This is a genomic window from Mycobacterium sp. P2_H7 (genome assembly GCF_056403275.1).
Window position 1 is genome coordinate 1 of sequence record NZ_JBFUFU010000009.1, and the last position, 230,686, is coordinate 230,686.

At 67.2% G+C, this 230,686-nt stretch carries 196 protein-coding genes, 1 tRNA gene and 6 pseudogenes; 122 read left to right on the forward strand and 81 right to left on the reverse strand.

The genetic code is table 11. From position 1 onward, the window contains the following. The 5 genes from AC1DY7_RS12290 to iolC form a co-directional block, all read right to left on the reverse strand. On the reverse strand, window positions 1-911 hold a 911-nt coding region (locus AC1DY7_RS12290), incomplete at its 3' end, for an aldehyde dehydrogenase family protein (RefSeq protein ID WP_477493972.1). Window positions 912-947: 36 nt separating this feature from the next. Then, window positions 948-2,897, reverse strand: a complete 1,950-nt coding sequence (gene iolD / locus AC1DY7_RS12295; protein WP_477493973.1) for a 3D-(3,5/4)-trihydroxycyclohexane-1,2-dione acylhydrolase (decyclizing) — start codon at window positions 2,895-2,897, stop codon at window positions 948-950. 3 nt (window positions 2,898-2,900) lie between these two features. After that, complete coding sequence (gene iolB / locus AC1DY7_RS12300) at window positions 2,901-3,773, reverse strand: 5-deoxy-glucuronate isomerase (protein ID WP_477493974.1); 873 nt, start codon at window positions 3,771-3,773, stop codon at window positions 2,901-2,903. Beyond that, the gene (locus AC1DY7_RS12305; protein ID WP_477493975.1) at window positions 3,773-4,651 is read right to left on the reverse strand and encodes a Cgl0159 family (beta/alpha)8-fold protein; all 879 of its coding nucleotides are present in this window, start codon (window positions 4,649-4,651) and stop codon (window positions 3,773-3,775) included. The genes iolB and AC1DY7_RS12305 overlap by 1 nt, the downstream gene beginning before the upstream one ends. Then, on the reverse strand, window positions 4,644-5,621 hold the full coding sequence (iolC, locus tag AC1DY7_RS12310; RefSeq protein WP_477493976.1) for a 5-dehydro-2-deoxygluconokinase: 978 nt from the start codon (window positions 5,619-5,621) through the stop codon (window positions 4,644-4,646). The genes AC1DY7_RS12305 and iolC overlap by 8 nt, the downstream gene beginning before the upstream one ends. A 195-nt stretch (window positions 5,622-5,816) precedes the next feature. Here iolC and AC1DY7_RS12315 point away from each other — a divergent pair, with 195 nt between their 5' ends. The 4 genes from AC1DY7_RS12315 (at window position 5,817) to AC1DY7_RS12330 (ending at window position 9,639) form a co-directional block, all read left to right on the forward strand. Then, on the forward strand, window positions 5,817-6,554 hold the full coding sequence (locus AC1DY7_RS12315) for a GntR family transcriptional regulator (RefSeq protein ID WP_477493977.1): 738 nt from the start codon (window positions 5,817-5,819) through the stop codon (window positions 6,552-6,554). A gap of 217 nt (window positions 6,555-6,771) precedes the next feature. Continuing rightward, window positions 6,772-7,758, forward strand: coding sequence for a sugar ABC transporter substrate-binding protein (locus AC1DY7_RS12320; protein ID WP_477493978.1), 987 nt, complete (start codon window positions 6,772-6,774; stop codon window positions 7,756-7,758). Further along, entirely contained in the window at window positions 7,758-8,816 is a 1,059-nt protein-coding gene (locus AC1DY7_RS12325; RefSeq protein ID WP_477493979.1) for an ABC transporter permease, read from the forward strand. The genes AC1DY7_RS12320 and AC1DY7_RS12325 overlap by 1 nt, the downstream gene beginning before the upstream one ends. A 4-nt stretch (window positions 8,817-8,820) precedes the next feature. Then, window positions 8,821-9,639: an ATP-binding cassette domain-containing protein gene (locus AC1DY7_RS12330; RefSeq protein ID WP_477493980.1), complete on the forward strand. Its 819-nt coding sequence runs from the start codon at window positions 8,821-8,823 to the stop codon at window positions 9,637-9,639. A gap of 70 nt (window positions 9,640-9,709) precedes the next feature. Here AC1DY7_RS12330 and AC1DY7_RS12335 read toward each other — a convergent pair whose 3' ends face one another. Next, a complete protein-coding gene (locus AC1DY7_RS12335; protein WP_477493981.1) occupies window positions 9,710-10,615 on the reverse strand; it encodes an AraC family transcriptional regulator in 906 nt (301 codons plus the stop codon). A gap of 141 nt (window positions 10,616-10,756) precedes the next feature. On the opposite strand from AC1DY7_RS12335, the gene AC1DY7_RS12340 reads away from it, so the two are divergent. Beyond that, window positions 10,757-11,839, forward strand: a complete 1,083-nt coding sequence (locus AC1DY7_RS12340) for an aldo/keto reductase (protein ID WP_477493982.1) — start codon at window positions 10,757-10,759, stop codon at window positions 11,837-11,839. On the opposite strand, the gene AC1DY7_RS12345 is transcribed toward AC1DY7_RS12340, so the two are convergent. From AC1DY7_RS12345 to AC1DY7_RS12360, 4 genes are read right to left on the reverse strand one after another with little or no spacing between them, the layout of a single operon-like run. After that, entirely contained in the window at window positions 11,836-12,825 is a 990-nt protein-coding gene (locus AC1DY7_RS12345) for a Gfo/Idh/MocA family protein (RefSeq protein ID WP_477493983.1), read from the reverse strand. The genes AC1DY7_RS12340 and AC1DY7_RS12345 overlap by 4 nt on opposite strands. Then, a complete protein-coding gene (locus tag AC1DY7_RS12350; protein WP_477493984.1) occupies window positions 12,822-13,682 on the reverse strand; it encodes a sugar phosphate isomerase/epimerase family protein in 861 nt (286 codons plus the stop codon). Before AC1DY7_RS12350 ends, AC1DY7_RS12345 begins: the two co-directional genes overlap by 4 nt. Continuing rightward, on the reverse strand, window positions 13,679-14,686 hold the full coding sequence (locus tag AC1DY7_RS12355) for a Gfo/Idh/MocA family protein (RefSeq protein ID WP_477493985.1): 1,008 nt from the start codon (window positions 14,684-14,686) through the stop codon (window positions 13,679-13,681). The genes AC1DY7_RS12350 and AC1DY7_RS12355 overlap by 4 nt, the downstream gene beginning before the upstream one ends. Then, on the reverse strand, window positions 14,683-15,846 hold the full coding sequence (locus tag AC1DY7_RS12360) for a phytanoyl-CoA dioxygenase family protein (protein WP_477493986.1): 1,164 nt from the start codon (window positions 15,844-15,846) through the stop codon (window positions 14,683-14,685). Before AC1DY7_RS12360 ends, AC1DY7_RS12355 begins: the two co-directional genes overlap by 4 nt. A gap of 74 nt (window positions 15,847-15,920) precedes the next feature. Between AC1DY7_RS12360 and AC1DY7_RS12365 the strand changes: the two genes are divergently transcribed. The 21 genes and pseudogenes from AC1DY7_RS12365 (at window position 15,921) to AC1DY7_RS12465 (ending at window position 41,748) form a co-directional block, all read left to right on the forward strand. Then, on the forward strand, window positions 15,921-16,925 hold the full coding sequence (locus AC1DY7_RS12365) for a LacI family DNA-binding transcriptional regulator (RefSeq protein WP_477494498.1): 1,005 nt from the start codon (window positions 15,921-15,923) through the stop codon (window positions 16,923-16,925). 106 nt (window positions 16,926-17,031) lie between these two features. Next, on the forward strand, window positions 17,032-17,880 hold the full coding sequence (locus AC1DY7_RS12370; protein WP_477493987.1) for a PfkB family carbohydrate kinase: 849 nt from the start codon (window positions 17,032-17,034) through the stop codon (window positions 17,878-17,880). A 295-nt stretch (window positions 17,881-18,175) separates the two neighbouring features. Next, on the forward strand, window positions 18,176-20,131 hold the full coding sequence (locus AC1DY7_RS12375; protein WP_477493988.1) for a 2-oxoacid:acceptor oxidoreductase subunit alpha: 1,956 nt from the start codon (window positions 18,176-18,178) through the stop codon (window positions 20,129-20,131). Beyond that, complete coding sequence (locus tag AC1DY7_RS12380) at window positions 20,128-21,207, forward strand: 2-oxoacid:ferredoxin oxidoreductase subunit beta (RefSeq protein ID WP_477493989.1); 1,080 nt, start codon at window positions 20,128-20,130, stop codon at window positions 21,205-21,207. Before AC1DY7_RS12375 ends, AC1DY7_RS12380 begins: the two co-directional genes overlap by 4 nt. A 19-nt stretch (window positions 21,208-21,226) precedes the next feature. Then, complete coding sequence (mobA, locus tag AC1DY7_RS12385; RefSeq protein WP_477493990.1) at window positions 21,227-21,796, forward strand: molybdenum cofactor guanylyltransferase; 570 nt, start codon at window positions 21,227-21,229, stop codon at window positions 21,794-21,796. Between the two features lie 1,139 nt (window positions 21,797-22,935). Further along, window positions 22,936-23,163: pseudogene (locus tag AC1DY7_RS12390) on the forward strand (transglycosylase family protein); the annotation flags it as partial. 241 nt (window positions 23,164-23,404) lie between these two features. Then, a complete protein-coding gene (locus tag AC1DY7_RS12395; protein ID WP_477493991.1) occupies window positions 23,405-23,899 on the forward strand; it encodes a transglycosylase family protein in 495 nt (164 codons plus the stop codon). Window positions 23,900-23,928: 29 nt separating this feature from the next. Beyond that, a complete protein-coding gene (locus tag AC1DY7_RS12400; protein ID WP_477493992.1) occupies window positions 23,929-25,905 on the forward strand; it encodes a S9 family peptidase in 1,977 nt (658 codons plus the stop codon). Between the two features lie 11 nt (window positions 25,906-25,916). Further along, window positions 25,917-27,170: a saccharopine dehydrogenase family protein gene (locus AC1DY7_RS12405; RefSeq protein ID WP_477493993.1), complete on the forward strand. Its 1,254-nt coding sequence runs from the start codon at window positions 25,917-25,919 to the stop codon at window positions 27,168-27,170. 94 nt (window positions 27,171-27,264) lie between these two features. After that, entirely contained in the window at window positions 27,265-27,879 is a 615-nt protein-coding gene (locus AC1DY7_RS12410; RefSeq protein ID WP_477493994.1) for a DUF937 domain-containing protein, read from the forward strand. Window positions 27,880-27,883: 4 nt separating this feature from the next. Then, window positions 27,884-30,556, forward strand: a complete 2,673-nt coding sequence (locus AC1DY7_RS12415; protein WP_477493995.1) for a valine--tRNA ligase — start codon at window positions 27,884-27,886, stop codon at window positions 30,554-30,556. Continuing rightward, the gene (gene folC / locus AC1DY7_RS12420) at window positions 30,553-31,971 is read left to right on the forward strand and encodes a bifunctional tetrahydrofolate synthase/dihydrofolate synthase (RefSeq protein ID WP_477493996.1); all 1,419 of its coding nucleotides are present in this window, start codon (window positions 30,553-30,555) and stop codon (window positions 31,969-31,971) included. Before AC1DY7_RS12415 ends, folC begins: the two co-directional genes overlap by 4 nt. A gap of 47 nt (window positions 31,972-32,018) precedes the next feature. Continuing rightward, window positions 32,019-32,369: a DUF4233 domain-containing protein gene (locus AC1DY7_RS12425; protein WP_477494499.1), complete on the forward strand. Its 351-nt coding sequence runs from the start codon at window positions 32,019-32,021 to the stop codon at window positions 32,367-32,369. A gap of 38 nt (window positions 32,370-32,407) precedes the next feature. Further along, window positions 32,408-32,827 carry a nucleoside-diphosphate kinase gene (gene ndk, locus AC1DY7_RS12430; protein WP_477493997.1) on the forward strand — a complete coding sequence of 140 codons (420 nt, stop codon included), beginning with the start codon at window positions 32,408-32,410 and terminating at the stop codon, window positions 32,825-32,827. 294 nt (window positions 32,828-33,121) lie between these two features. Then, window positions 33,122-36,259, forward strand: coding sequence for a ribonuclease E (rne, locus tag AC1DY7_RS12435; protein WP_477493998.1), 3,138 nt, complete (start codon window positions 33,122-33,124; stop codon window positions 36,257-36,259). A gap of 143 nt (window positions 36,260-36,402) precedes the next feature. Next, window positions 36,403-36,726 carry a 50S ribosomal protein L21 gene (gene rplU / locus AC1DY7_RS12440; protein ID WP_477493999.1) on the forward strand — a complete coding sequence of 108 codons (324 nt, stop codon included), beginning with the start codon at window positions 36,403-36,405 and terminating at the stop codon, window positions 36,724-36,726. Window positions 36,727-36,741: 15 nt separating this feature from the next. After that, window positions 36,742-37,008, forward strand: coding sequence for a 50S ribosomal protein L27 (rpmA, locus tag AC1DY7_RS12445; RefSeq protein ID WP_477494000.1), 267 nt, complete (start codon window positions 36,742-36,744; stop codon window positions 37,006-37,008). A 102-nt stretch (window positions 37,009-37,110) separates the two neighbouring features. After that, window positions 37,111-38,550: a GTPase ObgE gene (obgE, locus tag AC1DY7_RS12450; protein ID WP_477494001.1), complete on the forward strand. Its 1,440-nt coding sequence runs from the start codon at window positions 37,111-37,113 to the stop codon at window positions 38,548-38,550. Further along, window positions 38,547-39,647: a glutamate 5-kinase gene (gene proB, locus AC1DY7_RS12455; RefSeq protein ID WP_477494002.1), complete on the forward strand. Its 1,101-nt coding sequence runs from the start codon at window positions 38,547-38,549 to the stop codon at window positions 39,645-39,647. The genes obgE and proB overlap by 4 nt, the downstream gene beginning before the upstream one ends. A gap of 178 nt (window positions 39,648-39,825) precedes the next feature. After that, window positions 39,826-40,449, forward strand: coding sequence for a PIG-L deacetylase family protein (locus tag AC1DY7_RS12460; RefSeq protein ID WP_477494003.1), 624 nt, complete (start codon window positions 39,826-39,828; stop codon window positions 40,447-40,449). Between the two features lie 3 nt (window positions 40,450-40,452). Next, window positions 40,453-41,748: a protoporphyrinogen/coproporphyrinogen oxidase gene (locus AC1DY7_RS12465; protein WP_477494004.1), complete on the forward strand. Its 1,296-nt coding sequence runs from the start codon at window positions 40,453-40,455 to the stop codon at window positions 41,746-41,748. Here AC1DY7_RS12465 and AC1DY7_RS12470 read toward each other — a convergent pair. After that, window positions 41,745-42,377, reverse strand: a complete 633-nt coding sequence (locus AC1DY7_RS12470) for a TetR/AcrR family transcriptional regulator (RefSeq protein ID WP_477494005.1) — start codon at window positions 42,375-42,377, stop codon at window positions 41,745-41,747. The two genes, AC1DY7_RS12465 and AC1DY7_RS12470, sit on opposite strands and share 4 nt — an antisense overlap. A gap of 67 nt (window positions 42,378-42,444) precedes the next feature. On the opposite strand from AC1DY7_RS12470, the gene AC1DY7_RS12475 reads away from it, so the two are divergent. Continuing rightward, entirely contained in the window at window positions 42,445-43,728 is a 1,284-nt protein-coding gene (locus tag AC1DY7_RS12475) for a cytochrome P450 (RefSeq protein ID WP_477494006.1), read from the forward strand. Here AC1DY7_RS12475 and AC1DY7_RS12480 read toward each other — a convergent pair. Beyond that, window positions 43,725-44,555, reverse strand: coding sequence for an NAD-dependent protein deacetylase (locus AC1DY7_RS12480; RefSeq protein ID WP_477494007.1), 831 nt, complete (start codon window positions 44,553-44,555; stop codon window positions 43,725-43,727). The genes AC1DY7_RS12475 and AC1DY7_RS12480 overlap by 4 nt on opposite strands. 27 nt (window positions 44,556-44,582) lie before the next feature. On the opposite strand from AC1DY7_RS12480, the gene AC1DY7_RS12485 reads away from it, so the two are divergent. Then, on the forward strand, window positions 44,583-46,622 hold the full coding sequence (locus AC1DY7_RS12485) for an NAD(+) synthase (protein ID WP_477494008.1): 2,040 nt from the start codon (window positions 44,583-44,585) through the stop codon (window positions 46,620-46,622). Here the strand turns inward: AC1DY7_RS12485 and AC1DY7_RS12490 are convergent. The 3 genes from AC1DY7_RS12490 to AC1DY7_RS12500 are packed head-to-tail and all read right to left on the reverse strand — an operon-like array spanning window position 46,619 to window position 49,540. Then, window positions 46,619-47,785 carry a DUF2306 domain-containing protein gene (locus AC1DY7_RS12490; RefSeq protein WP_477494009.1) on the reverse strand — a complete coding sequence of 389 codons (1,167 nt, stop codon included), beginning with the start codon at window positions 47,783-47,785 and terminating at the stop codon, window positions 46,619-46,621. The two genes, AC1DY7_RS12485 and AC1DY7_RS12490, sit on opposite strands and share 4 nt — an antisense overlap. Before the next feature lie 58 nt (window positions 47,786-47,843). After that, window positions 47,844-48,656 carry an enoyl-CoA hydratase/isomerase family protein gene (locus tag AC1DY7_RS12495; protein ID WP_477494010.1) on the reverse strand — a complete coding sequence of 271 codons (813 nt, stop codon included), beginning with the start codon at window positions 48,654-48,656 and terminating at the stop codon, window positions 47,844-47,846. A gap of 32 nt (window positions 48,657-48,688) precedes the next feature. Further along, entirely contained in the window at window positions 48,689-49,540 is an 852-nt protein-coding gene (locus AC1DY7_RS12500) for a ribokinase (RefSeq protein WP_477494011.1), read from the reverse strand. Between the two features lie 161 nt (window positions 49,541-49,701). Here AC1DY7_RS12500 and AC1DY7_RS12505 point away from each other — a divergent pair, with 161 nt between their 5' ends. The 8 genes from AC1DY7_RS12505 (at window position 49,702) to AC1DY7_RS12540 (ending at window position 56,641) form a co-directional block, all read left to right on the forward strand. Beyond that, the gene (locus tag AC1DY7_RS12505; protein ID WP_477494012.1) at window positions 49,702-50,958 is read left to right on the forward strand and encodes a glutamate-5-semialdehyde dehydrogenase; all 1,257 of its coding nucleotides are present in this window, start codon (window positions 49,702-49,704) and stop codon (window positions 50,956-50,958) included. Between the two features lie 18 nt (window positions 50,959-50,976). Next, window positions 50,977-51,861 (forward strand): AAA family ATPase, encoded by an 885-nt coding sequence (locus AC1DY7_RS12510; protein WP_477494013.1) that lies wholly within the window; start codon window positions 50,977-50,979, stop codon window positions 51,859-51,861. A gap of 13 nt (window positions 51,862-51,874) precedes the next feature. Then, entirely contained in the window at window positions 51,875-53,323 is a 1,449-nt protein-coding gene (locus AC1DY7_RS12515; RefSeq protein ID WP_477494014.1) for a vWA domain-containing protein, read from the forward strand. A 68-nt stretch (window positions 53,324-53,391) separates the two neighbouring features. Then, window positions 53,392-54,033, forward strand: coding sequence for a nicotinate-nucleotide adenylyltransferase (gene nadD / locus AC1DY7_RS12520; protein ID WP_477494015.1), 642 nt, complete (start codon window positions 53,392-53,394; stop codon window positions 54,031-54,033). Further along, window positions 54,030-54,416: a ribosome silencing factor gene (rsfS, locus tag AC1DY7_RS12525; RefSeq protein ID WP_477494016.1), complete on the forward strand. Its 387-nt coding sequence runs from the start codon at window positions 54,030-54,032 to the stop codon at window positions 54,414-54,416. Before nadD ends, rsfS begins: the two co-directional genes overlap by 4 nt. Continuing rightward, a complete protein-coding gene (gene gpgP, locus AC1DY7_RS12530) occupies window positions 54,413-55,069 on the forward strand; it encodes a glucosyl-3-phosphoglycerate phosphatase (protein ID WP_477494017.1) in 657 nt (218 codons plus the stop codon). The genes rsfS and gpgP overlap by 4 nt, the downstream gene beginning before the upstream one ends. After that, entirely contained in the window at window positions 55,059-55,808 is a 750-nt protein-coding gene (gene octT / locus AC1DY7_RS12535) for a diglucosylglycerate octanoyltransferase (protein WP_477494018.1), read from the forward strand. The genes gpgP and octT overlap by 11 nt, the downstream gene beginning before the upstream one ends. Further along, window positions 55,805-56,641 (forward strand): DegV family protein, encoded by an 837-nt coding sequence (locus AC1DY7_RS12540; RefSeq protein ID WP_477494019.1) that lies wholly within the window; start codon window positions 55,805-55,807, stop codon window positions 56,639-56,641. Before octT ends, AC1DY7_RS12540 begins: the two co-directional genes overlap by 4 nt. Here the strand turns inward: AC1DY7_RS12540 and AC1DY7_RS12545 are convergent, their stop codons facing one another. The 4 genes from AC1DY7_RS12545 to AC1DY7_RS12560 all read right to left on the reverse strand — a co-directional run bounded on the left by AC1DY7_RS12545 (window position 56,642) and on the right by AC1DY7_RS12560 (window position 61,218). Further along, on the reverse strand, window positions 56,642-57,436 hold the full coding sequence (locus AC1DY7_RS12545) for an SDR family NAD(P)-dependent oxidoreductase (protein ID WP_477494020.1): 795 nt from the start codon (window positions 57,434-57,436) through the stop codon (window positions 56,642-56,644). Between the two features lie 8 nt (window positions 57,437-57,444). Beyond that, window positions 57,445-58,974 (reverse strand): FAD-binding protein, encoded by a 1,530-nt coding sequence (locus tag AC1DY7_RS12550; protein WP_477494021.1) that lies wholly within the window; start codon window positions 58,972-58,974, stop codon window positions 57,445-57,447. A gap of 9 nt (window positions 58,975-58,983) precedes the next feature. Beyond that, window positions 58,984-60,045 carry an NAD(P)H-dependent amine dehydrogenase family protein gene (locus AC1DY7_RS12555; RefSeq protein WP_477494022.1) on the reverse strand — a complete coding sequence of 354 codons (1,062 nt, stop codon included), beginning with the start codon at window positions 60,043-60,045 and terminating at the stop codon, window positions 58,984-58,986. Window positions 60,046-60,195: 150 nt separating this feature from the next. Further along, window positions 60,196-61,218 carry a hypothetical protein gene (locus tag AC1DY7_RS12560; RefSeq protein ID WP_477494023.1) on the reverse strand — a complete coding sequence of 341 codons (1,023 nt, stop codon included), beginning with the start codon at window positions 61,216-61,218 and terminating at the stop codon, window positions 60,196-60,198. Between the two features lie 325 nt (window positions 61,219-61,543). Here AC1DY7_RS12560 and AC1DY7_RS12565 point away from each other — a divergent pair, with 325 nt between their 5' ends. The 6 genes from AC1DY7_RS12565 to AC1DY7_RS12590 all read left to right on the forward strand — a co-directional run bounded on the left by AC1DY7_RS12565 (window position 61,544) and on the right by AC1DY7_RS12590 (window position 67,179). Further along, window positions 61,544-62,404, forward strand: a complete 861-nt coding sequence (locus AC1DY7_RS12565) for an MmyB family transcriptional regulator (protein WP_477494024.1) — start codon at window positions 61,544-61,546, stop codon at window positions 62,402-62,404. 53 nt (window positions 62,405-62,457) lie between these two features. After that, on the forward strand, window positions 62,458-63,648 hold the full coding sequence (locus tag AC1DY7_RS12570) for an MFS transporter (RefSeq protein ID WP_477494025.1): 1,191 nt from the start codon (window positions 62,458-62,460) through the stop codon (window positions 63,646-63,648). After that, complete coding sequence (locus AC1DY7_RS12575; protein WP_477494026.1) at window positions 63,645-64,580, forward strand: alpha/beta hydrolase; 936 nt, start codon at window positions 63,645-63,647, stop codon at window positions 64,578-64,580. Before AC1DY7_RS12570 ends, AC1DY7_RS12575 begins: the two co-directional genes overlap by 4 nt. Before the next feature lie 168 nt (window positions 64,581-64,748). After that, complete coding sequence (locus tag AC1DY7_RS12580; protein WP_477494027.1) at window positions 64,749-65,339, forward strand: TetR/AcrR family transcriptional regulator; 591 nt, start codon at window positions 64,749-64,751, stop codon at window positions 65,337-65,339. A 628-nt stretch (window positions 65,340-65,967) separates the two neighbouring features. Continuing rightward, entirely contained in the window at window positions 65,968-66,642 is a 675-nt protein-coding gene (locus AC1DY7_RS12585) for a Crp/Fnr family transcriptional regulator (protein ID WP_477494500.1), read from the forward strand. Window positions 66,643-66,717: 75 nt separating this feature from the next. Then, window positions 66,718-67,179, forward strand: coding sequence for a hypothetical protein (locus AC1DY7_RS12590; RefSeq protein WP_477494028.1), 462 nt, complete (start codon window positions 66,718-66,720; stop codon window positions 67,177-67,179). Between the two features lie 549 nt (window positions 67,180-67,728). Here AC1DY7_RS12590 and AC1DY7_RS12595 read toward each other — a convergent pair. From AC1DY7_RS12595 to AC1DY7_RS12610, 4 genes are all read right to left on the reverse strand, one after another. Beyond that, window positions 67,729-69,204, reverse strand: coding sequence for an amidase (locus AC1DY7_RS12595; protein WP_477494029.1), 1,476 nt, complete (start codon window positions 69,202-69,204; stop codon window positions 67,729-67,731). Between the two features lie 46 nt (window positions 69,205-69,250). Continuing rightward, window positions 69,251-70,393, reverse strand: a complete 1,143-nt coding sequence (locus tag AC1DY7_RS12600) for a PE-PPE domain-containing protein (protein ID WP_477494030.1) — start codon at window positions 70,391-70,393, stop codon at window positions 69,251-69,253. A gap of 154 nt (window positions 70,394-70,547) precedes the next feature. Next, complete coding sequence (locus tag AC1DY7_RS12605; protein ID WP_477494031.1) at window positions 70,548-70,811, reverse strand: helix-turn-helix transcriptional regulator; 264 nt, start codon at window positions 70,809-70,811, stop codon at window positions 70,548-70,550. A gap of 14 nt (window positions 70,812-70,825) precedes the next feature. Further along, window positions 70,826-71,053: a hypothetical protein gene (locus AC1DY7_RS12610; protein ID WP_477494032.1), complete on the reverse strand. Its 228-nt coding sequence runs from the start codon at window positions 71,051-71,053 to the stop codon at window positions 70,826-70,828. A 249-nt stretch (window positions 71,054-71,302) separates the two neighbouring features. On the opposite strand from AC1DY7_RS12610, the gene ripB reads away from it, so the two are divergent. Further along, complete coding sequence (ripB, locus tag AC1DY7_RS12615) at window positions 71,303-71,989, forward strand: NlpC/P60 family peptidoglycan endopeptidase RipB (protein WP_477494033.1); 687 nt, start codon at window positions 71,303-71,305, stop codon at window positions 71,987-71,989. Between the two features lie 47 nt (window positions 71,990-72,036). After that, window positions 72,037-72,957, forward strand: a complete 921-nt coding sequence (locus tag AC1DY7_RS12620; RefSeq protein ID WP_477494034.1) for an aldo/keto reductase — start codon at window positions 72,037-72,039, stop codon at window positions 72,955-72,957. Here AC1DY7_RS12620 and AC1DY7_RS12625 read toward each other — a convergent pair. From AC1DY7_RS12625 to AC1DY7_RS12650, 6 genes and pseudogenes are all read right to left on the reverse strand, one after another. Then, window positions 72,954-74,420, reverse strand: coding sequence for a serine hydrolase domain-containing protein (locus AC1DY7_RS12625; RefSeq protein WP_477494501.1), 1,467 nt, complete (start codon window positions 74,418-74,420; stop codon window positions 72,954-72,956). The genes AC1DY7_RS12620 and AC1DY7_RS12625 overlap by 4 nt on opposite strands. Before the next feature lie 32 nt (window positions 74,421-74,452). Next, entirely contained in the window at window positions 74,453-75,751 is a 1,299-nt protein-coding gene (locus AC1DY7_RS12630) for an NtaA/DmoA family FMN-dependent monooxygenase (protein ID WP_477494035.1), read from the reverse strand. 32 nt (window positions 75,752-75,783) lie between these two features. Beyond that, on the reverse strand, window positions 75,784-76,371 hold the full coding sequence (locus tag AC1DY7_RS12635) for a TetR/AcrR family transcriptional regulator (protein WP_477494036.1): 588 nt from the start codon (window positions 76,369-76,371) through the stop codon (window positions 75,784-75,786). Continuing rightward, window positions 76,368-78,191 (reverse strand): flavin-containing monooxygenase, encoded by a 1,824-nt coding sequence (locus AC1DY7_RS12640; protein WP_477494037.1) that lies wholly within the window; start codon window positions 78,189-78,191, stop codon window positions 76,368-76,370. The genes AC1DY7_RS12635 and AC1DY7_RS12640 overlap by 4 nt, the downstream gene beginning before the upstream one ends. Window positions 78,192-78,364: 173 nt before the next feature. Beyond that, window positions 78,365-79,173 (reverse strand): annotated as a pseudogene (locus tag AC1DY7_RS12645) (IS3 family transposase); the annotation flags it as partial. 318 nt (window positions 79,174-79,491) lie between these two features. Beyond that, window positions 79,492-80,865 carry an MFS transporter gene (locus AC1DY7_RS12650; RefSeq protein ID WP_477494038.1) on the reverse strand — a complete coding sequence of 458 codons (1,374 nt, stop codon included), beginning with the start codon at window positions 80,863-80,865 and terminating at the stop codon, window positions 79,492-79,494. Between the two features lie 336 nt (window positions 80,866-81,201). On the opposite strand from AC1DY7_RS12650, the gene hisD reads away from it, so the two are divergent. From hisD to AC1DY7_RS12665, 3 genes are all read left to right on the forward strand, one after another. Beyond that, window positions 81,202-82,548: a histidinol dehydrogenase gene (gene hisD, locus AC1DY7_RS12655; protein WP_477494039.1), complete on the forward strand. Its 1,347-nt coding sequence runs from the start codon at window positions 81,202-81,204 to the stop codon at window positions 82,546-82,548. 9 nt (window positions 82,549-82,557) lie between these two features. Continuing rightward, window positions 82,558-83,304 (forward strand): SDR family NAD(P)-dependent oxidoreductase, encoded by a 747-nt coding sequence (locus AC1DY7_RS12660; RefSeq protein ID WP_477494040.1) that lies wholly within the window; start codon window positions 82,558-82,560, stop codon window positions 83,302-83,304. An 86-nt stretch (window positions 83,305-83,390) separates the two neighbouring features. Then, window positions 83,391-84,356, forward strand: coding sequence for a 3-hydroxyacyl-CoA dehydrogenase family protein (locus AC1DY7_RS12665; RefSeq protein ID WP_477494041.1), 966 nt, complete (start codon window positions 83,391-83,393; stop codon window positions 84,354-84,356). A 603-nt stretch (window positions 84,357-84,959) separates the two neighbouring features. Here the strand turns inward: AC1DY7_RS12665 and AC1DY7_RS12670 are convergent. The 7 genes from AC1DY7_RS12670 to AC1DY7_RS12700 form a co-directional block, all read right to left on the reverse strand. After that, entirely contained in the window at window positions 84,960-86,204 is a 1,245-nt protein-coding gene (locus AC1DY7_RS12670; protein ID WP_477494042.1) for a sugar ABC transporter substrate-binding protein, read from the reverse strand. 42 nt (window positions 86,205-86,246) lie between these two features. Continuing rightward, entirely contained in the window at window positions 86,247-87,266 is a 1,020-nt protein-coding gene (locus AC1DY7_RS12675) for an ABC transporter permease (RefSeq protein ID WP_477494043.1), read from the reverse strand. Beyond that, window positions 87,263-88,333 (reverse strand): ABC transporter permease, encoded by a 1,071-nt coding sequence (locus AC1DY7_RS12680; protein ID WP_477494044.1) that lies wholly within the window; start codon window positions 88,331-88,333, stop codon window positions 87,263-87,265. Before AC1DY7_RS12680 ends, AC1DY7_RS12675 begins: the two co-directional genes overlap by 4 nt. Continuing rightward, window positions 88,330-89,826 carry a sugar ABC transporter ATP-binding protein gene (locus AC1DY7_RS12685; protein ID WP_477494045.1) on the reverse strand — a complete coding sequence of 499 codons (1,497 nt, stop codon included), beginning with the start codon at window positions 89,824-89,826 and terminating at the stop codon, window positions 88,330-88,332. Before AC1DY7_RS12685 ends, AC1DY7_RS12680 begins: the two co-directional genes overlap by 4 nt. Further along, window positions 89,816-90,688, reverse strand: a complete 873-nt coding sequence (locus AC1DY7_RS12690; RefSeq protein WP_477494046.1) for an N-acyl homoserine lactonase family protein — start codon at window positions 90,686-90,688, stop codon at window positions 89,816-89,818. Before AC1DY7_RS12690 ends, AC1DY7_RS12685 begins: the two co-directional genes overlap by 11 nt. After that, window positions 90,685-91,173 (reverse strand): hypothetical protein, encoded by a 489-nt coding sequence (locus tag AC1DY7_RS12695; RefSeq protein WP_477494047.1) that lies wholly within the window; start codon window positions 91,171-91,173, stop codon window positions 90,685-90,687. Before AC1DY7_RS12695 ends, AC1DY7_RS12690 begins: the two co-directional genes overlap by 4 nt. A gap of 517 nt (window positions 91,174-91,690) precedes the next feature. After that, a complete protein-coding gene (locus tag AC1DY7_RS12700) occupies window positions 91,691-92,710 on the reverse strand; it encodes a LacI family DNA-binding transcriptional regulator (RefSeq protein ID WP_477494048.1) in 1,020 nt (339 codons plus the stop codon). Window positions 92,711-92,996: 286 nt separating this feature from the next. Between AC1DY7_RS12700 and AC1DY7_RS12705 the strand changes: the two are divergent. Next, a pseudogene (locus AC1DY7_RS12705) lies at window positions 92,997-93,164 on the forward strand (DUF5718 family protein); the annotation flags it as partial. A 286-nt stretch (window positions 93,165-93,450) separates the two neighbouring features. On the opposite strand, the gene AC1DY7_RS12710 reads toward AC1DY7_RS12705, so the two are convergent. Next, window positions 93,451-94,452 (reverse strand): LysR family transcriptional regulator, encoded by a 1,002-nt coding sequence (locus AC1DY7_RS12710; protein ID WP_477494049.1) that lies wholly within the window; start codon window positions 94,450-94,452, stop codon window positions 93,451-93,453. A 208-nt stretch (window positions 94,453-94,660) separates the two neighbouring features. Here AC1DY7_RS12710 and AC1DY7_RS12715 point away from each other — a divergent pair, with 208 nt between their 5' ends. The 6 genes and pseudogenes from AC1DY7_RS12715 to AC1DY7_RS12740 all read left to right on the forward strand — a co-directional run bounded on the left by AC1DY7_RS12715 (window position 94,661) and on the right by AC1DY7_RS12740 (window position 100,930). Continuing rightward, window positions 94,661-95,068 (forward strand): hypothetical protein, encoded by a 408-nt coding sequence (locus AC1DY7_RS12715; protein ID WP_477494050.1) that lies wholly within the window; start codon window positions 94,661-94,663, stop codon window positions 95,066-95,068. A gap of 55 nt (window positions 95,069-95,123) precedes the next feature. Further along, window positions 95,124-95,990, forward strand: coding sequence for an alpha/beta fold hydrolase (locus AC1DY7_RS12720; RefSeq protein ID WP_477494051.1), 867 nt, complete (start codon window positions 95,124-95,126; stop codon window positions 95,988-95,990). 159 nt (window positions 95,991-96,149) lie between these two features. Further along, entirely contained in the window at window positions 96,150-97,571 is a 1,422-nt protein-coding gene (locus tag AC1DY7_RS12725; protein WP_477494502.1) for an NAD-dependent succinate-semialdehyde dehydrogenase, read from the forward strand. Between the two features lie 304 nt (window positions 97,572-97,875). Next, window positions 97,876-98,336 (forward strand): annotated as a pseudogene (locus tag AC1DY7_RS12730) (DDE-type integrase/transposase/recombinase); the annotation flags it as partial. Between the two features lie 193 nt (window positions 98,337-98,529). Next, on the forward strand, window positions 98,530-99,801 hold the full coding sequence (locus AC1DY7_RS12735; RefSeq protein WP_477494052.1) for a saccharopine dehydrogenase family protein: 1,272 nt from the start codon (window positions 98,530-98,532) through the stop codon (window positions 99,799-99,801). A gap of 10 nt (window positions 99,802-99,811) precedes the next feature. Further along, the gene (locus tag AC1DY7_RS12740) at window positions 99,812-100,930 is read left to right on the forward strand and encodes a glycoside hydrolase family 3 protein (protein ID WP_477494503.1); all 1,119 of its coding nucleotides are present in this window, start codon (window positions 99,812-99,814) and stop codon (window positions 100,928-100,930) included. 243 nt (window positions 100,931-101,173) lie between these two features. Here the strand turns inward: AC1DY7_RS12740 and AC1DY7_RS12745 are convergent, their stop codons facing one another. The 3 genes from AC1DY7_RS12745 to AC1DY7_RS12755 all read right to left on the reverse strand — a co-directional run bounded on the left by AC1DY7_RS12745 (window position 101,174) and on the right by AC1DY7_RS12755 (window position 103,996). Continuing rightward, a complete protein-coding gene (locus AC1DY7_RS12745) occupies window positions 101,174-102,067 on the reverse strand; it encodes an LLM class F420-dependent oxidoreductase (protein WP_477494504.1) in 894 nt (297 codons plus the stop codon). Window positions 102,068-102,244: 177 nt separating this feature from the next. Next, on the reverse strand, window positions 102,245-102,409 hold the full coding sequence (locus tag AC1DY7_RS12750; RefSeq protein ID WP_477494053.1) for an SDR family NAD(P)-dependent oxidoreductase: 165 nt from the start codon (window positions 102,407-102,409) through the stop codon (window positions 102,245-102,247). A 111-nt stretch (window positions 102,410-102,520) separates the two neighbouring features. Then, window positions 102,521-103,996 (reverse strand): amidase, encoded by a 1,476-nt coding sequence (locus AC1DY7_RS12755; protein WP_477494054.1) that lies wholly within the window; start codon window positions 103,994-103,996, stop codon window positions 102,521-102,523. A 140-nt stretch (window positions 103,997-104,136) separates the two neighbouring features. On the opposite strand from AC1DY7_RS12755, the gene AC1DY7_RS12760 reads away from it, so the two are divergent. Continuing rightward, the gene (locus AC1DY7_RS12760) at window positions 104,137-104,706 is read left to right on the forward strand and encodes a TetR/AcrR family transcriptional regulator (protein ID WP_477494055.1); all 570 of its coding nucleotides are present in this window, start codon (window positions 104,137-104,139) and stop codon (window positions 104,704-104,706) included. Window positions 104,707-105,490: 784 nt separating this feature from the next. Here the strand turns inward: AC1DY7_RS12760 and AC1DY7_RS12765 are convergent. Next, window positions 105,491-108,322: an FAD-binding and (Fe-S)-binding domain-containing protein gene (locus AC1DY7_RS12765; protein WP_477494056.1), complete on the reverse strand. Its 2,832-nt coding sequence runs from the start codon at window positions 108,320-108,322 to the stop codon at window positions 105,491-105,493. 51 nt (window positions 108,323-108,373) lie between these two features. Between AC1DY7_RS12765 and AC1DY7_RS12770 the strand changes: the two genes are divergently transcribed. Further along, the gene (locus AC1DY7_RS12770; protein WP_477494057.1) at window positions 108,374-109,129 is read left to right on the forward strand and encodes a GntR family transcriptional regulator; all 756 of its coding nucleotides are present in this window, start codon (window positions 108,374-108,376) and stop codon (window positions 109,127-109,129) included. A gap of 5 nt (window positions 109,130-109,134) precedes the next feature. Here the strand turns inward: AC1DY7_RS12770 and AC1DY7_RS12775 are convergent, their stop codons facing one another. Further along, a complete protein-coding gene (locus AC1DY7_RS12775) occupies window positions 109,135-109,701 on the reverse strand; it encodes a dihydrofolate reductase family protein (RefSeq protein WP_477494058.1) in 567 nt (188 codons plus the stop codon). A gap of 62 nt (window positions 109,702-109,763) precedes the next feature. Between AC1DY7_RS12775 and AC1DY7_RS12780 the strand changes: the two genes are divergently transcribed. Beyond that, window positions 109,764-110,984, forward strand: a complete 1,221-nt coding sequence (locus AC1DY7_RS12780; protein ID WP_477494540.1) for a hypothetical protein — start codon at window positions 109,764-109,766, stop codon at window positions 110,982-110,984. Between the two features lie 25 nt (window positions 110,985-111,009). On the opposite strand, the gene hydA is transcribed toward AC1DY7_RS12780, so the two are convergent. The 5 genes from hydA to AC1DY7_RS12805 form a co-directional block, all read right to left on the reverse strand. Then, window positions 111,010-112,398, reverse strand: coding sequence for a dihydropyrimidinase (gene hydA, locus AC1DY7_RS12785; RefSeq protein ID WP_477494059.1), 1,389 nt, complete (start codon window positions 112,396-112,398; stop codon window positions 111,010-111,012). Beyond that, a complete protein-coding gene (locus AC1DY7_RS12790; protein WP_477494060.1) occupies window positions 112,395-113,855 on the reverse strand; it encodes an amidase in 1,461 nt (486 codons plus the stop codon). The genes hydA and AC1DY7_RS12790 overlap by 4 nt, the downstream gene beginning before the upstream one ends. After that, complete coding sequence (locus AC1DY7_RS12795; RefSeq protein WP_477494061.1) at window positions 113,855-115,183, reverse strand: purine-cytosine permease family protein; 1,329 nt, start codon at window positions 115,181-115,183, stop codon at window positions 113,855-113,857. Before AC1DY7_RS12795 ends, AC1DY7_RS12790 begins: the two co-directional genes overlap by 1 nt. Before the next feature lie 93 nt (window positions 115,184-115,276). After that, window positions 115,277-115,966, reverse strand: a complete 690-nt coding sequence (locus AC1DY7_RS12800) for a GntR family transcriptional regulator (protein ID WP_477494062.1) — start codon at window positions 115,964-115,966, stop codon at window positions 115,277-115,279. A 25-nt stretch (window positions 115,967-115,991) separates the two neighbouring features. After that, window positions 115,992-117,152 (reverse strand): maleate cis-trans isomerase family protein, encoded by a 1,161-nt coding sequence (locus tag AC1DY7_RS12805; protein WP_477494063.1) that lies wholly within the window; start codon window positions 117,150-117,152, stop codon window positions 115,992-115,994. A 208-nt stretch (window positions 117,153-117,360) separates the two neighbouring features. On the opposite strand from AC1DY7_RS12805, the gene AC1DY7_RS12810 reads away from it, so the two are divergent. The 6 genes from AC1DY7_RS12810 (at window position 117,361) to holA (ending at window position 122,675) form a co-directional block, all read left to right on the forward strand. Next, the gene (locus AC1DY7_RS12810) at window positions 117,361-118,479 is read left to right on the forward strand and encodes an acetamidase/formamidase family protein (protein WP_477494064.1); all 1,119 of its coding nucleotides are present in this window, start codon (window positions 117,361-117,363) and stop codon (window positions 118,477-118,479) included. Continuing rightward, a complete protein-coding gene (locus AC1DY7_RS12815) occupies window positions 118,476-118,880 on the forward strand; it encodes a RidA family protein (protein ID WP_477494065.1) in 405 nt (134 codons plus the stop codon). The genes AC1DY7_RS12810 and AC1DY7_RS12815 overlap by 4 nt, the downstream gene beginning before the upstream one ends. Window positions 118,881-118,889: 9 nt before the next feature. Beyond that, a complete protein-coding gene (locus AC1DY7_RS12820; protein WP_477494066.1) occupies window positions 118,890-119,291 on the forward strand; it encodes a DUF6841 family protein in 402 nt (133 codons plus the stop codon). Between the two features lie 94 nt (window positions 119,292-119,385). After that, window positions 119,386-120,171, forward strand: coding sequence for a ComEA family DNA-binding protein (locus tag AC1DY7_RS12825; RefSeq protein ID WP_477494067.1), 786 nt, complete (start codon window positions 119,386-119,388; stop codon window positions 120,169-120,171). Continuing rightward, window positions 120,168-121,697 carry a ComEC/Rec2 family competence protein gene (locus AC1DY7_RS12830; RefSeq protein ID WP_477494068.1) on the forward strand — a complete coding sequence of 510 codons (1,530 nt, stop codon included), beginning with the start codon at window positions 120,168-120,170 and terminating at the stop codon, window positions 121,695-121,697. Before AC1DY7_RS12825 ends, AC1DY7_RS12830 begins: the two co-directional genes overlap by 4 nt. Window positions 121,698-121,709: 12 nt before the next feature. After that, window positions 121,710-122,675 carry a DNA polymerase III subunit delta gene (gene holA, locus AC1DY7_RS12835; RefSeq protein WP_477494069.1) on the forward strand — a complete coding sequence of 322 codons (966 nt, stop codon included), beginning with the start codon at window positions 121,710-121,712 and terminating at the stop codon, window positions 122,673-122,675. 71 nt (window positions 122,676-122,746) lie between these two features. On the opposite strand, the gene rpsT is transcribed toward holA, so the two are convergent. After that, a complete protein-coding gene (gene rpsT, locus AC1DY7_RS12840) occupies window positions 122,747-123,007 on the reverse strand; it encodes a 30S ribosomal protein S20 (protein WP_477494070.1) in 261 nt (86 codons plus the stop codon). A gap of 225 nt (window positions 123,008-123,232) precedes the next feature. On the opposite strand from rpsT, the gene AC1DY7_RS12845 reads away from it, so the two are divergent. The 3 genes from AC1DY7_RS12845 to AC1DY7_RS12855 are packed head-to-tail and all read left to right on the forward strand — an operon-like array spanning window position 123,233 to window position 126,725. Then, complete coding sequence (locus AC1DY7_RS12845) at window positions 123,233-124,909, forward strand: circularly permuted type 2 ATP-grasp protein (protein ID WP_477494505.1); 1,677 nt, start codon at window positions 123,233-123,235, stop codon at window positions 124,907-124,909. Then, the gene (locus AC1DY7_RS12850) at window positions 124,909-125,886 is read left to right on the forward strand and encodes an alpha-E domain-containing protein (RefSeq protein WP_477494071.1); all 978 of its coding nucleotides are present in this window, start codon (window positions 124,909-124,911) and stop codon (window positions 125,884-125,886) included. The genes AC1DY7_RS12845 and AC1DY7_RS12850 overlap by 1 nt, the downstream gene beginning before the upstream one ends. Beyond that, window positions 125,886-126,725 carry a transglutaminase family protein gene (locus tag AC1DY7_RS12855; protein ID WP_477494072.1) on the forward strand — a complete coding sequence of 280 codons (840 nt, stop codon included), beginning with the start codon at window positions 125,886-125,888 and terminating at the stop codon, window positions 126,723-126,725. The genes AC1DY7_RS12850 and AC1DY7_RS12855 overlap by 1 nt, the downstream gene beginning before the upstream one ends. On the opposite strand, the gene AC1DY7_RS12860 is transcribed toward AC1DY7_RS12855, so the two are convergent. After that, window positions 126,722-127,576, reverse strand: coding sequence for a ribonuclease Z (locus AC1DY7_RS12860; protein ID WP_477494073.1), 855 nt, complete (start codon window positions 127,574-127,576; stop codon window positions 126,722-126,724). The genes AC1DY7_RS12855 and AC1DY7_RS12860 overlap by 4 nt on opposite strands. A gap of 255 nt (window positions 127,577-127,831) precedes the next feature. Between AC1DY7_RS12860 and AC1DY7_RS12865 the strand changes: the two genes are divergently transcribed. The 7 genes from AC1DY7_RS12865 to AC1DY7_RS12895 all read left to right on the forward strand — a co-directional run bounded on the left by AC1DY7_RS12865 (window position 127,832) and on the right by AC1DY7_RS12895 (window position 134,445). Then, on the forward strand, window positions 127,832-129,232 hold the full coding sequence (locus tag AC1DY7_RS12865; protein ID WP_477494074.1) for a purine-cytosine permease family protein: 1,401 nt from the start codon (window positions 127,832-127,834) through the stop codon (window positions 129,230-129,232). Window positions 129,233-129,249: 17 nt separating this feature from the next. After that, on the forward strand, window positions 129,250-130,413 hold the full coding sequence (locus tag AC1DY7_RS12870) for an aromatic ring-hydroxylating oxygenase subunit alpha (RefSeq protein ID WP_477494075.1): 1,164 nt from the start codon (window positions 129,250-129,252) through the stop codon (window positions 130,411-130,413). Window positions 130,414-130,424: 11 nt separating this feature from the next. Next, window positions 130,425-131,798, forward strand: a complete 1,374-nt coding sequence (glnT, locus tag AC1DY7_RS12875; protein ID WP_477494076.1) for a type III glutamate--ammonia ligase — start codon at window positions 130,425-130,427, stop codon at window positions 131,796-131,798. Beyond that, a complete protein-coding gene (locus AC1DY7_RS12880; protein ID WP_477494077.1) occupies window positions 131,798-132,544 on the forward strand; it encodes a creatininase family protein in 747 nt (248 codons plus the stop codon). The genes glnT and AC1DY7_RS12880 overlap by 1 nt, the downstream gene beginning before the upstream one ends. A gap of 14 nt (window positions 132,545-132,558) precedes the next feature. Next, window positions 132,559-133,317 (forward strand): TetR/AcrR family transcriptional regulator, encoded by a 759-nt coding sequence (locus AC1DY7_RS12885; RefSeq protein ID WP_477494078.1) that lies wholly within the window; start codon window positions 132,559-132,561, stop codon window positions 133,315-133,317. Window positions 133,318-133,390: 73 nt separating this feature from the next. Then, the gene (locus tag AC1DY7_RS12890; protein WP_477494079.1) at window positions 133,391-133,819 is read left to right on the forward strand and encodes a CBS domain-containing protein; all 429 of its coding nucleotides are present in this window, start codon (window positions 133,391-133,393) and stop codon (window positions 133,817-133,819) included. A 14-nt stretch (window positions 133,820-133,833) separates the two neighbouring features. After that, window positions 133,834-134,445: a GNAT family N-acetyltransferase gene (locus tag AC1DY7_RS12895; RefSeq protein WP_477494080.1), complete on the forward strand. Its 612-nt coding sequence runs from the start codon at window positions 133,834-133,836 to the stop codon at window positions 134,443-134,445. Window positions 134,446-134,604: 159 nt separating this feature from the next. Here the strand turns inward: AC1DY7_RS12895 and AC1DY7_RS12900 are convergent, their stop codons facing one another. Both AC1DY7_RS12900 and AC1DY7_RS12905 read right to left on the reverse strand, forming a co-directional pair. Then, window positions 134,605-136,008: an NtaA/DmoA family FMN-dependent monooxygenase gene (locus AC1DY7_RS12900; protein WP_477494081.1), complete on the reverse strand. Its 1,404-nt coding sequence runs from the start codon at window positions 136,006-136,008 to the stop codon at window positions 134,605-134,607. A gap of 170 nt (window positions 136,009-136,178) precedes the next feature. Then, entirely contained in the window at window positions 136,179-136,772 is a 594-nt protein-coding gene (locus tag AC1DY7_RS12905; protein WP_477494082.1) for a type II toxin-antitoxin system PemK/MazF family toxin, read from the reverse strand. Between AC1DY7_RS12905 and lepA the strand changes: the two are divergent. After that, window positions 136,771-138,716: pseudogene (gene lepA, locus AC1DY7_RS12910) on the forward strand (translation elongation factor 4). The gene AC1DY7_RS12905 and the pseudogene lepA sit on opposite strands and share 2 nt — an antisense overlap. 121 nt (window positions 138,717-138,837) lie before the next feature. Then, the gene (locus AC1DY7_RS12915; protein ID WP_477494083.1) at window positions 138,838-139,455 is read left to right on the forward strand and encodes a sensor domain-containing protein; all 618 of its coding nucleotides are present in this window, start codon (window positions 138,838-138,840) and stop codon (window positions 139,453-139,455) included. Between the two features lies 1 nt (window position 139,456). Here the strand turns inward: AC1DY7_RS12915 and AC1DY7_RS12920 are convergent, their stop codons facing one another. Continuing rightward, window positions 139,457-139,954, reverse strand: coding sequence for a GAF domain-containing protein (locus AC1DY7_RS12920; RefSeq protein ID WP_477494084.1), 498 nt, complete (start codon window positions 139,952-139,954; stop codon window positions 139,457-139,459). 122 nt (window positions 139,955-140,076) lie between these two features. Between AC1DY7_RS12920 and AC1DY7_RS12925 the strand changes: the two genes are divergently transcribed. From AC1DY7_RS12925 to AC1DY7_RS12945, 5 genes are all read left to right on the forward strand, one after another. Continuing rightward, window positions 140,077-141,369, forward strand: a complete 1,293-nt coding sequence (locus AC1DY7_RS12925) for an NtaA/DmoA family FMN-dependent monooxygenase (RefSeq protein WP_477494085.1) — start codon at window positions 140,077-140,079, stop codon at window positions 141,367-141,369. Further along, window positions 141,369-142,766: an LLM class flavin-dependent oxidoreductase gene (locus AC1DY7_RS12930; RefSeq protein WP_477494506.1), complete on the forward strand. Its 1,398-nt coding sequence runs from the start codon at window positions 141,369-141,371 to the stop codon at window positions 142,764-142,766. The genes AC1DY7_RS12925 and AC1DY7_RS12930 overlap by 1 nt, the downstream gene beginning before the upstream one ends. Before the next feature lie 110 nt (window positions 142,767-142,876). Next, window positions 142,877-144,424: an APC family permease gene (locus AC1DY7_RS12935; RefSeq protein WP_477494086.1), complete on the forward strand. Its 1,548-nt coding sequence runs from the start codon at window positions 142,877-142,879 to the stop codon at window positions 144,422-144,424. Continuing rightward, entirely contained in the window at window positions 144,421-145,419 is a 999-nt protein-coding gene (locus tag AC1DY7_RS12940; RefSeq protein ID WP_477494087.1) for a GNAT family N-acetyltransferase, read from the forward strand. The genes AC1DY7_RS12935 and AC1DY7_RS12940 overlap by 4 nt, the downstream gene beginning before the upstream one ends. Next, on the forward strand, window positions 145,416-146,636 hold the full coding sequence (locus tag AC1DY7_RS12945; RefSeq protein WP_477494088.1) for an acyl-CoA dehydrogenase family protein: 1,221 nt from the start codon (window positions 145,416-145,418) through the stop codon (window positions 146,634-146,636). The genes AC1DY7_RS12940 and AC1DY7_RS12945 overlap by 4 nt, the downstream gene beginning before the upstream one ends. An 80-nt stretch (window positions 146,637-146,716) precedes the next feature. Here the strand turns inward: AC1DY7_RS12945 and AC1DY7_RS12950 are convergent, their stop codons facing one another. Continuing rightward, the gene (locus tag AC1DY7_RS12950) at window positions 146,717-147,631 is read right to left on the reverse strand and encodes a zinc-binding dehydrogenase (protein WP_477494507.1); all 915 of its coding nucleotides are present in this window, start codon (window positions 147,629-147,631) and stop codon (window positions 146,717-146,719) included. Window positions 147,632-147,691: 60 nt separating this feature from the next. Here AC1DY7_RS12950 and AC1DY7_RS12955 point away from each other — a divergent pair, with 60 nt between their 5' ends. Further along, window positions 147,692-148,228: a class I SAM-dependent methyltransferase gene (locus AC1DY7_RS12955; RefSeq protein WP_477494089.1), complete on the forward strand. Its 537-nt coding sequence runs from the start codon at window positions 147,692-147,694 to the stop codon at window positions 148,226-148,228. A gap of 5 nt (window positions 148,229-148,233) precedes the next feature. Here the strand turns inward: AC1DY7_RS12955 and AC1DY7_RS12960 are convergent, their stop codons facing one another. The 8 genes from AC1DY7_RS12960 to AC1DY7_RS12995 all read right to left on the reverse strand — a co-directional run bounded on the left by AC1DY7_RS12960 (window position 148,234) and on the right by AC1DY7_RS12995 (window position 158,103). Then, window positions 148,234-150,000, reverse strand: a complete 1,767-nt coding sequence (locus AC1DY7_RS12960; protein ID WP_477494090.1) for an ABC transporter substrate-binding protein — start codon at window positions 149,998-150,000, stop codon at window positions 148,234-148,236. A gap of 14 nt (window positions 150,001-150,014) precedes the next feature. Beyond that, window positions 150,015-150,998 (reverse strand): ABC transporter permease, encoded by a 984-nt coding sequence (locus tag AC1DY7_RS12965; protein ID WP_477494091.1) that lies wholly within the window; start codon window positions 150,996-150,998, stop codon window positions 150,015-150,017. A 3-nt stretch (window positions 150,999-151,001) separates the two neighbouring features. Beyond that, window positions 151,002-151,940, reverse strand: coding sequence for an ABC transporter permease (locus AC1DY7_RS12970; RefSeq protein WP_477494092.1), 939 nt, complete (start codon window positions 151,938-151,940; stop codon window positions 151,002-151,004). Then, window positions 151,937-153,562 carry an ATP-binding cassette domain-containing protein gene (locus AC1DY7_RS12975; RefSeq protein WP_477494093.1) on the reverse strand — a complete coding sequence of 542 codons (1,626 nt, stop codon included), beginning with the start codon at window positions 153,560-153,562 and terminating at the stop codon, window positions 151,937-151,939. Before AC1DY7_RS12975 ends, AC1DY7_RS12970 begins: the two co-directional genes overlap by 4 nt. An 85-nt stretch (window positions 153,563-153,647) precedes the next feature. After that, the gene (locus AC1DY7_RS12980; protein ID WP_477494094.1) at window positions 153,648-154,865 is read right to left on the reverse strand and encodes a GNAT family N-acetyltransferase; all 1,218 of its coding nucleotides are present in this window, start codon (window positions 154,863-154,865) and stop codon (window positions 153,648-153,650) included. A gap of 133 nt (window positions 154,866-154,998) precedes the next feature. Next, window positions 154,999-155,274, reverse strand: a complete 276-nt coding sequence (locus AC1DY7_RS12985; RefSeq protein WP_477494095.1) for an ANTAR domain-containing protein — start codon at window positions 155,272-155,274, stop codon at window positions 154,999-155,001. 107 nt (window positions 155,275-155,381) lie between these two features. Beyond that, a complete protein-coding gene (locus AC1DY7_RS12990) occupies window positions 155,382-157,193 on the reverse strand; it encodes a family 2A encapsulin nanocompartment cargo protein cysteine desulfurase (RefSeq protein ID WP_477494096.1) in 1,812 nt (603 codons plus the stop codon). Further along, window positions 157,180-158,103, reverse strand: a complete 924-nt coding sequence (locus AC1DY7_RS12995; protein WP_477494097.1) for a family 2A encapsulin nanocompartment shell protein — start codon at window positions 158,101-158,103, stop codon at window positions 157,180-157,182. Before AC1DY7_RS12995 ends, AC1DY7_RS12990 begins: the two co-directional genes overlap by 14 nt. 306 nt (window positions 158,104-158,409) lie before the next feature. On the opposite strand from AC1DY7_RS12995, the gene AC1DY7_RS13000 reads away from it, so the two are divergent. Next, window positions 158,410-159,660, forward strand: a complete 1,251-nt coding sequence (locus tag AC1DY7_RS13000; protein ID WP_477494098.1) for a thioester domain-containing protein — start codon at window positions 158,410-158,412, stop codon at window positions 159,658-159,660. 7 nt (window positions 159,661-159,667) lie between these two features. On the opposite strand, the gene AC1DY7_RS13005 is transcribed toward AC1DY7_RS13000, so the two are convergent. Together AC1DY7_RS13005 and AC1DY7_RS13010 are read right to left on the reverse strand one after the other, a co-directional pair. Further along, entirely contained in the window at window positions 159,668-161,662 is a 1,995-nt protein-coding gene (locus AC1DY7_RS13005; RefSeq protein WP_477494099.1) for a glycoside hydrolase family 15 protein, read from the reverse strand. Between the two features lie 43 nt (window positions 161,663-161,705). Beyond that, on the reverse strand, window positions 161,706-162,926 hold the full coding sequence (locus AC1DY7_RS13010; RefSeq protein WP_477494100.1) for an FAD-dependent oxidoreductase: 1,221 nt from the start codon (window positions 162,924-162,926) through the stop codon (window positions 161,706-161,708). A 29-nt stretch (window positions 162,927-162,955) separates the two neighbouring features. Between AC1DY7_RS13010 and AC1DY7_RS13015 the strand changes: the two genes are divergently transcribed. From AC1DY7_RS13015 to AC1DY7_RS13035, 5 genes and pseudogenes are all read left to right on the forward strand, one after another. Beyond that, window positions 162,956-163,150 carry a hypothetical protein gene (locus AC1DY7_RS13015; RefSeq protein WP_477494101.1) on the forward strand — a complete coding sequence of 65 codons (195 nt, stop codon included), beginning with the start codon at window positions 162,956-162,958 and terminating at the stop codon, window positions 163,148-163,150. Window positions 163,151-163,508: 358 nt separating this feature from the next. Further along, window positions 163,509-164,543, forward strand: a complete 1,035-nt coding sequence (locus AC1DY7_RS13020) for a sulfate ABC transporter substrate-binding protein (protein ID WP_477494102.1) — start codon at window positions 163,509-163,511, stop codon at window positions 164,541-164,543. A 50-nt stretch (window positions 164,544-164,593) separates the two neighbouring features. Continuing rightward, window positions 164,594-165,256 (forward strand): annotated as a pseudogene (locus AC1DY7_RS13025) (ABC transporter permease); the annotation flags it as partial. Further along, window positions 165,253-166,065, forward strand: coding sequence for a sulfate ABC transporter permease subunit CysW (gene cysW, locus AC1DY7_RS13030; protein ID WP_477494103.1), 813 nt, complete (start codon window positions 165,253-165,255; stop codon window positions 166,063-166,065). The pseudogene AC1DY7_RS13025 and the gene cysW, both read left to right, overlap by 4 nt. Window positions 166,066-166,082: 17 nt before the next feature. Continuing rightward, the gene (locus tag AC1DY7_RS13035; protein ID WP_477494104.1) at window positions 166,083-167,132 is read left to right on the forward strand and encodes a sulfate/molybdate ABC transporter ATP-binding protein; all 1,050 of its coding nucleotides are present in this window, start codon (window positions 166,083-166,085) and stop codon (window positions 167,130-167,132) included. Here the strand turns inward: AC1DY7_RS13035 and AC1DY7_RS13040 are convergent, their stop codons facing one another. From AC1DY7_RS13040 to AC1DY7_RS13055, 4 genes are all read right to left on the reverse strand, one after another. Then, entirely contained in the window at window positions 167,133-167,834 is a 702-nt protein-coding gene (locus AC1DY7_RS13040) for a sirohydrochlorin chelatase (protein WP_477494105.1), read from the reverse strand. Then, on the reverse strand, window positions 167,831-168,541 hold the full coding sequence (locus tag AC1DY7_RS13045; RefSeq protein ID WP_477494106.1) for a phosphoadenylyl-sulfate reductase: 711 nt from the start codon (window positions 168,539-168,541) through the stop codon (window positions 167,831-167,833). Before AC1DY7_RS13045 ends, AC1DY7_RS13040 begins: the two co-directional genes overlap by 4 nt. Before the next feature lie 2 nt (window positions 168,542-168,543). Beyond that, window positions 168,544-170,211 carry a nitrite/sulfite reductase gene (locus AC1DY7_RS13050; protein WP_477494107.1) on the reverse strand — a complete coding sequence of 556 codons (1,668 nt, stop codon included), beginning with the start codon at window positions 170,209-170,211 and terminating at the stop codon, window positions 168,544-168,546. 115 nt (window positions 170,212-170,326) lie between these two features. Further along, a complete protein-coding gene (locus AC1DY7_RS13055) occupies window positions 170,327-170,536 on the reverse strand; it encodes an Ms4527A family Cys-rich leader peptide (RefSeq protein ID WP_477494108.1) in 210 nt (69 codons plus the stop codon). Between AC1DY7_RS13055 and hemW the strand changes: the two genes are divergently transcribed. The 4 genes from hemW to AC1DY7_RS13075 all read left to right on the forward strand — a co-directional run bounded on the left by hemW (window position 170,515) and on the right by AC1DY7_RS13075 (window position 176,718). Then, on the forward strand, window positions 170,515-171,648 hold the full coding sequence (gene hemW / locus AC1DY7_RS13060; RefSeq protein ID WP_477494109.1) for a radical SAM family heme chaperone HemW: 1,134 nt from the start codon (window positions 170,515-170,517) through the stop codon (window positions 171,646-171,648). The genes AC1DY7_RS13055 and hemW overlap by 22 nt on opposite strands. A gap of 96 nt (window positions 171,649-171,744) precedes the next feature. Continuing rightward, a complete protein-coding gene (locus AC1DY7_RS13065) occupies window positions 171,745-173,556 on the forward strand; it encodes an ABC transporter ATP-binding protein (protein ID WP_477494110.1) in 1,812 nt (603 codons plus the stop codon). Continuing rightward, a complete protein-coding gene (locus AC1DY7_RS13070; protein ID WP_477494111.1) occupies window positions 173,553-175,292 on the forward strand; it encodes an ABC transporter ATP-binding protein in 1,740 nt (579 codons plus the stop codon). Before AC1DY7_RS13065 ends, AC1DY7_RS13070 begins: the two co-directional genes overlap by 4 nt. Before the next feature lie 91 nt (window positions 175,293-175,383). Continuing rightward, window positions 175,384-176,718 (forward strand): salicylate synthase, encoded by a 1,335-nt coding sequence (locus tag AC1DY7_RS13075; RefSeq protein WP_477494508.1) that lies wholly within the window; start codon window positions 175,384-175,386, stop codon window positions 176,716-176,718. On the opposite strand, the gene AC1DY7_RS13080 is transcribed toward AC1DY7_RS13075, so the two are convergent. After that, on the reverse strand, window positions 176,715-178,361 hold the full coding sequence (locus AC1DY7_RS13080) for a (2,3-dihydroxybenzoyl)adenylate synthase (RefSeq protein ID WP_477494112.1): 1,647 nt from the start codon (window positions 178,359-178,361) through the stop codon (window positions 176,715-176,717). The genes AC1DY7_RS13075 and AC1DY7_RS13080 overlap by 4 nt on opposite strands. Before the next feature lie 117 nt (window positions 178,362-178,478). On the opposite strand from AC1DY7_RS13080, the gene AC1DY7_RS13085 reads away from it, so the two are divergent. Genes AC1DY7_RS13085 through AC1DY7_RS13120 form a run of 8 tightly spaced genes read left to right on the forward strand, consistent with a single transcriptional unit; the run spans window position 178,479 to window position 198,089 of the window. Next, window positions 178,479-181,955, forward strand: a complete 3,477-nt coding sequence (locus AC1DY7_RS13085; RefSeq protein WP_477494509.1) for a non-ribosomal peptide synthetase — start codon at window positions 178,479-178,481, stop codon at window positions 181,953-181,955. Beyond that, window positions 181,952-182,722 (forward strand): thioesterase II family protein, encoded by a 771-nt coding sequence (locus AC1DY7_RS13090; RefSeq protein WP_477494113.1) that lies wholly within the window; start codon window positions 181,952-181,954, stop codon window positions 182,720-182,722. The genes AC1DY7_RS13085 and AC1DY7_RS13090 overlap by 4 nt, the downstream gene beginning before the upstream one ends. Further along, on the forward strand, window positions 182,712-184,019 hold the full coding sequence (locus AC1DY7_RS13095; protein WP_477494114.1) for a beta-ketoacyl [acyl carrier protein] synthase domain-containing protein: 1,308 nt from the start codon (window positions 182,712-182,714) through the stop codon (window positions 184,017-184,019). The genes AC1DY7_RS13090 and AC1DY7_RS13095 overlap by 11 nt, the downstream gene beginning before the upstream one ends. Continuing rightward, a complete protein-coding gene (gene mbtD / locus AC1DY7_RS13100) occupies window positions 184,016-186,922 on the forward strand; it encodes a mycobactin polyketide synthase MbtD (RefSeq protein ID WP_477494115.1) in 2,907 nt (968 codons plus the stop codon). Before AC1DY7_RS13095 ends, mbtD begins: the two co-directional genes overlap by 4 nt. Further along, on the forward strand, window positions 186,919-192,282 hold the full coding sequence (locus AC1DY7_RS13105; protein WP_477494116.1) for an amino acid adenylation domain-containing protein: 5,364 nt from the start codon (window positions 186,919-186,921) through the stop codon (window positions 192,280-192,282). The genes mbtD and AC1DY7_RS13105 overlap by 4 nt, the downstream gene beginning before the upstream one ends. Next, window positions 192,279-196,610 (forward strand): amino acid adenylation domain-containing protein, encoded by a 4,332-nt coding sequence (locus AC1DY7_RS13110; RefSeq protein WP_477494117.1) that lies wholly within the window; start codon window positions 192,279-192,281, stop codon window positions 196,608-196,610. The genes AC1DY7_RS13105 and AC1DY7_RS13110 overlap by 4 nt, the downstream gene beginning before the upstream one ends. Further along, on the forward strand, window positions 196,607-197,902 hold the full coding sequence (gene mbtG / locus AC1DY7_RS13115; RefSeq protein WP_477494118.1) for an NADPH-dependent L-lysine N(6)-monooxygenase MbtG: 1,296 nt from the start codon (window positions 196,607-196,609) through the stop codon (window positions 197,900-197,902). The genes AC1DY7_RS13110 and mbtG overlap by 4 nt, the downstream gene beginning before the upstream one ends. After that, window positions 197,880-198,089, forward strand: a complete 210-nt coding sequence (locus AC1DY7_RS13120; protein WP_477494119.1) for an MbtH family protein — start codon at window positions 197,880-197,882, stop codon at window positions 198,087-198,089. Before mbtG ends, AC1DY7_RS13120 begins: the two co-directional genes overlap by 23 nt. 189 nt (window positions 198,090-198,278) lie before the next feature. On the opposite strand, the gene AC1DY7_RS13125 is transcribed toward AC1DY7_RS13120, so the two are convergent. After that, window positions 198,279-198,584: a type II toxin-antitoxin system VapB family antitoxin gene (locus tag AC1DY7_RS13125; RefSeq protein WP_477494510.1), complete on the reverse strand. Its 306-nt coding sequence runs from the start codon at window positions 198,582-198,584 to the stop codon at window positions 198,279-198,281. Window positions 198,585-198,702: 118 nt separating this feature from the next. Between AC1DY7_RS13125 and hrcA the strand changes: the two genes are divergently transcribed. The 10 genes from hrcA (at window position 198,703) to era (ending at window position 207,689) form a co-directional block, all read left to right on the forward strand. Then, window positions 198,703-199,734 carry a heat-inducible transcriptional repressor HrcA gene (hrcA, locus tag AC1DY7_RS13130; protein WP_477494120.1) on the forward strand — a complete coding sequence of 344 codons (1,032 nt, stop codon included), beginning with the start codon at window positions 198,703-198,705 and terminating at the stop codon, window positions 199,732-199,734. Window positions 199,735-199,771: 37 nt separating this feature from the next. Beyond that, a complete protein-coding gene (gene dnaJ, locus AC1DY7_RS13135) occupies window positions 199,772-200,923 on the forward strand; it encodes a molecular chaperone DnaJ (RefSeq protein WP_477494121.1) in 1,152 nt (383 codons plus the stop codon). Further along, entirely contained in the window at window positions 200,923-201,657 is a 735-nt protein-coding gene (locus AC1DY7_RS13140) for a 16S rRNA (uracil(1498)-N(3))-methyltransferase (RefSeq protein ID WP_477494122.1), read from the forward strand. The genes dnaJ and AC1DY7_RS13140 overlap by 1 nt, the downstream gene beginning before the upstream one ends. A 65-nt stretch (window positions 201,658-201,722) precedes the next feature. After that, on the forward strand, window positions 201,723-203,105 hold the full coding sequence (gene dctA / locus AC1DY7_RS13145; protein WP_477494123.1) for a C4-dicarboxylate transporter DctA: 1,383 nt from the start codon (window positions 201,723-201,725) through the stop codon (window positions 203,103-203,105). Between the two features lie 144 nt (window positions 203,106-203,249). Further along, window positions 203,250-203,417, forward strand: coding sequence for a hypothetical protein (locus AC1DY7_RS13150; protein WP_477494124.1), 168 nt, complete (start codon window positions 203,250-203,252; stop codon window positions 203,415-203,417). A 128-nt stretch (window positions 203,418-203,545) separates the two neighbouring features. After that, window positions 203,546-204,583 (forward strand): PhoH family protein, encoded by a 1,038-nt coding sequence (locus AC1DY7_RS13155; RefSeq protein WP_477494125.1) that lies wholly within the window; start codon window positions 203,546-203,548, stop codon window positions 204,581-204,583. Continuing rightward, entirely contained in the window at window positions 204,580-205,116 is a 537-nt protein-coding gene (ybeY, locus tag AC1DY7_RS13160; protein WP_477494126.1) for an rRNA maturation RNase YbeY, read from the forward strand. Before AC1DY7_RS13155 ends, ybeY begins: the two co-directional genes overlap by 4 nt. A 64-nt stretch (window positions 205,117-205,180) precedes the next feature. Then, window positions 205,181-206,470 (forward strand): hemolysin family protein, encoded by a 1,290-nt coding sequence (locus tag AC1DY7_RS13165; protein ID WP_477494127.1) that lies wholly within the window; start codon window positions 205,181-205,183, stop codon window positions 206,468-206,470. After that, on the forward strand, window positions 206,467-206,781 hold the full coding sequence (locus AC1DY7_RS13170) for a cytidine deaminase (RefSeq protein ID WP_477494128.1): 315 nt from the start codon (window positions 206,467-206,469) through the stop codon (window positions 206,779-206,781). The genes AC1DY7_RS13165 and AC1DY7_RS13170 overlap by 4 nt, the downstream gene beginning before the upstream one ends. A 5-nt stretch (window positions 206,782-206,786) precedes the next feature. Next, the gene (gene era / locus AC1DY7_RS13175) at window positions 206,787-207,689 is read left to right on the forward strand and encodes a GTPase Era (protein WP_477494129.1); all 903 of its coding nucleotides are present in this window, start codon (window positions 206,787-206,789) and stop codon (window positions 207,687-207,689) included. Between the two features lie 3 nt (window positions 207,690-207,692). Here the strand turns inward: era and AC1DY7_RS13180 are convergent, their stop codons facing one another. Together AC1DY7_RS13180 and AC1DY7_RS13185 are read right to left on the reverse strand one after the other, a co-directional pair. Further along, entirely contained in the window at window positions 207,693-208,175 is a 483-nt protein-coding gene (locus AC1DY7_RS13180; protein ID WP_477494130.1) for a CAP domain-containing protein, read from the reverse strand. Window positions 208,176-208,186: 11 nt separating this feature from the next. Continuing rightward, window positions 208,187-209,614, reverse strand: a complete 1,428-nt coding sequence (locus tag AC1DY7_RS13185) for an amidase (RefSeq protein WP_477494131.1) — start codon at window positions 209,612-209,614, stop codon at window positions 208,187-208,189. 66 nt (window positions 209,615-209,680) lie between these two features. Between AC1DY7_RS13185 and recO the strand changes: the two genes are divergently transcribed. Genes recO through AC1DY7_RS13205 form a run of 4 tightly spaced genes read left to right on the forward strand, consistent with a single transcriptional unit; the run spans window position 209,681 to window position 212,148 of the window. Beyond that, complete coding sequence (gene recO / locus AC1DY7_RS13190) at window positions 209,681-210,523, forward strand: DNA repair protein RecO (protein WP_477494132.1); 843 nt, start codon at window positions 209,681-209,683, stop codon at window positions 210,521-210,523. Further along, on the forward strand, window positions 210,471-211,352 hold the full coding sequence (locus AC1DY7_RS13195) for a decaprenyl diphosphate synthase (protein ID WP_477494133.1): 882 nt from the start codon (window positions 210,471-210,473) through the stop codon (window positions 211,350-211,352). The genes recO and AC1DY7_RS13195 overlap by 53 nt, the downstream gene beginning before the upstream one ends. Continuing rightward, window positions 211,352-211,753 carry a hypothetical protein gene (locus AC1DY7_RS13200; RefSeq protein WP_477494134.1) on the forward strand — a complete coding sequence of 134 codons (402 nt, stop codon included), beginning with the start codon at window positions 211,352-211,354 and terminating at the stop codon, window positions 211,751-211,753. Before AC1DY7_RS13195 ends, AC1DY7_RS13200 begins: the two co-directional genes overlap by 1 nt. Beyond that, window positions 211,750-212,148, forward strand: coding sequence for an NUDIX hydrolase (locus AC1DY7_RS13205; RefSeq protein ID WP_477494135.1), 399 nt, complete (start codon window positions 211,750-211,752; stop codon window positions 212,146-212,148). The genes AC1DY7_RS13200 and AC1DY7_RS13205 overlap by 4 nt, the downstream gene beginning before the upstream one ends. Here AC1DY7_RS13205 and AC1DY7_RS13210 read toward each other — a convergent pair. Both AC1DY7_RS13210 and AC1DY7_RS13215 read right to left on the reverse strand, forming a co-directional pair. After that, window positions 212,141-212,533 carry a Fur family transcriptional regulator gene (locus tag AC1DY7_RS13210; RefSeq protein WP_477494136.1) on the reverse strand — a complete coding sequence of 131 codons (393 nt, stop codon included), beginning with the start codon at window positions 212,531-212,533 and terminating at the stop codon, window positions 212,141-212,143. The genes AC1DY7_RS13205 and AC1DY7_RS13210 overlap by 8 nt on opposite strands. After that, complete coding sequence (locus AC1DY7_RS13215; RefSeq protein WP_477494137.1) at window positions 212,530-212,883, reverse strand: ArsR/SmtB family transcription factor; 354 nt, start codon at window positions 212,881-212,883, stop codon at window positions 212,530-212,532. Before AC1DY7_RS13215 ends, AC1DY7_RS13210 begins: the two co-directional genes overlap by 4 nt. A 96-nt stretch (window positions 212,884-212,979) precedes the next feature. Between AC1DY7_RS13215 and AC1DY7_RS13220 the strand changes: the two genes are divergently transcribed. Then, entirely contained in the window at window positions 212,980-214,362 is a 1,383-nt protein-coding gene (locus AC1DY7_RS13220; RefSeq protein ID WP_477494138.1) for a glycine--tRNA ligase, read from the forward strand. A gap of 75 nt (window positions 214,363-214,437) precedes the next feature. Beyond that, window positions 214,438-214,935 (forward strand): EspA/EspE family type VII secretion system effector, encoded by a 498-nt coding sequence (locus AC1DY7_RS13225; protein WP_477494139.1) that lies wholly within the window; start codon window positions 214,438-214,440, stop codon window positions 214,933-214,935. Here AC1DY7_RS13225 and AC1DY7_RS13230 read toward each other — a convergent pair whose 3' ends face one another. From AC1DY7_RS13230 to AC1DY7_RS13240, 3 genes are read right to left on the reverse strand one after another with little or no spacing between them, the layout of a single operon-like run. Then, window positions 214,936-215,433 (reverse strand): DUF302 domain-containing protein, encoded by a 498-nt coding sequence (locus AC1DY7_RS13230; RefSeq protein ID WP_477494140.1) that lies wholly within the window; start codon window positions 215,431-215,433, stop codon window positions 214,936-214,938. Beyond that, window positions 215,430-216,455 carry an alcohol dehydrogenase catalytic domain-containing protein gene (locus AC1DY7_RS13235; protein WP_477494141.1) on the reverse strand — a complete coding sequence of 342 codons (1,026 nt, stop codon included), beginning with the start codon at window positions 216,453-216,455 and terminating at the stop codon, window positions 215,430-215,432. The genes AC1DY7_RS13230 and AC1DY7_RS13235 overlap by 4 nt, the downstream gene beginning before the upstream one ends. Window positions 216,456-216,467: 12 nt before the next feature. After that, window positions 216,468-217,145, reverse strand: a complete 678-nt coding sequence (locus tag AC1DY7_RS13240; protein WP_477494142.1) for an SDR family oxidoreductase — start codon at window positions 217,143-217,145, stop codon at window positions 216,468-216,470. 87 nt (window positions 217,146-217,232) lie between these two features. On the opposite strand from AC1DY7_RS13240, the gene AC1DY7_RS13245 reads away from it, so the two are divergent. After that, on the forward strand, window positions 217,233-217,682 hold the full coding sequence (locus AC1DY7_RS13245; RefSeq protein WP_477494143.1) for a winged helix-turn-helix transcriptional regulator: 450 nt from the start codon (window positions 217,233-217,235) through the stop codon (window positions 217,680-217,682). On the opposite strand, the gene AC1DY7_RS13250 is transcribed toward AC1DY7_RS13245, so the two are convergent. After that, window positions 217,679-219,688, reverse strand: a complete 2,010-nt coding sequence (locus AC1DY7_RS13250; protein ID WP_477494144.1) for a TPM domain-containing protein — start codon at window positions 219,686-219,688, stop codon at window positions 217,679-217,681. The two genes, AC1DY7_RS13245 and AC1DY7_RS13250, sit on opposite strands and share 4 nt — an antisense overlap. Window positions 219,689-219,720: 32 nt before the next feature. Here AC1DY7_RS13250 and AC1DY7_RS13255 point away from each other — a divergent pair, with 32 nt between their 5' ends. The 3 genes from AC1DY7_RS13255 to AC1DY7_RS13265 are packed head-to-tail and all read left to right on the forward strand — an operon-like array spanning window position 219,721 to window position 223,222. Next, the gene (locus AC1DY7_RS13255; protein ID WP_477494145.1) at window positions 219,721-220,992 is read left to right on the forward strand and encodes a deoxyguanosinetriphosphate triphosphohydrolase; all 1,272 of its coding nucleotides are present in this window, start codon (window positions 219,721-219,723) and stop codon (window positions 220,990-220,992) included. A gap of 4 nt (window positions 220,993-220,996) precedes the next feature. Then, window positions 220,997-222,919, forward strand: a complete 1,923-nt coding sequence (gene dnaG, locus AC1DY7_RS13260; RefSeq protein ID WP_477494146.1) for a DNA primase — start codon at window positions 220,997-220,999, stop codon at window positions 222,917-222,919. Between the two features lie 27 nt (window positions 222,920-222,946). Beyond that, a complete protein-coding gene (locus tag AC1DY7_RS13265; RefSeq protein WP_477494147.1) occupies window positions 222,947-223,222 on the forward strand; it encodes a DUF7155 family protein in 276 nt (91 codons plus the stop codon). Here AC1DY7_RS13265 and AC1DY7_RS13270 read toward each other — a convergent pair. Next, window positions 223,219-223,473: a hypothetical protein gene (locus AC1DY7_RS13270; RefSeq protein ID WP_477494148.1), complete on the reverse strand. Its 255-nt coding sequence runs from the start codon at window positions 223,471-223,473 to the stop codon at window positions 223,219-223,221. The genes AC1DY7_RS13265 and AC1DY7_RS13270 overlap by 4 nt on opposite strands. Window positions 223,474-223,617: 144 nt before the next feature. Here AC1DY7_RS13270 and AC1DY7_RS13275 point away from each other — a divergent pair. Further along, window positions 223,618-223,690 (forward strand) — tRNA-Asn (locus tag AC1DY7_RS13275). A 48-nt stretch (window positions 223,691-223,738) separates the two neighbouring features. On the opposite strand, the gene AC1DY7_RS13280 is transcribed toward AC1DY7_RS13275, so the two are convergent. Next, window positions 223,739-224,404 (reverse strand): cutinase family protein, encoded by a 666-nt coding sequence (locus AC1DY7_RS13280; protein WP_477494149.1) that lies wholly within the window; start codon window positions 224,402-224,404, stop codon window positions 223,739-223,741. Window positions 224,405-224,458: 54 nt separating this feature from the next. Here AC1DY7_RS13280 and AC1DY7_RS13285 point away from each other — a divergent pair, with 54 nt between their 5' ends. Continuing rightward, window positions 224,459-224,944: an LppP/LprE family lipoprotein gene (locus AC1DY7_RS13285; protein WP_477494150.1), complete on the forward strand. Its 486-nt coding sequence runs from the start codon at window positions 224,459-224,461 to the stop codon at window positions 224,942-224,944. Here AC1DY7_RS13285 and AC1DY7_RS13290 read toward each other — a convergent pair. Further along, complete coding sequence (locus AC1DY7_RS13290) at window positions 224,907-225,509, reverse strand: TetR/AcrR family transcriptional regulator (RefSeq protein WP_477494151.1); 603 nt, start codon at window positions 225,507-225,509, stop codon at window positions 224,907-224,909. The two genes, AC1DY7_RS13285 and AC1DY7_RS13290, sit on opposite strands and share 38 nt — an antisense overlap. Window positions 225,510-225,616: 107 nt before the next feature. Here AC1DY7_RS13290 and AC1DY7_RS13295 point away from each other — a divergent pair, with 107 nt between their 5' ends. After that, a complete protein-coding gene (locus tag AC1DY7_RS13295) occupies window positions 225,617-228,667 on the forward strand; it encodes an MMPL family transporter (protein WP_477494152.1) in 3,051 nt (1,016 codons plus the stop codon). Window position 228,668: 1 nt separating this feature from the next. Here the strand turns inward: AC1DY7_RS13295 and AC1DY7_RS13300 are convergent, their stop codons facing one another. Then, entirely contained in the window at window positions 228,669-230,639 is a 1,971-nt protein-coding gene (locus AC1DY7_RS13300) for an acyl-CoA dehydrogenase family protein (protein WP_477494153.1), read from the reverse strand. Between the last annotated feature and the right edge of the window lie 47 nt (window positions 230,640-230,686).

A 230,686-nucleotide genomic window follows, 5' to 3' on the forward strand; every position in this document is an offset into this window, starting at 1 on the left:
GCGACGAGGTCGTCGGCGAGGTCGTCGGCGATGGGGCCGACGGCGACGGCGGCGGAGATGGCCATGCAGCGTTCGCCTGCGGAGCCGAATCCGGCGTTGACCATGGCGTCGGCGGCGAGGTCGAGGTCGGCGTCGGGGAGGATGACGGCGTGGTTTTTGGCTCCGCCGAGGGCCTGGACGCGCTTACCGGAGGCGGTACCGGTCGAATACACGTACTGCGCAATGGGTGTCGATCCGACAAACGAGATCGCCTTGATGGCCGGGCTGGTCAGCAACGCATCCACGGCGGTCTTGTCGCCCTGCAACACGTTGAAGACACCGTCGGGCAGACCCGCTTCCTTCCAGAGGGCAGCCAGCCACAGCGACGCGGTCGGGTCTTTCTCCGACGGCTTGAGCACCACGGTGTTGCCGGCGGCGATCGCCACGGGGAAGAACCACATCGGCACCATGGCCGGGAAGTTGAACGGCGAGATGATGCCCACCGGGCCGATGGGCTGCAGCATGGAATGCACATCCACCTTGGTGGAGGCGTTCTCGGTGAAACCACCCTTGAGCAGGTGCGGGATGCCACAGGCGAATTCGACGACCTCCTGGCCGCGGCTGACCTCACCGAGGGCATCGGAGACGACTTTGCCGTGCTCGCTGGTGATGATCTCGGCCAGCTCACCCTTGCGGGCGTTCAAGAGTTCGCGGAAGTTGAACAGCACCTGCGTGCGCTTGGCCAGCGAGGTGTCCCGCCACGCCGGGAACGCGGCCGCGGCGGCGTCGATGACGGCCTGCGCATCGGCCACCGACGCCAGCGCCACCTGACCGGTGACGGCACCGGTGGCGGGGTTGGTCACCGGTGCGGTCTTGTCGCTGCTGCCGGTGAAGATCTCGTTGTTGACCCAGTGGGAAATGGTGTTGGACATGGTGATTCTCACTTCTGACTCGGAATGTACAAAGCTTCAGTTGTCGAACGGCTTGATCAGCGGGCGCTGGACGCGCTTCCACTCGGCGTACCGCTGGTAGGCCTCTTGGGTGGACTCCAACGTCGACTCCTGGCTCACAGGGACGTCCCACCACGAGAAGCTGTCCGGGGCGTAGATCCTCGGATCGGTCTCGACGTAGATGACGGTGGTGCGGTCGGCGGCCTTGGCCACCTTGACCGCGTCGGCGAACTCAGCCGGGGTGCCGACCTTGATGACATCGGCGCCCAGGCTGGCGGCGTTGGCGGCCAGGTCCACCGGCAGGATGGCGCCGTCGAGACGTCCGCCCGCACCGCGGTAGCGGTAGTCGGTGCCGAAACGCTGTGACCCGACAGATTCGGAAAGCCCACCGATGGAAGCGAATCCGTGGTTCTGCACCAGGACCGGGATGACCTTCACGCCTTCCTGCACGGCGGTGACGATCTCCGTCGCCATCATCAGGTAGGACCCGTCGCCGACCATGATGAACACATCGCGATCGGCGTCGGCCATCCGCACACCGATGCCGCCGGCGATCTCGTAACCCATGCACGAGAAACCGTATTCGACGTGGTAGCCCTTGCGGTCCCGCATCCGCCACAGCTTGTGCAGGTCACCGGGCATCGAGCCGGCGGCGCACACCACCACGTCCTGGGGATCCGACAGGGTGTTCACCAGCCCGATCACCTGGTTCTGGTTCAGCGCCACATCGTCCTCGGTGGCGTACACCGCGGAGACGGTCTCATTCCACTCGGCGGCCAGTTCGGCGGTGCGCGCCCGGTATTCGTCGCTGACCGAGTGATCCTTCAGCGCATGGGCCAACCCCTCGATGGCCTCACGCGCGTCGGACACCACGCTCAGTGCGCCCTGCTTCACCGAATCCAGTGATGCCACATTGATGTTGACGAACCGGACGTCCGGGTTGTTGAACGCGGTGCGCGACGCCGAGGTGAAATCGCTGTAGCGCGTGCCGATACCGATCACCACGTCGGCCTCGGCGGCCAGCGCGTTGGCGGCGGTGGTGCCGGTCGAACCGATGGCGCCCACCGACTGCGGATGGTCGTGCAGCAGTGAGCCCTTACCCGCCTGGCTTTCACCGACAGGAATACCGGTCGCGGCGGCCAGCACGGCCAAGGCCTCTTCGGCGCCGGAGTAGTGCACGCCGCCGCCGGCGACGATCAGCGGCTTGGTGGCCGAACGGATGATCTCCGCGGCGCGGGCCAGCACCGAGCGCTCCGGCAGGGGACGGGCCACATGCCAGGTCCGTTCGGCGAACAGCGATTCCGGGAAGTCGTGGGCCTCGGCCTGGACGTCCTGCGGGATCGCCACCGTCGCCGCGCCGGTCTCGACGGGATCGGTCAGTACCCGCATGGCGCCGAGCAGTGCCGACGGCAGCTGCTCGGGACGCCAGACCCGGTCGAAGAAGCGAGACAACGGTTTGAAGGCGTCGTTGACGGTGACATCACCGGAGCCGGGCAGTTCCAGTTCCTGCAGCACTGGGGAGCTGACCCGGGTGGCGAAGGTGTCCGCGGGCAGCAGCAGCACGGGGAGCCGGTTGATGGTGGCCAGCGCGGCGCCGGTGAGCATGTTGGTCGCACCGGGTCCGACGCTGGCGGTCACCGCCCATGCCTGCAGGCGGTCCTTCTGTCGTGCGTACGCCACGGCGGTGTGCACCATGGCCTGCTCGTTGCGGCCCAGCACATACTTCAGACCGGGCTCGCGGCCCGCGTCCAGGGATTCGATCTCGTCCTGCAGCAGCGCCTGGCCCAGGCCCGCGACGTTGCCGTGGCCGAAGATGCCGAAGCAGCCGGCGAAGAACTTGGTGCGTTCCCCGTCGCGTTCGACGTACTGGTTGGCCAGGAACCGAACGGTGGCCTGGGCCACCGTGAGTCGCACGGTGCCTTCGTTGTCGACGAACTTGGCGGTCGCCTTGGGGGCGGTGGAAACCATGGGTCAGGCTCCTCGGTGAGCGGTGGTGAACGGCAGGCGGGGATCGATCGGCTCGTTGTCCCAGGTGCCGCGCAACCAGGTGTGGTTGGGGTCATCGCAGATGAGCCAGGCGCGGTCGGGACCGGAGCCTGCCATCACGTTCAGGTAGTACATGTGGTGGCCGGGGGCGGCGATCGACGGTCCGTGGTAGCCGTGCGGGACGAGCACCACGTCGCCGGTGCGTACCTCTTCGAGCACCTCGATGGGGCGCTCAGGGGTGCCGTACACCCGGTGATAGCCGAATCCCGGTGTGCCGGCTGGGCTGTCGTCGATCTCGAAGTAGTAGACCTCCTCCAGCTGGGTTTCCAGCTCGGAGTTCTCGTCGTGTTTGTGCGCTGGGTAGCTGGACCAGTTGCCCCCGGGCGTGATCACCTCGCACGCGATCAGCGAGTCGGCCTCGAAGGTGGTGGCGGTGCCGAAGTTGTGCACCTGCCTGCTGCAGTTTCCTGCGCCACGCAGCTCGACCGAGACGTCGGCGGCGGCGACGCGGCGGTTCGGGAACGACCGGGCGGCACGTGCGCCGCAGATCGCGATGCGGCCGGTGCCGGTGATGGTGTAGCCCTGGTCGATACCGAGGTAGACCATGTCGGCCGGCCCGTCGAACACCGAACCGCGCGGCGACAATTCGAACGTCTCGCCGCTGGCGTCGACGGACCCGCCACCGGACAGCGGCAGGATCATCACCTCGGTGTCGCCGGTGTTCAGCGACACCGTCCCACCGTCACCCAGATCGACAACGTGTAGCGAGGACTCGGCCCAGCCGGCGTCCTCGGGCGTGATCGCGACGGTGAACGGCGCGGCGGCACTGTTGGCCGGGATGTACAACTTCGAATTCATCAGCGCACCAGCTTCACTGCCGTCGCGACCGCCGAGGCGACATCGTCGTCGCCGGGGTAGAGCAGGGTGCGCCCGACGATCAGGCCGCGCACCGCGGGCAGCGCCAGTGCCTTCTCCCACGACGCGAAAGCCTCGTCGGGATCGGTCGGGTCACCACCGAGCAGCAAGGTCGGCATCGTCGTGGACTCCATCACCCGGTCCATCTCCTCGACGACGGGCAGCTTCATCCAGGTGTAGGCCGAAGTGGATCCCAATCCCGAGCTGATGGCGACCGATTTGATGACGGCGTCGGGGGAGAGGTCGTTGCGGACCTTCCCGTCGACGCGCGAGGACATGAACGGTTCGAGCATGGCGATCAAGCCGTTGGCTGCCAGTTCGTCGACGGCCTGCGCGCAGGAGGCCAGCGTGGCGACGGTGCCCGCGTCGTCGAGGTCGATGCGGCACAACATCTTTCCGCCGTTCATGTTCGCGGCCGCGGTGGAGGCGGCGGTGGCACCGGTCATCCGGTCGTCGAGCTCGAACGAGGCACCGGCCAGGCCGCCGCGGTTGAAGGACGAGAACACCACCTTGTCCTCCAGCGCCCCGAGCAGCAGCAGGTCGTCGAGAATGTCGGAGGTGGCGAGAACGCCGTCCACGCCCGGATCGGCCAGCGCGGTGCGCAGCCGGTCGAGCAGGTCGATGCGGTTGTTCATCGCGGTTGGACGGGTGCCGACGGACAGGGCCCCGCGCGCCGGGTGGTCGGCGGCGACGATCATCAGCCGGCCGTCGCCACGGACGGTCGGACGGGTGGTCCGCGCCTGCCAGGCCTTGGCGACAGCGGCCGGGTCGCCGGCGCGCAGGTCGGTGACGGCGGCGTAATCACGGCACAAACTAGACATTGACGGCCTCCACGGCGGTCTTCTCGGCGAGGTCGGACACCTCGGTGGCGGTGGGCATCGCGGTCGAGCACTCCAGCCGCGAGGCGACGATGGCGCCGGCGGCATTGGCGTAACGCAGGGTCTTCTCCAGCTGCCAGCCGCGCAGCAGACCGTGGATCAGGCTGCCGCCGAAGGCATCTCCGGCACCGAGGCCGTTGACGACGTCAACCTCGTTGGGCGGGACGGTGACCGAGCTGTGCTTGGTCTTGCCGAGCACGCCGCGCGGTCCCTGCTTGACGATGGCCAGTTCCACGCCGAGGTCCAGCAGGGCGTCGGCGGCCTTGTGCGGATTGGTTTCGCCGACGGCGATCTCGCACTCTTCGCGGTTGCCGACGGCGACGGTGACGTGTGCCAGTGCCCGCTGCACCTGCTCGCTGGCCGCGGCCGGGGTGGCCCAGAACATCGGCCGGTAGTCCAGGTCCAGCACCGTCAGCGGCGCTCGCGAGCGAGCCTCCCAGGCCGCGAAATGCGCGCTGCGGCTGGGCTCTTCGGACAGCCCGGTGACGGTCGACCAGTACAGCTTGGCGTTGCGGATGGCGTCCAGGTCGAGCTCGGCGGATTCGATCTGCAGGTCCGGCGCCGAGGGCTTGCGGTAGAAGTACAGCGGGAAGTCGTCGGGCGGGAAGATCTCGCAGAACGTCACCGGGGTGGGGTATTCGCCGTGTGTGGTGACGAAGCGATTGTCGACGCCGAGCCGGTCGAGTTCGTTGCGGACGTAGCGGCCGAACGGATCATTGCCCACGCCCGAGATCAGCGCGGTCCGGTTGCCTAGCCGTGCCGCGGCGACAGCGACATTCGCGGCGCTGCCGCCGAGGAACTTGCCGAACGAGGTGACGTCCTCGAGGCCGAGTCCGACCTGGAGTGGGTACACGTCGACGCCACTGCGCCCGATGGCGATGGCGTCGAATGTCTGGTTGACGGTAGCGGTCACAGCTGACTCCCGAATGCGATGTGCGTACTGACCCCCGGTGGCGCGAGTGCGCCCGGTGTTGACATCGACTGTGCGCTCTGGCGCCACGTCATGTCAAGACTTTGTCCGGACATTCTTACTTGCGGTCATTTGCGGGTAGTCTTGGCAATCACTTCCGGCCGCACCGGCGCGGAACCCAGGTGGATCGGAGTGAGGGTGACCCCGACATTGGTTGTCGAACTCGACAGATCGAGTCCGATACCGCTGTATTTCCAGGTTGCGCAGGTCTTCGAGAAGGCCATCATGACCGGCGAGCTCAAGCCGGGTGACCGCTTCGAGAACGAGCTGGCGCTGGCCAGCCGGCTCAGTCTGTCTCGTCCGACGACACGGCGCGCCATCCAGGAACTCGTGGACAAGGGCCTGCTGGTGCGCAAGCGCGGCGTCGGCACCCAGGTGGTCCAGACGCCGGTGCACCGGCCCGTGGAACTGACCAGCCTGTTCGACGACCTCGCCCGGGCCGGCCMGGAGCCGGCCACCAAGGTGCTCGACTACGTCACGGGTCCGGCGTCCTCGGAGATCGCCGGCCACCTCAATCTCGATCCGGGCTCCGAGGTGGTGATGATGCGCCGGCTGCGCACGTCGGGCGGCCAGCCGCTGGCGTTGATGACCAACCATCTGCCCTCGCCGATCGCGCCGGACCGCGACGAGTTGGAGCGCGTCGGGCTGTATCAGGCCCTACGTGCGCGCGGTGTGCACATCCGGCTGGCCCGCCAGCGGATCGGCGCCAAAGCGGCCGATCGGGATGAGGCCCGGCTGCTCGACGAGAAGATCAAGGCACCGCTGCTGGTGATGGAGCGGACCGCCTTCGATGATTCGGGTCGCATTGTCGAGTACGGCAGCCATTCCTACCGGGCGTCGCGGTACTACTTCGACACCACCCTGGTTGATCGGTAATCGCTTCTGCTCCAACATGTTCCACGAACCCGCGAGATGGCTTGCCTGTCTCGCGGGTTTGCTGTCGTGTGGCAGGCATTTGATATGCAGTCCTAATGTCAGAACAAAGTCTTGACTTTCAGATGTGAGCGGTATTACATCGATACCGAGGCCGTGTCGCTTGCCACTGGAATCCAGTGCGGACGAGCGCCCGGTGAGATCGAGACAAGGAGAAACAATGAGGTTCAGTCGGCTGATGGCGGTGGCCGGGGCGGGCGTGCTCGTTCTGGGTGCGAGCGCATGTTCCAGCACCGGTGGAAAACCCGACAGCAGCGGCGGCGGCATGGGCGCGGGCACGGCCGACACGCCGCGCGCGACCATCGCGATGATCACGCACGAAGTTCCCGGTGACTCCTTCTGGGACCTGGTGCGAAAGGGCGCGGAGACGGCTGCCAAGAAGGACAACATCGAGCTCCGGTACTCCAACGACCCCGAAGCGCCCAACCAGGCGAACCTGGTGCAGACCGCCGTCGACAGCGGCGTGAAGGGCATCGCGGTCACGCTGGCCAAGCCGGACGCCATGAAGGGCGCCATCGAGGCCGCGACCGCCAAGGGCATCCCGGTGGTGGCCTTCAACGCCGGCGCCGACGCCTGGGCGCCGATGGGCGTCAAGGAATTCTTCGGCCAGGACGAGTACATCGCCGGCCAGGGTGCGGGCAAGCGCCTCGCCGCCGAAGGCTCCAAGAAAGCCATCTGCGTCATCCAGGAGCAGGGCCACGTCGGCCTCGAATCCCGTTGCGCGGGCGTGAAGAACGCGTTCCCCGGTACCGAGGTGCTCAACGTCAACGGCAAGGACATGCCGTCGGTGGAGGCCACCATCACCGCGAAACTGCAGCAGGACCCGTCCATCGACTACGTGCTCACCCTCGGTGCACCGTTCGCGATGACGGCGGTCCAGTCGGTGAAGAACGCCGCCAGCAAGGCCAAGGTCACCACGTTCGACACCAACGCCGCCCTGGTGGACGCCATCAAGACCGGCGACGTGCAGTGGGCCGTCGACCAGCAGCCCTTCCTGCAGGGGTACCTTGCCGTCGACTCGCTGTGGCTCTACATCAACAACGGCAACGTGCTCGGCGGCGGTCAGCCGACGCTGACGGGCCCGTCGTTCATCGACAAGTCGAACATCGACGCTGTCGCCGAGTATGCGAAGGCGGGGACCCGCTAGTGAGTACCCAGGCAGACCTCAATCTCGAAACCCACACCGTCGTCCGCGACGAACGGGTCAAAGAGCAGAACCGGTTGCAGCGCTTGCTGATCCGCCCCGAGGTGGGTGCGTTCGTCGGCGCCGTCGGTATCTTCATCCTGTTCTTCGTGGTGGCACCGCCGTTCCGCACCCCGGAAGCCATGGCCACCATCCTGTACGCCAGCTCGACCATCGGCATCATGGCCGTCGGTGTCGGCGTGCTCATGATCGGCGGCGAATTCGACCTGTCCTCGGGCGTCGCCGTCACCACCTCGTCCCTGGCCGCGTCGATGCTGTCATACAACCTGCACCTCAATCTCTGGGTGGGAGCGGCACTGTCCCTGGTGATCGCGCTGGCGGTCGGCTTCTTCAACGGCTACATGGTGATGAAGACCAAGATCCCGTCCTTCCTCATCACGCTCAGCTCGTTCTTCATGCTCACCGGTATCAACCTCGCCGTCACCAAGCTGCTCTCCGGTCAGGTGGCGACCCCCAGCGTGTCCGACATGGAGGGCTTCGACTCCGGCAAGGCCGTCTTCGCGTCGTCGTTCAACATCTTGGGGGTCTCGGTGCGCGTCACCGTGCTGTGGTGGGTGCTGTTCGCGGCCATCGCCACCTACGTACTGTTCCGCACCCGGGTCGGCAACTGGATCTTCGCCGTGGGCGGTAACCAGGACAGCGCCCGCGCGGTCGGCGTGCCTGTCACCAAGGTCAAGATCGGCCTGTTCATGGTCGTCAGCTTCTGTGCCTGGTTCGTCGGCATGCACCTGCTGTTCGCGTTCAACACCGTGCAGTCCGGGCAGGGCATCGGTAACGAGTTCTTCTACATCATCGCCGCGGTGGTCGGCGGCTGCCTGCTCACCGGTGGCTACGGCACCGCGATCGGCACCCTGATCGGTGCGTTCATCTTCGGCATGACTAACCAGGGCATCGTCTACGCGGGCTGGAATCCCGACTGGTTCAAGTTCTTCCTGGGCGCCATGCTGCTGTTCGCGGTGATCGCCAACAACGTCGTCCGCAACTACGCAGCGAAGAGGTAGACACATGACCACTGCAGCGCAAACCCCGATCGCCGAGACCCCCGCGGGTGGTGAGGCGCCCTTGGTGGAGCTCCGCAACGTCGGCAAGAGTTACGGAAACATCATCGCGCTCAAGGACATCAACCTTCGGGTGGGTGCCGGCGAGGTGACCGGTGTGCTCGGCGACAACGGCGCGGGCAAGTCCACGCTCATCAAGATCATCGCCGGCCTGCACAAGCCCACCGAGGGCGAACTGCTCATCGACGGTGAGGCGACGACGTTCGACTCCCCGAAGGATTCGCTCAACGCGGGTATCGCCACGGTGTACCAGGACCTGGCCGTCGTCAGCCTGATGCCGGTGTGGCGCAACTTCTTCCTCGGCAACGAGCTGCGAAAGAAGGGCATCCTCAAGTCGCTGGACATCCCGGCGATGCGGGCGACGACCATCTCCGAACTGCACAAGATGGGCATCGACCTGCCCGACGTGGACGCGCCGATCGGCTCGCTCTCGGGTGGTCAGCGTCAGTGCGTGGCCATCGCGCGCGCCATCTTCTTCGGCGCCCGGGTGCTGATCCTCGACGAGCCCACCGCCGCACTGGGTGTCAAGCAGTCCGGCATGGTGCTGCGCTACATCACCGCGGCCAAGGAGCAGGGTTTCGGGGTCATCTTCATCACCCACAACCCGCACCACGCGCACATGGTGGGCGACCACTTCGTGCTGCTCAACCGCGGCAGGCAGAAGCTGGACTGCACCTATGACGAGATCACGCTGGAGCACCTCACCCAGGAGATGGCCGGCGGCAACGAACTCGAGGCCCTGACCCACGAACTGGGCCGCCGCTAAGACGGCCGCCGAGACTGCGCCTTCTGACGAAATCGCCGAGTTACCCGTCAGAAGGTGCAGTTTCGGCGTCTCAGGGGAAGCTCTGCTCACCCATCTCGCGTAGCCGTAACGCATCCTGACCGGGCGGCGCCCCGAACAGCCGGCGGTACTCGCGGTTGAACTGCGAGGGGCTGTCATAGCCCACCCGGTGTCCCACGCCCGCGATGTCACCGGGCCGTGCGACGAGCAGGGATCTGGCCTCCTGCAGACGGATCCGCTTCTGGAACTGCAACGGGCTCATCGCCGTGACGGCGCGGAACTGCCGATGGAACGCCGAGGTGCTCATTCCTGACATCCGCGCCAGATCCTCCATCCGGACCGGGGCGGCGTAGTTGTCCCGCATCCAGCTGATCGCGCGGTTGACATGGGCCAGCGCGCTGTCGGCGAGACCGATCTGGCGGACGATATCGCCCTGCGGACCCGTGAGCAGCCGCCATAAGATCTCCTGCTCGAGCAGGGGAGCCAGCACGGCGGCGTCGGTGGGACTGTCCAGCAGGCGAAGGAATCGGGCGACCGCGTCCAACACGTCGGGGGTTGCATCGCCGGTGGCGATGGCGGCCCCGGCCGAGGCGCGCGCCCGGGGCCGGACCGGTGTGCGTAACAGCAATGCCGACAGCGCATCCGGGCGCAAAACCAGCCCCATGGCCAGCGATGGTCGTTCGGGAGTGGTGTCGAGGTAGTGCCCGGTCACCGGCAGGCTGGCTGCGACGACCAGACACTGTCCGGCGCGGTATTCGAACGCCTCGTCACCCAGCAGCAGCCGCTTGCCGCCCTGGGCCATCACGACCAGCAGGGGATCGGTCAGCGAGTAGTCCGGACTGCCGCCACCGGCCATCTTGGACAACAACAGGCCCTCGATGGATGTGCGCAGATCGGCGCGGGCATGCGCATCGATCAGGCGTCGTATCTCGGCCAGGGAGTCGGACACGGTGTGCATCTCTGCAGATAATCACGCCGGGCATCCGATCCAGGCAAATTAAGCAGGATCGTGCAAGAACGTGCCTGCATCGGTCTACCCGCGTGGCCCCTCCCCGGTTGGAATGGAGAAGTCCAATTCCCTTTCTTGAGGAGCAATTCCATGGCACTCGACAGCTACGTCACACTCGGCCGGTCTGGCCTGCGGGTCAGCCCTTTCGCCCTCGGTGCAATGACATTCGGAGAGGATCCCGGTGCCGCGGGAGCCGGCGTCGAGGAATCGGAACGCATCCTGGCCGCCTACCTGGACCGGGGTGGCAACTTCGTCGACACCGCGAACTTCTACACCAACGGGCACTCCGAAAAGATCCTCGGTGACTTCTTCGCCCGCAACTCCGGCCGCCGACAGCGTGTGGTGCTGGCCTCGAAGTTCTTCGCCAACCTGTATCCGGGTGACCCCAACGGTGGCGGTGCGGGCCGCACGGCGATCCTCGCCCAGGTGCAGGAGACGTTGCGCCGCATGCAGACCGACTACCTCGACGTGTACTGGCTGCACAACTGGGACCGGCACACGCCGATCGAGGAGACCATGCGTACCCTCGACGACCTGGTGCGTGCCGGCACCGTTCGCTATATCGGATTCTCGAACACGCCGGCCTGGGTCACCGCGCAGGCGCAGACCATGGCGCTGCTGCGTGGCTGGACTCCGCTGATCGCCCTGCAGGTCGAGTATTCACTGCTGGCTCGTACGGTCGAGGGGGAGTTGGCTCCACTGGCGGCAGACCAGGGCATGGCGCTGGTGCCGTGGAGCCCCCTCAAGAACGGCTTCCTGTCCGGCAAGTACCGCCGCGGCAGCGCCGTCGCGGACTCGGCGCGCACCGCCTACGTCGGCGGGCCCGGTGAGGCCGAGTTCACGGTGATCGAGGCGGTCGACGCCATCGCCGATGACCTTGAAACCAGTTCGGCGGCGGTGGCATTGGCCTGGTTACGGGCCCGCGCCGGGACTGTCGTACCGATCATCGGGGCGCGGCGGCTGGCGCACCTGGAATCCAACGTCGCCGGGTTGGACGTCGCGCTGACATCCGATCAGCTCCATCGACTGGACCAGGTGTCGGCTCCCGCGTTGAACTATCCGGCGGAGCTCAACGGGCAGATGCGGGCCACTCTGCAGTTCGCCGGTAGCACCGTGGACGGGCAGCTATCGGGGGTCTATCCGCCCCTTCTGTCCAGCGCCGTCCGGTACTAGCGGGTGGGCAGTCCCGCGGCCCGGTACGCCGAATCGACGAGTGCCATATTGGCCACCGCATCGTCGGTGCCCAGCGCCAGCGGTGCACCGTGCTGGACGTGGGCGGCGAACGCTTCCAGCTGATAGGTGTAGCTGGCCCGGGTGCCAAGATGCTCGACGGTGGTGCCGGCCGCGGTGGTCAGTGTCAACCGGTCGTCGTGGCTGGGCCGGATGAAATCGTGTACCAGTGCCTCGCCGTCGGTGCCGGCGATCCGCAGGGTGAACGAATAGTCTTCGGCCACCATCGAATTGGCCGATACGCCGCGAGCGCCACCCGGAAATGCAACGTCGACATCGCACCAGGCGTCCACGCCCGGCGCGCGCTCCTCGGCGTGCGCCCGTACCACCGACGGCCGTCCTTGCAGCCCGGCCGTGGCCAGACCGCCCAGGGAACGCATGATGTGCAGGCCGTAACAGCCCAGGTCCATCAGGGCGCCGCCGGCCAGTTCCAGCGACCACCGCGGATCGTCTGCGGCAGGTTCCGGCATCGCCATCCGTGCCTCGATCTCGACGATTTCCCCGAGGGTGCCGTCCGCGGCCAGTCCGAATGCGCACTGCGTCACCGGGTGGAAGTAGTAGTGGAACCCCTCCAACACGGTCACACCCGCCGCCTGTGCGGCGTCGGCGACCCGTTGCGCCTCGGCATGGTCACGGGCGAACGGCTTTTCGCTGAGTACCGGCTTTCCCGCGGCGATCGACGCCAGATTCCAAGGGGCATGCAGGGAGTTGGCCAGCGGGTTGTAGATCACATCGACCTCGGGGTCGTCGATGACGTCCTGATAGGACTCCACCACGCGTTCCACCTCGTACTTGTCGGCGAAGGCCTCGGCGCGGCTGCGGTCCCGGGCCGCCACGGCCACCAGGCGGTGACCGAGTTCGGCCGCGGGCCCGACGATCGCGGACTCCGCGATGCGCGATGCGCCGAGCACCCCGATCCGCAGACTCACGCGGGGACGCCCTGGAGGAACGACACACTTGCGCGGACGTCGGCCAGCGGCCCTTCCCCTTCGGGTTCGCCGGCCAGGATGTTGTCCTGCTCCATCACATACCAGCCGTCATAACCGTTGTCCTCCAACGCCTTGACGATTCCGGCGATGTCCACATCACCCGCGCCCAGCGGCACGTACATGCCCGCGGCAACCGCCTGGGTGTAGGACAGTTCGCCCGACTGCACCTTCGCGGCAAGTGCGGCATCCACATCTTTGAGGTGTGCGTGCTCGATGCGCCCGGGCTCCCGGCGGGCCAGCGCCAGTGGATCGGTGCCACCGATCAGCAGGTGGCCGGTGTCCAGGCACAGCGGGATGCTCGACCCGGCCAGCACCCGGTCCACCTCGGCGCTGTTCTCGACGATGGTCCCGACATGCGGGTGCAGCACCGCTTTGAGTCCACGCGCCGCCACGATGGCGGCAAGCCGGTCCAGGTTGGAAAGCAAGGTGGACCAACCGGTCTCGTCGAGTTCGGGACGCTCGTCATACCCGTCCGAGCCGGTCGCCGCGGCCAGCACCACCACGCCGGCGCCGGCAGCCACCAGCGACTCCAGCGGGCCGGCCAGATCCTCGGCCGGGTCGTGTTCGGGCTGGTGTAGCACCACCGGAACGAAACCGCCGACACAGGCCAGTCCGTACGAATCCAGCAGGGCCGTCAACGCATCGGCGTCGGCAGGCAGGAACCCGTCCGGACCGAGTTCGGTGGCGGTCAGCCCGGCCGAACGCATCTCGTCGAGAACCCGTTGCGGCGCAAGCTGGTAGCCCCAGCCGGGAACTTCACAGACACCCCAGGAAATGGGCGCTCCGGCGATCTTCATGAGTTGCGGACCTCCGCGATCGTGACCGGGGTACCCCGGCGCAGGGACTCCGTGGCGGCCTCGGCCAGCCACGCCACCTCGACGGCGTCGGCCACGGTCGCGCCGGCGACCGGCGCGCCCTTGACCACCTCGAGGAAGCCCGCCAGTTCGGTGCGGAACGCCTCGGTGAACCGGTCCATGAAGAAGTTGTGGCTGGGGCCGGTGGGGAAGGTGTTGGCCGGATCGACATTTCGCAGCGGCGCGCCCTGATCCCAGCCGGCGGCCACGCTGTCGTCGAAGCCGTGTACCTCGAGGCGGCAATCGTATCCGCGGGCGTTGTAGCGGGCGTTCGAGATGACGCCGAGCGCGCCGCCGTCGAACCGGACCACCACGGCGGCGGTGTCCACATCGCCGTACTCGGTGAACAACGGGTCGCCCTGAACCGACCCGGTGGCGTACACGTCGACCGCGTTCTGGCCGGTGATCCATCGGATGATGTCGAAATCGTGGACGGCGCAGTCCCGGAAGATGCCGCCGGAGCCCTTGATGTAGTCCAGCGGCGGGGGTGCGGGATCCATCGTGGTGCTGCGCACGGTGTGCAGCAGCCCCAGCGATCCGTCGTCGACCGCGCGCTTGGCAGCCGCGAACGCGGCGTCGAACCGGCGCTGATAGCCCACCTGAACCGGCACTCCGGAGCGGGCGATGATGTCGGCGACCCGCGCGCTCTCCGCCGCGGTGGAGGCGATCGGCTTCTCGCAGAAAGTCGGGATACCCCGCTCGACGGCGGCCAGGGTCAGCTCGGCATGCGCCGGGGTGGCTGCAGCGACGACGACACCGTCCACTCCCGAGGACAGCAGTTCTTCCACGGTGTCGACGGCCTTGGCGCCGTGTTTGGCGGCCACAGCGGCGGCCACGTCGGTGCGCTCGTCGGTGATCACCAGCCCATCCAAACCTGCTAGGGAGGAGAGGGTTTCGGTGTGGAACGCACCGATGCGGCCCAGTCCGATAACGCCGAGGGTGGTCATGGAATTCTCCGTTCTTGCTGCTGATCGAGGATGGTGTCGAGGTTTTCGGGGCTCAGATCGTCGGCCAGTGCGGCCAGTACTGTGTCGACCTGGCTGGGTGGGGCGAGGCTGCCGATCGGCTGGTCGCTGTCGAGATTGGTGGGAAAGGCGTAGGCCTCGGCGGTGGCGTTGACGGCATTGGCCAATTCCCGGTCGGTCCGGCCGGCTTGTTTCATCGCCAGCAGTGCCGGATAGATCGCCTTCACCATCGCGGTTCGGTCCAGTGATTCCATCGCCCGCCCGAACGGTGACGAGATCTGCAGCAGATTGGCCATCCGGCTGATATCGGTCGAGGTGTTGGCGCCCGCCCCGTGATAGAGCGCTGGGTTGAAGAACACCGCGTCACCCTTTTGCAGCGGCAGTTGCACCTGGTGGGCGGCGAAGAAGTCGATGAACTCGGGCCGGTAGAAGGCGATGTAGCCGGCCTCGAACCGCTGCGAGTAGGGCAGCAGCATGGTCGGCCCGCTGCGCAGCGGCATATCGCAGTGCGCGACGGCGCCCTGCAGGGTGAGTGCCGGTGACAGTCGGTGCAGGTGCGCCGGGTAGTCGGCCAGCTGGTCGGTGTCGACGAAACCGAGGTGGTAGTCGCGATGCGGAACCTGGGGCGCCCCACCGGGATTGACGACATTGACCTGGGAGGTGACCTGGTAGCGCGGTCCCAGCCAGGCCTGCGAGACGAGGGCCAGGGTGTCGGCGGTGTAGTACTGCGCGAAGACGTCGGGGGCATGCAGGGCCAGCTTCTGCGCGGCGTTCCAGATGCGGTCGTTGACGCCCGCTTTGCCGAAGTGGTCGCCGGCCGCGGCACCCGCCGCGCGCTGCGCGGCGATGATGTCGGCGAAGGCGGCGCTGGCCCGGTCCAGCACGTCATGGTCGAAGGCGCCCTCGAACACCACAACGCCGGGGCCGTCGGCGAAGGCGGTGATCAACTCGGCCTGCAGCGCCCGCCGGTCGGCTCCGGCGATGGACTCCGCGGAGTAGACGAGCACATTGCTGCGGACGTCGACGGCGTGCGGGTAGTCGGCGAGGGTGGTGTCGCGCAGTACCTGGGCCCGGAAATCCTCCAGCGAGCAATCGGGTTCGGTGATCCACGCGGCGTCGGATCGGGTGAGCGGTGCAGCCATGACCGATAGTCTTGCTGTGTTCTGTGCCATAATCAACGGCAAAAAGCCATCAAAAAAACCTCAGTGCGGAGTGGCTGATGCATCGCTACAAGGTTCGGGAGATCGCCCAGCAGTGCGGTCTCAGCGAGGCCACGGTTGATCGCGTGCTCAACGACCGGCCCGGGGTGCGCGAGAACACCCGCGCCGAGGTCATGCAGGCCATCGCCGACCTGGACAAGCAGCGGGCCCAGCTGCGGCTCAACGGTCGCCGCTACCTGATCGACGTGGTGATGCAGACGCCCCAGCGGTTCTCCGACGCGTTTCGCGCCGCCATCGAGGCCGAGTTGCCGGTCTTCGCGCCGGCGATGGTGCGGGCCCGCTTTCACCTCTGGGAATCGGGTTCGACGGCTCAGATGGCCGACGTGCTCGGCCGGATCAAGGGCAGTCACGGGGTGGTGCTCAAGGCGCAGGACGAACCCGAGGTGGCCGAGGCCATCGACCATCTGGTCACCGCCGGTGTTCCGGTGGTGACCTACACGACCGATGTGCCCAACAGCGCGCGGTGCGCCTATGTCGGGATCGACAATCACGGCGCGGGTGTGACCGCCGCCTATCTGATGGATCAGTGGCTCGGCGGGGCATCGTCGGGCGTGCTGATCACCTTGAGCCGCACGGTTTTTCGTGGCGAGGGCGAGCGCGAGGTGGGCTTCCGGTCCGGGTTACGCGGCTCGGGCCGCGAGATCGTCGAGGTCAGTGACAGCGACGGTATCGACGCCACCAACGAGCACTTGGTGCTCGACGCCCTGGAGCGTCATCCGGAGGTGGCGGCGGTGTACTCACCCGGTGGTGGCAACACCGCGACGGTGGCTGCCTTCGACAAACTTGGCCGGGGGTGCAATGTCTTCATCGCCCACGATCTCGATGCCGACAACCGGCGGCTGCTGCGCGACGGCCGCATCTCGGTGGTGTTGCACAACGATCTGCGGGCCGACGCGCGGCTGGCTCTGCGGGTGATTTTGCAGCAGCACGGCGCGCTGCCTGCCGAACCCGTGCGGCCGACGGCGATCCAGGTCGTCACGCCGTACAACCTCCCTTGCTGAGCGACGTTTGCGGAGCGAAACGGCCAGCACAGCGCGCAAGAATCTGTTTCCGCAGGAAACCCGACTACGATTCCGCGGGAAAGTAAAGACATAAGGAGACCGTTCGATGACGCCAAAGCTGGTCCCGGGCGTGACCGTGCTGGGCAACCTGGCGATCGACATCATCGACGGGGCCCCGCCGAGCCCCGGGGGATGCGCCTCGTTCGCGGGCGTGGCCCTGGAGGATGTCAGTGTCCTCGCACACATCGTGGCGATGGGTGCTCCCGAGGACCATGAGCTGTTCGACGCGGTGCTCGACCGCTTCGGCTCCATCGTCCGGTTCCTGCCGTCGGATCGCACCAGCGGCTTCCGTCTCGATTACGACGACACCGACCATCGCCGGATGTCGGTCGACGCCATCGGTCCGATCTGGACCCCCGCGGACGTCGACACCGACGATCCCCGCACCACCTGGATCCACCTCGCACCGCTGCTGCGGACCGACTTCCCGGCGAGCACGCTGGCGCACCTGGTCGCGCGCGGGCACCGCATCGCCTACGACGGGCAGGGCCTGGTGCGCGCCGACCGCCTGGGGCCGCTGACGCTGGACCGCAACTTCTCGCCCGATCTGCTGCGGCACCTCGACGTGCTCAAGCTCGCCGAGGATGAGGCGGTCATCGTCGCCGACGGGGATTTCGACGCGTCGACCGCAGAGCGGCTCGGTGTTCCGGAGATCGTGGTGACCTACGGGTCGGAGGGCTGCGACATTTACAAGGACGGCACCGTGATCCGGGTGCCTGCGGCATGGCGCGTGCTCGGCGTGCAGACCACCGGCGCCGGCGACATGTTCACCTCCTGCTACGTGGCCAACCGGGCCGACGGTGCCGATCCGCGCCGCGCCGCGGAGGTGGCCAGCGAGTTGGTGGCCCGCGAGTTGCAGAAGCGCGTCGAGGTCGGTTCGCCGGACCGGGTGTGACCCGGCGGCGCGCCTGCTAAAGTTGACGGGTGTCAAGTTCTTTGAGAACGGCGTTATCGGTCATCTACCGGTGAGTAGCCCTTCCTTAGAGAATGTCATTCTCCAAAACGTGATGAACACCACAAATGCGCTGTTTGGCGCTCCTGGTTACGTCGCTGAACAGCAAGTTTTTTCACAGGTAACCCGCGTGTCGCCGGTTTGTGTGGCAAAAGCCACCCTAAGAGAAGTGCAATAATGGTTACCGGTAGTGACACCAAAATTCTTCGATGTAACGCCTCTCCTCGAACAGCCAGAGTTGAGGGGGCGTGAAAGGCAGGGAGTCGTGGGCCAGAACGGCAATGGAGCCGCCCCGCGGCAGAAGCTGGAAAAAGTCGTCATCCGCTTTGCGGGCGACTCCGGCGACGGCATGCAGCTCACCGGTGACCGTTTCACGACGGAGGCGGCGCTGTTCGGCAATGACCTTGCCACCCAGCCGAACTACCCCGCCGAGATCCGCGCACCACAGGGCACCCTGCCCGGTGTGTCGTCGTTTCAGATCCAGATCGCCGATTACGACATCCTGACCGCCGGCGACCGTCCGGACGTACTGGTCGCGATGAATCCCGCGGCGCTGAAGGCCAACGTCTCCGACCTGCCGCGCGGTGGCCTGATCATCGCCAACGCCGACGAATTCACCAAGCGCAACCTGGCCAAGGTCGGGTACGACAGCAATCCGCTGGAATCCGACGAGCTGTCCGACTATGTGGTGCAATCCGTCGCCATGACCACCCTCACGCTGGGCGCGGTCGAGGCGATCGGCGCCACCAAGAAGGACGGCCAGCGCGCCAAGAACATGTTCGCCCTGGGGCTGCTGTCCTGGATGTACGGGCGTGAGCTCGAGGCCAGTGAGGCCTTCATCCGGGAGAAGTTCGCCCGCAAGCCCGAGATCGCCGAGGCCAACGTGCTGGCGCTGAAGGCGGGCTGGAACTACGGCGAGACCACCGAGGCCTTCGCCGTCACCTACGAGGTGGCCCCGGCGAAGCTCAAGTCGGGTGAATACCGGCAGATCTCCGGCAACACCGCGCTCGCCTACGGCGTCGTGGCGGCCGGTCAGCTGGGCGACATCCAGGTGGTGCTGGGTACCTACCCGATCACCCCGGCCAGCGACATCCTGCATGAGCTGTCCAAGTACAAGCACTTCAACGTGCTCACCTTCCAGGCCGAGGACGAGATCGCCGGCATCGGTGCGGCCATCGGTGCCTCGTACGGCGGCGCCCTCGGCGTCACCAGCACGTCGGGCCCCGGTGTCTCGCTCAAGTCGGAGGCCATCGGCCTGGCCGTGATGACCGAGCTCCCGCTGCTGGTCATCGATGTGCAGCGCGGTGGCCCGTCCACCGGCCTGCCGACCAAGACCGAGCAGGCCGACCTGCTGCAGGCGCTGTACGGCCGCAACGGCGAATCGCCCGTCGCGGTGCTGGCGCCGTGCTCGCCGTCGGACTGCTTCGACGTCGCGGTCGAGGCCGTCCGCATCGCCATCGGCTACCACACGCCGGTGATCATCCTGTCCGACGGTGCGATCGCCAACGGGTCGGAGCCGTGGCGGATCCCCGACATCAGCACCTACCCGTCGATCGAGCACACCTTCGCCGAAGAGGGCAAGCCGTTCCAGCCGTACGCCCGCGATCCCGAGACGCTGGCCCGCCAGTTCGCGATCCCCGGCACGCCTGGCCTGGAACACCGGATCGGCGGCCTCGAAGCGGCCAACGGCTCCGGCAACATCTCCTACGAGCCGAAGAACCACGACCTCATGGTCCGGTTGCGGCAGGCCAAGATCGACGGCATCACGGTGCCCGACCTCGAGGTCGACGATCCGACCGGTGACGCCGAGCTGCTTCTGCTCGGCTGGGGCAGCAGTTACGGCCCCATCGGCGAGGCCTGCCGGCGCGCCCGGCGCAACGGCATCAAGGTGGCGCACGCTCAGCTGCGGTACCTGAACCCGTTCCCGGCCAACCTCGAAGAGGTGCTGAAGCGCTACCCGAACGTGGTGGTGCCGGAGATGAACCTCGGCCAGCTCGCTCTGCTGCTGCGCGGTAAGTATCTGGTCGACATCCAGTCCGTGACCAAGGTCGAGGGCATGGCCTTCCTGGCCGACGAGGTCGAGGGCATCATCGGCGCGGCGCTGGACGGAACGTTGCGCGAGAAGGAAACTGACAAGGCGAAGTTTGCCCGGCTGGCAGCGGCCACCGTGGAATCCGTGGGAGCAGGAGCATGACCGACCTGATTGGCTCAGATCTGGGCCTCACCGAAGCCCTCAGCAAGACGGCGCTGGTGCCGAAGACGGACCAGCCGCAGAAGGGCAAGGACTTCACCAGTGACCAAGAGGTCCGCTGGTGCCCCGGCTGCGGTGACTACGTCATCCTCAACACCATCCGCAACTTCCTGCCCGAACTGGGACTGCGCCGCGAGAACATCGCCTTCATCAGCGGTATCGGCTGCTCCAGCAGGTTCCCGTACTACCTGGAGACCTACGGTTTCCACTCCATCCACGGCCGTGCCCCGACCATCGCGACCGGCCTGGCGCTGGCGCGCCCGGACCTCTCGGTGTGGGTGGTGACCGGTGACGGTGACTCGCTGTCCATCGGTGGCAACCACCTGATCCACGCGCTGCGCCGCAACATCAACATCACGATCCTGCTGTTCAACAACCGGATCTACGGACTGACCAAGGGCCAGTACTCGCCGACCTCCGAGGTCGGCAAGGTCACCAAGTCGACCCCGATGGGTTCGGTGGACTACCCGTTCAACCCGGTGTCGCTGGCGCTCGGTGCCGAGGCCACCTTCGTCGGCCGGGCGCTGGACTCCGACCGCGCCGGCCTGACCGAGGTGCTTCGCGCCGCGGCCAGCCATCGTGGTGCCGCGCTCGTCGAGATCATGCAGGACTGCCCGATCTTCAACGACGGTTCGTTCGACGCGCTGCGCAAGGAAGGCGCCGAGGACCGGCTGATCAACCTCAGCCACGGTGAGCCGATCACCTTCGGCACCGACGCGCAGTACTGCGTGGTCAAGTCGGGCTTCGGCCTCGAGGTCGCCAAGACCGCCGATGTCGCAGCCGATCAGATCGTCGTGCACAACGCCACGATCGACGACCCGGCCTACGCCTTCGCGCTGTCGCGGCTGTCCGAGCAGAACCTCGAGCACATGGTGACGGGCATCTTCCGCCAGGTCAGCAAGCCGACCTACGACGACGCGGCCCGCCAGCAGATCACCGACGCGCGTGCGGCCAAGCCGGGCGACACCGCCGCGCTGCAGGCGCTGCTTCGCGGCAAAGACACCTGGTCCGTCGACTAGCTCGACTAACGTCGCCGGTGTGACGTCATCGGGACCCCTGGCAGCGGTTGTGTTGGCCGGCGGGGCGTCCCGCCGCATGGGACGCGACAAGGCGACCCTGGAATTCGACGGGCAGACGCTCGTCGAACGCGTGGTGGCCACGGTATCGCAGCGCTGCCGGCCCGTCTTCGTCGTCGCAGCGCCGGGTCAGGCGCTGCCGGCGTTGCCCGCCGAGATCCTGCGTGACGATGTCCGTGGGCTGGGTCCACTGCTGGCGACCGCACGCGGGTTGCGCGCGGCTGCAGAGGCGGGCGCGCAACGCGCGTTCGTCTGCGCCGTGGACATGCCCTACCTGTCGGCCGAGCTGATCGACACCCTGATCGGGGAGTCGTCGGACGCCGACGTGGTGCTGCCGTGGGATGGCCGTGACCACTACCTGGCCGGTCTCTACCGCACCTCGTTGGCCGAGACCGCGTCACAGTTGGTGGCGGCGGGGGAGCGCAGCATGCGAGCCCTGGTGGACGGTACCCCCGGCGTCGACACCCACCGCGTCGTGCTGGACGAGCAACGCGCGCTGACCAACGTCAACACCTCTGCCGACCTCGCCTGACCGGCGGTATTCGCGCCCCTGCGGGTAGCAAATTACGAATTCAAGCGCCTCCGGCGGTGAATTTATCCGTACGTGACGTTATTGGTCTTTATCTCCGCTGAATAACAGTCGGCTAAATGTTGTGCTTCGACGGCACTAGTCGTCGCCGGTATTCGAAACGACTCGCTGTGCCTGCGAGACTAGCTGTGTGGCAACCATTTTGGGAGCATCCGTTCGGCCTGTGGCAGGAGTGACGTGGCGAAACATGCTGCGGCACAGAGATATAAGCTGCACTAATTAGTGGCCTCCGTGAGGTGGTGAACGCGCGACGCACGTCAACAGGGGTGGCGAGGGGCATCCCGGCTCGCGCGAGAACGGGGAGATCTCGTAAGGGGTTGTCCAACAAGATATTAGAAGGGCACCGCGGTTCGCGCTCAGATGCTCTGTCGGCGCTGACGTCCCGTGTCATTCATCCAAATATGCTGTGCTGCAGCTGCTTTGGCTGGCACCGACGCCCTCTTCGGAGGAAGTTGCAGCCAGCGAACTCGGGCCGCGATAAAACCGCAGGTCATGGCCTTTCGTGTGGAAAAGTGGTGAACTTGGCGCGAACGACCTGCGTAGCCCCTTCCGCCCCGTGGTCCAGCTCACAAAATCCCCGTGATTTGAGTCACCAAATGATTCACGACCTGCATTTTGGGCAACTGCGCAAAATGTTGGGTTGACCTGCACAGTTCATACATAGGATGCGTCGTGATCAAGTCGTGATCTTCTCGCGACATGATCTAAATCCGATGTGACTTCACGCCGGAGGTTTTGTACGTTTTTCTCAACCCCGCAAGGGAGCAAATAATTTCACATTCAAAACCTGCGTGTGTGCGGGGCTTCTGCGAGAACATCTGTGGAGGCGGCCGGGGCTGATTTCCCGGCAAGGCAATCTCGTGCCTCCCGCTGCGGTGCCCGACAGAGAAGGCACGGTCCAAATTTCACGCCTGGTCCTCCAGGCATTTCACGCCCGCGTGCGCGCGGGTGTCTTTGGCGCGCGCTTGGCGAAGGGATCGAAGTTGAAGAACATCCGCACCACGTTCGGTATGACCGTCATCGCCGGGGCGCTCGCAGTGGCCCCCGTCGCCCTGGGGGCGGGTACCGCCAATGCGGACAACGGTGTGAACTGGGACGCCGTCGCTGCCTGCGAGTCGGGCGGCAACTGGGCCATCAACACCGGGAACGGCTACTACGGTGGCCTGCAGTTCAACATGGGCACCTGGCGCGCCAACGGTGGCAGCGGTTCGCCGCACAACGCCAGCCGCGAGGAGCAGATCCGGGTCGCCAATCGCGTCCTGAGCTCGCAGGGCATCGGCGCGTGGCCGGTGTGTGGCCGTCGCGGCTGACACGCTGCTCATACGTGCCGCCTATATCAGAGGTGTGACAATGGCGCCGGGCTTCGAGCCCGGCGCCATTGTTTTCTCACAAATCCCGCGAATAGCCATTTGTCGCATAAGAAAGCCCTAAAACTTGTGCCTCCTGCGTAACAGATGATTTCCCCCACCCGAAACACGGGTAACTGCAGTGCAAGAACGCACCATCCATTGCATGCGGAACTCGTGTCACCGGTCGGGGAAGGACCGCAAGATGAAGAGCTTCAGCGCCGCCATCAAGAAGACATTCACCCGGATGCTGTGGGTCGCCGCCGCGACCGGTGCCATGGCCGCCGCACCGCTGGCCATGTCGGCCACCGCCGCCGCGGACAGCGGGGTGAACTGGGACGCGCTCGCCCAGTGTGAATCCGGCGGCAACTGGGCGATCAACACCGGAAACGGCGCCTCCGGGGGGCTTCAGTTCAAGCAGGCCACCTGGACCGCCAACGGCGGTGTCGGTGCACCGCACCAGGCCAGCCGGGCCGAGCAGATCCGGGTCGCCGAGAACGTGATGCGCACCCAGGGCCTGGGCGCCTGGCCCACCTGCGGCGCCCAGGCTGCCAGCCCCGCCGTCTGGAACAAGCCGGCCCCCGCCGCGACGAACCCGGCCGCCGGCGGTTGCAAGGCCATCCGCCCCGGCGCCATTCTCGGCATCTTCGACATCCGCAAGATGTGCACCACGCTGGTGTCGTTCGGCCAGCCGCGCTGACCCTGCCCGACCCGGCTAGCGTGGCAGACATGACGTCTCGCCACGCATTCGGTGACCTGGACCGCTACCTCGAACTACCCAGGATCGCCGGGCTGGCGGTCTCGCCGGACGGTTCCCGGCTGGTCACCACCATCAGCGAGATCAATGAAGACCGCACCGAATTCATCACGGCGATATGGGAATTGGACCCGCACGGGCAGCGGCCGGCACAGCGGCTGACCCGCGGGGTCAAAGGCGAATCCGCACCGGCGTTCACCGCGGGCGGTGACCTGCTGTTCATCGCGGTGCGCCCCACCCCCGCTGACGACAAACCACCCGCCGCGCTGTGGCGCCTGCCCGCCGCCGGCGGCGAGGCCGCCGAAATGCTGACCCTGCCGGGTGGGGTCGCCGCCGTACACACCGCGACCGCGGCCGATCGCGTCGTCGTCACCGCGCCGCTGCTGCCGTCGGCGGCGACGGTCGAGGACGACACCCGCCTGCGGGCGCTGCGCAAGGACGGCAAGGTCTCGGCGGTCCTGCACACCGGGTATCCGGTGCGGTACTGGGACCATGACCTCGGACCCGATCATCCCCACCTACTCGACGCGGCCGACTCCCGTGACCTCACGCCGGCACCGGGCGCCGCCCTGCGCGAAGCCGGTGTCGCCGTCAGCGCCGACGGGTCATTCGTGGTCACGTCGTGGCAGGCTCCCGGGCCCGGCGCCTCGATCCGCGTCGCCCTGGTGCGCGTCGACACCGCGACCGGTGAACGGCAGGTGATCGTCGAAGACGCCGAGGCCGACCTCGGCCATCCCGCCATCTCACCCGACGGCACCCGGTTGGCCTTCCTGCGCGAGACGGTCTCCACACCGCAAGCCGCCCCGCGGATCACGTTGTGTGTCATGGCTTTCGGTGAGCCATGGGTGGAGGTCACGCAGGAATGGGACCGCTGGCCGTCGTCGGTCAGCTGGACCACCGACGGGACGGCCCTGGTGATCACCGCCGATGACGCCGGCCGGTGCCCGGTCTTCTCGGTGCTCCCGGAAACCGGTGCGGTGACCCGGTTGACCGACGACGACCACAGCTACACCGACGTGCGTACCGCGCCCGGCGGCGTCCTCTACGCCCTGCGTCATTCCTATGCTGCACCACCGCATCCGGTCCGGATCGACCCCGACGGGCAGGTCGCCACGCTGCCGTGTGTCGAATTGCCGGAATTGCCCGGCGAATTGGAAGAGCTGACGACGGCGGCACCGGACGGGGTGCCGGTGCGGTCCTGGCTGGTCCTCCCGGCGGGCAGCGCGCAGGCGCCGCTGGTGCTGTGGGTACACGGCGGCCCGCTCGGCAGTTGGAACGCCTGGCACTGGCGGTGGAATCCGTGGCTGCTGGCTGCCGCGGGCTACGCCGTATTGATGCCGGACCCGGCGCTGTCCACAGGCTATGGGCAGCGGTTCATCCAGCGCGGCTGGGGCGCCTGGGGTGCGGCGCCCTACACCGATCTGATGGCGGCCACCGATGCCGCGTGTGCCCACCCACGGGTCGACGCCGGCCGGACCGCCGTCATGGGCGGATCGTTCGGCGGCTACATGGCCAACTGGATCGCCGGGCATACCGATCGTTTCGACGCCGTCGTCACGCACGCCAGCCTGTGGGCGCTCGACCAGTTCGGGCACACCACCGACGGCGCCTACTGGTGGGCGCGTGAGATGACCGAGCAGATGACGCAGCACAATTCACCGCACCGCAGCGTGCAGCGGATCAACACCCCGATGCTGGTGATCCACGGGGACAAGGACTACCGCGTCCCCATCGGCGAAGGTCTGCGGCTCTGGTACGAACTGCTCACCGAATCGGCACTGCCCGCCGACGCGGCCGGGGACAGCCCACACCAGTTCCTGTACTTCCCGTCCGAGGGGCACTGGATCGCTGCGCCGCAACACACCAAGATCTGGTACCAGGTGATCATCGCGTTCCTCGGCCGCCACGTTCTGGGTGAGGGCACAAGCCTGCCCGAGACGCTCGGGTAGCTTCGGACACCATGACCTCGCAGCGGGAATTCGACCTCGTCCTCTACGGCGCCACCGGGTTCGCCGGCAAACTCACGGCCGAGTACCTGGCCAGGGCGGGCGGCGCGGCCCGCATCGCGCTGGCCGGCAGGTCCGTCGACAAGGTCCGTGCGGTGCGCGACACCCTGGGGGAGTCCGCCGCCGGGTGGGCGATCATCGAGGCCGACGCCGGGTCCCCGGCAACGCTGGCGGCGATGGCCGCCCGCACCCAGGTCGTCGTCACCACCGTCGGTCCCTATACCCGCTACGGACTGCCTCTGGTGGCCGCATGTGTCGAGGCCGGCACCGATTACGCGGACCTCACCGGCGAGACACCGTTCATCCGTGACAGCGCCGACCAGTTCCACAAGCAGGCCGTCGACAACGGCGCGCGCATCGTGCACTCCTGCGGATTCGATTCGGTGCCTTCGGATCTCACCGTCTACGCCCTCTACGACCGGGCACGGACGGACGGCACGGGTGACCTCACCGATACCAACCTGGTGCTGCGCACCTTCGCCGGCGGGGTCTCCGGTGGCACGGTCGCCTCGATGATGGAGTTCTTCCGCACGGCGGCCGGCGATCCCGACATCCGGCGCGAGATGCTCGATCCCTACACGCTGAGCACCGACCGCGGTGCCGAACCGGACCTCGGGCACCAGTCCGATACCCCGTGGCGGCGCGGTGTCCAGATCGCGCCAGAGCTGGACGGCGTCTGGACCGGCGCGTTCGCGATGGCCGCGCCGAATTCGCGAATCGTGCGGCGCAGCAACGCCCTGCTCGACTGGGCGTACGGCCGCACCTTCCGCTACGCGGAGCACATGAGCACCGGTTCCTCGGTGCTGGCCCCGGTGGCCGCCGCGGTGGACACCGCCGTCAACGCGGCGGCCTTCGGACTCGGCATGAAGTACCTCAACAAGGTGCCCTCGGCTCTGCTGGACCGGATCACCCCCAAACCCGGAACCGGACCGAGCGAAAAGACCCGGGAGAACGGGCACTACCGCATCGAGACCTACACCACGACCAGCACCGGAGCGCGCTACCGGACGGTCATCGCTCAGCAGGGGGACCCCGGCTACAAGGCGACCGCGGTGCTGCTCGGCGAGAGCGGGCTGGCGCTGGCGCTGGACCGGGACCGGCTCTCGGATCTGCGCGGCGTGCTCACCCCGGCCGCGGCCATGGGCGACGCATTGCTGACCCGGTTGCCGGGTGCCGGAGTGACGCTGGAGACCACCCGGCTCGATTGAAACCGGGCAGCGCCGAAGGCCTGTGGGCGAGGCCCGAATACGGCTAGGGTCGATCGCGGATAGGACTTGCATCAGCGATGAAGGTGGGGACGATATGGCCGGTCTGGATGATCTCTTCGCGCAGATTCCCGTACAGGACATTGCGACGAAACTGGGCGCCGACGAAGGCGAGGTGAACAACGCCATCCGGACCCTGGTCCCGGCACTGGTGGGTGGACTGCAGCACAACGTGCAGTCCGGTGACATCGACTCGAGCAAGCTGGAGTCGGCGGTGACGGCCCAAGGTGCCAGCGGCCTGCTCGACGGCGGCGTCAGCGTCGACCAGGTCGATCAGGCCGAGGGCGACAACATCGTCGCCCACATCTTCGGCGGCAACGACAGCAATCAGGTCGCCTCGGCGCTCGCGGGTAGCGGTGCCGGTGGCAGCGGCCTGATCAAGCAGCTGCTGCCGATCCTGGCGCCCATCGTGCTCGCCTACATCGGCAAGCAGTTCGCACAGAACAACTCCGCGCCCGCGCAGCCGCAGGCCTCCGCCGGAGGCGGCGGCCTCGGCGACATCCTGGGCAGCATCCTGGGTGGCGCCGGCGGCGGTGGCGGGGCCGGGAACAACCCCCTGGGCAGCATCCTGGGCAGCGTGCTGGGTGGCGGCGGCGGCCAGGGCAATGCCATCGGCGAGATCCTCGGCGGGCTCCTCGGCGGCAAGAAGTAGTGATTTGTGGAGCCGTACCCGTAATGAGTACGGGTACGGCACTGCCAGCCCCTCCTCGCGCGCCGATGCCCTTCCCAAGTCCTGGGAGCCGGGTGCGGTAGAGAGCGAGCTGTATCAGGGCTGGGTCGACGCCGGCTACTTCACGGCCGATCCGTCGAGCGCCAAGCCGCCGTACTCGATCGTGCTGCCCCCGCCGAACGTGACGGGCAGCCTGCACATGGGCCACGCCCTGGACCACACCCTGATGGACGCCCTGACCCGGCGTAAGCGCATGCAGGGGTTCGAGGTGCTGTGGCTGCCCGGTATGGACCACGCCGGCATCGCCACCCAGTCGGTGGTGGAGAAGCAGCTCGCGGCAGGCGGCAAGACCAAAGAGGACTTCGGCCGCGAGCTCTTCATCGACAAGGTGTGGGACTGGAAGCGCGAGTCCGGCGGCACCATCGGCGGGCAGATGCGCAGGCTCGGCGACGGCGTGGACTGGAGCCGCGATCGGTTCACCATGGACGAGGGCCTTTCCCGGGCGGTGCGCACCATCTTCAAGCGGCTCTATGACGCCGGCCTGATCTATCAGGCCGAGCGGCTGGTGAACTGGTCGCCGGTGCTGCAGACCGCCATCAGTGACCTCGAGGTGAAGTACGAGGACGTCGAGGGCGAGTTGGTGTCCTTCCGGTACGGGTCGATGGACGACGCCGAGCCGCACATTGTTGTGGCCACCACCCGGTTGGAGACCATGCTGGGCGACACCGCCATCGCGGTGCATCCCGACGACGACCGCTACCGCGCGCTGGTGGGCACGACGCTGCCGCACCCGTTCCTGGACGGCCACCAGATCATCATCGTCGCGGATGCGCACGTGGACCCCGAATTCGGTACCGGCGCAGTCAAAGTCACGCCGGCACACGACCCCAACGACTTCGAGATCGGCGTCCGGCACAACCTGGCGATGCCCTCGATCCTCGACAAGGCCGGCGCGATCACCGGCACCGGAACACAATTCGACGGACTGGACCGCTTCGAGGCCCGGGTGGCGGTGCGTGAAGCGCTCGCCGCCCAAGGCCGCATCGTCGCCGAGAAGCGTCCGTACCTGCACAGTGTCGGGCACTCCGAGCGCAGTGGCGAGCCCATCGAGCCGCGGCTGAGCCTGCAGTGGTGGGTCAAGGTCGAGTCGCTGGCCAAGGCTGCCGGCGACGCGGTGCGCAACGGCGACACCGTGATTCACCCCGCCAGCCTGGAACCGCGCTGGTTCGCCTGGGTCGACAACATGCACGACTGGTGCATCTCGCGCCAGCTGTGGTGGGGCCACCGCATCCCGATCTGGCACGGACCCGACGGCCAGCAGGTCTGCCTGGGGCCCGACGAGACCGCGCCCGAGGGCTGGGTGCAGGACCCGGATGTGCTCGACACCTGGTTCTCCTCGGCGCTGTGGCCGTTCTCGACGATGGGCTGGCCCGACAAGACCCCCGAGTTGGAGAAGTTCTATCCGACCAGCGTGCTCGTCACCGGCTACGACATCCTGTTCTTCTGGGTGGCCCGGATGATGATGTTCGGCACCTTCGTCGCCGGTGACGACGTGGTGGACGCCGGCACCGTGCCGTTCCAGAATGTGTTCCTGCACGGCCTGATCCGCGACGAGTTCGGCCGCAAGATGAGCAAGTCCAAAGGCAACGGTATCGACCCGCTGGACTGGGTCGAGAAGTTCGGCGCCGACGCGTTGCGGTTCACCCTGGCCCGCGGCGCCAGCCCCGGCGGCGACCTGTCCCTGGGCGAGGACCACGCCCGCGCGTCGCGCAACTTCGCCACCAAATTGTTCAACGCCACCAAGTTCGCCCTCATGAACGGTGCCGCCCCGGCGCCGCTGCCCGCGGCCGGTGAGCTGACCGACGCCGACCGGTGGATCCTCGGCCGGCTCGACGAGGTGCGCGCCGAATCCGACGCCGCGCTGGAGGCATACGAGTTCAGCCGGGCATGCGAGGCGCTCTACCACTTCGCCTGGGACGAGTTCTGTGACTGGTATGTCGAGCTGGCGAAAGTGCAGCTCTCGCAAGGGCTCTCGCACACCACCGCGGTGCTCGCCGCAGTACTCGACACCCTGCTCAAGCTGCTGCACCCGGTGATGCCGTTCGTCACCGAGACGCTGTGGAAGACGCTGACCGACAACGAGTCGATCGTCATCGCCGAGTGGCCCGAGGCCTCGGGATTCGCGCCGGACGCCGTTGCCACCCGGCGCATCACGGACATGCAGAAGCTGGTGACCGAGGTGCGCCGCTTCCGCAGCGATCAGGGCCTCGCCGACCGGCAGCGGGTCCCGGCCCGGCTGAGCGGTCTGGACGCCGCCGATGTCGAATCCCAGCTGCCCGCCACCACCGCCCTGGCCTGGCTCACCGAACCGGGCGACGGCTTCACCGCCTCCGCTTCGGTCGAGGTGCGGCTGAGCGTGGGCACCGTCGTGGTCGAGGTGGACACCTCCGGCACCGTCGACGTGGCCGCCGAACGGCGCCGCCTGGAGAAGGATCTGGCGGCCGCGCAGAAGGAATTGGCCCAGACCGCAGGCAAACTCGGCAACGCCGAGTTCCTGTCCAAGGCGCCCGAAGCCGTCGTCGACAAGATCAAGGGCCGCCAGCAGATCGCGCAGGAAGAAGTCGAGCGGATCACGGCTAGGCTCGCCGGCTTCAAATGAGTAGCCCAGACCCCACTCCCGACGAGATCGCGGCGCTGCTGCAGGTCGAGCATCTGCTCGATCAGCGGTGGCCGGAGACCAAGATCGAACCCAGCACCGCCCGCGTCGACGCGCTGCTGGAACTGCTGGGCTCGCCGCAGCGCGGCTATCCGTCCATCCACATCGCCGGGACCAACGGCAAGACCTCGGTGGCGCGCATCATCGATGCCCTGTTGATCGCGCTGCACCGGCGCACCGGCCGGACCACCAGCCCGCATCTGCAGTCGGCCGTCGAACGCATCTCGATCGACGGAAAGCCCATCACCCCAGCGCAATACGTCGATATTTACCGTGAGATCGAACCGTTCGTCGAACTCGTCGACGCGCAGTCCGAGGCTGGACTTCTCGGGGGCGGGTCCGTACGTATGAGCAAGTTCGAGGTGCTCACCGTGATGGCGTTCGCGGCTTTCGCCGACGCCCCCGTCGACATCGCCGTGGTGGAGACGGGCCTCGGCGGCCGCTGGGACGCGACCAACGTGGTCAACGCCCCGGTCGCCGTGATCACCCCGATCGGGTTGGACCACACCGACTATCTGGGTGACACGATCGCCGAGATCGCGGGGGAGAAGGCCGGGATCATCACCAAGCAGGCAGATGATTTGGTGCCCACCGACACGGTCGCGGTGATCGCCAGGCAGTCCCCGGAGGCCATGGAGGTGCTGCTGACACAGGCCGTGACCGCCGATGCCGCTGTGGCACGCGAGGATTCGGAGTTCACCGTGCTGGGCCGCCAGGTCGCCATCGGCGGTCAGGTGCTGTCACTGCAGGGGCTCAGCGGCGTGTACGACGACATCTTCCTGCCACTGCACGGTGCCCATCAAGCCCACAACGCCGTGCTCGCGCTGGCTGCCGTCGAGGCGTTCTTCGGCGCCGGCGCCGACCGCCAACTGGACATCGACGCGGTGCGGACGGGATTCGCCGCCGTCGCCAGCCCCGGCCGGCTGGAGCGGGTGCGCAGCGCGCCGACGGTGTTCGTCGATGCCGCGCACAACCCGGCCGGTGCGGCCGCGTTGGCCGAGGCGCTGGCCGAGGAGTTCGACTTCCGCTTCCTGGTGGGGGTGGTATCGGTGATGGCGGATAAGGATGCCGACGGCATCCTGGCGGCCCTGGAGCCCGCCTTCGACCAGCTCGTGGTGACGCACAACGGCTCACCGCGCGCCATGGCCGTAGAAGACTTGGCGACACTCGCGATCGAGCGGTTCGGTGCGGACCGCGTGCTCACCGCCGCGACGCTGCCCGACGCGATCGAGACCGCCATCGCGCAGGTCGAGGAGTCCGCGGGCGGCGAGGGACTTTCCGGCAGCGGCATCGTCATCACCGGTTCTGTCGTCACCGCGGGCGCGGCGCGGACCCTGTTCGGACGGGACCCAGCGTGACGACACCGACCACCCCGCCCGATCCCTGGAAGAGCTTTCGCGGGGTGATGGCCGGAACCCTGATCCTGGAGGCCATCGTCGTGCTGCTGGCGCTGCCGGTGGTGTCCGTCGGGTCCGGGGGATTGACCTGGGTGTCGGGCGGCTTCCTGATCGGGATGGCCGTGCTGCTGGTGCTGCTGTCCGGTATCCAGGGCCGCCCCGGCGCGATCTGGATCAACGTCGGTATGCAGTTGGTACTCGTCGCCGGCGCGTTCATCCATTGGGGAATCGGCTTCATCGGGGTGGTCTTCGCGTTGGTGTGGGCCCTGTTGGTCTTTCTCCGGGGCGAGGTCAAACGCCGCCAGGAGCACGGGCTTCTGCCCGGTCAGCAGACGCGCGACGCCGATATCGAGGAGTAGTTTTTCCGGATCGGTTACCGACCGGTACGCTGTGCGCCGTGACTGAGCGCACCCTTGTTTTGATCAAGCCCGACGGCGTCCAGCGACACCTGATCGGCGAGATTGTCAGCCGAATCGAGCGCAAGGGCCTGACGTTCGCGGCGCTGGAGCTCAAGGCCGTCAGCGACGACCTCGCCCGCCAGCATTACGCCGAGCACGACGGCAAGCCCTTCTTCGGATCGTTGCTGGAGTTCATCACCTCCGGGCCCGTAGTGGCCGCCGTGGTCGAAGGGCCGCGCGCGATCGCCGCGTTCCGCCAGATCGCGGGCGGCACCGATCCGGTGGAGAAGGCCACCCCGGGCACCATCCGTGGCGACCTGGCCCTGGTCACTCAGGACAACCTGGTGCACGGCTCCGATTCGCCCGAGTCGGCGGCCCGGGAAATCGCGCTCTGGTTCCCCGGCCTGACGGGCGCTTAGCTCGCGGTTGCCCCGCTTCGTCAGATTCTGGCGCGCGGTATGGGATACTGGCCGTGGGAGACCGGCGCCACAACGGGGCCAGACTCCCGGATGAAGACTTAGACGAGCGCGACCATCGCGATCCTGCGATGAGGCGCCGACCGTCCAGCCATCATTCAGCCAGGCACCGAGTGGGTTCATCCGAACTGCTCGGGGCGAGACCATAACAAGTCCGGGGGAAGTGTCCCGGACCCATAGCGGAAGCCCTCGCGTGGCCGCGTCGATCTGACGCGCCCGGGGGCTTGAGGAGAATACGTGGCCGAAGATGCCCATACCCAAGATCTTTCCCAAGCAGCGCAGATCGAGGAACTGCCAGCCAAGCTGAGAGTTCATTCACTGGCGCGTGTGCTGGGAACCACCAGTAAGCGCATCGTCGATGTGCTCGCCGAGCTCGACGGCAGGGCCCGCAGTCCGCACTCCACGGTCGACAAAGCCGAGGCGGAGCGGGTCCGTGAGCTGCTCAACGCGCAAGCCGAACCCGCCCCACCCACCGGTTCGGTGGAGCCGGGTGAGGTGGGTGAGGCTGTCGCCGCGGTGAACGAGACGGCATCACCGGCCGACGAGTCCGAGCCCGCCGAGCCGGCGCCCCCCACGGGTTCCGTCGAGCCGGGTGAGGTGGCCGAAGCCATCGAGGCCGTGAACGCCGAGCCCGAGTCGCGGCTGCTGCTGGAAACCCCACACGCCTTCGAGCTGGAGGTGGCGAGCGAACTCAGCCCGCGCACCGAGGTCGATCCCGCCCCTTATCTTCCGCTGTTCGTCGCACCGCAGCCCGTCGCGTTCACGCCGCGGGTCGCAGCTGCCCCCGAGCAGGCCGAGCCCGTCGCGGCCGACGACGCCGACACCGCCGATGATGCGGGTGACGACGTCGATGCCGACGGCGAGGACGATTCGTCGGATCGCCCCGCCGCGCGCCGTCGTCGCCGTGGCCGCCGTGGCCGTGGCCGGGGCCGCGGTGAGCAGAGCGCGGACGGCGAAGAGGGCGACGACGACACCGCCGAGGGCGAACAGCCCGAAGGTGACGACGCCGAGGACGGCGACGACTCCGATGAGGACACCGGTGACGAAGCCGGCAGCGCCGACGGCGGCAGTCGCCGGCGGCGCCGTCGCCGTCGCCGCAAGTCCGGTGGTGGCGACTCCGAGGACGGTTCGCCGGATGACCCGCCGAACACCGTCGTGCATGAGCGGGCGCCGCGGGAACGTTCCGCCAAATCCGGCAAAGAATCCGATGAGATCCAGGGCATCAGCGGATCGACCCGGTTGGAGGCCAAGCGTCAGCGCCGCCGGGACGGCCGTGACGCCGGCCGCCGCCGGCCGCCCATTCTGAGCGAGGCCGAGTTCCTGGCCCGCCGCGAGGCCGTCGAACGCACGATGATCGTGCGGGACAAGATCCGGACCGAACCGCCGCACCAGGGCGCCCGCTACACGCAGATCGCGGTGCTCGAAGACGGTGTCGTGGTCGAGCACTTCGTGACCTCTGCGGCGTCGGCGAGCCTGGTCGGCAACATCTACCTGGGCATCGTGCAGAACGTGCTGCCCTCGATGGAAGCCGCCTTCGTCGACATCGGTCGCGGCCGCAACGGTGTGCTCTACGCCGGCGAGGTCAACTGGGAGGCCGCCGGCCTCGGCGGTAACAACCGCAAGATCGAACAGGCCCTGCGCCCGGGTGATTACGTCGTCGTGCAGGTCAGCAAGGATCCCGTCGGACACAAGGGTGCCCGGCTGACCACGCAGATCTCGCTGGCCGGACGCTATCTCGTGTACGTGCCCGGTGCCTCCTCGACCGGGATCAGCCGCAAGCTGCCCGACACCGAGCGCCAACGGCTCAAGGAGATCCTCAAAGAGGTGGTGCCCGCCGGTGCCGGTGTGATCATTCGCACCGCATCCGAGGGCGTCAAAGAAGAGGACATCCGCACCGACGTCAACCGGTTGCAGGAACGCTGGGGTCAGATCGAGACGATCGCCGCCGAGACCAAGGGCAAGAAGGCGGGCGCCGCGGTCGCGCTGTACGAAGAGCCCGATGTGCTGGTCAAGGTCATCCGCGATCTGTTCAACGAGGACTTCTCCGGGCTGATCGTCTCCGGTGACGAAGCCTGGAAGACCATCAACGACTACGTGAATTCGGTTGCGCCCGAACTGGTCCCGCGGATGACCAAGTACGAGCCGGCAGCCTCGGACGGTCCCGACGTGTTCGCGGTGCACCGCATCGACGAGCAGCTCGCCAAGGCCTTGGACCGCAAGGTGTGGCTGCCCTCGGGCGGCACCCTGGTCATCGACCGCACCGAGGCGATGACGGTGATCGACGTCAACACCGGCAAGTTCACCGGTTCCGGCGGCAACCTCGAGCAGACCGTGACCCGCAACAACCTGGAAGCCGCCGAAGAGACGGTCAGGCAGCTGCGGTTGCGCGATATCGGCGGCATGGTGGTGATCGACTTCATCGACATGGTGCTGGAGTCCAACCGCGATCTGGTGCTGCGGCGGCTCACCGAGGCGCTGGCCCGTGACCGCACCCGGCACCAGGTGTCGGAGGTGACCTCGCTCGGGTTGGTGCAGCTGACCCGCAAGCGCCTGGGCACCGGGCTGGTCGAGGCCTTCTCCACCACCTGCTCGCACTGCGCCGGCCGGGGCATCGTCCTGCACGGAGATCCCGTCGACACCGCGCAGGCTGTCGCACGCAAGGCCGAACCCTCCGGTGGCGGCAACGCCGGCGGAGGCGGCACCGGCGGCAACGGCGGCGGTGGCGGCGGACGCCGGGGCAAGCGCGGCAAGAAGGGTGGCAAGCCCGAGCCCGAAGAAGAAGAGGTGCAGGTCGCGAAGGTGCCCGCACACGCGGTGGGCGAGCACCCGATGTTCAAGGCGATGGCCGCGGCCAACGGCAAGCACGAGGACGACGAACACGGCGAGCCCGCGGACGACGCCGAGGCGCTCACCGACGGCGACGACGAGCTGACTGCTGCCGGCGACCTCGACGACGAGACCACCGGAGACGGTAACGCCGTCGATGTCGACGAGATCGAGGACGTCGACGCCGATGTCATCGATGACGACGACGATGACGATGACGACGACGATGATGACGACGAGGACGAGTTCGACGACGATTCCGACGAGGATGACTCGGACGACGAGGACTCCGATGACGAGTTCGACGATGACGATTCGGACGACGACTCGGATGACGAGGACGACTCCGACGATGACGACGACGAATTCGACGATGACGACGACTCGGATGATGATGACTCGGACGACGATGACGAGGACGACGAAACCGTCGCTGACCAGGTCATCGTGACGTCCGAACCAGTCGCCGAGGCGGCGTCGACGGGTGGGCGACGTCCGCGGCGCCGTGCCGCGGCGCGGCCGGCCGGTCCTCCGGCGGACGCGGTTTGACCCTGTCCACGCTGCTCACGTACCCTTAACCAGTTGTCGCGGGGCTTGCAGCCGCAACTGCTGGCTCGGCCCGCACCCAAGACCCGCACGTGCATGTCCAAATTTGCGCGCGCCCAGATGAACGAAGCAGAGGTAGATCCACGATGGCAGCCGATAACGCCACGTACGCAGTCGTCAAGACTGGCGGCAAGCAGTACAAGGTCGCCGTCGGGGACATTGTCAAGGTTGAGAAGATCGAGTCCGAGCCCGGCTCGTCGGTCTCTCTGCCGGTCGCACTCGTCGTCAACGGTGCCACGGTGACCACCTCGGCTGATGACCTGGCCAAGGTCGCCGTCACCGGCGAGATCTTGGAGCACACCAAGGGCCCGAAGATCCGCATCCACAAGTTCAAGAACAAGACCGGCTATCACAAGCGCCAGGGTCACCGTCAGCAGCTGACGGTGCTCAAGGTCACCGGCATCAAGTAAAGGGCGGTAGGAGACATGGCACATAAAAAGGGCGCATCCAGCTCGCGCAACGGTCGCGACTCCAATGCTCAGCGACTCGGCGTCAAGCGTTTCGGCGGGCAGCTCGTGAAGGCCGGCGAAATCCTCGTCCGCCAGCGCGGCACCCACTTCCACCCCGGCATCAACGTCGGCCGCGGTGGCGACGACACGCTGTTCGCGACCGCTCCGGGCTTTGTCGAGTTCGGCGCCAAGCGTGGCCGCCGGACCGTCAACATCGTGCGGCCGTCGGTCCAGGAGGCCTAGTTTTTCGAGGACTTTCCGCGAATGTGAAGCTGCTGCGAGTTCTCCAGATAGAACTCTCGGCAGCTTCACCTTTTTGGGAACAATCCCGCGGAAGGACCTGATATGCCCCGGTTCGTGGACCGCGTGGTCATTCACGCGCAGGCCGGTAACGGCGGGCACGGTTGCGCCTCGGTGCACCGGGAGAAGTTCGTACCCCTGGGCGGCCCCGACGGCGGCAACGGCGGACGGGGCGGCAGTATCATCCTGGTCGTCGATCCTCAGGTACACACTCTGCTGGACTTCCATTTCCATCCGCACGTGAGCGCGCCCGCGGGTAAGCAGGGGGCAGGCGGCAACCGCGGCGGCGCGGCCGGTGCTGATCTCGAGGTTCGGGTGCCCGACGGCACCGTCATCCTCGATGAGAATGGGACGCTGCTCGCCGATCTGGTCGGTGCGGGCACGCGTTTCGAAGCGGCCGCCGGAGGCCGGGGTGGACTCGGCAATGCGGCACTGGCATCGCGTGCGCGCAGGGCCCCAGGCTTTGCACTGTTGGGGGAGAAGGGTCAGGTCCGTGACCTGACGCTGGAACTCAAGTCGGTGGCCGACGTCGGTCTCGTCGGGTTCCCGTCAGCCGGCAAATCCTCACTGGTGTCGACGATCTCGGCGGCCAAACCCAAGATCGCCGACTATCCGTTCACCACGCTGGTGCCGAATCTGGGTGTGGTGTCGGCGGGCGACAACACCTTCACGGTCGCCGACGTGCCAGGTTTGATTCCCGGTGCTTCGGAAGGCCGTGGCCTCGGGCTGGACTTCCTGCGCCACATCGAGCGATGTGCGGTACTGGTGCACGTCGTGGACTGCGCAACTCTCGAGCCGGGCCGCGATCCCATCTCCGACATCGACGCTCTCGAAGCCGAACTGGCCGCGTATCAGCCGACCTTGCAAGGGGATACGACGCTCGGCGATCTCGCCGATCGCCCCCGTGCCGTGGTGCTCAACAAGATCGACGTTCCCGAGGCCAGGGAACTGGCCGACTTCGTGCGCGACGAGGTCGCCGAGAAGTACGGCTGGCCGGTCTATGAGATTTCGACCGTCAGCCGGGATGGGCTGCGGCCGTTGATCTTTGCGTTGTGGGAGCTGGTATCGGCGTATCGGGCCGCACAGCCCGAGGTGGCGCCACGCCGCGCCGTCATCCGCCCGATTGCAGTCGATGAGACCGGATTCACGGTGTCGCCGGACGGCCAGGGTGGTTTCATCGTGCGCGGCACCCGGCCGGAACGCTGGATTGCGCAGACCAATTTCGAGAACGACGAGGCCGTCGGCTATCTCGGCGACCGGCTGGCCCGCCTCGGCGTCGAGGACGAGCTGGTCAAGCAGGGCGCGACGCCGGGCTGCGCGGTGACGATCGGGGATGTCACGTTCGACTGGGAGCCGCTGACCCCGGCCGGTGTCGACACCCATCTGTCCGGCCGCGGCACCGACATCCGGCTCGAGCAGTCCGAGCGAATAGGCGCGGACGAGCGTAAAGCGGCGCGGAAGGCTCGCCGGGAGAACGAGGAGTGAGTCTGCATCGCGATCGCGTCCGCGCGGCGCGCAGCGTCGTCGTGAAGATCGGCACCACCGCGCTCACCACTCCTGCCGGTGTCTTCGACGCAGGCAGGCTGGCCACCCTTGCCGACGCCATTCAGGCCCGGATGACGGCCGGCTCCGATGTGGTGATCGTGTCCTCCGGTGCGATTGCCGCCGGCATCGAACCGCTCGGTCTGACGAAACGCCCGAAAGACCTGGCCACCAAGCAAGCCGCGGCCAGCGTCGGTCAGGTCGCCCTGGTCAACGCGTGGAGTTCGGCGTTCGGCCGCTATCAGCGCACCGTCGGCCAGATTCTCCTGACCGCGCATGACATCTCGATGCGCGTCCAGCACACCAACGCCCAGCGGACGCTGGACCGGTTGCGCGCGCTGCACGCGGTGGCCATCGTCAACGAGAACGACACCGTGGCCACCAACGAGATCCGGTTCGGCGACAACGACAGGCTCTCGGCGCTGGTGGCACATCTGGTCGGCGCGGACGCGTTGATCCTGCTGTCCGATATCGACGGGCTCTATGACTCCGATCCCCGCAAGGGGGACGCCCGTTTCATCCCCGAGGTGGCCGCCGAAGGCGACCTCGACGGAGTGGTGGCGGGTGGCGGCAGCCACCTGGGTACCGGCGGGATGGCCTCGAAACTCTCCTCGGCGCTGTTGGCCGCCGACGCCGGTGTGCCGGTCCTGTTGGCGGCCGCCTCCGACGCGGCGGCCGCGCTCGGCGATGCCTCGGTGGGCACCGTGTTCGCGCCGCGCCCCGAGCGGATGTCGGCGCGCAGGTTCTGGGTGCGCTATGCCGCGGAGTCGGCGGGTGCCCTGACCCTCGACGAGGGTGCCGTCCGGGCGGTGGTCTCTCAGCGTCGCTCCTTGCTGTCCGCCGGAATCACCGCGGTGACCGGCAAATTCCACGGCGGCGACGTCGTCGACCTGCAAGGCCCCGACGGGCAACCGGTCGCGCGCGGTGTGGTGGCCTATGACGCAGGCGAATTGGCCACGATCATCGGTCGATCGACTCCTGACCTGCCCGCTGACCTGCGCAGGCCCGCTGTACACGCCGACGACCTGGTCGCCACCTGACGGTCCCGCCGGTGCGGTTTTCGCAAACATTTCGTCTCGTTTTCGCACGTCCGCGCCCCTCCCGCGCACCCGCGGGGACCGTCCTCGCTGAGAACGTCGCGAGCTAATGCCCCCGTGCCGCAGAAAATAGGGTTATGCTGCTCAAAATTAGGGGTCAGCAAAGTGAAGGCCAGGGGGCATGACGGGTCGATCGGTACTTGCGGTGGGGGCTCACCCCGATGACATCGAGTTGGGTTGCGGCGGCGCGCTGGCAAAGCATGTGGCAGCCGGTGACAAGGTCGCCATGCTGGTGGTCACCCGGGGTGAGGTCGGCCCCGGCGACACGGCCCAGCGGGTCGACGAACAGCATCGAGCCGTCGAAGTCCTGGGTGTCGACAATCTGTTGTGGGGCGAAGGATTCGCCGACTGTAGGGTGTCCCTGCAGGAGTTCGAACTCGTGCACCTGATCGAGGACGCCATCGAAAAGGTCGGTGCGACAGTCATTTACACGCACGCCTCCAATGACAGCCATCAGGATCACCGCGTCGTGTCGCGGTGCACCATGGGCGCGGCGCGCTGGGTGTCGACCATCATGGCCTACGGCGGGCCGTCGGCGGTGGGGTTCAATCCCACGGTGTTCATCGACATCTCCGATTCGCTGGACAAGAAGGTCCAGGCGCTGATGTGCCATGTCTCGCAAGCCGAGGCCAGCGAGAAGGTGAGCGCGTCCTGGGTGCGCAGCACCGCCGAACACTACGGATTCCTGTGCCGCCGGCCGTTCGCGGAGGGTTTCGAGCCGGTCCGCCAGGTCCTCGACTTCTGAGGAGTGCCGACCTTTCTGGTGGTGGGTGCCGGCACGACCGGCATCGGCGCGGCCACCCGGCTCACTGAACTCGGTATCGATCACCTGGTGGTCGACGCGGCCGACCAGATCGGCGGGATGTCCGCCTCGGTCACCGATGCGCAGGGATTCACCTGGGATCTCGGCGGACACGTGCTGCACAGCCATTTCCCCGAGTTCGACGCGGCGGTCGCGGCCAGCGGCGTCGGAATCCGTCAGGTCACCCGCAACGGCTGGGTCTGGCTCACCGGCGAGGGGCCGCAGAGCCTGGTGCCGACCCCCATCCAGCAGCAGCTCACCGAACTGCCGACCGACCTGCGGCCCGACGCGCCCGTCCATCATCTGGCGGACTACTACCTCAACCACTTCGGTCGCCGGCTCTACGAGCAGTTCTTCGAGCCCTACAACCGGAAGATGTGGACGGCGCCGCTACACGAGGTCGACCACACCTGGACGTCGTTGCGCAGCGGCAGCCACACCCGCAACGTTCCCCAGTTGGGCTTGGCGGGCAGCGCGGCACCCGCACCGGCAGAGACATTTCCCTATCCCATCGGTGGCACGGGCGCCCTGTGGCGGGCGGTGCAGGACACGCTGATGACGCCCGGTTCGCTGCGGCTGAACACCGCCGTGGTCGGAATGGATGCGGCCAAGCGGGTGGCCACCCTGGGCGATGACACGCTGGTGCCGTTCGACTACTGCGTCAGTACCGCACCGATCACCACGGCACTGGGCTGGATCGGGCAGGGCGGGCAGGCGAGCAGCCTGCGCGCCAGCCGGGTGCACGCCGTCGGCCTCGGATATCAGGGCGACCCGCCCCCGGCGCTGGCCGACAAGACCTGGCTGTACTGCCCGGACGAAAGTGTGCCGTGGTACCGCGCCACCATGCTGAGCAACTACGACCCGGGCAATGCCGGCCCGGGCCGCTGGAACATCCTCTGCGAGGTGCCGTCCTTCCCCGGTCAGACGTCGTCGGCCGACGATGCGGTCGGCGCGGTGCAGGCGTCGCTGGCAGCGCTGGGTGCCGACCCGGCGCGGGTGCAGAGCCGATTCGCGCGGACCATCCCGTTCGGCTATCCCGTGCCCACCCTGGGGCGTGACGACGTGCTGCGGGTGGCCGACAAGACGCTGACCGGGTACGGAATCTACAGCCGGGGCCGGTTCGGTGGCTGGCGCTACGAGTCGTCGAACCAGGACTACGGCTATCTGCAGGGCCGCCAAGCCGTCGACAACGCCCTCACCGGGGCACCTGAAGACGTGTACTGGCACCCCGATCGGTTCTAGGTGACTGCCTTTAAATAGAGTGCGCCCCAGACGATTTCGGTGAGCGTGGTGGCCAGCTCGGCATCGAAGGACACCGGATGCGACGGTAGGTTCTGATGGCAGGTCCGCTCGACCATCCAGGTCAGCGTGCTGGCGGTGGCGGCGACCGGAAGCGTGCGCCGGATGGAACCGTCGGCCTGGCCGTCCTCGATGACGCGGGCCACCTGATCGGAGATGCCGGCCAGTAGATCGCGATAGGTGTCGCGGACACCCGCGTCGTAGCCCGCCATCTCATTGAGCGCGACCAGCACCGGTTGATGGCGGCGGTAGCTGGCGATGATGCCCGCCATCGCGGCGTGCACATCGGCCGGATCGCGGCGAGCCGACACCTCCCACCACTGGGCGGCCGCCGCGGCGAGGTCGCCGAACACCTGGGTGGCCAGCCGGCGCAGCAGATGACCCTTGTCCTCGAAGTAGATGTAGAAGCTGGCGCGGGAGATGCCGGCCTCGGTGGCCAGCCGGTCGACGCTGAGCTCGGTGAAGCTGGTGCCGTCGGCCATCAGCCGGTCGGTGGCGTCCAAGAGGTCGCGTTCGATCTGCTGGCGGCGCTCCTGGCGCTTGGCCTGCGGTTTCCGCGTCACCGACGGCATGCCCGCCAGGATATCCGTTCACCCCACGCCTTGACTAGACATAGTGTCTAGATTTATTGTCACCGCCATGACTGTGTCACCGATCACATCAGCACCGTCCGCGTCGGGTCCGGGGCGTCCGTATGACTCGATCGATCTGTCCTCGCGCGCGTTCTGGGCCACCACCGCGGCCGAGCGTGAGGTCTCCTTCGCGCAATTGCGCACCCAGAGGCCGGTCAGCTGGCACAAGCCGGTGGAGGACGCCCTGATGGACGATCCGACCGACAAGGGCTTCTGGGCGGTCACCCGGCACGCCGATATCGTGTCCGTCAGCCGCGACAGCGACACCTTCCTGTCCGGCAAGGGCGTGCTGTTCGAGACGGTGCCCGAGGAGCTGCTGGAGGCCTCGCAGTCGTTCCTCGCGATGGACGCACCGCGACATACGTTGATCCGCAAGGTGGTTCATTCCGCCTTCACGCCGCGACAGGTCGCGCGTATCGAGTCCTCGATCAAGAGCAACGCGAAGGTCATCGTCGAGGAACTGGCGGCGGCGGGCAGCGGCGTCGACTTCGTGCAGCAGTGCGCCAAGGAGTTGCCGGTGCGCACGCTCGCCGACATGGTCGGCATCCCCGAGTCCGAACGGGACAAGGTGGCCCACGCCGCCGACGCCCTGGTGTCCTGGGGTGACCCGATCTACCTGGCAGGCAGGCACCCGCTGGAGGTGCTCCTGGAAAGCCAGATGTACCTGCACCAGGTGGCCGGCCAACTGGCCGCCGAACGCCGGGAGAACCCGGGCACCGATCTGATCAGCGCGCTGGTGCACGCCGAGGTCGACGGGGACCGGCTCACCGACTTCGAGGTGTCCGCATTCTTCGTCCTGCTGGCGGTGGCCGGCAACGACACCACCCGGCAGACGGCCAGCCACGCCATCAAGGCACTCACCGATTTCCCGGAGCAGCGGGCCTGGCTGCTCGCCGACTTCGACGACCGCATCGGCACTGCCGTCGAGGAGTTCGTGCGCTGGGCCACCCCGGTGATGACGTTCCGGCGCACCGCCGCCGTCGACGTCGAACTCGCAGGTCAGCAGATCACGGCGGGGGAGAAGGTGGTGATGTTCTATTCGTCGGGCAACTGGGACACCGAGGTGTTCGATCGACCCGAGCGTTTCGACCTGAGCCGCAAGCCCAATCAGCATCTCGGTTTCGGGGGCGGCGGCCGGCACTTCTGCCTTGGCGCGCACGTCGCACGCACCCAGTTGCGGGCGCTGTTCGGCGAACTACTCACGCAGCTACCCGACATCGCGGCAGGGGAGCCGGCTTATCTGGCAGGCAATTTCGTGCACGCCGTCCGGGCGATGCCCTGCACGTTCTAGCCGACCCCGACGGTCAACTCGCCGGCCAGCAGGGTCAGCAGTTCCGAGCAGCCGGCCTCGACCTTGACGGTGGCCTGCTCGTCACCGCGGGTCGGCCCGCGGTTGATGATCGCGATGGGCATGCCCGCCGCGGCGGCGTGGCGCACGAACCGGTACCCGGAGAACACGGTCAGCGAGGATCCGGCGACCAATAGCGCGTCGGCCTCGTCGACCATGGAAAACGCTTGGGCTACACGTTCTTTGGGCACACTTTCGCCGAAGTAGACGATGTCGGGTTTGAGCATGCCTGCGCACCGCGGGCAGTCCAGGTAGCGGAAGGTCGACGTGTCGGCGACCACGGCGTCGGCATCGGGTGCCACCGCGATACCGCCGACCTGTTCGGCCCGCTCGAGGAAACCGGGGTTGAGGGTCTCCAGCTCCTCGGCGAGGGCGGCGCGACTCATGGTGTGCCCGCACGCCAGGCACACCACCTGCGCGTAGGTGCCGTGCAGATTCACCACCCGCCGGCTGCCCGCTTTGGTGTGCAACAGGTCGACGTTCTGAGTGATCAGGCCCGCTACCACCCCGGCCGCCTCCAGCGCGGCGAGCGCCCGGTGCCCGGCGTTGGGCCTGGTGTCATCCATGTGCCGCCAGCCGATGTGGTTGCGCGCCCAGTAGCGCTGACGGAACACCGGGTCGGAGGTGAACTGGGCGATCGTCATCGGGTTGCTCGGCGGTGAGTCCGGTCCGCGGTAGTCCGGGATGCCGGAATCGGTCGACATTCCCGCTCCCGTCAGCACCGCCAGTCGCAGACCGGACAACGCAGATACGAGTTCGGGGGCTTCCACCCCATCCAGGATAGGGATAATGGCCGGGTGGACTTCTACTCCGCTTACCGGCACGGATATGTACGGGTCGCCGCGTGCACGCACCACACCACGCTGGCCGACCCCGCCGCCAACGCGGAATCGGTGCTGCGCCTGGCCCGCGACTGCCATGACGACGCCGTCGGGCTGGCGGTGTTTCCCGAATTGACGCTGTCGGGGTACTCGCTCGAGGACGTCGTGCTGCAGGACACGCTGCTCAACGCCGTGCAGGACGCGATCGCCGCGGTGGTCGCCGCATCGGTGGATCTGCTCCCGGTGCTGGTGATCGGCGCCCCGCTGCGGCACGGCAACCGCGTCTACAACACCGCGCTCGTCATCCACCGCGGGGCGATCCTCGGCGTGGTGCCCAAGTCCTACCTGCCCACCTATCGCGAGTTCTACGAGCGCCGCCAGATCGCCGCGGGAGACGACGCGACGGGCACCATCCGAATCGACGGTGCCGACGTGGCGTTCGGCCCGGACCTGTTGTTCGCCGCCACCGACTTACCCGATTTCGTGCTGCACGTGGAGATCTGCGAGGACATGTGGGTGCCCATCCCGCCCAGTGCGCAGGCGGCGCTGGCGGGGGCCACGGTATTGGCGAACCTGTCCGGCAGTCCCATCACCATCGGCCGCGCCGACGACCGCAAGCTGCTGGCCCGTTCGGCGTCGTCGCGCTGCCTGGCCGCCTACGTGTACGCCGCCGCCGGCGAGGGCGAGTCGACCACCGACCTGGCCTGGGACGGCCAGACCATGATCTACGAGAACGGCGTGCTGCTGGCCGAATCGGAACGGTTCCCCAAGGGCGAGCGGCGCAGCGTAGCCGACGTGGACACCGCGCTGCTGCGCGCCGAGCGGCTGCGCCAGGGCACGTTCGACGACAATGCGCGCCATCACTTCGCCGCCGAGTCGGTGCGCCGCATCGAGTTCACGCTCGACCCGCCCGGCGGCGATATCGGCCTGCACCGCGCGGTGGAACGGTTTCCCTTCGTGCCGTCGGATCCGGAACGGCTGCAACAGGATTGCTATGAGGCGTACAACATCCAGGTGGCCGGTCTGGAGCAGCGGCTGCGCGCGCTGAACTTTCCCAAGGTGGTCATCGGGGTGTCCGGGGGCCTGGATTCCACCCACGCGCTGATCGTCGCTGCCAAGGCGATGGACCGCGAAGGGCGTCCGCGCAGCGACATCCTGGCGTTCACCCTGCCCGGTTACGCCACCGGCGAGCACACCAAGGGCAACGCGATCGCGTTGTCCAAAGCACTGGGGGTGACGTTCGAGGAGATCGACATCCGCGGCACCGCCGACGTGATGCTCGCCGAGATGGCGCATCCGTTCTCCCGCGGCGAGAAGGTTTACGACGTCACGTTCGAGAACGTGCAGGCCGGGCTGCGCACCGACTACCTGTTCCGGCTGGCCAACCAGCGCGGCGGCATCGTGCTGGGCACCGGCGATCTGTCCGAGCTGGGGCTGGGGTGGTCCACGTACGGTGTCGGCGACCAGATGTCGCATTACAACGTCAACGGCGGTGTCCCCAAAACCCTGATCCAGCACCTGATCCGGTGGGTGATCGGCTCCGGCCAATTCGGCGACGACGTCAACATCGTCCTGCAGTCCGTGCTGGAAACCGAGATCACCCCCGAGTTGGTGCCCGTGGGGGAGGACGAGGAGATCCAGAGCAGCGAGGCCAAGGTGGGACCGTATGTCCTGCAGGACTTCTCGCTGTTCCAGGCGCTGCGCCACGGGTTCGGGCCCGCCAAGATCGCCTTTCTGGCCTGGCATGCCTGGAGCGACGCCGACCGGGGTGGCTGGCCGACGGGCATCGCGGCGGACAAGCGCGTGGAGTACTCGCTGCCCCAGATCCGGCACTGGCTCACGGTGTTCGCGCAACGGTTCTATTCGTTCAGCCAGTTCAAGCGCTCCGCACTGCCCAACGGCCCCAAGGTATCCGCCGGTGGCGCGCTGTCTCCGCGCGGCGATTGGCGTGCACCGTCGGACATGTCGGCACGGATCTGGCTTGACGAGATCGACCGGGAGATCCCGGCGGACTAGCGCTCGAAGGTTCCCGTCAACGTGCCGCGGGCGGTGTCGAGCTCCTGACTCGGCTGCCGGGCCGCGGCGCGCACGATCACGGCGAAGCAGACGGTGATCGGGATGGCCGCCCCGTCCATGCCGCCGGCGATGATCGCGTCGGCGGCGGTGAAGTCGGGCGGGACGATCAGTGAGTACAGGCTCGCCGACGTGGGTGCGGCGGCGAAACCCCAGAGCAGCCAACGCCATTGCCGTTCCCGAGCGGTGTTGCCCCGGCTCCGGGCCCGGATCACGCCGACCGCCGCGAGCGCGACGCTGATCCAGACCGGCACCAGGTGGAAGGCCACCAGCGAGTGCGGTATCGGTTCGGGCAGCCGCGATGTCAGGCCCGCATAAGCGAGCGAGCCGACCACCGCGAGCGCCACCGCCGCGCCGTAGTTCCACGCCGGTGTCGTGGTGGGCACCTCGTCGGGTCGGGGTTGCTGTGCGGCCATGAACGCGACTGCGGCGCCGCCGGGTGCGACGACACCGAGAATCAGGGAACCCACGCCGATATTGGTCAACAGGTCATGCTGCGGGATCAGCGGCTGTATCCCGATCCAGATGAACCGCAACAACGGTGCGGTCAACATGAAGGCGATGCTGTAGGTCATCCACGCGCGGTGGGTGACCATGTCGCGCTTGCGGATTGCGTACACCGCGTACCAGGCGCTGGCGAGCGTGCCGACGGCCAGGCCGCGCAGCTGGGTCTCGAACGCCGGGCCGATGAAGTGTTCGGCCGGTGGGGTCAGATAGAGGAATATCAGGGCGGTCAGCATGCTGATGGTCATCAGCGTCAGGTAGGCGCGGCCGGTCCACCGGTGCACGGCAGGCCGGCGTTGCCGAATCCGCGCCGAGAACTGGAACATGGCCAGTATCAACGCCAATGCGCCCAAGGTGGTGTGCACCAACAGCACCACCCGGTACTGCGCGTAGGCGGCGTGCCGGACGGCATCCACCGACCCGTCGCCCAGCGCGTAGCCGGCGCCGTTGATCGTCGTGTTCACGTCGTCCTGCCAGCGCGGTGCGCCGGAGCCGAACAATGGCCACGTGTAGTTCACTGCCAGTGGCAGATACAGCGCTGCCACGATCAGCGTGAATATGAAGAGGCCTCGCGAGAGCGCCACCTGTTTGTGGTTGTCCATTTGGAGGACAGATTCTAGGTGGAGTCATCCCCGTCGCACGGGATTTTGCTGAGCTTGCTCAGAGCCGACCCTCGGTGCGCAGATCCGGATGCACCCAATCCGGGGAACGGCGTTCCTTGAAGGCGATGAATCCCTGGCGCGCCTCGGCGCCGCTGTAACTGGCCTTCATCCCGATCCGGTCGAACAACCCGAGGTAGTTGTCCAGACTCGACTTCACCACCGACCGCGCGCCGGGCGCGGTCCGGCACACCTGCGCCAGCACGTCGCGCGCCTCGTCCAGCAAGGTGTCGTGCGGCACCACCCGCGACACCATGCCCCAGTCCAGGGCCTCCTGCGCGGTCAGCACCCGGCCGGTGAACATCAGGTCGCGGGTCCGGACCGGGCCGATGAGGCGTGCCAGCATCTGGCTGTAATAGGTGTCGGCGATACCGCGGAACAGTTCGGGCACCCGGAAGGTGGCCCGCTCGCTGACCACAGCCATATCGCTGCACAGCGCGATCTGCAGGCCGCCGCCCTGGGCCAGCCCGTTGACGGCCGACACCACCGGTTTCACCGATTGGCGCAGCGTCTCGAACGGTGTGACGTCCATCGACAGCGCCGCGCCCCACTTCATCCAGTCATCGCTGCCGTCACCGCCGCCGAGGTCCCCGCCGGGGGCGAAGACATCGCCGGTGCCGGTGATGAGCAGGCCCGCCAGGTCCGGATCGGTCTCGACGTGGCTGACGGCGTACCGGATGCCGAAGTACATCGCCGGGGTCATCGCGTTGCGCGCCTCGGGCCGGTCCAGGCGCACCACGCCGAACGGGCCCTGCCGCTCGAATTTCAGGAAAGGAGTGCCGAGCCAGTCGCCTTCGGGCGGTCGCGCTGTCATGGCTGCCGACTATAACCACAACTGTTGGTGATTCAGTTGAGTGCGTCCTCGATCGCCTCGTCGGATGGGGCGCAGTCACCCGCGCCCGGCACCAGGGTGGCCAGGGCGCCGGCGGCGCAGGCCCGCCGTAGCGCGTGCGCGGGGTCCGACGCCCAGCCCGCCGCAAGCACGCCGGCGAACACGTCGCCGGCGCCGGTGGTGTCCAACGCCTCGACCGGGTAGGCGGGAACGTCCGTCTGTCCGTCGGCGGTGCGGTGGGTGGCGCCGCGCGCGCCGAGTGTGGTGACCAGATGGGGCACCGGCCAATTCCACAGTGCCGCTTCGGCTTCGTTGACGATCACCACGTCGGTGACCTCGGCCAGCTGGGCCAGCGCGGCCGGGTCGGCACCCGCGGGTGAGGCGTTGAGTACGACGGTCGCGCCGGCCGCACGGGCGATACGGGCGGCGGCCGTCGCGGTGTCGAGCGGGATCTCCAACTGCATCAGCAGAACCTCGCAGCCGGCGACGACCTCCCGCAGTGTGGCGGAGTTCAGGCTGAGATGGCCGTTGGCGCCGGGGGCGACCACGATGACGTTCTCCGCGTGCGCGTCGACGACGATGCTCGCCGTCCCGCTGGGCATCGGCAGCGTCGTCACACCCGCGACGTCCACCCCGTTGCCGGACAGGTGCGCCCTCAGTGCGGCCCCTGCCGCATCATCGCCGACCGCTGCCACCAACGTCACATCGGCGCCGGCCCGCGCTGCGGCGATCGCCTGGTTGCCGCCCTTGCCACCGGGGGCCTGGGTCATCGAGGACGCCAGCACCGTCGCACCAGGGTTCGGCAACGCATCCACCGCGAAGACAAGATCCATGTTCACGCTGCCCACCACACATACGCGTGCCACGGGTCTCACCGTAGTGATGATCTGCGCGCTCCGACGAGATTGCGCTCAGGGTCGTAGATATTCGTGATGCTGGGGGATTGCGCAACCCTGTGCGCAATCTCGCCGGAGCACTACGCGGCCCCCACCGGGCCTGACCTGGGGAAGCCCGATACCCTGGCTTGATGAGCGTGCAAGCCACTTCGGCGGAGACCGGCGTCGACCTGCGGGGGCAGGTTCACGCCGCCGCGACCGCCGCGCGCACCGCGTCCCGCACCCTGGCCGCGCTGAGCACCGAGACCAAGAACCGGGCTCTGCACCTGGCCGCTGACACCGTGATGGAACACACCCACGACATCCTCGCGGCCAACGCCGAGGACATCGAGGCTGCCCGCGCCGCGGGCACCGCCGAGGCCATGCTGGACCGGCTGGCCCTCAACCCGCAGCGCATCGACGGCATCGCCGCCGGCCTGCGCCAGGTCGCCGGTCTGGCCGACCCCATCGGCGAGGTGCTGCGCGGCTCGACCCTGCCCAACGGCCTGCAACTGCGCCAGCAGCGGGTGCCGCTCGGCGTCGTCGGCATCGTCTACGAAGGCCGGCCCAACGTCACCGTCGACGCCTTCGGGCTGACCCTGAAATCCGGCAACGCCGTGCTGCTGCGGGGCAGCTCGTCGGCGGCGCGGTCCAACGCCGCCCTGGTCATGGCGCTGCGCGAGTCGCTGTATGAGTCGGGGCTGCCCATGGATGCGGTCCAGCTGCTGCCGAGTGCGGACCGCGCCAGCGTCACGCACCTGATCCAGGCCCGCGGTCTGGTCGACGTGGTCATCCCGCGCGGTGGGGCGGGGCTGATCGACGCGGTCGTCCGTGACGCCACCGTGCCGACCATCGAGACCGGGGTCGGCAACTGCCACGTCTTCGTGCATGAGGCTGCCGATCTCGAGATGGCCGAGCGGATCCTGCTGAACTCCAAGACCCGTCGGCCCAGCGTGTGCAATTCCGCGGAATCGTTGTTGGTGGACCGCGCGGTGGCCGACACCGTGCTGCCGCGGCTGGTGTCCGCGCTGCAGGACGCCGGCGTCACGGTGCACCTGGATCCCAGTGAGGAAGAGCTGCGGGCCGAATTCCTGTCCCTGGACATGGCGGTGGCCGTGGTCGACGGCGTCGACGGTGCCATCGACCACATCAACGAGTACGGCACCGGGCACACCGAGGCGATTGTCACCACCGATCTTGCTGCGGCCCAACGGTTCACCGAAGGGGTGGACGCCGCCGCGGTGATGGTGAACGCGTCGACGGCCTTCACCGACGGTGAGCAGTTCGGGTTCGGCGCCGAGATCGGCATCTCCACCCAGAAACTGCACGCCCGCGGCCCGATGGGGCTGCCCGAACTGACCTCGACCAAGTGGATTGTGTGGGGCGACGGACAGACCCGTCCCGCCTGAATAGGAGAACACTCACTCATGAGCCTGCCCGCCCGCCCCGCCCCGCTGTTCAGCGACATCGACGATGTCGCCAAGCGGCTGGCCGAGACCGGCTATTTGCCCGACAAGGCCACGGCCACTGCGGTTTTCCTGGCCGACCGGCTCGGCAAGCCGTTGTTGGTCGAGGGCCCCGCGGGCGTCGGCAAGACCGAACTGGCCCGTGCGGTCGCGCAGACCACCGGCAGTGAACTCGTGCGGCTGCAGTGCTACGAGGGCGTCGACGAGGCTCGCGCCCTCTACGAGTGGAACCACGCCAAGCAGATCCTGCGGATCCAGGCCGGCACGGCCGGGACCGGTGATTGGGACCAGACCAAGACCGATGTGTTCAGCGAGGAATTCCTGCTGAGCCGCCCGCTGCTGACCGCGATCCGGCGCACCGACCCGACGGTGCTGCTCATCGACGAGACCGACAAAGCGGACATCGAGATCGAGGGCCTGCTGCTGGAGGTGCTGTCCGATTTTGCGGTGACGGTGCCCGAGCTCGGCACCATCAAGGCCGAACGCGCGCCGTTCGTGCTGTTGACCTCCAACGCCACCCGGGAACTGTCCGAGGCGCTCAAGCGGCGGTGCCTGTTCCTGCACATCGACTTCCCCGACGCCGACCTGGAGCGCCGCATCCTGCTGTCCCGGGTGCCCGAGTTGCCGGAGAAGATCGCCGCCGAGTTGGTCCGCATCATCGGGGTGCTGCGCGGCATGCAACTGAAGAAGGTGCCGTCGGTCGCCGAGACCATCGACTGGGGCCGCACCGTGCTCGCGCTGGGCATGGACACCATCGACGACGAGCTGATCGCCGCCACCCTCGGTGTGGTGCTCAAGCACCAGTCCGATCAGATCAAGGCGGCCGGAGAGCTGAAGCTCAACTGAGAGGCTCGGATCGATGACTTCGCGACGTACCCGCCCGCCACAACCGTTGGCGCCCTTCGGCATTCCCGGGCACCTTGTGGAGTTCGTGGAAGCGCTCCGCAGTTCCGGGATCTCGGTGGGCCCGTCGGAGACGGTGGACGCCGGCCGGGTGCTGGCCGAACTCGGCCTCGGAGACCGGGGAGCGCTGCGCGAAGGGTTGGCGTGCGCCGTGCTACGGCGCGCCGATCACCGCGAAACCTATGACGCGATGTTCGACATCTGGTGGCCCGCAGCGCTGGGCGACCGCACCGTGATCGATGACGAGGACGACAGCAGCGACGGCCGACCGGACGCGTTGCCGCCCGAGGACATCGAGGCGATGCGCACCGCGCTGCTCGACATGCTCGGTCCCGACGCGGATCTGGAGAGCCTCGATGACCGGCTGGCGGCGATGATCGCCCGCATCGTGGAGGCGTACGGCCGGTACAACTCCAGTCGCGGCCCGTCGTACTCGTCGTATCAGGCGCTCAAGGCGATGGCGCTCGACGAGCTGGAGGGCCGGCTGTTGGCGGGTCTGCTGGCGCCCTACGGCGAGGAGCCCACGCCGACGCAGGAGGAGATCGCCAAAGCGGTTGCCCAGCAGCGCATCTCCCAGCTGCGCAAGATGGTCGAATCCGAGACCAAGCGGCGCACCGCCGAACAGTTGGGCCGCGAACACGTCCAGATGTACGGGGTGCCGCAGCTGGCCGAGAACGTCGAATTCCTGCGCGCCTCAGGCGAACAGCTACGCCAGATGCGCAAAACGGTGCAGCCGCTGGCCCGCACCCTGGCTACCCGGTTGGCCGCCAAGCGGCGCCGGTCCCGTGCCGGCCAGATCGATATGCGCAAGACGCTGCGCAAATCCATGTCCACCGGTGGGGTTCCCATCGATGTGGTGCTCAAGAAGCCGCGCCCGGCCCGTCCCGAGCTGGTGGTGCTGTGCGACGTGTCGGGTTCGGTGGCCGGCTTCAGCCACTTCACGCTGATGCTGGTGGCCGCGCTGCGCCAGCAGTTCTCCCGGGTCCGGGTGTTCGCCTTCATCGACACCACCGATGAGGTCACCGAGATGTTCGGTCCGGAAGCCGATCTGGCGGTCGCGGTGCAGCGCATCACCCGCGAGGCCGGGGTGTACACCCGCGATGGGCACTCCGACTACGGGCACGCGTTCGTGTCGTTCATGGACAACTTCCCGAACGTGCTGTCCCCGCGCTCCTCGCTGCTGATCCTCGGCGACGCGCGCAACAACTACCGAAACCCGCAGGCCGATCTGCTGACCCGGATGGTGCACGCCAGCCGGCACGCGCACTGGCTCAACCCCGAGCCCAAACACCTGTGGGGCAGTGGCGATTCTGCGGTGCCCCGCTATACCGACGTCATACCGATGCATGAGTGCCGCTCGGCCAAACAGCTCGCCTCGGTGATCGACGGCCTCCTTCCCGTCTGACCGCGTCGCCAAAACGTCGAGGTCGGCAGGTGTGAGCGGCGCGGTGCACTCCCGTAAGCTGGCTCTTCGTGACCAGACGCAGGCTCGGGGTGATGGGCGGGACGTTCGATCCCATCCACCACGGCCACCTCGTCGCGGCCAGCGAGGTCGCCGACCAGTTCGAGCTCGACGAAGTGGTGTTCGTGCCCACCGGGCAGCCCTGGCAGAAGCGGGACCGGCACGTCACCGCCGCCGAGGACCGCTACCTGATGACGGTCATCGCCACCGCCGCCAACCCGAGATTCTCGGTGAGCCGCGTGGACATCGACCGCGGTGGGGCGACCTACACCAAGGACACCCTGCGCGACCTGGCCGCCCTCAACCAGGACACCGACCTGTACTTCATCACCGGCGCCGACGCGCTGGCCTCGATCCTGTCCTGGCAGAACTGGGAGGAGCTGTTCTCCCTGGCCCGGTTCGTCGGGGTCAGCCGCCCCGGGTACGAGCTGGATGGCGAACACATCGCCGAAGCCATGAAGGAACTGCCCGAACACGCCCTGACGCTGGTCGAGGTACCCGCCTTGGCGATCTCGTCGAGCGACTGCCGGTTGCGCGCCCAACAATCCCGACCGATCTGGTACCTGGTGCCCGACGGTGTGGTCCAGTACGTGTCCAAACGGGGGCTCTACGCCGCCCCCGCAGCGACCGAGACAAAGGAAACCCGCTCGTGAGTGCCACCCAAGAAGCCGTGAACGCGGCCACCGTCGCAGCGCGGGCGGCCGCGTCCAAGCTCGCCGAGAACATCGTCGTCATCGATGTGTCCGGGCAGTTGGTCATCACCGACCTGTTCGTCATCGCGTCGGCGTCCAACGAACGCCAGGTCAACGCGATCGTCGACGAGGTCGAGGAGAAGATGCGCCAGGCCGGGCACAAGCCCGCGCGCCGGGAGGGCACCCGCGAGGGTCGCTGGACCCTGCTGGACTACGTCGACGTCGTGGTGCACGTCCAGCATTCCGAGGAGCGCGAGTTCTACTCGCTGGACCGGTTGTGGCGGGACTGCCCGGTGGTGGCGGTCGACCTCGACGGTGCGGAGCCCGACGAGGGCTCGGCATGACCGTTCGCCGGCTGGTCCTGCTGCGGCACGGGCAGACCGAGTGGAATGCCGGCAGCCGAATGCAGGGTCAGCTCGACACCGACCTGACGGAGCTGGGCCGCCAGCAGGCCATTGCCGCGGCCGAGGTGTTGGCCAAACGGCAGCCGCTGCACATCGTGTCCTCGGATCTGCGTCGCGCCTTGGACACCGCCACCGCTCTGGGCGACCGTTCCGGGTTGCCGGTGCACGTCGACGAGCGGCTGCGCGAAACCCACCTCGGCGACTGGCAGGGGCTGACGCACCTGGAGGTCGACGCCGTAGCCCCCGGTGCCCGGGTGGCGTGGCGTGACGATGCCCGGTGGGCGCCGCACGGTGGCGAGAGCCGCGTCGACGTGGCCGAGCGCAGCATGCCGCTGGTGACCGAACTGCTTGAATCCCAACAGGAATGGGGTGCCGACGGGTCGGACCGCCCAGTCGTGTTGGTCGCGCACGGCGGTCTGATCGCCGCGCTGACCGGTGCGCTGCTCGCGCTGCCCGTCGACAACTGGCCGGTGCTGGGTGGGATGGGCAACGCCAGCTGGGTGCAGCTGTCCGGGCACATCGTCAACGACGCCGTCAAGTGGCGCCTCGACGTGTGGAACGCCTCCGCACAGGTGGCCAACGATGTCCTCTGACGTGCCACGCAGGCAAACGCTGCTGGTCTTCTGCGATTCGCTTTCGTACTACGGCCCGACCGGCGGCCTGCCGTCCGACGATCCACGCATCTGGCCCAATCTCGTTGCCGACCAACTCGGTTGGGACCTGGAGCTGATCGGCCGGATCGGCTGGACCTGCCGCGACGTGTGGTGGGCGGCGACGCAGGATCCGCGATCCTGGGCCGCGCTGCCGCGCGCGGGTGCGGTCATCTTCGCGACGTCGGGGATGGATTCGTTGCCGTCGCCGCTGCCGACTGCGCTGCGCGAACTGATCCGCTATGTGCGCCCGTCGTGGCTGCGACGCTGGGCCCGCGACGGTTACGGCTGGCTGCAGCCGCGGCTGTCCCCGGTGGCCCGCCCTGCGCTGCCTGCGCACCTCAGTGTCGACTACCTCGAACAGACCAGGGCCGCCATCGATTTCAACCGGCCCGGTATCCCTTTTGTGGCCACCGTGCCGTCGGTCCACATCGCCGAAACCTACGGGCACTCACACCGCTGGCGCGATGCCACCGCGGATGCGATCACCGCGTGGGGAGAGGCCAAGCAGGTCCCGATCGTCGACCTGAAGGCAGCGGTGGGCGAGTATGTGCTCAGTGGCCAGGGCAACCCGGACGGGATCCACTGGAACTTCGAGGCGCACGCCGCCGTCGCCGATCTGATGCTCAAAGGGCTCGCCGAAGCCGGTGCCTATCAACCGGATTCCCGCGCGGGCTCATGACGGTTCAGGTGGTGACCGATTCGTCGGCGCGGCTGAGCGATGAGGACTTGCAGCGCTGGTCCATCCGTCAGGTGCCGCTGCACGTGCTGGTCGGGGGGGCCGATCTGCGTGACGGCATCGATCCGATGTCCAAGGACATCCAGGACCGCAATCAGGTGACCACCTCCGGTGCGTCGCCTGCAGATCTGTCCGACGCCTACCGGCAGGCGCTGGTGGACAGCGACGGTGACGGCGTCGTCGCCGTGCACATTTCCGCAGCGTTGTCGGGCACCTTCAGCACCGCGGCCGGGGTGGCCAGGGAATTCGGATCCGCTGTCCGCGTGGTGAATTCACGATCGGCGGCCATGGGCATCGGCTTCGTCGCGCTCGCGGCGGCGCGGGCGGCGGCGACCGGCGCCGAGTTGGACGCCGTGGAGGCGGCCGCACGGGCCGCGGTGCCGCGCGGGCACGTGTTCATCGTCGTGCACCGACTGGACAACCTGCGCCGGTCCGGCCGGATCGGCACCACGGTGTCCTGGCTGGGCACCGCACTGTCTCTGAAGCCGCTGCTGCGCCTGGACATCGACGGCCGTCTGGTGCTGGCGCAGCGGATCAGGACCGTGTCGAAAGCCCATGCGGCGATGGTGGATTCGATCGTCGAGGTGGTGGGGGAGCGCGGCGCGTCCATCGCGGTGCACCACGTGGACAATCACGACGACGCGGCCGAACTCGGCGCGGCGCTGACCGCGCGACTGCCGCAGATCGAGTCGCTGACGGTCACCGAGATGGGTCCGGTGCTGGGTGTGCACGTCGGCGGCGGTGCCGTCGGGGCGTGCATCAGCCTCGCCGAGTAGTCACATGTGGGTGCCGCCGTCGACGCGCACCTCGGTGCCGGTGACCCACGAGGCTTCGGGTGAGCCGAGCATCGCCACCACCGCGGCGACGGCGTCCGGCTTGGCGAACATCGCGCCGTCTTCGGTGGGCAGCACGGAGCGGATCTTGCCGAGCAGCGTGAAATCCATGTCCGCAGGCAGGCCCGGGCCGACGCTCTGCCTCGACTCGCCGACCCCGTCGGTCATCCCGGACGACACCGACCCCGGCTGTACGCAGTTGAACCGGATCCGGGCCTGACTGAACTCCAAGGCCAGTGCGTGCGTCATCGCTTGGACGCCGCCTTTCGACGCGGCATACGCCGCCATGTAGGGGTGGGCGAAGCTGGCCGAGGTCGAACTGAAGTTCACCACCGCCGCCGCATTGCCAAGGCGCAGAGCGGGAATGGCCTCGCGGGTTACCAGGAACGTGCCGATCAGGTTGACCCGCAACACCTGCTCGAAGTCGGCGAGCGACATCTCGGCGAAGTGCGCCGACCGCAGGATGCCCGCCGCGTTGATCAGGGTGTCGAGACCGCCGAGGCGTTCCACGGCGTCGGCAACCCCGGTGCGAACGGATACTTCGTCTGCGACATCCATCAGAACCGTGTCGAGGTGACCGGCGGCCTTGGCGACCGTGTCCTGCAACCCCGCAGCGCTGACATCGGCGGCGACCACGCGACCGCCCTCGTCCAGGATGCGCAGCACGGTGGCCTGCCCGATGCCGGACCCACCCCCGGTGATCAGGACGCGGCGGTCGGTATAGCGATGGGTACTCATGGTTTGGGTCACCTCGTGGTCATGTGGAGCGCGGCCAGGTGGCTGAACAACATCGACGCGCCGATCGGGTTGCCGCCACCGGGGTAGGCGGTGCCGCTGACGGCCGCCATGGTGTTGCCGGCCGCGTAGAGGCCGGGTATCGGTTGTCCGCCGGTATCCAGGACGCGGGCGTGCGTGTCGGTGACCAGCCCGCCCTTGGTGCCCAGGTCGGAGAGTCCGAAGGCGGCGGCATGGAACGGCGGCCGGTCGATCGGTGCCATCGGGAGTTCGCCGCCGCTGAAGGTGCGGTCATAGGCTTCGTCGCCGCGGCCGAAGTCGGGGTCCGAGCCGTCGGCGACCAGTGCGTTGAAGCGGGCCACGGTGGCGGCGAGGTCGGCGGGCGGGAGGCCGATCGCGGCGGCCAGTTCGTCGAGGGTCTCGGCGGTGTGCCACAGCCCTGCGTCGCGGTACCGCTCGGATTCCACCAGCGACACACTGGTCGACAGCACCGGCGGGACGTCGTGATCGCGGTCGTCGTACACCAGCCAGAACGGCAATGTCATTGCGCCGGTGCGCATCCGGTCGATGATCACCCGGCCTTGCCGGTCATACGGTGCGCTTTCGTTGACGAACCGGTGGCCGCCGGAGTCGACGAGGATGCCGCCGGTGATGCTCAGGGAGAATGTCGATCGACCGTCGGGGTGGGTCAGTCCGGGGGACCACCAGGCCTGATCCATCAGGTCGGTCGCCGCGCCGATCCGGATGGCCGCCTCGTGTGCGGACCCGGTGTTGCCCGGGGCGCCCATCGTGTCGACGGGGAGTCCGGGTACGCCGTGCGCGGCGCGCATCTCGGCGTTCTGCTCGAAGCCGCCCGCAGCCAGGATGACGCCGCGGCGGGCCTGGATGCGGACGGGTGCCCCGTTGCGCTGCACGACGACTCCGGTCACGGCGCCGTCCTCGGTCAGGATGTCGGTCAACGGGGAGTCGAGGTGGGTGGTCGCATGGGGGAACCGGCTCAGCGCGGCGAGGAACCTGCCGATCAATGCCCTTCCACCGGTGAGATATTCGGGTGCCGGCGTGCCGAGGCGTTCATGGTCGAGCGGCCCGCGCACCGTGTCGGCATACGGTCCCAGCGCCGCGGCGGGCAGGGCCCTGGCGACGATGTGGCGCATGCCGTCCACCCGGGCGCACGGGGCGCTGCCGAAGTAGTCGGGCCAGGGCAGCACCTTGAACGCGAAGGACTCGTCCTCCTCGAGATATTCGATGAGGCGCGCTCCACCGCGGACGAAGGTGTCCTGTAGCGCGCGGGGTGTGCGGTCGCCGACGACGGCGTGGAAGTAGGTGAGGGCGTCCTCGATCGCGTCATCGGTCCCGGCGCGGACCAGCACGGGATTAGCCGGGAACCACATGCCGCCGCCGCCCGAGTAGGCGGTGGTGCCACCGAACTTGTCGGTCGCCTCGACCAATGCCACCGACAGGCCTTCCCGGGCCGCGGTGTAGGCGCCGGTGATGCCGCCGCCGGATCCGACGACGACCGCGTCGACGGACTCATCCCACATGCGCTCGCCCTACTTCGCGAACCGGCCGGTGATCGGGGGCAGGTCCTTGAGCGTCACGATGCCGGGCGGGGCGGCCACGACGGCGGGTACCGCATTGGTGACCGGGAGCGCGGTGTAGATCATGCCCAGCCCCATGAATCCCGGCTCGGTCCAGCCCTTCGGGGGCAGGCAGTGCAACACGGTGCGCATGTTGGGGGTACCGAACACCTGGATGACATGGCCGTGCTCAAGGGGTTTCGGCGGTGTCACGTGCTCGCCCATGGTCCAGTTGAAGCCGACGCTGACGACGTTGCGGTCGCCGACCCAGCCGCGGTGGTAGCCGTACACGCTGCCGACGGTGCCCTTGGGGATCTGCATGAAACCCAGGTCGGTGTCACCGGTGGCGGCGGTGAAGGTGACGTCGAAGGTCAGCCGGTCCAGTTGTGCGCCGATCGCGTCGGCCATCATCGCCGCCGATTCGGCGAACACCTCACTCTCCCGTCGCACGCTCTCGTCCAGGCCCGGGGTGGCCGGGTCCTGCCCGAAGCCCATCGCCGACTGGGTGCCCGCCGACTCGTAGGTGGAGCAGTCGACCGATTCGGTGATCCGGATCTCGTCGACCCGCTCGCAGGAGCCCGACAGCACCATGCCGACCATGTTGGTCATGCCGGGGTGGGCGCCGCTGCCGAAGATGGTGGAATTACCGGCTGCACAGGCAGTTTCGATGCGATGCCGGTCTTGCGGAGTCTGTTTGCCGCCGGTGATCCAGGCCGCGCTGGAGCACACGTTGATCCCGGCTTCCAGTAAACGCACCAGTTCGTCGATGTCGGGCCACAACGGGTTGTAACAACAGGCGTCAGGCTTCAGCGCGATGAGGGCGTCGATGTCGTTGGTGGCGGTCACGCCGGTCGGTTCCGGCCAGCCTGCCAGGTCCGCGGCGTCGACGCCCACTTTGTCGGCGCCGTGGGCGTACACGCCGACCAGTTCCATGTCGTCGCGGCCGATGATGGCGTGCAGGGAACGTTTGCCGATGTTGCCGGTGGTCCACTGGATCACGCGGAGGCGGGCAGGGGGCGGGACGAGCGAAGTCATGGGTGCACACTATTGCGGAGGTGTTCATGCGTGTAACCCGGGTCACACAACCGGTGTCCATCATCCAGGCTGCGGTCACTCGCCGGCCACCGATCGGACCGCGGTGCGGCTCGGGCGACGACCGCAGCCACCGCCCGAGCCGGTCACGAACTACTTCGAAGATTCCTCTGAGCCAGCGTCTTTCGTCGTGCCCTCGGAGGACTGACCAGCCGATGTCGCCTTGTTGGAGCCGGGGAATTTGAGCGTCGGCAGCTTCAGCTTCGGTAATTTGAGCGTGGGCTTCTTCCACGTTGGTTTCTTCACCGCGGGCGCATCGGCGGTAGCCGCATCTGCCTTCGTTGTGTCCGCCTTCGGTGCGTCAGATTTCTCGGTGTCATCCACGGGGCTGGAGGACGCATCCGACACGTCGGCCGCGGCAACTGCGTCGGGTTCCTTCTTCGTGTGCAACGACGTCGGCGTGACGTCCGCCTGCGCGGTCGACAAGGTCACCGCCTTCGTCGTGGTGATCGTCGGGGACGCGACATCCTGGCTCGTGTCGGCGGCCTTGGCCGTCGCCGTCAACGCCTGCGACGGATCGAGCAAGTTCCTCCCCGCGGCGATGAACGCTGCGACGAGCTGCTTGAGAGGTTCGATGATGAAGTTGATGGCCTGGATGGGAGTGAATCTGCCCAAGACGTAGGTGCCGTCCAGTGCGCTGACCACACCGCCCTGCACCCGGCCGGCGATCGTGAAGACCACCCTGGACACCACTGCCGGCACTTCAGCCAGGCGGGGATCCACGTGGAGGTCGATGAGGGTTTGGGTCACCCTCTTCGCCAGGGTATCCGCCACGTACGTCACCGCGAAGAGTGGAATGGTGATGGCCGTCCCGATCGGGCCGGCAGGCATGTAGTAGTACGGTGCGAAGAAGTCCACGGAGCTGGTCAGCTGCAGGGGCACCGATTTCACCTCGTGCACGGCAGTCTGCACGGTGCTTTCTGCGGCCCGTTGCACGGGTGGCGAGCTCACCATCGTCGCTGTCGCTATCGCTATCGCACCGGCCAACGCAACCACCGGTGTCACACGTTCACGGACATCACTCAGAGCGTGCACTGCTTCCCCTTTTTTCGAGACATAGCTGCACTTATACAGTCTGGATTTGCTGCGGGAGCAGTCCACCATGTTCTTCAGCAAATTTCCAGCGTTTTGTGCAGCCGGGCTTACTTTCGGAGTGAAGTGATTGGCTCCACGGCATATTGAGGTGAGTTAAATAGTGAAGCGATTGGTAATCAGCTAGCGCCTGAACACGATCGGCGTATCGCACTATTGTTAGCTGCTGCGAGGCCTGACGGTCGTGCGTTCGCGCACGGTATGTCAATATTGCCACTGCCTATCGGCCGGTCGGCCCCCGGGGCGCCGTCCTCACAGGATATTGGCAGCAAATTCTCGTTCGGCACCCTGGCTGCCTGTCACTGTCAGGGACAGGCGCGGTGCTCGCCCATCGCGCACGATGGAAGGCATGACGGGCACACGGGCTTCAGGCGGTCAGCAACTGGCCGAGTTCTTGCGCAGCCGGCGTGCGGCCGCCGACACTGCGCTGCTGCCGGGTCTGAGCGGGCTGGGGCCACGCCGGGTACCCGGGCTGCGCCGCGAGGAGTTGGCTGAGGCGGCCGGGGTGTCGCTGACGTACTACACCCGCCTCGAGCAGGGCCTGGCCACCAATCCCTCGAGTCAGGTGCTGGATGCCCTGGCCCGGGCGTTGGCGCTCGACGAGGTCGAGCGGGCGCACTTGCAGCGGCTGGCTTCCGCGACGGATGGCCGGGCACGTTCCGGGCGAACGGGGCTGCGGCCCGAGTTCGCCACACTGCTGGATGCGATGCCCGACGTCGCCGCCGTCGCGCTGTCGCCTCTTCAGGACATCGTCGGCTGGAATCGACTGGGCCACGCGCTCCTTGCGCCGCACCTCGATCCCGCGGCGCCCTATGGCAGTGCGCCGCCGAACAAGGTGGCGATGATGTTCACCGATGCGCATGCACGCACCTTGCATCGTGAGTGGGAGGCCGAGGCCACGCTGGCTGTCGCCTCGCTGCGGTACGTGAGCGCTGTCTACGTCGCCGAGGACGACCTCGCGCGACTCGTCGGGAACCTGAGCGTCGCCAGCGACGATTTCGCCCAACTGTGGGCTGCGCAACCGGTGGCGCTGTGTACCCACGGCATCAAGCGCTACCACCATCCCGTCGTCGGGCGGCTCGACCTGCGATTCCAGATCTTGCATCTTCCCGAAGACGACGGCCACCGGCTGCTGTTGCATCACGCCGAGCCCGGATCCAGCGACGAGGCTGCGCTGCGCCTACTGGCCAGCACCACCATCACCGAATAGCGCCGCACCGCGAACAGCGCTGCGCCGCAAACATAACTCCGAGGAGAGGGTCCATGGATAGTTCCACCCTGCCCAAAAACAGGTCCGCCGCGCAGGTACGGCGGCTACACCCCGGCCTGCTCGCCCTGGCTGTCGGTGGCTTCGGTATCGGGCTGACCGAGTTCGTCATCGCCGGGCTGCTCACCGATGTGGCAGACGCACTGCACGTCACCGTGCCCACCGCGGGCGCGTTGATCTGGGGCTACGCCCTGGCAGTGGTGGTGGGAGCGTTCACCGTCACCGCCGCCTTGTCGCGGCGTCCACCGAAGGCGGCGTTGTTGGTGCTGCTGGCCTTGTTCGTTGCCGGCAACGTATTGACAGCGCTGGCACCGGGTTTCGGTGTCGCCATGCTGGGCCGGATCGTCACCGCGCTGTGCCACGGCGGATTCTTCGGCATCGGCGCTGTGGTCGCCGGGGACCTGGTCGCCCCTGAACGCAAGGCATCGGCCATCGCGATCATGTTCGGCGGGCTGACCCTGGCCAACGTGCTGGGCGTGCCGTTCGGCACCTTCGTCGGCCAGCACCTCGGCTGGCGCAGCGCCTTCTGGATCATCAGCGCCCTGGGTGTGCTGGCCATCGTCGGCGTGGCCACTCTGGTGCCCCGGCAGCCGGCGCCACCGCCGTTGGGCGGCAACCACTTCGCCGTCCTGTTCCGCCGCCAGGTCATTTTGTCGATCCTGTTGACCATGATGGTGTTCGGCGGCGTGTTCGGTGCCTTCATCTACGTCGAGCCGCTGGTGACCCGTGTGACCGGCTACAGCGCGACGGCGGTGCCGTGGCTGCTGGTGCTCTTCGGAATCGGTTTGTTCGTCGGCAATTTCGTCGGCGGCTGGGCTGCCGACCGGAGTCTCACCTGGACACTGCGCACCGTGTCGGTGCTGCTGCCGATCGTGCTCATTGCTTACGGGCTGCTCGCGTCGTGGCGGGTACCGGTGGCGCTGCTGCTGGTGGCCATGGGACTGGTTGGGTTTGCCGCGACGCCAGCCCTACAACTGCGGGTCATGCGTTTTGCCCACGACGCACCGACCATGGCGTCAGCGGCCAACATTGCGGCATTCAACCTGGGTAATGCGATTGCTTCGGGGCTGGGCGCCGCGACCATCGCTCTGGGGCTGGGTTGGCGGTCACCGGTGTGGGTGGGCGCGGGCATGGCGCTGATCGGCGCGGTGCTGGTGTTCACGAATAGCCATGGGGAGCAACAATGATCGAGACATCTGCCCTGCATCCGCAGGCCCGCGCCCACCTGGCCGCGGCGGCCACGGCACCCGCTATCGCCACGCTGTCGGTACCGCAGGCGCGCTTGGCGGCGCTGGCCTACCTGGACCTGCAACGCCCCGCACCGGCGATGGCAGAGGTGGAACATCGGTTCCTCCCCGGACCGACCGCGGACCTTCCCGTTCGCATCTACCGGCCGACCAGATCGAGCGGGCCGCAACCCGTCATCGTCGTACTGCACGGCAGCGGATGGGTGATCGGCAACCTGGATCTGGTGGACGAGCCCGCCCGGGTTCTTGCCCGTGACACCGGGTACGTCGTCGTGGCGGTCAACTACCAGAAGGCTCCCGAGCATCGATTCCCGATTCCGCTGCAGGACTGCGTCGCGGCTGTGCGGTGGGTGCACGGCCACGCTGCCGAGTTGGGCGTCGACTCTGGACGGCTGGCCGTGGTCGGCGACAGCGCGGGCGGTAACCTGGCCGCGGCCACCACCGCCGAGCTGGCCGGCACCGATGTCACCATCGCCGCTCAGGGCCTGCTCTACCCGGCGCTGGATAGCGCGATGAGGACACCGTCGTACACCGATTTCGACCGTGGTTTCGGTCTGGACGCCGCCGACATGGCCTGGTTCTGGAACCACTACGTCGATGCGAGTGCGGGTACCGATCCGCGCGTCTCGCCTGTACACGCCAACGGTTTTGCCCATCTTCCGCCGACCTTCGTGGCCACCGCCGGTCATGACGTGTTGCGCGACGAAGCCGAGTCCTACGCCGTCCTGCTCCGCGATGCCGGGGTGGACGTCGAGGCCAAACGCTATCCCGGGATGATCCACGGTTTTTGGTGGATGGACGGTGTGCTCGACGACTCACGCGAGCTGCAACGGGATCTCGCGGACTTTCTCGTTGCCCGCCTGGCGCGCTGAAGGGGCTGCAACGCCAGATGTGTGGTCCGTCGGCGGGCGTTGGATCCACGCCGGATGGCACGGCGCTGCGGTAGCATCGCCGGGTTAGCCGGGGCTGGCAGGATGCCCTGTTGGGCAGCAGCGATGCGTGTCAGGAGTGGTATGCGCACCCGAGGGTGGGCGGGCGATGTGCCGACGACCGACGCCGAGGCGAGGACGCGGATCCTGGCCGCCACGCGCGGGGTTATCGACGTCAGGGGCGCCCAGACGAATATCACTGACGTGGCTCGTGCCCTCGGGGTGACGCGGCAGACGATCTACCACTACTTCTCGGGTACCGACGAGCTGCTCGGCGCCGCCGCCGCCGATGCGTCGTGGGCATTCGCAGGCAATCTGGTGACCGCGTTGCGGGGTATCCGCGACCCCGCGGAGGTGATCGTCGAGGGTCTGATGCTCACGTTGCAGCGGCTTCCGCAGGATCCCTACATCGGCCTTCTGCTCAATCCTCAACATGTGGCGACGTTTGCGGACATTCCTGGAAACGACTTGGCGCAAGGGCAAACTCGAAGCGTTCTGGAACGTCTCGACGTCGACTGGTCAGAGTTCAGTGCGGCGGCATTCGACGACATCGTGCAATTGACGCTGCGAACCTTGCAGTCGTTCATCCTCTCTCCGGTCGAGCCTGCCGACGAACTGCGTCGACTCCTTCATCGGTGGGTGGGTGCCGCCGTCACCGACAGTGAACGGACCGCCAGTCCTCGGACTCGCCGTCGCCGCTGACGTTTCACCGCCAGGATGGCCCTTCCTTGCTCCCAAGAGGTGCCCCGTCACCCACCTCCTTCTTCGTCGACGCCGAGGCCCGGTGGTGCCGTCCACCGGCCCGCTGTGCGGGCTCTCACATCCGTTATGGCGGTGGTCACATCGTTTGAACGGTCGCGGTGGGCGGTGGGCTGAAGAAGTTGTCGGCCAACCAGTTAACTGCTTTCACGCGTCGAGCCGAGTCGCCCGGGGGAGCGCGCAATCCCGGGTACAGGTTCCCAGGAGGTGGGTCTCGCCGAGTCCGCTGTCGGTGCGCGCACGCACTCAACGTGGTCATACTCCAAGAACGGTATGTATGACCTAGGTGGCCCGCCGATCGCCGGCCGGGATCTGGCTCTGAGGTCGTTCAGGGTGGAGCGCCCCTGGATCACCGTCGAGAAAGGCTCTCCGGCAAAAGAACTATAGATCTGTGATGCGGAACGGCCGATCGGCGTCCGGTTTGCCGACAGCGCCTTCCTTCCATGCGCCCGGAGGTCTATTTGGTCATACATGAGCTGTAGCATCGTATGATCAGGGGACCGGACTCGTGGTTGCCAGGGTCGGCAGTCTGGCGTCGATGGTCAGTTGTGTCGCAATGGGGGAGGAAGTGGTGCACGAGGTTCTCACCCGAGCTGGGATCTTCAAAGGGGTTCCGGCCGAGGCTCTGGATGCAGTGACCCGGACGATGCAATGGGTGACGTTCGCTCGTGGCGAGTCGGTCTTCAGCGCCGGGGAGCCAGGTGATTGTCTCTACGTCATCGTTTCCGGGCGCGTCAAAGTCGGGCGGCGCATCGCTGATGGTCGCGAGGTCCTGCTCGCGGTGATGGGTCCCTCTGACATGTTCGGCGAGCTCGCGATCTTCGATCCCGGCCCACGCACGTCGACGGTGACCGCGCTGACCGAATTGCACACCGCGGTCATGGACCGCGCGGGTCTGAAGGCGTGGCTGTCGGATCGACCCGAGATCTCCGCGCAACTGCTGCAGGTCCTCGCGCGGCGGCTGCGTCGCACCAACGACATCATGTCCGATCTGATTTTCACCGACGTGCCCGGTCGGACCGCCAAACAGCTCCTTCAATTGGCCGACCGCTTCGGTCAACCCGAGCGTCACGCGGTGCGTCTCGATCACGGTCTCACCCAGGTCGAGCTCGCACAGCTGATCGGCGCTTCTCGCGAGACGGTCAATAAAGCCCTGTCGGACTTCGCTTCCCGCGGCTGGCTGCGCATCCAGGGCAAGACGATCGTGATCGATCAGCCGAACAAACTGGCGCAGCGGGCTCGGTAACGCACCGATGCCAGCGCCGCGGTTCACTGGTCAGCTGTTCACGCCCGGGACTCGACATCACGCACCGGAGATTTCGTGATCGTCCGGTTCCGCGTTCGCACGACGCTGACAAGAGGCCAGTTTCTGGCCAGTTTGACCGACTTCACCGCAGACGCTGCGGACCCTTCCCGGCTCGGTCCCGTGTCGACGGTTCACCTTCACCGCCGCACCCGCAACACCGCCGAAGTGACCGAACGGTCGACGTGGATCTGGGAGCGACTGCGCTATGACTGGTCAGATCCACAGCACATTTCGGTGAAAACACTCGATTCCAACCTCTTTGGCGGCATGTCCGGATATCAGTACACCCTGTTCCGCCGGGCGGACGGTGCCACCGATGTCGAGGTGCGGATCATCCGGGAGGGTGGCAACCTCGTCGGCAACATCGTGTCGTGGGCACTGGGGAGATTCGGCCAGAAGGCGCTGCGTGCAGCATTCGTCCGCTCCGTACAGGCCATCGAACATTGCGCCCGCACGGCTGGTGAGCGACCAGGCTGAGTTGCGCCAGCGGCACCGGTTCAAGGGTGCGGGGAGGATTGCCGAAGTCAGGAGCTTGGAATGATCCAGTCGGAGAACGGATCCGAGGGATGAATCGGGTATGCGCCCGGATGCTTGTCGCCCATGATCGTGGCGATCAAGATGGGAGCTGAGAAGAGTCCTGCCGCCGATGAGAGGACGCCGCAAGCGCCAGAGTTGCGGCCGATGTGAACGACCCTTGTCGGGACACCAGGCGAATACTGATTGCAGATGTCAACGGCTCTGATCGTTGAGTCAGCTTCTGCAGGAGCGGCCAGGAGTACAGCCGCCGTGAAGGCTACCGATATGGCAGCACCGAGCTTTGCGGCCAGGACCATCGTCAGCGAATCCGTTCCCCCAGGTGCGGCCGAGGTGGCTCATACACTGATCTGAAAGCGTAAGGCCGCCATGGTGAAATGCCACTGAGTAGCCATCGAGAACCGCTGCTTTGTGGGAGCTCTCACATCCAGTATGGCGGCGGTCACACCGAGCCGGGTCCGCACAATGTCAGCAGCGTGACGAAGCTTGTCACTATGGCCGTTCGGGTGTCCGGCTTTCTCGCGGTTGGCGGAATCCACCGATCTGATCTTCGAGAAGTTCGGCAAGTCGCAGCGTGGTGCGGTCTTCGAACATGGGCCCGATGAGTTGGGCACCGACGGGCAACCCCTCAGCTGTCTGGCCCGCGGGGATGGCGGTGGCGGGCAGGCCGGGCATGGTGGCCAGCCCAGGCCAGGTGAGTTGGTCCCCGAACGGGTATGCGGTGCCGTCGATGTCGATGGTGCGGTCTTCCAGGGTGCTGGTGTGATCATGCGGGAAGGCCGGGGTCGGTGTGATGGGGCACAGGACGGCGTCGAAGTGGGTGAACAGGCGGCGCCACTGCTCGCGGTGCACCTCACGGAGCCGGTCCGCGCCGACCCAGTCGCGATGGGAGAGAACCGATCCGCGAAGCCACGCGGTGTCATAGCCGCGCTGGTCGGGGCCGAGCGTGGCGGCGGTGTTCTGCAGATCGGCGTAGAGCTGCGGGGGATGATTCGCCGCGGCGAACGAGGTGAGCAGTTCGATGTAGACGGTGGCCGCCTCGGTGAGGTCGGGCAGCAGCGGGCTGCGCCGCTGCACCTCGGCGCCGGCAGCGACGAGTGCGTCGGCGACCCGGCTGATCGCAGCGCGTACGGCCGCTCCGGTCGGGATGAGGGGATGCTCGTCGACGACCAGGACGCGGAAGTCGCGAAGCTGCTGGTGCCGAGCCGGCGGAAGCTCGAAGCGGTACGCCAGGCCCCGGGTCAGCGGATCGGGTCCGGCCATCACATCCAGCAGGAGCGTCAGGTCGCGCGCGGTGCGGGCCATCGGGCCGAGGACTGCCAACTCGCCGTCGGTGGGGAGCGCGGGAACGTGGGGCGGGACCGCGCCGCGGGTCGCGACGATCCCGAAGGTCGGTTTGTGCGCGTAGATGCCGCAGTAGTGCGCCGGTACCCGCAGCGAACCGCCGATATCGGAGCCCAGTGACAGCGGCCCGAATCCCGTGGCCAGTGCGGCCGACGATCCGCCTGACGATCCGCCGGGGCTGCGATCGTGGTCGTAGGGATTGTTGGTGGTGCCGTAGATGGCGTTGAAACTCTGATGGTCTTGCAGCATGAACGGGACATTGGTCTTGCCGAGGATGACGGCGCCGGCAGCTTTGATCCGTGTGACGGCCAGCGCGTCCTCGGCGGCAATGAAGTTGCGGTGCGCCGGGTTGCCCCAGGTGGTCGGCAGGCCCGCGATGTTGTAGGACTCTTTGACGGTGACCGGGATTCCGAGCAATGCGCGACGCTCGCCCCGGGCTCGCGCCTGGTCGGCGTCGCGGGCTGCGTGCCGCGCCCGGTCGAAATCGCGCACACAGATGGCATTGATGGCGGTGTCGAATTGCTCGATGCGGGCGATGAATTCGTCCGTGAGTTGCACCGACGTCACCTCACCGGAATCCAATGCGGTGCAGAGTTGCTCGGCTGACTGGAAAGTCCACGGCATGACCGCGACGTTACCGAGTCGGTCACCCGACGTGTGGAACCCGGGCTCAGTCGGTCGAGCGACTCTTGGGCGAGGGGCGCTTCGGCGTTCGCGGTTTCTTGTCGGTGTGTTCGGCTGTGGGCTGCGCTGCGTTCTCGTCGGCCGCGCTCGATTCGGTGCGGCCGTGCCCGCCACGGAGTGGGCGCGGTGTGAGCGCGCGGGTGATCGCCGCGAGGGGGTTGCGGCGCTGGGTGTGTGGTGCGGTGGTGACGCCGAGCAGGGATCTGATCCTGTCTGCAGCCGTGTTCTTCTGGCGCGGCAGCGTGGTGGTTTCGGTAGTGGCGGGTGTGTCGATGGCGGCGGTGCTGGTGGACGACGATGTCGCGGGACGGCGGTGGTAGGTGGCGTCGATCCGGGGGCGAAGCAACGTGTCGAGTCGGGCGGTGTTGACGCCCAGATAGCGCAACGGTTGGGTGATCGGCAGTCCGGCGGTCGGCACGACGTAGTGCGTGGTGACACCGCCGGCGGCGTTGGTGGTGACCGTCTTCAGGGTGCCGGGGGTCGAGGGGTTGGCGGCGTCGCCGTAAAAGGGGTGGACGAAGGCCACTCCCATCACCGCGTTCAGGGCGGAGAGTGCGGTGGGGTGGTTCGGCCAGTCGGAGAGGCCGTCGTATTCACGCACGATCTCGGTGGTGGCGTACGGCGTCGGTAGCGGGCCGCGGGGTACCGACAGCCACAACAGCGGGTTGCGGGTGACGATGCCGCCGGTGGCATTCATCGGATCGCCGAAGGTCACGAACGACAGCTCGGTCCTGGGCCGGTCGGGTGTGATGCGCAGCGCCAGAGATTGTTTGACGTAGTTGAGCACGATGGCGCCCTGGCTTGCGCCGGCGAGGGTGATTTTGATGCCGTCGGGTATCGCATCGAGGTGTGCGTTGACGCCGCTGGCGCCGATCGCCGAGTCGAGTGCGAACAGCAGTCCGGCGGGGTAGCCGACACCGGTGATGGGGCCGGCGTCGCCGAGGTATCCGTCGGCGAGACCGAGCGCCTGTTGTGCGGTGGGCACGGTGGCGCACAGGCAGGTCCCACCGAGATAGAACGCCGCGATGTCGGGACCGGGATCTTCTGCGTGCGCGGCGGGTTGGGCACCGACCGCCAGTGCCATGACGGTGACAAAACCTGCAGCGGTGACACGCTTCGTGGCGTCCACGGCGCACCTTTCGATGTGGGTTGGGCAGCGCGCAGCTTGGTCAAATGCGTTGGTGTGGTGCGGCGACAGATGGACTGGTACGTCCGTGCTATTTGTCTCTGCCGAAACTTATCGGATGCCGCGTGCGGTTGTCGGGCGTCCGGTCAAGATCACATCAGCGTGCGGGCGCACCAGGGCGCAGGGCGCCTGGTGAGCGTCCGGAGTGTTTCTTGACCAGCCGGTGCAGGCCTGCCGGGTCGGCGAGGCCGACGGCCGCGGCGACGCCCTCCAAGGGCGTGCGGCTGGTGCGCAGCAGGTGCAGCGCGCGTTCGAGGCGGATTCGCGCCACCAGTTGCAGCGGACTCAAGCCCGCAGCCTTCTCCGTCAGCCGCGCCAGGGTGCGTGGGCTGACCCCCGCGCGGGCCGACAGCGAAGCCAAGGTGTGAGGGCCGGTCAGGTTTCCCCGGACATAGGACTCGAGGTCCGCGACGATGTCATCTCGCGCGGCCAGATGCGAGGGGAGAGAAAGCTTGCCTGCGAGGTGCGTTGATCGATGAGTAGCCGGCCGGCCAGTTCATCGGTCAAGGCAACGCCACCAAGATGTCGCATCAAGGCAAGCATCAGATCGACGTGCGCGAAGGAACTGCCGGCGGTCCAGATCTGCCCGTCGTGCACCACCATGTCGTCGCAGTGGGCGCAGAACGGCGCGATTCGCCGCCTGCCCGAGGTCGTGGCCATCGCCGGATTCGAACACCTGAGCGCCATGGCCAAGGCGGGAACGCCCGGACCACCACAGTGACGTTAACGATCGCCAACGGTTATCCAAGCGAGACCCGCAGACACTGGCTTACCCAAGGTGTGGCCCCTACGTTGTTATTTGTCAGTACATGCGTAGTTGCTACGCGGGCAATTCAGTGGTGGAGGTGGTTCGTGCACCGCCGAGAAGCACTTGAGGTCACCGGTTTGCTTCTGGCGTCGGCATTGTTGGCCGCGGTGGCGCCGCCGGTCGCCCGGGCAGATGACAATGTCTACGATCCGTCGTTGCCGCAGCGGATCAGCGCCGGGGCTCCGGGTGATCCACTGGCACTGGCCAATGCGTCGCTGGGAGCCACCCGGATCGCCGCGGAGACGACGGCCGATCTCGGCCACAAGTTCCTCGCGGCGTTCGGTCTGGTCAAGGACGCGCAGGTCGGCCCGGGTGGTCGCGTTCGAGGGCCGCAGGCCATCGAGTACACGATCAGGCGCGCAGCGTCGCAGATGGGGGTGCCGTACTCGTGGGGTGGGGGAAGCCTCACGGGTCCGAGCAAAGGCATCGACTCCGGTTCCGGCACTGTGGGTTTCGACTGTTCGGGGTTGACCCGGTTCGCCTATGCGGGCGTGGGTGTGCTGCTGCCCAGGTGGTCGGGCGATCAGTACAACGCCGGCCGGCACGTGTCCAAGTCCGAGGCGCGGCGCGGTGACCTGCTGTTCTGGGGTCCCGGTGGCAGCCAGCACACGGCACTGTATCTGGGCGGCGGTCAGATGATCGAAGCGCAGCAGACCGGAGTTCCGGTGAAGGTGTCACCCGTGCGTCTGTCGGGCATGACTCCCTACGTCACCCGGGTGGTCGAGACCTGAGTGCGGCGAACGGGATAGCAACTCGGCTGGGCATCGGGCTGGCGGCCGTGGGGCGCCCGGCGTACATCACCGGCGGCCGGGCCCACGACCTCGGCTCCGAACGCCCGGTCGAGGCGATGCGGGCGCGGACCTTCGATGTGCTGGACGCCGCCTACACATCGGGCATCCGGTACATCGACGCCGCCCGGTCCTACGGCCTCTCCGAGGAGTTTCTCGCCGAATGGTTGGCCGCGCACCCCGAAAACGCGGATGTCGAGATCGGATCCAAATGGGGCTACCGGTACGTCGGCGAGTGGCGGACGCACGCCGACGTGCACGAGATCAAAGAGCATTCGCTGAGCGCGTTTCGCCGTCAGCTCGGGGAATCACAGAGCCTGCTCGGTGACCGGCTCGACCTCTACCAGGTGCACTCGGTGACGCTGGACAGCCCGGTCCTCACCGATACCGAACTCCAGCGCGCCCTGGGTGAGTTGCGGGACAGTGGAATCCGGGTGGGCTTGTCGACCTCGGGGCCTCGGCAGAAGGACGTCATCCGGGCCGTGCTTGACATCGAGGTGGCGGGCAGGCGGCTGTTCTCGTCGGTGCAGTCCACCTGGAATCTGCTGGAAACCTCTGCCGGCCCGGCACTTTCGGAAGCGCGGCAGCGGGGCGTGGACGTGATCCTCAAAGAGGTGTTCGCGAACGGGCGGCTCGCCCCGGGCAATCCCGTTGCCACCGCGGGTACGACGCAAGCCGAGCAGTTTGCAACAGAGTTGGCGGTCGGTGTCGATCAACTCGCCGTGGCAGCGGCGCTTCATCAACCCTGGCAGCCGCGCGTGCTGTCCGGCGCCGCCACTCCGGAACAGGTGCGTTCGCATGTGGCCGCCGCCGATATCCACCTGACTCCGACGGTGTTCGACGCACTGATGTCGTTGGCGGAGGATCCGGACGACTACTGGGCGGCACGCTCCCGGCGCGAGTGGAATTAGCTGCCGTAGAGGTGCAGCACCCGCGCCGCCAGGGTGGCCACGTCCCCGCTGAGCCGCACGATCGGCGGTCCACCGCGCTGATGGATCACGTTCGTCAGCATCGCCACATAGGTATCGGAACCGGGATCGATCCACAGCGATACCCCGGTGAAGCCGCTGTGGCCGACGCTGCCGATCGGGAAGATCAATCCGCGCGGCTTGGACAGCTCGGTGTCGATGTCCCAGCCGAAGCCACGCAGATCCTGGCCGGCGATGGCCGGATAGTTCGGCGCGAGTAGGGGATCGGCGGTATTGGGACTGTTCTCGATGGCGCGCCGGTTGGCGTCTCGGGCCGCGTCGAGCTGATCGGCGGTGTGGCCGGGTTGCTGTGGCGTTGTCATCAGTTCCAGCGTGTCGGGGTGCAACGGGAATGCGCTCGGCCGACCCGCCAGGCGATCGATCAACGCCTGGGCGTACCTGCCGACGTCGTCGGCTGTCGAGAACACACCGGCACTGCCCGCCGCACCACCCATCCGGCGGGCTGTCGGGTCGTGCACGGTGCCGCGCAGCAGCTGGTCGAAGTCCGGGTTGACACCCGGGGTGTCGTCGTCGTGTGCGGTCGGCGCGACGCGTGCCAACAGATCGGTGCTCCATCTACCGGGCAGGCACGGGACCGGAGTCGCGGTCGGGTCGAAAGCGATGGCCGCACCACGGATCCGGTGCGGTCCGCACGCCTTCTCCGCGGGAAGGTAGCGGGTGTCGGGCAGGCCGAGTGGCGCAAAGACGTTGTCCTGCACATAGGTATCCACCGACTCGCCGGTCAGCTTCTCGACGAGCGCCCCGAGGATGATGAAGTTGATGTCCGAGTAGTGAAACCCCTCACCGGGTCCGAACTCCAACGGCGCCGCCAGCGCGCGGTGAACGCCCTCCGCCTTGTCCGGTGCCGCCAATCCCCACGGCCCCTGCCGGCTCAGATCACCGCCCGTACCCGACGTGTGGGTGAGCAGCATGCGCAACGTCACCTGCGCCCGCCGCGGGTCCGCGGTCGGATTGAACTCGGGTAAGTAGGTCTGGACGGGATCGTCGATGCGGACCAGGCCTCGCTCGTAGAGCTGCAGAAACGCCACCGTCGTCGCGAGAGGCTTCGTCAACGACGCGAGGTCGAACATGGTGTCCTCGGTCATCGGCTCGCCAGGAGCGGGCGCGCCGTCCACCCCGGGTTCGTCGGGAAGCCTGCGCCAGCCGAAGGCCTGCCGGTAGACGACCTTGCCGGCGTGCCCGATCTGAACCACCGCGCCCGGCAGCCGGTGCGCCGCCATCGCGTCATTCACCAGCGTGGTGACGGCCGCGAACGGACCCGCGGGTAGCACGCTGGGCGCCGCGACCGTCGTCGCCGGCGGAAGCGCCACCCGCCCACACGACGGGACCGCGGCGAGAACGAGCAGGATGGTGGCGCAGACTCGCACGGCGCACCTGTTCACCAGATCGACGGTAGCCGAGCTCGCGGTCCGGCCGTTCAGAACCGCTCGCGAAGCGGCCGATCTGCAGGTGTGCTGCGGTAGATACCCCGGTCGATCAGCCGGGGAACCACCTCGTCGATGAACTCCCGGATGGATTGCGGCCCGGCGGAGAACATCAGGTTGAAGCCACCGATGTTCCCGTCCTCGAACCACGCCGCGAAATCGTCGACGATGTCGTCGTAGGAGCCGACGAACTTCCGGTGCGTCGCACCGCCACGCCCCACCGCTTGGGCGACAACCTCGCGCACCGTCACACCGGGGCGCTCCTGAATCCAGTCGTAGAGCCCGACATAGTTGCCGAACGTGCTGGTGATCGTCTTCTCGACATCCTCGGGGCGGGGCAGGATCTCCAGCGGGAACGGATCGTTGATGTCGGCGTAGGTCGCGTCGATCCCGAACTGTCCCAACGCGAACGGCGCAATGGGCGCCCAGTCGACATGGCTGTCGAGTTCGTCCAGCTTCTCCTGGGCCTCCTTCGCGGTCCGGCCCAGATATGGAATGAGACCCGGGATGGGTGGCACCGATCCGGGAGCCCGGCCCCGCTCGACGAGCGCCTTGTCCAGCGTCTCGCGATAGACGGCCGCACTGTCGCGGGTGGAGGAGTTCGTGAACACCATCTCGGCGTGTTTGGCGGCGACCCTGATACCCGCCCCGGAACCGCCGGCCTGAGCGATGAGCGGCCGGCCTTGGCGGCTGGGTGCGATGTTGAGTGGGCCGGTGACCTGAAAGCGGCTGCCCCGGTGGTTGATCGGATCGGCATGGAAGCGGATGCGACCGTCGGGGTCCCGGCGCAGCTCCCGGTTGTCCCAGAGCGAGCGCAGGACGTCGAGAAACTCGTCGGCGCGTTGATAGCGCGCCTCGCGGTCCAGGTGGTGTTCCAGGCTGTAGTTGAGCGCGAAGTGGTCGATGACCGACGTCACGGCGTTGAATCCAGCGCGCCCATCGGACGCCTGGTCGAGCGAGGCCAGCAACCGCGCCAGGTTGTAGGGGTCATAGAACGTGGTGGACGCCGTGGCGATGAGTCCGACGTGCTTGGTGTGCTGGGAGATTGCGGTCAGGCCGGTGATCGGCTCCACTGGGCCGCCGTCGAACGCCGGCGAACCCTGCATGCCGGGAATATCGCCGACGAACAGCGCGGTGAACAGCCCTTCGTCGCCGAATCGGCCATATTCGAGGAGGCGGCTGAAGACATCGCGCTCCGGGATGTCGTGCGCCTGTTCGTATCCGCGCACACCCTGATGCAGGTTCAGATCGTTGGCTACCAGGTTCAGATGCAGATGACGTCGTTCCGACATCCGGTCTCCTTGTCGTGGGTGAGGGAGCGCACTCAGCGCATGGTGGCGTGCAGAGCGTCGGTCATGGCGTCGATGGCGCTGTCGCGATCCAGGGACCAGCCGTCGGCCAACCACAAGTGCATGAAGGAGTCGACCATGGTGTACATCATCGCGACGGCCAGCCGGATCTGATCCTCGGTGGCGCCGGGCATGACATCGGTGCGGATCCAGTCGATGACGTTGGCTTCCATCGTCTCTCGGTGCGCCGCGGCGAATTCGGGGTCGGTCGCGCGCGCCTGGTGCAGAGCCATGTACAGCTCCGGTGCGGACGTGTAGAAATCGACGACCTTGCCGAAGAAGGCGCGGATGGACGGTCGCCCGGACCTGCCGCCGCGTGGGGCGTCCTGCTCGGTCCACACCGCCATGCGGGTGTTGCGAAGTTCGCGCAGCACTGCCGCTTTGCCGTCGAAGTGAAGGTAGAACGTCGCCCGGCCGATGCCGGCGCGCCGGGCGATGTCGTCGATGGTCACGGCCGCATATCCGCGTTCGGCGAACGCCTCGAGTGAGGCGCCCAGGATGTGGTCGCGGGTGAGGATGCGGTGGCGGTCACGCATGGTGAGTCGCTGCGCTGTCTCTGTCATGTGAGGGTCACTCCGTCCAGGCGGCCCGTCGATCGCCACTGGCTGAGCATGGCGAAGAAGTCGTTGGCCTTGCCGCCGAAGTTGTTGGACAGCATGCCGTGCGGATTATCCTTCTCGCCTTCGGAACTCAGGTAGCTGGGTGTGCAGTCCGCGTAGAAGGCCTTCGGCAGATCCGATGCCTCGTTCATCGCCGACAGCCACTCGTTCTCGGCCTCGCGGGTGGCCTCGATGGTCGTCGCGCCGCGCTGCACCAAGGTATCGACCAGATAGGCGAAGTGACGAGCCCGTTCCTCGGCGGTATGGGTGTAGTTCGGTGACACCCCCGATTGGGTGTAGCCCAGAAAGAAGCAATTGGGAAAGCCGTGGGTCTGCAAGCCGTGGAAGGTGCGCATGCCCTTGGCCCAGCTGTCGCTCAGCCGGACGCCGTCGCGGCCGACGATCTCGAAGCCGAGCCGCTTGGTGAATTCGGTGCCGACCTCGAAGCCGGTCGCGAAGATCAGTGCATCCAGTTCGTAGTGGATCCCGCCGACGACGGCGCCGGTCTCGGTGAACCTCTCGACACCGCGACCGTCGGTGTCGACGAGGGTGACGTTCGCACGGTTGAACGTCGGCAGGTACTCGTCGTGGTAGCCCGGGCGTTTGCAGTTCAGCTTGAACCAGGGTTTGAGGGCCTCGGCGGTCTTTTCGTCGGAGACCGCCTGGCTGATGCGACCGCGAAGCCGCTCGATGGCGTCCCAGTCGGCGCGGTACAGAAAGTCGGTGACCTCATCCGGCGTCATCTCCCGGCCGAGGCGGGCCGTCTCGCGGATCACCGCGGGCTCGGTCAGCGCCAGGGCGTTGCGCGTCCACCCGTCATCGGTGAGGTCGAGCTCCCATTCGACGCCGGCGTTGACCCTGGTGAAGTTCTCCATCCGTGCGCGTTGCCAGCCCGGCGTCAGACCGGCCGCCCACTCCGGGTCGGTCGGCCGATTGTTCCGCTCGGCGACGGTGCTCGGGGTCCGCTGAAATACATAGAGCTGCTGAGCTTCTCGACCCAGATGCGGTATGCACTGCAATCCCGTCGCCCCGGTACCGATGATCCCGACGCGCTTGTCCCGTAGCCGGGTCAGGCCGCCGGACTCGTCGCCGCCGGTGTAGTCGTAGTCCCACCGGCTGGTGTGGAAGGTGTGGCCGCCGAATTCGTTGATACCCGGGATGCCGGGCAACTTCGGTCGGGTCAGGGAGCCGGGAGAGACGGCGACCAGAGACGCGGTCAGGCGATCCTCACGGTCGGTGGTGATGATCCAGTGCCGGGCGGCGTCGTCCCATGCCATCCCCGTGACGGTGGTCTGCAGCAGGGCGTTTCGGTACAGCCCGTAGTGCCGGGCGATGGCTTGCAGGTGATGGCGGATTTCGGGGCCGTGGGCGTAGCGCTCCGACGGCAGGTAGTTCAGCTCTTCGAGCAACGGCAGGTAGATGTAGGACTCGATATCGCATTGGGCTCCTGGGTACCGGTTCCAGTACCAGGTTCCACCGAAATCACCCGCGGTGTCCACGATCCTGATGTCGTCGATGCCGACCTCACGCAGCCGGGCCGCCGCGATCAGGCTGCCGAGTCCGGCGCCGATGATGAGGACCTGGACATGGTCGGTCACCGGGTCGCGTTCGACCCGCTCGACGTACGGGTCGTCGGCGTAGTGGGAGAAGTCGGCGGTGACGTCCACGAACTGTGCGACCCCGTCGGTGCGGAGGCGCTTGTCGCGTTCCGCCCGGTATTTCGCGCGCACCCATGCCGCGTCATACGTGGCGGGCTGCGGTCCCGGGTCGCTCAGTTCTGCCATGCCCTGTCCTGCATCGTCGGCCCGGCCCAACTCGCCAGACACACTGTCTTGTGAATGGACACAGGGTATAGCGGGACGGGCAAGGTGCCAAGGGGCGCCAACTGTAGATTCTCAGAACCAGTGTCATATTCTCGCGATGAGCGTCACATCGATTTCATATATGACACGAATGTGAGATCCAACGCGTTGACCACCAACGTGGCATCGGCCTTCGAGTCCATCGACCAGCCCACAATCCAGCGGCTGAACGCGTCGAGCACAGCACAGCAGTACAGCCATCCTTCCCGGGTCCTATGTTGCGTGATATCAGTGACCCACAACTCATTTGGTGCGAGTCGGTGGAACTTGCGATGGACCAGATCATCAGCAGTGACCACCCCGCGCAGGCGTTTCACCCGTACTGGACCCGGCAGGCCGTAGATGCCGGCAAGGGTCATCAGGACCGACACCGTGCGTGGGCAGACCGTGATTCCCATACCGAGGGTGAGTTCAGCGTGGACGCGGCGATAGCCGTAGGTGCCCCGTGAGGCGACGTGGATCTCGCGGATCAGTCCGGTCAACCATTGCCGATGCAACTGGGTGGCTGTGGTCGGTTTTCGCTTGTGCTTGTAGTAGTTCTGGCGTGTCACACCAAGAATGACGCAGCAGCGATCCACACGCGCCCCGGCGCCGACCAGTCGGTCGATCACCGGGTAGATCCTTTTGGGCGGGGCTTGTCCTCACCGAGGAACGTGGCGGCCTGGCGCACGATGGCCAACTCGGTTTCCAGCTCGCGGATCCTTCGCCGCGCTGCTCGCAACTCTGTTGATTCGCTCGTCGGGACACCGGGACGCACCCCGCGGTCGATATCGTCCTGCTTGATCCACTTCGACAGCGTGACGGGATGGATGTCGAGGTCGTCGGCGGTCTGTTTCTGCGGCTTGCCGGCGCGCACGAGCGCGATCGCGCGCGCCCAGAACTCGGCAGGATAGGGGCGGGGCATGACGGTCAGCCTTTCGTACAGGCCGTCACTTAGTCACCGAATCTGGAACCCAAACGGTGGGTCAGGTCAAACTGTCACCTGATCGTGCAGCAGACCCATCAATCCGAGGCCGGCATATAAGAATCATGGCCTGAGCGTCGTCGTCGCTGATTTCAGATGTTCGCTCCTGTTATCCATGCCCGTGATGGAGCCCCGTCAGGTTCCCACGACGTCATGACCCGCGCTATCCCTGCCTGGGACACGGTCACCCATCGGGTTGTGCACCGGCGGATGACCGTGCCTCGAAGTGTCCGAGGGCGGCACCTGTGTGCTGCAGGTCTAGTTGGCGGTGGTGGCGTCGTATTCCTCGCTGAGACCGCGTCGCAACCGGACCCTCGGCGCCGTTTCGGGTGACCATAGCGCTCCTATGATCGTGATGATCGAGGTGATCACCATATAGACGGCAACCAGCCAGTACCGGTCGAATTGTGGACCTATCAGTGCCGTGGCGATTAGAGGTGCGAATCCGCCGGCGAACACCGCGGCGACTTGCGGGCCGACTGAGGCTCCGGAGTAGCGGAGCTTGGGTTCGAACAGTTCGGTGAAGTACGCCGGCTCGACGGAGTAGCAGAGGTCGCGGCCGATGTTGCACGTCAGGATCAGCACCAGTAGCACCATCAGGAAGTCCCCGGTCTGCACGCCCCAGAAAAATGGGAACGCCATGAGCGCCATGGTGACAGCACCGGCGATCACGGTGTAGCGGCGGCCCCACCGGTCAGACACCCATCCCCACAGGGGAATGGTGAAGATGCCCAGTCCAGCCATGATCATCACCGCGAGCAATATGTCGCTCTTGGCGACCAGAATCGCCGGCCCATAGGCGAGCAGAAACGTGGTGTAGATGTAGTAGTTCGCGTTCTCGGCGAACCGCATCATGATGACCTTCAGGATGGTCTTTGGACGCGTCTTGATGACCTTGACGACCGGCAGCTTCTCGATCTCGCCCTTGCGTTTGACCTCCTCGAAGACCGGGGACTCGGAAACCTTGCTGCGGATGTAGAACGACAGTCCGACGAGCACGATGGAGGACAGGAACGGGATCCGCCACCCCCACGCCTCGAATTGTTCGTTCGAGATCAGACCGACCATGATGAAGAACGCTCCGTTGGCCAGCAGGGTGCCCGCCGGCACGCCGATTTGCGGCCAGGAGCCGAAGAAGCCCCGGCGCTTCGGCGGTGCGAATTCAGTAGCCATCAGGGCGGCGCCGCCCCATTCGCCACCCACACCGATGCCCTGCACGATGCGCAGCAGGACCAGCAGGATCGGGGCGGCGATGCCGATGGTCGCGAAGTTCGGCAGGCACCCGATGAGGAATGTCCCGCAACCCATGAGACCCAGGGTCAGCATGAGGATCTTCTTGCGCCCGATGCGGTCGCCGAAGTGTGCGAACACGAGACCGCCGATGGGCCGGGCGGCGAAGCCGATGGCATAGGTGCTGAAGGACAAGAGGATTCCCACGAAGGGATCGACGTTGGGGAAGAACTGCTTGTTCAGGATGATCGCCGCAGCGACTCCGTAGACGTAGAAGTCGTACCACTCGATGCACGACCCCAGCACGGAGGACACCAGGGCCCGTCGTCGCATGGCGGGGTCGACCGCGGGAAGGTGACGCCCCGAGGTCGGTGGTAACTCGGTCGACGCGTCGACACTCATGTGAGCTCCAATACTCGATGGGGTGAAGGTGGCGCGCATTACAGGCCGCGTCGGCTGACGAGTGTATACGTAAGCACAATAAATTTCTAGAGGTCGGCCTACCCCTCGGTGGTGACCAGTAGCTCGCTGAACTGGTAATCAGTCTTGTTCCTGCTGCAGATTGCACGCCAATCGATGTGCGCAGGGAGGCCCAAGAGGTGCAAGTCAAAGCGCAGTGTTGGCTTTTATACTGCATACGTATACAGTATGGTGTCAGTGACTGGGGACACATACCTCAGTGCAAGTGACCTGAACTGGGCGATGACCCGCCTACCGACTCACGATGGAGGAATTCTCATGACGACTGCGGCAGCTCCGAGGTTGGCGGTCCATACCCAGGACCTCAAAGTTCCTCTCAAGCAGAGCGCCGAGCGTGGAAGTACGTCATCGGTGCGCTCCACCGTCGAAGAGGTAATCGACGATATCCGTCGCCGCGGTGACGCGGCGGTGCGCGACTACGCCGAGAAGTTCGACAATTACGCCGCCGACACCTACCTGCTGAGTTCTGATCAGCTCGACGAGATCATCGCTCGGGTACCCCAACAGGTCATCGACGACATCACGTTCGTCCAGGAGCAGGTCCGGGTGATGGCGCAGAAGCAGCTGGAATCCTTGACCGACTTCGAGATCGAAACGCTCCCAGGGGTTTTCCTGGGCCAGAAGAACGTCCCGATCGAGGCTGCGGGCGCCTACATCCCGGGTGGCAAGTACCCGTTGCTGGCCAGCGCGCACATGACGATCATCACCGCCAAGGTGGCCGGGGTGAAGCGCGTCGCCGCGTGCACTCCCAAGATCCGCGGTGAGGTCCCCGACGCGACGATCGCTGCGATGGCCCTCGCTGGCGCCGACGAAATCTATCTGCTCGGCGGCATCCAGGCGGTGGCGGCGATGGCCATCGGCACCGAGACCATCCGACCGGTCAACATGCTCGCCGGTCCGGGCAACGCGTTCGTGGCGGAGGCCAAGCGCCAGCTGTTCGGTGAGGTCGGCATCGACTTGTTCGCCGGCCCGACCGAGGTCCTCATCATCGCCGACGAGTACGCCGATCCGTTCATTGTCGCTGTCGACCTGCTCTCGCAAGCTGAGCACGGCCCCGATTCGCCTGCGGTGCTGATCACCACCAGCGCCGAACTCGGCCACAAGGTCATGGAGCACATCGACCACATCCTGATCGACATGCCCACCCGCGACTACGCCGGCGTCGCCTGGCGCGACTGGGGCGAGGTCCGCGTCGTGGATACCCTCGACGAGGCCTACTCGCTGGCCGACGAGTACGCCTCCGAGCACGTGCAGATCCTCACCCAGAATCCGCGGGAGGCACTGGACAAGATGCACGACTACGGTGCCCTGTTCCTCGGCGAGGGAACCTGTGTCTCATACGGTGACAAGGTAATCGGCACTAACCACGTGCTTCCCACCCGCGGCGCCGCGCGCTACACCGGCGGTCTATGGGTCGGTAAGTACCTGCGCACCGTGACCTACCAGGAAGTCACCAACACCGAATCAAGCGCCTTCTTCGGGGAGCTGTGCGGCCGTGCCGCCCGGGTCGAGTCCTTCGAAGGCCATGCACGATCCGGTGACGTGCGGGCCGCGAAGTACCGCGGTCAGCAGCTGGCGTGGTCCGAGCACAGCTTCACCGACTAGCAGACGATCGTGGTCAACTTCGATCTCAAGGATAAGACCGCCCTTGTCACGGGGGCCGGCCGCGGCCTCGGCAGGGCTATCGCTGATGGTCTCGCCGAGGCGGGCGCGGTGGTCTACGGAACCAGCCGCAGTGCTGAGACCGCGGAAGCGGTGTCGCACCGCTATGGCACTCCGGCAGTGGCGGTGGAGATGACCGACACCGCCTCGATCCGTACCGGTGTCGCCGACATCCTGGAGCACAGCGGCGGAATCGATCTGCTGGTCAACAATGCCGGCATCAACATTCCCAAACCGGCGATCGAGATCACCGAAGCGGACTGGGATGATGTCCTCGATACCAACCTGCGGGGCAGCTTCTTCCTCACCACCGCGCTGGCCAAGGGATGGCTGTCGTCGGGGACGCGGGCGGCGGTGGTCAACATCGCCTCCCAGGCAGGCCTCGTCGGCATCGAGGAGCGTGCCGCCTACGGCACCAGCAAGGCGGGTCTGATCCATCTGACGAAGATCCTTGCGTTGGAATGGGCGCCAAACAACATCCGGGTGAACGCGGTGGCCCCGACGTTCGTGCGGACCGAACTCACCGAGTCGACGCTGAGTCGACCCGACTGGGCCCGCGAACTGAAATCACGAATCCCCATGGGCCGCTTCGGGGAACCCGACGACATCGTCGGTGCCGTGATCTTCCTGCTCAGTGACGCCGCGTCACTCATCACCGGCACCACCATCGCCATCGATGGCGGGTACACCATCCGGTGACCAACGGCCCCGGTGGACTCGATGCCGGGCACGTCCCCCAGCATTCTCGCCCCGCCGAGCGGGCCCTCCCGAAAGTAGAAGACATCATGGCTGAGCCGAACACCATCGCCCGAGCTGCCGCCGTCGGATCGGGATACATGGGCGGCGGGATCGCCCAGGTCCTCGCGATGGCCGGCCACCCAGTCGCCCTGGCCGACGTCGACGCGGTGACCGCCACGAAGGCACGCGAGCGCCTAATCGCCGAAGCGGCCCGCTACGAGTCCGAGAGTCTGTTCCCGTCCGGCGCAGCCGACAGGATCGAGCGAAATCTGGTTGCCGCGGTCTCGATCGAGGATGCGGTCGCCGACGCCGACTACATCACCGAAGCGGTCCCGGAGATCATCGACGTCAAACTGGACACGCTGCGGCGGGTGTCGAAGGCAGCCCGGCCCGACGCGATCATCGGCACCAACACCTCAGCGATACCCATCGACGAACTGGCTAAAGAAGTACACGAACCGTCGCGGTTCCTGGGTGTGCACTGGATGAACCCGGCACCGTTCATTCCTGGAGTGGAGCTGATCCCGAGCACCCACACCTTGCCCGCGACCGTCGACACCACCGAAACGCTGATCCGCTCACTGGGCAAGATCACCGCCCGCGTGGCCGATACGCCGGGCTTCGTCGCCAACCGCCTGCAGTTCGCGCTCTATAAGGAGGCGTTGGCGATCGTTGAAGAAGGGACCGCCACACCCGAACAGGTCGACGCCGTGGTCAGCAACACCTTCGGCTTTCGGCTGGCCCTGTTCGGCCCGTTCGCCATCGGTGACATGGCTGGATTGGACGTCTATCAAGGCGCTTATCAGACTCTTGAGCAGGCCTACGGAGAACGATTCGCCGTGCCGACACTCCTGGCTTCACTGGTGGAGCAGGGCCGTCTCGGCATCAAGTCAGGTCGCGGACTTCTCGACATCGCCGAGGCCGACACTCCCGCACTGGTGGCCTACCGCAACAGGGCCTATGCGACGCTGTCCGCGTTGCGCTCAGACCTCGGTCCCGCGCCTGGACTGTAGACCGATTCCACGTGCCTCTCACACGCAATCCCTTATGCGGCGGGCACGCTCGCCCGAGCGTTCAGGTCAGCAGCCAGGCTGCTGGGCCTTCGGGACCGGAGCCTTGGGCTTGACAGCACATTCAGGTGTCTGAGAAGAAGCGACGACACCGGCTGAGACGTTTGCAGAAGGCGAGGTCGCTCGGGTGACCACCACCGGCGGCACACCGCTGGTCGGACATGGCGACCGGCCACGGTAGCGACCATTACACCGGTCCGTGTTCACCGCACCATCGCGTAGGCACGGAACCCCGGTCGCTAGTCGACAGCACCGTTGAAATCTAGGCCAGTCGAAATCTAGGCCAGTCGTCTAACAGGTGCGCGGTGGCCGCCAAGAACAGCTCCGGACCAGATCCGTCACCGCCGCGACACCACGATGACACGCTGTCGGCGCACCGACGAGAGAGCCAGCTACCTACCGACCCGACCGCCACGTTCGCGAGGACCCATCTGGGACGCCGCGGTTCGGCGGCCCGCGGTTGTGCATTTTCGGGTCGACCCCATACACGTGCGGATGCCCGCACGGCGGGCGTGCGGGCATCCATTGGGCTCGAAATTTCGGTGGTCAGCTGTTCTGGACGCAGCCGGGCAGCCCGGTGGGGATTTGGCCGGCGTCGACGTTGCCGGGTGCCCAGCCGGGGGCGCAGTCGCTGCGGGTGTAGCTGCGTCGTGAGTCGGGCTGTTGGAACCGGTTCAGGTCGGGCAGCGGCTGCAGTGGGCTGATCGGGGCGACGGATGTCGCTGCGGTGTAGGAACTCTCGGGGAACAGTGACTTCTGGAAGATCTCGGTGACGAACGAGTCGTCGGCGTCGGCGAAGAAGTTGCAGTTGTCGACGAATTCGCTGCCTGGGCAGACTTTTGCGGTCGCCGTGGTGACCCAGGGCAGTGGCATCTCGATGTTCTTGGGCACCGCGTCGGGGCCCTTGGCCAGAATTTCCAGCCCGATCTTCATCGCTACCGCCCCCTGGGCAGGTGGGGAACCCGAGGACACCCCCGGCCAGCCCTGCGACAACATCTTGCGCAGGTAGTTGCTGTTCTCACCGGTGACCGGAACGCGTTTGCCGGCGGCTTGGAGTGCCTTGACCACTCCGTCCTCGCCGGCCTCTGACCAGATCCCGTCGACGTCGGGGTGGGCCGCAAGGGCTTTCGACGTTTCTTGCTGGCTGACCGAGGAGTCCCAGTTGCCGTAGTACTCACTGATGACGGTGATGCCCGGGTAGCGGTCGAACACGGCTTTGGCGGTGTCGTAGTGCACGGTGTCGGTCGAGGTGCCCGCCACGCCGCGGTTCATCATGACTTTGCCCTTGCCGCCCATGAGGTCGACGAGGGCTTGGGCCGTCTGGGCGCCGAAGAATGCCTTCTTCGGCTCGCCGTCGCGTGCTCCGGTGATGTATGACAGGTTCCAGGCGCAGGGTGCCTCCACGGTCCCGTCATAGGCGATGAACACGACGCCTGCTTCGCAGCCCTGTTTGATCACCGGGTTGAGCGCGGTCGGTGAGATGGGGTACAGGACGATGAGTTTCGCGCCCGCGGCGATCATCGACTGCAGGTCGGAAATCTGTTTCATGACGTCGGAGCCGGATATCACCTTGCGCACGTCATACTTTGCCAGCACTTCGGGTGATTCGGCGACCGACATCGCCAGGTTGGCGCCTTCGTCTTGCCAGTTGTTTCCGCTGTAGCTCAGGTCGAGATAGATCTTCTCCTTCCCCGATTCGGAGCCCAGCGCCGAACATGCGGTCAGCGATCCGCATGCGGTGGCGGTGAGCAGCGCGGCTGCCAGGAGTCGGGTGAGGGTGCGGGAAATCATGGTTCCTCCAGATTCGGGCAGGGAAGTGAGGGGTTCGGAGGGTTAGGCGCGTCGGGAGCCGAGCAGGTTCAGCAGTAGGGCGATGACGATGACCAAGCCGTAGAGGATCTGTTTGAGCCCCTCCGACCAGCCGATGGCGCTGATGTCGATGCTGACGATGGTCAGCAGCACAGCGGCTCCGATGGTGCCGCCGAAGCGTCCCGCACCGCCGGCGATCGACGATCCACCGATAACGACGGCAGCGATGCTGGGCAGCAGCCAGGTGGAGCCGATGTTGAGGTCCGATCCGGATCCGTAGCCCATCAGCAGAACACCGGCGGTCGCATAGAACAGCGATGCGACCCAGTAGACGAGGACCTGGGTGGTGGCGACGTTCACTCCCGAGATGCGTGCTGCGACGGTGCTATTGCCTACCGCGTAGGTACGCCGGCCGAGGCGGGTGCGGTACTGGACCCACATGCCCAGCACGGCGGCGACGATGAACAGATACGCCGCGGGGCGTAGTCCGAGGATGTCGCCCTCACTGAACAGGGAGATCAGGAAGCCGGGCGCGGTCTGGCCCGGCGAGCCGGCGCTGAAGCCGAGCAGCAGGGCCGCGGCGATGGTGGACACCGCCAGCGTGACGATGAACGGCGGGAACGTGGTGCGGGAGACGATGAGGCCGCTGACCAGACCGCACACCGAGGCGATGCCGACCGCCGCGATCGCGGCAAGCCCGGCGGGGAGGCCTTCGCCGGTGAGGTACCCGGTGAAGAACGCGGCGATGGCGATCGTGGAGGGCACCGATAGGTCGATGCCGCCGCTGAGGATGACCAGTCCCTGCCCGAAGGAGACCAGGACCAGGAACGTCGCCAGAATCAGGGTGTTGGTGACCAGTGCCCAGGACGGAAAGTTGCTGCTGAACAATCGTGACAGCGGGATCAGGGCGAGGACCAGCAGCCAGACGATCATCGGCTGAGTCAGGGCGAGACGCACCCGGGAGAGCCGACCGCTCGGCGCCGCCGAGGGTGCGGTGCCCGCGGAATCGGGGAGCGCACCGTCGCGATTGATCTGAGTGGTCATGACGCGGTCTCCTTCGTGGAGTTGGCCAGTTGCGGGGCGGGCGCGGAAGCCACGGACGGCTCGCTGGGGGTTGCGGGCGGCGCCCCTGGCTGAGACGAGCGGGACTTCGGCCGCCGGGCGAGCGCATACGCGGTGGCGGGAATGCACAGCGCGATGATGACGACGAGGCCTTGGACTGCGCCGACCCAGAAGTCAGCGACCCCGGCGGCGAAGAGCAGTTTGGGGATGACAGTGAGGATCGCGGCGCCGAACATGGCCGCGATGACGCTGCCGCGTCCGCCGGTGAAGCTGACCAGTCCCAGTGCTGCGGCGGCGAATGCGGTGAGCAGGAACGACGTTCCCGAGGCCGGTGACCCGGTTCCGGTGATGGCCGAGAAGTACAGTCCTGCACCGGCATAGAGCACACCGGCGAGCGCGTAGTTGGTCATCTGGACCCGTGCCACGGGAATGCCCGAGAGCCGCGATGAGGCGATGTCGCCGCCGACGGCGAACGTGGCCATCCCCGTGCGGCTGCGTGAGTAGAGCAGCCAGATCAGTGCGACCGCGAGCAATACGGCGCCAGCGACCGGGAAGAAGCTCACTGTGGCGGTGAGGGTGTCGGTGAACTGGGCGGGCACGGTGCCCCCTGGTGCGGGCAAGATCATCAGAGCGGCGCCGGCGAGGATGATGTTGCTGCCCAGGGTCACTCCGAGGGCGGGGAGCCCGAGGATGGCGACGAAGAAGCCGTTGATCAACCCGATCGCTGCGCCGAGCAGGAGGACCAGAATGGCGATGAGCCAGACGCTGCCGCCCCGTCCCTCCATCGTGGTCGCGGCGATGACATTGGTCAGGCTAATGGTGCCCGCCACCGAGAGGTCGAAGCCGCCGACGATGAGCACCAGCGTGGTGCCGGCCGCGGCGAGCGCCAGGGGCGCAGTCAAGGTGATGAAACTCGACACCAGTACCTGTGTCCCGGCGATAGGTGAGGCGCCGATCATCAAGGCGTAAAGGATGAGGAAGACGACGGCGGAGACCGCGACGCCCGTCGCTCCACGGGAGAACCGGATGTTGGTCAGTGCCGTAGTCATCGTGCTGGACTCCGCTCCACGCCAAGAGCTCCGCTCATAAGCGCATTTTCTGTGAGGGTTTCGGCGGTGAACTCGCCGGTGATGGCGCCGCCGTACATGGTGTAGACGCGGTCGCACACGCCGACCAGTTCGGGAATTTCGGTTGAGTAGATGAGGACGGCTCCGCCGTCCTCGACGTATTGCCGGATCATCAGGTAGATCTCGACTTTGGTGGCAGCGTCTACTCCACGGGTGGGGTCGAACAGCAACAGACACTTGGGGTTCGACAGGATCGCCCGCCCGAATACTGCCTTTTGTTGGTTGCCGCCGGACAACTGCGCGACGCCTCGGTCTAGAAGTATCTTCGGCAGGTTGACCTGGGCGGCCGCGTCCTGAGCGATCCGGTTCTCCTTCTTGTGGGAGACGTAGCCGATCTGGGAGAACGAATTGAGCTCAGATATCGTCAGGTTGAACTTCGTCGACATCGACAGGAACAGGCCCTCGGTCTTGCGGTCCTCGGGTACCAGTGAGAAGTTCGGCCCCACCGTCCGTGCTCGGCCTTTGGTGTCATGCACGGTGACCGTCCCGCTGGTGGGGTGCAGGTCACCGGCGAGTGAGTAGAACAGGTCGCGCTGGCCTTGCCCTTCCAGGGCGGCGACCCCGACGACCTCACCGGCCCCGATCTGAAGGGACACTTCGGCCGACCGGGTGGTCGTGGACAGCTTGTCAATCGTGACCCGCGGCTGGGGTGCAATCTGAGCCTTGGGGGGGAACACGTGGTCGATGGAGCGCCCGATCATCAACTCGACCAGGTCGGGCTCCGAGGCGACCTTGGGGTCGAAGTTGTCGATGACACGTCCGTTGCGCAGGACGGTGCCATGGGTGCACAGTTCACTGATCTCGGGCAGCTTGTGTGAGATGTAGATGATCGACGTGCCTTGTGCCGCAAGTTCTTTGAGATTACCGAACAGCCATGACACGTCGGGCAGCGAGGCCGTGGGCTCGTCGAGGATGAGGACCCTCGGTGCGCGCGACATCGCGGCGATCAGCTCGACGTGTTGGCGGTCCGCAAGGCTGAGGGTCTGGATCTCACCTGCCGGATCGATGGTGTCTACTCCCCAGTCGGCGAGCACGCTGCCGGCTTGGGCATACAGTGCGCGGCGGGAGACGAACCCGAACCGGGTGGGGATGCGCGGCAGGAGTAGCTTTTCGGCGACGGTGATGTTTGGGGGTGCGCTGAGCTCCTGGTAGGCCATCGCCAGGCCGGCGTGGCGCGCCGCGATCGGATTACCCGTAGCAATCGGGGTGCCTCCGATGGACACCGACCCTGCGTCCGGGATGATGACTCCGGCAAGCACTTTCATCAGAGTGGACTTTCCGGCGCCGTTCTCGCCGAGGAGGCCGTGGATGTCGCCGCGTCCGATGCTCAAGCTGACGTCGTTGAGTGCTTGGGTGGCCCCGAACCGTTTGCTGACTCCGGTGATCTGAACGAAACCGTCGTGGTCAGTGGACACAAGACACCTCGCCCGCTGCGAGATTGATCTCGGTGACGGCCAGACCCTCTTTGGTGATCCGGGTGGGGAAGATCGTGCCGAGGCGGTCCTCGTGGATGGGGATGATCCTGGTGTGATCCTCATCGACGAGCTGCATCATGTGGTGGGTGGCGTTGAGCAGGTTCATCTGGCTGCCTGAGGCCAGCCCGATCGGCACGTAGCATCCGTCGTCGTCGATGCCGGTGACGTTTTCGAAGACGTAGCGCAGGTCACCCGCGAGAACCCATGTCCCTGGACCGGATTCGTTGCGGACGGTGACGAACTGCGATCCGAAGGTGTGGGAGTCGAACGCCGCCCACACATCGATGCCGGGCAGCAGATCCTGCACGTCGCCGGTGAGGAGCTTGAGCCGGCCCTCTTGCGCGAGTCCGGCGGCCCGCACGATGTCGTCCGGGTTGAGGGCGCGCTTGATCCAGCTGAACTGCTTGGGAAGGGTCAGCGTCCACAACCACTTGCTGAACTCTTCTTCCTGAATGTGGAAGACCGCGTTGGGAAAGTCATCGACGTTGCCGAAATGGTCGAAATGGGCGTGCGTGACGACGACGTCGCGGATGTCCTCGGGATCGACCCCCACCTCTGAGAGGACCGTTCGCGGGTCCTTCCAGTCGATGACACCGAAGCGGTCGGCCATCACCTTGCCGTACTGGCTGTAGTTGTAGCCCACGTCGATCATCACGGTGCGCTCGGAGTTCTTCAGCACCACGTAGCCGTAGGGAAGGTTGACCGTTCCCATGTTGTGCTCGCCGTAGAGCAACCCGGACACCGGATACTCCGGTGCGTGGGCGTATTCGAGTACCCAGATTGAATAGTCGCTGGCGCTCATCGATTCCTCCGTTGGGCGATTTCGGTGACATCCGCTGCGCAGCACGATGCGAGGATGTCGGTGAATGTCTCTGAATCCCTGCGCGCGAGACGCAGTTGCTGATGGGCGGCCGTGATGGCCTGCATCGCGAAAGCGGCAGATACCTGCCCGCCCTGGCGAGCGCGGAACGGCGCGAACCGTTCCAACGTCTGTTGCGTACGGGCCAGCTGTAGATGCAGCCGCCCCAGCTCGCCCGTGTCGTGCGCTTCGGGATGCTCACGCAAGCCAGCGAGACGATCGCCCAGCGCGCCGACCCATTCCCGCACACGCTCAGCAGTGGACTCCAGCGCATCGAGGTCCGGCGCACGCGAGGATTGGACCAGCAGGAACAGCGCGCTTTGGGCCTGCATGATCTCCCCGGCCGAGGCGAGGATCTGCTCTCGGTCGAGAACGTGGTCAGCGCTGCGCGGCGGTGATCCGCAGACAGTCGAAGGGCGAGCGAGCACCGGGGATTCCTTTCCCTATTGACCCCTGAAGGGGATGGCAGTCACATCACCTCAAAAGAGTGGTCTAGATCACGACTGTATACGTATGCATGTGTATTGCCAAGAGTCGTTGAAAGGAATTTCACCGCATCTCGGCACCGGCGCTCGCGGCTTCCGCCGGGGAAGCGTCGACCATGGAGACGCTCACTGATGGCAGGTGGTCACGCTCGGCCGACGTAAATCTGCGGGTAGCGGCCGCAGCCCTTCTATCCAGCCCGAAGAGCCACCAGCTTGTCCAAGGCGCGGACTCGGCAGCTCGGAGGCGCCGCTAGCTCAGCAATGTGAAGGTGAGGCCCGCGACCGCTGGGTCCGTGACGGCCGATGGGAGTGGTGCCCGACAGCCCGATGATGGAATCGTATGCACCGAAGGTGTGCGTTGCGGCTGTGTTGTATGCCAAGGCCAGCAGTCGTCGTGGGCAGACGGGGCCTGCAGTGCGGGTGCGCGGGGTCTGGCCGAGATGCGGGCGTGCCGGTAGCCCTATACGAGTTCTGATCCTGCGACGGGCAGCGAGACTCTTGCCGTGGATCCTCTGACCACAACGTGCGACCGGAAAGTAAGGGTCTTGTACGGCGCTTTCGGCTCGGCAATCCGGTCCAGCAGTGCCTCGGCACCTGCCTCTGCCATCCTTCTGGTCGGCTGATGGACTGTCGTCAAGTCGAAGGCCGGCCAGGCAGACATCGCGATGTCGTCGTACCCGACGACCCACAGATCATCAGGTACGGCGACCCCGCCTGCGCGTGCTGCGTCGAGCGCCCCAAATGCGATCAGGTCGTTGCTGCAGAAGATCGCGGTGGGGCGGTCTGGCGATGACAGCAGCTGCAAGGTTGCGGTGTACCCGTAGTCGTGGCTGAACGGCCCCTGAAGTGACCAGTCATCTCGCAGGGGCTCGCCCACGTCGGTGAGATGACGCGAGAAGCCCAGACGTCGATCACGGGCAGTGCTCGCTGACGACGGGCCGCCGATGAACGCAATCCGGGTGTGGCCGTTGGCGAGGAAGTATTCCGCAACGGCCGCGCCCCCAGCCGTGTTGTCACTGGAAACCTGATCGCAGTCAAGCGTGTCCACGATGCGGTTGATCAGCACGACAGGGCTGTGCTTCGTCAAAGCTGCCCGCAGCGGCGCAGAGGCATCGGTCACCGTGGTGAAGATGATGCCGTCGACGGAACCACCGTTGATGGCTTCAAGAGCCGCGTCGTTGCCCGGGCCATCAGAGTTCCACAACGTCACCTTCTGGCCGGCCGCGTCGAGGTGGTCGGTCAGCGCATCCAGAATTTCCGGGTAAAAGGGGTTGGTCAGGTCGGCGACTACCACGCCGATCGTGTCAACACGGCCGGTCTTCATCGCCCGAGCGCCCAGATTCGGCACGTAGCCAACACTTTTCGCGGCTTGCAGAATCTTCTCGCGGGTCGCCGCACTGACGTTGCCGTTGCTCAGCGCCCGCGAAACGGTGGCTTGGGATACGCCGGCAAGCCGCGCGACGTCTCGGCTGGTAGACATACGTATTCAGTCTCCGATCCTAGAGGGTCATCGCGGCTAGCCTCGGCTAGGATCCCTGAATTATCGCACTATTTGTAGGAGTCCCGGGCGCAAGGCTCGAATCCTCTGAACGCGCACATGCAAAGGTCCCGTACTCTCCCCGCTGAGTATGGGTATACGTATGCCGTCGATCCCGTCGGGCCGCAACCATCAATCGGCGGGCGGACCGCAACTCTCGGATCAGCTACGACCAGTTGCAGAGCCTAGAGGTGCTCATCTGCTTCTGCCGATTGTGACTCTGGTGGGTCTGATGGCGGCCAGTGGCCACCCCGGGAACGTGCTGATCGGCATCGGTGCGACGAAGTACACCCCTCTGGGCGCAACGACCTTCCTTCAGCCCGGCGACCAGGCGATCGTCCGGGTATACGACACGGATTCCCAGGCGGCATCCGAACTGCGACAGACGGTTTCGTGAGAGGCCCACTGTCCCAGCGTCTCCGCACTTTCGGGCTCATGCGGGCCAAGGGGTGCATGCGGCAATGATGTCGATACAGGCATTCATCCACCGTCGAACGGTGTCGCAAAGCCGCGAACGTGCGGGACGGGCCCGGGCAGGTCCTATTCCAGCAACTTGTATTGGCCTAGCACGTCGCATGCGACCAGTGCGAGACGGCGTCTAGCGCTATCGCCACCCGCTGTGAACCTGCATATCCGCACGAGCAGCGTCACATACCTGGTGTTGCCAGAAAGTGCGCGGCACCCTACTGGACTCGACGCAAACGTGAAACCTGTTGCCAATCAGTACGTTTGATCGCGGACACCCGGTCTTCGGAGATCGCGTTGGGAGTCCAAGCGTCGGGAATGGGGCTCAGCGATGCGACAGCATTCGCCGTTTCCACGAAATCCCCCACTATGGGGGAGTCCACGTCGGTACGCCAGGCGATCGTCAGCATCGTCGGAGGGATGTCGGTGACGGGGATGAACGCCAACCCTGGCCGGTCATAAAAACGTTGAGTGGAGGCCTGGGAGAAGGCCATCCCACGCTCGGCGAGAATAGCCTCGAAACATTCGTCGACGGTAGAAACCTCAGCGCCGACCTGGACTGGCGTCCCTTGGCGACTGTCCGCGGCAAGCCAAAAAGTGCGCCACGCGTCGGGCGACTTGCGCGCCACGAAAGGTTGGTCCAATACCTGCTCGACACTAATTTCGGTGAGGTCGGCCAATGGTGACGACGCCGACACGACGAGGACACGTGGTTCTACGAACAACGTCTCGATGCCCAGCCAATCCTGCACGAGCACGGGTGGACGTAGGAATGCGACGTCCACTGAACCGTCGGCCAGTCCCACGTAGGGATCGGTGAAGTCGTGAGAACGCATGTCGACCTCGATGTCGGGATGGAGGTCGTGAAAGGCGTTGAGGATCCTCGGTGTGAGCTCTGCTGCGGCGTTGGCTTGGAAGCCGACCACCAGGGGGCGGTGAGATCCGTGGCGCCTCGCATCTTGTATTTGCCAGGCCAATCGTTCAGCTTCACCGAGCAGCCGCTTGCTGCCGTCGAGCAACAGCTCCCCGACTGCAGTGAGCTCGACGTGGCGGCTGGTGCGGACGAACAGCGGCGCGTTGAGGGCGTGCTCGAGCTTTCGGATCTGGATGCTCAGAGACGGCTGCGCGATGTGCAGACGCGCGGCGGCACGACCGAAGTGCAACTCCTCGGCCACCGCGACGAAATACGTCAGAAGTCGCAGGTCCAATGAGGGGAGCACAGCTCAACGGTAGGTGAGCACGTCGTCTACCACCATTAGTTCTTGCCTATCGATCGTTTGTCGATAGGTATTGGACGCCACTGCCGGTCGCGAGTGTGATGGGGATCATGCACGGTGATTCGTTCCGAACGCTGCGTTCCACGTCGGTCTCACCCGCATGACGAGCAGAAATCCTGCCTCGGTTTCGACCTCCCTCGAAGGAACCATCATGACTGTCACAACCTCGGCAACGACTGCCGCCGAGTGGGCCGACGCGTTCGCTCACGCGAGCAACAGCGACCCGGAGATTCAGGCGCACGGCAAGTACTTCACTTGTTCGTACCTACTCGACATGACCGACCGGACCTTTGTCGTCGAGGTCAGCCGCGGCCAGGTCGTCAACGTCGCCATCGATCCCGGCCCCCTCGACGTGGCTTATGAATTCGCGCTCAGCGCGAGCGTGAACACCTGGCAGAACTTCGGAGTACCGGTACCGGCGCCGATGTATCACGGTATTTGGTCGGCGAGTTTTCAACGCGACCTGAAACTCGAAGGCGACATCCTGGTGCTGATGCAGAACCTGCGGTGCTTCACCCGCCAATTCGAACTGCTGCGTGCCGTTGGCGTACCCGTCTAATCCACCACCGTCCAACACTTCGGCGGCACCCACCAAAACAGCAAAGGACACCACGATGAGCAAGATTTCCCCCGTCATCGGGCACTACGTCGACGTCGACGTCGATGGGCTTCTGTACAAGGTCTTCTACCTCGAGAACGGAACGGGACAACCGCTGGTCTGCCAGCACACCGCGGGGTGCCACAACCACCAGTGGCGCGGCCTTCTCGAAGACGACGAGATCACCAAGGACTACCGCGTGATCGCCTACGACCTGCCCCGGCACGGCAAGTCAGACCCGCCTGAGAACACCCAGTGGTGGACCGAGGAATACCAGCTGTCGGCCGATCACTACGCAAACTTCATCGTAGCGCTCGTCGATGCGTTGGAACTGGAAAACCCGATCTTCATGGGCTCCTCCTTCGGCGGCAACATCGCGCTGCAACTGGCACTCCGCCATCCCGAACGCTTCGCCGGTGTCATACCGGTCGAAGGTGCCGACTACTCGCCAGGCTTCTACCTCGACTGGTGGCAGCACCCTCACGCCAACGCAGCCCAGGTTTGCGCCAGTGGCGTATGGGACCTGATGGCCCCGCAGTCCCCCGAGGCCGATCGCTGGAAGACCTGGTTCTACTACAGCCAAGGATCGGAGGCGTTCAAGGGTGACCTGTACTTCTACTCCGTCGACCACGATCTGCGCGACAAGCTGAGTGAGATTGACGGTGACCGATGCCCGGTCGTCATGCTCACGGGCGACTACGACTACCTCACCACCCCAGAGGACAGCGCGCGGACCGCTGGGCAGATCAAGGGCGGCGAGTTCATCGAGATGAAGGAAATCGGGCACTTCCCGATGAGCGAGAACCACGCCGTCTTCCGCACCTACCTGCTGCAGGCACTGGCAATTCTGCAGAAGAAGGCCGCGTCCGTCCTCACCGTCTGACCGCTCGACCGCATCCCCCGACTGCCGCCTGCCCGCACGGAACACCGTGCGGGCAGGTTGGTCTACTAATCCACGCACGCCGCACGCGGGTGCTGTAACGAACCCGGAGAATTCAACGTGACCCTGCCCGAAACAACGCCAACTCAGACGGCAACCCCCCTGCCCACAAACCTCTGGTTGGGTGGCCGCTTGATCCCGGCGAGTTCCGGAGCGACCTTCGACGTTCGCAACCCGGCCACCGGCGCGGTGATCGCCGAGGTCGCCGACGCAACCGCCCAGGACGCGAACCACGCACTCGACCTCGCCGTCGATGCCGGAAGGGAATGGGCAGCTACGGCCCCGCGGGTGCGAAGCGAACTCTTGCGTGCAGCCTTCGATCTCATCGTCTCGCGCGCCCAGGAATTCGCCGATCTCATCACCGCCGAGATGGGAAAGCCGCAAGGCGAGAGCATGGCCGAGGTCGCCTACGGCGCCGAGTTCCTGCGCTGGTTCGGAGAGGAAGCGGTGCGCATCAATGGCCGAAACCAGCTAGCGCCCAACGGTACCGGCCATATCGCCACCGTCAAGATGCCCGTCGGCCCCGTTCTGGCCCTGACACCATGGAACTTCCCCCTGGCCATGGGAACCCGCAAGATCGCGCCCGCGCTCGCCGCTGGTTGCACGATCATCGTGAAACCAGCCGACGAAACCCCTTTGACCATGCTGATGCTGGGTCAGGTCTTCGCCGACGCCGGGCTACCGCCGGGCGTGCTGTCCATCCTGCCCACCACCGATCCGGCGGCCCTGGTCTCCCCGCTGCTCAACGACCCCCGCCTACGCAAGCTCACTTTCACCGGCTCCACGAGCGTGGGCAAGCACCTTCTACGGCAATCCGCCGATAACGTTCTCCGGACGTCGATGGAGCTCGGCGGCAACGCTCCGTTCCTGGTGTTCGACGACGCCGACATCGACGCCGCGGTATCGGGAGCGCTGGCGGCCAAGATGCGCAATGGTGGGCAAGCCTGCACCGCTGCCAACCGGTTCCACATCGCGAACACCGTCATCGACGAATTCACCGATAAGTTCGTCGATGCGGTAGAAGCCCTCGTCGTGGGCCGCGGTGACGATCCAAAAACCGACATCGGACCGCTGATCACCGAGAGCCAGCGACAGAACGTGCACGGCCTGGTTAATGATGCCGTTAAGCACGGAGCACGAGCCAGAATCGGTGGACGTCCACTCAATGGTCTCGGGTTCTTCTACGCACCAACGGTTCTCGATCGTGTACCCGTCCAAGCGCGCGTACTCACCGAAGAGATCTTCGGCCCAGTAGCGGCGATCACCGGATTCGACACAGAAGAGGAAGCAATCACCGCAGCGAACCGCTCGGAGTACGGATTGGCGTCGTACCTGTACACCAATGACGTGAACAGAGCTGCCCGCGTGAGTGGTGCGATGCAGTCGGCAATGGTGGGAATCAACCGCGGCGTCATCTCGGATGCGGCCGCCCCTTTCGGGGGTGTCAAACATTCTGGGTTCGGCCGCGAGGGCGGCATCGAAGGAATCGCCGACTACCTGGAAACCAAGTACGTCGCGACCTGAGCGTCCTCCCAGAGTCGTCAAAAATTGTGCACCATTGGGGATCAGACGCGTCTGCCCGAGCATTCCGGCACCAACGTGAAATCATCAAGCGAGCCGAACCAACGCTACACTCCCTCGCGTCGTTGGCGTTAGGTATTGACGATGGGGCGGACACTAGTAAACACCGCAACACCGACGGACGAGATGAGTTAGCCGCGTAGCGAATACGTCGGTCGGGCAACGATCTTAGAGTATCTGAGGGGACGGTCGTTGAGTTCGTCCTCAGCGACCACCTCCGTGAAGTGTTGCGACGACGACTGGAACCCAAGCCGATGAGGGCAAGCTCTACCTTTGCGCCATCAGAGACGTGTACTCCAACCGGATTGTGGGCTACTCGATCGACTCGCGGATGACGTCCTCGCTCGCTGTCGCGGCCCTGGATCACGCCGTGCGCTGCGCTCACCGGTCGCGACGATCGTTCACTCGGACAGGGGTAGTCAGTTTCGGTCCCGAAGGTTCGTTCATGCGCTGTTGCACAACGGTTTGCGTGGATCGATGGGCCGCGTCGGTGCGTGCGGGGACAATGCCGCGATGGAGTCGTGCTTCGCCCTGTTGCAACGCAATGTGCTCGACCGGCGACGCTGGTCCACCCGAGCCGAACTACGCCTGGCAATAGTGGCTTGGATCGAGCGGACTTACCACCGACGCCGCCGGCAACGCGCACTCGGGAGGCTCACCCCGGTAGAGTTCGAACTGCTCCACACACCAGTCGCAACCGCGGCCTGAAATTCACACCCCGCGAGTCAACTGAACTCGGGGCAGTCCCAGCGCGAACTCGGTGTGCCGCTGAGTGCCTGGACGGGCGAGAGCATGTTCGACTCACAGCACCTACACACATCTATGCCTTGTTCGCTGAGCAGGCAGCATCGAATCTCTTCTCAGGAACGATCGCGTGTCAGACGGTCTAGAGTCTGATGTCGTGACCGATCCGACTCGTTCCGACACCAGCAGGGAATTCGATGTCGTCGTCTTCGGAGCCACCGGCTTCGTAGGCATCCTCACCGCCGACTACCTGGCCCGCCACGCCCCCGCCGGCACCCGCATCGCCCTGGCCGGTCGCAGCCAGGACAAGCTCACCAAGGCCCGCAAGACCCTTCCCGCCTCCGCGCAGGACTGGCCTCTGATCATCGCCGATGCCGATTCCGCGTCGTCGCTCGACGCGATGGCCGCCCGCACTCGCGTCGTCTGCACCACCGTCGGCCCCTACATGCGGTACGGCGAGCTAGTGCTGGCCGCCGCGGTCAACGCCGGCTCCGACTACGTCGACCTCACCGGCGAGATCCCCTTCGTACGCCTGGCGATCGACAAGTTCGGCGAGCAGGCCGAATCGAACGGGGCGCGCATCGTCCACTCGTGCGGATTCGACTCGGTGCCATCCGACATCGGCGTCTACCTTCTGCACAAGGCGGTCAGCGAGGCCGGCGAGGGCGAGCTCACCGACACCACATACGTGCTCACCTCGTTCAGGGGCGGCTTCTCCGGCGGCACCATCGACTCGATGCGCGTGATCGCCACCGAGGGCCGCAACCCCGAAACTCGTCGTACCCTTCTCGACCCGCACGCCCTGTCGACAGGCCCGGGCGAGCACCGGCCGCGCACGGCGCTCGAGGAGCGCAGCGACACGATGATCATCAAGGGTTCGAGCATCGACCCGTCGGTCAAGGGCACGCTGGCACCGTTCGTGATGGCCCCCCACAACACGCGCATCGTGCGCCGCTCCAACGCACTGCTGAACAACGCCTACGGCGCGAAGTTCCGGTACAACGAGGCCATGGCCGTCGGCACGCTCCCGCTGGTGTCCACCGCAGTCGCCGGCCTCGTCAAGGTGGGCCTGGGCACCTTCCTCGGCCTGATGGCCCTGGCGCCGGCCCGCAAACTACTCGACCCCATCCTCCCCAAGGCCGGCGACGGCCCGAGTGAGAGGGCGCGACGGAAAGGGCACTTCACGGTCGACGTCTACACGACGACCACCACCGGCAAGCGCTTCAAATCCCGCGTGAAGGCGAAGGGCGACCCGGGCTACAAGGCGACCGCGGTCATGCTGGGCGAGAGTGCCCTTGCCCTCGCACTTAACCGTGACAAGCTCCCGAACCGCACCGGTGTACTCACCCCGGCAGCAGCCATGGGTGACGCGCTCATCGACCGGCTCCGCGGCGCCGGCGTCACCCTCGAGGCCGGTCCCCTGAACTGATCGGGGCTCAATAGGTGCCGGATCGGCTGATGACGGGGGACTCCTCCCCGCGGCGCGGGGACTCAACCGAATCCTGGTGATCGGCGAACACGCCGACACCGGTGTCCTCTCGGGCGGCGGATCGTCCTCGGTCACCCCCATCGGCAGTCTGAGCACCGACGGCGCTGCAGTCATGGGAGTGCCGATGAGCAAGGTGTATCACCCTTCGTCGCCGCTGCTGGCTATCCGCGCCGACGCACAGGCCGCGTGCGTCGACTTCCGCGACGGCAGCGACCGTGAGGCCGCCCTCGCCGCGGCGCGCGACGCCGATCTGGTAATCATCATCGCCGACGAGTGGCGCAGCGAGGGCCTAGATGCCCATGGGCTGGAACTACCTGACGATCAACCCCAGTTGATCGAAGCGGTGGCCAGCGCGAATCCGCGCCCCGTAGTCGTACTCGAATCCGGGGGTCCGGTGGACACGTCGTCGGCCGCCCACGTCCCGGCTGTCCTTGCAGAGTTCCACCCCGGCTCCGGCGGCGGCCCAGCCATCGCGGGGGTGTTGTTCGGTCGGCTACCGGTCACATTCCCTCAATCCGTAGCGCAGACTCCGAGACCGCGCCAGGTCGACCCCACAACGACCACATCGAACCCCGGTGAGGCACTCGTCGGAGAGATCTTCAAGGTGTCCTACGACATCGAAGGCAGCGACGTCGGGTACCGATGGTTCGACCGCCAGAAACTCGAACCGGCCTTTCCGCTCGGATGGGGCTTGTCTTACACCACATTCGACGTCAGCGACATTTCGGTCACCGCCAGCGGAACCGACGTGCGAGTTGACATCACCGTCACCAACACAGGTCAACGGGCCGGGGCTCACGTAGTCCAGGTGTACGTCAGCCGCAACGAAGGAGACGGCCCGGCGGACTTCGTCGCCCGGCTAGCGGCGTTCGCGCGCCTCCATCTCGAACCAGGCGAGCGTCGCTCCGTCGAAACGCATCTCGAACCCCGTCTTCTCGCGAGGTGGGACGACGCCCAAGACGCCTTCCGCATTGCTGGCGGCGACTACCTAGTGCGCATCGGCGCCCATGCGCTCGATAGAAGCGGACCTGCCGCGACCGCCGGAGTTCGACCAAATACATTGCGTTGAAAGGCTATCGATCGCGTAGGCCAGAGACCCCGGATGGCGTCACCTGACAGAACGCCGCTAAGCATAGGTCTGAGCGACCTGTACTGGTGACTTATGGGCATTCTTTCGCGAGTGGAGATATCGGTGTCCGGTGGGGGTGCCGGCCGTCACCGCCAGACCAGCATCTGCGGCCATGTCATAGCGTGCCAGTGAACCGTGCGGTAGCTAACCTACCCGTCTACCGCGTCGCGGATTGGGCTGCAATCAGGTGTGTGGCGATAGGCCCAGGGCCGGAGCAATTGTTGTCAATACAGGTACCAGTTGCTGGCTGCCGATAACTTGAATCGCAACGTGGTCGGCGCCACCGGCGATGTGCGCAATCACCTGCTGTGCAATGTGATCGACTTTGCCGTAGGCAATGAGGGCATCGACCAGTACGTCGCTGCCGGGTTTGGCCACATCGTCGTCATGGAAACCGAGTCGTTTCCAACTGTTGCGGTAGTTGGCCAAACTGAGCGAAGAGTCGAGCGCCGCGCGACCCACTGCGCGGGACTCCGCGACATCCTCGGACAGCACAACTTTCTGTTCAGGTGCCAAAAAGGCCGCCGACCCCATCACCTCGCGCGCCCGGGCGGTGTGCTCCGGGGTGGTGAGATATGGGTGCGCGCCGGCACCGCGCCGCGCCGACAGCTTGAGGATTCCGTCCCCGAGTGCGGCGAGAATGCGCCGGTCGGCGGGCACACCGTAGCGGTCCAAGTCGTCGAGATAGGCATTGAGTGCGTCGAAGGGCTTGTCCCACTGCGAAATCGCCTCGCGATGGCCTGCTCCGATACCCAGCACGAACCGTCCCGGGTGATGCTCCTCGAGGCGATGAAAGGCCGCTGCCACAGGCCCGGCCGGAGAACTCCAGATGTTGATGATGCCGGTCGCGGCTTTCAAGGTGGTGGTCTGATCGAAGATCGGATCCACCCAGGATAGGTCGTTGGGTGCGACGCTGCTGGCCCACACTGCCCCGTAGCCCAGCCGTTCGATCTCAACGGCGGCCTTCGGTGGGACCGGATTTATCGTCCACACACCGAACATCCCGAGGTCCGGCTTGCCCGCCGGATCACGCGACGCCTGCACCTGTACCGCTGAGCCTGATTCGTCCAAGTTCATGAAACATCCGTTCTGAGTGTTATTTACATTCTTTGTTCCGCGATGTGACGCCACCGCCCGTGCAGGGATGGCCACGTGGCCATTGCGGGCGGCGCATGCTCTATCGCGAAAGGTGCGACCCGACGGCTTTCGATGAGTGACCACCGAATGGCCGGTGTTGTTTCACCTCAGTGGTTCTCAATCTGTTCGTCCTGGGTGCGCGGCGGTGATCTCGTCGAGGAGGTTCTTGCGGCGGCCGGCGGCGATCACCGTATTGCCCGCTTCGTGCAGGCGCAGGGCGAGGCCGAGCCCGATGCCGGAGGTGCCGCCGGTGATCAGAATGGTGTTGCCGGTGCTTTTCATTCGTTCTCGCTCCTTGGTTGTCCGGGACCGCTGAGGTCCCACAGCATCGAGGTTGCGAACGGCACTCGCAAAGGACTAACCACGATGGCTCGAGCGGCTTGGCGCCTACCGTCAGAAACGCGAATCAACAACACTTTCTGCTGTATTCGAGATCGGCGGACGGCGTGCGCCCAGGCTGCCTTTGCGTTCGAGCATCGCTGCGAGCCGCAGGATGGTGGACTCGTCGAACCATGACGCCACGAGTTGGATGTTGATCGGCAAGTTCTCTGAGCTGATGCCGTAAGGGACCGAGAGCGCGGGAAGTCCGGTGAGGTTGAAGGGAGATGTCGCGGCCATCACATGAGTCCATGGGACGGTGACGCCGTCGACGACGAACTCTTCGGACCCGTGCGGCAGTGCTGTCACGGGGTTGACCGGACACAGGAGAATGTCGTAGTCGCTGAAGTAGCCGGTGAATGCTGATCGCAGCGTGTCCGTGGCCCTTCTGGCGTCACGGATGTTGTCCAGTGTCGGGCTTGGTACCGCCATGATCGCGGTACCGGATGCGGACAGATCTCCCACTCGTCCGGGGGTCAAAGATGTGATGTACGGGACCAATTCGCCGTAGACGAACGTCGTCAACGCTGTCGGCGCATCCGCTTCTTTGAGAAAGGGAACACCGAGTTGCTCGACATGGCACCCGAGATCGGCCAGCCGTGCCGCCGCGTCGGCAACGGCCGCGGTGATCTCGGGATCGACGGGCCCGAAGGCGTCGTCGGAGACCCAGCCCACGCGCAGGGCCCGCCCGGGGATCCGCATGGAGCCCGTATCAAAGTGCCTGGGGTGAACCGCGTATCCGTCAAGACCGTCGGGTCCGCTGAGGACGGAATAGGTCAGCGCTACGTCACCCACGGTGCGCGCCATCGGACCGACGTGCCACCAGGCCGATGTCATCGGCGCGAAGTGGCCGGTGAAGGGGATGCGACCGTGGGTGGCCTTCAACCCCGCGATCCCGGTGAACGCCGCCGGCCCCCTGACCGAGATGGCGACATCGCTGCCGATGCCCAGTGGCGACATACCGGCCGCGATGGCCGCGGAATCTCCGCCGGACGAGCCGCCGGGGGTGCGATCCAGGTTCCAGGGATTGTTGGTACGCCCGGTCACCAGGTTGTCGGTTTCGGTGGCTGAGGAGAACTCGGGGAGATTGGTTTTGGCCAGCAGAATGCCGCCGGCAGCTTTCATCCGTGCCACGGCTGTCGCGTCCCGGGACGGAATGTTGCCCGCGAAAATCCTGGAGCCGTGTTGGGTGAGGACGCCGGCGGTATCCAGGCAGTCCTTCGCGGTGAAGGGAACGCCGTGCAACGGCCCAAGCCGAGCGTCCGCGCGCACGGCAGCGTCCGCGGCGTCGGCGGCGCACAGGGCGTCATCGGCCCTCAGCGTCACGATGGCGTTGATGGATGGGTTGACCTCGGCGATGCGGTCGAGGTGAGCCTGTACGACCTCGCGGGACGACAGCTGCCGGCTCGCTATCAGTGCCGCCATCGTGGTCGCGTCCGCGTAGTGCAACGGCCCGGCATCGTGGGCGAAAGCTCCGGGAGTAGTTGGCATGAAACATCCTTTTTTTGTCGGCACGGGCATCGCGGACAGTCACCTACCTGCCACATGGTAGGGAGGTTAGTCGTCGACGCGGGTGCTGTCTACCTGCCGATTGGTAGACTGTCTGACGTGCGGAAGGAAAGGATGGTGCGTTGACTACGGTCGAGCTCAGCACGCGGGACAGGATCTTGGCCGCGGGCCGGCGCGTCGCTCAGGCGCGCGGCTATGGGGGCCTGAGTTTTCGGGATCTGGCGGCAGAGGTGGGCATCAAGGCGGCAAGTGTCTACCACTACTTTCCCAGCAAGGCCGAACTCGGCGCGGCCCTGGCGCGCAGGTACGGGGAGGACGCCGCCGAAGGCCTCGCCGCGCTCGCGTCGCAGGCCGCCGATCCGTTGAACGCGCTGTCACGCTATCCCGAGGTGTTCCGCGCTGCACTCGTCGAGGACAACCGAATGTGCATGTGCAGCTTCATGGCCGCGGAATACGACGAGCTACCAGAACTGGTGCGTGCCGAGGTGCGCACATTCGCCGACGTGAACGTCGCCTGGCTGGCAACCACACTCCAGAACGCGGGAGTCGACTCCAGCACGAGTGAATCGCGCGCCCGCGCAATCTATGCCGCGATCGCCGGCGCCCAACTCATCGCCCGCAGTCATGCTGACGTCTCGGTCTACGACTCGTTGATCAACGGCTACCGCGAGGCGGGCCTACTGCCTGCCTAGACGCTCAGGGGGCGCGCCGCGCTGATGGCGGCCAGCGGCCAGCCCGAGAAGGTGTCAATCGGTTTGGGGCGACGAAGTACACGCCGCTGGACGAAGGTGCCTTCCTGCAGCCCGGTGACCAGGCCGCGGTCTGGGTGTATGACGCGGCTTGGGAGGTCGATCCCGAGCCGCGGCATACAGTTTCCGGAGTCGTGCCGCACTCAGTTTGCCCTGGTGTCATTACTGGCTCGCAAGACTTTGCGTGAGCCATCCGGTGAGGACGTCGAACTCGAACTCAAACGCGCCGTTGGTGATGCGCTCACTTTCACGTGTCGCAATCACTTGCCGCAGTGCTGGGAGGGAGGACGCGGGCATACTCTGCATGACCCGAATCACTTCTAGGCTTTGCGGCTGTTGTCAGTCTCCTGGCTCGATGACGTCGCCCAGGCGTACTGCCCCTCAGTTAATCGTCGTTCCCAGTAGTGCTCTACCTCAGCAGCAAGTGGCCAAATCGATCAATGGCCCTGCGTTCGGCGACCCTGGAACATCGCTCACTCGTGCGGTTCGGTAACAGAGCAACATGCGGCGGCGGACATCACAGTGACGAATCGAAGAGCGCCGTTCCTGCAGCGGCACTGCTTGGATCGATCGCGGTTACGGCAGCCTATCTTGCCGCTCTCGGATATGACACGACTCCGAGACGGATTTCATATGAAATGACGTGAGACATCGGCCATCCCTGCAGGTCAGCGCCACGTCATATGACAGTGGATCTGAGAATCTACAGGCGTCGGGCGGGACCGGCCTACTTCGGCAGCCGGGCAGCGAGCAGCTGTGCCAGGTGCACACCGTGTCGGTCGGTCAGATCGTCGAGTTGGGTTCGGCAGGAATAGCCGTCGGCGAGTATGGCGGTGTCCGGACCGGCGGCGCGAACGGCGGGCAGCAATTGTTGTTCGGCAACCGCCACCGACACCTCGTAGTGCCCCTTCTCGACACCGAAATTGCCGGCCAGGCCGCAACATCCGCCGAGTCGGGTGAGCTCGGCGCCTGCGTCCTGCAGGATCTTCGCGTCGGGGCTCCACCCCATGACGGCGTGGTGGTGACAGTGCGGCTGCGCGACCACCTGCTGCCCCCGCAGTGACGGCGGCGTCCAACCGCGGTCCGTCAGCAGTTCGGCGAGCGTGTGCGTGGCGCCGCCCACGGTGGCGGCGTCGGGAGTGTCGAGAAGCTCGGCGGCATCCGAACGCAGCACCGCGGTGCACGACGGCTCCAGGCCGACCACCGGAACATCACGTTCGGCGAACGGCCGCAGCGCTTCGATCGTGCGGCCGAGGTGACGTTTGGCCGCATCGAGCTGACCGGTGGAAATCCAGGTCAGTCCGCAGCACTGCTGCTTCGCGGTCAACCGGGGTGCGTATCCGGCGTCTTGCAGCACCCGGACGGTGGCAATGCCGACGTCGGGGGAGAAGTAGTTGGTGAATGTGTCGACGAACAGCACCACCTCATCACCGGGATGAGGGCTGGACCCGCCGTGAGTAACGTTGTCCGCGAACCACTTCCTGAAAGTCTGACGCGCGAACGGCGGGATGCTCCTGCGCCGGTCCACTCCCGCCGCAGCCAGGCCGGCAGACCCGACGAGTGGGAGTCGCGTCGCGGCGTTGATCGCACGCGGCGCCGCGCCGGCCAGCTTCGCCCAGCGGGGTAGCCAGCCTAAGGAGTAGTGCGACGCGGGCCGTAGCCGTCCCTTGAAGCTCTGATACAACACCTCGGACTTGTACGCCGCCATGTCGACGCCGGTCGGGCAATCCGACGCACATCCCTTGCAGGACAGGCACAGATCGAGCGCTTCGTGTACCTCGGGGGAGCGCCAACCGCCGCGCACATCGCTGCCGTTGATCATCTCCTGCAGGACGCGGGCACGTCCGCGCGTGGAGTCCTTTTCCTCGCGGGTGGCCTGATACGAGGGACACATCACCCCGCCGATGGACGCGTTGTCCGCGCGGCACTTGCCGACTCCGGTGCAGCGGTGCACGGCTTGGGTGAAATCACCGTCGTCGTGCTTGTAGGCCAGGGCGAGGTCGCGCCGGATCATGGGCGCCGCGGGGACGCGGAGATCGGCGTCGAGTGGCGCGGGATGCACCACGACGCCAGGATTCAGCAGGTTGGTGGGGTCGAAGGTCTGCTTTACGGCTGCCTGCAGCGCCAACGCCTCAGGCGAGTACATCAGCGGCAGGAGTTCGGATCGGGCGCGACCGTCGCCGTGCTCGCCTGACAGCGATCCGCCGTAGCCGGCGACCAGTTTGGCTGCGGCGAAAAGGAAGTCGCGAAACACCACCGAACCGCCGGGCCGGTCGAGCGGGAAATCGATACGCACGTGCATGCACCCGTCACCGAAGTGCCCGTACGGCATCCCGGTGACACCAAAGTCGGCCATCAGCGCGTCGAAGTCGCGGAGGTAATCCCCGAGGCGTTCCGGCGGTACCGCGGCGTCCTCCCATCCGGCGTGTGCCGGACGGTTGGCCACGCTGCGCGCCGACAGTCCCGCGCCGTCCTCGCGGATCCGCCACAGTGCAACGGCCCGAGCCGGATTGTCCACCACCAGGAAGTCGACCGCATCGCACGATGTTCCGAGCCGTCCCGCGCGATCCTTCGCCTGGCTCAGCGTGTCTCCGACGACTTCGACGAACACCCATGCCGCCCCGGCCGGCAAAGGGGGCACCGCGGCGTCGCCTTTGCGCGCGCGCACGACATCGACGATGCGCGAATCGATTCCCTCGCACGCCGTGGGGTTGTGCTGGAGGATCGCAGGCGTTGCGTCGCCGGCCGAGGCGATATCGGGATAGCCCAGCACCACCAGCATGCGATGTGCAGGTTCCTCGACCAGCCGTACCGTGGCCTCGGTCAGCACGGTCAGGGTGCCCTCGCTGCCCGCCATCAGTCGGGTGACGTCGAATCCGTTCTCCGGCAGCAGTGTTTCCAGCGCATAACCCGAGACTTGCCGGCCGAATCGACCGAACTGCGTGCGGATCGTCGCCAGCCCGGCGCCGACCACGCCGGCCAGGTCGTCGAGGATCGGTGAGGGCGGCAGCGTGGGGCCCAGCCGCAAGTCCTCGCCGGAGGCGGTGAGCACCCGCAGCGCCGTCACGTTGTCGGAGGTGCGGCCGTAACCCAATGCCCTTGACCCGCAGGCGTTGTTGCCGATCATCCCGCCGATCGTGCACCGGGTGTGACTCGATGGATCGGGCCCGAACCGCAATCGATGCGGCGCCACGGCCCGCTGCAGAGCTGCCTGCACCACGCCGGGTTGCACGACGGCGGTGCGACTGTCCGGGTCCACCGACAACACCGTGTTCATGTGTCGGCTGAAGTCCAAGACGACGCCGGTGCCCACGGCATTGCCCGCGATCGAGGTGCCACCGCCTCGCGCCGTGATCGGCACTCCTTCGCTGCGGCAGAACGCCAAGGTGGCAGCGACTTCGTCGGCGTGCACGGGGAGCACGACCGCCGTCGGGGTCACCCGATACAGCGACGCGTCCGACGAGTACGCCGCGCGGGATGTGGCGTCGACCCGCACGTCTTTGACGCCCGCCGCACGCAGTGCGCCCTCCAAAGACCGCGCGATCGGCGCTCCTAGCATGCTACAAACCGTAGCATGCTAGGACCTGCTGCCGGCTGTTACAGTGCCGGGATGCCGGATGTGGCGGAAGGTGAGACGCGCCTGCAACTGACGCCGCTGCCGACGTCCGGAGGGCGGCGCGCCGAGCAGGTCATGGAAGCCATCCGGGAGGCTCTCGACGCCGGCGTCATGCGCCCCGGCGTGAAGTACTCCGTCTACCAGTTGGCCGACGCGCTCGGGATCTCCCGCACGCCCGTGCGCGACGCGCTGCTGCGTCTTGAGGAAATCGGGTTGATCCGTTTCGAGGCTAGGCAGGGATTCCGCGTCGAGATACCGAACCCGCGGGAGATCGCCGACATCTTCGCGATCCGGCTCGCATTGGAACTGCCCGCAGTGGCGCGGGCCGCGCGGGTGTGCGACGCCGCGCTTGCCGCGCGATTGCACGACCGCATGCGTCTGATGGACGAGGCCATGATCGCGGGTGACACGCGCACCTTCGCGCGCCACGACCAGCTCCTGCACGACGATATTCTGGCCGCCGCCGGTAACTCCCGGTCGAGAGCGATCGTGCAGTCCCTGCGTGAATCGACCAGGTTGCTCGGCGCAGCAACGGCACGGACGATGGCCGACATCGACGCTGAGCACAGCCCCATCGTCGAAGCGATCGTGTCCAACCAGCCGGCGGCGGCGGTCGACATGATGCGCCGGCACCTGACCCGCACCGGACTGCTGCTCGTCAGACAAGCTGTTCACGACCAGAACGCCGACGTCGACGGTGATTCGGTGTGGTCCGAAGCCGTCGATGAGCATCTTCCGGCGCGGAGGTAGGCCGGTCAGTCGTTCTTCGCCTCGTAGCGCAACAAAACCGTGCCGCCCGGAAAGGTGCGGTTCTCCAAGAGTCGCAGCGAGATCCACGACGGCAAGCTCGGGAAGAACGGGATGCCGCCGCCCACGGCGGTGGGTGCGAGCACGATCCGATACTCGTCCACCAGTCCGGCCTGCACGATCGGCGCGGCCAGCGTCGCGCCGGCCACCTCCAGTTGGCCGTCGGTCTCGGCCTTGAGCTTCGCCACCACCTTTACGGGGTCGCCGCGCTCGAGGCGGGAGTTCCAGTCGACCGACTCCAGGGTCTGCGAGAACACCACCTTGGGCATGGCGCACCAGATGCGGGCGAAGTCGACGATCAACGGGCCGGCGTCCGGGGCCTCGTCGGCCGTCGGCCAGTACGCGGACATCAATTCATACAGCCGCCGTCCGTAGAACGACACGGCGGTCTCGCGTTCGAAGTCGTTCCAGTATTGGTGCAGTTCCTCGCTCGGATCGGACCAGTCGATACTGCCCTGTGCATCGGCGATGTAGCCGTCCAGCGACACGGTGAAGCCGTAGATGAGTCTGCCCATACGGATCAGACTGCACCGCAGCGCCGAACTCATCGGGTGGCGGGGCGCCTACTGTGCAACACATGCCTGTCGAGAACCCCGAACTGGTCTCCGGCTACGCGGCGCGCTTCAACCCGGCGACCCTGGACGGGCACGCGGTGAGCTCCCCGCTGGGCTTGTGGTTGCTGCTGGCCTTGATCGGGCCCGCCACCGAGGGGAGCGCCCGCCGCGACCTGGAAGCCGTCCTCGGCACGTCGGTGGGGGACGCCGCGAACCGGGCCGCGGCGCTGCTCGGGGAACCCCATCCTGCGGTGTCGGCGTTGGCCGCGGTGTGGGACCGCAACGTAGGCCAGGCGTTCGATGAATGGGCGCATACCTTGCCCGGTGTCGTCGAACGCGGACCGGTGCCCACGCAGGCCTTCGCCGATGACTGGGCGCGAACCAACACGAACGGCATGATCGACGAATTCCCCCTGCAGATAGATGAATTGACCCGGTTGATCCTCGCGTCAGCGCTGGCGACAGACATCGCGTGGAGCATCCCGTTGGGTACCACCGAAGAGTTGGGCGGGCAGTTCGGGGCGGCGATCCGCCGTGCGCTCACCCTCGACCACGGGATCCAGTTGATCGCCGACACCGCCGCGGCAGGCCTGGTCGCGGTGGCCGCGCCAGGCACCCGCTCGGCGCTGGAGGTCTTCAGCGTGATCGCCGCCCCCGACGTGGCGCCACGCGCCGTGGACGCCGCGGCGCACCAGGTCGCAGCGATGCTGCGAGGTGACGCGACGTCCGCCCGGCGCGTACCCATCGAGGACCTGGTCGACGGGCATGCGTGGACGGTCACCGAACGACGGGAACAGCGCTCCGTAGGCCCCGATGTACAGGCCGACTGGCAGAGCTATCTGCCGGCATGGTCGGCGAGAAGCGATCACGACCTCAAGGACGCCCCGGGGGTGCGACCGGTGGTCGAAGCCTTGACGGGATTCCTGCGGCCGGAAGATCAGCCTGCCCAGTTCACCGCCAAGCAGGCGGCTGTCGCGTCCTTCAGCAAGGCCGGATTCAAGGCCGCGGCGGTGACGGCCATCGGCTTGGTCGCCGGATCGATGCCGTCCTTCCAGGAGGTGCTGATCAAACGAATCGTGTTGCGCTTCAACCGGCCCTACGCGGTTCTGGCCTGTGCCGCCAGAGATCGCGGGCCGCAGTCGTGGCGCGGTGTGCCGGTGTTCAGCGCCTGGGTGACCGAGCCGGAGGACACCGCGGCCGAACTGCCCGGGCAGGTACGACCGGTCCCTGTCGTACCCCGCTGAGCGTCAGGTTTGAGGTCGTGACGCTTCACGGTTTCGACGTCGTCGGCCCGCGTTCGAGGAACCGACCGTGCCCACGGCGGTCGTGCACCACACCGTCGGAGACGATGACCGTCCCACGGCTGAGCACGCAGCGGATGGCGCCGGCAACCGTCCACCCTTCGTACAAGCTGTAGTCGACGTTCGACGGCGACGTGGTGGCCGACAGCCGGGTTTCGCCGGCGGGGTCGAGCACCACAAGGTCGGCGTCGGCACCCACCATCAGGCTGCCCTTGCGCGGATACAGCCCGAACAGCCGCGCCGGGTTGGTGGCCGTGATGGCCACCAGGCGCTCCAGCGAGATGCGGCCGGACTGCACGCCGCGGTCGAACAGGAGCAACAGGCGGTATTCGACCCCGCCGACACCGTTGGGAATCTGCAGGAAGTTGTCCCGCCCGGCGTCCTTCTGGCCCTGCATGCAGAACGGGCAGTGGTCGGTGGAGATGACGTCGATGTCACCTCGGCCGACACCGTGCCACAGGCGGTCCTGATGGTGGGGTTCGCGAAGTGGCGGCGTCATGACGTACCGGGCGACGTCGAACTCGTCACCGTCGTAGACCGAGTTGTCCAGGGTCAGGTAATGGGGACAGGTCTCGGCGTGTACAGGCAGTCCTTTCGCTTTGGCGGCGGCCACCTCGGCGAGGGCTTCCGCACACGAGATGTGCACGAAATAGATTGGTGCTTCGACCAGTTCGGCAAGGACGGCGGCGCGGTGCACTGCCTCGGCCTCCAGTAGCGTCGGCCGGGTATGGCCGTGCCACTGTGGCGATGTCCGCCCGGCGCGAAGCGCCCGGTGGGTCAGCACATCGATGGCCGAGCCGTTCTCCGCATGAACCATCGTCAGCCCGCCGGCGCCGGCCATCCGCTCCATCGCGATGAGCAGGGTGCCGTCGTCGACCATCAGCTCACCGGGGTAGGCCATGAACAGTTTGATGCTGCTGGCGCCGGAGGTGACGAGCTCGTCGATGCCACGTACCCGGTCATCGCCCAGATCCCGCACCACGACGTGGAATCCGTAGTCGACGACCGCCTGGCCCTCGGCCGCGCTCACGGAGCGTTCGAGTGCGGCGGGCAGCGGCTCGCCGAACTGTTGCATGGCGAAGTTGATGATCGTCGTGGTGCCGCCGGCGGCGGCAGCGGCCGTGCCGGAGTACGCGGTGTCGGCGGTCTTGGTCGTCAGGGACGGAAAGTCCAGGTGCACATGGGGATCGACACCACCGGGCAACAGTACGCATCCGGCGGCGTCGATGACTTCGTCGGCGTCGATGGCGAGATCGGTCCCGAGTGCGGTGATGATGCCGTCGCGGATCACCACGTCCGCGGCGAATCGTTCTGCCGCAGTGACGACCGTGCCACCCTTCACCACGGTGGTCGTCACGGTGCGGTCGCCTTGGGGCCGGGCCACAGACCGGCGTCCCGGACACAGCGTTCGAAGGCTGCCGCAGCGCGCAGCACCACGGCGTCCCCGAGGTGAGGGCCGATGAGTTGAATGGCGACCGGTAAACCGGTCGTGGTCATTCCGGACGGCACGCTGATGGCGGGCTGACCGGTGAGATTTGCGATGGGCGTGAATCCCTGCCATGTGGTCGGGGTGACGGTCTGACCGTCGATCTCGGTGGGCCCCTCGCCGTCCAAGGGGAAGGCGGGCACCGCACTGGTCGGGGTCAACAGGAGATCGAACCGCGCCATGACGTGGGCCATCTCGTTGACCACGGCCTTACGCATCATCTGGGCCTGCGTGAAATCTTCAGCCGTCCAATCCTGCCGGAGCATCGACACCAGCTTCGGCGACATGCCGTCTCCCAGGTCGGTGGCCATTCTGCGCATGCCCACCAGGTCGGTCTCGGACATGATCAGCGCGGTGAAATGGGGTGCCGGATTGGGCCAGCCCGGCACGAACCGCTCGACGGATGCACCGAGGCCCGCGAGCAGATCGGCCGCGCGATCGGCGGCTGCCCGCACCTCCGGATCGACCGGCAGGTACCCGTAGTCGCTGGTGTAGCCGATCCGCAGGCCGCGGACATCCGGATTCCGGGTCGTCGTGACCCAGTCGACGTCACCGGCCGGTAGCGTGTGCCGGTCGCGTGGATCGGGACCGGCCAACGCAGCCATGATGAAGGCGACATCGTCAACCGAGGTGGCCAACGGGCCGATGTGTTCGATGCTCTCCCAACCGGATACACCCGGATACCGGTGATCGCGGCAACCTGGGAACACCGGCACCCGGCCCATCGCCGGTTTGAACCCGACGAGCCCGTTCAGTGCGGCCGGAATGCGCACCGAACCCCCGCCGTCGCTGCCGAGCGCGAAAGGCACCACACCCGCGGCGACTGCGGCCGCGGACCCGGCGCTGGAGCCACCCGGGCTGCGGCTCACATCCCACGGATTGCGGGTGTCCGGAAACAGCAGATTCTGCCCGGCGGCGGAGAAGCCGAACTCGCTGGCGTTGGTCTTACCGAGGCTGATCGCACCGGCGTCGTCGAGTCGCTGGACCGAGATGTCGTCGGTATCGGGGACGAAGTCGGCGTAGGCAGCTGAACCGGAGGTGGTACGGATTCCCTTGGTACAGATCAGGTCTTTGACAGCGTAGGGCACACCGGTCAGTGGCCCGGCAAGTCCGTCGCGCAGCAGGTGTTCGGCGGCGCGTGCACGGTCCCGTGCGATCTCGGGGGTAGGGGTACAGAAGGCGTGGATGTGTGGTTCGGTGGCTGCCATCCGCTCCAGGGCGGCGTCGATGACCTCGACAGGTGAGATCTCGCCGGCCGCGATGCGCCGGGCGAGGCCGATCACACTCTCCGTGGTGGCCGCTGCCGTGGCGGTGTCGGACAGGCTCATCACGCGGCATCCGTCTGTGCGACAACGGGTGTGGCGGTGAGGCGCTCGGCGCCATACTGGCGGGCCGCCTCGAACAACGCGTAACCTGCCGCCGCGGCAACGATTCCGACCAGTGCATCCACGGAGCCGGGCACCAGGTAGTGCGACGCCGTGGCCGCCGCAGCACCGAGGACCCAGGCCGCGAAGGCGGTGGGGCGGTAGGCGAGCGCGGTTACCGATCCGCGGCGCAGGATCAGCTGGTCGACGATCAGCACCGCGCCGATCGGCGGAACGAAGATGCCGAGCAGGTTCAGCCAGTCGAGGAAGTACGCCCAGACTCCGGTGGTGGCGACCACCAGACCGACGATGCCCAGCGCGATCGCGATGGTCCGCATACCCCGCCTGGTGATCCCCGACCAGCCGACGGCGCCGTTGTACAAGCAGTGCGACGCAACCGAACCGAGGTTGATGAACACGAACGCGACGGCGACGATGGTCAGCAGGGTGCCGTGCCCGGTCAGCAGGTTCAGGAAGCCGCCGCCGTCGGTGGCGGGGTTGCTCGATCCACCGACCGCGACGACCAGGCCGCCCACCGCGTAGGCGATCGCGTTGGCGACCGGGAACGCGGTGAATGTGGCAGCCACCGCCGACCGCCCGCTGGTCGACCAGCGGGTGAAATCCGCTGTCATGGTGCCGGAATCGGCGAAGCCGGCGATGACGATGCTGACGGCGGCACCGAATGACAGCGCGGTACCGGTGCCGTGGTAGGACGCGACGTCTGCCAGTGACGTGCCCGCTTGCGCGCTACCGATGATCAGCGCCGCGACGGCCAGCACGATGAACAGCGGCGCGGCGATCATGCCGAGCCACGACAGTGCGCGGATCCCGATGATGGTGACGGCGGTGTACAGCACCCCGCCGAGTATCGCGCCGACCATCGCCGACCAGCCCAGTGCGCCGTGCAGAGTTGTTCCGGTCAGTCCGATCTGGAACGAGAACCAGCCCAGCACCACGGTGGCCAGGAACGCCGCGGCCACGACGCGGCCGCGCTCACCGAACGTGGCAGCGGCCTGCAGTGAGAAACTCTTACCGGTTTTCCCGGCGATGTAGCTCAGGGCGCCGACATAGCCGAACAGGACGATGTTGCCGAGCAGGATGGCTCCCAGGCCGGCAACGGTACCCAGGTTGTAGACGATCACGCCGCCGAAAACCGCGTTGCCGAGGTTCATCGGGAAGCCGAACCAGACCGCCGCGATGGAGGTCAGGCTGCGGCGGGCGTGTGCCGGTACCGGTTCGTGCTCGTATTCGGCACCGAGTTCGAGATGCGTTTCGTGGGTTGGCGAGGACATGTTTGCTCCTACATTGTTCGAGGCGGGCGGGGTGTTGCAGGCGTGCGGGGACGCCACCCGACTGGCGGGTGTCGGGCGGGTGATGGACGGTTTCTAGAGTCGGGCGGTATCGCCCGGCTCGGGCGCGACGGTGCCGAACAAATGGTTCAGCACCCGGGCACGATTCACCTCGATGTGTTCGTGCGACAACCGCTGTGCAAGGTCGGCATCTCCGGTGATCAAGGCCGCCAACATGATTCGATGTTCGGCCCACAGCAGTTCGGGCTCGTCGTTCTGCAGGTTGATCCAGTGCAGCCGGCCCTCGATCGGTTCCAGCATGCCGACCAGGATCGTGTTGCGCGCCATCTGCGGGACGAGGTCGTGGAACTCGACATTGCAGTCGTGCAATGTCTTTCGGTCCTGTTCGGCAATGGCGTACTCGGCCCGGCGGGCGAGTGCCTGAAGCAGGCGGATGTCGTCCTGCCCGGCGTTCTGGGCAGCCTTGCGGAAGGCCATCGTCTCCAGGGCTTCGCGGACGTCGAACAGTTCCTCGACATCGACGCGGGAGAGCTGCCGGACGATCACGCCGCGGGTGGCGAGCATCTCCACGAAGCCTTCGGCGTTGAGCATGCGCAGGGCCTCCCGCACCGGCAGCCGCGACACCTGGAAGTCGGTGGCGAGGTCGCGTTCGACCAGTCGGGTGCCCGGCGGATAGGTGCCGTCGGAGATGCGGTCGCGGATGCGGTCGCGAATGAATTCGCGCAGCGGTCTGCCGGGAACTGCGGTGGCCTGGTGGGACGACACGGCATCCAGTATCGGGGTGGCCACGTCAGCTCGCCCCCGAGTTGGCGGTTGGATCGAGAAGTGCCGTGACCTCGCGGGCCGCGGCCTCCAGTGCGCGGCGGTCGTCATCCGACCACGGTCGCTCGCTGATGCTGTGCACCGAAAGCCAACCGGCCATGACACTCCCGAGGACGATCGGCGTGAGCATCTGGGCACGCACACCGTAGATGTCGGTGAGTGCCTGGGGCGGAAACGGTGCGACCGCGAAGTCCGGTTGCACCAGCGCTACCCGGTTCGTCTCCAGCCAGCGCACCGTCTCCAGATCACGTTGGGGCAACGAGGCGTCCGTGCGAATGGATTTCACTGCGGGACCGCAGGATTCAGCGGCACAGGTGGCAACCGAGAGGCCCGCGTCGGGCAGGTCGACGCGCAGTGTGGTGCGGTCGGCACGGCTGGCGTCGAGTAACCGATCGACGACGTGCTGCATGCGCGCGCGGAGGGCGCCGTGGGTGAGGAGTTCACCCGCCCCGGGCAGGCGCAACTGGTGGTCAGCGACCGCCATGGCGTGCCAGACCGTCGCTGCGATCGAATCGAAGACCGGTAGTCCGATCTGGGCGCCGGCGCGCGCGGCGACGGCCACACCGTCGACGTTGGTGCACAACACCACGACCGCGTCGGCGCCGTCGGCGGCGTGCCGGACCATCTCGGTCAGCGCGGGTGTACCCATTTCGGCGAACTCGAAGTTGTCCGACAAGCCCCGATACTGCTGGCTGGTGACGTCGAAGCCGTTGTGGTCCAGTTCTTTTGCGATGCGCGCGGAGACCTCGGCGGTGTATGGGCTGACGATGCCGAGCCGGCGCGCGCCGTAGGCCTGGCAGGCCGCGAGCACGGCCAGCGTCGACGTGGTCGCCGGCACACCGGTCGCGGCGGTCAGCCGCCGGCACAACGCCCGGTCGCGGTCCACGCCGAGCCATGAACCGGAGGTACCTGCCCAGGCCAGCGCGTCCGGACGGCCGTCAGCCAGCAGCTCGGCGGCATCCTGCATGGTGCTGCCGTCGAATTGGTCATCGGAGCTGTCGTCGAGGCCAATACGGGTGACGCGGACCCGGGCGAAGTGCGCGGTCGCCTGGCCTCGGACGAGAGCGGACACGGCCGGTTCCAGAGCCGTATTCGACGAGGGGGTGATGAAACCCAGCCGTACGTTCACTGCTGCTCCTTCCCGTCCGTTTTGGGATCCCAAAAAGAATCGATGGCGCGGTGTCGTCTTGTCAACCGCCGCGACGTGCGGGGGCTGACGTCGGGCTGACGGCCTAAATTGATGCCTGAACTGTGCTGATGGTGCGCCTCGGCCGGGCGCCCGCGATGGGGCTGACCAGTTTTGGGATCCCAAATTTTACGCAGCTGTAGCGTCGGCAATGCGGCTGCCATCTGTCGGTAACGCGGGCGACAGATCGGTGCCTCGTCGCCGCGACGACACCTCGCCGCGCTGGCATGATCGCCGGATGTATCACGACCTGCCTGCGACGCCGACGAACGTCCACTGGGGTTACTTCGACCGTTCCCTGGCTCCGGTCCTCACCGTCGCGTCGGGTGATCTGGTGGCCGTGGAAGCGCTCACCCACCACGCCGGTGACGCACCGGACTTGTTGATGGATGCTGGAATTCGCGCTGTCTTCGAGGAAGTGACCGACCGCGGGCCGGGCCCGCACCTGCTGACCGGACCGATCGCCGTGCAGGGCGCCCGGCCCGGGGATGTCCTGCAGGTCGACATCCTCGAAGCGACACCACGGCTGCCCTATGGCTCGAATCTGGCCGCGCACTGGGGATATCTCTACGACCTCACCGGCGCCGAACGCGTCACCATCTACGAACTCGATGCCGGCGCCCTGCGCGGGCGGGCCTTGTTCGGCTACGACTGGAGCGCCACGCCTTTGGCCGATCAGCCCGGCACCGTCGTCGACCCCGCCACCATGGTGCGGGAGCCCGCGCTGCCCGGCGTGACCGTGCCGCTGCGCCCGCATTTCGGCACCATGGGGGTGGCCCCGGCCGACGGTGGCCGGGTGTCCTCGGTGCCCCCGGGTGATCACGGCGGCAACATCGACAACTGGCGGATCGGCGCGGGTGGGCGGATGTACTATCCGGTGCACACCCCGGGTGCGCTGCTGTCGATCGGTGATCCGCATGTGTCCCAGGGTGACGGCGAGATCAGTGGAACGGCGCTGGAGGCATCGTTGAATGGGTTGTTACGGTTGACCATTCGCCGTGATCTTCCGATCACCGTACCGGTGCTGGAGACGACGACCGAACTGCTCGTGCACGGCTTCGGCGACGACCTGGACGCCGCGATGCGGGCTGCCGCGTTGCGCGCCCTCGACATCTTGCAGCGGCTGTACGGTCTGTCCCGCGCCGATGCGTATTCGTTCATGTCGGTGGCGGTCGACTTCACCGTCACCCAGGTGGTGGATCAACGCCAGGGCGTACATGCCCGGATCGACAAGCGCTGTTTCACCGGCCAGTGGGGGACCGCAGCATGATCCGCGCCTTCACCTTCAGCCCGGCCGATGGGGTGCCGCCTTCGGTGGCCCCGTTCGCACACGCGACCGCTGCCGGCCACACCCTGCATGTGACCGGGCAGATGCCCACCGACACCACCGGCACGGTGGTGAGCCAGGACATCGCCGCGCAGACCGATCAGGTGCTGGCCAACCTGTGCAAGGTCACCGAGTTGTGCGGCGGGGGACTCGACGATGTGGTGTCCGTGCGGGCCTACCTCACCGACTGGTCGGAGTACGACGCGTTCAACGCCGCGTACGCCGCGTGGTTTCCCGACCGCCTGCCGTCGCGCACCTGCGTGGGCGTGACCGGACTGGCGGTGGGTGCGCGCGTCGAGATCGACTGGGTGGCGTGGCGCAGCGACGGGTGGGGATCGCTCTAATATCGCCGTATGGCAACCGATTCCGCAGCTGTGCGCCGCTGGTTCGACAACTACCTGGAGACCTTCGCCGCGGCCGCACGCGGTGAGCAGGACCTGTCGACATTGCTGACCCGGTACGCGGTGCCGCTGCTCATCACCACCGACGACGGGGTGGTGCCGCTCACCACAACCGACCAGGTGGCCTCGGTGATCCAAGGGCAGGTCGACGGACTGCGTGCCCAGCGCTACGCCCGGACCTCCGCACTGAACATCGAGGTTTCGGTGCTCAACGCGAGCTCGGCGCTGTGCCGCGGATCCTTCGTCCGAGAAGACGTCGCAGGCGCCGAGTTGGACCGGCCCGTGGTCACCTACCTGGTTGCCGACGGAGCCGACGGGTTGCAGATCGCGGTACTCGCGTCCCACACCGGCTGACCGATTCATCCACAGTGCCCGATTCATCCACAGGTGAGGTCCCGGCGGCACCGACCGGCCGAATTTCGTGGGTGCCGTTGCCTACCGTCGGCTCATGGACACCGAATCGCCGGCGCAACGGCTGACCCGGCGCATCGGCACCACACCGGAGGCTGACCCCGAGGAAGAGACCGACACGTCGTTGTCGCGGTGGCTGCCCGAGCACTCCCGCAGCTCCGGGGACTGGATCGCCGCGCTGCGGGCCGACCCCGGCCGGGCCGGCGTGATAGCCCTGATCGTGGTGGGCCTGCTCGCGGTGCTGGTCACGGTTTTCACCCTGATGCGAGACCGCACACCACCCGTCGCCTCGGCGAATCTTCCCGAGGTGCAGATGGTTTCGTCGACGGCACCGACACCGGGGCCCGTCGATGGTCCGGTGGTGGTCAGCGTGGTGGGTCTGGTGCACATGCCGGGCCTGGTCACGCTGACGGCGGGCGCCCGGATCGCCGATGCCCTGCAGGCCGCAGGCGGCCCGCTGGACGGGTCGGATCTGGTCGGTCTGAACATGGCACGGCGGGTCACCGACGGGGAACAGATCATCGTCGGCATCACCGCGCCGGCGGGGGCTCCGTCGCCGATGGGCAGCTCGGTCAGTTCCAGCTCCACGTCCAGCGTCGCGCCGGCAGCGCCGGGTGCCGGCCCCGGTGGCGCGATCGTGGATCTCAACACCGCCACCGCCGAGGACCTCGACGCGCTGCCCGGTGTAGGACCCGTGACCGCCGCGGCGATCATCGCGTGGCGTGCGGCGAACGGCCGCTTCGGCAGCGTCGACCAGTTGGGGGAGGTCGACGGTATCGGCCCGGCCCGCCTGGAGAAATTGCGCGACCTGGTGCATGCGTGAGCACCGATCGGCCCCCGCTCGACGTCCGGCTGGTACCCGCCGCGCTGACCAGCTGGGCGGTGACCGCAGCCGGGATCATCTGGTCGGTCGGCGTGCTCATGACGGTGGTGGCCGGGGCAATCGCGGCATCGATGTTGTTGCGGTGGTGGACTATTCGGGCGGCGGCGAACAGGGACGGCCCGGTCTTCGGTGCGGCCGCGGTGCTCGGGGTAGGTCTGGTCGGAGCCTGCTTTGCGCTGTCGGTCGGGCTGCGGGCACACGAGGTGCGCCACCACCCGATCCTCGCCCGGGTGGGCACAACGGTCACGGTCACCGTGACGCCTGCGGAGAGTCCGCGCGTGCTCACCGGCGGGCGGTTGCTGTTCCGTGCTGCGCTCCAGCAGGTCGCGGGGGCCCCGACCGACGGCGCGGTGACGGTGTTCGCGCCCGGCTGGCGTGGCGGCGAGGTGACCGCGGGCCGCCCGACGACATTCCGGGCCCGCGTCGGGCGGCCCACCCGCCCCGACCTGACGGTCGCGGTGCTCACCGCGGCCGGCGAACCCACGGTCGGTTCGGCGCCGGCGGCGCAACGGCTGGCAGGCCGGATCCGCGCGGCCTTCGCGGCGACGGCCCGATTGACTCTGCCGGTTGATCAGGCCGCGATGCTGCCGGCGCTGGTGCTGGGGGACACCTCGGCGGTGAGCGCGCCCGCCGCCTCCGACTTTCGCACCGCCGGCCTCACCCATCTGACCGCCGTATCGGGCGCGAACGTGACGATCGTGTGCGGGGTGGCGCTGCTGTCGGCGGCGCTGGTCGGCCCGAGGATCGCCGCGCTGTTCGCGTTCCTGGTGCTGATCGCTTTCGTCGTCGTGGTCGAGCCGTCGGCCAGCGTGCTGCGTGCCGCGGTGATGGGCGCCATCGGACTACTCGCGGTGGTGTCGTCGCGGCGGCGGCAGGCCATCCCCGTGCTGGCGTGCAGTGTGATCGCGCTGATGATCGGTGCACCGCAGCTCGCGGTCGACATGGGGTTCGCGCTGTCGGTCGTGGCGACCGCCGCATTGGTGCTCATCGCCCCGGTGTGGTCGGCCAGGTTGGTCGACCGGGGCTGGCCGCGGCCGCTGGCCGCAGCGGTCAGCGTGGCGGTCGCCGCCCAATTGGTCACCGCCCCTTTGGTGGCCGGGATCTCCGGGCGCTTCAGCGTGCTGTCGGTGGCGGCGAACCTCGTGGTGGCCGCGGTGATTCCGCCGATCACGGTGATCGGGACCGCGGCGGCGGTGCTGGCGGCGTGGTGGCCGTCCGGCGCCGGGCTGCTCATCCGGTTCACCGGGCCCGAACTGTGGTGGCTGCTGCAGGTGGCGCATCGGGTCGCGGCAGTGCCGGGAGCTTCGGTGCCGGTGCCGTCCGGGGCGGCCGGGGTGGTGGTCGTCGCGGTCGTGAGCATGGCCCTGGTGTGGGGCTGGCGCTGGCGGTGGGTGCGCATGATCGTCGGTGTGGGCGCCGTGGGGTTGTTGGCGTGGACCGTGTCCGGCGTTGTCGGGCCGTCGTGACACCATCTTCAGGTGAGCGAAGCGACCGCGGGACTACACCTGGTGCTCGGCGATGAGGAACTGCTCGTCGAGCGCGCCATCGCGGGTGTCCTGCGCGCGGCCCGCGCCAGTGCCGGCACCGCGGACGTCCCGGTGGACCGCCTGCGCGCCGGCGAGGTGAGCACCAGCGAGCTGGCCGAGTTGCTCAGCCCATCGCTGTTCGCCGATGAGCGCGTGGTCGTGCTGGAGGCGGCCGCCGAGGCCGGCAAGGACGCGGTCACGCTCATCGTCTCGGCAGCCGGGGACCTTCCGCCGGGCACCATGCTCGTCGTCGTGCACTCCGGCGGTGGGCGCGCCAAGGCGATGGCCGACCAGCTGAAGAAGATGGGCGCCGAGGTGCACAACTGCCCGAAGATCAAGTGGCCCAACGAGCGCGTCGACTTCGTCAAGAACGAATTCCGCAAGCTGAAGATCAAGGTCTCGGAGGACACCGTCCAAGCGCTGGTCGACGGCGTCGGCTCGGATATCCGTGAGCTGGCGGCGGCGTGCTCGCAATTGGTGGCCGATACGAACGGACAGGTCGACGTCGTCGCCGTGCGTCGGTACCACGGCGGCAAGGCCGAGGTGAAGGGCTGGGACATCGCCGACATGGCGGTCGTCGGGGATGTGTCGGGCGCTGCCGAGGCACTGCGCTGGGCGATGCTCAGCGGCGAGCCGCACGTGGTGCTGGCTGACGCGTTGGCCGAGGCCATCCACGCCATCGCGCGCGTCGGTCCGCAGTCCGGCGACCCCTATCAGTTGGCCTCCGAGCTGGGCATGGCGCCGAAGCGAGTGCAGAAGATCCAGAGGCAGTCACGGCGCTGGTCTCGGGAGCGGGTGGCGCAGGCCATGCAGGTGGTCGCGGCGCTCAACGCGGACGTGAAGGGCGTCGCCGCGGATGCGGACTACGCGCTGGAGCGTGCGGTGCGCAAGGTCGCCGAACTCGCGAGCGATCGCTAGGCCCGGAGACGACGAAACGCGCGTGGGCCGGTGGGCCGCACGCGCGTATCAGTCGTGTCTGAAGTTGACCGTCAGATGCTGTTGACGGCGAGCGCCAGGGCGGACTTCTTGTTCGCGGCCTGGTTCTTGTGGATCACGCCCTTGCTGGCGGCCTGATCGAGCTTGCGGCTGGTGGCGACCAGCAGCTCGCCGGCCTTGCCCTTGTCGCCGGTCTCGATGGCATCACGCAGTCCGCGGACAGCCGTGCGAAGCGACGACTTGACGGACTGGTTGCGCAGACGGGCGCGCTCGTTGGTCTTGATGCGCTTTTCCTGCGACTTGATGTTGGCCACGCGTGTAAATCCTTCTGAACGTCGGTTGGAATACGAAGTCTGATTGCCCGGCTGGGTAAACATGACTGGGCAGCGGTTGTTCAGGTTACCAGCGGATGGCCGGATCTCCCAAAGCGAGACCGACTGGCCTGCCGAAAATGCACATCTGGGGCAGCATTGACAACCGTGAGCCTACGAACACTGCCCAACGAATCGGCGCGGACGTCACGAAACACCTCCGGCACCATGAAACGCCAGGTGGGGATCTTCGGTGGCTACAACGGCCGGGGAAGTTACTCCGAGGCGTTCGACGAGATGTTCGACGCACAGGGCAACGTGCGCGGGCCCTACAAGGGCATCTTCGCCGAACTCTCGCCATCGGATGCCTCCGAGTTGGAGGCACGCACGGAGGCGCTCGGCCGGGCGTTCATCGATCAGGGCATCACCTTCTCGTTGTCGGGCCAGGAGCGGCCGTTCCCGCTGGATCTGGTGCCCCGGGTGATCTCGGCGGCCGAGTGGTCGCGGCTGGAGAAAGGCATCACCCAGCGGGTCAAGGCGCTGGAGATGTATCTCGATGACATCTACGGCGATCAGGAGATCCTGCGTGACGGCGTCATCCCACGCCGGCTCATCACCTCCTGCGAGCACTTCCACCGCGAGGCGGTGGGTATCAACCCGCCCAACGGTGTGCGCATCCACGTCGCCGGCATCGACCTGGTGCGCGACGCCCAGGGCACCTTCCGGGTGCTCGAGGACAACCTGCGCTCGCCCTCCGGGGTGTCCTACGTCATGGAGAACCGCCGCACCATGGCGCGGGTGTTCCCCAACCTGTTCGCCTCCCACCGGGTTCGAGCGGTGGGGGACTACTCCTCACATCTGCTGCGGGCGCTGCGCAAGGCGGCAGCCACCAACGAGGCCGACCCGACGGTCGTGGTGCTCACTCCCGGTGTCTACAACTCGGCATATTTCGAGCATTCGCTGCTGGCCCGGCAGATGGGTGTCGAACTGGTCGAGGGCCGCGACCTTTTCTGCCGCGACAACACCGTCTATATGCGCACCACCGAGGGGGAGCGGCAGGTCGATGTCATCTATCGCCGCATCGACGACGAGTATCTGGATCCGATGCAGTTCCGGCCCGATTCGGTCCTCGGGGTGGCCGGGTTACTCAACGCCGCCCGCGCCGGCAACGTGGTGATCTCGAGTGCGGTCGGTAACGGCGTCGGTGACGACAAGCTCGTCTACACCTACGTGCCAACCATCATCGAGTACTACCTGGGGGAGAAACCGCAGTTGGCGAACGTCGACACGTTCCGCTGCTGGCTCGACGACGAGCGCGAAGAGGTGCTCGACCGGGTCGCCGAACTGGTGATCAAACCGGTGGAAGGGTCCGGCGGCTACGGCATCGTGTTCGGGCCGAACGCCAACGAGAAGGAACTCGCGACGATCAGCAAGAAGATCCGGGCCGACCCGCGCGGCTGGATCGCGCAGCCGGTCGTGCAGCTGTCCACGGTGCCCACCCAGATCGGCGACCAGCTGGCACCCCGCCACGTGGACCTGCGGCCGTTCGCCGTCAACGACGGTGACGACGTGTGGGTACTGCCAGGAGGTTTGACGCGGGTGGCGCTGCCGGAGGGCTCGCTGGTGGTCAACTCCAGCCAGGGTGGCGGCTCCAAGGACACCTGGGTGCTGGCCTCGCGCACGTCGGCCGCCGACCGCGAGCTGGCAGCCGCCAAGGTGGTGCGCTCGCTCCCCGATGCCCCGAAGACCGGCACCCCGTCGGTCGCAGAAAAGGTGTCGCGCAACGGCAAAGCCGGCCGGGAGGGCAAGGGCGAGCAAACCCAGCAACAGCAGACCCGGGATACCCGCCATCAGTCGGGCGCCCAGCCCGAACAACAGCAGCAGCAGCAGGCGGTGGTCGACTGATGCTGGCACGTAACGCGGAATCGCTGTACTGGATCGGCCGCTACGTCGAGCGCGCCGACGACACCGCCCGCATCCTCGACGTCGTGGTCCATCAGCTGCTCGAAGACTCCAGTGTCGACCCCGACCAGACCTCACGGGTGCTGCTGCGGGTGCTGGACATCGAACCACCGGAACAGCAGTTGGACGTGTGGTCCCTGACCGACCTGGTCGCCTTCGGTAAGGACACCAAAGGAGGGTGCTCGATCGTCGAATCCATCACCGCTGCCCGGGAAAATGCCCGTGGTGCAAGAGAAGTCACGTCCACCGAGATGTGGGAGTGCCTCAACACCACGTACAACGCGCTCGCCGAGCGGGAACGGGCTGCTCGCCGGCTCGGTCCGCACGAATTCCTGGCCTATGTCGAGGGCCGGGCGGCGATGTTCGCCGGCTTGGCCGACTCGACCCTCTCGCGTGACGACGGGTACCGGTTCATGGTGCTCGGCCGGGCCATCGAACGCGTCGACATGACGGTGCGCATGTTGTTGTCGCGCGTCGGTGACAGCGGCTCCTCACCGGCCTGGGTGACGGTGCTGCGTTCGGCCGGTGCCCACGACACCTATCTGCGCACCTACCGCGGCGTCCTCGATGCCAGTCGGGTGGTCGAATTCATGCTGCTGGACCGGCTTTTCCCGCGTTCGGTGTACTACTCGCTGCGACTGGCCGAGCACAGTCTCGACGAACTGTTGCAACGCAGACACAGTCGGATCGGGTCGACCGCGGAAGCGCAGCGCCTCCTGGGCAGGGCGCGCAGTGAGCTGGAGTTCCTCCCGCCCGGGGCGTTGTTGGAGTCGCTGGAAGACCAGCTGGCAGCACTGCAGCAGACCTGCGTCGACGTCGGTGAGGCCTTGGCGTTGCAGTACTTTCATTCGGCTCCGTGGGTGGCGTGGACCGATGCCGGGCGCGCCGGCGGCGCGGTCATCGAAGAGGGAGAGATCTGATGTGGCGCATGCGGGTGGTCCACGCGACGGGCTATGCCTACAAGTCACCCGTCACGGCGTCGTTCAACGAGGCACGCCTRACGCCCAGGTCGGATTCGCGACAGAACGTCATCCTGAATCGGGTCGAGACCGTGCCGGCTACCAGGCAGTACCGTTACGTGGATTACTGGGGCACCGCGGTGACGACCTTCGATCTGCATGCCCCGCATGCCGAATTGGAGGTGACGGCGTCCTCCGTGGTGGAGACCGAGAAGCCCGACCTCCCAAAGGAATCGGTGAGCTGGACGGACCTGGAGTCGATCGCAGTGATCGACCGGTTCGACGAGTTGCTGACCCCTACGCTTTACACCCCGGCCAGCAAGCGCATCGAGCGGGTGGGCCGGCGGATCGCCAAAGAGAACGCTCCTCAGCAGGCCGTCATCGAGGCGGCCCGCTGGGTGCACGGTGAGCTCAACTACGTCCCCGGGACCACCGGGGTGCACTCCTCGGGCTTGGATGCGCTGCGCGAAGGCAAAGGGGTCTGTCAGGATTTCGCGCACCTGACGCTGATCTTGTTGCGCGGTATGGGTATTCCGGCCCGCTATGTGTCGGGATATCTGCATCCGCGGCGCACCGCCAAGGTCGGGGACACCATCGAAGGTCAGAGCCACGCCTGGATCCAGGCGTGGACGGGCGACTGGTGGCATTACGACCCGACCAACGACAAGGACATCAACGAGCAGTACATCAGCGTCGGGGTCGGCAGGGACTACGCCGACGTGACGCCGCTCAAGGGCATCTACTCCGGCGAAGGTTCGACCGACCTGGACGTCGTCGTGGAGATCACCCGGCTGGCCTAGGCTTCGGTGCACACGCCGGCATGCACCTCGACGCGGTGCAGGTCGTCACCCAGTTCGATCTGGCGGGCGAAATGCTGTGCGGCCCTTGCTCGCCAGTCCTCCTCCTGACCGCGGATGAGGGCGGGCACGTAGTGCGTGAGGATCAGGATGCCGACCCCGGCACGGGTGGCCGTGTCGGCAGCCTGCTCCACCGAGGAGTGGTAGTCGCAGATGTCGCGAAAGCGCTGCACGGGCATCTGTTCCACCAGATCCGTGCGGATGGCGGTGTGCACCAGCGCCCCGGCCCCGGCGGCCAACCCGTCGAGCCCGGCACACGGCACGGTGTCCCCGGCCAGCACCACCGAAGCGCCGTCGTGCTCGACCCGGAACCCGATGGTCGGGGTGACGGGTCGGTGGTCGGTGGGGCCCACCAGGATTCCCACGCCGTCGCGATCCCAGACCTGACCGTCGGTGTGTTCGTGCACCTGCACCGCGGGTGGTGCGGTGATGTCGGCGTGGTGGGCGATCCGGTACCCGATGTCGTGCGAGAACGCCTTCAGCGTGGCATCCACCACGTCGGCGGTGCCCGGCGGTCCGATGATCTGCAGCGGCGCCGGATCCGGAGTGAAGGTGCTGATCCACCGCGTAATGAGGACATCCCCGAGATCGGCGATGTGATCGCTGTGCAGGTGGGTGAGGAGCAGCGCGCTGAGCGCACCCGCACCTGATCCCGCGGCGGTCAGGCGCTGCAGCACACCGCGTCCGCAGTCCACCAGGAACGTCTGGGTGCCCGCACGCACCAACGTCGACGGTCCGGCGCGGTCGGCATCGGGGATGGGACTGCCGGTACCGAGCAGGGTGACCTCGATCATGGCCACTACCTAACTCCACATCGTCGGGTGGGGGACCGGAATGGTCAGATGGACCGGCGAACCCGCAGTTTCAATAGCCTATGGATAAAAAATGATAAAAGGCGACTTGAAGTGGTTCTTCACAGCTTCCCCTCATCGAAATATTTCCATGATCCATTTACTGATCCGAAACAGTGCGGCAACAGAGCCTGCCTACGTTGAAGAGGTCACGGCGTCTGTGGCGACCCAACTGCCTTCCGAGTCACAGGAATTCATATGGCAACATTCATCGAACAACGGACCATCGGCGCGATTCCGGAGGAGGAGCGGCACGGCCGGGCCTGGCATCTGCTTCCGCTGTGGTTCTCCCTGAACGCGACCGTCATGGCCGCCACCACCGGCGCCATCGGGATCTCCGTCGGTGCCGGCCTGGTGCCCACGCTGATCGCGATCGTCGTCGGCAACCTCATCGGATCGGTCTTCATGGCCTACCACTCGGCGCAGGGCCCGCAACTCGGCCTGCCCCAAATGATCCAGAGCCGAGCACAATTCGGCTTCTTCGGAGCGGCCCTGCCCAACCTGCTGGCCATCATCATGTACGTCGGGTACTTCTCCGGTGCCGGCGTCATCGGCGGACAGGCCATCGCCAGCATCTTCGGCATCTCGACGGCCACCGGCATCATCATCTGCAACGCGATCACCTGGTTCATCGCTTTCGCGGGCTACCGGGTCATCCACGCCTTCGACCGCGCCATGGCCGTCGTTTCGGTCATCGTGATGGTGTTGCTGTTCGTGGCGGCCATCGGGCACATGGGTTCCGCGCCCCCGGCCGAGAGCCATCCGAGCTTCGCCAACTTCTTCCTCATCCTGTCGATCGCGGCCAGCTGGCAGATCACCTTCGCGCCGTACGTGTCGGACTACTCGCGGTACCTACCGAAAAGTGAGGGAGGCGCAAAGACGTTCTGGTACACGCTGGTCGGCAGCTGCGCCGGATCCATCCTGTTCATGGCGCTCGGTGCCATCGTGGGTGTCTACGCGCTGGAGAGTCTCAGCGGCGACGCCATCGTCTACCTGTCCGGGCTGCTGCCGGTGGGTGGCACGGTGATCGCGATCATCCTGGTGCTGGGGATGATCGGGGCGAACTGCGACAACCTGTACGGGCCGTACATGGCGGGCCTGTCCACCGTCACCCAAGCCGGTGGGCCCCCGCACGTATCCCGTCTGGTGCGCGCCGCGGTGACGGGCGGATTCGCCCTGCTGGGCACCGCCATCGGCATCTTCCTGTCCGGCGATTTCCTGGCCAATCTGCAGAACCTCATCATGCTGCTGCTCTACATGCTGGTGCCGTGGACGGCGATCAACCTGGTCGACTTCTACCTGATCCACCGCGGCCGCTACGACGTGACCGAGATCGTCTCGATGCGTGGCCGCTACGGCCTGGTGAACTGGAAATCCATCGCCACCTACGCGGTTGCCGTCGTCGCGCAGATTCCCTTCATGAGCTGTGCGCTGTTCGTCGGACCGGCGGCCACCGCACTCGGGGGCGTCGACATCGCCTGGGTCGTCGGGCTGGTGGTCGCCGGCGGCCTGCACTACGCGCTGAACCGGTCGGCCGCCGCCGACGACGCCGACATCACCGTCCCCCCACTCACCGCCGCGACAGCGGTCACCGCCTGACCTCCGAAGGAGTTCCCATGCCATTCGACTACTCCCGGCTGACCGCCACCTGTGCGGTGGAAGCGCCGGAGAACGCCATCACGCTGCCACCCGAGGCGTACGGCAGCGACGAACTGTATGCCGACGAGGTGGATCGTGTCTTCAAGCGAGGCTGGATCCCGTTGTGCCGCATCGAACAACTACCGTCGCCGGGCAGTTACTACAGCATCGACATCCTCGGCACCCCGCTGGTGGTCACGCGTGACCGCAGGGACGACATCCGGGTGATGTCGCGCAACTGCACCCATCGCTGGATGGAGGTGTGCAGCGGCGCCGGCGAGGCGGGCGTGCTGCAATGCCCGTATCACCTGTGGTCCTTCGGTTTGGACGGCCACCTGGCGGGCGCGCCCGAGATGAAGCAGTCCGCGGGCTTCGACCGGAAAGACTACGGGCTCAAGCAGTTCCGGCACGAGATCTGGAAGGGTTTCGTTTTCGTCAACTTCGACGGACAGGCCGCCCCCGTCGCCGAGCAGCTCGCTGGGCTCGCGACGCAGGTCGATCCGTATGACTTCGAGAACTACCAGATCGTCGAACACACCGACTGGGGTGTCTGCGACTGGGACTGGAAGATCATGGTGGACAACTTCATGGAGTGTTACCACCACATCGGCCCGCACCGCGGAACACTGGAGGACGAGTTCCCCGCCAAGCTCAGCTACACCGGTGACGGCGGCCCGTACTTCACTACCATGTGGTCCCGCCAGGCAGACGGCTATCCGGCGGAGGAACCCTTCCTCGCACCGGGCGCCGCGACGCTGACCCCGGAGCATAGCCACAAGCTGTTGATCTTCATCGCCTATCCGCTGCTGCAGATCTCGCTGGGCCCGGGCTTCATGTACTGGCTCAAGACACTGCCGGTCGGTGCAGGCAAGGTCGAGATCCACCTCGAGATCGCGATGTCACCGACCGCGCTGGCCGCACCCGACTTGGACGCCCGGCGTAGCCAGCTCGTCAAATCGATCTGCGACATCCACCGCGAGGATCTCGACGTCTGCGCCGCCGTGCAGAAGTCGGTACGGGCCGGGGTGACCTCGACCGGGCGGCTGTCACACCTGGAGCAACCGCTGTGGGAGTTCTACCGCTATCTCGGGCGTGAGCTGGGAATCGTCTCCCACACCGCCGATCTCGCTTCCGCAGGCTGAAAGGGCCAATAATGACAAGCACTTTGAACGGACACGTACAGCGCACCGCCGTGACGGAGGTCGCCGAGCGGCTGGCCGCGGCCGGCGTCAAGTACGCCGCCATCAGCTTCGTGGACATGCATGGCAAGCCGAAGGCCAAGATGGTTCCGCTGAACCACCTCGGGCAAGCGGTCAGGGGATCGGAGATGTTCACCGGGGCGGCCCTCGACGGCGTCCCGCAAGACGTCAACGACGACGAGGTCGCACCGCACCCGGATCTCGGCGGTGCCATCATCACGCCCTTCAACAAGGAAGTCGCCTGGTTCCCGGGCGATCTCTGGATCGGTGACGCGCCCTTCGAGGCCTGCAGCAGGCAGATTCTCAAGCGGGTCACGGCCGATGCCGCGACGCTGGGTTACACCTTCAATCTCGGCATCGAGACCGAGTTCTTCTTGCTCACCGACGACCGGGCCGGCACCCCGGCGCCGGCCAGCCTGGACGACAATCTCGCCAAGCCCTGCTACGACCTGCGCGGCCTGCTGCACAACTATCCGGTCGTCGATGAGATCGTCACGGCGATGAACGATCTGGGCTGGGACGTGTACTCCTTCGACCACGAGGACGGCAACGGCCAGTTCGAGACGGACTTCACCTACACCGACGCGGTGAGCATGTCCGACCGGCTGGTGTTCTTCCGGATGATGGTCGGGGAGATCGCCCGCAAACACGGCCTGTTCGCGTCGTGGATGCCCAAACCGTTCGCCGATCGCACCGGCAGCGGCGCGCACTACAACATGTCGCTGGCCGATGTCGACGGGGTGAACCTGTTCGAGTCGGCCGACGATCCGCGCGGTTGTGGGCTGTCCGAATTGGGTTACCACTTCACCGCCGGGGTGCTGCGCCACGCCTCGGCGATCTGCGCCGTGATCGCCCCGACCGTCAACAGCTACAAGCGACTGGTCAAGCAGGGCAGCATGTCCGGGCTCACCTGGGCGCCGATCTTCGCGTGCTACGGCGACAACAACCGGACCAACATGATGCGTATCCCGAAGGGCGGGGGACGCGTCGAGTGCCGCGCCGCCGACAGCGCCAACAACCCCTACCTCGGTGCGGCGCTGATGCTCGCGGCCGGGCTGGAAGGTATCCGCGAGGGCCTTGATCCCGGGGAGCCCAACCGGGACAACCTCTACAATGTCTCCGAACTGGAACTGGCTGCCCGCGGTATCGGGTGGCTGCCGCGATCCCTCGGTGAAGCCATCGACGCCATGGAAGCGGATCCGTTGGTGCGCCGGGTCTTCGGTGACGCGATGTTCGAATCGTTCGTCGCCGAGAAGCGTGCCGAGTGGGACTCGTTCACCGCCCACGTCTCGTCCTGGGAGACCGACCGTTATCTGAGGTTCTGGTGATGCTGCGCTGGGAGGAACTCAGCTCGACGCAACTCGCGGCGGCCGTGGCCGCCGACCCTGCCCTCGTCGCGCTCATCCCGGTCGGCGCCACCGAGCAGCACGGGCCGCACCTGCCCGTCGGAACCGACACCCTCATCGCCACCGCGGTCGCCGAGGCGGCTGCGGGTGGTGATGCCCCCGCCGTCGTGCTGCCGCCGATCGCGTACGGCGCCAGCCAGTTTCACGGCACCGAACTGGCAGGGACGGTGGCGCGCTCCGGCGCGGACACCGCCGCCGGTGCCTACCAGGTGGCGCGGGCCTGCTTGGACTCCGGGGTGCGGCGCATCCTGTTCGTCAACGGGCATGTCGGCAATGCGGCCCCGCTGTGGCTGGCGTGCGACCGCTTCCGGCGCGAACATCCGCACGGCCAGATCGGCGTCATGCAGTGGTGGGACCTGACCCCGGAGATCGCCGCGCAGGCGACCGCCGACGCCGTCGACTGGCACGCCAACGCCGCCGAGACATCGATCATGCTGGCGTTGCGGCCCGAACTGGTGCACACCGACCGTTTCGCGGAGGCCGATGACCCCGACCGCACGGCCGGGCTGGTCTTCCGCTACGCGGTGGGGCAGGTGTCGACCAACGGGGTGACCGGCTATCCGTCCCGCGCCTCCAAGGAGCTCGGGCTGGCACTGTGGCGCGATATCGCCACCGCCGCGCGAAATATCGTGGCGCAGGCCCGGGCCGAGCAACCGCCGCTGGCGTAACGATCCGTTCTAGAATGCGCCTCGTGCCACCACCCGAGCGCAAGGCGCAGGTCCGTGCCATCGGACGTCCGCGTCTTGACACGGGACCGGAGACCGGCGGCGGCCCGCCCGAGTCGCCGCGCACCGGCATCGTCAACGCGGCCACCAAGCTGTTCTCCGAACGGGGCTACGCGCAGACCACGATGAGCGACATCGCGCGGGCGGCCGGTTTGCAGCAGTCGTCGCTGTACTACTGGTTCCGGAACAAGGAGCAGCTGCTGCAGGAGACGCTGCTGGTCAACCGCGCACCGCTGAAGTTCATCGCCGACGTCGGAGCCGGCTCGGGATCGCCCGCGGTCAAGCTGTACCGGCTGCTGCGCTTCGACACCATGCAGCTGGCGATGTCGCCCATCGACTTCAACGAGATCCAACGGATCGCCCATGAGCAGCGCAGTGAGTTCCACCAGTTCTGGACCGACTACGAGCGACTGCGCCAGTGGGTCGTCGACCTGATCGGCGCGGCGATCGGCGAGGGCAAGTTCATCGAGTGCGACCGCGAGGAGACCGCGGGGCTGTTGCTCAACTTCGACGAGGGCGCGCAGAAGCGGACGCGGTTGCATCCCGACAGCGGGGACCGCGCCGAGGAGGCCATCCGGGTCGGCGAGCAGGTCGCCACGATCGCGGTGCGAGGACTGCTGAAACGCCCCAGCGAGATCGGCCGCATCACGGCCCAAGCCGCGCAATTCGACGACGCGGCCGTCGCGCTGCGTGTGAGCCCGCACCCGACCGATTGAGGCGGCGGCCGGGACTTTCGTCTGGCGCCGAACCGACCTACTCTGGTGTGACCCACATCACCAGGGAGGTCCGATGCGCATCTCCGACGTGCTGAAAAGCAAAGGATCCGCGGTCGCCACGATCGCGCCGGAGACCACGGTCGCGGTGCTGCTGGCCGGTCTGGTGGGGCGCAACATCGGCGCCATGGTGGTGGTGGGTCCGGACGGCCCGGTGGGCATCGTCTCCGAACGCGATGTGGTCCGCCAACTCCACGAGTTGGGTGCCGAGCTGCTGCAACATCCGGTCTCCGACATCATGACCGCGCATCTGGTGTACTGCTCACCCGGCGATTCGGTGGACAGCCTGAGCGCGGCGATGACCCACAACCGGGTGCGGCACATCCCGGTGCTCGATGACGGGCGGCTGGCGGGGATCGTCAGCATCGGCGACGTCGTGAAGACACGGATGCAGGAGCTGGAATCCCAGCAGGAACAACTACAGGCCTACATCACGCAGGGCTGAATATCCTGGGCGCTGTGACCAACGTCGACGTCCGTCCCGCCACTCGCGCCGATATCGCCGAATTGTCGAAGGTGCTGGGCCGCGCTTTCGACGACGATCCGGTGACCAGTTGGATGCTGCCGGACCCGGCGGCCCGGCGACGCAAACTGCACCGCGTGTTCGCGGCGCTCACTCGGTATCACCATCTCTCCCGCGGTGGGGTGGAGGTCGCCGCCTCGTCGGGTTCCGGGATCGGCGCCTGCGCGCTGTGGGATCCGCCGGGGGAGTGGAAGCACACGACCGCCGAGGAACTGCGTGCCATGCCGGGTCTGCTGCTGACCTTCGGCGCCACGGTGCGTCGCGGGTGGCAGGCCTCGGAGCTGATGAAGCGCCACCATCCGGAGGAACCGCACTGGTATCTCGCCGTGATCGGGAGCGACCCCTCGGTGCGTGGCACCGGACAGGGCCGGGCGCTGATGCAGTCACGGCTGGATCGCTGCGACGCCGAGCATGCCCCGGCGTATCTGGAGTCGAGCAATCCCGCCAATATCGGCTACTACCAACGCTTCGGCTTCGAGGTGACCGGGGAGGTCACGCTGCCCGGCGGGGGACCCTCGCTGTGGCCCATGTGGCGGCAGCCACGGTGAGGCAGATGTGGCGGCAGCCACGGTGAGGCAGATGTGGCGGCAGCCACGATAAAAACGGCGGCGGCGGTTTCGGCGCATTGGTCGAGTCCGAAAGGTGATATCGCCGGCGGTATCACCTTTGAGACTCGAGTGCCGCCTCGTCACCCTCGACCGGCGACGTCAGGCGGTTGGCTCCAGGACCACCTGATCGGCCAGCGAGTTGTCGCCGAACGCGCCACGGTACCTGGCGGCCGGATGACTGTCGGGCAGCCGGTCGCCCTTTCCGAGTAGCTTGTGCCGCAACGTCCCTGACTTGTCGGTGCCGATCAGGCCCCGCTCGCGCAGGGTCGGGAACAGCCGGTCGGCCACCTCGCGGAACGACTGCGGGACGGTGGCGTGATAGACGTTGATGCCGTCGACCCCGGCCTCACGCCACTCTTCCAGGCGATCCGCGATCTCCTCGGGGGTGCCCACGACGCGGTTGGCGCCTTCCATCACCCACGCCATATCGCGGATGGTGGGCTCGTCGTTCCCGGAAACCTCGGCCGCCCAGCGTTTGAAACTCTGGATGCCGGTGAACTCACCGAGCTCGCTGATCGGGGTGTCCAGGGGCAGGCTGCCGGCATCGATGCCCGCATCACCGAGCGCATGCAGGGCGATGCCCTCCAGATCCAGGTAACGCTTGAGCTCGTCGTTGCGGCGGATGGCGTCGGCGTGACTGTCGCCGATGACGAACGACAATCCCTGGGCGAAGGTGATGTCGTCGGGGTCGCGGCCGTATTCGGCTGCCAGGGTGCGGGTTTCGGTGGTCAGTTTGTACGCATCGGCCGGTGTCGGGCTGCTGATGTAGACGCCCTCGGCGTTGCGGGCGGAGAACAGCTGGCCCGCCGGTGACGATCCGGCCTGGAACAGAACCGGGGTGCGTTGCAGCGACGGAGAGCTGAAGTGTGGCCCCTCGACGCTGTACCGCTGCCCGACGTGGTTGATCTTGTGGATCTTCGACGGGTCGGAGTGCACACTGCGCTCCTTGTCCTGTACCAGCGCGTCCTCGTCCCACGAGCCTTCCCACAACTTGTAGGCGACGTCGACGTATTCATACGCCCATTCGTAGCGCTGGTCGTGAGCCAGGGTGCCGTCGTGGCCGAAGCTGCGGAACATGTTGGCGTTGAAGCTGGTCACGATGTTCCAGCCGAGCCGGCCCTCGGTGTAGTGATCCAGGGAGGACATCTTGCGGGCGAAGTTGAACGGATGGTCCTGGACGATGGAACTGGTGAAGACGATGCCCAGGTTCTCCGTTGCGGCCGCCAGCGCGGACGCCAGCACCGAGGGGTCGTTGACCGGGATCTGGATCCCGGCCTCGACGGACTTGCGCCAGTTGCCGTTCCACGGTGCCCGCAGACCGAACACGTCGGCGAAGAACAGCAGATCGTAGCCGGCCTTGTCGACTTCGGCGGCCAGTGACGTCCAATGCCGTAGCTCGTTGAACCGGTGGTTCTGGGCTTCGGGTGCGCGCCAGAGTCCGTGCAGCACATGGGAAGCGGTGTTCATCACGAACGCCGAGTAATACAACGGACGCTTACTCATGCACGATCTCGCTTCACTTCTCGCTGGAGTCAGACGAATGCCCAGCATAGGAAGTTGCGTCGGCAAGCAGAACGGTACCGATCTGACTGATTCGAAATAGCCACCCGAGTGGGAGTGGAAAGCGTTCTACCGCAGCATGATTACGATGCGACGTGTTGCAGGCAGTCTGCTCAGGACCAGGAGTACTCGGCCCGCAACCGGGCGGCGACGATCTCGAATGTCTCGCGAGCGAGCACCGCGCCCTCGCGCCGGATGCCGTCCTCGGGCACGTCGAGCACCCGGTCCAGCCGCACCCAACTGGACCGGCCCTCGTAGTCCCAGCTGCCGGCGCCGATCGGGATCCACTCGCGGTCGCCCGAGTGCCGATCCTGACTGGACAGCATCAACCCCAGCAGGACATTGCCGTCCCGCCCCACCACCAGCACGGGCCGGTCCTTGCCGCGGGTCGGGTCGTCCTCGTAGACCACCCAGGTCCACACGATCTCGCCGGGGTCGGCCTGGCCGTCCAGGTCGGGGGCGTAGCTGACGCGCCGGGCGCGATGCGCGGTGGGCACACTCTCGCGGGTGACGGGCCGACCGGCCGTGATGGCCGCGGGCTGCGGCTGGGCCGGGGCACCGGCCAGCACTTCCAGGCCGATCTTGATGCCCTGTTGCAGCACCCGTTCGGGCGTGGGCAACTGCCGGATCAGCTTGGGTGCTTCGTTGAAGACAAGATGCCCGGTGTCTCTGAGAAATCGTTGGAACGGCCTCCACTGCGACGCCATAGAAACGAGGATAGGTCCTCCGATTGTGTCGGGATGGCCCACGCTGGATACGCTGGACTCACCTATTGCGCTTCGACCAGGAGAAACACAATCAGCAGTTTCGCCGACAAGACGTTCACCGCGCCGGCGCAGATACGGAATTTCTGCATCATCGCCCACATCGACCACGGCAAGTCGACGTTGGCGGATCGGATGCTGGGCATCACCGGTGTCGTCGCGGACCGCGATATGCGCGCCCAGTACCTCGACCGGATGGATATCGAGCGGGAACGCGGCATCACCATCAAGGCGCAGAATGTGCGGCTGCCGTGGAAGGTGGGCGACGAAGACTTCGTCCTGCACCTCATCGACACCCCCGGCCACGTCGACTTCACCTACGAGGTGTCGCGGGCCCTGGAGGCCTGCGAGGGAGCTGTCCTGCTGGTCGACGCTGCCCAGGGCATCGAGGCGCAGACGCTGGCCAACCTCTACCTGGCGTTGGACCGCGATCTGACCATCATCCCGGTGCTCAACAAGATCGACCTGCCGGCGGCCGACCCGGACCGCTACGCCGGTGAGATCGCCCACATCATCGGTTGTGAACCCTCCGACGTGCTGCGGGTGTCCGGCAAGACGGGCGAAGGCGTGCGTGAGCTGCTCGATGAGGTCGTCCGGCTGATCCCGGCCCCGGTCGGGGACGCCGACGCCCCGGCCCGAGCGATGATCTTCGACTCTGTCTACGACATCTACCGCGGCGTGGTCACCTACGTGCGCGTGGTGGACGGCAAGCTCAACCCCCGCGAGAAGATCAAGATGATGTCCACCGGCGCGACGCACGAGTTGCTCGAGGTCGGCATCGTCTCGCCCGACCCGAAGCCCTCCGACGGGCTCGGCGTGGGCGAGGTCGGTTACCTGATCACCGGTGTGAAGGACGTCCGTCAGTCCAAGGTCGGTGACACCGTCACCTCCGCGCGCCACGGCGCCACCGAGGCGCTGACCGGCTACCGCGAACCGCGGCCGATGGTCTACTCGGGCCTGTATCCGGTGGACGGCTCGGACTATCCGGTGCTGCGCGAGGCGCTGGACAAACTGCAGCTCAACGATGCCGCCCTGACCTACGAGCCGGAGACGTCGGTGGCCCTCGGGTTCGGGTTCCGGTGCGGATTCCTCGGGCTGCTGCACATGGAGATCACCCGCGAGCGTCTTGAGCGGGAATTCAACCTCGACCTCATCTCCACCGCACCCAACGTGGTGTACCGGGTCATAAAAGAAGACACAACGCCCGGTGATCCAGGGCTCATCGTCACCAACCCGTCGATCTGGCCGGAGGGCAAGGTTCGCGCCGTGTACGAGCCGGTGGTGAAGACGACGGTCATCGCGCCCAGTGAGTTCATCGGCACCATCATGGAGCTCTGCCAGTCCCGCCGCGGCGAGCTCGGCGGCATGGACTACCTGTCCCCGGAGCGCGTGGAGCTTCGCTACACGATGCCGCTCGGCGAGATCATCTTCGACTTCTTCGATTCGCTGAAGTCCCGCACCCGCGGCTACGCCAGCCTCGATTACGAGGAGGCCGGCGAGCAGGAGGCCGAGCTGGTGAAGGTGGACATCCTGCTGCAGGGCGAGGCCGTCGACGCGTTCAGCGCGATCGTGCACAAGGACGGGGCCGCCGCCTATGGCAACAAGATGACCTCCAAGCTCAAGGAGCTCATCCCGCGCCAGCAGTTCGAGGTGCCGGTGCAGGCGGCCATCGGGGCGAGAATCATTGCGCGCGAGAATATCCGGGCCATCCGCAAGGACGTGCTGTCCAAGTGCTACGGCGGTGACATCACCCGCAAGCGCAAACTTCTGGAAAAGCAGAAGGAAGGCAAGAAGCGGATGAAGACCATCGGACGGGTCGAGGTTCCGCAGGAAGCCTTCGTCGCGGCCCTGTCTTCGGACGCCGCCGCGGACAAACCGAAGAAGTGACTCTCACCGCGCCATCGGTCACAATGGCGCGGTGAACAGTGCCGCAAAATCTGGCCGTGCCCTGCTGGCGGTCGTAGCTGGGTGCATTGTGATGACCGGCTGCGTCAGCACAGTGTCAGGCGTGGCGGTTCGCGACCGTGGCGCTGCGCCTGCCGATGTGCCGCCGCTCAAGGATGCTCAGCTCGACAAGGTGCTGTTGACGGTTCGCGACATCAACGCGGTGATGGGTTCCAGTGACATGGAGATCACCAGCGAGCTGGACCAGATGACCGACCATTCCCGCAACATCTCGGACCCGGACTGTCTGGGGGCCATCTACGGCGCCGAGCAACCGGTCTACGACGGCAGCGGCTGGACATCCGTGCGTGACCAGGTGGCGCGCGAACCCGACGAGGACAACCAGCACTGGGTTGAGCAGACCGTTGTGCTCTATCCCAACGCGGACAAGGCCCAGCGGTTCTGGGAGAACTCCAAGTCGACGTGGAAAAAGTGCGGTGGGTCGGCGGTATCGGTCGATGACGGCCGGTCCTCCTACACCTGGCAGCTCGATGATCTGGACGCCAAGGATCAGCTGATCACCCAGCACACTGCGCAGGAGGACGCCGGCGGCTGGGAGTGTCAGCACGCGATGTCCTACGTCTCCAACGTGACGCTGGAAGCGTGGGCGTGTTCCTACGGAATCCACGACGAGGCGGCCGCCGTCGTCGAGAAGATGCTTCAGAACGCGAGTAAGAAGTAGCTCAGCCGAGCGCGTTGCCGGTGTCGCCGATGATGGCCTCGACGTCGGCTCGCAGCAGTTCGAGCTCCGCCCGCTGCTCGTCGGTGTAGTCGCGGGCCGTGTCGTCGAGAACGCACACCGTCCCCACCACGTTGCCGTCCGGATCGTGCACGGTAAGCCCGAGATAGTTGTACAAACCGAATTCGGTCTCGTCCTCATTGCCGGCGAAGACCGCGTCCGCACGGGAGTCCCGGACGAACAGCGCCTGATCGGCGTCGACGACCCGCTCGCAGTACAGGGGGGTCCGGCTGTCGTCGGCGCCGGCCTTCTTTCCCGCGGCGCCGACGGTGTAGTGCTGGGTGGCTTCACCCGCTGTCGCCGCGACCACCATCGAGTCCGGCTCCGAACGCATGACCAGCACCGACTTGACCTTGAGCCGTTCGGCGACGGCGGTCAGCTGGTCCGCCAGCGGTGCCAGTGCGGGTGTGGTGTCGGTGCGATGGGGCTGGGGCGAGGTCATCCGCGCATTGTCGGCGCTTTGCGGCAGTGCTGCAACAGGTTCGTGCATGGACGGGTATTCCGATTCCATCCTGCTGAGTGCAACCCTGAGAAACCGCGAGCTCGCGTCGTAGCCTGTCGGCCGTGTCGAAAGAACTGCATCTCCTCGCCTTCGGTAACACCAGATCCGCCGGTCCGTGGCGGCATCCGGCCGCCGACAACAGCACGGCAGGGGTGCGACGACGCCTGATCGAGCACGCCCAGATCGCCGAGGCGGGAACGTTCGACGCGTTGTTCTTCGCCGACGGACTGAACTACGGCCCGCCGGCTACCTGGGCCTACAAGATCAGCGAGGACTTCGAACCGCTCACCGCGACGGCGGCGCTGTCCTCGGTGACCGACCGCATCGGACTGGTGGTCACCGGATCGGCCACCTTGCAGCAGCCGTATCACCTTGCCCGTCAACTACTTTCGCTCGATCATCTGAGTGGGGGCCGGGCCGGCTGGAATCTGGTCACCAGTTTCGCCCAGGCCGCGGCGGACAACTTCAGCGCGCGCGGAGTGGTCGACCATGACGAGCGGTACGCCATCGCCGAAGAGGCACTGGAGGTCGTGCGAAAGTTGTGGGACGGCTGGGGAACAGACACGGTCGTCGAGAATCGCGATGCCGGAATCTTCCACGATGTCAGCAAGATTCACGTCGCCGATCACCACGGCAAGTACTTCGATGTCAAGGGTCCGCTCGGAGCCTCGCGTTCGGCGCAGGGCCAGCCCGTCCTGTTCCAGGCCGGATCATCGTTCACCGGAAGGTCTTTCGCCGCGAAACATGCAGAGGTCATCTTCACCAGCCATGGGAACCGCGCCCGTGCGCAGGAGTTCTATCGGCAGATCCACCAGGAGTCACGCGGTTTCGGACGTACCCGAGCGCCGTTGATCACCCCGTCGTTCCGTTACGTCATCGGCTCGACCGAAGATGAGGCGCGCCGGGCCCAGCAGGACGAGTACGAGTACTTCAGTCCCGAATATCAGGCGGGATGGCTGCTGGAGGTCGAGGTGGACGTCACCGGGGCGGATCTGGACGGACCCGTTCCCGCCTCGGCGTTCCCGGAGTCCACCCAGACGCACCAGACCGCGCTGGCCGGTTACCGCGCCTTGGCGGCCGAGAGTCCGACGGTCCGAGACTTCCTGTACCGCACCGTGAACGGCTGGGGAGCCGGGGTGGTCGGCACACCGGAGCGGATCGCCGACGAGATCGAGGCATGGCTCACCGAGGGTGCGGCGGACGGTTTCGTCCTGCGCGACTCCGGGCTACCGGGGCAGACGGAGTTGTTCGTCGAACAGGTGGTGCCAGTGCTGCGCAAACGCGGGCTGTTCCGGCATGAATACGCCGGCACCACCCTGCGGTCCCATCTCGGCCTGGAAATCCCGACCCGATGATGCAACCGATCACGCCGTTCGTGCTCGCCGGATTCACCATGTCGACGGCGTCGCATGGCAATTTCGGGTTGTGGCGGCACCCCGAGGATCAGACGTCGCGCTACACCGACCTGCGGTATTGGGTGGAGTTGGCGCAGCTGCTCGACAGGGGTGGATTCGACGCCCTCTTCATCGCCGACGCCGTGGGGCAGCTGGATGTCTTCGGCGGCAGCGCCGATGCCGCGCTGACCCGCGCGGTGCAGACCCCGGTCACCGATCCGCTGCTGGCGGTTTCGGCGATGGCCGCGGCCACCGAGCATCTCGGGTTCGGTGTCACCGTGTCCACCACGTACGAGAGTCCGTACCTGCTGGCGCGCAAGTTCAGCACGCTCGATCATCTCACCGGTGGCCGGATCGGCTGGAATGTCGTCACCTCACTGCTGGACAGTGCGGCGCGCAACATCATCGGGCGCGACCGGCAGATCCCGCACGACGAGCGGTACGCCATCGCCCAGGAATTCCTGGAGGTCACCTACAAGCTGTGGGAAGGCTCGTGGGAACCCGGTGCGGTGCTGCGCGATCGGGGCACCGGCGTCTACACCGACGCCACCAAGGTGCACCAGATCAGCCACGACGGAAAGTACTTCAGCGTGCCCGGCGCCCACTTGGTGGAGCCGTCTCCGCAGCGCACCCCGGTGCTCTTCCAGGCTGGAACCTCGCCAGCGGGACGGGAATTCGCCGCGCGCAATGCTGAACTGGTGTTCGCCAGTGATCCCAGGCCGGCGGTGTTGCGCGCCAATATCGACGACATCCGGCGCCGCGCGGTGGGTTACGGCAGGCGGCCCGGTGCCATCAAGTTCCTCACCTCCGTCGAGATCGTGGTGGACAGCACCGATGCGGCGGCCCGGGCCAAGGTCGCCGACCTGTCGCGCTACCACGACCTGGAGGCGGGGCTGGTGTTGTTGTCGGCGCTCTCCGGTGTCGATTGGTCCGAGTACGGTGTGGATCGGCCGATCGAGCAGTTCGACACCGATGCCAGCCGGTCCATTCTTGCCGCTGTCACCGATCCCGATGCGCGCCATCGCCTGACGCTGCGCGACTATGTCGGTGGGCTGGGTGGGTTCGGTGGTGAGCTGTTCGTGGGGTCCGGCCCGACCGTGGCCGACGCGCTGGAGCGCTACGCCGAGCGCACGGGCATCGACGGTTTCAACATCGTTTATCACGTCACCCCCGGCAGCTTCGCCGATGTGGCCGAGCACCTGATCCCCGAGCTGCGCCGACGCGGCCGGGCACGTGAGGCCGGTGCGACAGGTGAGTCAGTGACGTTGCGGCAGCGTATTTTCGGCACGGATTCCGCGTATCTTCCGACCGATCATCCCGGTACTGCGTTCCGTCGGCAAAAAATCCCATCGATTTGATCACTGACGCCGCGGAGCGGGCTACGGCATCGTGAAGCCGACATCAATTCTTCGTTAAATAACTGTGTGTCAAGGGATTAGGTGACGCGCAGAGCAGGAAGGCAGGCATCATGTCTACACCGACGCGCGTTGAGCTGGGCGGTCGCGCCCTGTCCTCCGCGGAAGGGCATGGGCTGGAACGTGATGCCCTCGGATTCTGGGGTGTCTTCGCCCAGGGGCTGGCCGCGGCAGCGCCCAGCGTCGCGGTCGCGTCGGTTCCCTTCTCGCTCTTCCTTGCCGCGGGTACGGGGGCCGCCTGGGCGGTGATCGTCGGCCTGGTCATCACCGCATTGATCGCCGCTACCATCAGCTTCCAGGCCAAGCGCACGGTGTCTTCGGGTTCGCTGGGCACCTACACAGGCAACGGGCTGGGGCCCGGCTTCGCCTACGCCGCCGGCTTCAGCCTGCTCGTCGGCTACATCGGCTTCGCAACCACCGGCACCCTGGGCGGTGTCGTGTACCTCGATTCGTTCCTCGAATCCATCGGATTGGGCTCGCAGGCAACGTGGTTCCGGATCCTGCTGGTTGTGGTCATCGTCGGGGTGGCCACCTACCTGCCGTTCCGCGGTGTGTCCATCGCCGCCAAGTACGAGTTGGTGTTCGAGCTGATCGCGATTGCCTCCATCCTGGTGATCATCGTCGCGGCCTACATCGCCTACGGATTCCGGATCGATTGGGACCAGTGGAATCCTTCGCATCTGGGCAACAGTGCGACGTTCATCGCCGCGGTGTCGGCCGTCGGCTCCTACGCCGGATTCGAGAGTGTCGCGTCGCTCGGCGCCGAGGCCAAGGACGCGCACCGAAGTATCGCGCGGTCGCTGCTGCGCGTGGTGCTGTTGCTCGGCGTGCTCTACATCATCGCGACCTACCCACAGATCTTGTTCTTCGGTTCGATCGACGGGGACAAGGCGATCCTGCCGCAGCTCGCAGATTCGACCGGCGTCTCCTGGGCCAATTACGTGGTCAGTGGTGCCGTGGCGGTCGCATTCGTCGTGTTCGTCACCGCGGTCACCACCGCTGCGGCGCGTTCGCTGTTCACGTTCGCACACGAGGGCGCGCTGCCTTCGGCGCTGACGAGGGTGCATTCGAAGTACAAGACACCGTGGGTGGGTATCGCTTTCATCGGGGTGCTCGGGCTGATCTTCTCGACGGTCGCCACGGTCAGCTCGGCCGGCAGGGTGGTGTTCGAGGTGTACGGCGGCTACGTCGCGAACTGGGGCTTTCTGACCAGCTATCTGCTCGTGGTGATCGCCACCCCGATCTGGCTGTACAAAATCAAGGCGCTGACCCCGTTGCGGGCGTTGGTTTCCGGTGCGGCGACACTGGCTCTGGGGTACGTCTTCTTCAGCAACTTCTATCCGGTGCCCGACTTCCCGTTCAACATCCTGCCGCTGATCTTCGCCGGAATCCTGCTTGCCGGGCTGATCTGGTACTGGTACCTCAAGTTCACCAAGCCCGAGGTGGCGCGCCGCGTCGGCACCATCCAGACGCTGTCGGAGGAAGAGCAGCAGCGGCTGGTCGACGAAGGCATCCTCGACGTGCTGGACCATCACGGCGAGCAGTCGAGCACCGACGAGGACCCGCGGCCACAGCTGGACAAAGAGCCGGTCGCACCGTGACACTCGTGCACGAGGCCCATGTCGGCAGCTGGTCGGCCGCGCCCTTGACGCCGCTGGATTTCCCCGCCATCGCCGATTTCGTCGCGACCACACCGGGCATCGCCGGCCGCAAGTTCGCCGCCGACTCGCGCGATATCGCCGAACAATTGGGCGGCGCGTTTCCCGGCGCTGCCGTAGCGGTGCGCGACGAGTCACAGCTGGTCCGCGGTTACGCAGCACTGCATCCACCACACGGCCTGCAACCGGAGTTCCTCGCCGAGTTCGTCTTCGATCCCGACGCACCACCCGCCGTCATCGGGGACGCCGTGGACGGCATCGTAGCCAGGTTCCGGCTGGAATCCGCCACCATTCCGGGGGCGTTCCTGCGCAGCTTCGTCGGCACCGACCAACAGGCGGCCCTCGATGGGTTGATCCGGCACGGCGCGGCCGAGGAAGGCCGGTTCATCCGGACCCGGAAATCGCTCGATCAGGAAGACGTCGAAGCGTTGCAGGCATCGGCACTGCCCGGATACACCTACGTGAGCTGGCCGGAGGTGCTCGCGCGGGGCCTCGCCGAGCAGGTCCGTCAACTGCAGTACGACACCTTCCTCGAGCACTTCGGCAACATGTCCAAGACGCCGGAGATCTTCGCGCAGCACATCGAGAGCCGCGCCTTCACACCGGATTTCAGCAATGCAGTGATCAATGCCGACGGGCTCGTCGTGGGTTACGTGCTGGGCTCGACCTACAGTCACCTGACCGGGGGTTCCGTCGAGGAGCGCAGTGCTCACACCGACTACATCGGCGTCCGGCGCGACCAACGTAAAGCGGGCATCGGCGAGTTCCTGTTGCGCAAGGTGTGGCTCGCCGCGCTGCGCCGTGGACTCACGCTTGCGTCGCTGGGAACCGACATCAACAACGCGAGCAAGGCGCACCTGCTCTACGAACGGCTGGGCTACGTCGCCGTCGAGCATCAGTCCGCACACCGCATCGATTCCGAAGGACCCACCGAATGAGTCATCCCGCAACGTATCTCCAGGCGCCCACTGCCGACTTGGACGAACTGCGGACACAATTCGCCCCTGCTTTCGAGAAGATCGCCGAGGCGAACCTGGAACGCGAACGCACGCGCGCCTTCCCGCATGAGCAAGTCCGGCTACTCAACGAGGCAGGCTTCGGCACGCTGCGAATCCCGGCGGACCGGGGCGGTTTCGGAGCGTCGCTGCGCCAGGTGTTCCTGCTGCTGGCCGATCTGGGTGAGTCCGATGCCAATGTGGCGCACATCTGGCGCAACCACCTGGCCTTCGTCGAGGACCGGCTCAACGCCCCGGTGTCGGACGCCAATGACATCTGGATCGAACGCTTCCGGGCCGGGCAGTTCGTCGGTGGCGGGTGGACCGAAGCCAACAACGTGACATTGGCAAACTTGGTCACCACAGTGACTGCCGAGGGTGACCATTACCGGGTCACCGGCGCGAAGTTCTACGCCACCGGAAGCCTCTACGCCGAATGGCTGGACGTGCTCGGCCGCGGTGCGGACGGCGAGCTGCTGACCGCACTGGTGCGAGCCGAGGATCCCGGCGTCACCCTGATCGATGACTGGGATGGGTTCGGCCAGCGCACCACAGCCAGCGGCACCGCCCGCTACGACAACGTCCGGGCCGAACGCGGGGACGTGTTCCCTGCCACCGAGCGGTTCGCCTATCAGGGGCACTTCTATCAAACCGCGATGCTGTCGGTCCTGACCGGAATCACCAGGGCGGCACTGCGCGACGGGTCGGCCGCGCTCACCGGCCGCAAGCGCAACTACCCCCAGGGACTGACCGAGGTGCCCTCCGATGACGCACAGCTGTTGGCTGTCATCGGTGAGGTGTCCGCCGACGCGTTCGCCGCCGAGGCGGCGCTGGCCCGGGCCGGGGAGGCACTGGATCGCATCGACGCCACCGCGGAGGATGCCAAACGCCGCCTGATCGCCGCCGAGGTCGCGGTGACGCAAGCGCAGTTGGTCATCATCGCCGCCGCCTTGCGGGCAACCACCACCGTGTTCGACGCCCTCGGCGCGTCCGGGGTGTCCGAACAGCGTGGGCTGGACCGCCATTGGCGCAATGCCCGCACCCTGGCATCGCACAACCCGCGGGTCTACAAAGCCCGCATCCTGGGTGACTTCTTGATCAACGGGAAGGACCCGGTGTCCAACCTCGCGGCGATCGGCCGAGGGGGACAGGGCAACTAGTCCGCTTTCGCCGAACGTGTTCTAGCCTCGATATTTGGCATCTTTTTCGACGGGTGAAACCTGATCGCGGAGCAGTCCGGTCAGCGGACCCGCAGCACGGCCTTGCCCGGCACCCGCCGGTCCAGCAGCGCTTGCGCTGCCGCGCCGACGTTGTCCCAACTGTCGCGCAGCCCGATCTGCGGGTCCAACTCGCCCTCGGCGAGCAGGCTCAGCAGGTACTGCAGGTCGGACTGGAACGGCGCGCGAACGGTGAACGGCTCCAACCGTTTCCGGTTCCCCAGCCGGCGGTGCACCTCGAAGTCGATGGTGGTGGGTTCGTTGGACGCCATCCCGATGGACTGCACGGACCCGCCGTCGGAGACCAGGGCGAAGGCCTGCGCCAGGAGTGGGCCGCCGACATTGTCGAGCACCCCGAACACCGGCTCGGTCACCCCGTCGAGGCCCACGACGACTTCGGCGGCACCCAGATCGGCCAGGCCCTCGCCGCGGGCCGGACTCCCGACGGCGGCCACCACGTGGGCGCCGGCCCTGGCTGCCAGCTGCACGGCGAACCGCCCCACGCCGCCGGACGCCCCGGTGATGAGTACCCGGCGGCCGACCACCGGGCCGAGCGCCCGCACCGCCTGCAGCGCGGTCACCCCCGCGACCGGCAGGGCGGCAGCCTCCTCGAACTCGACGAACTCGGGGAGTTCGGCAAGGTTCGCCGTATCCACTGCGCGGCGCTCGGCCCAGCCGGCTTCGCCGCCGAAGCCGACCACGCGGGCGCCGGCCTGCGGGCCGGAGCCGTCGGCGGCTGCCTGGACCACCACACCCGCGCTGTCCCATCCCGGTACCTCGCCGGGTAGACGCATCTGGTCGATGAAATGCACCTCGCCGAAATTCAATGCGATGGCGTGCACCTCGATCACGGCTTGCCCACCTCCCGGGGTGGGCTCGTCGACCTCGCCGAATCGGAGGTTGGCCGGGGCTTGCGGGTCGTAGACGATGGCGCGCATGCTGTCCCGCAACACTCGCATCCGGGCCGCTATTCCCAGGCGTGTCCTAGGGTGGCGACTGTGAGCGCCCAGGACCGCAGCCGTTGGGACGCGTCCTACGCGGATCGTGGGCCCGTTTGCGAACCCGGGCTGCCCGCCGTCTTCGCCGCGTACGCGGCGACGTTCCACGTCTCCGGAGTGGCGCTGGACATCGCGTGCGGACAGGGCGCCGCGGCGGTGTGGCTCGCGCAGCGCGGACTCGATGTGACCGGTTTCGACGTGTCCGCCGTTGCCGTGGGGCAGGCCCGTGCCCTGGCCGAGCAGGCCGGCGTCGCAGCGCATTTCGAGGTTGCCGATCTGGACGACGGTCTGCCGCCCGGCCCGCCGGTTGATGTGCTGGTGTGTCATCGGTTTCGGGATCCGAGGTTGTACCCGGCGCTCATCGACCGGCTTGCGCCCGATGGGCTGCTGGCCATCTGTGTGCTCAGCGAGGCGGGTGGCCCACCCGGCCCGTTCCGGGCGCCGGCGGGCGAACTGCACGCGGCCTTCGCCGGGCTGGACACCGTCGCAGCGGAGGAGGGCGACGGGCAAGCCTGGCTGCTGGCCCGTCGCGCCTGATCCCGCTACCCGTTGACCGCGATATTGGTGATATCGCCGCTGTTGCCCAGCGACTGCCACGTCCAGTTGGTCACCCGATCGGACGTCGGCACGGACTTGACCCGCTCGATCAGTGGGAACCACGCCAGGTCCGTTGTGGCGATCTTGTTGGCCTGCTTCCAGTCCGCGGTCGGGTCCTGTGCGGCGAACGCCCGGGATACCGCCGCGTTCAGGTCGGGGTTGTTGTAGGTCACCCCGTTCCAGGTGCCGCCCGGGGCGAACTCCGAATCCAGCCAGCCGCCCAGCGTCATCCGGGCACTGTTGCCCTGCCAGTCCGGAGTCCAGTTGGTGATGGCCAGATCCCACTGATCCAACTTGGACTTGTCGGTGAGGAATGCGTTGAACGCACCGAAGCCGTCGGCGGGGATCGGGGTCAGCCGGACATTGAAACCGGCGCGAGCCGCCGCGGTCTGCACCGACGTGGCGATCTTCTCGAATTCGGGGGTGTTGCGGTAGGCCACGTTGACGGTCAGCCCTGGCTTGCCCGCCTCGGCCAGCAGCGCCTTGGCCTTGTCCGGGTCACCCTTGTCCTCCGGTGTCGGGTATGGGTTCTCGTTGTTGTAACCGACGATGGTAGAGGTCAGGATCTCGTTACTGGGGATCGCTGAGTCCGGCCCGCCGAGTCCGCGCACCACATCGGCCCGGTTCAGCGCGTAATTGAAGGCCTGGCGGACTTTCAGATCCTTGAACGCCTTCTGCCCGTCGGTTTTCGGATCGGCCGGGTTGTTCCAGCTGATGAAGATCGCCGACCCACTCGCCGACTTGTGCAGGTGATCGGGATTGCTCTGTTTGTACTGGGAGACGACGCTGGCCGGGTAGGCGCGCACATACAACCCGATATCGGCGGTGCCCGTCTGCAACTGCTGCGACGCCGCATCAGCAGAGGCCACGGTGGTGTCGAAGACGATCTTGTCGGCGTAAGCCTTACGGGGATCGCCTTCGGCGTTGTACCCGGGCACCTTGGCCAGTGTCAGCTGCTTACCCGGATCGTAGGACTCGATGAAGTAGGGCCCGCTGGAGGCATAGTTCTTGCGGAAATCCAGGCTGTCGGCGAAGTACTTCGACACGACCTCCTCCGGCAGCGGAGTCACGAAGTTCAGCGTCAGGATGTCGAGGATATCGCTGGCCGGCTGGGTGAGCTTCAGCTGTAATGTCTTGTCGTCCAGCGCCTTCAACCCGCTGATCTCATGGGTGTCGATGAAGTTCTTGACCGCGTTGAGATCCCCGGTGGGGACCTTGGCAAACTCGTCGGAGTACTCCTTGAACCCGGCGAACAACGCGTTGTAATAGGTGATCGCACTCACCTGCGCGTTGGGGTCCGGGAAGCGCTTGACGGCATAGACGAAATCCTTCGCCGTGATGGGCCGGGTGCTGGCGCCGGAGAAGTTGATGTCGTCCCGGAGATGGAACGTATAGGTCAAGTGGTCCGGGCTGATATCCCAGCTCTTGGCCAGGTCCGGCACGACCTTGGTGTCGGCGCCGATGCTCTGCTTGTCGCCGGGATAGGTGACCAGCTGCCGGGTGGTGGCGCGGATGACCTGCCACGATTCGGCCGAGTAGGCGATCAGCGGATCGAAGGCGTCCACATCGCCCACCGACGCGACTTTCAGTGTCCCGCCGGACAACTGGGACGGATCGGTGGTGGGCGCCGGTTCAGCGTTCTTCCCGCATGCCGCGACCAGCAGCATACCGGCCGCCGCGAGGACGGTGACGGTGCGTAGGGGGGATCTCACGTGGTGCTCCTTACTCATTTGCCGCTGCGGGCATGGGTGATGACGTCGACGACCGACGTCGAGACGACGAAGATGACGGCGCCGAGCAATGTGCAGCCGATGACCACTGGCGCGTCGCCGTTGTTGGCGGCGCTGACGGCCAGCCGGCCGACGCCGTCCAAGCCGAAGATCTGCTCGGTGATGATCGCTCCGCCGAGGATGGTGGCGAACTCGATGGCACCGAGGGTGAGGATCGGGTTCAGCGCGGCCGACAATGCATGGTTGAAGTACACCCCATGGGGGCCAACCCCTTTTGCGCGGGCAGTACGAATGTAGTCCTTGTCGGCTACCTCCAGCACCGACGCGCGCACCACCCGCTGGAAGAGGCCGACCTCGGCCACGACGAGCGTCAGCCAGGGCAGCAACAGATGGCGCGCCCATTCGGCCGGAGAGGTGCTCAGGGCCACGTATCCGCCGCTGGGGAAGAACTTCACCCCGGCCAACGAGAGTTGGTAGTACAGGACGAACAACAGGATCACGCCCGTCACGAACGTCGGCACCGACAGGAAAAGATACGAGATTCCGGAGGTGACGGAGTCGAACCAGCCGCCGGGTTTGCGGGCGGCGTACACCCCGAACACCAACGACAGCACGATCCACGCCACCAGCGCACCAACGGCGAGGCTCACCGTGACCGGGATCTTCTCCAGGATCAACCCGGTGACCGGCCGCTGCTCCCGATACGAATAGCCAAGGCTGGGCGGCCAGTTCAACAGTCCGGTGGGGGTGCCCTTGATCTCCGGGCCACGGACCACGTAGTGCCAGAGCTGCACATACCAGGCGTCGTCGAGGTGCAGGCTCTTGGTGATCGCGTTGACGGTCTGCTCGGATGCGTTCTCCGGGGCCAGCATCCGGCCGGGGTTCTGGTAGGCCACCCGGGTGAGGCCGAAGGTGATGAGGACGACCGCGAACACCGTGAGCGTCATCCGGGACAGTCGTAGTCCGGCGAAACGGGTCACCGATCAGCCCGCCGATGTGGGGTCGAAGCGGTTGCGCAGCCGGGTGCTGAGCACGTTGAATCCGAACACCGTGATGAACAGCGCGGAGGCGGGAGCGATGAGCATGAGTGGCTGGGGCTGGTAGAGCGCGGAGTCCTGCGCGTTGGCGATCATCGTGCCCCAACTGGGGGTGGGCGCTTTGATCCCGACGCCGAGATAGGACAGCGAGGCCTCGGCGATGATGTTGATCGGAAGCTGCACCGCCCAGTAGATGATCACTGTCGGTGCGATATTCGGCAGGATCTCCCGCACGATCACCCTGGTGGGCGAACTGCCGGCGCCGATCGCGGCCAGCACGAACGGCTTCGACTTGATCTCGATGACCGTATTGCGCACCAGCCGTGCGAAATACGTCCACGAGAACAGCGCCACGATGCCGATCACCACGAAGATCGGATCGACGAGGTTGGTGCCCGCCGTGCCGCGGTTGAGCGTTACCACGCTCAGCGCGGTCACCAGGAACGGGAACGCGAGCGCGATATTCGTCAGCTCCGACAAGACGGCATCGATCCGCCCGCCGAAGTAGCCGCCGACCAGGCCCACCAGCACGCCGACGAGCATCGCGATGGTGGTCGCCGGAATGCCGATGCCGAGTGAGACCCGGGCACCGTAGAGCGTGCGGATCAACACATCGCGGCCACTGCCGTCGGCGCCCAGCAGGAAGCCGTGACCCCCGGTGATCGGCAGGCCCGCAGCATCCAGAGTCTCGTCCGGAAACTGGTCGTTGGGACCGTGCCCCACGAGTGCCGCGGCCACCGGCGCCAGCAGGGCCGCGCCGATCACGAGACTCACCAGCAGGGAGCCCGCCAGCAGTGCGGGGTCGGCGACCAGGCTCCGCAACCGCCCGCGCCGGGCGGGCGGGACGGCGGCGCCGGTGGCAGGGTGCAACAGGAGCTGACTCATGAGGTGTTCACCCGCAGCCCCGGCACCGCATCCAGAAGCACCCGGGTGTAGGCGGATTGCGGCGCGCCGAACACTTCGGCGGTGTTGCCGCTCTCCTCGACACCGTTGGGTCCCAACACGATCACCCGGTGTGCCAGCGCCGACACCACTCCGAGGTCGTGGGTGATGAAAAGGAAGGCGGTCTGCTGCTCGGCGACCAACGTGCGGATGAGCGTGACGATCTCGGCTTGGGTCGTGACGTCCAGTGAGGACAATGCCTCGTCGGCGACGATGAGGCGGGGGGAGAGCACCAGCGCCCGTGCGATCGCTGCGCGCTGGCGCTGACCACCGGACAGTTCGGCGGGGTGCCGACCCAGCAGATCCGCGGGTAGCGCGGCGGCGTCGGCCGCCGCCCGGACCTGCGGCCCGATCAGGGCTCGGTCGACGTGCTGGGCACGCAGCGGTTCGGCCAGCGACTGGGCCACCGTGCGGCGCGGGTTCAGACTGGCGTAGGGATCCTGGAATACCAGCTGAACCACCCGGCGGGTGGCCGGTGGCAGCGTAGGCACGCCGTCGTCGGTGCCCGTCGGGTAGGGGGTGCCGGCCAAGATGATCTCGCCGGCATCGGCGTACTGCAGGCCTGCCACGATGCGCCCGACAGTGGACTTACCCGATCCGGATTCTCCGACCAGGCCCACGACCTCACCGGGACGCACGGTGAAGTCCAGGTGCTCGATGACGGTGCGGCGCTCGCGACGCGCCCGGTCCCGGTAGCTCTTGTGCAGACCGGTCACGCTCAGCAGTGGTTCGGTCCCCTCGGGTGGGGCGAGCGCGCCGGGGTTGCCGACGGCGTGCAGCCTTGAGGCCGTGAGTAATTCGCGGGTGTACTGCTGCTCCGGCGCGTCGTAGATGTGGTCGCGGGGTCCGGCCTCGACCACCGTCCCGTCGCGGACGACGGTGACGGTGTCGGCCACCTCGTGGACCACCCCGAGATCATGGCTGACGAAGACGATCGCGGTGCCGTGCTCGCGCTGCAGGCGTTTGAGCAGCCGCAGGACACCGGCCTGAACATGGGCATCGAGTGCGGTGGTCGGTTCGTCGGCGATGATCAGCGACGGGTTCAGGGCGATCGCGATGGCGATCATGACGCGCTGGCGCATTCCACCGGAGAACTCGGCCGGGTAGCTGCCGTAGGCGTGGTCGGGGTCGGCGATACCGACCTCGTCGAGCAGCTGGATGACGCGTTCGCGGCGCGCGGTGCGGTTGCCGAACCGGTGCACGCGCAGCACCTCGTCGATTTGCGCTCCGACGGTCTTGAACGGGTGCAGGTTGCTCTGCGGATCTTGGAACACGAACCCGATGTCCTTGCCGAGGACGCGTCGCAATTCTTTGGGGCGCAACGCGAGCAGGTCGCGGTTCTGAAATCGGACCGACCCGGTCACTTCCGCTTTCGCGCCGAGTAGCCGGGTCGCCGCGAGCAGCGAAACACTCTTGCCGGAGCCCGATTCGCCGACGATGGCCAGCGTCTGCCCGTCGTCGACGGAGAAACTGAACGACGTGACGGCTCGCACCGCTCGCCGCCCGCTGGCGCGGTCTCCGGAATGCAGGGTAACGGCGAGGTCGGTGACCTCAAACAGCGCCATCGCTCGCCCACATCACCGGAACATGATGGCTCAACAGCCAACGGCTGCCTACCGTTTCGATCATCCGGAAGTTATCGGCCGACTCTCAGAAATAGATTCCGGAGAACGGTGCCTCGACGCCACCGAACAGGCCGGCGGCCAGGGGGAGTGCCGCTGGGTCCTCCACCCGGACCAACCCGGCCAATGCCAGATCTCGCCAGGACGCGCCACCCAGCAGTACCGCCCCGAGCGCAGCAATGCCGATGCGTAGTTGCGGCGCGGCATCGGTGAGTTCGGCTCCGCCGCCGGATATCCCGAAAGTGGTCGAATTACGCGGCAGCAGAGGATCTTCGACACCGATGGTGACGTTGCCCGCGCCGGCATAAGCACGGGCACTCAGCACGGCCGCGACATCGACCACGCGCAACCAGGTCTCGTCCCGGGTCCCGGTCACGCGGGAGGCGCGCCGGTCGCGCAGCAACCAGGGCAGCGGGTCATCCAGCGGCAACATGCTGAAGACCAGCTTGTCCACCAGATCGAGGTCCAGCAGGAAACGCAGCAGTCCGAGGTACGCCTCCTCGGTGGGGGCGAACAGGTCGTCTACCACGACGGTGCGGTCGCTGCTGACGAACCAGGCGTCGGTGTCCACGGGGTGGTAGCGCACGAATCCGGTCTCCTCACCCGGATTGCCATGCACGGCCACATACTTCGCACCGGGGGCGGCTTCGGCCCGAAGACGCTGGCCCTGCCACCATCCGGCGGTCCGGTCGATGGTCCCTGCCCGCGGCGGTCGATTGGCAGTGTAGACACGGGGCAAGATGTCCCAGGCCTCGGTCGAATCGAGCAGGCGCACCGGTCCGCCGGAGCCGATGCCCGGCCGCAATGCCGCACGGGCGGTGAGCAATTCAACGGTGCTCGAGGAACTTGCCACTGCGTAGCCGAACCGCTCGTAGATGGTGGCTTCCGAGGCGCGCAACGTGGCGACGGCCTCGTTGCGGGCGGCGATGTCGCGTAGCTGATGCTCCAGCAGCGCGGTGGCCAGGCCGCGACGGGTGTGCGACGGCAGCACGCCCACGTGGGTCACCCCGGCATGCCCCACTTGTGCGCCGCCGGGCAGGGTGAGGGTGCTGGTGGCGGAATCCGCGGTCGCTACCAACCGCCCGTCGATGAAGGCACCGAGCGTGCGGCCCGGTTCCAGAAGCTTGCCGATGACGTCACGCTGTGCCCCGTCCAGCGGCGGGAACCCGATCATGGCAGTGCGAAAGACGTTGCCCGCCTGGATCAGATCGTCATCGGGCTCCAGGACGCGAATATCGTGGGTCACAGCAGTCCTCGTTCGTTCAACAGGGTCCCGGCACCGTCGGCGAACCGGTACGCCTCTTCGACGTGCGGGCGTGTCGCGAGAGAAGTTGCGCTCGGTGCGCGGTGCAGGAGATCGGACAACCCGGTCGTTGCGTTCAGGACGACGAAGCGAGCGCGTTGAACCGCCCCCGCGCGATCAAATCGCCCCAGATGGTGAATGCCTCGGCATGCTCGGCCGACGATGAGCCCGTCGCGATGGCGACCAGCCCGGCGGAGACGGTGCTCAGGCCGATTCCGGTCTGGCGGACCACCTGGGACAGTTCACCGAACGCGACCTCCGTCGAGCAGCCGCGCAACCCCACCAGGATGCCGATCGCGGTGTCGATGACCTTGCGGGACGGGTCGGCCGTCCGGAGTCCGGTGTGTCGCATCCGTCGATGATCACCCGCGGATCCGGCCCCGCCCAGATTTCAGCGCGAGCAGACGCAAATACCCCCTCTTTCCGCGGAAAGAGGGGGTATTTGTGACTGCCCGCGGGTTAGACGGAGCCTTCGGCGATGCGCCGCACTGCCCGCAGGAACACGTCGATCTCGTCGAAGGTGTTGTAGAAGGCGAACGACGGACGCACGGTTGCCTCCAAGCCCAACCGGCGCAGGATCGGCTGCGCGCAGTGATGTCCGGCCCGCACCGCGATGCCTTCGGAGTTGAGCGCCTTGCCCACCTCCAGTGGCTCGTGGCCCGCCAGCACGAACGACAGCACGCTGGCCTTCTCCTCGGCCGTACCGACCAGGCGCACACCTGGGATGTCGGCCAGCCTCGGGGTGGCGTATTCCAGCAGCGCATGCTCATAGGCCGCGATGCGTTCGATGCCGATCTTCTCCACGTAGCGGATCGCTTCACCCAGCCCGACGGCATCGGCGATATTGCCGGTGCCGGCTTCGAACTTGTTCGGGATGCCTTGGTAGATGGCGCGATCCAGCGTGACGTCGGCGATCATGTTGCCACCACCCTGCCAGGGCGGGGTTTCGGCCAGCGCTTCCTCGGTGCCGTACAGCACGCCGATCCCGGTGGGACCGAAGATCTTGTGCCCGGAGAACACCAGGAAGTCCGCGCCGAGGGCCTGCACGTCGATCGGGATATGCGGAACCGACTGAGCGGCATCGATGAGTACCCGGGCACCGTAGCGGTGCCCGAGCTCGACGATCTTCTCCACCGGTGTCACCGTGCCCAGCGCGTTCGAGACCTGCGTGGCGGAGACCAGCTTGGTCTTCGGTCCGAGCAGCTTCTCGAATTCGCCCAGCAGCAGATTGCCCGCATCGTCGACCGGGGCCACCTTCAGCACCGCGCCGGTCCGCTGCGAAAGAAGCTGCCAGGGAACAATATTGGCGTGGTGTTCGAGATGGGTGATGACGATCTCATCGCCCGGGCCCAGATGCTTGCCGCCCCACGCGTAGGCCACCAGGTTGATGGCCTCGGTGGTACCGCGCACGAAGATGATCTGCTCGGTCTTCGACGCGCCGATGAACCGGCGCACCGCTTCGCGCGCATCCTCATACGCGTCGGTGGCACGCGCCGCCAACTCGTGCGCCGCACGATGGATGTTGGAGTTCTCGTGCGCGTAGAAGTACGCCAGTCGGTCGATGACCGCCTGCGGCTTCTGCGTGGTCGCCGCGTTGTCGAACCAGATCAGCGGTTTGCCGTTGACGGTCTCCCGCAGGATCGGGAAATCTGCGCGGATGGCGTGGACGTCGAAGATCTCGTGGTCATCGCGGATGACCGGAACAGGTTCAGCGTGAGGCCGATTCAGGAAGTAGTAGCCGTCGGCATCTTGTGAAGCAGGTGCGGCACCGGTCCATCCCAGATCCGGGACGTCCGGGACCGCGCCCGGCCACACCGGAGCTGATCCGCGAGGCGCGGGGGGCGCAGACGGCGGGGCCGCCAGCACACCCGGCGCCGTCGGCACCAGACCCGTCGGCACCGCGAACGCTTCCAGTCCGCCGATCGGAGCGATGGGGCTGACGGCGTTACCCCTGGGCGCCACCGGAGCCACACCCGGCGGAATGCCTTCGGGCCCAGGCGATGTCGGGGCCGGAATGTTCACTTCCGGTACCGATACGAACTCGGCCGGAGTGGCCGGATGCGCGGCTCCCGCGGCGGTGGACCCCGCCGAGGTCGCCGTGGTGACATCCGGTGCCACCCCGCGCGGGGCCACCTGGGTGGTCGCGGGCGGACTGTCCGGGCCGGGCCGGATGCTCGTCGCGAACAACTGGGTGGCCAGCGCCGACAGCTCGGCTTCGCTTATCGGCAGCTCGCCTTCGGCGTCAAGGGAACGGTACTCACTTGTACTCATGGAACTGGTCCACAGCGACATCGTCCAGCACCGCGAGCGCATCGTCGGTGAGCACCGCCAGCGACGAGTACAGGGTGACCAGATACGACGCGATGGCCGACCGGTTGATGCCGGTGAACCGCACCGACAGGCCTGGGGCCTGCTCGCCGACCAGTCCGGGCTGGAACAGCCCGACCACGCCTTGGCGCTCCTCGCCGGTGCGGACCAGGATGAACTTCGTCTTACCGTCGGTGACCGGGACCTTGTCCGAGGGCACGATCGGGATACCGCGCCAGGTGATGAACTGGGCGCCGAACAGGCTGACCACTGGCGGCGGGACACCGCGCCGGGTGGCTTCCCGGCCGAACGCGGCCACCCCGAGCGGGTTGGTGAGGAAGAACGCGGGCGTCTTCCATACCTTGGTGATCAGTGAGTCCAGGTCATCCGGGGTGGGGGTGCCGACCCGGGTGGAGATGGTCTGCTCCGGGGTGACCTGCGACAGCAGGCCGTACTCCGGATTGTTGACCAGCTCGAACTCCTGGCGTTCCTTGATGGTCTCGATGGTCAGCCGCAGCTGCTGGGCGACCTGGTCGTGCGGGCTGGAGTACAGATCCGACACCCGGGTGTGCACGTCGAGCAGCGTCGAGATGGACCGCAGCGTGTATTCGCGGGGGCTCGTCTCGTAGTCGACGTAGGTCTCCGGCAGTGGCGCGTCGGTGCCGACGCCCTCGTCGGCGTGAATGGCGACCTGTTCCGGGTTGACCACCCGGTTGACCCGGTAGATACCGGCTTCGACAGGTACCCAGGACAGCAGGTGCAGGAGGAAGCGGGGGGTGATGGTCGACAGCTGCGGGACTGTCTTGGTGGCGTTGGCAAGCTGCCTGGCGGCGGAATCGCCGAGCGCTTGCGATTCGTTCTGGGCAGACGTCATGGTGCTACCTCCGACGGGGTTCTGTTGTGTGATGCGGCGGCCACGATACGGCCAATTCGATACAGCCACATGATTAGCACGCACCGAGAGTGAAAACTTCGGGGGCAGGGTGCCGTTCATCGATGTTTGCCGTATGGTAGGCCGCATGTCGTACGACGACCGGATGCAGCGCGCCACCGCGCGGCCCGTCGTCGTGCTGTGTTGTTGTTGTTGATTTTCTGACGCCGGCCCTCTGCGTGTCTGCCCGCCCAATCTCTGGCGGCGCATGGATACGCGCTCTCCACAGCCACCAGAAAGCAACACCCGATGTCTGTCACATCTCTGCGCGCCGCAACCCGCCCCGCTGTCGCCGTGCGCCGTGTCGTGCGCCGCGACGCCGAGATCACCCGGATGACCCGCTACCGCGGCGGCACGTTCTCCCCGACCGTCGACACCATCGTGTTCGCCGACGGGAGCACCGCGCGCACCGACCTGATCAGGCTCAATCCGAATTTCGACGCGTATTCACTGGACTTCCTGGGGGTGTCACCCACCCGCCCGTCGCGCTACCGGCCGGCGAACTGGTCCGCCGTACCGAACGTCGCGGCGCGTGCCTATGAGGCCGAGGTCGACTGGATCATCCGCAACTCGTTCCCGACGCTGGGCACCGTCGAACTGAGCCGCCGGGTGCGCGCGGCCGGCTACGCGCTCGGCGGATCGCACCTGGCCGAGCACGAGGCCATCGCAGCCACGCAGGCGGCGATCTGGCACTTCACCAACGGGTTGCGGTTGGACAACCGGCCGCTCAACGTTCCGGTCTCCGTCAGCACGGGCGCGGACACGATGACCTTCGAGTTCGACGGCGAGCCCCAATTAGGAAGCTACACAGTCGAACTCAATACCGACGGCACCGCCACCCTGATGCTGCAGAAGTCGGCAGACGGCCGCCGCTGGCGTGACGTCGCGGGTTCGGAACTGAACGTGTCGGCAGGCACCGGCCGACACCGGGTCACCCTCGGCGTGGGTGCGACCACCTCGGATACCCGTCCGGGCCGACCGCATCGGGGTTACCGCTTCTACCGGCTGCAGGTGATCGCCCACCCAGGGGTCAGCGTCGACATCGACGAGGTGGCCTTCTCCCTCGACGGGTCCGGCAACTACCGCAACGCCGATCGCGTCGTCGCGATGTATGACTACCTGTTGGCCGGCGCCGACACAGCCCGTCGGCTCACGGTGGTGCCGCGGCTCGCCGCCGACCGAACCGTCCTCGACGCCGACGGAATCCTCGGCCCGTTCCGCTTCGACGCCACCGACACCGCGGCACTCTCCGCGACCGGCGGCACCCTCGTCGAGCGGGACGGCACCCCGATCGCCGGTCCGGTCGAACCCGGCCGTGAGATCTACCTGCGCCCCGMGGGGCGCACCGGCCAGATCGTGGTGACCGCCAGCGTGCCCGCCGCGTCCAACGGATTCGGTGGCCGCGTCATCACCGGCGTCGCCTACGACGACCACCGCCTCACGCCTGTCGCGCTGGCGGTGCCGACGCCGACGGTGATCGACTTCGAGATCAGCTACTGACGCGCGCTCACATGGGAGCGTTCGCCGGCTGGAACACCCCGGTGCTGTCGGCTTCCTCCTCGGCGCGGATGACGTGCACGACGGCGTTGATCAGCGCCAGGTGGGTGAACGCCTGCGGGAAGTTACCCAGGTGGCGGCCGGTGCGGGGCTCGATCTCCTCGGCGTACAGATGCAGCGAGCTGGCGAACGACAGCAGCCGCTCGCACAGGTGCTTGGCGCGGCTGACCTCGCCGATCTCCACCAGCGCCGACACCAGCCAGAACGAGCAGATGGTGAAGGTCCCCTCCTCACCGGACAGACCGTCGTCGGTCTCCTCGACGCGGTAGCGCAGCACCAGCCCCTCGTCGGTGAGTTCGTCGGCGATCGCCAGCACGGTGGCCCTGATCCGCGGATCGTCGGACGGCAGGAACCGGGTCAGGACTGCCAGCAGCAGCGAGGCGTCCAGTGCGTCATCGCCATAACGCTGCGTCAGCACCCCGCGGGAATCGACGCCGTGGGCCAGGATGTCGGCCTTGATCTCCTCGGCGACGTCCCGCCACTGCTGGGCGTAGGACTTCTCGCCCTGCAGTTCGGCGAGTTTCGAGCCCCGGTCGAGAGCCACCCAGCACATGATCTTGCTGGAGGTGAAGTGCTGCGGTTCGCCGCGCACCTCCCAGATGCCGCGGTCCGGTTCCTTCCAGTGCTTGATGGCCTCCTCGACCTGGTTCTTCAGCACCGGCCACAACATCTCCGGGATCTGTTCGCGGGACTTGGCGTGCAGGTACACCGAGTCGAGCATGGTGCCCCAGATATCGTGCTGCATCTGGTTGTACGCGCCGTTGCCGATGCGGACGGGCCGGGCGTTGTCGTAGCCGGACAGGTGGTTCAGCTCGTCCTCGACGAGGCTGCGTTCGCCGCCGACCCCGTACATCACCTGTAGCGGGTGCCGTTCACCGTTGTTCACGCCGGACACGTCGGCGATGAACGCGAAGAAATCGTCGGCCTCGCGATCCAGGCCCAGCGTGTACAGACCCCACAATGCGAAGGTGGAGTCGCGGATCCAGGAGTAGCGGTAGTCCCAGTTACGTTCGCCCTGAGGCGTTTCCGGCAGCGACGTGGTGGGTGCGGCGAGCAGGGCGCCGGTGGGCGAATAGGTCAGCCCCTTCAGCGTCAGCGCCGAGCGCTGGAGGTATGACCGCCAAGGATGGTCGGGGAAGTCGCCGATGTTTATCCACTGGCGCCAGGATTCGCTGGTCTTCCACATCTTCTCCGAGGCCTCTTCGAAGGTCTGCGGTGCCGGATGCTTTGACCAGGACAGTGCGACGAAGACGTTGTCGCCCTCGTTGAGCCGGGTGCGGGCGCGAGCCTCGTGGCCTTCCAGGCCGATGCGCAGGTTGGTGGTCAGCCGCAGGGTCGGGTGGGCCTCGGGGTCCTTGTGCGAGCGGGCGATGGCCTCCCCGTAGGCGGCCGCCGAGTATTCCCAGGTCGCGGGCTGGCGTCCATAATCGAAGGAAGGCTCGCAGTTCATCACCAGTTCGACCACGCCGGACACGCAGCGCACGGTGCGCAGCAGGATGTGCTCGGCATCCCAGTCCATCGGCGTGCGCCGATGGGTGCGGGACCGGGTGTCGATGTCATGCCAGGGACCCATCACCAGGGCGTCGCGGACGATCATCCAGCCGGTGTGGGTCTGCCAGGTGGTCTCCATGATCAGGGAGCCGGGCAGGTAGCGCCGCGCGGAGGGCACGCTGACGCCGTAGGGGGCCAGCCGGAAGTGTCCGGCGCCGCGATCCAGGATGGCGCCGAACACGCTGGGGGAGTCCGGGCGCGGCACACACATCCATTCCACGGAGCCGGCCGCGGAGATCAGGCAGGTGTTCTCGCAATCGGACAGGAACGCGTAATCCGCGATCGGCGGGAACGGATTCCGCAGTGCGCCACCCCCCGATGTGTACGGGACGTTTGCCGTGACGGAGAGCGGGGCCTCGCTGTCGGTGTGTTCCAGGACCATGCCGGACATCATCGACCGCCGGACGGCCCGCCGTCCACCGATAGGGGGTACCGATTCAGCGTCTGGCGAACGCCGGGATGTGCTCGGGAAGCGGCCCGATGGCCACGCCGTAGCCGGCGATGCTGCGCAGCAACGGGATTCGGCCGAAAATGCGGACGGGCGTGGGCGCGGCGGTCGAGGCGCCACCGATGGTTGCCTCGATCACCTTGGCGTGGACGACTCGCTGCACGCCCTGGATCACCGCGGTCGGCCCCCAGCGCCTGGCTTGCACCCGTGCAAGATGGCGCGTCGTCACCCGGCCGGCGCGCAACGGATCGGCCAGCATCCGGCCGGCCGCGACGGCGTCGGCCMCCGCCAGATTGATGCCGACGCCGCCGACGGGGGACATCGCGTGGGCGGCATCGCCGATCAGCAGTAGGCCCTCGGTGTACCACCGGTGCAGCCGGTTGAGCTGCACATCGAGCAGCTTCACGTCGTCGAAACTGGTGAGCGTGTCCATCCGGTCGGCCAGCCACGGCACCAACTCCGTCGCGGCGCGGTGCAGGGCCTCGATGCCCTCGGCGCGCAGCCGGGCGTCGCTGCCCTTCGGGATGACGTAGGCACACTGGTAGTAGTCGCCGCGGTCGATCGCGATCATCATGTGGCCGGCGCCGAGCATTCCCGCCAGGCCCGGCGGATCCTGCTCGTGGCGGGGCAGCCGGAACCACCAGACGTCCATCGGCGCACCGAAACTCTTGGGCACCAACCCCATTCCGTCGCGCAGCGTCGATCCGCGGCCGTCGCAGGCGACCGTCAGGTCGGCGCGCATCTCGCCGATCTCGCCGTCGGGGCCGCGGTAGCGCACCCCGGTCACCGTGTCTCCGGACCTGATCGGCCCCAGCACCTCGGTACTGCGCAACAGCGTGAAGCTCGGCTCCCGCTCGGCCGCAGCGGCCAACAGCTCCAGGAAATCCCACTGCGGCACCAGGGCGATGTGCTTGTGCCGGCCCGGGAGATGGCGCAGGTCGATGTTCACCGGGGTGCCCTGCACGGACATGCTGATGGTGTCGATCAACCGGTGCGGTACAGCCTCGAAGGCGGGGCCCAATCCGAGTTCGTCGAGGTCGCGCAAGGTGCTGGCGTGCACCGTGTCACCACGGAAGTCGCGCAGGAAGTCGGCGTGCTTCTCCATGACGGTGACGTCCACTCCGGCCCTGGCCAGGACCAGACCCAGCATCATTCCGGCGGGGCCGCCACCGGCGACCAGGCATCCGGTGGCGTCGGCGATTGTCGGCATGGCCCCATGGTGGCACTACTGTGATCCGCATGGGCGGGATCCTCAGCTGGTGGGACGGCGTCGAATTGTGGCTGTCCGGGCTGGGCTTCGTCGCCCAGACCGCGGTGGTGATGCCCGTCGTGCTCGCGCTGGCCTACGGCGTCGCGGTGGTGCTCGACGGTGCGCTGGGCAACGGCATCAAACTGCTGAGCCGGGCCCGCCATCAGGACGGAGATCCCCGGTGAACCAGATGCCGCGGTCGCGCGTGACGCTGATCTTGTTCATCCTCGTCGCTCTGGTGCTCGTGACCTGGTACTTCACTCGCTGAAGCGGTGTCGGCCACACTCCTATAGCGGACTGAGTCACGTCTGTTAGGCTTCGCGCCATGCCCGCAGCGTCCGACAGCACGACGAGCCATGTCATGGCTCTGTCTGTCGTTGATTTCTGCGCAGGCATTTCTGTGCACTGTTGTCGCTGACCCCAACCCGTCCCGCGGTTTGGCGTCGGTTGTGGCTGCAATGCGGCCATGGTTCCCCGGCCAATTCCTCCGTCGTGACGGGCTCGCTTCCGCCCCACCCCGTCACATGTAAGGAAAGGCCTCAAATGTCCAACAGCAACAAGTCGCGCTGGAGCGCGGCCGCAGCCCTCGCCTTGTCGGCGACCATGCTCGCCGCGTGCGGCGGTGGGGGATCCAGCGACGTCGCCGGAGACACCGGCGGTCAGAAGGCCGACACCACACTGACACTGGTGGCCTACGCGGTGCCGGAGCCCGGCTGGAGCAAGATCATCCCGGCGTTCGCCGCCACCCCTGAGGGCAAAGGCGTCGCGGTGACGACGTCCTACGGCGCCTCCGGCGACCAGTCCCGCGGTGTGGTCGACGGCAAGCCCGCCGACATCGTCAACTTCTCCGTCGAGCCGGACGTCACCCGCCTGGTGAAGGCGGACAAGGTCGCCAAGGACTGGAACTCCGACGCCACCAAGGGCATCCCCTTCGGGTCCGTCGTGTCGCTGGTCGTGCGCAAGGGCAACCCCAAAGGCATCAAGGACTGGGACGATCTGCTCAAGCCCGGCATCGAGGTCGTCACGCCCAGCCCGCTGAGCTCGGGTTCGGCCAAGTGGAACCTGCTGGCGCCGTACGCCGCGAAGAGCAACGGCGGCAAGGACTCGGCGGCCGGCATCGACTTCGTCAACAAGCTGGTCACCGACCACGTCAAGACTCGGCCGGGCTCCGGCCGTGAGGCCACCGACGTGTTCCTGCAGGGCACCGGTGACGTGCTGATCAGCTACGAGAACGAGGCGATCAACGTCGAGCGCCAGGGCAAGGACGTCGAGCACATCAACCCGCCGCAGACCTTCAAGATCGAGAACCCGGTCGCCGTCGTGAGCACGGGCGCACACCTGCAGCAGGCCACCGCGTTGAAGAACTTCCTGTACACCGCCGACGGCCAGAAGCTGTGGGCCGAGGCCGGGTTCCGCCCGGTTGATCCCGCCGTGGCCGCCGACTTCGCCAAGGACTTCCCGACTCCGGAGAAGCTGTGGACCATCGCCGAGCTGGGCGGCTGGAAGGACGTCGACCCGGCGCTGTTCGACAAGGACAATGGCAGCATCACCAAGATCTACAAGCAGGCCACCGGATGACATCTGCGGTAACCGGCGCGGTCGCCCCGGGAGCTCCGGCTCCCGGGGCGACCTCCAACGCGGCGCTGGAGTCCTACAAGGTCACCCTGTCCGTCTCGATCGGTGTCACCTTGGTGAACCTGGTGTTCGGCCTGCTGGTGGCGTGGACGTTCACCCGCGACGATTTTCCCGGTAAGCGCCTGGTCGATGCGGTCATCGATCTGCCGTTCGCGCTGCCGACCATCGTCGCCAGCCTCGTGATGCTGGCGCTCTACGGTCCCAACAGTCCGGTGGATCTGCACCTGCAGCACACCAAATGGGGCATCGGCGTGGCGCTGCTGTTCGTCACGCTGCCGTTCGTGGTGCGATCGGTACAGCCGGTACTGCTCGAACTCGACCGCGACGTCGAGGAAGCGGCGGCCTCGCTGGGCGCCAACAGCTTCACCATTCTGACCAAGATCATCCTGCCCGCGCTGCTGCCGTCCCTGCTGTCCGGCGCAGGTCTGGCATTCTCCCGAGCCATCGGTGAGTTCGGGTCGGTGGTGCTCATCGGCGGTGCAGTGCCCGGCGAGACCGAGGTGTCCTCACAGTGGATCCGCACCCTGATCGAGAACGACGACCGCACCGGCGCCGCGGCCATCTCCATTGTGCTGCTGCTGGTTTCGTTCGTGGTTCTGTTCGTCCTGCGGGCGGTCGGTTCGCGCGCTGCCAAGCGTGAGGAATTGGCGAAATGACGCTCTCGCCGCCGGTGCGCTACCTGGTGCGATTTCTGGCGCTGGCCTACATCGCCATCCTGGTGATCGTGCCGGTCGGCCTGATTCTGTGGCGCACCTTCGAACCGGGTATCGGCGCGTTCTTCGCGTCGATCTCCACCCCGGCCGCCATCTCCGCCCTGCAGCTGTCCCTGCTGGTCGTGGCGATCGTGGTGCCGCTCAACGTGCTGTTCGGGGTGCCGACGGCACTGGTGCTGGCCCGCAACAAGTTCCGCGGCAAGAGTGCACTGCAGGCGGTCATCGACCTGCCGTTCGCCGTGTCTCCCGTCGTCGTCGGTGTGGCGCTGATCCTGTTGTGGGGCAGTGCCGGTCTGCTCGGGTTCGTCGAGAACAATCTCGGCTTGAAGATCATCTTCGGCCTGCCCGGCATCATCCTGGCCAGCATCTTCGTCACCGTCCCGTTCGTCATCCGAGAGGTCGAACCGGTACTGCACGAGTTGGGCACCGACCAGGAGGAAGCGGCCGCCACACTGGGCTCACAATGGTGGCAGACCTTCTGGCGGATCACCCTGCCGTCCATCCGATGGGGTCTGACCTACGGAATCGTGCTCACGATCGCACGAACCCTCGGTGAGTTCGGTGCGGTGATCATGGTGTCGTCGAACCTGCCCGGCACCTCGCAGACACTCACCCTGCTGGTGGCCGACCGCTACAGCCGCGGACAGGAGTACGGAGCCTATGCGGTCTCGACACTGCTGATGACGGTCGCGGTGTTTGTCCTCGTCGTTCAGGTGATTCTCGACGCCCGGCGTGCCCGGGCTGCAAAATAGTGGCCTAGGAGGACACAGTGACTTCCCAAAAGACTGGTAATGCCATCACCGTCAAGGGCGCGAACAAGCGCTACGGCGACTTCGTGGCTCTGGACAACATCGACTTCGTCGTGCCGGATGGATCGCTGACCGCCCTGCTGGGTCCCAGTGGTTCAGGCAAGTCCACCCTGCTGCGCGCCATAGCCGGCCTGGACACCCCCGACACCGGTGAGATCACCATCAAGGGCAAGGACGTCACCGGGGTGCCGCCGCAGCGGCGCGGGATCGGCTTCGTCTTCCAGCACTACGCGGCGTTCAAGCATCTGACGGTGCGCGACAACGTTGCGTTCGGCCTCAAGATCCGCAAGCGGCCCAAGGCCGAGATCAAGGACAAGGTCGACAACCTGCTCGAGGTGGTGGGGCTTGCCGGGTTCCAGACCCGCTATCCGAATCAGCTCTCCGGCGGCCAGCGCCAGCGCATGGCACTGGCCCGCGCACTCGCGGTGGACCCCGAAGTGCTGCTACTCGACGAGCCGTTCGGCGCCCTGGATGCCAAGGTCCGCGAAGATCTGCGGACCTGGCTGCGCCGGTTGCACGACGAGGTGCACGTCACCACGGTGCTGGTGACCCACGACCAGGCCGAGGCGCTGGACGTCGCCGACCGGATCGCGGTGCTCAACAAGGGCCGCATCGAGCAGGTCGGTTCGCCCACCCAGGTGTACGACGAGCCGGCCAACGCGTTCGTCATGTCCTTCCTCGGGACGGTCGCCTCGCTCAACGGCTCACTGGTACGTCCGCACGACATCCGGGTGGGACGCAATCCCGAACTTGCCATCGCGGGTGCCGACCCGAACGTGGCGGCCACCGGGGTGATCAGGGCAGTCATCGACCGGGTGGTGACGCTGGGCTTCGAGGTTCGCATCGAGCTGACCAGTGCGACCGACAACGTCCCGTTCATTGCGCAGATCACCCGCGGTGACGCCGAGGCGCTCGGTCTCAAAGCCGGTGACACCGTGTATGTCCGCGCTACCCGGGTGCCGAGCCTGGCCGGCGAGCCGCAACAGGAAGTATCGCTGTCCGGCGTCTGATCAGGCGGCGGCGCGGGCAGCGCGGACCGCATCGAAGCGGTCGAGCACCGTCTCGGCCACCAGCCGGTGCGGTCCCAGCGGCTGCGCCATCGGGATGCTCTGCGCCGCAGCAAAGTTGGTCACCCGGTCGGTGATCCGGCCGGGTGCCAGGAACCACGGCGCGATCATCAGCCGTTCGGCGCCGCGGGCTCGGAGCCGATCGGCGACTTCGGCCAGGTTCGGGTGCGGTCCGGCCGCGAAGGCGGTGTCCGCTGTCCACCTGGTGTGCGCGACCAGTTGGTCGGCGACGGTCCGGGTACGCGAATTCGCTTCCGCCCGTGACGAACCCACGGCGGTGACGATGACACCGACACCGTCGAGTTGGGACACCCCGGCCTCGGCGATCCGTCGGCGCAACACGGCCACCAGTTGCTCGTCCTCGCCGAGTACGTCGGCCTGGCGGGCGTCGACGCCTGCCTCGGCGATCATCGCGGGGATGTCCACGCGTGCGTGGTAGGCGTCGGCGAGCAGTAGCGGGGTGACCACCGCCCGATCGCCGACGGTCCGTAGCACGTCCACCAGATTCGGCGAATTCTGTTCGCAGAAGGCCGAAACCACCTCGATGCCGGGTCTGATCCGGCGGATGGTGTCGGCCACCGCGTGCGTTGACGCGGCAGAGCGGGGATCGGCGCTACCGTGCGCGGTGAGCACCAGAACGCTCATGACGCGTGCAGACCGCATTCGGTCTTGGAGTTCCCGGCCCAGCGACCGCTGCGCGGATCGGCGCCCTCCACCGGCTTGCTGGTGCACGGCGCGCACCCGATCGACGGATAGCCCTCGTGCACCAGGGGATTGACCAGAATGCCCTGGTCGTCGATGTAATTCTGCATCTCGTCGTCGGTCCACGCCGCCAGCGGGTTGATCTTCACCAGACCGAAGGCCTCGTCGAAGCTGATCAGTGGTGCGTTCGCGCGCGTCGGCGCCTCGACGCGGCGGATACCGGTGACCCACGCCGAGAACCCCTTGAGCGCCTTGCTCAGCGGCTCGACCTTGCGCAACCGGCAGCATTCGCCGGGGTTGCGGGAAAACAGGTCCTTGCCCAGCAGCGTGTCCTGCTCGGCGACGCTGTGCTCGGGGGTGACGTTGTGCACCTTCACGTCGTAGACGGCTTCGACGGCGTCGCGGGTGCCGATGGTCTCCACGAAGTGGTAACCGGTATCGAGGAACATCACGTCGACGCCCGGGCGGACCTTCGCGGCCAGCGCGACGAGCACCGCATCTTGCATGTTGGATGCCACGATGTAGTCACCGCGGAAGTTCCGATCGGTCCAGCGCAGCAGGTCCATCGCGCCCGCGCCGTCGAGTTCTTTGGCGCCGCGCTCGGCGATACCCCGCAAGTTCTCCTCGGTCATCAACGCGTTGTCACTCATCGTTACCTCAAATCCGCTTCGTCGGCCCGCACGGCCCACTGGGCGAAACGCTCACCGGGCTCGCGTTGTTTCACGAAGTTGCGTGTGACACGTTCGATGTACTCGCCGACCTCGGTGGAGAGCACCTTGTGCTGGCGCAACTTGCGGCCGAAACCGCTGTCCAGGCCCAGGCTGCCGCCCAGATGCACCTGGAAACCCTCTTCGGGGCCGTTGCCGTCGTCGACCATCTGGCCCTTGAAGCCGATATCGGCGACCTGGATGCGGGCGCACGAGTTGGGGCAGCCGTTCAGGTTGACCGTGATCGGCACGTCGAGCTCGGCGTTGATGTCCTCCAGCCGTGCTTCCAGGTCGGGGACCAGGCTCTGCGCGCGGACCCGGGTCTCGGCGAAGGACAGCTTGCAGAATTCGATGCCCGTGCAGGCCATCAGGTTGCGCCGCCAGTGCGACGGGGCCGACGGCAGCCCGAGGGCGTCCAGCTCGGTCCGCAGGTACTCGACCTTCTCGTCGGGGACGTCGAGGATGATCAGCTTCTGGTAGGGCGTGAAACGGATACGGTCCGAGCCGATGGATTCGGCCAGGTCGGCGACCTTGGTCAGGATGGTGCCCGAAACCCGGCCCGCGACCGGCGCCACGCCGACGGCGTTCAGGCCGTTCTTCAACCGCTGCACGCCGACGTGGTCGATGGGACGGGTGACCGGCTCCGGGGCGGGGCCGTCGATCAGCGGGCGCTTGAGGTACTCGGTCTCGAGAACCTCCCTGAACTTCTCGACGCCCCAGTCCTTGACCAGGAACTTCAGCCGGGCCTTGGCCCGCAGGCGGCGGTAGCCGTAGTCGCGGAAGATGCTGACGACGCCTTCCCAGACGTCGGGCACCTCATCCAGCGGCACCCACACACCGACCCGCTGCGCCAGCATCGGGTTGGTCGACAGCCCGCCGCCGACCCAGAGATCGAAGCCGGGGCCGTGCTCGGGATGATTCACTCCGATGAACGCGACGTCGTTGACCTCGTGCACGACATCCTGCAGACCCGAGATGGCGGTCTTGAACTTGCGCGGCAGGTTGGCGTATTCCTTCTTGCCGATGTAGCGCCTGACGATCTCGTCGACGGCCGGTGTGCCGTCGATGACCTCGTCGAGCGATTCGCCGGCCAGCGGGGAACCGAGCACCACGCGGGGGCAGTCGCCGCACGCCTGGGTGGTCTGCAGGCCGACGGCGTCGAGGCGGCGCCAGATCTCCGGCATGTTCTCGACCCCGATCCAGTGGTACTGGATGTTCTCGCGGTCGGAGATGTCGGCGGTGTCGCGGGCGAACTCCGTGGAGATGCCGCCGAGTGTCCGCAGCGACGCCGCGGTCAGTGCTCCGCCGTCGCTGCGTACCCGCAGCATGAAGTACTCGTCTTCGAGCATGTCGGTGTTCTCGTCACCGGTCCAAGTGCCGTCGTAGCCGGGCTTACGCTGGGTGTAGAGCCCCCACCAGCGGAAACGGCCGCGAAGGTCGCCCTTGTCGATGCTCTCGAAACCGCCGGGGGCGTAGATGTTCTCGATGCGTTCCCGCACGTTGAGCGGATGGTCGTCCTTCTTGGCCTGCTCATTTGCGTTCAGCGGCTCGCGGTAGCCGAGGGCCCACTGGCCCTCACCGCGTGGACGCTTGACCGGCTTGGCAGTCGTCATGAAGGGGCTCCTTAGTGGAGGAGCCGGCGGAGGGATCGCGCGAGGCCACCGGTGGCTGTCCGGCGGCGCAGATCCGTCGGCCAGCTGGGGGTATCAGGTGGACAGGTCTACAGCCTCAAGGCAAACAGCAACAGCTACAGGTGCGCTTGAAGTCGACATGCCGCCGTGCCACCAGTGCAATTCCGGTGGTGCTGTTGCGAGGGGCAGTCACGTCCGACATTCTGCCACGACGCCCGCCATCAGCCCTAACCGGGCCAGATTTGCGATCACGGTGAGTAAAACAGGTTCTGGGAGACTGATGGGGTGAGCGCGCCGTCGGGACCATTTGGGATCTACATCCACGTACCGTTCTGCGCGACCCGCTGCGGCTACTGCGACTTCAACACCTACACACCAGCCGAACTCGGCGGGGCCAACCCCGACGGCTGGTTGGCCGCGGTGCGCGTCGAGTTGGAGCTGGCGGCCGCGCAGGTCGGTCCGCGCCTGGTCGACACCGTGTTCGTGGGCGGTGGCACCCCGACCATGCTGGGCGGCGACGGTCTGGCCGCGGTGCTCGACGCCGTCCGGGAGCACTTCACCCTGGCGCCGGGTGCCGAGGTGACCACCGAGGCCAACCCGGAATCGAGCACGCCGGCGCTGTTCGCCCGGTTGCGCGCCGCGGGCTACACCCGGATCTCGCTGGGTATGCAGTCGGCCGCCCCGCACGTGCTGGCGGTGCTGGACCGGGTGCATTCGGCCGGCCGGGCGCCCGCGGCGGCGTTGGAGGCCCGGGCCGAAGGGTTCGAACACGTGAACCTCGACCTGATCTACGGCACGCCGGGGGAGACCGACGACGACCTGCGCCGCTCGATCGACGTGGCGCTGTCCGCGGGCGTCGACCACGTCTCGGCCTACGCGCTGATCGTCGAGGACGGCACGGCACTGGCCCGTCGGGTTCGCCGCGGCGAGCTGCCGGCGCCCGACAACGACGTGCTGGCCGACCGCTACGAGTTGCTCGACAACCGGCTCTCGGCGGGCGGGCTGCAGTGGTACGAGGTGTCCAACTGGAGCGCGCCGGGTGGGGAGTGCCGGCACAACCTGGGCTACTGGGATGGCGGCCAGTGGTGGGGTGCCGGTCCTGGCGCGCACGGCTTCGTCGACTCGACGAGGTGGTGGAACATCAAGCACCCCAACGCTTATGCGCAGGCACTCGGAGAACGGCGGCTACCCGTCGCCGATTCTGAGGACCTCGACGAGGCGGCCCGGCACACCGAGGATGTGATGTTGCGGATGCGGTTGCGCAGTGGTCTGCCGGTGGCGGTGCTCTCCGAGGACGAGCGGGGCCGCGCCGAGGTGGCCATCGGCGACGGATTGGTGACGCGTGACGCAGACCGGCTGGTGCTCACCGACCCGGGCCGGCTGCTGGCCGATGCGGTGGTGCGCACACTGCTCGACTGAGTGATTTGTGGAGTCTGACCCGTAACCATTACGGGTCGGACTCCACAAATCGCAGTCAGGCTAGGGTGTTAGGCAACCCTTACCTATGGAGCGTGGATGACCGCAGTGCAACCGCAGGTGACCGCGAAGTACACCCAGCTCGCGGCACGTCAGGCCGCCCGATCCGACGCGCTGGCGCTGAAGGCGCTGCTCGCCCCGGTGTCGGGGCGCACCCAGATCGCCCAGCTGCTCACCCTGGTCGCATCCGCCGCCACCGTTGCACCGTTCATCGGCATCGTGGAGATCGGCCGCACCCTACTGGCAGACGGCCCGGTGGACACCGCACGAGTCTGGACCATCGTCGCGATCGTGATCGGCGCCCTGCTGCTCCGGACCTGGGCCAACGGCACCGCGCTGACGCTCACCCACCTGGCCGACGGGGACCTGCAGCGCTCACTGCGCCGGCGCATCGTCGACACGCTGGGCCGGCTGCCGCTGGGCTGGTTCAACGGCACCTCCTCGGGCGAGGTCCGCAAGGCCGTCCAGCAGGACGTCGGGGAACTGCATTTCCTGGTCGCACACTCGGCCGTGGAGAACACCGGCGCGCTGGCCACCCCGGTGTTCGGGTTGGCCTACTGCTTCTCGCTGGACTGGCGTCTGGGCCTGCTGGCCATCGGCACCGCACCGATCTATCTGCTGGTCTACATGTGGCTGGGCCGCGACGTGCGGGTGCAGATGGAACGGATGAACGCGGGCGTCGCCCGGATCAGCGCCACCATCGTCGAGTTCATCGCCGGCGTGGCTGTGGTCAAGACCTTCGGTGAAACCGGTCGGGCGCACAAACGTTTCGCCGACGCCGCCGAGGAATTCAACGATGGATTCGCCGACTGGATGGGCCCCATGGTGCGGGTCAAAGCGGCCTCATCGATCTTCATCGAGGCGCCGACGGTACTTCTGGTCAACCTGGCCGGTGGCTACTGGTTCGTGCGCAGCGGCTGGGTGACGCCGACCGACGTGCTCGGCTCGACGCTGGTGGCGATGACCATTCCCGCGGCGGTGCTGGCCGTCGGCTATTCGGCCGGTATCCGCAAGCAGGCCCAGGCCGCCGCCGGCAGGCTGGTGCTGCTACTGGATCAGCCGAAACTGAAGGTTTCCACCAATCCGCAGGTGCCACAAGGTAACTCGGTCGAGTTCGAGGCCGTCGGGTTCAGTTATGACGGTACGAACACCGTGCTGCACGACGTGAATCTGACGCTGGCGCCCGGCACCATCAGCGCGCTGGTCGGCCCGTCCGGCAGCGGCAAGTCCACGCTGGCCACCCTGGTGCCGCGGTTCCATGACGCGACCACCGGGGTGGTCCGGGTCGGCGGTGTCGACGTCCGCGACATCGATCCGGCGGTGCTGTACCGGCACGTCGGCTTCGTGCTGCAGGATGTTGCGCTGCTCGGCATCAGCGTCGCCGACAACATCTCGTTGGGGCGCCCCGACGCCACCCGCGAGGAGATCTACCAGGCGGCGGAGGCCGCGCACGTACATGACCGGATCCTTGCCCTGCCCAAGGGCTACGACTCGATCGTCGGCGAGGACGCGCACTTCTCCGGGGGCGAGGCGCAGCGGGTCAGCATCGCCCGCGCCCTGCTCGCCGACACCCCGATACTGGTCCTCGACGAGGCGACGGCCTCGGCCGATCCGGACTCCGAGGCGCAGATCCAGGCCGCGTTGTCGCGGCTGATCGCCGGGCGCACGGTGCTGGTGATCGCGCACCGGCTCGGATCCATCACCGGCGCGGACAACATCGTCGTGCTCGACGCCGGTCGCGTCGTCGAACAGGGCGGCCACGACGAGTTGGTGGCCCGCGGCGGCCATTACGCCGGTATGTGGAGCGTCTACAGCGAGGGCAACGCCGACCGTTTCGAGGGAGCACGATGATCCGGGGATTCCTGCGCATCCTGGGCCCGCAACGCGGCCTGATGTTCGGATACCTGGCGTGGGTGAGCGCCTACGGCGTACTGCACGGAGTCGCGATGGTGCTGCTGGTGCCCATCTCGCAGGCGCTGTTCGACGGCCGCTACGGCGACGCGGCGCGCTGGCTCGGGATACTGGCCGCGGTGGTGGTCGCTGCGGCGGTGGCGCAGTACGTGCAGTCCTCGCGGGCGATGCGGATGGCACTGGCCACCATGCGACTGCTGCACCGCAGGCTCGGCGACCACATGGTCACGTTGCCGCTGGGCTGGTTCAGCCGCGACACCGTCGGCTCCGTCTCCCAGATCGCCGTCAAGGGAACCACTTTCGTGGGTACCAGCGGCGCACACCTGATCACGCCGATCGTGCTGAACACGGTGAGCGCGGGCACCGTGGTGCTCGGGCTCGCGCTGTTCGACTGGCGCATCGCGGCGGTGGCACTCGTGGGCGGACTGATCCTGGTGGGCTGTGGCCTGCTGGCGTCGAGGCTGATCGCCGGTGCGGAGATGATCAACCACGCCGCCGAGGTCGAGGTGAACACCCGGGTGGTGGAGTTCGCGCGCTGCCAACCGGTGCTGCGGGCCTTCGGCCGCACCGGGGCGGACTTCACCCCGCTCAGTGCCGCGTTGGACGACCAGCATCGGGTGGGCCGGCGGGCACTGTGGCGCTCGGTGGCCGGCCTGATGCTCAACGGAGTCGCGGTGCAGGGCGTCTTCTCGGTGCTGATCGCGGCCGGCGCGTGGCTGGCGGTGGGTGCAACCCTCAACCCGATCACCGCGGTGGCGATCCTCGGCTTGGCGGCCCGGTTCGCCTCACCGCTGGCCGCACTGGCCGAGTACGGCTCCGCGATGCGGATGGCACGCACCGAGCTGGACCGCATCACCGACATTCTCGACACCCCGTCCCTGCTGGAACCTGATGCGCCGCAAGCGGTCTCGGTGCCGGGGCGGGTCGAGCTCGATCACGTCGCCTTCAGCTATCCGGGCCGGACCGTGGCCACCGACGTCAGCTTCGTCGCCGAGCCGGGCACCATGACGGCGTTGGTCGGACCGTCCGGCTCGGGCAAGACGACGTTGACGCGGCTGATCGCCCGGTTCTACGACACCGACGCCGGGGTGGTGCGCGTCGGCGGTGTCGACGTCCGCGATCAGGCCACCGGCGAGCTGATGGCGCAATTGTCCCTGGTGTTCCAGGACGTCTACCTGTTCGACGACACCCTGTGGGAGAACGTCCGGATCGGGCGCCCTGGCGCCACCGACGCCGAGATCGCCGCGGCGGCGGACACCGCGGGGCTCGCGTCGGTGCTGGCGCGGCTGCCCGACGGCTGGCAGACCAAGGTCGGCGAGGGTGGCTCGGCGCTGTCCGGTGGCGAGCGGCAACGGGTTTCGATCGCCCGGGCGCTGCTCAAGGACGCGTCCATCGTGCTGTTCGACGAGGCGACCAGCGCGCTGGACCCGGAGAATGAGCGGCACGTCGCAGAATCGATCCGCACCTTGGCTCAGCGCAGCACGGTGATCGTCATCGCGCACAAGCTGTCCACCGTCACCGCCGCGGATCAGATCGTGGTGCTCTCGGGCGCCGGTGACGTGGCCGAGTCCGGCACGCACGCGGAGTTGATGGCGCGCGGCGGCCAGTACGCGGACTTCTGGGCCCAACGGGTGTCCGCATCGGGCTGGAGCATGAACGCCGGGGTGGTCAGCTAATTCACATTCACGTAGGGCGCCAACAATAACCTAGGTTAGGCTAAATTTACCTAGTGCTTACGTTGACAACCAAGGTGGAGCAAAGGTGACTGTGGAGACCAGAGCGGAAAACGTTGTGGTGCTTCCCCTGGCGCTGCCGTCGGGGATCACCCCCGCCGACGTGGTGGCCGAGCTGGCCCGGATGACCGAAGCCGCCGGCGAGGAGTACCTGGTCTACGAACAGCACGGCCAGTGGATTCTGGCAAGTGATGTCCGGACGGCCATCGAATTGGACTCCGACGAACTCCGACTCATCACCGACGGTGTGGTGACCCGGCAGCCCTGGACCGGCCGTCCGGAAGTGGTGCTCGGTGAGGCCGTCGACCGGCTGCTGCTGGAAGGCCCGCGGCTGTTCGGCTGGGTCGCCTTCGAATTCGGGGCATACCGATTCGATCTGCATGACCAGCTGCCGGCGGGGACCCCGCTGGCCCGGCTGTTCCTGCCCGGCAGTCAGGTCATCGTCACCGACACCCAGGCCACCGTCGTCGACGGCGACACCACCTATCTCGCGGCGATCGAACGGCTGCTCGCCCGCGGCCTGGCGCCCACCCCGGCCGCGCGGCCCCTCGACGTCAGCGCCGACACCGGGCAGTACCGCCGCCGCGTCGCCACCGCGATCGACGAGATCGCGTCCGGCCGTTACCAGAAGGTGATCCTGTCCCGGCGGTTCGACGTGCCGTTCACTCTGGACTTCCCGGCGACCTACCGGGTGGGTCGGCGCCACAACACCCCGGTGCGGTCATTTCTGTTGCGGTTCGGCGGGATTCGCGCACTGGGCTACAGCCCGGAACTGGTCGCCGCGGTCCAGCGGGACGGCACCGTGCTGACCGAGCCGCTGGCCGGCACCCGCGCACTGGGACGCGGCGCCGTTGAGGACCGCGCCGCGCGTGACGAGCTGGAATCGGACTCCAAGGAGATCGTCGAGCACGCCATCTCGGTGCGCACCTCGATGCAGGAGATCGCCGAGGTCGCCGAACCGGGCACCGCGACGGTCCATGACTTCATGACCATCCGGGAACGCGGCAGCGTGCAGCATCTCGGCTCGACGGTCCGTGGCCGGCTGAGCTCGTCGCTGGACCGGATGGACGCGCTGGCGGCGCTGTTCCCGGCCGTGACGGCATCGGGCATTCCCAAGGCCGAGAGCGTCGATGCCATCCTGCGGCTGGATCAGACCCCGCGCGGACTGTATTCGGGTGCGGTGGTGATGTTCACCGACAGGGGCGAGATGGATGCGGCGCTGACGTTGCGCGCTGTCTATGAGCAGGACGGCGCCACCTGGCTGCGCGCCGGCGCCGGCATCATCGCAGCCTCCAATCCGGACCGGGAGTTCGAGGAGACCTGCGAGAAGCTGACGACGCTGGCGCCGTACCTGGTTCCCCGCGACTAGCGGGTCAACTGCGCGACGATCGCCTTCTTGTCCGTCTTGCCGACCGCGGTGGTCGGCAGTGAATCCCACACGACCAGGGTGTCGGGGCGGGAATGTGCGGCCACGCCGCGTCCGTCCAGATAGGCGTGGACGTCGGCGAGCGTGACGGGTGCTCCGCTGAATACCACCACGGCGCAGATCTTCTCGCCGAGGAACTCGTCGGGCAGCGGCACCGCGGCGGCCGACCAGATCCCCGGATGGGTGATCAGGTGCTCCTCCAGATCCAGGGCCGACACCGTCTCACCACCGCGGGTGATGACGTCCTTGATGCGTCCGGTGACCTCGAGGTAGCCGTTCGCGAACCGCCGCACCCGGTCGCCGCTGCGGTAGAAGCCGTCCGGGCTGATCGAGCGCAGGTTGTCTTGCGGCGCATTGAAATACCCGTTGATGGTGTACGGCCCGCGCACCAGCAGCTCGCCTTCTTCGCCGGGCTCCACCTCGTTTCCGGACTCGTCGACGACCCGCAGTTCATCCCATTCAGAGAGCGGTCGGCCCTGGGTGTGGTCCAGCAGATCGGGCGCGTCCCCGAGTCGGGTGTAGTTGAGCAGGCCCTCGGCCATTCCGAACACCTGCTGCAGTCCCGGGGTCAGCGCCGCGCGGACGGCGGCGGCGTCCTCGGCGCCCAGCTTCGCGCCGCCGACCTGTAGCAGCCGCAACTCCTTCGGTGCCTGCGGCTCCCAATCGCAGGCCTGCGCCCACAGTTTGGCCAGCGCCGGTACCAGCGCGGTGGCGGTGACGCCGTGCCGGTCGATGACGGCGAAGGCCGCCTCGGGGCTAGGGTCGGTGGTGAACACCGTGGCGGCGCCTGCGCTCAGCGCGCCCAGCAGTCCGGGGCAGGCCAGCGGGAAGTTGTGCGCGGCGGGCAGCACCACCAGGTACACGTCCGCGGGCGTCACGGCGCACAGTTGCGCACTCGCGGTGGCGTTGTAGACGTAGTCGTCGTGCGTGCGCGGAATCAGTTTCGGTGCACCGGTGGTGCCCCCGGAGACCAGCAGCAGCGCGGGAGAGTCGGTGTCGGGTGCGACGACGGGCGGCCGCGCATCGGTATCGAGGACCGACCAGGGCAGGAAGGGGCCCGGGTCGCCGTGCACGACGACGTGCCGCACTCCCGGCTGCGCCGCGACGAGGTGTTCGGCCATCGCGCGGTAGTCGAATCCGGCTGCGGTATCGGCGATGACGAGCGCGACGGCGCCACTGACGTTCGCAAAGTGGGTCAGCTCGGCCAGCCGGTGTCCGGGCAGGCACATCACCGGTACGGCCCCGGCGCGCAGCAACCCGAAGAGGGCGACGGCGAAGTGCGCCGAATTCGGCAGCTGCAGCAGCACCCGGTCACCGGGCACGACACCCAGTGCGGCAAAACCCGCAGCGGCGCGGTCGGCCAGCACATCCAGCTCGGCGAAGGTGTGTGAAGCATCCGCGTCGGCCACGGCGATATTGTCGGGCCAGGTGCGCGCCGCGTCGCGCAGGATCTCGCCGACGGTGCGGCCGGTCCAGTGGCCGGCGTCCCGATAGGACGCCGCGCGGTCGGCAGGGAAGGGCACGAAACCGGCCGCGAGGGTGGTTTGTGCTGCGGATTCCGCCGGGTGGGGCGTGGTCAGGCTCACGGGTCTGCCCTTCGGGGTAGGCGTGTTCGGTAGTCCGAATATAGGGTAGCCTTCTCGAAATTAGGGCAGCCTTTGCTAAGCGAATCGACGGCGTTGGGAGGCGTGGTGACTGTTGCTGTGAATGCCTCGCAGGTGTCGGAGACCATCCGGCAGGAGGTCGCTGATCTACTCGGCATCGACGCAGGAGATGTCGACCCCGAACTCGATCTCATCAGCCAGGGCCTGGACTCCATCCGGATGATGTCACTGGCCGGAAAATGGCGGAAGAAGGGCATGGCCATCGACTTCGCGTCGTTGGCGGCCGCGCCGTCGGTGCGAGCGTGGGCCGATATGCTCGGCGCCGGCGAGGCGGCCGATGTCACCGAAATGCCTGAGATTGAGCAGGATTCGAACTCCGACGAACCCTTCCCGTTGGCCTCCATGCAGCACGCCATGTGGATCGGCCGGGAAGGCGATCAGCAACTCGGTGGCGTCGCCGGCCACCTGTACGTCGAATTCGACGGTCAGACAGTCGATTACGACACCCTGAGCCGTGCCGCCACCGCGCTGGCCGAACGGCACCCGATGCTGCGCGTCGAGTTCCTGGCCGACGGCACCCAGCGCATCGGCACAGCGCCGCAACAGTTTCCGGTGGCGCTGGTCGACCTGCGCGGGTCTACCGAGTCGCAGGCGGACGCCACGCTGGCCGACATCCGGCGTGCGAAATCACACCAGCAGCTCGAGCGCGGCGTCATCGAACTCGCGCTGACGCTGCTGCCCGGCGACCGCTCTCGCCTGCACGTCGACCTGGACATGCAGGCCGCGGACGCGATGAGCTACCGGACCCTGATGGCCGACCTGACCCAGCTGTACCGCGGCGGCGAACTCACCCCGCTGGGCTATACCTACCGGCAATACCGGTTGGCTGCCGCGCAGCAGCCCGTCGCCGACGCTGATCGGCAGTGGTGGGCCGACCGCATCCCCGAACTGCCCGACCCGCCGCGGCTGCCGGTGCTCCCGCACGCCGAGCAGGCCGACCCGCGGCACACGACCCGGCGCCACCACTGGCTGGACCCGCAGACCCGCGATGCCCTGTTCGCGGCCGCCCGCCGCCGCGGTATCACCCCGGCGATGACGCTGGCCGCCTCGTTCTCCGATGCACTCGCCGGCTGGTCGGCCGAGCCGCGCTTCCTGCTCAACGTGCCGATGTTCGGCCGCGAACAGCACCACCCCGACGTAGACGCCCTGGTTGGCGACTTCACCTCGTCGCTGTTGCTGGACATCGACCTGACCGGCGCCGACACCGCCACCGCCCGGTCGCGCGCAGTCCAGGACGTATTCCGCAACGCGGCCGCGCACGCCGCCTACCCGGGCCTGGCGGTGCTGCGCGACCTCAGCAGGCACCGCGGCACGCAGGTGCTCGCCCCCGTCGTCTACACCAGCGCGCTCGGCCTCGGCGAACTGTTCGCCTCCGACGTCACCGACACCTTCGGTAAGCCGGTGTGGATCAACTCGCAGGGCCCGCAGGTGCTGCTCGACGCCCAGGTCACCGAATTCGACGGCGGGATCCTGGTGAACTGGGATGTCCGCGAGGATGCCTTCCCGGCCGGGCTGATCGACGCGATGTTCGACCGGCACATCACCGAACTGCTCGAGCTGGCAACCAGGGACGGCGCGTGGGACGCGGCCCGGTCGCCTCTCATCACCGCGGACCAGCGTGCGGTGCGCGACCAGCTCAACTCCACCACCGCAGACCCCAGCGGCCAGCCGCTGCACGCCGGGTTCTTCGCCTCGGCGGCCGCCCACCCGGATGCCACGGCCGTCATCGGCTCGACGGGCGAGCTGACCTACGCCGAGTTGCGCGAACAGGTCCTCGCCGTCGCCGCCGCACTGCACACCGCAGGCATCAAACCCGGCGACACCGTGGCGGTGCTCGGACCGAAGGGCGCCGATCAGATCACCGCCCTGCTCGGCATCCTCGCGGCCGGTGCGGTCTACCTGCCCATCGGTGTGGATCAACCTACCGAACGCGCCGCGGGCATCCTGGTCGCCGGCCGGGTCCGGATGGCGCTGGTGTGCGGCGACCAGCAGCCGAGTTGGCTTCCCGCGCTGACCATCGCCGAGGCATTGCGGGTGGGTCGGCGCGCGGGGGAAGTCACGCCGGTCGCCACCGATCCGCACGAACTGGCCTACGTCCTGTTCACCTCGGGATCGACCGGTGAACCCAAGGGCGTCGAAGTCACCCACGACGCGGCGATGAACACCGTCGAATTCCTCTACCGGCACTTCGACATCGGGCCGGCCGACCGCTGCCTGGCACTGATGACGCTGGAGTGCGACCTGTCCGTGCTCGACGTGTTCGCCACGCTGGCCACCGGCGGCGCGATCGTCGCCGTCGAGGAGGATGATCGCCGCAACCCCGACACCTGGGCCCGGTTGATCCACGAGCATCGGGTCACCGTGCTGAACTTCCTGCCTGGCAGCCTGGAGATGCTGGTCGAGGTCGGCACCGACCGGCTGTCGTCGGTGCGCGTCGTGCTCACCGGCGGTGACTGGGTACGCACCGCCATGGTGCGAAGGTTGCAGGCGCACGCCCCCGGCGTCCGCGTGGCCGGGCTGGGCGGTGCCACCGAAACTGCGATCCACGCCACCATCCATGAGGCCGCCGCCGACATGCCTGCGCGATGGACGGCGGTGCCCTACGGCGTGCCGTTCACCAACAACGCTGCCCGCGTGGTCAATTCGTTCGGATCGGACTGCCCGGACTGGGTGCCCGGTGAACTCTGGATCGGGGGCCGGGGCATCGCTTCGGGCTACCGGGGCAAACCCGAACTGACCGCCGATCGCTTCGTGCGCCATCAGGATCGCACCTGGTACCGCACCGGCGACCTCGCGCGGTACTGGCCCGACGGCACTTTGGAATTCGTCGGGCGCGCCGATCACCGGGTGAAGATCAGCGGCTACCGCATCGAACTCGGCGACGTGGAAGCCGCACTGCAGCGCATCCCCGGCGTCCGTGCCGCGGTCGCCGGAATCGTGCCCGCCGCCGGCGCACGGCGAAACGACGTGCTGGCCGCACTGGTCAGCACCGACGATCCCGGGCTCGACGCCCGGCTGATCACCGATACGGTCGCCCATCTCGTTCCGCCGCACATGATTCCGCGCCACATCGAGCTCGTCGACCGCATCCCGTTCACCCTTGCGGGCAAGACCGATCGGCGCGCCGCAGCCCGGACGCTGGCCGAGGTCGTCGGGGACGGACCGGACGCCGACCGCCGCATGCCGGCCACCCTCGTCGAGCGGGCAGTCGCCGCCATCATCGGCGAACTGCTTGGTGCACCCGAGATCGGCGCCGACGACGACTTCTTCGCGCTCGGCGGCGACTCCGTGCTCGCCACCACCGCCGTCGCGCGGATCAGGGACTGGCTGGACACACCGACCGTGATGGTGCCCGACATCTTCGCCACCCGCACCGTCGCTGCGCTCGCCGCCCGGCTCGCCACCCGCGAGGGCGGCAGCGATCGGCTGGATCAGGTCGCCGAGCTGTACCTCGAGGTCGCCGAGATGGACGACGCGGATGTGGCCTCCGCTCTCGATACTGCCGCGGCATCGTGACCGCTGCAGATCTGACGTTCGCGCCGTGGTTGAAGCGCTATCCGGGTACCGGCGGACAGGAGCGAAGCGACTCGGGGAGTGGTTACGGTGCACCGACTCTGGTGTTCCCGCACGCCGGCGGTGCCGCGCTGGCCTACCGCGGACTGGGCACGGCACTGGCCGCGGCCGGTGCCGACGCGTACGTCATGCAGTACCCGCAGCGCGGCGACCGGCTGACCCATCCGGCACCGACCACCGTCGGAGACCTGGCGGCCGACCTGTTCGAGGGTGGCAGCTGGGATCGGCTCGGACCGCTGCGGTTGTTCGGGCACTGCATGGGTGCGGTGGTGGCCTTCGAATTCGCCAAGGTGGCGCAGCAGCGTGGCGTCGAGGTGAGCGCGCTGTGGGTGTCGGCGAGCGAGGCGCCCTCGGCGGTCGCGGCCGCGCCGTCGTTGCCGATGGCGCAGTCCGAGATCATCGCCGAAATGGTCGACCTCGGCGGCACCGACCCCCAGCTGCTCGAGGACGAGGACTTCGTCGAGCTGCTTCTGATGGCCGTTCGCGCCGACTACGCGGCGTTCAACCGGTACAGCTGCGGCGACGACGTCCGGATCGACGCCGACATCCACACCCTCGGCGGTAGCCACGATCACCGGATCAGTGAGAACATGTTGCGCCGCTGGGAGTCTCACACCACCGGTGCCTTCACCTGTTCGATCTTCGACGGCGGCCACTTCTACCTCAACGACCACACCGCGGATGTGGCGGAGCTGATCAATGAGCTCTGATCACGACGATCCGGTGGTGATCGTGGGGATGGCGGTCGAGGCTCCGGGCGGTGTGGACACCGCCGACGCCTTCTGGGACCTGCTCGCCGAACAGCGGGAAGCGCTGGGGCATTTTCCCACCGACCGGGGCTGGGCCATCTCCGACCTGCTGGATGGCTCCCGGCGGGACGGATTCAAGCAGATCCACGATCTGGGCGGATTCCTCTCCAGTGCGGGAAGTTTCGACCCCGCGTTCTTCGGCATCTCACCACGCGAAGCGGTCGCGATGGACCCGCAACAGCGTGTCGCGTTGCGGCTGGCCTGGCGTGCGATCGAGAACAGCGGGATCAATCCCGATGATCTGGCCGGCCACGACGTCGGCTGCTACGTGGGCGCCTCCGCGCTCGAATACGGGCCTGCGCTGTCGGAATTCTCTTCGCACAGTGGGCATCTGATCACCGGAACATCGCTGGGCGTCATCTCCGGACGGATCGCCTACACCCTGGACCTCGCGGGCCCGGCGCTGACCGTCGACACCTCCTGCTCATCGGCGCTGGCAGCGTTGCACACCGCGGTTGCGGCGGTCCGCGCCGGGGACTGCGACATGGCACTCGCCGGCGGCGTCTGCGTCATGGGCACCCCCGGCTACTTCGTGGAATTCTCCAAACAACACGCCCTGTCCGACGACGGCCACTGTCGGCCCTACAGTGCGCACGCCAGCGGCACCGTCTGGGCCGAAGGCGCAGGAATGTTCCTGCTGCAGCGCAAATCTGCTGCCCTGCGGGCCGGCAGGACGGTACTCGCCGAAATATGCGCCACCGCCGTGAGCGCCGACGGGCGCACCGTCGGGCTCACCGCACCCAGCGGCCGAGCGCAGCAGCGGCTGTTCGGCAAGGCCATCGCCCGGGCTGGGGTGGCGGCCGAAGACATCGGCATGATCGAAGGCCACGGCACCGCGACCCGGCTCGGTGACCGCACCGAACTGCGGGCACTGGCCCAGACCTACGGGGCCACCGCGCCCGGTGCGGGTGCGCTGCTGGGGTCGGTCAAGTCGAACGTCGGACACACCCAGGCCGCGGCGGGGGCCCTCGGGTTGGCCAAGGTGATCATTTCCGCCGAGCACGGGTTTGTCCCCGCCAGCCTGCACACCGACGAGCCCAGCCGCGAGATCGACTGGGATGCTCAGGGTCTGCGGCTGGCCACCAAACTGACCCCGTGGCCTGCCAAGGACGGCCGGCGGATCGGCGCGGTGTCCGCATTCGGGATGAGCGGCACCAACACCCACGTCATCGTGGCCGTCCCAGAGGCCGTCCGATGACCCTGCCCGACGGACGGGTTCCTGTTCTGCTCAGTGCGCACGCCGAGGACCTCATCACCCAGGACGCCGCCGCGATCCTGCGGTATCTGGAACGCAGGCCCGAGCTCACCGACGTCGCCGCCGTGGCCGCGACGGCCCTGCGCGCCCGACGGATCCGTAAACACCGCAGCGTGGTCCGGGCCGCCGACGTCGACGAGCTCACCGATGCCCTGCGCGCGATCGTGGCTGGGCAGGAGCACCCGCTGGTGGTGCGCGCAGCCGGACGGGCAAGCGAGGCGACGGGTATCGCCTTCGTGTTCCCCGGCCAGGGCAGCCAGTGGCCGTCGATGGGGATCGAAGCCTACGACCGCCTGTCGGACTACCGTACCGAGGTCGACCGCTGCGCCGAGGTGTTCGTCGCCGCCGGGCACGCGTCACCGTTGGACTACCTGCTGGCCGAACCTGGTTCTGTCACCAATGATTTCAGCCAGGTGCAGATCCAGGGCGCCCAATTCGTGCACGGTGTCGCACTGGCCCGGGTGTGGCGGTCCTGCGGTGTGCTGCCCGATTTCACCGTCGGGCACAGCCTCGGTGAGATCGGAGCCGCGTACATCGCGGGCACCATCACGCTGACCGCTGCCGTCGGCGTCGTCGCTGCGCGCGCGACGCTTCTGGACCGCCTCACCGGTCCCTACCGGGTCGCCGTCCTGGGGCTCGGCCCGGACGCGGCGCAGGAGGCCATCGCCGCGGTCGACGGCTGGGCCGAACTGTCGGTCGTCAACTCCAACTCCTCGGTCGCGGTATCCGGTGACACCGCGACCATCGCCGCGCTGGTGGGCAATGTCTGCGCCGCAGGCATTTTCGCGCGCGAGATCGAGATGTGGTTCCCGGCGCACACCACCAAACTCGACGCGGCGCGCGCCGAACTCGAAACTCTATTGCCGGCAGGAGAATTCGTCGAGACGCCGGTGCGGTTCATCGGATCGGCCACCGCCTCGGTGGTGGGGGCGGCCACCGATTTCGCCGACTACTGGTACACCAACCTGCGCACCACCGTGCGCTTCGACCGCGCGATCGCGGCCGCGGTGGCCTGCGGCGCCCGGACCTTCGTCGAACTCTCCGCCCACCCGGCCCTGCTGTACGCGCTGGGGGACATCCTCGATGACCGGGACGACCTACTCGCAGTGGGCTCCGGACGGCGCGAGGAGCCGATCGTCGACCAGCTGGCCGCCAACATCACCGCCGTGGCAGTCGCCGACCCCGGCTACCGGTGGTCCGATCAGACGCCGTCGAATGCGATTGCGCTGCACGACTTCCCGTTCGCCCCGATGCGGGCCGAACACCTCTGGGCCGCACCGGCGCCGCTGCCGCSGGTGCCCGGCGTCAGCGTCGCCGTCGAGCACTGGCTGCCACACGCCCCGGCACCCGCGACCCGCACCCGGCGGGCAGCGATCCTCGACCTCGACGGCGGCAGTGCACTCGGCGACGATGTCACCGCGGCGGTGGCGACCCGACTGGAAATCGTGGCGCCGGCCGACGCCGACCTGCTCATCGTGGTGGCGCCCGCCCTCCAGACCGTCGACGCGGTGGCCGCCGCCGACGAGCTCGCGGCCCGCATCGATTCTGGCGTCCTCGGCTACGCCGACTCGCTGCGCGGTACCGACCGCGCCGTCTGGCTGATCACGGCGGCAGGGGAGCAGGTGGACCCGGACTCGGTGCCGCTGCCCGGTCAGGCCGCACTCGGCGCCGTACACCGCAGCCTCGCACTCGAGTTCCCCGATCACCACTTCGGGCATCTCGATCTGCCCTCGCGCACAATGGATCCGGCGGCGCTCGACATCCTGCTCGGGCCTGCCGGGGAATTCGCCATCCGGGACGGCTTCGTGCACCGCCGCGCCACCCGCGACGAACCGATCAGTGCGCCGGCGTGGGCCGTGGACTCGGGCGTACTGGACGAGGTGGTCATCACCGGCGGCGGCGGTGTCGTCGGTATGGCGCTGGCGCATCACCTCGCCGAGCAGGGCGCCCGCCGGATCATCCTGCTGACCCGCCACGGTGTCGACCCCGCCCAGCTCGCCGAGCTCGGCACCGAGGTCATCGCCCCCCGGTGCGACATCGCCGACCCCGCCGCCCTGGCCACCGCGATCGCCGAGACCGGCATGACCGCAGCCTCGTTGGTGATTCATGCCGCCGGCGCCGCGACCATCGCCGAACACCGGCAGCTCACCGGCGCTGCCTTCGCCGACACCGTGTGCGCCAAGGTCGCGGGATTCGACCGGTTCGCCGCATCGTGGCCGATGCGCTCCGATGTGCGAATTCTGTTGTGTTCCTCGGTATCCGGGCTGTGGGGCGGCAGCGGGCACATCGCTTACGCCGCTGCCAACCGGCTGCTCGACGTGCAGGCCGCCCAACAGCGGGCCCGGGGGCGCCGGTGCACGGCCGTGCGCTGGGGGCTGTGGCCCGGTAGCGGCATCATCGACGACACCCAGGTCGCCCGGGTGCAGCGGTCCGGGTTGCTGCCGATGATCGCGGACCGGGCGGCGCAGGTGAGCCTGCGCGACTGGGCGGGCGACCCTCTGGTGTTCACCGCCGACCCGGACCGGTTGCGCACCTTCCTCAGTGGCGAGCAGAGCGCCGAGATCGCAGTGGCCCTGCCTGCAGCCTCCGTAGCGGCCGACGACCCGGCCGGCACGGTGCGCACCGCACTCGGCGCGGTGCTGAAGGTCGCCGACGCGTCATCGCTGGACCTGGCCGAATCGCTGCTCGACCTGGGTGTCGACTCGCTGCTGGCCCTCGACCTACGCAAGAAGCTCACCCAGGCCACCGGGCACAAAGTCCCGCTGGCCAAGATCCTCGGCGGTATCACCGGCACCGAGCTGATCGAGCACCTCATCGAAGCTGACAAAGAAAGCACTGTTGCGTGACTGATATCGCAGACAATCCCCGCCTTGAACTCATGCGGCGCAAGCTCGCCGAGCGTGGCCTGTCCGCGGCGGAGGCCGCGGGACCCACCGCCACCGGGCTGTCCGACGGTCAGCAGCGGATGTGGTTCGTGCAGAGCGTCGACCCATCCGGGGTGCTGCTCAATGTCTGCGTGTCCTACCGTCTCACCGGACCTGTCGACCCCGAGCGGTTGCACGCCGCGGTCGACGCCGTCGCGCGCCGGCACCCGATTCTGCGCACCACCTACACGGCCGACGAGACCGGGGAACCGCAGCCGGTGGTGCACGAGGATCTGCTGCCAGGCTGGGCGTTCCACGACGTGTCCGACAAGTCCGAACGGGCCCGCGGCCTGCGGCTGGAAGTGCTGGCGCAGCGCGAGTTCGGCACCGCGTTCGATCTGACCACCGACTCACCACTGCGGATCACGCTGGTGCGCACCGGTTCCGACGAATGCGTGATGCTGCTGGTGGCCCATCACATCGCCTGGGACGACGGTTCCTGGCGGGTGTTCTTCACCGATCTGACCCGCGCGTACACGGGCGTGGACCTCGGGCCGACCCCGCCGCCGCCCGCGCAGCCCGCCGACACCACTGCCGAAGACCTTGCGCACTGGCGTGCGGTCATGACCGATCCGCCCGAGCCGCTGGAACTTCCGGGCCCGTCCGGCTCGGCCGTGCCGACCGGATTCCGTTCGCAACTGAGCACGTTGGCGTTGCCTGCCGGCACCGTCGAGAAGGTGACGGCGCTGGCCCGGGAGACCGGGGCGACGCCCTACATGGTGCTGCTGGCCGCGTTCGGCGCCCTCATCCACCGCTACACCCACACCGACGACTTCCTGGTGGCCAGCCCCGTCGTCAACCGCGGTACCGACGAGGCCATCGGCTACTACGGCAACACCGTAGCGATGCGGCTGCGCCCGAACGGCGCTCAAGGCTTCCGCGACCTCGTCACCGCGACCAGGGACACCGCCGTCGGCGCGTTCGCGCACCAGCGCGTCAACCTGGATCGGGTGGTCGCCGAACTCAACCCCGACCGGCGCCACGGCGCCGAGCGGATGACGCGCATCAGCTTCGGCTTCCGCGAATCCGACGGCGGCGGCTTCCGGCCCGAGGGCATCAGGTGTACCCGCGCCGAACTGCGCAGCCACATCACCCAACTGCCGCTGGGCTTCATGGTGGAGTGGAACGCCGACGGCGTCACCGTCGAGGCCGAACATCTCACCGAGATCATCGATGCCGACCTGGCCGCCAACATGCTCGGGCACTTCGCCGTGCTGCTGGACAATGCACTGGAGGCGCCCGACGTGGCGTTGCAGCGCCTCGGACTGTTCTCCGCCGACGACGAGGCCTGGCTGCGCACCGTCTCCCACGGCGAGCAGTTCGACACGCCGGCAACCACATTGACCGCACTGGTCGGCGACCAGGTGGCGCGTACCCCTGATGCGACCGCCGTCGTCTACGAGGGCAGGCACTACAGCTACCGCGAGATCGACGAAGAGGCCAACCGGGTGGCGCACTGGTTGATCGCCCAGGGCGTCGGCGCCGAGGACCGCGTTGCGGTGCTGCTGGAGAAGTCACCCGAGCTGGTCATCACCGCACTGGGGATCATCAAGGCGGGAGCGGTGTACCTACCCATCGACCCGGCCTACCCCGAGGACCGGTTGACCTACATCCTGTCCGACTCCGATCCGAAAGTCGTGATCCGCGAACCGGTCAGCGGCTTGCAGGAGCACCGCGCGGATGACCCCACCGACGCCGACCGCGTGCGGCCACTGCTGCCGGACAACACCGCCTACCTGATCTACACCTCGGGTTCGACCGGCCTGCCCAAGGGTGTACCGGTGCCGCACCGGCCCATCGCCGAATACTTTGCCTGGTTCGGCCCCGAATATCAGGTCACGCAGGACGACCGCCTGCTGCAGGTCGCCTCGCAGGGCTTCGACGTGTCGATCGGTGAGATCTTCGGCATGCTCGCTGCCGGCGCGCGCCTGGTCATCCCGAAGCCCGGCGGGCTCAGCGACATCGGCTATCTGACCGCCCTGCTGCGGGATGAGGGCATCACCTCGATGCACTTCGTGCCGTCCTTGCTGGGGCTGTTCCTGTCCCTGCCCGGTGTCAGCGAATGGCGCAGCCTACAACGGGTCCCGATCGGCGGCGAGGCACTGCCCGGTGAGGTCGCCGACAAGTTCCACGCCACCTTCGACGCGTTGCTCCACAACTTCTACGGCCCCACCGAGACGGTGCTCAACTGCACCCGCTTCAAGGTCGAGGGCAAGCAGGGTGCCCGCATCGTGCCGATCGGCACTCCCAAGATCAACACCACCATCCATCTGCTCGACGACGCGTTGCAGCCGGTCCCGGTCGGTGTGATCGGCGAGATCTACATCGGCGGAACGCACGTCGCGCACGGCTACCACCGCAGGCACGGCCTGACCGCCGAGCGTTTCGTGGCCGACCCGTTCAACCCGGGCGGCCGGATGTACCGCTCCGGTGACCTCGCGCGCCGCAACGCCGACGGGGATATCGAATTTGTCGGCCGAGCCGACGAGCAGGTCAAGATCCGCGGGTTCCGTATCGAACTCGGCGAGGTCGCCGCGGCCATCTCGGTGGACCCATCGGTGGGCCAGGCCGTCGTCGTCGTGAGCGACCTGCCGACCCTGGGCCGCAACCTGGTCGCCTATGTGACACCGGCCGGGGACACCGAAGCTGTCCAGATCGACCGGATCCGCGCCCGGGTGGCTGCGGCGCTGCCGGAGTACATGATTCCCGCTGCGTATGTGGAGATCGGCGAGATCCCGATCACCTCGCACGGCAAGATCGACCGAAAAGCGCTGCCCGAGCCCGAGATCACCGCGGGCACCGAATACCGCGAACCCGGCACCGACACCGAACACGTCATCGCTTCGTTGTTCGGCGAGCTGCTGGGGCGTGACACCGTCGGCGCCGACGACTCGTTCTTCGACCTGGGCGGGCATTCACTGCTGGCCACCAAACTGGTGGCCGCGGTGCGCTCGCGGTGCCGCGTCGACATCGGTGTGCAGCAGGTCTTCGAACTGGCCACCGTCGCCGAGCTGGCCGCCCACATCGATCATGTGCGGGCCTCCGGCGGCGGCAGCGAGCGGCCCGCCATGGTGCCGATCGACCGTGACGGACCGCTGCAGATGTCCGCCGCCCAGCTGCGCCAGTGGTTCCAGTTCCGCATCGACGGCCCCAACCCGGTCAACAACATCCCGTTCGCGGCGCGGCTCACCGGGCCCACGGATGCCGAGGCCTTCATCGCCGCGATCAACGATGTCGTCGATCGCCACGAGATCCTGCGCACCACCTATCGCGAGATCGACGGTGCTCCCTACCAGGTCGTCAACCCGAGCGAACCGGTGCCGGTGCGCCGGGCCCGTGGCGACGACGAGCAGTGGCTGCAGCACGAGCTCGACACCGAGCGTCGCTTCTGCTTCGACCTGGAGCGTGACCGGCCCATCCGGGCGGCCGTACTGAGCACGCCTCAGCACCATGTGCTGTCCCTGGTGGTGCACCACATCGCCGCCGACCACTGGTCGGCCGGGGTGCTGTTCACCGACGTGCTCACCGCCTACCGTGCCCGCCGCGCGGGCGTGGCACCGGACTTCGAGCCGCTGCCCGTTCAGTACGCCGACTACGCGGCGTGGCAGCTGGAACTGCTCCGCGGGGACGAGCTTGCCGCACAACGCGATTACTGGGTGGACCAACTGGCGGGGCTGCCCGAGGAGAACGGGCTGCGTCCGGACTTCCCGCGCCCGCCGGTGCCGTCCGGCGAGGGTGACGCGCTCAGCTTCGCCATCGACGAGGACACCCGCGCCCGCCTCACCGAACTGACCCGCGAACTGGGCATCACCGAGTTCATGCTGCTGCAGGCCGCGGTCGCTGTCGCCCTGCACAAGGCCGGTGAGGGCACCGACATCCCGCTGGGCACCCCGGTGGCGGGCCGCACCGAACCCGAACTGGACCATTTGATCGGGTTCTTCATCAACATCGTGGTGCTGCGCAACGACCTGTCGGGCAACCCGACGGTCCGCGAGGTGCTGCGGCGGGCCCGCGAGATGGCCCTGGGGGCCTACGCCCACCAGGACCTGCCGTTCGACCGGGTCGTCGACGCGGTCAGCCCGGTGCGCTCGTTGTCGCGCAACCCGCTGTTCGGGGTGGTCGTGCACGTGCGCGAGGAACTGCCCGCGGACCGGATCGTCGACACCTCATCAGAGGGCGAAACCCGTTTCACTGCACTGGAACCCACATTCGACGTCGCACATGCGGACCTGTCGCTGAATTTCTTCGCCACCGCGGCAGACGGATATCAGGGCACCGTCATCTACCGCACCGAGCTGTACCGACGGGCCACCGCCCAACGGCTGGTGGACTGGCTGCTGCGCGTCGTCGACGCGTTCGCGCACCACGCCGACCACACCCTGCGCGACATCGCGATCGGCGGATCCGATCTCGTCGCGCAGTGGAGTGCCGCCGCGACCCCCGAGATCGGGCTTCCGCAGACCTCGGGCGCGAACCGCGTGCACGTCCTCGACGACTGGCTCGCGCCCGTCGGGGTCGGTGTGATCGGCGACGTGTACCACTCCGGTGGCGCCATCGATCAGGCACACCAGAATGCCCCGGCGGCAGCACAATTCCGCTACCCGAACAATCCCTTCGAGCCCGGCACCCGGCTGTACCGCACAGGTGACCGCGCGCGCTGGAGCGACACCGGGGTGCTCGACTACGTCGAGAACGGCGACCTGCGGGTACAAGCCGCCCTCGAGGCGGTCGACGGGGTCGCCGCCGCACAGACCCGGAACTGGCCGACCCGCGCCGGCGCGGTGCTGGCAGGTTACGTTGTGCCCGCCGACCCGGCCGCCGATGTGGTGGCCTTCGCCGAGACTGTCCGGGCGGGGCTACCCGAAGACCTGACGGCACTGCGCATCACGGTGCTCGACACGCTCGACGGGGCCGTCCTGGCGCGGCCGGTGCTCGCCGAATCGGGGCCGTTCGAGGCCGCCGCAACCGATACCGAACGCACCCTGGCCGCCATGCTCACCCTTTTGCTCGGGGTCGAGGAGGTCGGTAGACACGACGACTTCTTCACCTTGGGCGGGGACAGCATCCTGGCCGTCCAACTGGCCGCGCGAGCCCGCGACAACGGAGTCGCACTGACGGCGCGGATGGTGTTCGAGTCTCCGGTGCTCGCCGAACTCGCTGCCGCCGTTGACGTCAAGGCCGGGCAGGCGCACGCGGAGGACACCCACCACGCACCGATGGCGGCATCCGGACTGTCCGCTGCGGAGCTGGCCGACCTGACAGCGGGGTGGCAGCAAGGATGACCGACGCACCGGCCATCGTCGACGTGATGGCCCTCAGCCCGCTGCAACAGGGGCTGTACTCGCTGGCCGGCCTGACCGACGGTGGCGAAGACCCGTATTTCATCGCCATGGCCGCCGACGTCGAGGGCAACCTCGACGTGGCACGGCTGCGGGCCTGCGCCGAGGCGATGCTGGAACGTCACCCCAACGTGCGGGTCAGCTTCTTCCAGGGCACGCTGAGCAAGCCGGTTGCGGTGGTGCCCGCGACCTTCGAATTGCCCTGGCGGCACGTCCTCGTCGACACCGATGAGGACGTGGCGGCGCTGGAGGCGGAAGCCCGTCGCCGCCCGTTCGATCTCGCCAAGGGCCCCGCGATCCGGTTCCTGCTGGCCGAGCTGCCGCATTCGCGGTGGCGTCTGCTGGTGGTCGCCCACCACATCGTCATCGACGGCTGGTCGCTGCCGGTCTTCGTCAGCGAGCTGATCGGGCTGTACGTGGCCGGCGGCGACCCCAGTGCGCTGCCCGCTCAGCCGCGGCCCTACCGCGACTACATCGGCTGGTTGGCCGGGCGTGATCCGGAAGTGAGCAAGGCCCGTTGGCGTACGCATCTGGCCGACCTGGACGGACCGACCATGCTGGCTCCCGCGCTCTCGGGTCGCGAAGCCACGGCCGGCTTGCCGCAGCGCACCGAGGTACTGCTCGACGAGGCGGGCACGGCCGAGATCCTGGAGGCGGCGCGCACCCGCGGTGTCACGGTCAGCACCTTGTTCCAGATGGCCTGGGCGGCAATCCTGTCCACCTTCACCGATCGGGCCGACGTGGTGTTCGGGGTGACGGTGTCCGGCCGGCCCGACGAGCTCGCCGGCGTGGAATCCATGGTCGGGCTGTTCATCAACACGGTGCCGCTGCGCATCCGGCTGGACCCGGCCGAGCGTGTCGGTCCGCAATGCGTTGCGCTGCAACGGGAAGCGGCCGAACTGCGTGACCACGGCTACCTCAGCCACACCGAACTGCGGTCGGCCGGCGGTATCGGCGAGCTGTACGACACCCTGCTGGTCTACGAGAACTTCCCGCCCGGTGGCCTGGTGGGCGGTGGCGACTTCGATCTCGGTGGCGCCGTGATCCGCCCGTCCGCGCTGGAGAGCCTGTCGCACTTCCCGATCACCATCGCCGCGCACCCCACGAACGGCCGGCTCACCGTTCTCGTCGAAACCCTCGACGGGGCACTGGGACTGCTCGAGCCCGAGGCGCTCGGCCGGCGGGTGCTGGCCGTAGTGCGGGGCCTGCTGGCGCACTGGGACCGCCCGCTGCGCGAGGTCGCCCTCACCTTCGACGGCGAGATCACCGCGGGGGCGCCGAAAGACGCCACGATGTATCCCGGTGGCTTCCACACCGCGTTCACCGAGACCGCCGCCGACCGGTTGGGGTCGGTCGCGTTGAGCTGGGACGGCGGCGAACTCACCTACCGTGAACTCGACGAGTCCGCCGACCGGCTCGCCGCCGACTTGGTACGGCGTGGGGTGACCACCGAGACACCGGTGCCGATCCTGTTGCGCCGCGGCCCCGATTACGTCGTGGCCATGCTGGCCGTGCTCAAGGCGGGCGGGCTGATCGTGCCGCTGGACCCGGGCATGCCCGAGGAACGGATCCAGGAGATCATCGGACAAACCGCGGCCACGGTGATCGTTGACGACGCCGTCATCGCCGCGGTGGCGAACCTGCCGATCCCCGAGTTCGAGCCGGCGCCGGTGCGGCCGGGCCAGGGCGCCTACATCGTCTTCACCTCCGGTACCACCGGAAAACCGAAGGGCGTCATCGGCACTCATCAGGCGCTGCTGGCGTACGCCGCCGACCACGCCCGCAACGTCCTGCAGCCGGCCGGCCGACGGTTGCGCATCGCGCACGCCTGGTCGTTCACCTTCGATGCCGCCTGGCAACCATTGGTGGCACTGCTGGACGGGCACAGCAACCACATCATCGGTGACAACGTGCAGCGCGACGCCGAGGCGCTGGTCGCCGAGATCGCCCGCTTCCGCCTCGACATGATCGACACCACCCCGTCGATGTTCGGTCAACTGCGTGCCGCCGGCCTGCTCTCGACCGTCCCCCTGGCGGTCCTGGCGCTGGGCGGCGAGGCCATCGACTACACGGCCTGGCAGGGCATCCAGGACGAATGCGCGCGCACCGGTGTGCGGGCCCACAACTGTTACGGCCCCACCGAAACCACCGTGGAAGCCGTCGTCGCCAGGATCGCCGACCACGAACAGCCGTGCATCGGCTATCCCACCGACCCGACCGCCGCCCATGTCCTGGACGGCTGGCTTCGACCGGTGCCCGACGGCGTCGCGGGCGAGCTGTACCTGACCGGCGGTCAACTCACCCGCGGATACCTGGGCAGGATGGGGGAGACCGCCGGACGTTTCGTCGCCGACCCCTTCAACCCCGGCGGCCGGATGTACCGCACCGGTGACGTGGTCCGGAGGAACACCGAAGGTGCCCTGCAGTTCATCGGCCGCAGCGACGATCAGGTGAAGATCCGCGGTTTCCGGGTCGAACCCGGCGAGGTCGTCGCCGCCCTCTATCGACTGCCCGACGTGTCCCACGCCCATGTGGCGGTGCGCAGGCACCGCACCGGCCCACGTTTGACGGCCTATGTGGTGAGCCGTTCATCTGCCGCCGCACTACGCCGGTCGCTCGCGACGGCGCTGCCGAGATATCTTGTCCCACAGCACATCATCGAGGTCAGCGAGATCCCCCTGACATCGCACGGCAAGGTCGACGACGCGGCCCTGGCCGCCCTGGACGCCCGCGAACAGAGCGCCGAGATCGCCGGCCCGGCCACCGATACCGAGGCGGTATTGGCGCAGGTGCTCAGTGAGCTCCTCGACATCACCGGCGTCGACGTGACCGCGGATTTCCTGGATCTGGGGCTGGACAGCATCGTGGCGCTGTCGGTGGTCCAGGCCGTGCGGCGCCGCGGAATTCCGTTGCGGGCCCGGCTGATGCTGGAGTGTGCCAGCATCCGCGAGCTTGCCGCCGCGCTCGACGACGATGTGGCGGCCGAGCAGGTCGACGCCGACGACACCGGCCCGATCCCACTGTTGCCCGCCGGCCATTGGCTACTGGCCCACGGTGACTCGCGCCGATTGGCGCAGACCGAGGCGTTCCGCCTGCCCACCGGCGTCACCCGAGGGCAGCTGGAGACGATGCTGCGGACGGTCGTCGACGGGCATGAGGTGCTGCGCAGCAGGCTGGATCGCGACTCCTGGACCCTCGTCGCGCAGCCCGTCACCCACCTTCTCGACGAGGTCCGCGTCACCGGGGATCTCGCGATTGCCGTCGGCGAGCAGACCGAAGCCTCTCTGGCCCGGCTCGATCCCGAGCGGGGCGTCATGTTCCGCGCGGTACTGGTGCACCACGACAGCGGTGCCGATGTGCTGGTGTTGACCGCCCACGTTCTGGCCATGGACCCCGCCTCGTGGCGCATCGTGCTGGGCGAGCTGGAAACCGGCTGGCATGCACAGGCTTCCGGGCATGTCCCGCCGCCGGTGCGCGAGCACACCTCCTTGCGGCAGTGGTCCAGGATCCTGTCCGAACGTGCTTTGAAGCTGGACTCCTGCGCGTTCTGGGAAACCCAGCTCGCCGGTGACGATCCGGATCTGGGTACCCGCCGCGTGCGCCCGGAAGTCGACCGCGTCGGCGATGTCGTCGTCAGCATGTCGTTCACCGACCCGGCTGTCACCGCCGGGATCATGGCGGGCCCGGTGCCCGAGCTGCTGGCGGCCGCGACGGCCCGGACGGTCACCGCCTGGCGGCAGGCCCGCGGCCAGACGACTCCGGCGCCGCTACTCGCCCTGGAGACCCACGGGCGTGCCGACGCCGTCGTATCCGATGGGCTGGCGGACAATTCGCGCCTCATCGACACCGGCGACACCGTCGGACTGCTCAGCGCGATCTACCCGGTGCGGGTCGTCGACGACGTCCTGCCGCAGATCCCCGGTGACGGTATCGACTACGCACTGCTGCGTCACCTGCGCACCGATACCGCCGAACGCCTTGGTGCGCAGCGCGAACCGCAGGTCCTACTGAACTACCTCGGGCGCATCCACCACGCCGTCGGCTCCGACGCGCTGCGGCCGGACCGGGCGCTGCTGGCCAAGCTGTCCCCGACGCCGGAACCCAACCTGGCCGTTCGCCACGAGCTCACGCTCAACGTGGCACTCATCGAGCGGAACGGGGCGCAGGTGCTGGGCAGCCAGTGGCGCACCCTGCCCGAGATTCTGTCCGCGGACGACGTCGCCACGCTGCAGGCGTTGTGGCAGGACGCATTACGAGAGGTGATCGCATGACCCAGAAGCTCGCCATCATCGGCGCCGGCGCGAAGGCGGTGGCCGTCGCGGCCAAGGCCGCCGAACTGCGCGCCATGGGCGTCGACGCACCTGAGGTGATCGCCGTGGAGCGCACCGCGATCGGCGCCAACTGGCAGGCCGCCGGCGGTTGGACCGACGGAGCGCACCGGCTGGGCACCGGCCCCGAGAAGGACATCGGCTTCCCCTATCAGTCCGCCCTGGTGCCACGCCGCAACGCCGAACTCGACGAGCGGATGATGCGGCACAGTTGGCAGTCCTACCTGGTGGGCACCGGGCAGTTCGCCGAATGGGTGGACCGCGGCAGGCCTGCGCCCCCGCACCGGCGCTGGAGCCAGTACCTGCAGTGGGTGGCCGAGCGGGTCGGGATGTCGGTGACGCTGGGCGAGGTCACCGAGATCGGCGTGCACCACGGCGACGACGGGACCGGATGGGAACTGACGACCCATGAGGGTGCGGTGCACGCGGACGCCTTGATGGTCACCGGCCCCGGGCAGGCCGAGAAGTCGATCCTGCCGGGTAACCCGCGGGTGCTGTCCATCGCGCAGTTCTGGCACCGGGCCGCCGCACAGGAATTGATCGCGGCCGATCGCGTCGCCGTCATCGGGGGCGGCGAGACCGCGGGCACCATGCTCGATGAGCTTTTCCGCCACCGGGTTTCGACGATCACGGTGATCTCGCCTCAGGTGACGCTGTTCACCCGAGGCGAGGGCTTCTTCGAGAACACGCTGTACTCCGACCCCATCCACTGGGAAGGACTCACGCTGGCCGAGAAGCGGGACGCGATGAACCGCACCGACCGCGGCGTGTTCTCGGTGCGTGTGCAGGAGGGCCTGCTGGCCGACGACCGGATCCGGCACCTGCGCGGCCGGGTGGCGCACGCCGTGGCCCGCGATGAGCGCATCCGGTTGACGTTGCAGACCGAGCGCGGCGGCGAGCGACTGGAGACGGTGCACGGTTTCGATCTGGTGATCGACGGCTCCGGCGCCAACGCCATGTGGTTCCAGCCGCTGCTCAGTCAGGAGGCCCTCGATGTGCTCGAACTGGGGCTGGGGTCGCCGCTGACAAGCGATCGGATCCAGGAGTCGATCGGGCACGACCTGGCGGTCGAGGAGGTCGAGCCCAAGCTGTTCCTGCCCGGCCTGGCGGGCCTGACCCAGGGTCCCGGGTTCCCCAACCTGAGCTGCCTGGGCCGGCTGTCCGACCGTGTCCTCGGTTCGCCCGCGTTCACCGCACCAGCAAGGAGAAGTCATGAGCAACAATCCGTTCGATGACGAGAACGGCACGTTCTACGTCCTGCTCAACGACGAGGAGCAGTTCAGCTTGTGGCCGGCGTTCGTAGATGTGCCTGCCGGCTGGCGCGTCGTGTTCGGGGAGAGCACCCGCGCCGACTGCGTGGCCTATGTCGAGGAGACCTGGACCGACCTGCGGCCGAAGAGCCTGCGCGACGCCATGTCCTGAGACCAGTAGGACGATGCCTACGTGGCGGCTCCAGCGAGATTGCGCTGAGGGTCGTCTTTCTGCGGCGAACGCGCACATTCACAACCCTGCGCGCAATCTCGTCGGAGCACGCAGAGCGATACCCAGGAGACACCGAGGCGGCTAGGGCTCTAGGTGGCTCTAGGTGGCTCTAGGCGGCGCTAGGCGGCGCTAGGCGGGGACGTCGTCCATGTCGTACACCCGGGCGTGCAGCACAGTGCGGTTTCGCAGAGCGGCCCGGACCGCACGGTGCAGACCGTCCTCCAGGTAGATCACGCCCTGCCAGCGCACCGCGTGCGGGAAGAGGTCGCCGTAGAAGGTCGAGTCTTCGGAGAGCAGACGGTCCAGCGCCAACACCGTGGTGGTGGTGACCAGTTCATCCAGCCGGATCTGTCGGGGCGGGATCTGCGACCACTGCTTGTAGGACAGTCCGTGTTCGGGATAAGGCTTGCCGTCGCGAACTCCTTTGAAGATCACCGGCGCGTTCCCATGCGACGAGATTAATGCCACGCGGCGCACGGTGTCCTTGCCAACGTGAATACCTGCACTCGATCGCCGTAAAATGGGCAGATCATGAGCCAACGCCAGGTGAAGAGTGAGTAGCGCCGACGATCGCCGCTTCGAGGTGTTGCGTGCCATCGTCGCCGACTTCGTGACCACCAAGGAACCCATCGGCTCAAAGTCGCTGGTCGAACGTCACAACCTCGGGGTTTCCAGCGCCACCGTCCGCAACGACATGGCGGTGCTGGAGGCCGAGGGTTACATCGCCCAACCCCACACCAGTTCGGGTCGCATCCCGACTGAAAAGGGGTACCGCGAATTCGTGGACCGGCTCGACGACGTCAAGCCACTGTCGAGCAGCGAGCGGCGCGCCATCCTGCAGTTCCTGGAATCGGGCGTCGACCTCGATGACGTGCTGCGCCGCGCGGTGCGGCTGCTGGCGCAGCTGACCCGGCAGGTCGCCATCGTGCAGTACCCGATGCTGTCGGCGTCGACGGTGCGCCACCTGGAGGTCGTGGCACTGACCCCCGCCAAGCTGCTGCTGGTGGTGATCACCGACAGCGGCCGCGTCGACCAGCGGGTCGTCGAGCTCGGCGACGCGATCGGCGACCACGAACTGTCGCAGCTGCGGGAGCGGCTCGGCAGCGCGCTGGAGGGTAAACCGCTGGTCGCCGCCTCGATCGCCGTCGCCGACCTGGCGGGCGCCTTCGACGGTCGCGGCGGCCTGGGCGACGCGATCGGCCGTGCCGCCACGGTCCTGGTCGAGACGCTGGTCGAGCACACCGAGGAACGCCTGGTGCTCGGCGGTACCGCCAACCTGACGCGCAACACCGCGGACTTCGGCGGATCATTGCGCTCGGTGCTGGAGGCACTCGAGGAGCAGGTGGTGGTGCTGCGGCTGCTGGCCGCCCAACAGGAAGCCGGTAAGGTCACGGTGCGTATCGGGCACGAAACCGAGGCCGAGCAGATGCTCGGGACTTCGGTGGTGAGCACGGCGTACGGCAGTTCGGGCAAGGTGTTCGGCGGCATGGGTGTGGTCGGTCCCACCCGGATGGACTATCCGGGAACCATCGCGAATGTCGCCGCAGTTGCTCTGTACATCGGCGAGGTTCTGGGCACCCGCTAGGGGACGGCCGGAACAGGCGGCATGAAAGAGGTTGTACGTGGCACGCGATTATTACGGTCTGCTCGGCGTGAGCAAGGGCGCCAGCGATTCGGAGCTGAAGCGCGCCTATCGCAAGCTCGCGCGCGAACTGCATCCCGACGTCAACCCTGACGAGGCGGCGCAGGCGCGGTTCAAAGAGATCAGCGTGGCCTACGAGGTGCTGTCCGACCCGGAGAAGCGCCGGATCGTCGACCTGGGTGGCGATCCGATGGAGAACGGCGCCGCCGGCGCCGGAGCCGGCGGCTTCGGGGGCTTCGGTGGCCTGGGCGACGTCTTCGAGGCCTTCTTCGGCGGGGGCGGCGGATCCCGCGGCCCGATCGGTCGGGTGCGCCCCGGTTCGGATTCGCTGCTGCGGATGCGCATGGACCTCACCGAATGTGCGACGGGCGTGACCAAGCAGGTCACCGTCGACACCGCCGTGTTGTGCGACCTGTGCCAGGGCAAGGGCACCAATGGCAAGTCCACCCCGGTCACCTGCGACACCTGCCACGGGCACGGCGAGGTGCAGACGGTGCAGCGCTCACTGCTCGGTCAGGTGATGACGTCGCGGCCGTGCCCGGTGTGTGGCGGCGTCGGTGAGGTCATCCCCGATCCCTGCCACCGCTGCGCCGGCGACGGCCGCATCCAGGCCCGTCGTGAGGTCAGCGTGAAGATCCCCGCCGGTGTCGGCGACGGCATGCGGGTGCGGCTGGCCGCCCAAGGTGAGGTCGGCCCCGGCGGCGGCCCGGCCGGCGACCTGTACGTCGAGGTGCACGAGCAGCAGCACGACATCTTCGTGCGCGACGGTGACGATCTGCACTGCACGGTGTCGGTGCCCATGTTCGACGCCGCCCTGGGCACCACCGTCTCCGTCGACGACATCCTGGCCGGACCCACCGAGATCACCATCGCCGCGGGCACTCAACCCGGAGCGGTGACGACCCTGCGCGGCCACGGCATGCCGCATCTGCGCTCGGGTGTGCGGGGCAACCTGCACGCTCACATCGAGGTGCTCATCCCGACCCGTCTCGACAGCACCGACACCGATCTGCTGCGCAAGCTCAAGTCGCACCGGGCCCGCGACGTCGCCGAGGTGCGGTCCGCGCACGGCTCTTCCGGATCCAACGGCGGCCTGTTCAGCCGGCTGCGGGACACGTTCTCCGGGCGATAATGAGCAGAGCGCTCTTCTACGTCGACGCGCTGCCCGAACCCGGTGCCCTCGCCGTCGTCGACGGGGACGAAGGCTTTCACGCCGCCACCGTGCGGCGCTTCCGCGAGGGCGAGGAACTCGATCTCGGCGACGGTGCGGGAACGACGGCGCACTGCGTTGTCGAGGAGGCCACCAAGGGCCGGCTGACGGCTCGGGTGCTGGCGGTCGCGCAGGTGCCTGCGCCGGTTCCGCTCGTCACCGTCGTGCAGGCGCTGCCGAAATCGGAGCGCTCCGAGCTGGCGATCGAACTGGCCACCGAGGCGGGCGCGGATGCGTTCGTGGCATGGCAGTCCCAGCGCTGCGTGGCGCGGTGGGACGGCGCCGCCAAGATCGACAAAGGGTTACGCCGATGGGGTGCCGTCGCCCGCTCGGCGGCCCGGCAGTCCCGGCGGGCCTACATCCCGATCGTTGACGGCGTGCTGAGCACCGCGCAGCTGGCCGGCCGGGTCGGCGGCCTGACGCTGGTTCTGCACGAGTCGGCCACCGTGCCGCTGACGGATCTGTGTGTGGCCCAAGCTGACTCGGTGACGCTGGTCGTCGGCCCGGAAGGCGGCATCACCGATGAGGAGATCGCCACCCTGACCGATGCGGGCGCCGTCGCGGTCCGGCTGGGGCCGACGGTGCTGCGCACCTCGAGCGCGGCCGCGGTGGCGCTGGGCGCCATCGGGGTGCTGACGCGGCGCTGGGATCTCTGAAGTCTGTTTCGTCGCTGAAACTTTGCACACACGGCGCTGTGACGTCACCTTCGTAGCGTCGCGGGATGGCAACCATCATCGATCCACCGCACAGCGAAATGGTCCGGCTGGCCAACAAACCGCCGTGGTACACCTCCCTGTTCATCCAGTTGCTGGTGGCGATCGTCGCGGGCATCCTCGTCGGCTGGCTGTGGCCCGAGGTCGGTGGCGCGCTCAAGCCGCTGGCCGACGGGTTCATCAAGCTGATCAAGATGCTGATCGCGCCGATCATCTTCTGCACCGTGGTGATCGGCATCGCCCACGTCGGTGATCTGAAGTCGGTGGGCCGGATCGGGGTGAAGGCGCTCATCTACTTCGAGGCGGTGACGACCTTCGCGCTCCTCTTCGGCTTGGTGGTCGGCAACATCGTCAAACCCGGCGCCGGTTTCAGCATCGATCCGCAGACGCTGTCCACCGGCGCCGAGGCGGTGGCCAAGAAGACCAGCAACGGCGAACTGCCGCACACCGTGGAGTTCCTGCTCAACATCATCCCGACATCGGTGGTGTCGGCGTTCGCGGAGAACGCGCTGCTGCAGGTGCTGTTCTTCGCGGTGCTGTTCGGCTTGGCGCTGGCGAAGTTCGGGGAGACCGGACCGCCGGTGATCATGGAGTTCGTCGACCACATGAGTCACATCTTTTTCACGATCATCGGCTGGGTGATGCGGTTGGCGCCGCTCGGGGCTTTCGGCGCGATGGCCTACATCATCGGGCAGTACGGCATCGGCTCGCTGGCCAGCTACGGAAAGTTGATCGCCGCCTGCTATCTGGCCGCGCTGCTGTTCATCCTCATCCTGGCCGCGATCGCGAAGATCTTCGCCGGCGTGAACCTGTGGAAGTTCGTCGTCTACATCAAGGACGAGCTCTTCCTGGCCCTGGGGACGGCGTCCACGGAGGTGGTGCTCCCGCGCATCATGACCAAGCTGGCCAACGCCGGCTGTTCGCGCACCACCACCGGTTTGGTTGTGCCGACCGGATATTCGTTCAACCTGGACGGCGCCACCCTGTACCTGTCGATCTGTGTGCTGTTCCTGGCGCAGGCGCTCGGTGTGGATCTGAGCCTGGGGGAGCAGATCACCGCGGTGCTGGTGCTGATGCTCACCTCGAAGGGCATGGCGGGAGTGCCGGGGTCGTCGTTCCTGGCGCTGTCGGCCACGGTGGCGGCCATCGGTCACGGCGCGATCCCGGTGGCGGCGGTGGCGCTGCTGCTGGGGGCTGACCGCATCATGGACTCGATGCGCGTGTCGGTGAACCTGCTGGGCAACTGCGTGGCGACGTTCGTCGTCGCCAACTGGGAGGGCCAGCTCGACAAGGAGCGGATGCGCAGTGTGCTGGCCGGCGAGGACGTCGAACCGTTGGATGACGCGCTCGACCAGGAAACGGTAGCCGCCGGGCCGCGTGAAAACGTGTGAAACACACCCCGGTTCGTGCGGTCCGTGAGACGAGTCACTTTTGGTCAATCCTTTGAATTAACCGGAATGAAACATCCCATCTTTCCCGTTCTTCCACTTGTACCGGCCGGGGATGCCGGTGAATGAAGAGGAAGAAGTACCAAGATGAAGAAGTTCGGTTTCGCCAGTGTCATCGCCGCCGGAATGGCCGCCGCCGTAATGGGCTTGGCCGCTCCCGCCCAGGCTGATGTCGCACACAATGAGTGGGTTCATTCCAACGGGCAGAGCGCCACCGCTCCGCAGGTGGACACCACGGTGCATCAGAGCCACTGACACCAGACAACTGTCGTTGAGGGCCATCCCGGTATCGGGGTGGCCCTCAACCGTTGGGTCAGGTCGGTGACCAGCGCTAAACTGGCAGCACCGACTCCAGAGCACAGGAAGCAGGTACGAAACACCACGTGACGCCCCGCGAGACGACCGCTGACTCGCCCTCCCCGCAGGTGCGCAGCAGCATCACAGTTCCGCCCGACGCTGTCGTGGGCCTGCTCGGCTCCGCAGATGAGAACCTGCGCGCCCTCGAAACACTGCTCACCGCCGACATCCATGTCCGCGGCAACGCCGTCACCCTGTCCGGACAACCCGCCGATGTGGCGCTGGCCGAACGGGTCGTCGGCGAACTGGTGGCCGTGCTTGCCGGGGGGCAGTCACTGAACCCGGACGCGGTTCGGCGCAGCGTCTCGATGATGACCGGCGAATCGGATGCCTCGCCCGCCGAGGTGCTGACGCTGGACATCCTGGTGCGGCGCGGAAAGACCATCCGGCCCAAGACGCTGAACCAGAAGCATTACGTCGACGCGATCGACGACCACACCATCGTGTTCGGCATCGGACCGGCAGGCACCGGCAAGACGTACCTGGCGATGGCCAAAGCGGTGGCGGCGCTGCACGCCAAGCAGGTCAACCGGATCATCCTGACCCGTCCCGCGGTGGAAGCCGGTGAGCGCCTTGGCTTCCTGCCCGGCACGCTCAGCGAGAAGATCGACCCGTATCTGCGGCCGCTGCTCGATGCGCTGCACGACATGATGGACCCCGAGGTGATCACCAACCTGCTGGCGTCGGGCGTCATCGAGGTCGCACCGCTCGCGTTCATGCGCGGCCGCAGCTTGAACGACGCCTACATCATCCTCGACGAAGCGCAGAACACCACGGCCGAGCAGATGAAGATGTTCCTCACCCGGCTCGGCTTCAACTCGAAAATGGTTGTCACCGGCGACATCACGCAGGTCGACCTGGCCGGCGGGCAGGCCTCCGGCCTCCGCGCGGCCATGACCATCCTCGACGACATCGACGACATCCACTTCGCCGAGCTCACCAGCGCCGACGTCGTCCGGCACCGGCTGGTCTCCGAGATCGTCGACGCCTATGCGCGCCATGATGATCCGGGCATGCTCAACCGCGCCCAACGCCGCTCGTCGAACGGGCGGTCGCGTAGATGAGTATCGAGGTCTCCAACGAGTCGGGGTTCGACGTCTCTGAGGAAGAACTGATCAGCGTCGCCCGCTTCGTCATCGGCCACATGGACGTGAACCCGGCCGCCGAACTGTCCATGGTGCTGCTCGACACCGCGGCCATGGCCGATCTGCACATGCGCTGGATGGACCTGCCCGGGCCGACCGACGTGATGAGCTTCCCGATGGACGAGCTGGAGCCGGGCGGGCGGCCCGACGCGGCCGAACCCGGCCCGTCCATGCTGGGCGACATCGTTCTGTGTCCGGAGTTCGCCGCCAAACAGGCCGAGCAGGCCGGGCATTCGCTGGGGCAGGAGCTGGCGCTGCTGACGGTGCACGGCGTGTTGCACCTGCTCGGCTACGACCACGCCGAGCCTGATGAGGAGAAAGAGATGTTCGCCCTGCAGCGGCGTCTGCTCGAAGAGTGGGTGGCCGATCAGGTGCAGACCTACCGTCAGGATGTCCAGACGGAGAAGGATCGCCGGCTGCTCGACAAGTCGCGATACTTCGATCAATCGTGACGGACGATCAATCGTGACGGACGATCAATCGTGACGGACGATCAATCGTGACGGACGACCAATCGTGACGGGCCTGGCAGCGCTGATCGGCGCGATCGTCCTGGTCGGTCTGGGTGGACTGTTCGCCGCCGTCGACGCCGCGATCGGCACGGTGTCCATCGCCCGCGTCGACGAGATGGTGCGCGACGAGCGCCCCGGCGCAACGCGTCTGGCCCAGGTCATCGGGGACCGGCCCCGGTTCATCAATCTCGTGGTGCTGCTGCGTATCACCTGCGAGGTGAGCGCGACCGTTCTGCTGGTGTCCTATCTGGACGGCTACCTCGGCGTCGGCTGGGGTCTGGTGGCCGCCGCCGCCGTCATGGTGGTGGTCAGCTTCGTGGTCATCGGTGTCGGGCCACGGACCGTCGGGCGGCAGAACGCCTACAGCATCGCACTCGCCGCAGCGGTTCCGCTGCAGGCGATCTCGGTGCTGCTCACCCCGATCAGCCGGCTGCTGGTTCTGATCGGCAACGCGCTGACACCAGGGCGGGGTTTCCGCAACGGTCCGTTCGCCTCGGAGATCGAGCTCCGCGAGGTCGTCGACCTGGCGCAGCAGCGCGGCGTCGTGGCCGACGACGAGCGCAGGATGATCCAGTCCGTCTTCGAACTGGGCGACACCCCCGCGCGTGAGGTCATGGTGCCCCGCACCGAGATGGTGTGGATCGAGGGCGACAAGACCACCACGCAGGCCAGCTCCCTCGCGGTGCGCAGCGGGCATTCCCGGCTCCCGGTGATCGGCGAGAACGTCGACGACGTGCTGGGCGTGGTGTACCTGAAAGACCTGGTGCAGCATTCGTATACGGAGGCCGGCCAACTGGACACCCGGGTGGGTGACCTGATGCGCCCGGCGGTGTTCGTGCCCGATTCCAAACCGTTGGACATGCTGCTGCGCGAAATGCAGCGCGACCGCAACCACATGGCGCTGCTGGTCGACGAATACGGTGCGATCGCCGGGCTGGTCACCATCGAGGACGTGCTCGAGGAGATCGTCGGCGAGATCAACGACGAGTACGACGCCGACGAGGTGGCGCCCTGGGAAGATCTGGGCGACAAGCAGTTCCGGGTCTCCACCCGGTTGCCCATCGAGGACCTCGGCGAGCTCTACGAGGAACTGCAGATCGGCGAGGACCTTGAGGTCGACACCGTCGGCGGGCTGCTGGCCCACGAACTGGGCCGCGTGCCACTGCCCGGCGCGGAAGTGACGTGGGACGGGCTGCGATTGCGGGCCGAGGGCGGGCCGGACCACCGTGGTCGGGTGCGGATCGGCACCGTGCTGATCAGCCCGGCGAACACAGAGGAAGAGGAAGCTCAATGAGCCTCACCGATGAGGACAACAAGCTGGTGGTGCTGGCCCGCGGCGCGATGGGCAGGGCCGAAGCGACCGAGGGTGCCGCGGTCCGCGACCTGGACGGCCGCACCTACGCCGGCGCCCCGGTCGGCCTGGCCGCGCTGACGCTGACGGCGCTGCAGGCAGCGGTGGCCGCCGCGGTGTCCAGTGGCGCCGCCGGCCTGGAGGCCGCGGTCCTGCTGGGTGGTTCAGCCGAGGACACCGGCGTCGCCGCGGTGCGTGAACTGTCGCCGGACGCGGCCGTCATCGTCACCGACCGGGCCGGAAATGCGGTGTGAACCCCGTGAGTGACGAGTTCCGTTCCGGCTTCGTCTGTTTCGTCGGCCGCCCCAACACCGGCAAGTCGACGTTGACCAATGCGCTGGTAGGCCAGAAGGTTGCCATCACCTCGAACCGGCCGCAGACCACCCGGCACACCATCCGCGGCATCGTGCACCGGGAGAACTTCCAGATCATCCTGGTCGACACCCCCGGGCTGCATCGGCCCCGGACCCTGCTCGGGCAGCGACTCAACGAGTTGGTCAAGGACACCTACTCCGAAGTCGACGTGATCGGCCTGTGCATCCCCGCCGACGAGAACATCGGTCCCGGTGACCGGTGGATCCACGAGCAGATCCGGGCGGTGGCGCCCAGAACCAAACTGGTCGCGATCGTCACCAAGATCGACAAGGTCGCCAAGGAGCGGGTCGCCGCGCAGTTGTTGGCGGTCAGTGAGCTGGTCGGGCCGGATGCCGACATCGTGCCCGTCTCGGCCACCGCCGGCGAACAGCTCGACGTGTTGATCAATGTCTTTGTGGCACAACTGCCGCCCGGGCCTGCCTACTACCCCGACGGCGAGCTCACCGATGAGCCCGAGGAAGTTCTCATGGCCGAGCTGATCCGCGAGGCGGCACTGGAAGGGGTGCGCGACGAGCTGCCGCACTCCCTGGCCGTCGTCATCGAGGACATCGAAGAGCGTGAGGGCCGTGACGATCTGATCGATGTGCGCGCCATTCTGTACGTCGAGCGCGACAGCCAGAAGGGCATCGTCATCGGTAAGGGCGGCGCCCGCTTGCGTGAGGTCGGCACCACCTCGCGCATCCAGATCGAGAAGCTGCTCGGCACCAAGGTGTACCTGGACCTGCGGGTCAAGATCGCCAAGAACTGGCAGCGTGACCCGAAACAGCTTGGGCGGCTGGGCTTCTAGCGGCTAGGCCGGAATGCCGTACACCGCGACGACGACGCTGCGGTCCAGGCTGTTGAGCGACCACACGCCCATCTGGCTATTGGCGCAGTTGCTCATGATCGCCATGTAGTCGGGGCGGTAGTACCACTGGTTCATGATCTCGACGCCGTTGATGGCCAGCGCCGGATTGATGGCCACGGTCTGCGTGACGGTGCCTTTGTAGCCGGCGGCGGCGGCGCGCGACTGCGGGGTGGAGCCGTCCGAGCCGAGATCGCCGTCCAGCGCCCGGTTGTTGAGCACGTCATTGGCGTGCCATTCGGCGGCCAGTTGCAGCTGCGGATTCTTCCGCACATCGTTGGTGCAGCCGGCCTGGTGCTGGACGGTGTACACGTTGGCGATCACGCTGTTGTTCAGCCGGACATTGTCGGCGTGGGCGGCCGGGGCCGTCAGCACCGAGCCGGCGGCGACAACGAGCACGGGCAGGGTGCGCACACCTCTAGCGAACATGGACACAGAGATTACTGCAGCGCGGGAGTCGCCCACCACGGTTCGGGCTGCTTGGTCATCCAGCCACTGATGGCTTCCAGTTCGGCGGCCAGCGAAATGAGCAGCGGCTCGCTGCCCTCCGGCCCCATCAGCTGCACCCCGATCGGCAGACCGTCGGAGGTGAACCCGGCCGGCACGTTGATCGACGGCCAGCCCAGCACGTTCCACGGCCACGTCACCGGGCAGGCCGCAATCATCGCCCGGTCGGTGGCCAGGCTGCTGCGCTCGTCGTACTCGTGGACCCGCGGCGGCGGAAGCGCGGTGGTGGGCGCGAGCACCACGTCGGCGATGTTGAAGATCCAGCCCACCCGTCGCTGCGCCTCGACCTCGGCCGCGCGGGCCTTGCGCAGCACATGTTCGGAGAGCAATCGGCCGGTGCGCATATTGCTCACGGTGCGCTTGTCCCACCGGATGCCGGGTCCGAGGCGGTGCCCCCAGTCCAGCAGCCCGGACGTGGACCGGGACAGGAAATTCCACGACATCTTCAGCCCATAGTTCGGGTCGGCCTCGTCGACGGTGTGCCCGAGCTGTTCCAGGTGAGCGGCCACGTCGCGCAGGGCGGCGTCGATCTCCGGATGCAGCTGGGCGCGGAAGAAGGTGAACGGGAACTTCGTCGACAGCGCGATGCGCAGCGAGCCCGGGGCTTGACCGATGTACTCCGACGCCCGGATCGGTTCGGGTTTGTGCAGGTCACCGTCGGCGTTGCCGGAGGCGGCGTCCAGCACGATGGCCGCGTCGGTGACGGTGCGGGCCAGCACGCCGTTGACGGTGATGCCGTTGAACGCTTCGGGCAGCGGCCAGGTGGAGATGCGGCCGCGCTGCGGTTTGATGCCGACCAGGTGCGTCCATGCCGCCGGAATGCGCACGCTGCCCGCGCCGTCGGAGCCGATGGCCGCCGTCACCAGCCCCGCGGCCACGGCGGCCGCGCTGCCGCCGGAGGAACCGCCGGGGCTGTGCTCGCGGGACCACGGATTGCGGGTGTGCCCGAAACCGGGTCCGCTGGTGAACGGCCACTGGCCGAGCTCGCAGGTGTTGGTCTTGCCGACGATCACCGCACCCGCCGCCCGCAACCGGCGCACTACCTCGGCGTCCGCGCTGGCTTCAGGCACCTCGCCGCGGGTGCCGAACCGGGTCGGAACACCGGCGACGTCCACGTCGTCCTTGACCGCGATGGGCACGCCGAGGAGTGGAAGTTGCTGTCCCGCAGCGCGTTTACGATCGGCGGCGGCGGCCTCGGCGACCGCGCTCTCGGCCAGCACCACCCGGAACGCGTTCAGCGTGGGCTGGCTGGCCTCGATCGCATCCAGGGACTGGCGTACCAGTTCTTCCGATGTCGTGGCTCCGCTGGCGAGGCGGTAGAGCTGCTGGGTGAGAGTCGGGAGTTTCGGGGTGGGTGACATGGCGAAAACGAGAATATCCGGCGTTGCGTCGCTGCCGGTGTCGGCACGCGATGAGAGACTGGCCCGATGCGGTTGTACCGGGATCGAGCGGTCGTGCTGCGCCAGCACAAGCTCGGCGAGGCCGACCGTATCGTCACGCTGCTCACCCGCGAGCACGGTGTCGTCCGTGCCGTCGCCAAGGGTGTGCGCCGTACCCGCAGTAAGTTCGGGGCCCGGCTGGAACCGTTCGCACACATCGACGTTCAGCTGCACCCCGGCCGCAACCTCGACATCGTCACCCAGGTCCAGTCCATCGACGCGTTCGCCGTCGACATCGTCAGCGATTACGGCCGCTACACGTGTGCGTGCGCGGTACTGGAGACAGCCGAGCGGCTCGCCGGTGAGGAACACGCCCCGGTGCCGGAGTTGCACAGCCTGACGGTGGCGGCGCTGCGGGCGGTCGCGGCGGGCAGGCGGCCGCGCGAGCTGGTGCTGGACTCCTATCTGCTGCGGGCCATGGGCATTGCGGGCTGGGCTCCGGCACTGTCCGAATGCGCACGCTGCGCGGCTCCCGGGCCGCACCGGGCGTTCCACATCGGGGCGGGCGGCAGCGTGTGCGTGCACTGCCGGCCGTCGGGTTCGGCGACGCCGGCGCAGGCGGTGCTGGACCTGCTGATCGCCTTGCACGACGGGGACTGGGAGTTCGCCGAGGCGTCCACCTCGTCGCATCGCAGCCAGGCCAGCGGGCTGGTGGCCGCTCATCTGCAGTGGCACCTGGAGCGTCAGCTGCGGACGTTGCCACTGGTGGAGCGTGTCTATCGGATAGATACCGCGGGCCTCGAACGCCGCGGGGATCCGTTCGGGCAGGATATGGCGCATGGCAACCAAACGGGGCAAGACCACCTACCCGCAGCTGCCCCCGGCGCCTGACGACTATCCGGTCTTCCCGGACACGTCGAGCTGGCCCGTGGTGTTCCCGGCGCTGCCGCCCCGCACCAACGGCGCATTCTCCCGCCCGCCTCAGCATCCGTCGAAGGCCGCCGCCCCGCAGATCCCCGCCGACCAGGTGCCCAACCACGTCGCGGTGGTGATGGACGGCAACGGCCGGTGGGCCACCCAGCGCGGGCTGGGCCGCACCGAGGGTCACAAGATGGGTGAGGCGGTGCTCATCGACATCACCTGCGGTGCCATCGAACTCGGCATCAAGCATCTGTCCGTCTATGCGTTCTCGACGGAGAACTGGAAGCGCAGCACCGAAGAGGTGCGCTTCCTGATGGGATTCAACCGCGAGGTGGTGCGCCGTCGCCGGGAGAACCTGGACGCCATGGGCGTGAACATGCGCTGGGTGGGTTCGAGGCCACGGATGTGGAGCAGTGTCATCAAGGAATTCGACATCGCCGAGCAGATGACGGTCGGCAACGACGTCATCACCGTCAACTACTGCGTGAACTACGGCGGGCGCACCGAGATCGTCGAGGCGGCCAAGGCCATCGCCGAACAGGCCGTCGAGGGCAAGCTGAACCCGTCCCGCATCTCCGAGGCCACCCTGGCCAAGCACCTGCACCGGCCCGACATTCCCGATGTGGACCTCTTCATCCGGACCTCGGGGGAGCAGCGGGCCAGCAACTTCATGATCTGGCAGGCGGCGTACGCCGAGTACGTCTTCCAGGACAAGCTGTGGCCGGACTACGACCGGCGCGACCTGTGGGCGGCGTGCGAGGAGTACGTCAGCCGCAACCGACGTTTCGGCAGGGCCTGATGGCCGAACTATCGGAGCGATTGGCGGCGGTCGCCGAGGCGATCCTGCCCACCACCCACGAGGACGACGGTTCGGTCACCGTGCAGCACGACGGCACCTTCTCCTCGCTGCGGGTGGTGAGCATCGCCGAGGGGCTCGACATGGTGGCGCTGACCCAGATGCTGGCCTGGGATCTGCCGTTGGACGCGGCGCTGCGGGCCACGGTCGGCGAGCATGCGCACCACACCCTGCTGGGCACGGTGTCGCTGACCGAGAAGGCCGCCGAGAAGAACAAAGGTGCGGCGGATGTGCTGCTGCGCTACAACTTTCCGGCGGCGGGTCTGACGGACGAGGCGCTCGGCACGCTGATCCTGATGGTGCTGTCCACGGGTGCCGACGTACGCCGGGCACTCATCACGTGACTCCCGTCATCCGGATCGTCGCGGCGGTGATCCTCGATGAGCGCAACCATGTCCTGGTCGTCCGCAAACGCGGCACGACGGCGTTCATGCAGCCCGGCGGCAAGTTCGAACCGGGGGAGACGCCGGTCGAGGCCTTGTGCCGGGAGGTCCGTGAGGAACTCAACGCCGGCGTCGTCGACGGGTCCATCCGGTCACTGGGACACCATGACGCGGCGGCGGCCAACGAACCCGGTCACCGCGTCGCGGCCGACCTGTTCGTCGTCAGCGTGGACGGGCCGCCGCAGCCGGGTGCCGAGATCGTCGAGATGATCTGGGTGGACCCGCACGCGCCCGGCGAGATCGAACTCGCCCCACTGACCCTCGGTGCGGTGCTGGAGTTCGCGCGCGTCAGCTGACCGCGCAGGAACCGCACACCCCGAAGATCTCGATGGTGTGGCTGACATCGGTGAAACCGTGTTCGGCCGCGATCTCCTCGGCCCACACTTCCGCCGCTCCGCCCTCGACCTCGACCGTCGACCCACACGCCCGGCACACCAGATGGTGGTGGTGATGTTCGGAGCAGCGCCGGTACACCGATTCGCCGGTGTCGGTGCGCAGCGTGTCGACCAGGCCGGTCGTGGCCATGGACTGCAAGGTCCGGTACACGGTGGTCAGGCCGATGTTCTCGCCACGCTGCCGCAGTTCGTCGTGCAACTCCTGCGCGGAGCGGAAATCCGCGATGTTCTCCAGCAGCGCCGAGATGGCCGCCCGCTGTCTGGTGGCGCGTACCGGAGTGCTCATGCGCAGTCCTCCCCGGCGTGGGTGACCGCGGCCAGCACGATCTCGGCGAGGTGTTGGTCGACCAGGCGGTACATCACCTCGCGGCCGCTGCGCTCACCGGCGACCACCCCGGCGGACTTGAGGATGCGCAGGTGCTGGCTGACCAGTGGCTGGGGCACGTCCAGCGCATCGACGAGTTCGTGCACGCAGCGCGCCGACTCGCGCAGCTGAAGTACCAGGGCGATGCGCACCGGCGCGGCCAGCGCGCGCAGCAGATCGCCCGCGGTGTCCAGGATCTCCCGGGGCGGCAGCTCGGGGAAGGGGTCGCCGTCGCGCTCGTGCTCGTGATCAGTAGTGGAAACGGTTTTCATTATGAAGTCAGATTACATGCGTGACTGCGCATGTCAACGCTTTCCGGGGCCTCCCGCGGCGCGGCGCGCCCAATCTGATCGCTACGCTGTCAACCCGTGGCATCCATCATCGACACCGTCGCGAACCTGGCGAAACGCCGTGGCCTGGTCTTCCAATCCGGCGAGATCTACGGCGGCACGAAGTCCGCGTGGGACTACGGGCCATTGGGTGTCGAGCTCAAGGAGAACATCAAGAAGCAGTGGTGGCGGTCCGTCGTCACCGGCCGCGATGACGTCGTCGGCCTGGACAGCGCGATCATCCTGCCGCGCCAGGTGTGGGTGGCCTCCGGCCACGTCGCGGTGTTCAACGACCCGCTGGTGGAGTGCCTGAACTGCCACAAGCGACACAGGCAGGACCATCTTCAGGAGGCCTACGCCCTGAAGAAGGGTGGCGAGCCGGACGACGTGCCGATGACCGAGATCGTCTGCCCAGACTGCGGCACCAAGGGCCAGTGGACCGAGCCGCGTGACTTCAACATGATGCTCAAGACCTACCTCGGCCCCATCGAATCCGAGGAGGGCCTGCACTACCTGCGGCCCGAGACCGCGCAGGGCATCTTCGTCAACTTCGCCAACGTAGTCACCACCGCGCGACGTAAGCCGCCGTTCGGCATCGGCCAGATCGGCAAGAGCTTCCGCAACGAGATCACCCCGGGCAACTTCATCTTCCGGACCCGCGAGTTCGAGCAGATGGAGATGGAGTTCTTCGTCGAGCCGTCCACCGCGCCGGAGTGGCACAAGTACTGGATCGAGACCCGGCTGAAGTGGTACACCGACCTGGGCATCAACCCGGAGAACCTGCGGCTCTACGAACACCCGCTGGAGAAGCTGTCGCATTACAGCGCCGGCACCACCGATATCGAGTACAAGTTCGGCTTCGCCGGCAACCCGTGGGGTGAGCTCGAAGGCATCGCGAACCGCACCGACCACGACTTGTCCAGCCACGCAAAGGCTTCCGGTGTCGACCTGACGTACTACGACCAGGGCACCGAGACGCGCTACACGCCGTATGTCATCGAACCGGCGGCCGGCCTGACCCGTTCGCTGATGGCCTTCCTGGTCGACGCCTATCACGAGGACGAGGCGCCCAATGCCAAGGGCGGCGTGGACAAGCGCACCGTGCTGAAGCTGGATCCGCGGCTGGCTCCGGTCAAGGCGGCGGTACTTCCGTTGTCGCGCAACGCCGATCTGTCGCCGAAGGCCCGCGACCTGGCGGCCGAGCTGCGTCAGCTGTGGAACATCGAGTTCGACGACGCGGGTGCCATCGGCCGGCGCTACCGGCGTCAGGACGAGATCGGCACGCCGTTCTGCATCACCCTGGACTTCGACTCGCTGGAGGACCAGGCGGTCACCATCCGTGAGCGCGACACGATGGCCCAGGAACGGGTGGCCATCTCCGAGGTGTCGAACTACCTCGCGGTCCGGCTGAAGGGCGCCTAGTCTTCGGCTCGGAATTACTGCTCCGACGGGACTGTGGGCTCACCTAGGATTTGAGTCACAGGATCGAAGGGGGCGGTGATCAGCGTTCTGGGGGCTTTTCTTTCGACGTGGGACGACGCCCGCGCGACACTCGGTGCCGGTGTCCCGGTGGACGGGTCCCGCTTCGACAGGGGCGGTCAGCTCGATGACCTGCACGGCACCGTCGCGACCGCCAAGCCGGACGCCGCCTGGACCGGTACGGCGGCGCAGGGGTACAGCGACCGCAACCAGCAGCTGGCCGGGAACATCGGCCGTCTCGCCGAACTGGACCGGCGCCTGGGCGCAGAGATGGATCGGTCTGCCGCGGTGGTGACGGCGGGTCGCCGGGATCTGGAATCCGTCAAACAGTGGGTGATGAGCGCCGCCGCGAGCGTGCCGCCCAATGCCGCGGGTGAACGCTTCCTGTTGCCGGTGGTGTCGAAAGGCGTCGCCGAGGTCGCCGACATCGTGGCGCGGTCCAACAGCGATATGAACGGCATCGCGGAACGGATCCGTCAGATCGGCAGCGATTACCAGGCACTCGGCGATGTCTGATCAGCGCAGCGCCGCGGGCACCTCCCCGTCGAGCAGTTCGATCAGCGTCGCCAGCAGACCGTCGAGTTCCACACCAACGGCGGCGATCTCGGGACTGCCGTAGCTGCCGAACAGCAGGCTCGGCTGGTCGACGGCCAGCACGGTGCCGTCCACTCCGGCGTAGATCAACGTGCGCAGCGGTGCGTGCAGCATCACCGCCGTGTCGTGCCGGTACATGCGTTCGGCGATGGTGTGGTTGCCCATCAGATACTCGGTGGCGGGGCGACCCGAGTTCGAGATCACCATCGTAGGGGCCACGTCGATCGTGGCGTAGCGCAGGAAGCCGTGCGGTGCTTGGGCTTTGACCTTGTCGACCATGTCGGCCCAGTTGGCGACGTCCCCGTAGGCGGCCAGATCGGCTGCCGGGACCAGTGTTTCGTAACGCGCGCGGGCCTGCTCGTAAGCATCGGGCAGGCTGATCAGCAACCGGCGGTTGAGGTGCTCGACTGTCGTGGTCATCGGTCCGCTCCTTCGATGTCCAGCACCATGCGGAAGCGCGCCTCGCCGGACATCATCCGCTCATAGGCTTGGGGCGCCTGCTCGAACGGCATGACCTCGATCAACGGGGCGATCCCGTGGGCGGCGCTGAACGCCAGGTTGTCCTCGTTCTCGATGGACGACCCGGTGAGGCTGCCGACCACACTGCGACCACCGAAGATCAGGTCCAGGGTGTTCACCTCGATCGGGTCGAAGGCCGCGCCCACCACGACCAGCTGCCCGTGCGGTCGCAACCCGCTGACCAGTGGTCCCATCGATGCACCGCTGGCCGCCGTGGCGACGACGACGGCGGCTCCGCCCAAGGCCGTCAGGGCGGCACCGGGATCCTCCGCGGCACTGTCGATGTAGTGGTCCGCGCCCAATTGCTTGGCGAGGCCGGCCTTTTCGGGTCCGCGCGCGATCGCCGCGACGCGGTAGCCGAGCGCCTTGGCGTACTGCACCCCGAGGTGGCCGAGGCCGCCGATGCCCTGGATTGCCACCAGCGCACCGGGTGCGGCGTTCGCGCCGCGCAGGGCGTTGAAGGTGGTGATACCGGCGCAGAGCAGGGGAGCGGCGAGGTGCGCGTCGAACCCGTCGGGGATGCGCACCAGCCCGGTGGCGCGGGCGTACACGATTTCGGCGTATCCGCCATCGGTGCTGGTGCCCGGTGTCGGCTGATCGAGGCAGTTGACGAAGTCGCCTCGACGGCAGAAGTCGCATTCATTGCACTGGCCGCCGAGGAATCCGATACCGACCCGGTCGCCGGGCGCCCACGCGTGCACCCCGGGGCCGACGGCGTCAACCAGGCCGACGATCTCGTGGCCGGGCACCACCGGCTGTTGCGGGTCGGGCCGCTGCCCTTCCACCGCGAGCATGTCGCTGTGACAGACCCCGCAGCTGAGCACCCGCACCCGGACCTCGCCGGGGCGGGGTGCCACGACCTCGCGTTCGACGAGCGCGAACTCGCGCTGGCCGGTGACTTGAAAAGCCTTGTAGGTAGCCATGTTCGGAGGCTCCTAGGCGGCCGGGAAGAGGGGAGCGTGCACCTGGCGGGTCAAGTCGTCGGCAAGCACTTCCGGTGCGCCGGCAATGATCCCGTCGACGATCTGGCGTGCGACATCGGCTGGATCGTTCTTCGGTACGTCGAGGTCCGCGGTCATGTCGGTGTCGGTGTAGCCCAGGTAGGCGCCGACGACATTGGTGCCCTGCTCAGCCAGCTCCTGGCGTAGCGAGTTCGTCGCCGACCACAGCGCCGCTTTGGACACGCCATAGGAACCGTAACCGGGCAACCAGCTGAGCACGGACGCGATGTTGACGACGGTGCCCTGGCGGCCGGCGAGCAGTGGCGCGAACGCTCGGGTGACCCGCAGCGGCCCATAGAGATTGGTCTCCAGGACGGCGCGGATATCGTCGAGGTCGTCCTGCAGCAGCGACTTGCCGCCCAGAACGCCCGCGTTGTTGACCACGATGGTGGCGTCGGAGGCGGCGTCGGCCAGCTGTGCGACCGACTCGGCGTCGGTGACGTCGGCCGCAACCACCACCACGCGGGGATCTTCGGACGTGCCGCCGCGCCTGCTCGTCGAATACACCTTGGCGGCCCCGGCCTCCAGCAGCGCGGCGACGATTGCCTTGCCAAGGCCTTGTTGGCCGCCGGTCACCAATGCCGTCGCGCCGGCAACGTGAGTTCCTGTCATGGTCTTCTCCTTCGCTTGTGTCCCGCTTGCGTCAGGGTCAACGTAACAGTGCTGGGTTGGTATTTCCAATGTAGGTAGAATATGACGATGCGCACCGATTCGTGGACTGACAATCCCTGCCCCATCGCACGCACCATGTCCGTCCTGGGGCAGCGGTGGGCGGTGCTGATCATCCGCGAGGCGCTGCTGGGCCGGTCGCGATTCTCCGAGTTCAGGCAGCGGCTCGGTGTCGCATCGGACGTGCTCAGCACCCGGCTCACCGAGCTGGTCGACGCCGGAATCCTCGAGGTGGTCGACTATCAGGAACCCGGTGACCGCACCCGCAGCCGGTACGTACTCACCGACGCCGGACATGACCTGGTTCCGGTCCTGGCCGCCATCGGTGAGTGGGGGCACCGCCATCTGCCCCGCGACCACAGCAGCAGCTACCGCTTCGTCGAATCCGGTACCGGCGACGCGGTTGCCATCGGTTTCCGCCGCCGCGACGGCAGTAAGGTGCCCACCCGCCAGGTCTCGCTGGTGGCACCGAAGGGTTAGAAGCGGCCGCCGCCTCCGCCGAACGACCCGCCCGAGCTACCCGAGCCACCGAACGAGGTCGAACTCCAGCCTCCGCCGCCACCGACGCTGCCGCCGAGCCCGCCGCGCAGGGCGCCGGACAGGATGTTGCCGATGATGATGCCGCCCAGCACGGCACCGGAATTCGAGCTGCCGCCGCCGTATCCGCTGTAGTGGCGCTGCGCGGCGGAGACGTCGTCATTCGCCAGCGATTGAGCCTGGGCGGCCAGGTTCGCCGCCGCGTTGGCGTACTGGATGGCTTCAGAGATATTGGTGACCTGCCGGTCCTGGGCGGCCTGAAGTTGACGCACGGCCTCGGCGAGCTTGGTACGGGCCTCGGGACCGATGCTGCCGCGGCGCGTGTCGATGAAATCTGAGACGCCGCGAACCCGGGACTGCGCGCTGAACGAGGCCTGGTCATAGGCGCGGCGCAATCGTTCGGTGGTCTCCCGCTCCTCGGTCACGGCGGCCAGCAGCCGGTCCAGTTCGGCGTCGGCGGCACTCAGATCCGTGAACGCGCCGAGCGGGTCGGTGTTCCCGCTGCCCTGCGCGGTCGCGACCGCCTTCACCGCGGCGTCGCGCGCAGCGCTCAATGCGGTTGCCTGCGTCAGGTTGCCCTGCGCCAGTTGGGCACCCGCAGCGCTGATGCCGTTCTGGATGTCGGTGATCGCCGCGGGCAGGGCCGCGATGGCACGATTGATGTCGGTGGCGGCGCTGTCCACGGCGTCCAGCAGGGTGCGGGCTTGACCCAGCGCGGACTCCGCGGCGCGCACCGCGTCCACCAGTCCTGCCTGGCTGCCCACCGGCCGGGCGACCAGATTGCGCGCGTTGGTGATGTTGTGGTCGGCGAAAGCCACCCGCTGCTTGGCGGTTTCGACGTTTCCGGCCACCGACGCCAAGGCGGCGTCGGCGAACTGCTGATGCAAGCCGGCCAGCGTCTGCTCCGAGGGTGCGAGCCGTGCGGTGAGATCCACCATCTGCTGGGTCAGGGTGTCCAGGCGCGTGGGCGCGTTGATCACCAGATCGCGCAACTGGGCGAAAGCGCCGCGCTGCGTTTCCAGTTCGCGGTCGGCCTTCGCGGCGGCCACCACCACCCGGGTCAGCAGGTCGCGACGCTGCGCGGCCGTCTCGGGCACCGTGTCGTCCAGTATCTGGCGCACGTTGAAGGCTTGCCCCAGCGTGGTTTTCGCGGCCTCGACGGCCGTCACGAATGGTGCGGTGTCCTTCTCGCCGAATTCCTCGATCGCCAGCGACAATTCGTTGTCGCTGGTGCGCACGGCGTTGTCGACTTCCACCACGATCGAGCGGGACAGGTCGTCCAGCGTCTCCAGCGGCATCGCGGCCAGCGCCCCGGGGTCGGTCGGGTCGGCGCGCTGTGCGGCCGCCAGATCCGCCTCGCGACGCTTGCGCCGGCGGCGCCGCATCCACAACACCAGGATCAGCACCGCGAGCCCGATCACCGCCATGATCGCCAGCAGGCCCACCCAGTTCATCTCGACGTCCGAGGACGACGAAGGGGAGGACGCGGTGTTCGTGTTGAGCCCCTCGGCGGCGCCGATCGCGGCCTGTGCCCAATTGCCCTGTCGCAGGGCTGGCTCGATCTGGTTGCGGCGCAGCGTGTTCGCCTCCGCGTTGCTGGCCGCGACGCCGCCGGCCAGGAAGGCGTACGCCCGGTCGGTGGTGGCGACGGCCAGCAGTGCGTCGTACGTGCCCAGGTCACTGGCCTGCAGCGTGGCCCGCGCCCACGGTTCGGCGTCCTGGCCGGAGAAGGTGTCCACGTACACCACCCACAGCCGGACATGCCGGTCGTTGTAGAGCGTGTCGATGGCTTGGGTGATGTTGTTCTTGTCCGGTCCGCTGAGCGCGTTGGCGTTGTCCACGATCTGGGTGGACAACCGCGACGGCGGTTGGGCGGACGCGGCAGGCGCGACCAGAAGGCCGACAGACAACACGGTGAGGAGCACGCTGAGCAGGCGGGCGAGGCGCATGCTCGCAAATCTAGCTGGCAGACTGTCCGCCAGTGGCCAACGTGACGGATACCTATGACGACCTCGACAGGCAACGCCTGGTGGACGAGGCGCCCAAGGCTGCCGCGCTGCCCGGAACCGGTGCCGAGCACCGCACCGACTTCGCCAGGGACCGGGCCCGGGTGCTGCACTGCGCGGCGCTGCGCCGGCTGGCCGACAAGACCCAGGTGGTCGGGCCTCGTCAGGGTGACACCCCGCGGACCCGGTTGACCCACTCGTTGGAGGTCGCCCAGATCGGCCGTGGCATGGCCGTCGGGCTGGGCTGCGACCCCGACCTGGTGGACCTGGCCGGCCTTGCCCACGACATCGGCCATCCGCCCTACGGCCACAACGGCGAACGTGCGCTCAACGAGATCGCGAAAGCATTCGGTGGGTTCGAGGGCAACGCGCAGAACTTCCGCATCCTGACCCGGCTGGAGCCCAAAATTCTTGGCCCCGACGGCCGTTCCGCAGGTCTGAACCTGACCCGGGCGGCGCTGGACGCGGTGATGAAGTACCCCTGGTACCGCGAGGGCGACCGCACGAAGTTCGGTTTCTACGACGACGACGCCGACGCCGCGACCTGGATGCGAGCCGGGGCGCCCGCCGAGCAGACCTGCCTGGAAGCCCAGGTGATGGACTGGGCCGACGACGTCGCCTACTCCGTGCACGATGTCGAGGACGGCGTCATCTCGGGCCGCATCGACCTCCGAGTGCTCGCCGACGACGACGCGGCCGACGGGCTGGCCCGCCTGGGTGCCGGCGCCTTCCCGACGGTCAGCCACGATGACCTGCTGGCCGCCGCGCACCGGCTGTCGGAGATGCCCGTGGTGAGCGGGGTGGGCAAGTTCGACGGTACTTTGACCGGTTCCGTCGCCTTGAAACACATGACCAGTGAACTCGTCGGCCGGTTCGCCAACGCGGCGATCACGCAAACCCAGGCGGTGGCCGGTACCGGCCCGCTGCGCCGCTATGACACCGAACTGGCGGTGCCCGCCCTGGTGCGCGCCGAGGTGGCGGTGCTCAAGATGCTGGCGTTGCAGTTCATCATGTCCGATCACCAGCACCTGCAGATCCAGCTCGATCAGCGCACCCTGATCGAGGAGGTCGCGCTGGTGCTGTGGGCGCAGGCGCCCAGCAGCCTGGACGCGCAGTTCGCACCCGAATTCGAGGCCGCCGGCGACGACGGGGCGCGGCTGCGCGTCGTGATCGACCAGATCGCGTCCTATACGGAAAGCCGGTTGGAACGAGTGCACGAGGCCCGTTCGCCCCGACCTCTAGACTGACCGGATGCCACCAGGTGGGCGCATCCCCGATCGCGATATCGCGGCCATCCGTGACCGCGTTCGCATCGAGGAAGTCGTCGGCGATTATGTGCAGCTTCGCCGCGCCGGGGTCGATTCACTCAAGGGCTTGTGCCCGTTCCACGACGAGAAGTCGCCGTCGTTCCACGTGCGGCCCAATCACGGCCACTTCCACTGCTTCGGGTGTGGTGAGGGCGGTGACGTCTATGCCTTCCTGCAGAAGATCGAGCACGTCACCTTCGTCGAGGCCGTCGAACTGCTGGCCGACAAGGTCGGCTACACCGTCACCTACACCGGTGGCACCACCGCCAACGTTCAGCGTGACCGCGGCAGCCGCAGCAGGCTGATCGCCGCCAACGCCGCCGCGCAGGAGTTCTACGCCGAGGCGTTGCAGTCCGACGAGGCCGCCCCGGCGCGGCAGTATCTGATCGAGCGCAACTTCGACGCCGAAGCGGCCAAGCGCTTCGGCTGCGGCTACGCGCCGTCGGGCTGGGAGACCCTGACAAAGCACTTGCTGCGCAAGGGATTCGAATTCAAGGAGTTGGAGGCCGCCGGGCTGTCCCGGGAGGGCAAGCGGGGACCGATGGACCGGTTCCACCGACGGCTGCTGTGGCCCATCAGGGTGTCGTCGGGCGAGACCATCGGTTTCGGTGCGCGCCGACTGTTCGACGACGACCACATCGAGGCCAAGTACGTCAACACCTCCGAGACGACGCTGTACAAGAAGTCGAACGTGCTGTTCGGGCTGGATCTGGCCAAGCGCGATATCGCCAAGGGCCATCAGGCGGTCGTGGTCGAGGGCTACACGGACGTGATGGCGATGCACATGGCCGGGGTGACCACCGCGGTCGCAGCCTGCGGCACCGCCTTCGGCGACGACCACCTGTCCATGCTGCGCCGACTCATGATGGACGACAACTTCTTTCGCGGTGAGCTCATCTACGTCTTCGACGGCGATGCCGCCGGGCGGGCCGCCGCGGTGAAGGCGTTCGAGGGGGAACAGAACCTGGCAGGCCAGTCCTTCGTGGCGGTGGCCGCCGACGGGATGGACCCGTGCGATCTGCGGCTGCGCTCCGGTGACGGCGCGCTGCGCGACTTGGTCGCGCGCCGGTCCCCGCTGTTCGAATTCGCCATCCGCACCGCGCTGACCGACCACAACCTGGACAGCGCCGAGGGCCGGGTGGCGGCATTGCGCCGCTGCGTGCCGATGGTGGCCGGGATCAAGGATCCGACGCTGCGCGACGAGTACGCCCGACAACTCGCCGGTTGGGTCGGCTGGGACAACGTCGCCCAGGTCCTCGCGCGGGTTCGTGAGGAAGCCGGCCGCAAGGGTCCCGCGAAGGGACGCGACGCCGGCCGGTCGCGGACGCCGTCCGAACCGGCGCGGTCCCGTCCGGCGGTCACGGTCACCCGCCCCGATCCGCGCGATCCGACGCTGCGCCCCCAGCGCGAGGCGCTCAAGGCGGCGCTGCAGTACCCGGGGCTGGCGGGCCCGGTCTTCGACTCCTTGACGGCGGAGAGTTTCACCCACATCGGGTACGCGGCGGTGCGGGCGTCCATCGCCGCCGCGGGCGGGATGTCGGCCGGGCTGTCCGGTGCGCAGTGGATCGACACGGTCCGCGATCTGCAGGATTCGCCCGAGGGCAAGAACCTGGTCAACGAACTCGGCGTCGAGGCCATCCGCATCGAGGACGACGAAAAACTGGTCCGCTACGTCTCCGGGGTGCTGGCGCGCTTGCAGGAGGTGTCGGTGGGCCGTCAGATCGCCGAGGTCAAGTCCAAGCTGCAGCGGATGTCGCCGGTGGATCACAGCGACGAATACCACGCATTGTTCGGTGACCTGGTGGCCATGGAGACCTATCGCCGCAGCCTGTTGGAGCAGGCCAGCGGTGATGACATGACTGCGTGAACGGAGGTCGCACGCTATGGTGAGGCCATGATCATCTCAGCTAGGAGTGCGGTTCTGGTGGGCGCTTTCGCGGTGGCCGCCGCCGCAGGTCCGCTGGTGGCGTTCTCGGTCGACGGCGCGCAGGATGCGGTGCAAGCAGCCCCGTGCCTGGCCTGGTTCGGCAACAAAGAGGACGGCAAGTGCCTGTCCTACTCCAATGGCGGCGGCGCCAACTTCGGCAGCCCCGGCGTGTCCGTCGGCAGCAACGGCATCAACTCCGGACCGCTGCTCCCCGGCCAGTCCTGGAACGTCCCGATGCGCTAGTGCTTGGTGGCGGACTCGTCTGCCAAGGGCTCCAGCACCGTCGTCTCGGCGTCGATCGCCGTCAACTTCACCAATGCCGGATCGGGGGACACCCGATCGGCCAGCTTGCGGCGCCCCGCGTCCAGTACGGCCTTGGTGGCCGGGTTCTCGGTGACGGCCTTGTACGTGCCGGCGATCTGTTCGAACCGGTGCCGACCGGCTTTTGCGCCGAGCACGTAGCCGACCCCCAGCACGAACACGAACCGGAACACACGCACTCCCTCCCCGATCAAGCAAGACGCTCACCATCCTGCCTCACGCGGCTGTGTGTTCGCGATCGCGCCCGGCGAAACTCGTTCTGACGTGCCGATTCGAACCGCGTGCCCCACATGCGCTAGAGTCTGTTTTCGGTTCAATCCCCTGTAGCTCAATTGGCAGAGCTTCCGACTGTTAATCGGACGGTTGATGGTTCGAGTCCATCCGGGGGAGCAAGTAAGGCCAGCGCACACGCGCTGGCCTTCGTGCTTTCCGGCCTGTCTAGACGAGCCTGCCGGCAGCCTTCGACGCCGCGGTGGTGACCAAGCCGTTGAGGGGATAGAGGGCGTGGGCCAGCGACGAGAAGAGCGAACCCGGCGAACCGTCGCAGATGCTGTCGCCGGGTGCGCACAGATCCAGCGATTTGCCGTCGTACAGCGGTGAGATGTTCGCGGCCGGCGCGCCGAACCCGGACAGCAACGCCGGTGTCGGCTTACCGAAGAGCACGATCCCGGCGACGTGGTCGTGCACTGCGGCGGGGATGTCGGCGGTGGTGGCATACGCGGCCACCGCCGCGCCTTGCGAATAGCCGCCGAGCAGGAGTTTGGTGTTCGGGCAGTTCGCGGCCATCGACTGAAGATGCGAGGTGGTGTCGTGGACACCGTCGAACATCGTTCCCGGGAAAACCGCCTTGTTGTTGAAATCACCGGAGGCCGGGTAGTTCACCGCATAGACGCCGACAGACTTTCCCGGGAGCATCCCGCGCAGGGAATCGATGAACGCCTGGCCGACGGTGCCGACGCCGGGCGGCTCGTCGCTGCCGCGGGCGAACACCACCTCGGCATCGGGGCACGGGTCGGCGGAGGCAGCGGGGGTGGCGCCGATTGCCAGCGCCGAAGCCGCCAACGCGCCGACGACGGTCAACCGGCGCAAATGTCCAAAACCCATGTGGCCGATGCTACCTGCAGTGTTCGCTGCCCCATCCGTCCGTAAGCTCGCACCATGCGGCCCTCGCGGATGATCCCGCTCCTCGCCATGGTCACTATCGTCGCCGCGTCGTGCGGCTGGAGCCCACCGAATTCGGGATCCACCCGATCGGTGGATTGCAAAGCCGAGGACACCCCGACCGCGGCCACGGTGTCTGCTGCCGTCCAGAAACTGGGCGACCGCTGGCACGAAACGTCGAACGGGCACACCGGTGACTGCCGGCTGCACTGGGTGATCGTCGGCACCGGGGACACCGCCCCCGACGCCGCGACCCAAGTCCTGTTCTTCGATCGCAACTCGCCGCTGGGTCCGCCGACGCCGCGGCCGCGCCCGTACACCACCGTCGTGCCGCTGGGGGACAGAATAGCGACGGTGCAATATCAGTGGCTGCAGGGCGCGGACAAGCCGTGCTGCCCAACAGGTATCGCGCAGGTGCGCTTCCAGATCGGTGACGACGGTAAGCTCAAGGCGCTGGATCCGATCCCGACGCCGACCCCGTAGCGGGAGTGGGGGCCTTCAGCCGATACAGCTCGATCAGCCCGGCCTCGACCCGGCGCAGCGGTTCTTCCGAGCGGGTGGCCTGGCACATGACGATGGCACCCTCCACCGCGGCGACGGTCATGGTGGCCAGCTGCGCGGCGTCCTCGGGTGTCAGCTCGGCCGCCTCCAGGTGACCGGTCAGGCGCCGCTCCCAGTCGATGAACACCTCGCCCGCGGTCTCGGCGGCCACTGAGGCCTCCGAACGCCCGAGGGCGGCGGCCACGATGGGGCACCCGGCGGTGAAGTCGGTGGCCTTCAGCGCCTGGGTCCAGCCGGCGATGAACCGCTGGATGACGCTGACGGGATCGCCGTCGCGGGCCAGTTGGTCGATGGCTGCGCCGGTGACCTTGCCGGCCACCGCGGTGGCGTGGGCGATGAGTTCGGCCTTGCCGCCGGGGAAATTCAGGTAGAGCGACCGCCGGGCCGTCCCGCTCAGTTCGAGCAGCAGTGCGAGGCCGGTACCTGCGACGCCGTTGCGCCGGATGAGGTCGACGGCACTGGTGATGAGCCGCTCTTTGGCTTGCATGCGCGGTTTTTCCTACCTGGGGGTGATTGCGGTGTACCGATCAGTCTACTAACGTCTCACGGCACGCGTAGACCATTTGGTCTACTGGGGAGCGTAGGGGGAACGGAGTGGCTCATGGGGAGAGCAGGATATTCGGCCGGTTCAGCCGGTTCTGTGCGCGGTACGCATGGTTCGTCATCGGCTTCTGGGTGGTGCTCGTCGGTGCCCTGAACCTCGCCATCCCGCAGCTGGAACGCACCGTCGCCGAGCATTCGGCACCGTTCATCCCGGGCAATATCGAAGCGGCACAAACACTTCGGCACATGTCCAAGGAGTTCGGTGTGCCCTCCTCGTCGGCCATCGGCAGCGTGCTGCTGGTCAACGAGAACGGTATCGGTGCCGCCGACGAGCGGGCCTACCAGCAGCTGGTGACCGCGCTGCGGGAAGACACCGACGACGTCGCCTACGTGTTGGACACCTATAACAACGACACGCTGCGCAGCATCGCCCTGAGCCCGGACGGTAAAGCCATCAACCTGGTGGTTGCGGGCACCGGCGATGTCGGATCGACCAAGGCGCACCAGAACACCGTGAACATCCGCCAGGCCATCGACACCCTGGACAAGCCGGCGGGCCTGGAGATGTACTACACCGGCCCATCGCCGGCGCTGGCTGACCTGTTCAGCGCCATGGACTTCTCACTGCTGATCATCACCGGCGTCTCGGTGCTGCTGATCACGCTGGTGCTGCTGGCCGTGTACCGCTCACCGGTCACCGCACTCATCCCGCTGCTCACCATCGGGGTGGGCCTCGGCGTCGCCCGCCCGGTGGTGTCGCTGCTGGGCGGCCACGGCGTGCTGACGGTCTCCAATTTCACCATCGCGCTGATGACGGCCATGTTGCTCGGCGCGGCAACCGATTACGCCATCTTCATCCTCGCGGGCTATCACGAGGGCAGGCGCAAGGGGCTGCCGGTGCCCGATGCGCTGGCCCGAGCCGGGGAGAAGGTCTCCGGCATCCTGATCGCCTCCATGCTGACCATCGCCGCCGCCGCGACCGCGATGGCCTTCACCGAGCTCGGCATGTTCCGGGCCGCGGGTCCGCCGATCGCCATCGCGATCGTGATCGCCCTGGCCATCTCGATGACGTTGCCCTATGCGCTGCTCTCGATACTGGGACGGCGAGGTTTTGCCGAACCGCGTCCGCTCAACGAACGGCGGTGGCGCCGCATCGGTACGACGATGATCCGACGCTCGGGTGCGCTGTCGGCCGCATCGCTGGTGTTGTTGTTGGCCGCGGCGTCGGTGCTGCTGACCTTCCGGGTCAACTTCGACGAGAACGCGATGCAGCTCGACCGTACCGAGAGCTCCTCGGGTTATGAGAAGGCATACCAGCATTGGGGATTCAACGAAGTCGCCCCCGAATATGTGATCGTCTCGGCCGACCACGACATGCGCAACACCAACGACCTGGCCGCGCTGGACGGCGTCGCGGCCCGGCTCGCTGGGATGCCGCAGGTGGCCTATGTCCGTTCGATGACGCGGCCGTCGGGCAGCCAGCTGGAACAGACAACCGTCGGCTACCAGGCCGGGATCGTCGCCGGCCGGCTGGGCGACGCGCGGGACCGGATCGGCACGGCCACCCCCGATCTGCAGCGGCTGGCCTCGGGCACCGCGACGCTGCGTGACGGTGCCGTAACCGCCGATGCGCAACTGCCCCAACTTGTCTCGGGCATCAAGTCGGTCACCGCGCTGGCGCACCAGGTGCTCGGCGGCTACCAGGAAGCCAGCTCGGCGTTGCGCACCGTCACCGACGGCCGGGTCGACGTGCCCACCGCACTGGCCGACCTGAACGCGTCGGTCGGACTGCTCGACGTGGCGCTGCAGGCGATGTCGGACAACGCCCAGATCGCCGACGGCGGCCGGGTGGTCAGCTCGGCCCTCGGGTCGGCGCTGACCCCGCAGCCCGGCCCCGAATGTGTGATCAACCCGGTGTGCATGCGGGCCAGGTCCAGCCTCGCCGACCTGGACGCCGTGTCCGACGGGGTGGTCACTCGCACCCTGCGTCAGGTCGAGGTGCTGGCCGCGGTGCCGCAGGTGACCATCGACAAGGTGCGGGCCGCCCAACCGGGCATCAAGAACGCGTTGGCCCGGCTGCAGGCCCTGGCGACCAGCTTGCCCGGCGGTTCGCCGGCCCAAGCCAACGCCCAACTCGCCGAACTGGTGCGCGGCGCCGACCGCCTCGACGACGGCATGAGCCGGCTCGCGGCGGGGCTGAATCAGGTCAAGGGCGGGGTGGACCAGGTGGTGGGCCTCACCGGCCAACTCACCGACGGGCTCACCCAGGCCTCGGACTACCTGGCCACGCTGTCCGCGCACACCTCCGCCGGCGCCGGTGCGGGGTTCTACCTACCGGCACAGGGCTTCTCCGACAAGGCTTTCCAGGAAGGGCAGAAGTTGCTCTTCGCGCCGGACGGGAAGACCGCCCGGATGCTGGTGGTGTGGAAGATCAACCCCTACAGCGAGGACGCGCTGAACGCGACCCGCGAACTGGGCCCCGCCGCGACCCAGGCCGCGCACGGAACCTCGCTGCAGAGCGCACATTTCGCCACCACCGGGTTGGCCTCCCTGTCGGCGGACATGCGCGACCAGGTGTGGCGGGACTTCGCCGTGTTCGGCCTCGTCGCCATCATCGGTGTGCTGCTGGTGTTGATGGTCTTGTTGCGCAGCATCGCCGCTCCGGTGTTCATGGTGGCCGCCGTGGTGTTGTCCTTCGGCGCCGCCGCGGGTATCAGCGTGCTGGTGTGGCAGCACATCATCGGCATCGACCTGGACTGGTCGGTGTTCCCGGTGTCGTTCATGGCACTGATCGCGGTGGGTGCGGACTACAGCATGCTGTTCGCCGCGCGCATCCGCGAGGAATCCGCCGACGGCATGGTTCGCGGCATCATCCGCGGCTTCGGCAACACCGGCAGTGTCATCACCACCGCCGGAATCGTGTTCGCGCTCACCATGTTCGCGTTGATGAGCGGCCGGGTGATCAATCTGCTGCAGATCGGTTTCACCGTCGGCATCGGACTGCTCATCGACATCACCCTGGTGCGCACCATCCTGGTGCCGGCCGCGATGTCGCTGATAGGCGACCGGATCTGGTGGCCGAGCAAACCCCGGCGCGGCTGACCTACCGCGGCTCGATGGTGCCGGAGCTGATGGCGTCCTGTTCCTGGTGCTCGTCGGCGTCCGGGATGTGCTCGGGGTGCAGCATCTCGGCGTAGCGCAGCTGCTCGGGGATCCCGAAGCCGTCCACCAGCAGTTCGGCGTGCGGGCGCAGCTTGCGGCACCGGTCGTTGATGGCCCGGCTGACGGCCTTGGCGCGCTCGGTGGACAAGAAGCGGTGCTCGACGTACCACGCCTTGTCGTCTTCGATGATGCTCAGCGCGTACAGGTCGCACACCAGGTTCAGGACCTCGCGGGCCTCCTCGTCCTCGCAGGCGTCGACGCCGGCGACGAACGCCTCCAGCACAATTCGGTCGATGTGCGCGGTGGCGGCGTGCAGCACGTGGTCCTGCACCGAGTTGAACGCCTCGAAGGCGCTCATCTCCTTGGACTTGCCCTGCAGCCGGCGGGCCACCGTCGACAGGATGTACTCCTCGCGGTCCTCGAACATCTTGACCTGGGTGCCGCGGTTGAAGAGGCTGCCTTCCTCCTCGTTGTCCTGGCGGGTGTCCAGGATGGTCTGCATGATGGTCTCGGCCGCGGTGCGTTTGAGCACCCGTTCGCCGGCGAAGTTGGCGGCGAATCGCACCCACTCCACCGGACTCATGCCCTTGATGTCGTCGGCGTAGGCGGTCAGCAGTTCCTTGGCCACCAGCTGGGTCAGCACGTGGTTGTCGCCTTCGAAGGTGGTGAACACGTCGATGTCCCCGCGCAGGCCGATCAACCGGTTCTCGGCCAGATAGCCGGCGCCGCCGCACGCCTCGCGTGCCTCCTGGATGGCGCGGCTGGCGTGCCAGGTGTTGGCGGCCTTCAGGCCCGCCGCGCGGGCCTCCACCTCGCGCTGCTCCTCGGCGTCGGGGAAGTCCGAGGACTGGATCTCGTGCAGTTTGGCCACCAGTTCGTTCTGCGCGAACTGCAGGGCGTAGGACCGTGCGATCAACGGGAACAACCGGCGCTGGTGCACCAGGTAGTCCATGATCAGCACTTCGTCGTCGCCGTCGGGAGCGCTGAACTGCCTGCGCTGCAACGCATATCGGGTCGCGATGTCCAGCGCCACCCGGCCTGCGGCGGCCGCGCTGCCACCGACGGTGACGCGCCCGCGGATCAGGGTGCCCAGCATGGTGAAGAACCGGCGGCCCGCATTCTCGATGGGCGACGAGTAGGTGCCGTCCTCGGCGACGTCGGCGTACTTGTTGAGCAGGTTCTCGCGCGGGACGCGGACCTGGTCGAACTGGATGCGCCCGTTGTCGACACCGGGCAGGCCGCCCTTGTAGTGGCAGTCCGAGGTGGTGACACCGGGCAGGTCGTTGCCGTCGGCGTCGCGGATCGGCACCACCAGGCAGTGCACGCCGTGCCCCTCGCCGTCGGTGATCAACTGCGCGAAAACGGCTGCCACCCGCGCGGTTTGGGCGGCACCGCCGATGTAGTCCTTGCGCGAATTCGGCGTGGGGGAGTCGATGACGAACTCTTGGGTCGCCGGGTCGTAGGTGGCGGTGGTCTCCAGGGACTGGACGTCGCTGCCGTGGCCGGTCTCGGTCATCGCGAAACAGCCGAGCAGATCAAGACTGATGATGTCGCGGACGTAGGCCTTGTGGTGGCGTTCGGTGCCGAGGTTCTCGATAGCCCCGCCGAACAGGCCCCACTGCACGCCCGCCTTGACCATCAGCGACAGGTCGCTCATCGCCAGCATCTCGATGCGCGTCACCGCGGCACCGACGTCGCCGGTGCCGCCGTGCTCCTTGCGGAAACCGTCCTCGGCGGCGCCCGCGGCGGCCATGATCTTCAGCTGCTCGCCGACCTTGGTGCGGGCGATGACGGTGTTCGGCGTGTAATGCGGTTTGAAGATCTCACCGGACAACTCGGTGCGCACGGCGTTCTTCACGTCGCGCCAGCGTCCGTCGAGGGTGTTGCGCAGGTGTTCCGCAGTGGAGGTCATAGCCCGAACTTAGCCCGTGGAAGCCGTCCGCAAACGTGACTCTGGCA

Excerpts from the sequence above, each read along its gene's own strand:
- iolD (WP_477493973.1), bottom strand. The coding sequence starts at position 2,897 with ATGGTTTCCACCGCCCCCAAGGCGACCGCCAAGTTCGTCGACAACGAA.
- iolB (WP_477493974.1), bottom strand. The coding sequence starts at position 3,773 with ATGAATTCGAAGTTGTACATCCCGGCCAACAGTGCCGCCGCGCCGTTC.
- AC1DY7_RS12305 (WP_477493975.1), bottom strand. The coding sequence starts at position 4,651 with ATGTCTAGTTTGTGCCGTGATTACGCCGCCGTCACCGACCTGCGCGCC.
- AC1DY7_RS12320 (WP_477493978.1), top strand. The coding sequence starts at position 6,772 with ATGAGGTTCAGTCGGCTGATGGCGGTGGCCGGGGCGGGCGTGCTCGTT.
- AC1DY7_RS12330 (WP_477493980.1), top strand. The coding sequence starts at position 8,821 with ATGACCACTGCAGCGCAAACCCCGATCGCCGAGACCCCCGCGGGTGGT.
- AC1DY7_RS12335 (WP_477493981.1), bottom strand. The coding sequence starts at position 10,615 with ATGCACACCGTGTCCGACTCCCTGGCCGAGATACGACGCCTGATCGAT.
- AC1DY7_RS12340 (WP_477493982.1), top strand. The coding sequence starts at position 10,757 with ATGGCACTCGACAGCTACGTCACACTCGGCCGGTCTGGCCTGCGGGTC.
- AC1DY7_RS12350 (WP_477493984.1), bottom strand. The coding sequence starts at position 13,682 with ATGAAGATCGCCGGAGCGCCCATTTCCTGGGGTGTCTGTGAAGTTCCC.
- AC1DY7_RS12355 (WP_477493985.1), bottom strand. The coding sequence starts at position 14,686 with ATGACCACCCTCGGCGTTATCGGACTGGGCCGCATCGGTGCGTTCCAC.
- AC1DY7_RS12360 (WP_477493986.1), bottom strand. The coding sequence starts at position 15,846 with ATGGCTGCACCGCTCACCCGATCCGACGCCGCGTGGATCACCGAACCC.
- AC1DY7_RS12370 (WP_477493987.1), top strand. The coding sequence starts at position 17,032 with ATGACGCCAAAGCTGGTCCCGGGCGTGACCGTGCTGGGCAACCTGGCG.
- AC1DY7_RS12380 (WP_477493989.1), top strand. The coding sequence starts at position 20,128 with ATGACCGACCTGATTGGCTCAGATCTGGGCCTCACCGAAGCCCTCAGC.
- AC1DY7_RS12395 (WP_477493991.1), top strand. The coding sequence starts at position 23,405 with ATGAAGAGCTTCAGCGCCGCCATCAAGAAGACATTCACCCGGATGCTG.
- AC1DY7_RS12400 (WP_477493992.1), top strand. The coding sequence starts at position 23,929 with ATGACGTCTCGCCACGCATTCGGTGACCTGGACCGCTACCTCGAACTA.
- AC1DY7_RS12405 (WP_477493993.1), top strand. The coding sequence starts at position 25,917 with ATGACCTCGCAGCGGGAATTCGACCTCGTCCTCTACGGCGCCACCGGG.
- AC1DY7_RS12410 (WP_477493994.1), top strand. The coding sequence starts at position 27,265 with ATGGCCGGTCTGGATGATCTCTTCGCGCAGATTCCCGTACAGGACATT.
- folC (WP_477493996.1), top strand. The coding sequence starts at position 30,553 with ATGAGTAGCCCAGACCCCACTCCCGACGAGATCGCGGCGCTGCTGCAG.
- AC1DY7_RS12425 (WP_477494499.1), top strand. The coding sequence starts at position 32,019 with ATGGCCGGAACCCTGATCCTGGAGGCCATCGTCGTGCTGCTGGCGCTG.
- rplU (WP_477493999.1), top strand. The coding sequence starts at position 36,403 with ATGGCAGCCGATAACGCCACGTACGCAGTCGTCAAGACTGGCGGCAAG.
- rpmA (WP_477494000.1), top strand. The coding sequence starts at position 36,742 with ATGGCACATAAAAAGGGCGCATCCAGCTCGCGCAACGGTCGCGACTCC.
- obgE (WP_477494001.1), top strand. The coding sequence starts at position 37,111 with ATGCCCCGGTTCGTGGACCGCGTGGTCATTCACGCGCAGGCCGGTAAC.
- AC1DY7_RS12460 (WP_477494003.1), top strand. The coding sequence starts at position 39,826 with ATGACGGGTCGATCGGTACTTGCGGTGGGGGCTCACCCCGATGACATC.
- AC1DY7_RS12470 (WP_477494005.1), bottom strand. The coding sequence starts at position 42,377 with ATGCCGTCGGTGACGCGGAAACCGCAGGCCAAGCGCCAGGAGCGCCGC.
- AC1DY7_RS12475 (WP_477494006.1), top strand. The coding sequence starts at position 42,445 with ATGACTGTGTCACCGATCACATCAGCACCGTCCGCGTCGGGTCCGGGG.
- AC1DY7_RS12490 (WP_477494009.1), bottom strand. The coding sequence starts at position 47,785 with ATGGACAACCACAAACAGGTGGCGCTCTCGCGAGGCCTCTTCATATTC.
- AC1DY7_RS12495 (WP_477494010.1), bottom strand. The coding sequence starts at position 48,656 with ATGACAGCGCGACCGCCCGAAGGCGACTGGCTCGGCACTCCTTTCCTG.
- AC1DY7_RS12505 (WP_477494012.1), top strand. The coding sequence starts at position 49,702 with ATGAGCGTGCAAGCCACTTCGGCGGAGACCGGCGTCGACCTGCGGGGG.
- AC1DY7_RS12510 (WP_477494013.1), top strand. The coding sequence starts at position 50,977 with ATGAGCCTGCCCGCCCGCCCCGCCCCGCTGTTCAGCGACATCGACGAT.
- AC1DY7_RS12515 (WP_477494014.1), top strand. The coding sequence starts at position 51,875 with ATGACTTCGCGACGTACCCGCCCGCCACAACCGTTGGCGCCCTTCGGC.
- gpgP (WP_477494017.1), top strand. The coding sequence starts at position 54,413 with ATGACCGTTCGCCGGCTGGTCCTGCTGCGGCACGGGCAGACCGAGTGG.
- octT (WP_477494018.1), top strand. The coding sequence starts at position 55,059 with ATGTCCTCTGACGTGCCACGCAGGCAAACGCTGCTGGTCTTCTGCGAT.
- AC1DY7_RS12540 (WP_477494019.1), top strand. The coding sequence starts at position 55,805 with ATGACGGTTCAGGTGGTGACCGATTCGTCGGCGCGGCTGAGCGATGAG.
- AC1DY7_RS12545 (WP_477494020.1), bottom strand. The coding sequence starts at position 57,436 with ATGAGTACCCATCGCTATACCGACCGCCGCGTCCTGATCACCGGGGGT.
- AC1DY7_RS12550 (WP_477494021.1), bottom strand. The coding sequence starts at position 58,974 with ATGTGGGATGAGTCCGTCGACGCGGTCGTCGTCGGATCCGGCGGCGGC.
- AC1DY7_RS12555 (WP_477494022.1), bottom strand. The coding sequence starts at position 60,045 with ATGACTTCGCTCGTCCCGCCCCCTGCCCGCCTCCGCGTGATCCAGTGG.
- AC1DY7_RS12565 (WP_477494024.1), top strand. The coding sequence starts at position 61,544 with ATGACGGGCACACGGGCTTCAGGCGGTCAGCAACTGGCCGAGTTCTTG.
- AC1DY7_RS12570 (WP_477494025.1), top strand. The coding sequence starts at position 62,458 with ATGGATAGTTCCACCCTGCCCAAAAACAGGTCCGCCGCGCAGGTACGG.
- AC1DY7_RS12575 (WP_477494026.1), top strand. The coding sequence starts at position 63,645 with ATGATCGAGACATCTGCCCTGCATCCGCAGGCCCGCGCCCACCTGGCC.
- AC1DY7_RS12595 (WP_477494029.1), bottom strand. The coding sequence starts at position 69,204 with ATGCCGTGGACTTTCCAGTCAGCCGAGCAACTCTGCACCGCATTGGAT.
- AC1DY7_RS12610 (WP_477494032.1), bottom strand. The coding sequence starts at position 71,053 with ATGGTGGTGCACGACGGGCAGATCTGGACCGCCGGCAGTTCCTTCGCG.
- AC1DY7_RS12630 (WP_477494035.1), bottom strand. The coding sequence starts at position 75,751 with ATGTCGGAACGACGTCATCTGCATCTGAACCTGGTAGCCAACGATCTG.
- AC1DY7_RS12635 (WP_477494036.1), bottom strand. The coding sequence starts at position 76,371 with ATGACAGAGACAGCGCAGCGACTCACCATGCGTGACCGCCACCGCATC.
- AC1DY7_RS12640 (WP_477494037.1), bottom strand. The coding sequence starts at position 78,191 with ATGGCAGAACTGAGCGACCCGGGACCGCAGCCCGCCACGTATGACGCG.
- AC1DY7_RS12650 (WP_477494038.1), bottom strand. The coding sequence starts at position 80,865 with ATGAGTGTCGACGCGTCGACCGAGTTACCACCGACCTCGGGGCGTCAC.
- hisD (WP_477494039.1), top strand. The coding sequence starts at position 81,202 with ATGACGACTGCGGCAGCTCCGAGGTTGGCGGTCCATACCCAGGACCTC.
- AC1DY7_RS12665 (WP_477494041.1), top strand. The coding sequence starts at position 83,391 with ATGGCTGAGCCGAACACCATCGCCCGAGCTGCCGCCGTCGGATCGGGA.
- AC1DY7_RS12670 (WP_477494042.1), bottom strand. The coding sequence starts at position 86,204 with ATGATTTCCCGCACCCTCACCCGACTCCTGGCAGCCGCGCTGCTCACC.
- AC1DY7_RS12675 (WP_477494043.1), bottom strand. The coding sequence starts at position 87,266 with ATGACCACTCAGATCAATCGCGACGGTGCGCTCCCCGATTCCGCGGGC.
- AC1DY7_RS12680 (WP_477494044.1), bottom strand. The coding sequence starts at position 88,333 with ATGACTACGGCACTGACCAACATCCGGTTCTCCCGTGGAGCGACGGGC.
- AC1DY7_RS12690 (WP_477494046.1), bottom strand. The coding sequence starts at position 90,688 with ATGAGCGCCAGCGACTATTCAATCTGGGTACTCGAATACGCCCACGCA.
- AC1DY7_RS12700 (WP_477494048.1), bottom strand. The coding sequence starts at position 92,710 with ATGTCTACCAGCCGAGACGTCGCGCGGCTTGCCGGCGTATCCCAAGCC.
- AC1DY7_RS12715 (WP_477494050.1), top strand. The coding sequence starts at position 94,661 with ATGACTGTCACAACCTCGGCAACGACTGCCGCCGAGTGGGCCGACGCG.
- AC1DY7_RS12720 (WP_477494051.1), top strand. The coding sequence starts at position 95,124 with ATGAGCAAGATTTCCCCCGTCATCGGGCACTACGTCGACGTCGACGTC.
- AC1DY7_RS12745 (WP_477494504.1), bottom strand. The coding sequence starts at position 102,067 with ATGAACTTGGACGAATCAGGCTCAGCGGTACAGGTGCAGGCGTCGCGT.
- AC1DY7_RS12750 (WP_477494053.1), bottom strand. The coding sequence starts at position 102,409 with ATGAAAAGCACCGGCAACACCATTCTGATCACCGGCGGCACCTCCGGC.
- AC1DY7_RS12755 (WP_477494054.1), bottom strand. The coding sequence starts at position 103,996 with ATGCCAACTACTCCCGGAGCTTTCGCCCACGATGCCGGGCCGTTGCAC.
- AC1DY7_RS12765 (WP_477494056.1), bottom strand. The coding sequence starts at position 108,322 with ATGCTAGGAGCGCCGATCGCGCGGTCTTTGGAGGGCGCACTGCGTGCG.
- AC1DY7_RS12770 (WP_477494057.1), top strand. The coding sequence starts at position 108,374 with ATGCCGGATGTGGCGGAAGGTGAGACGCGCCTGCAACTGACGCCGCTG.
- AC1DY7_RS12775 (WP_477494058.1), bottom strand. The coding sequence starts at position 109,701 with ATGGGCAGACTCATCTACGGCTTCACCGTGTCGCTGGACGGCTACATC.
- AC1DY7_RS12780 (WP_477494540.1), top strand. The coding sequence starts at position 109,764 with ATGCCTGTCGAGAACCCCGAACTGGTCTCCGGCTACGCGGCGCGCTTC.
- AC1DY7_RS12790 (WP_477494060.1), bottom strand. The coding sequence starts at position 113,855 with ATGAGCCTGTCCGACACCGCCACGGCAGCGGCCACCACGGAGAGTGTG.
- AC1DY7_RS12795 (WP_477494061.1), bottom strand. The coding sequence starts at position 115,183 with ATGTCCTCGCCAACCCACGAAACGCATCTCGAACTCGGTGCCGAATAC.
- AC1DY7_RS12810 (WP_477494064.1), top strand. The coding sequence starts at position 117,361 with ATGCGGCTGCCATCTGTCGGTAACGCGGGCGACAGATCGGTGCCTCGT.
- AC1DY7_RS12815 (WP_477494065.1), top strand. The coding sequence starts at position 118,476 with ATGATCCGCGCCTTCACCTTCAGCCCGGCCGATGGGGTGCCGCCTTCG.
- AC1DY7_RS12820 (WP_477494066.1), top strand. The coding sequence starts at position 118,890 with ATGGCAACCGATTCCGCAGCTGTGCGCCGCTGGTTCGACAACTACCTG.
- AC1DY7_RS12825 (WP_477494067.1), top strand. The coding sequence starts at position 119,386 with ATGGACACCGAATCGCCGGCGCAACGGCTGACCCGGCGCATCGGCACC.
- AC1DY7_RS12845 (WP_477494505.1), top strand. The coding sequence starts at position 123,233 with ATGAAACGCCAGGTGGGGATCTTCGGTGGCTACAACGGCCGGGGAAGT.
- AC1DY7_RS12850 (WP_477494071.1), top strand. The coding sequence starts at position 124,909 with ATGCTGGCACGTAACGCGGAATCGCTGTACTGGATCGGCCGCTACGTC.
- AC1DY7_RS12860 (WP_477494073.1), bottom strand. The coding sequence starts at position 127,576 with ATGATCGAGGTCACCCTGCTCGGTACCGGCAGTCCCATCCCCGATGCC.
- AC1DY7_RS12865 (WP_477494074.1), top strand. The coding sequence starts at position 127,832 with ATGGCAACATTCATCGAACAACGGACCATCGGCGCGATTCCGGAGGAG.
- AC1DY7_RS12870 (WP_477494075.1), top strand. The coding sequence starts at position 129,250 with ATGCCATTCGACTACTCCCGGCTGACCGCCACCTGTGCGGTGGAAGCG.
- glnT (WP_477494076.1), top strand. The coding sequence starts at position 130,425 with ATGACAAGCACTTTGAACGGACACGTACAGCGCACCGCCGTGACGGAG.
- AC1DY7_RS12880 (WP_477494077.1), top strand. The coding sequence starts at position 131,798 with ATGCTGCGCTGGGAGGAACTCAGCTCGACGCAACTCGCGGCGGCCGTG.
- AC1DY7_RS12885 (WP_477494078.1), top strand. The coding sequence starts at position 132,559 with ATGCGCCTCGTGCCACCACCCGAGCGCAAGGCGCAGGTCCGTGCCATC.
- AC1DY7_RS12890 (WP_477494079.1), top strand. The coding sequence starts at position 133,391 with ATGCGCATCTCCGACGTGCTGAAAAGCAAAGGATCCGCGGTCGCCACG.
- AC1DY7_RS12900 (WP_477494081.1), bottom strand. The coding sequence starts at position 136,008 with ATGAGTAAGCGTCCGTTGTATTACTCGGCGTTCGTGATGAACACCGCT.
- AC1DY7_RS12905 (WP_477494082.1), bottom strand. The coding sequence starts at position 136,772 with ATGGCGTCGCAGTGGAGGCCGTTCCAACGATTTCTCAGAGACACCGGG.
- AC1DY7_RS12920 (WP_477494084.1), bottom strand. The coding sequence starts at position 139,954 with ATGACCTCGCCCCAGCCCCATCGCACCGACACCACACCCGCACTGGCA.
- AC1DY7_RS12930 (WP_477494506.1), top strand. The coding sequence starts at position 141,369 with ATGCAACCGATCACGCCGTTCGTGCTCGCCGGATTCACCATGTCGACG.
- AC1DY7_RS12935 (WP_477494086.1), top strand. The coding sequence starts at position 142,877 with ATGTCTACACCGACGCGCGTTGAGCTGGGCGGTCGCGCCCTGTCCTCC.
- AC1DY7_RS12945 (WP_477494088.1), top strand. The coding sequence starts at position 145,416 with ATGAGTCATCCCGCAACGTATCTCCAGGCGCCCACTGCCGACTTGGAC.
- AC1DY7_RS12950 (WP_477494507.1), bottom strand. The coding sequence starts at position 147,631 with ATGCGCGCCATCGTCTACGACCCGCAAGCCCCGGCCAACCTCCGATTC.
- AC1DY7_RS12970 (WP_477494092.1), bottom strand. The coding sequence starts at position 151,940 with ATGAGTCAGCTCCTGTTGCACCCTGCCACCGGCGCCGCCGTCCCGCCC.
- AC1DY7_RS12975 (WP_477494093.1), bottom strand. The coding sequence starts at position 153,562 with ATGGCGCTGTTTGAGGTCACCGACCTCGCCGTTACCCTGCATTCCGGA.
- AC1DY7_RS12985 (WP_477494095.1), bottom strand. The coding sequence starts at position 155,274 with ATGCGACACACCGGACTCCGGACGGCCGACCCGTCCCGCAAGGTCATC.
- AC1DY7_RS12990 (WP_477494096.1), bottom strand. The coding sequence starts at position 157,193 with ATGAGTACAAGTGAGTACCGTTCCCTTGACGCCGAAGGCGAGCTGCCG.
- AC1DY7_RS12995 (WP_477494097.1), bottom strand. The coding sequence starts at position 158,103 with ATGACGTCTGCCCAGAACGAATCGCAAGCGCTCGGCGATTCCGCCGCC.
- AC1DY7_RS13005 (WP_477494099.1), bottom strand. The coding sequence starts at position 161,662 with ATGATGTCCGGCATGGTCCTGGAACACACCGACAGCGAGGCCCCGCTC.
- AC1DY7_RS13015 (WP_477494101.1), top strand. The coding sequence starts at position 162,956 with ATGGGCGGGATCCTCAGCTGGTGGGACGGCGTCGAATTGTGGCTGTCC.
- AC1DY7_RS13020 (WP_477494102.1), top strand. The coding sequence starts at position 163,509 with ATGTCCAACAGCAACAAGTCGCGCTGGAGCGCGGCCGCAGCCCTCGCC.
- cysW (WP_477494103.1), top strand. The coding sequence starts at position 165,253 with ATGACGCTCTCGCCGCCGGTGCGCTACCTGGTGCGATTTCTGGCGCTG.
- AC1DY7_RS13040 (WP_477494105.1), bottom strand. The coding sequence starts at position 167,834 with ATGAGCGTTCTGGTGCTCACCGCGCACGGTAGCGCCGATCCCCGCTCT.
- AC1DY7_RS13045 (WP_477494106.1), bottom strand. The coding sequence starts at position 168,541 with ATGAGTGACAACGCGTTGATGACCGAGGAGAACTTGCGGGGTATCGCC.
- AC1DY7_RS13050 (WP_477494107.1), bottom strand. The coding sequence starts at position 170,211 with ATGACGACTGCCAAGCCGGTCAAGCGTCCACGCGGTGAGGGCCAGTGG.
- AC1DY7_RS13055 (WP_477494108.1), bottom strand. The coding sequence starts at position 170,536 with ATGGTCCCGACGGCGCGCTCACCCCATCAGTCTCCCAGAACCTGTTTT.
- AC1DY7_RS13065 (WP_477494110.1), top strand. The coding sequence starts at position 171,745 with ATGACCGCAGTGCAACCGCAGGTGACCGCGAAGTACACCCAGCTCGCG.
- AC1DY7_RS13070 (WP_477494111.1), top strand. The coding sequence starts at position 173,553 with ATGATCCGGGGATTCCTGCGCATCCTGGGCCCGCAACGCGGCCTGATG.
- AC1DY7_RS13095 (WP_477494114.1), top strand. The coding sequence starts at position 182,712 with ATGAGCTCTGATCACGACGATCCGGTGGTGATCGTGGGGATGGCGGTC.
- AC1DY7_RS13110 (WP_477494117.1), top strand. The coding sequence starts at position 192,279 with ATGACCGACGCACCGGCCATCGTCGACGTGATGGCCCTCAGCCCGCTG.
- mbtG (WP_477494118.1), top strand. The coding sequence starts at position 196,607 with ATGACCCAGAAGCTCGCCATCATCGGCGCCGGCGCGAAGGCGGTGGCC.
- AC1DY7_RS13120 (WP_477494119.1), top strand. The coding sequence starts at position 197,880 with ATGAGCAACAATCCGTTCGATGACGAGAACGGCACGTTCTACGTCCTG.
- AC1DY7_RS13140 (WP_477494122.1), top strand. The coding sequence starts at position 200,923 with ATGAGCAGAGCGCTCTTCTACGTCGACGCGCTGCCCGAACCCGGTGCC.
- dctA (WP_477494123.1), top strand. The coding sequence starts at position 201,723 with ATGGCAACCATCATCGATCCACCGCACAGCGAAATGGTCCGGCTGGCC.
- AC1DY7_RS13150 (WP_477494124.1), top strand. The coding sequence starts at position 203,250 with ATGAAGAAGTTCGGTTTCGCCAGTGTCATCGCCGCCGGAATGGCCGCC.
- ybeY (WP_477494126.1), top strand. The coding sequence starts at position 204,580 with ATGAGTATCGAGGTCTCCAACGAGTCGGGGTTCGACGTCTCTGAGGAA.
- AC1DY7_RS13170 (WP_477494128.1), top strand. The coding sequence starts at position 206,467 with ATGAGCCTCACCGATGAGGACAACAAGCTGGTGGTGCTGGCCCGCGGC.
- AC1DY7_RS13180 (WP_477494130.1), bottom strand. The coding sequence starts at position 208,175 with ATGTTCGCTAGAGGTGTGCGCACCCTGCCCGTGCTCGTTGTCGCCGCC.
- AC1DY7_RS13185 (WP_477494131.1), bottom strand. The coding sequence starts at position 209,614 with ATGTCACCCACCCCGAAACTCCCGACTCTCACCCAGCAGCTCTACCGC.
- recO (WP_477494132.1), top strand. The coding sequence starts at position 209,681 with ATGCGGTTGTACCGGGATCGAGCGGTCGTGCTGCGCCAGCACAAGCTC.
- AC1DY7_RS13195 (WP_477494133.1), top strand. The coding sequence starts at position 210,471 with ATGGCAACCAAACGGGGCAAGACCACCTACCCGCAGCTGCCCCCGGCG.
- AC1DY7_RS13200 (WP_477494134.1), top strand. The coding sequence starts at position 211,352 with ATGGCCGAACTATCGGAGCGATTGGCGGCGGTCGCCGAGGCGATCCTG.
- AC1DY7_RS13210 (WP_477494136.1), bottom strand. The coding sequence starts at position 212,533 with ATGAGCACTCCGGTACGCGCCACCAGACAGCGGGCGGCCATCTCGGCG.
- AC1DY7_RS13215 (WP_477494137.1), bottom strand. The coding sequence starts at position 212,883 with ATGAAAACCGTTTCCACTACTGATCACGAGCACGAGCGCGACGGCGAC.
- AC1DY7_RS13230 (WP_477494140.1), bottom strand. The coding sequence starts at position 215,433 with ATGACCACGACAGTCGAGCACCTCAACCGCCGGTTGCTGATCAGCCTG.
- AC1DY7_RS13235 (WP_477494141.1), bottom strand. The coding sequence starts at position 216,455 with ATGGCTACCTACAAGGCTTTTCAAGTCACCGGCCAGCGCGAGTTCGCG.
- AC1DY7_RS13240 (WP_477494142.1), bottom strand. The coding sequence starts at position 217,145 with ATGACAGGAACTCACGTTGCCGGCGCGACGGCATTGGTGACCGGCGGC.
- AC1DY7_RS13245 (WP_477494143.1), top strand. The coding sequence starts at position 217,233 with ATGCGCACCGATTCGTGGACTGACAATCCCTGCCCCATCGCACGCACC.
- AC1DY7_RS13250 (WP_477494144.1), bottom strand. The coding sequence starts at position 219,688 with ATGCGCCTCGCCCGCCTGCTCAGCGTGCTCCTCACCGTGTTGTCTGTC.
- dnaG (WP_477494146.1), top strand. The coding sequence starts at position 220,997 with ATGCCACCAGGTGGGCGCATCCCCGATCGCGATATCGCGGCCATCCGT.
- AC1DY7_RS13265 (WP_477494147.1), top strand. The coding sequence starts at position 222,947 with ATGATCATCTCAGCTAGGAGTGCGGTTCTGGTGGGCGCTTTCGCGGTG.
- AC1DY7_RS13280 (WP_477494149.1), bottom strand. The coding sequence starts at position 224,404 with ATGGGTTTTGGACATTTGCGCCGGTTGACCGTCGTCGGCGCGTTGGCG.
- AC1DY7_RS13285 (WP_477494150.1), top strand. The coding sequence starts at position 224,459 with ATGCGGCCCTCGCGGATGATCCCGCTCCTCGCCATGGTCACTATCGTC.
- AC1DY7_RS13290 (WP_477494151.1), bottom strand. The coding sequence starts at position 225,509 with ATGCAAGCCAAAGAGCGGCTCATCACCAGTGCCGTCGACCTCATCCGG.
- AC1DY7_RS13300 (WP_477494153.1), bottom strand. The coding sequence starts at position 230,639 with ATGACCTCCACTGCGGAACACCTGCGCAACACCCTCGACGGACGCTGG.